The sequence below is a fragment of the Lysobacter sp. FW306-1B-D06B genome, assembly GCF_038446665.1.
Taxonomy (GTDB): domain Bacteria; phylum Pseudomonadota; class Gammaproteobacteria; order Xanthomonadales; family Xanthomonadaceae; genus Lysobacter_J.
The window spans coordinates 3,624,650-3,849,912 of the sequence record NZ_CP151802.1 but is presented as its reverse complement, the minus strand read 5'-3'; the positions used below and the strand labels follow the sequence as shown (position 1 = coordinate 3,849,912).

General features: G+C 67.9%; 206 protein-coding genes, 4 tRNA genes and 1 pseudogene (2 of these 211 running past the window's edge). 133 read left to right on the top strand and 78 right to left on the bottom strand.

What is annotated here, in order from left to right; all coding sequences use genetic code 11:
- On the top strand, window positions 1–754 hold the end of the coding sequence (locus AAFF32_RS17855; RefSeq protein WP_342315916.1) for a DUF5916 domain-containing protein. The gene continues 1,469 nt to the left of window position 1, outside the view; the window shows 754 of its 2,223 coding nt (coding positions 1,470–2,223); its start codon lies off the left edge, out of view; it ends in the stop codon at window positions 752–754.
- Here AAFF32_RS17855 and AAFF32_RS17850 read toward each other — a convergent pair.
- The 6 genes from AAFF32_RS17850 to fusA form a co-directional block, all read right to left on the bottom strand.
- A complete protein-coding gene (locus AAFF32_RS17850; protein WP_342315915.1) occupies window positions 660–1,469 on the bottom strand; it encodes a putative toxin-antitoxin system toxin component, PIN family in 810 nt (269 codons plus the stop codon). The two genes, AAFF32_RS17855 and AAFF32_RS17850, sit on opposite strands and share 95 nt — an antisense overlap.
- Before the next feature lies 1 nt (window position 1,470).
- Window positions 1,471–2,151: a hypothetical protein gene (locus AAFF32_RS17845; protein WP_342315914.1), complete on the bottom strand. Its 681-nt coding sequence runs from the start codon at window positions 2,149–2,151 to the stop codon at window positions 1,471–1,473.
- Between the two features lie 2 nt (window positions 2,152–2,153).
- Complete coding sequence (locus AAFF32_RS17840) at window positions 2,154–2,714, bottom strand: DUF1439 domain-containing protein (RefSeq protein ID WP_216963281.1); 561 nt, start codon at window positions 2,712–2,714, stop codon at window positions 2,154–2,156.
- A gap of 122 nt (window positions 2,715–2,836) precedes the next feature.
- A complete protein-coding gene (locus tag AAFF32_RS17835; protein WP_216963278.1) occupies window positions 2,837–3,475 on the bottom strand; it encodes a LysE family translocator in 639 nt (212 codons plus the stop codon).
- 101 nt (window positions 3,476–3,576) lie between these two features.
- Window positions 3,577–4,818, bottom strand: a complete 1,242-nt coding sequence (locus tag AAFF32_RS17830; protein ID WP_342315913.1) for a DUF2272 domain-containing protein — start codon at window positions 4,816–4,818, stop codon at window positions 3,577–3,579.
- 89 nt (window positions 4,819–4,907) lie between these two features.
- On the bottom strand, window positions 4,908–6,950 hold the full coding sequence (fusA, locus tag AAFF32_RS17825) for an elongation factor G (RefSeq protein WP_342315912.1): 2,043 nt from the start codon (window positions 6,948–6,950) through the stop codon (window positions 4,908–4,910).
- A gap of 309 nt (window positions 6,951–7,259) precedes the next feature.
- On the opposite strand from fusA, the gene AAFF32_RS17820 reads away from it, so the two are divergent.
- The 3 genes from AAFF32_RS17820 to AAFF32_RS17810 all read left to right on the top strand — a co-directional run bounded on the left by AAFF32_RS17820 (window position 7,260) and on the right by AAFF32_RS17810 (window position 9,127).
- A complete protein-coding gene (locus AAFF32_RS17820; RefSeq protein ID WP_342315911.1) occupies window positions 7,260–7,691 on the top strand; it encodes an OsmC family peroxiredoxin in 432 nt (143 codons plus the stop codon).
- 9 nt (window positions 7,692–7,700) lie between these two features.
- Entirely contained in the window at window positions 7,701–8,393 is a 693-nt protein-coding gene (locus tag AAFF32_RS17815; RefSeq protein WP_342315910.1) for an alpha/beta fold hydrolase, read from the top strand.
- Between the two features lie 101 nt (window positions 8,394–8,494).
- On the top strand, window positions 8,495–9,127 hold the full coding sequence (locus AAFF32_RS17810; protein WP_342315909.1) for a glycine zipper 2TM domain-containing protein: 633 nt from the start codon (window positions 8,495–8,497) through the stop codon (window positions 9,125–9,127).
- 6 nt (window positions 9,128–9,133) lie between these two features.
- Here the strand turns inward: AAFF32_RS17810 and AAFF32_RS17805 are convergent, their stop codons facing one another.
- Window positions 9,134–10,015 carry a PhzF family phenazine biosynthesis protein gene (locus AAFF32_RS17805; RefSeq protein WP_342315908.1) on the bottom strand — a complete coding sequence of 294 codons (882 nt, stop codon included), beginning with the start codon at window positions 10,013–10,015 and terminating at the stop codon, window positions 9,134–9,136.
- Between the two features lie 185 nt (window positions 10,016–10,200).
- Here AAFF32_RS17805 and AAFF32_RS17800 point away from each other — a divergent pair, with 185 nt between their 5' ends.
- The 7 genes from AAFF32_RS17800 (at window position 10,201) to AAFF32_RS17770 (ending at window position 21,271) form a co-directional block, all read left to right on the top strand.
- Window positions 10,201–12,774, top strand: coding sequence for a bifunctional aspartate kinase/diaminopimelate decarboxylase (locus tag AAFF32_RS17800; RefSeq protein WP_342315907.1), 2,574 nt, complete (start codon window positions 10,201–10,203; stop codon window positions 12,772–12,774).
- The gene (gene murL / locus AAFF32_RS17795) at window positions 12,771–14,132 is read left to right on the top strand and encodes a UDP-N-acetyl-alpha-D-muramoyl-L-alanyl-L-glutamate epimerase (protein ID WP_342315906.1); all 1,362 of its coding nucleotides are present in this window, start codon (window positions 12,771–12,773) and stop codon (window positions 14,130–14,132) included. Before AAFF32_RS17800 ends, murL begins: the two co-directional genes overlap by 4 nt.
- Before the next feature lie 7 nt (window positions 14,133–14,139).
- The gene (murD, locus tag AAFF32_RS17790; RefSeq protein ID WP_342317308.1) at window positions 14,140–15,552 is read left to right on the top strand and encodes a UDP-N-acetylmuramoyl-L-alanine--D-glutamate ligase; all 1,413 of its coding nucleotides are present in this window, start codon (window positions 14,140–14,142) and stop codon (window positions 15,550–15,552) included.
- A gap of 418 nt (window positions 15,553–15,970) precedes the next feature.
- Window positions 15,971–16,537, top strand: a complete 567-nt coding sequence (locus tag AAFF32_RS17785; protein WP_342315905.1) for a fimbrial protein — start codon at window positions 15,971–15,973, stop codon at window positions 16,535–16,537.
- 5 nt (window positions 16,538–16,542) lie between these two features.
- Window positions 16,543–17,343: a fimbria/pilus periplasmic chaperone gene (locus AAFF32_RS17780; protein WP_342315904.1), complete on the top strand. Its 801-nt coding sequence runs from the start codon at window positions 16,543–16,545 to the stop codon at window positions 17,341–17,343.
- Window positions 17,344–17,484: 141 nt separating this feature from the next.
- On the top strand, window positions 17,485–20,055 hold the full coding sequence (locus AAFF32_RS17775) for a fimbria/pilus outer membrane usher protein (protein ID WP_342315903.1): 2,571 nt from the start codon (window positions 17,485–17,487) through the stop codon (window positions 20,053–20,055).
- 64 nt (window positions 20,056–20,119) lie between these two features.
- Window positions 20,120–21,271, top strand: a complete 1,152-nt coding sequence (locus AAFF32_RS17770; RefSeq protein WP_254200536.1) for a fimbrial protein — start codon at window positions 20,120–20,122, stop codon at window positions 21,269–21,271.
- 198 nt (window positions 21,272–21,469) lie between these two features.
- Here the strand turns inward: AAFF32_RS17770 and AAFF32_RS17765 are convergent, their stop codons facing one another.
- Entirely contained in the window at window positions 21,470–22,486 is a 1,017-nt protein-coding gene (locus AAFF32_RS17765) for a polyprenyl synthetase family protein (protein WP_216963244.1), read from the bottom strand.
- Between the two features lie 153 nt (window positions 22,487–22,639).
- Between AAFF32_RS17765 and AAFF32_RS17760 the strand changes: the two genes are divergently transcribed.
- From AAFF32_RS17760 to AAFF32_RS17740, 5 genes are all read left to right on the top strand, one after another.
- The gene (locus AAFF32_RS17760) at window positions 22,640–22,936 is read left to right on the top strand and encodes a hypothetical protein (protein ID WP_216963241.1); all 297 of its coding nucleotides are present in this window, start codon (window positions 22,640–22,642) and stop codon (window positions 22,934–22,936) included.
- On the top strand, window positions 22,936–23,250 hold the full coding sequence (locus AAFF32_RS17755; protein WP_342315902.1) for a DUF5076 domain-containing protein: 315 nt from the start codon (window positions 22,936–22,938) through the stop codon (window positions 23,248–23,250). Before AAFF32_RS17760 ends, AAFF32_RS17755 begins: the two co-directional genes overlap by 1 nt.
- A 137-nt stretch (window positions 23,251–23,387) precedes the next feature.
- Window positions 23,388–23,894, top strand: a complete 507-nt coding sequence (gene ssb / locus AAFF32_RS17750; RefSeq protein ID WP_216963235.1) for a single-stranded DNA-binding protein — start codon at window positions 23,388–23,390, stop codon at window positions 23,892–23,894.
- A gap of 277 nt (window positions 23,895–24,171) precedes the next feature.
- A complete protein-coding gene (locus tag AAFF32_RS17745; protein ID WP_342315900.1) occupies window positions 24,172–24,930 on the top strand; it encodes a DUF4410 domain-containing protein in 759 nt (252 codons plus the stop codon).
- 186 nt (window positions 24,931–25,116) lie between these two features.
- The gene (locus tag AAFF32_RS17740) at window positions 25,117–26,847 is read left to right on the top strand and encodes an alpha/beta-hydrolase family protein (RefSeq protein WP_342315899.1); all 1,731 of its coding nucleotides are present in this window, start codon (window positions 25,117–25,119) and stop codon (window positions 26,845–26,847) included.
- A 42-nt stretch (window positions 26,848–26,889) separates the two neighbouring features.
- Here AAFF32_RS17740 and AAFF32_RS17735 read toward each other — a convergent pair whose 3' ends face one another.
- Both AAFF32_RS17735 and AAFF32_RS17730 read right to left on the bottom strand, forming a co-directional pair.
- Window positions 26,890–27,387 (bottom strand): DUF6491 family protein, encoded by a 498-nt coding sequence (locus AAFF32_RS17735; RefSeq protein ID WP_216963226.1) that lies wholly within the window; start codon window positions 27,385–27,387, stop codon window positions 26,890–26,892.
- Window positions 27,388–27,474: 87 nt separating this feature from the next.
- Window positions 27,475–27,933, bottom strand: a complete 459-nt coding sequence (locus tag AAFF32_RS17730; RefSeq protein ID WP_216963223.1) for a glycine zipper 2TM domain-containing protein — start codon at window positions 27,931–27,933, stop codon at window positions 27,475–27,477.
- A 267-nt stretch (window positions 27,934–28,200) separates the two neighbouring features.
- On the opposite strand from AAFF32_RS17730, the gene AAFF32_RS17725 reads away from it, so the two are divergent.
- From AAFF32_RS17725 to AAFF32_RS17715, 3 genes are read left to right on the top strand one after another with little or no spacing between them, the layout of a single operon-like run.
- Entirely contained in the window at window positions 28,201–29,640 is a 1,440-nt protein-coding gene (locus tag AAFF32_RS17725; protein WP_342315898.1) for a MipA/OmpV family protein, read from the top strand.
- Window positions 29,641–29,655: 15 nt separating this feature from the next.
- Entirely contained in the window at window positions 29,656–30,693 is a 1,038-nt protein-coding gene (locus tag AAFF32_RS17720; protein WP_342315897.1) for an AI-2E family transporter, read from the top strand.
- A 37-nt stretch (window positions 30,694–30,730) separates the two neighbouring features.
- The gene (locus AAFF32_RS17715; protein WP_216963216.1) at window positions 30,731–31,192 is read left to right on the top strand and encodes a hypothetical protein; all 462 of its coding nucleotides are present in this window, start codon (window positions 30,731–30,733) and stop codon (window positions 31,190–31,192) included.
- Window positions 31,193–31,208: 16 nt separating this feature from the next.
- On the opposite strand, the gene AAFF32_RS17710 is transcribed toward AAFF32_RS17715, so the two are convergent.
- Genes AAFF32_RS17710 through AAFF32_RS17700 form a run of 3 tightly spaced genes read right to left on the bottom strand, consistent with a single transcriptional unit; the run spans window position 31,209 to window position 33,499 of the window.
- Window positions 31,209–31,757, bottom strand: coding sequence for a hypothetical protein (locus tag AAFF32_RS17710; RefSeq protein WP_342315896.1), 549 nt, complete (start codon window positions 31,755–31,757; stop codon window positions 31,209–31,211).
- A gap of 40 nt (window positions 31,758–31,797) precedes the next feature.
- Window positions 31,798–32,253 (bottom strand): DUF6491 family protein, encoded by a 456-nt coding sequence (locus AAFF32_RS17705; protein WP_342315895.1) that lies wholly within the window; start codon window positions 32,251–32,253, stop codon window positions 31,798–31,800.
- Complete coding sequence (locus AAFF32_RS17700) at window positions 32,234–33,499, bottom strand: tetratricopeptide repeat protein (RefSeq protein WP_216963205.1); 1,266 nt, start codon at window positions 33,497–33,499, stop codon at window positions 32,234–32,236. The genes AAFF32_RS17705 and AAFF32_RS17700 overlap by 20 nt, the downstream gene beginning before the upstream one ends.
- 433 nt (window positions 33,500–33,932) lie before the next feature.
- On the opposite strand from AAFF32_RS17700, the gene AAFF32_RS17695 reads away from it, so the two are divergent.
- Both AAFF32_RS17695 and AAFF32_RS17690 read left to right on the top strand, forming a co-directional pair.
- Window positions 33,933–34,619: a MarC family protein gene (locus tag AAFF32_RS17695; protein ID WP_216963201.1), complete on the top strand. Its 687-nt coding sequence runs from the start codon at window positions 33,933–33,935 to the stop codon at window positions 34,617–34,619.
- 37 nt (window positions 34,620–34,656) lie between these two features.
- Window positions 34,657–36,090, top strand: coding sequence for a basic amino acid/polyamine antiporter (locus AAFF32_RS17690; protein ID WP_342315894.1), 1,434 nt, complete (start codon window positions 34,657–34,659; stop codon window positions 36,088–36,090).
- A gap of 25 nt (window positions 36,091–36,115) precedes the next feature.
- Here the strand turns inward: AAFF32_RS17690 and AAFF32_RS17685 are convergent, their stop codons facing one another.
- Entirely contained in the window at window positions 36,116–39,211 is a 3,096-nt protein-coding gene (locus tag AAFF32_RS17685) for a two-component regulator propeller domain-containing protein (protein ID WP_342315893.1), read from the bottom strand.
- 403 nt (window positions 39,212–39,614) lie between these two features.
- Here AAFF32_RS17685 and rfbB point away from each other — a divergent pair, with 403 nt between their 5' ends.
- The 5 genes from rfbB to AAFF32_RS17660 all read left to right on the top strand — a co-directional run bounded on the left by rfbB (window position 39,615) and on the right by AAFF32_RS17660 (window position 45,122).
- Window positions 39,615–40,667 (top strand): dTDP-glucose 4,6-dehydratase, encoded by a 1,053-nt coding sequence (rfbB, locus tag AAFF32_RS17680; protein ID WP_342315891.1) that lies wholly within the window; start codon window positions 39,615–39,617, stop codon window positions 40,665–40,667.
- Window positions 40,668–40,676: 9 nt separating this feature from the next.
- The gene (gene rfbA, locus AAFF32_RS17675; RefSeq protein WP_216963188.1) at window positions 40,677–41,558 is read left to right on the top strand and encodes a glucose-1-phosphate thymidylyltransferase RfbA; all 882 of its coding nucleotides are present in this window, start codon (window positions 40,677–40,679) and stop codon (window positions 41,556–41,558) included.
- Window positions 41,555–42,112 carry a dTDP-4-dehydrorhamnose 3,5-epimerase gene (gene rfbC / locus AAFF32_RS17670; protein WP_216963174.1) on the top strand — a complete coding sequence of 186 codons (558 nt, stop codon included), beginning with the start codon at window positions 41,555–41,557 and terminating at the stop codon, window positions 42,110–42,112. The genes rfbA and rfbC overlap by 4 nt, the downstream gene beginning before the upstream one ends.
- Window positions 42,113–42,122: 10 nt before the next feature.
- Window positions 42,123–43,019 carry a dTDP-4-dehydrorhamnose reductase gene (gene rfbD, locus AAFF32_RS17665; protein ID WP_342315888.1) on the top strand — a complete coding sequence of 299 codons (897 nt, stop codon included), beginning with the start codon at window positions 42,123–42,125 and terminating at the stop codon, window positions 43,017–43,019.
- A gap of 108 nt (window positions 43,020–43,127) precedes the next feature.
- Window positions 43,128–45,122 carry a S9 family peptidase gene (locus AAFF32_RS17660; protein ID WP_342315887.1) on the top strand — a complete coding sequence of 665 codons (1,995 nt, stop codon included), beginning with the start codon at window positions 43,128–43,130 and terminating at the stop codon, window positions 45,120–45,122.
- 69 nt (window positions 45,123–45,191) lie between these two features.
- Here the strand turns inward: AAFF32_RS17660 and AAFF32_RS17655 are convergent, their stop codons facing one another.
- Complete coding sequence (locus AAFF32_RS17655; RefSeq protein ID WP_342317307.1) at window positions 45,192–46,970, bottom strand: oligopeptide:H+ symporter; 1,779 nt, start codon at window positions 46,968–46,970, stop codon at window positions 45,192–45,194.
- A 918-nt stretch (window positions 46,971–47,888) separates the two neighbouring features.
- On the opposite strand from AAFF32_RS17655, the gene AAFF32_RS17650 reads away from it, so the two are divergent.
- The 8 genes and pseudogenes from AAFF32_RS17650 (at window position 47,889) to AAFF32_RS17615 (ending at window position 56,603) form a co-directional block, all read left to right on the top strand.
- Window positions 47,889–49,829, top strand: a complete 1,941-nt coding sequence (locus AAFF32_RS17650) for an oligopeptide transporter, OPT family (protein ID WP_342315886.1) — start codon at window positions 47,889–47,891, stop codon at window positions 49,827–49,829.
- Window positions 49,830–49,910: 81 nt separating this feature from the next.
- Window positions 49,911–51,977 carry a S9 family peptidase gene (locus tag AAFF32_RS17645; protein ID WP_342315885.1) on the top strand — a complete coding sequence of 689 codons (2,067 nt, stop codon included), beginning with the start codon at window positions 49,911–49,913 and terminating at the stop codon, window positions 51,975–51,977.
- 39 nt (window positions 51,978–52,016) lie between these two features.
- Window positions 52,017–52,382 (top strand): annotated as a pseudogene (gene vgrG / locus AAFF32_RS17640) (type VI secretion system tip protein VgrG); the annotation flags it as partial.
- A gap of 65 nt (window positions 52,383–52,447) precedes the next feature.
- Entirely contained in the window at window positions 52,448–53,020 is a 573-nt protein-coding gene (locus tag AAFF32_RS17635; RefSeq protein WP_342315884.1) for a DUF3304 domain-containing protein, read from the top strand.
- On the top strand, window positions 52,954–53,292 hold the full coding sequence (locus tag AAFF32_RS17630; protein ID WP_342315883.1) for a DUF3304 domain-containing protein: 339 nt from the start codon (window positions 52,954–52,956) through the stop codon (window positions 53,290–53,292). The genes AAFF32_RS17635 and AAFF32_RS17630 overlap by 67 nt, the downstream gene beginning before the upstream one ends.
- On the top strand, window positions 53,289–55,025 hold the full coding sequence (locus AAFF32_RS17625) for a DUF2235 domain-containing protein (protein ID WP_342315881.1): 1,737 nt from the start codon (window positions 53,289–53,291) through the stop codon (window positions 55,023–55,025). Before AAFF32_RS17630 ends, AAFF32_RS17625 begins: the two co-directional genes overlap by 4 nt.
- Before the next feature lie 88 nt (window positions 55,026–55,113).
- Window positions 55,114–56,355 carry a DUF819 family protein gene (locus AAFF32_RS17620; RefSeq protein ID WP_216963155.1) on the top strand — a complete coding sequence of 414 codons (1,242 nt, stop codon included), beginning with the start codon at window positions 55,114–55,116 and terminating at the stop codon, window positions 56,353–56,355.
- Window positions 56,356–56,357: 2 nt separating this feature from the next.
- Window positions 56,358–56,603, top strand: a complete 246-nt coding sequence (locus AAFF32_RS17615) for a DUF3658 domain-containing protein (RefSeq protein ID WP_216963153.1) — start codon at window positions 56,358–56,360, stop codon at window positions 56,601–56,603.
- Between the two features lie 198 nt (window positions 56,604–56,801).
- Here the strand turns inward: AAFF32_RS17615 and AAFF32_RS17610 are convergent, their stop codons facing one another.
- From AAFF32_RS17610 to AAFF32_RS17575, 8 genes are all read right to left on the bottom strand, one after another.
- Complete coding sequence (locus AAFF32_RS17610) at window positions 56,802–57,038, bottom strand: YbdD/YjiX family protein (RefSeq protein WP_216963150.1); 237 nt, start codon at window positions 57,036–57,038, stop codon at window positions 56,802–56,804.
- On the bottom strand, window positions 57,010–59,070 hold the full coding sequence (locus AAFF32_RS17605; protein WP_216963147.1) for a carbon starvation CstA family protein: 2,061 nt from the start codon (window positions 59,068–59,070) through the stop codon (window positions 57,010–57,012). The genes AAFF32_RS17610 and AAFF32_RS17605 overlap by 29 nt, the downstream gene beginning before the upstream one ends.
- Before the next feature lie 115 nt (window positions 59,071–59,185).
- Window positions 59,186–60,214 (bottom strand): magnesium/cobalt transporter CorA, encoded by a 1,029-nt coding sequence (gene corA, locus AAFF32_RS17600; RefSeq protein ID WP_216963143.1) that lies wholly within the window; start codon window positions 60,212–60,214, stop codon window positions 59,186–59,188.
- Between the two features lie 39 nt (window positions 60,215–60,253).
- Complete coding sequence (locus AAFF32_RS17595; protein ID WP_254200640.1) at window positions 60,254–61,411, bottom strand: DUF4105 domain-containing protein; 1,158 nt, start codon at window positions 61,409–61,411, stop codon at window positions 60,254–60,256.
- Between the two features lie 19 nt (window positions 61,412–61,430).
- Window positions 61,431–62,327: a transporter associated domain-containing protein gene (locus AAFF32_RS17590; RefSeq protein WP_216963138.1), complete on the bottom strand. Its 897-nt coding sequence runs from the start codon at window positions 62,325–62,327 to the stop codon at window positions 61,431–61,433.
- A 102-nt stretch (window positions 62,328–62,429) separates the two neighbouring features.
- On the bottom strand, window positions 62,430–62,909 hold the full coding sequence (gene ybeY, locus AAFF32_RS17585) for an rRNA maturation RNase YbeY (RefSeq protein ID WP_216963124.1): 480 nt from the start codon (window positions 62,907–62,909) through the stop codon (window positions 62,430–62,432).
- A gap of 11 nt (window positions 62,910–62,920) precedes the next feature.
- On the bottom strand, window positions 62,921–63,904 hold the full coding sequence (locus AAFF32_RS17580; RefSeq protein ID WP_216963108.1) for a PhoH family protein: 984 nt from the start codon (window positions 63,902–63,904) through the stop codon (window positions 62,921–62,923).
- Between the two features lie 91 nt (window positions 63,905–63,995).
- The gene (locus tag AAFF32_RS17575; RefSeq protein WP_216963105.1) at window positions 63,996–64,232 is read right to left on the bottom strand and encodes a hypothetical protein; all 237 of its coding nucleotides are present in this window, start codon (window positions 64,230–64,232) and stop codon (window positions 63,996–63,998) included.
- A 134-nt stretch (window positions 64,233–64,366) separates the two neighbouring features.
- Here AAFF32_RS17575 and AAFF32_RS17570 point away from each other — a divergent pair, with 134 nt between their 5' ends.
- The 5 genes from AAFF32_RS17570 to AAFF32_RS17550 all read left to right on the top strand — a co-directional run bounded on the left by AAFF32_RS17570 (window position 64,367) and on the right by AAFF32_RS17550 (window position 69,846).
- Window positions 64,367–65,047, top strand: a complete 681-nt coding sequence (locus AAFF32_RS17570) for a TetR/AcrR family transcriptional regulator (protein ID WP_342315879.1) — start codon at window positions 64,367–64,369, stop codon at window positions 65,045–65,047.
- A 40-nt stretch (window positions 65,048–65,087) separates the two neighbouring features.
- Window positions 65,088–66,014 (top strand): HlyD family efflux transporter periplasmic adaptor subunit, encoded by a 927-nt coding sequence (locus tag AAFF32_RS17565; RefSeq protein ID WP_342317306.1) that lies wholly within the window; start codon window positions 65,088–65,090, stop codon window positions 66,012–66,014.
- 23 nt (window positions 66,015–66,037) lie between these two features.
- Complete coding sequence (locus AAFF32_RS17560) at window positions 66,038–66,970, top strand: ABC transporter ATP-binding protein (protein ID WP_342317305.1); 933 nt, start codon at window positions 66,038–66,040, stop codon at window positions 66,968–66,970.
- Entirely contained in the window at window positions 66,967–68,085 is a 1,119-nt protein-coding gene (locus AAFF32_RS17555) for an ABC transporter permease (protein ID WP_216963100.1), read from the top strand. The genes AAFF32_RS17560 and AAFF32_RS17555 overlap by 4 nt, the downstream gene beginning before the upstream one ends.
- A 96-nt stretch (window positions 68,086–68,181) precedes the next feature.
- Window positions 68,182–69,846 carry an amidohydrolase family protein gene (locus AAFF32_RS17550; protein WP_342315878.1) on the top strand — a complete coding sequence of 555 codons (1,665 nt, stop codon included), beginning with the start codon at window positions 68,182–68,184 and terminating at the stop codon, window positions 69,844–69,846.
- Window positions 69,847–69,871: 25 nt separating this feature from the next.
- Here AAFF32_RS17550 and AAFF32_RS17545 read toward each other — a convergent pair whose 3' ends face one another.
- Window positions 69,872–70,426 (bottom strand): DUF2058 domain-containing protein, encoded by a 555-nt coding sequence (locus AAFF32_RS17545; RefSeq protein ID WP_216963095.1) that lies wholly within the window; start codon window positions 70,424–70,426, stop codon window positions 69,872–69,874.
- 76 nt (window positions 70,427–70,502) lie between these two features.
- On the opposite strand from AAFF32_RS17545, the gene AAFF32_RS17540 reads away from it, so the two are divergent.
- Entirely contained in the window at window positions 70,503–71,000 is a 498-nt protein-coding gene (locus tag AAFF32_RS17540) for a M48 family metallopeptidase (RefSeq protein WP_216963092.1), read from the top strand.
- A gap of 29 nt (window positions 71,001–71,029) precedes the next feature.
- Here AAFF32_RS17540 and AAFF32_RS17535 read toward each other — a convergent pair whose 3' ends face one another.
- Window positions 71,030–72,262, bottom strand: coding sequence for a hypothetical protein (locus tag AAFF32_RS17535; protein ID WP_342315877.1), 1,233 nt, complete (start codon window positions 72,260–72,262; stop codon window positions 71,030–71,032).
- 249 nt (window positions 72,263–72,511) lie between these two features.
- Here AAFF32_RS17535 and AAFF32_RS17530 point away from each other — a divergent pair, with 249 nt between their 5' ends.
- Window positions 72,512–73,288 carry a hypothetical protein gene (locus AAFF32_RS17530; RefSeq protein WP_342315876.1) on the top strand — a complete coding sequence of 259 codons (777 nt, stop codon included), beginning with the start codon at window positions 72,512–72,514 and terminating at the stop codon, window positions 73,286–73,288.
- 71 nt (window positions 73,289–73,359) lie between these two features.
- Here AAFF32_RS17530 and AAFF32_RS17525 read toward each other — a convergent pair whose 3' ends face one another.
- From AAFF32_RS17525 to miaB, 3 genes are all read right to left on the bottom strand, one after another.
- Window positions 73,360–73,788 (bottom strand): hypothetical protein, encoded by a 429-nt coding sequence (locus AAFF32_RS17525; RefSeq protein WP_216963082.1) that lies wholly within the window; start codon window positions 73,786–73,788, stop codon window positions 73,360–73,362.
- Window positions 73,785–74,288: a hypothetical protein gene (locus AAFF32_RS17520; protein WP_216963080.1), complete on the bottom strand. Its 504-nt coding sequence runs from the start codon at window positions 74,286–74,288 to the stop codon at window positions 73,785–73,787. The genes AAFF32_RS17525 and AAFF32_RS17520 overlap by 4 nt, the downstream gene beginning before the upstream one ends.
- Window positions 74,289–74,431: 143 nt before the next feature.
- Window positions 74,432–75,841 (bottom strand): tRNA (N6-isopentenyl adenosine(37)-C2)-methylthiotransferase MiaB, encoded by a 1,410-nt coding sequence (gene miaB, locus AAFF32_RS17515; protein WP_342315875.1) that lies wholly within the window; start codon window positions 75,839–75,841, stop codon window positions 74,432–74,434.
- Between the two features lie 142 nt (window positions 75,842–75,983).
- Between miaB and AAFF32_RS17510 the strand changes: the two genes are divergently transcribed.
- From AAFF32_RS17510 to AAFF32_RS17480, 7 genes are all read left to right on the top strand, one after another.
- Window positions 75,984–76,790 carry a lytic transglycosylase domain-containing protein gene (locus AAFF32_RS17510; RefSeq protein ID WP_342315874.1) on the top strand — a complete coding sequence of 269 codons (807 nt, stop codon included), beginning with the start codon at window positions 75,984–75,986 and terminating at the stop codon, window positions 76,788–76,790.
- Between the two features lie 124 nt (window positions 76,791–76,914).
- Entirely contained in the window at window positions 76,915–77,832 is a 918-nt protein-coding gene (locus tag AAFF32_RS17505) for a lytic transglycosylase domain-containing protein (protein ID WP_342315873.1), read from the top strand.
- Between the two features lie 184 nt (window positions 77,833–78,016).
- Window positions 78,017–78,640, top strand: a complete 624-nt coding sequence (petA, locus tag AAFF32_RS17500; protein ID WP_216963072.1) for a ubiquinol-cytochrome c reductase iron-sulfur subunit — start codon at window positions 78,017–78,019, stop codon at window positions 78,638–78,640.
- A 3-nt stretch (window positions 78,641–78,643) separates the two neighbouring features.
- Window positions 78,644–79,903, top strand: coding sequence for a cytochrome bc complex cytochrome b subunit (locus AAFF32_RS17495; protein ID WP_216963069.1), 1,260 nt, complete (start codon window positions 78,644–78,646; stop codon window positions 79,901–79,903).
- A gap of 37 nt (window positions 79,904–79,940) precedes the next feature.
- Entirely contained in the window at window positions 79,941–80,687 is a 747-nt protein-coding gene (locus tag AAFF32_RS17490; RefSeq protein WP_342317304.1) for a cytochrome c1, read from the top strand.
- Window positions 80,688–80,834: 147 nt separating this feature from the next.
- Window positions 80,835–81,470, top strand: a complete 636-nt coding sequence (locus AAFF32_RS17485) for a glutathione S-transferase N-terminal domain-containing protein (RefSeq protein WP_216963064.1) — start codon at window positions 80,835–80,837, stop codon at window positions 81,468–81,470.
- Window positions 81,471–81,632: 162 nt separating this feature from the next.
- Window positions 81,633–82,103, top strand: a complete 471-nt coding sequence (locus AAFF32_RS17480; RefSeq protein ID WP_216964259.1) for a ClpXP protease specificity-enhancing factor — start codon at window positions 81,633–81,635, stop codon at window positions 82,101–82,103.
- Window positions 82,104–82,262: 159 nt separating this feature from the next.
- On the opposite strand, the gene AAFF32_RS17475 is transcribed toward AAFF32_RS17480, so the two are convergent.
- Window positions 82,263–82,586: a DUF3301 domain-containing protein gene (locus AAFF32_RS17475; protein ID WP_216963061.1), complete on the bottom strand. Its 324-nt coding sequence runs from the start codon at window positions 82,584–82,586 to the stop codon at window positions 82,263–82,265.
- Window positions 82,587–82,657: 71 nt separating this feature from the next.
- Here AAFF32_RS17475 and AAFF32_RS17470 point away from each other — a divergent pair, with 71 nt between their 5' ends.
- Complete coding sequence (locus tag AAFF32_RS17470) at window positions 82,658–83,449, top strand: FHA domain-containing protein (protein WP_216963058.1); 792 nt, start codon at window positions 82,658–82,660, stop codon at window positions 83,447–83,449.
- A 50-nt stretch (window positions 83,450–83,499) separates the two neighbouring features.
- On the opposite strand, the gene nadC is transcribed toward AAFF32_RS17470, so the two are convergent.
- Both nadC and AAFF32_RS17460 read right to left on the bottom strand, forming a co-directional pair.
- On the bottom strand, window positions 83,500–84,369 hold the full coding sequence (gene nadC / locus AAFF32_RS17465) for a carboxylating nicotinate-nucleotide diphosphorylase (protein ID WP_216963055.1): 870 nt from the start codon (window positions 84,367–84,369) through the stop codon (window positions 83,500–83,502).
- Window positions 84,366–84,635, bottom strand: a complete 270-nt coding sequence (locus AAFF32_RS17460; RefSeq protein ID WP_216963052.1) for a Trm112 family protein — start codon at window positions 84,633–84,635, stop codon at window positions 84,366–84,368. Before AAFF32_RS17460 ends, nadC begins: the two co-directional genes overlap by 4 nt.
- A gap of 62 nt (window positions 84,636–84,697) precedes the next feature.
- On the opposite strand from AAFF32_RS17460, the gene purE reads away from it, so the two are divergent.
- The gene (gene purE / locus AAFF32_RS17455) at window positions 84,698–85,201 is read left to right on the top strand and encodes a 5-(carboxyamino)imidazole ribonucleotide mutase (RefSeq protein WP_216963049.1); all 504 of its coding nucleotides are present in this window, start codon (window positions 84,698–84,700) and stop codon (window positions 85,199–85,201) included.
- The gene (locus tag AAFF32_RS17450) at window positions 85,198–86,337 is read left to right on the top strand and encodes a 5-(carboxyamino)imidazole ribonucleotide synthase (protein WP_216963046.1); all 1,140 of its coding nucleotides are present in this window, start codon (window positions 85,198–85,200) and stop codon (window positions 86,335–86,337) included. The genes purE and AAFF32_RS17450 overlap by 4 nt, the downstream gene beginning before the upstream one ends.
- Before the next feature lie 72 nt (window positions 86,338–86,409).
- Here the strand turns inward: AAFF32_RS17450 and AAFF32_RS17445 are convergent, their stop codons facing one another.
- The gene (locus AAFF32_RS17445) at window positions 86,410–86,988 is read right to left on the bottom strand and encodes a Fe-Mn family superoxide dismutase (protein ID WP_342315872.1); all 579 of its coding nucleotides are present in this window, start codon (window positions 86,986–86,988) and stop codon (window positions 86,410–86,412) included.
- Between the two features lie 157 nt (window positions 86,989–87,145).
- On the opposite strand from AAFF32_RS17445, the gene grxD reads away from it, so the two are divergent.
- The 5 genes from grxD (at window position 87,146) to ppnN (ending at window position 94,068) form a co-directional block, all read left to right on the top strand.
- Window positions 87,146–87,466, top strand: coding sequence for a Grx4 family monothiol glutaredoxin (gene grxD / locus AAFF32_RS17440; protein ID WP_216963041.1), 321 nt, complete (start codon window positions 87,146–87,148; stop codon window positions 87,464–87,466).
- A complete protein-coding gene (locus AAFF32_RS17435; RefSeq protein ID WP_216963038.1) occupies window positions 87,463–88,230 on the top strand; it encodes an SDR family NAD(P)-dependent oxidoreductase in 768 nt (255 codons plus the stop codon). The genes grxD and AAFF32_RS17435 overlap by 4 nt, the downstream gene beginning before the upstream one ends.
- A 10-nt stretch (window positions 88,231–88,240) precedes the next feature.
- Window positions 88,241–88,837, top strand: a complete 597-nt coding sequence (locus AAFF32_RS17430; protein ID WP_216963035.1) for a YhgN family NAAT transporter — start codon at window positions 88,241–88,243, stop codon at window positions 88,835–88,837.
- A gap of 296 nt (window positions 88,838–89,133) precedes the next feature.
- Complete coding sequence (locus tag AAFF32_RS17425; RefSeq protein WP_342315871.1) at window positions 89,134–92,553, top strand: carboxypeptidase regulatory-like domain-containing protein; 3,420 nt, start codon at window positions 89,134–89,136, stop codon at window positions 92,551–92,553.
- 129 nt (window positions 92,554–92,682) lie between these two features.
- Entirely contained in the window at window positions 92,683–94,068 is a 1,386-nt protein-coding gene (ppnN, locus tag AAFF32_RS17420; RefSeq protein ID WP_342315870.1) for a nucleotide 5'-monophosphate nucleosidase PpnN, read from the top strand.
- 45 nt (window positions 94,069–94,113) lie between these two features.
- On the opposite strand, the gene AAFF32_RS17415 is transcribed toward ppnN, so the two are convergent.
- Window positions 94,114–95,136: a histidine kinase gene (locus tag AAFF32_RS17415; protein ID WP_216963018.1), complete on the bottom strand. Its 1,023-nt coding sequence runs from the start codon at window positions 95,134–95,136 to the stop codon at window positions 94,114–94,116.
- A 206-nt stretch (window positions 95,137–95,342) separates the two neighbouring features.
- On the opposite strand from AAFF32_RS17415, the gene AAFF32_RS17410 reads away from it, so the two are divergent.
- From AAFF32_RS17410 to AAFF32_RS17385, 6 genes are read left to right on the top strand one after another with little or no spacing between them, the layout of a single operon-like run.
- Entirely contained in the window at window positions 95,343–95,882 is a 540-nt protein-coding gene (locus tag AAFF32_RS17410; RefSeq protein WP_216964255.1) for a GspH/FimT family pseudopilin, read from the top strand.
- Window positions 95,873–96,397: a type IV pilus modification protein PilV gene (gene pilV / locus AAFF32_RS17405; protein WP_342315869.1), complete on the top strand. Its 525-nt coding sequence runs from the start codon at window positions 95,873–95,875 to the stop codon at window positions 96,395–96,397. Before AAFF32_RS17410 ends, pilV begins: the two co-directional genes overlap by 10 nt.
- Entirely contained in the window at window positions 96,394–97,692 is a 1,299-nt protein-coding gene (locus tag AAFF32_RS17400) for a PilW family protein (RefSeq protein WP_216964251.1), read from the top strand. The genes pilV and AAFF32_RS17400 overlap by 4 nt, the downstream gene beginning before the upstream one ends.
- 11 nt (window positions 97,693–97,703) lie before the next feature.
- Window positions 97,704–98,204: a PilX N-terminal domain-containing pilus assembly protein gene (locus tag AAFF32_RS17395; protein WP_216963015.1), complete on the top strand. Its 501-nt coding sequence runs from the start codon at window positions 97,704–97,706 to the stop codon at window positions 98,202–98,204.
- Window positions 98,205–98,216: 12 nt separating this feature from the next.
- Complete coding sequence (locus AAFF32_RS17390; RefSeq protein ID WP_342315868.1) at window positions 98,217–102,023, top strand: PilC/PilY family type IV pilus protein; 3,807 nt, start codon at window positions 98,217–98,219, stop codon at window positions 102,021–102,023.
- Complete coding sequence (locus tag AAFF32_RS17385) at window positions 102,020–102,475, top strand: type IV pilin protein (RefSeq protein ID WP_216963009.1); 456 nt, start codon at window positions 102,020–102,022, stop codon at window positions 102,473–102,475. The genes AAFF32_RS17390 and AAFF32_RS17385 overlap by 4 nt, the downstream gene beginning before the upstream one ends.
- A gap of 175 nt (window positions 102,476–102,650) precedes the next feature.
- Here the strand turns inward: AAFF32_RS17385 and AAFF32_RS17380 are convergent.
- Both AAFF32_RS17380 and AAFF32_RS17375 read right to left on the bottom strand, forming a co-directional pair.
- Window positions 102,651–102,727: transfer RNA gene (locus AAFF32_RS17380), tRNA-Asn, on the bottom strand.
- A gap of 49 nt (window positions 102,728–102,776) precedes the next feature.
- Window positions 102,777–103,307 carry a GspH/FimT family pseudopilin gene (locus AAFF32_RS17375; RefSeq protein ID WP_216963006.1) on the bottom strand — a complete coding sequence of 177 codons (531 nt, stop codon included), beginning with the start codon at window positions 103,305–103,307 and terminating at the stop codon, window positions 102,777–102,779.
- A gap of 149 nt (window positions 103,308–103,456) precedes the next feature.
- Here AAFF32_RS17375 and uvrB point away from each other — a divergent pair, with 149 nt between their 5' ends.
- The 7 genes from uvrB to AAFF32_RS17340 all read left to right on the top strand — a co-directional run bounded on the left by uvrB (window position 103,457) and on the right by AAFF32_RS17340 (window position 110,989).
- On the top strand, window positions 103,457–105,490 hold the full coding sequence (gene uvrB / locus AAFF32_RS17370; RefSeq protein ID WP_216963003.1) for an excinuclease ABC subunit UvrB: 2,034 nt from the start codon (window positions 103,457–103,459) through the stop codon (window positions 105,488–105,490).
- Between the two features lie 110 nt (window positions 105,491–105,600).
- Window positions 105,601–105,675: transfer RNA gene (locus tag AAFF32_RS17365), tRNA-Val, on the top strand.
- Window positions 105,676–105,852: 177 nt separating this feature from the next.
- On the top strand, window positions 105,853–106,803 hold the full coding sequence (locus AAFF32_RS17360; protein WP_216963000.1) for a hypothetical protein: 951 nt from the start codon (window positions 105,853–105,855) through the stop codon (window positions 106,801–106,803).
- On the top strand, window positions 106,791–107,684 hold the full coding sequence (locus AAFF32_RS17355) for a ThiF family adenylyltransferase (RefSeq protein ID WP_342315867.1): 894 nt from the start codon (window positions 106,791–106,793) through the stop codon (window positions 107,682–107,684). Before AAFF32_RS17360 ends, AAFF32_RS17355 begins: the two co-directional genes overlap by 13 nt.
- A complete protein-coding gene (locus AAFF32_RS17350; protein ID WP_216962994.1) occupies window positions 107,681–108,901 on the top strand; it encodes a hypothetical protein in 1,221 nt (406 codons plus the stop codon). The genes AAFF32_RS17355 and AAFF32_RS17350 overlap by 4 nt, the downstream gene beginning before the upstream one ends.
- On the top strand, window positions 108,879–109,991 hold the full coding sequence (locus AAFF32_RS17345) for a hypothetical protein (protein WP_342315866.1): 1,113 nt from the start codon (window positions 108,879–108,881) through the stop codon (window positions 109,989–109,991). The genes AAFF32_RS17350 and AAFF32_RS17345 overlap by 23 nt, the downstream gene beginning before the upstream one ends.
- Window positions 109,988–110,989, top strand: a complete 1,002-nt coding sequence (locus AAFF32_RS17340) for a hypothetical protein (RefSeq protein ID WP_342315865.1) — start codon at window positions 109,988–109,990, stop codon at window positions 110,987–110,989. The genes AAFF32_RS17345 and AAFF32_RS17340 overlap by 4 nt, the downstream gene beginning before the upstream one ends.
- Here AAFF32_RS17340 and AAFF32_RS17335 read toward each other — a convergent pair.
- Window positions 110,976–112,673 carry a hypothetical protein gene (locus tag AAFF32_RS17335; protein WP_342315864.1) on the bottom strand — a complete coding sequence of 566 codons (1,698 nt, stop codon included), beginning with the start codon at window positions 112,671–112,673 and terminating at the stop codon, window positions 110,976–110,978. The two genes, AAFF32_RS17340 and AAFF32_RS17335, sit on opposite strands and share 14 nt — an antisense overlap.
- A gap of 362 nt (window positions 112,674–113,035) precedes the next feature.
- Here AAFF32_RS17335 and thrS point away from each other — a divergent pair, with 362 nt between their 5' ends.
- From thrS to AAFF32_RS17290, 9 genes are all read left to right on the top strand, one after another.
- The gene (gene thrS / locus AAFF32_RS17330) at window positions 113,036–114,937 is read left to right on the top strand and encodes a threonine--tRNA ligase (protein WP_216962982.1); all 1,902 of its coding nucleotides are present in this window, start codon (window positions 113,036–113,038) and stop codon (window positions 114,935–114,937) included.
- A gap of 66 nt (window positions 114,938–115,003) precedes the next feature.
- The gene (infC, locus tag AAFF32_RS17325) at window positions 115,004–115,525 is read left to right on the top strand and encodes a translation initiation factor IF-3 (RefSeq protein WP_216964249.1); all 522 of its coding nucleotides are present in this window, start codon (window positions 115,004–115,006) and stop codon (window positions 115,523–115,525) included.
- Window positions 115,526–115,896: 371 nt separating this feature from the next.
- Window positions 115,897–116,094 (top strand): 50S ribosomal protein L35, encoded by a 198-nt coding sequence (rpmI, locus tag AAFF32_RS17320; RefSeq protein ID WP_027083463.1) that lies wholly within the window; start codon window positions 115,897–115,899, stop codon window positions 116,092–116,094.
- 13 nt (window positions 116,095–116,107) lie between these two features.
- The gene (gene rplT / locus AAFF32_RS17315) at window positions 116,108–116,467 is read left to right on the top strand and encodes a 50S ribosomal protein L20 (RefSeq protein WP_216962979.1); all 360 of its coding nucleotides are present in this window, start codon (window positions 116,108–116,110) and stop codon (window positions 116,465–116,467) included.
- A gap of 175 nt (window positions 116,468–116,642) precedes the next feature.
- A complete protein-coding gene (gene pheS, locus AAFF32_RS17310; RefSeq protein ID WP_342315862.1) occupies window positions 116,643–117,635 on the top strand; it encodes a phenylalanine--tRNA ligase subunit alpha in 993 nt (330 codons plus the stop codon).
- A 108-nt stretch (window positions 117,636–117,743) separates the two neighbouring features.
- Window positions 117,744–120,131, top strand: a complete 2,388-nt coding sequence (gene pheT, locus AAFF32_RS17305; protein ID WP_342315861.1) for a phenylalanine--tRNA ligase subunit beta — start codon at window positions 117,744–117,746, stop codon at window positions 120,129–120,131.
- A gap of 16 nt (window positions 120,132–120,147) precedes the next feature.
- Window positions 120,148–120,450 (top strand): integration host factor subunit alpha, encoded by a 303-nt coding sequence (gene ihfA, locus AAFF32_RS17300; protein ID WP_115842431.1) that lies wholly within the window; start codon window positions 120,148–120,150, stop codon window positions 120,448–120,450.
- Window positions 120,443–120,799, top strand: coding sequence for a MerR family transcriptional regulator (locus AAFF32_RS17295; protein WP_115842430.1), 357 nt, complete (start codon window positions 120,443–120,445; stop codon window positions 120,797–120,799). The genes ihfA and AAFF32_RS17295 overlap by 8 nt, the downstream gene beginning before the upstream one ends.
- Before the next feature lie 94 nt (window positions 120,800–120,893).
- Window positions 120,894–120,970 (top strand) — tRNA-Pro (locus tag AAFF32_RS17290).
- A 110-nt stretch (window positions 120,971–121,080) separates the two neighbouring features.
- Here the strand turns inward: AAFF32_RS17290 and AAFF32_RS17285 are convergent.
- The 4 genes from AAFF32_RS17285 to AAFF32_RS17270 all read right to left on the bottom strand — a co-directional run bounded on the left by AAFF32_RS17285 (window position 121,081) and on the right by AAFF32_RS17270 (window position 122,937).
- A complete protein-coding gene (locus AAFF32_RS17285) occupies window positions 121,081–121,401 on the bottom strand; it encodes a hypothetical protein (protein WP_342315860.1) in 321 nt (106 codons plus the stop codon).
- 205 nt (window positions 121,402–121,606) lie between these two features.
- Window positions 121,607–122,047 carry a DUF1801 domain-containing protein gene (locus AAFF32_RS17280; RefSeq protein ID WP_216964247.1) on the bottom strand — a complete coding sequence of 147 codons (441 nt, stop codon included), beginning with the start codon at window positions 122,045–122,047 and terminating at the stop codon, window positions 121,607–121,609.
- A gap of 44 nt (window positions 122,048–122,091) precedes the next feature.
- Entirely contained in the window at window positions 122,092–122,664 is a 573-nt protein-coding gene (locus AAFF32_RS17275) for a DUF1801 domain-containing protein (protein ID WP_342315859.1), read from the bottom strand.
- An 87-nt stretch (window positions 122,665–122,751) separates the two neighbouring features.
- The gene (locus AAFF32_RS17270) at window positions 122,752–122,937 is read right to left on the bottom strand and encodes a hypothetical protein (RefSeq protein ID WP_216962964.1); all 186 of its coding nucleotides are present in this window, start codon (window positions 122,935–122,937) and stop codon (window positions 122,752–122,754) included.
- A 198-nt stretch (window positions 122,938–123,135) separates the two neighbouring features.
- Here AAFF32_RS17270 and AAFF32_RS17265 point away from each other — a divergent pair, with 198 nt between their 5' ends.
- Together AAFF32_RS17265 and AAFF32_RS17260 are read left to right on the top strand one after the other, a co-directional pair.
- Window positions 123,136–123,609, top strand: a complete 474-nt coding sequence (locus AAFF32_RS17265; protein WP_216962961.1) for a cupin domain-containing protein — start codon at window positions 123,136–123,138, stop codon at window positions 123,607–123,609.
- A gap of 84 nt (window positions 123,610–123,693) precedes the next feature.
- Window positions 123,694–124,773 (top strand): TraB/GumN family protein, encoded by a 1,080-nt coding sequence (locus tag AAFF32_RS17260; RefSeq protein WP_342315858.1) that lies wholly within the window; start codon window positions 123,694–123,696, stop codon window positions 124,771–124,773.
- Window positions 124,774–124,966: 193 nt separating this feature from the next.
- Here AAFF32_RS17260 and dxs read toward each other — a convergent pair whose 3' ends face one another.
- From dxs to AAFF32_RS17230, 6 genes are all read right to left on the bottom strand, one after another.
- Window positions 124,967–126,874 carry a 1-deoxy-D-xylulose-5-phosphate synthase gene (dxs, locus tag AAFF32_RS17255; protein ID WP_342315857.1) on the bottom strand — a complete coding sequence of 636 codons (1,908 nt, stop codon included), beginning with the start codon at window positions 126,872–126,874 and terminating at the stop codon, window positions 124,967–124,969.
- A gap of 102 nt (window positions 126,875–126,976) precedes the next feature.
- Window positions 126,977–128,074 (bottom strand): hypothetical protein, encoded by a 1,098-nt coding sequence (locus AAFF32_RS17250; RefSeq protein WP_342315856.1) that lies wholly within the window; start codon window positions 128,072–128,074, stop codon window positions 126,977–126,979.
- 162 nt (window positions 128,075–128,236) lie between these two features.
- Window positions 128,237–128,899, bottom strand: coding sequence for an HNH endonuclease (locus AAFF32_RS17245; protein ID WP_216962949.1), 663 nt, complete (start codon window positions 128,897–128,899; stop codon window positions 128,237–128,239).
- A gap of 80 nt (window positions 128,900–128,979) precedes the next feature.
- Window positions 128,980–130,764, bottom strand: a complete 1,785-nt coding sequence (locus AAFF32_RS17240; protein ID WP_342315855.1) for an acyl-CoA dehydrogenase C-terminal domain-containing protein — start codon at window positions 130,762–130,764, stop codon at window positions 128,980–128,982.
- 49 nt (window positions 130,765–130,813) lie between these two features.
- The gene (locus AAFF32_RS17235) at window positions 130,814–131,290 is read right to left on the bottom strand and encodes an LEA type 2 family protein (RefSeq protein ID WP_216964239.1); all 477 of its coding nucleotides are present in this window, start codon (window positions 131,288–131,290) and stop codon (window positions 130,814–130,816) included.
- 116 nt (window positions 131,291–131,406) lie between these two features.
- Window positions 131,407–131,589: a hypothetical protein gene (locus AAFF32_RS17230; protein ID WP_216962943.1), complete on the bottom strand. Its 183-nt coding sequence runs from the start codon at window positions 131,587–131,589 to the stop codon at window positions 131,407–131,409.
- A 312-nt stretch (window positions 131,590–131,901) separates the two neighbouring features.
- Between AAFF32_RS17230 and AAFF32_RS17225 the strand changes: the two genes are divergently transcribed.
- The 4 genes from AAFF32_RS17225 to AAFF32_RS17210 all read left to right on the top strand — a co-directional run bounded on the left by AAFF32_RS17225 (window position 131,902) and on the right by AAFF32_RS17210 (window position 136,741).
- Window positions 131,902–133,398, top strand: a complete 1,497-nt coding sequence (locus AAFF32_RS17225) for an ATP-binding protein (protein ID WP_216962941.1) — start codon at window positions 131,902–131,904, stop codon at window positions 133,396–133,398.
- Window positions 133,399–133,480: 82 nt separating this feature from the next.
- Window positions 133,481–134,434, top strand: coding sequence for an OmpA family protein (locus AAFF32_RS17220; RefSeq protein ID WP_342315854.1), 954 nt, complete (start codon window positions 133,481–133,483; stop codon window positions 134,432–134,434).
- Between the two features lie 27 nt (window positions 134,435–134,461).
- Entirely contained in the window at window positions 134,462–135,817 is a 1,356-nt protein-coding gene (locus AAFF32_RS17215; RefSeq protein WP_254200531.1) for a DUF3300 domain-containing protein, read from the top strand.
- Between the two features lie 12 nt (window positions 135,818–135,829).
- Window positions 135,830–136,741 (top strand): DUF2950 domain-containing protein, encoded by a 912-nt coding sequence (locus AAFF32_RS17210; RefSeq protein WP_342315853.1) that lies wholly within the window; start codon window positions 135,830–135,832, stop codon window positions 136,739–136,741.
- A 51-nt stretch (window positions 136,742–136,792) separates the two neighbouring features.
- Here the strand turns inward: AAFF32_RS17210 and AAFF32_RS17205 are convergent, their stop codons facing one another.
- The gene (locus AAFF32_RS17205) at window positions 136,793–138,127 is read right to left on the bottom strand and encodes an epoxide hydrolase family protein (RefSeq protein ID WP_342315852.1); all 1,335 of its coding nucleotides are present in this window, start codon (window positions 138,125–138,127) and stop codon (window positions 136,793–136,795) included.
- A 645-nt stretch (window positions 138,128–138,772) separates the two neighbouring features.
- Between AAFF32_RS17205 and AAFF32_RS17200 the strand changes: the two genes are divergently transcribed.
- The gene (locus AAFF32_RS17200; RefSeq protein ID WP_342315851.1) at window positions 138,773–139,222 is read left to right on the top strand and encodes a glycine zipper 2TM domain-containing protein; all 450 of its coding nucleotides are present in this window, start codon (window positions 138,773–138,775) and stop codon (window positions 139,220–139,222) included.
- A 149-nt stretch (window positions 139,223–139,371) separates the two neighbouring features.
- Here the strand turns inward: AAFF32_RS17200 and AAFF32_RS17195 are convergent, their stop codons facing one another.
- Window positions 139,372–140,031: a hypothetical protein gene (locus AAFF32_RS17195; protein WP_342315850.1), complete on the bottom strand. Its 660-nt coding sequence runs from the start codon at window positions 140,029–140,031 to the stop codon at window positions 139,372–139,374.
- A 578-nt stretch (window positions 140,032–140,609) separates the two neighbouring features.
- A tRNA-Phe gene (locus AAFF32_RS17190) sits at window positions 140,610–140,685 on the bottom strand.
- Between the two features lie 173 nt (window positions 140,686–140,858).
- Between AAFF32_RS17190 and AAFF32_RS17185 the strand changes: the two genes are divergently transcribed.
- On the top strand, window positions 140,859–141,302 hold the full coding sequence (locus AAFF32_RS17185) for a DUF6491 family protein (RefSeq protein ID WP_216962872.1): 444 nt from the start codon (window positions 140,859–140,861) through the stop codon (window positions 141,300–141,302).
- Here AAFF32_RS17185 and AAFF32_RS17180 read toward each other — a convergent pair.
- From AAFF32_RS17180 to ftsY, 4 genes are read right to left on the bottom strand one after another with little or no spacing between them, the layout of a single operon-like run.
- The gene (locus tag AAFF32_RS17180; RefSeq protein ID WP_342315849.1) at window positions 141,299–141,577 is read right to left on the bottom strand and encodes an oxidative damage protection protein; all 279 of its coding nucleotides are present in this window, start codon (window positions 141,575–141,577) and stop codon (window positions 141,299–141,301) included. The genes AAFF32_RS17185 and AAFF32_RS17180 overlap by 4 nt on opposite strands.
- Before the next feature lies 1 nt (window position 141,578).
- A complete protein-coding gene (gene mutY, locus AAFF32_RS17175; RefSeq protein WP_342315848.1) occupies window positions 141,579–142,652 on the bottom strand; it encodes an A/G-specific adenine glycosylase in 1,074 nt (357 codons plus the stop codon).
- On the bottom strand, window positions 142,649–143,926 hold the full coding sequence (locus AAFF32_RS17170; RefSeq protein ID WP_216962863.1) for a hypothetical protein: 1,278 nt from the start codon (window positions 143,924–143,926) through the stop codon (window positions 142,649–142,651). The genes mutY and AAFF32_RS17170 overlap by 4 nt, the downstream gene beginning before the upstream one ends.
- 17 nt (window positions 143,927–143,943) lie before the next feature.
- Window positions 143,944–145,425, bottom strand: coding sequence for a signal recognition particle-docking protein FtsY (ftsY, locus tag AAFF32_RS17165; protein ID WP_342315847.1), 1,482 nt, complete (start codon window positions 145,423–145,425; stop codon window positions 143,944–143,946).
- Between ftsY and rsmD the strand changes: the two genes are divergently transcribed.
- The 8 genes from rsmD (at window position 145,358) to AAFF32_RS17125 (ending at window position 151,543) form a co-directional block, all read left to right on the top strand.
- On the top strand, window positions 145,358–145,855 hold the full coding sequence (rsmD, locus tag AAFF32_RS17160) for a 16S rRNA (guanine(966)-N(2))-methyltransferase RsmD (protein ID WP_342315846.1): 498 nt from the start codon (window positions 145,358–145,360) through the stop codon (window positions 145,853–145,855). The genes ftsY and rsmD overlap by 68 nt on opposite strands.
- Before the next feature lie 95 nt (window positions 145,856–145,950).
- Window positions 145,951–146,454 carry a pantetheine-phosphate adenylyltransferase gene (coaD, locus tag AAFF32_RS17155; RefSeq protein ID WP_216962842.1) on the top strand — a complete coding sequence of 168 codons (504 nt, stop codon included), beginning with the start codon at window positions 145,951–145,953 and terminating at the stop codon, window positions 146,452–146,454.
- A gap of 67 nt (window positions 146,455–146,521) precedes the next feature.
- On the top strand, window positions 146,522–147,013 hold the full coding sequence (locus AAFF32_RS17150; protein ID WP_216962827.1) for a hypothetical protein: 492 nt from the start codon (window positions 146,522–146,524) through the stop codon (window positions 147,011–147,013).
- Window positions 147,014–147,282: 269 nt separating this feature from the next.
- On the top strand, window positions 147,283–147,537 hold the full coding sequence (locus AAFF32_RS17145; RefSeq protein ID WP_216962823.1) for a YfhL family 4Fe-4S dicluster ferredoxin: 255 nt from the start codon (window positions 147,283–147,285) through the stop codon (window positions 147,535–147,537).
- 53 nt (window positions 147,538–147,590) lie between these two features.
- On the top strand, window positions 147,591–149,267 hold the full coding sequence (gene ggt, locus AAFF32_RS17140) for a gamma-glutamyltransferase (protein WP_342317303.1): 1,677 nt from the start codon (window positions 147,591–147,593) through the stop codon (window positions 149,265–149,267).
- Window positions 149,268–149,430: 163 nt separating this feature from the next.
- Window positions 149,431–150,321: an MBL fold metallo-hydrolase gene (locus AAFF32_RS17135; RefSeq protein WP_216962817.1), complete on the top strand. Its 891-nt coding sequence runs from the start codon at window positions 149,431–149,433 to the stop codon at window positions 150,319–150,321.
- Window positions 150,318–151,055: a TMEM43 family protein gene (locus AAFF32_RS17130; protein ID WP_216962814.1), complete on the top strand. Its 738-nt coding sequence runs from the start codon at window positions 150,318–150,320 to the stop codon at window positions 151,053–151,055. Before AAFF32_RS17135 ends, AAFF32_RS17130 begins: the two co-directional genes overlap by 4 nt.
- A gap of 86 nt (window positions 151,056–151,141) precedes the next feature.
- Window positions 151,142–151,543: a hypothetical protein gene (locus AAFF32_RS17125; protein ID WP_342315845.1), complete on the top strand. Its 402-nt coding sequence runs from the start codon at window positions 151,142–151,144 to the stop codon at window positions 151,541–151,543.
- A 222-nt stretch (window positions 151,544–151,765) separates the two neighbouring features.
- Here AAFF32_RS17125 and upp read toward each other — a convergent pair whose 3' ends face one another.
- Entirely contained in the window at window positions 151,766–152,401 is a 636-nt protein-coding gene (gene upp / locus AAFF32_RS17120) for a uracil phosphoribosyltransferase (RefSeq protein WP_216962807.1), read from the bottom strand.
- Window positions 152,402–152,506: 105 nt separating this feature from the next.
- Between upp and AAFF32_RS17115 the strand changes: the two genes are divergently transcribed.
- Window positions 152,507–153,301: a methyltransferase domain-containing protein gene (locus AAFF32_RS17115; protein ID WP_342315844.1), complete on the top strand. Its 795-nt coding sequence runs from the start codon at window positions 152,507–152,509 to the stop codon at window positions 153,299–153,301.
- A 39-nt stretch (window positions 153,302–153,340) separates the two neighbouring features.
- On the opposite strand, the gene AAFF32_RS17110 is transcribed toward AAFF32_RS17115, so the two are convergent.
- Window positions 153,341–155,671, bottom strand: coding sequence for a TonB-dependent receptor (locus AAFF32_RS17110; RefSeq protein ID WP_342315843.1), 2,331 nt, complete (start codon window positions 155,669–155,671; stop codon window positions 153,341–153,343).
- 272 nt (window positions 155,672–155,943) lie between these two features.
- Here AAFF32_RS17110 and AAFF32_RS17105 point away from each other — a divergent pair, with 272 nt between their 5' ends.
- Entirely contained in the window at window positions 155,944–156,966 is a 1,023-nt protein-coding gene (locus AAFF32_RS17105; RefSeq protein ID WP_342317302.1) for a phytase, read from the top strand.
- Between the two features lie 38 nt (window positions 156,967–157,004).
- Window positions 157,005–157,166: a hypothetical protein gene (locus AAFF32_RS17100; protein ID WP_216962794.1), complete on the top strand. Its 162-nt coding sequence runs from the start codon at window positions 157,005–157,007 to the stop codon at window positions 157,164–157,166.
- 64 nt (window positions 157,167–157,230) lie between these two features.
- Here AAFF32_RS17100 and AAFF32_RS17095 read toward each other — a convergent pair whose 3' ends face one another.
- A complete protein-coding gene (locus AAFF32_RS17095) occupies window positions 157,231–158,727 on the bottom strand; it encodes an aminotransferase class III-fold pyridoxal phosphate-dependent enzyme (RefSeq protein ID WP_342315842.1) in 1,497 nt (498 codons plus the stop codon).
- Between the two features lie 126 nt (window positions 158,728–158,853).
- Here AAFF32_RS17095 and AAFF32_RS17090 point away from each other — a divergent pair, with 126 nt between their 5' ends.
- The 9 genes from AAFF32_RS17090 to AAFF32_RS17050 all read left to right on the top strand — a co-directional run bounded on the left by AAFF32_RS17090 (window position 158,854) and on the right by AAFF32_RS17050 (window position 169,968).
- On the top strand, window positions 158,854–159,285 hold the full coding sequence (locus AAFF32_RS17090) for an Lrp/AsnC family transcriptional regulator (protein ID WP_216962788.1): 432 nt from the start codon (window positions 158,854–158,856) through the stop codon (window positions 159,283–159,285).
- 314 nt (window positions 159,286–159,599) lie between these two features.
- Window positions 159,600–160,673, top strand: a complete 1,074-nt coding sequence (gene queA, locus AAFF32_RS17085; protein ID WP_216962784.1) for a tRNA preQ1(34) S-adenosylmethionine ribosyltransferase-isomerase QueA — start codon at window positions 159,600–159,602, stop codon at window positions 160,671–160,673.
- The gene (tgt, locus tag AAFF32_RS17080; RefSeq protein ID WP_342315841.1) at window positions 160,670–161,785 is read left to right on the top strand and encodes a tRNA guanosine(34) transglycosylase Tgt; all 1,116 of its coding nucleotides are present in this window, start codon (window positions 160,670–160,672) and stop codon (window positions 161,783–161,785) included. Before queA ends, tgt begins: the two co-directional genes overlap by 4 nt.
- Before the next feature lie 90 nt (window positions 161,786–161,875).
- Window positions 161,876–162,217, top strand: a complete 342-nt coding sequence (gene yajC / locus AAFF32_RS17075; protein WP_216962778.1) for a preprotein translocase subunit YajC — start codon at window positions 161,876–161,878, stop codon at window positions 162,215–162,217.
- Window positions 162,218–162,276: 59 nt separating this feature from the next.
- A complete protein-coding gene (gene secD, locus AAFF32_RS17070) occupies window positions 162,277–164,145 on the top strand; it encodes a protein translocase subunit SecD (protein ID WP_342315840.1) in 1,869 nt (622 codons plus the stop codon).
- 13 nt (window positions 164,146–164,158) lie between these two features.
- Window positions 164,159–165,139, top strand: coding sequence for a protein translocase subunit SecF (secF, locus tag AAFF32_RS17065; protein ID WP_216962772.1), 981 nt, complete (start codon window positions 164,159–164,161; stop codon window positions 165,137–165,139).
- A 204-nt stretch (window positions 165,140–165,343) separates the two neighbouring features.
- Entirely contained in the window at window positions 165,344–167,929 is a 2,586-nt protein-coding gene (locus tag AAFF32_RS17060) for a Cache 3/Cache 2 fusion domain-containing protein (protein ID WP_342315839.1), read from the top strand.
- 160 nt (window positions 167,930–168,089) lie between these two features.
- A complete protein-coding gene (locus AAFF32_RS17055; protein ID WP_342315838.1) occupies window positions 168,090–168,416 on the top strand; it encodes an antibiotic biosynthesis monooxygenase in 327 nt (108 codons plus the stop codon).
- A 178-nt stretch (window positions 168,417–168,594) separates the two neighbouring features.
- Window positions 168,595–169,968 (top strand): hypothetical protein, encoded by a 1,374-nt coding sequence (locus AAFF32_RS17050; protein WP_342315837.1) that lies wholly within the window; start codon window positions 168,595–168,597, stop codon window positions 169,966–169,968.
- A gap of 113 nt (window positions 169,969–170,081) precedes the next feature.
- Here the strand turns inward: AAFF32_RS17050 and AAFF32_RS17045 are convergent, their stop codons facing one another.
- A complete protein-coding gene (locus AAFF32_RS17045) occupies window positions 170,082–170,900 on the bottom strand; it encodes an inositol monophosphatase family protein (protein ID WP_216962752.1) in 819 nt (272 codons plus the stop codon).
- A gap of 136 nt (window positions 170,901–171,036) precedes the next feature.
- On the opposite strand from AAFF32_RS17045, the gene AAFF32_RS17040 reads away from it, so the two are divergent.
- The 3 genes from AAFF32_RS17040 (at window position 171,037) to AAFF32_RS17030 (ending at window position 174,967) form a co-directional block, all read left to right on the top strand.
- The gene (locus tag AAFF32_RS17040; RefSeq protein WP_216962749.1) at window positions 171,037–171,807 is read left to right on the top strand and encodes an RNA methyltransferase; all 771 of its coding nucleotides are present in this window, start codon (window positions 171,037–171,039) and stop codon (window positions 171,805–171,807) included.
- A gap of 140 nt (window positions 171,808–171,947) precedes the next feature.
- On the top strand, window positions 171,948–172,838 hold the full coding sequence (locus AAFF32_RS17035; protein ID WP_342317301.1) for a phosphate/phosphite/phosphonate ABC transporter substrate-binding protein: 891 nt from the start codon (window positions 171,948–171,950) through the stop codon (window positions 172,836–172,838).
- Window positions 172,835–174,967, top strand: a complete 2,133-nt coding sequence (locus AAFF32_RS17030; RefSeq protein WP_216962748.1) for an EAL domain-containing protein — start codon at window positions 172,835–172,837, stop codon at window positions 174,965–174,967. The genes AAFF32_RS17035 and AAFF32_RS17030 overlap by 4 nt, the downstream gene beginning before the upstream one ends.
- 747 nt (window positions 174,968–175,714) lie before the next feature.
- Here the strand turns inward: AAFF32_RS17030 and AAFF32_RS17025 are convergent.
- On the bottom strand, window positions 175,715–176,317 hold the full coding sequence (locus tag AAFF32_RS17025) for a DNA-3-methyladenine glycosylase (RefSeq protein ID WP_342315836.1): 603 nt from the start codon (window positions 176,315–176,317) through the stop codon (window positions 175,715–175,717).
- 206 nt (window positions 176,318–176,523) lie between these two features.
- On the opposite strand from AAFF32_RS17025, the gene AAFF32_RS17020 reads away from it, so the two are divergent.
- The 5 genes from AAFF32_RS17020 to AAFF32_RS17000 all read left to right on the top strand — a co-directional run bounded on the left by AAFF32_RS17020 (window position 176,524) and on the right by AAFF32_RS17000 (window position 184,114).
- Window positions 176,524–177,405, top strand: coding sequence for a YihY/virulence factor BrkB family protein (locus AAFF32_RS17020; RefSeq protein ID WP_216964231.1), 882 nt, complete (start codon window positions 176,524–176,526; stop codon window positions 177,403–177,405).
- A gap of 118 nt (window positions 177,406–177,523) precedes the next feature.
- A complete protein-coding gene (locus AAFF32_RS17015) occupies window positions 177,524–178,609 on the top strand; it encodes a histidine kinase (RefSeq protein ID WP_216962739.1) in 1,086 nt (361 codons plus the stop codon).
- 2 nt (window positions 178,610–178,611) lie between these two features.
- Window positions 178,612–179,481: a LytTR family DNA-binding domain-containing protein gene (locus AAFF32_RS17010; RefSeq protein WP_216962736.1), complete on the top strand. Its 870-nt coding sequence runs from the start codon at window positions 178,612–178,614 to the stop codon at window positions 179,479–179,481.
- A gap of 377 nt (window positions 179,482–179,858) precedes the next feature.
- Window positions 179,859–182,945, top strand: a complete 3,087-nt coding sequence (locus tag AAFF32_RS17005; protein ID WP_342315835.1) for an efflux RND transporter permease subunit — start codon at window positions 179,859–179,861, stop codon at window positions 182,943–182,945.
- Window positions 182,946–182,980: 35 nt separating this feature from the next.
- Entirely contained in the window at window positions 182,981–184,114 is a 1,134-nt protein-coding gene (locus AAFF32_RS17000) for an efflux RND transporter periplasmic adaptor subunit (protein WP_216962730.1), read from the top strand.
- Window positions 184,115–184,375: 261 nt separating this feature from the next.
- Here the strand turns inward: AAFF32_RS17000 and AAFF32_RS16995 are convergent, their stop codons facing one another.
- A complete protein-coding gene (locus AAFF32_RS16995; protein ID WP_342315834.1) occupies window positions 184,376–184,666 on the bottom strand; it encodes a hypothetical protein in 291 nt (96 codons plus the stop codon).
- 110 nt (window positions 184,667–184,776) lie between these two features.
- On the opposite strand from AAFF32_RS16995, the gene speG reads away from it, so the two are divergent.
- The gene (gene speG, locus AAFF32_RS16990; RefSeq protein WP_342315833.1) at window positions 184,777–185,352 is read left to right on the top strand and encodes a spermidine N1-acetyltransferase; all 576 of its coding nucleotides are present in this window, start codon (window positions 184,777–184,779) and stop codon (window positions 185,350–185,352) included.
- A 180-nt stretch (window positions 185,353–185,532) separates the two neighbouring features.
- On the opposite strand, the gene AAFF32_RS16985 is transcribed toward speG, so the two are convergent.
- The gene (locus AAFF32_RS16985) at window positions 185,533–186,591 is read right to left on the bottom strand and encodes a peptidylprolyl isomerase (protein WP_342315832.1); all 1,059 of its coding nucleotides are present in this window, start codon (window positions 186,589–186,591) and stop codon (window positions 185,533–185,535) included.
- A gap of 162 nt (window positions 186,592–186,753) precedes the next feature.
- On the bottom strand, window positions 186,754–187,281 hold the full coding sequence (locus AAFF32_RS16980) for a hypothetical protein (RefSeq protein ID WP_342315831.1): 528 nt from the start codon (window positions 187,279–187,281) through the stop codon (window positions 186,754–186,756).
- 150 nt (window positions 187,282–187,431) lie between these two features.
- Between AAFF32_RS16980 and AAFF32_RS16975 the strand changes: the two genes are divergently transcribed.
- From AAFF32_RS16975 to AAFF32_RS16965, 3 genes are all read left to right on the top strand, one after another.
- On the top strand, window positions 187,432–187,797 hold the full coding sequence (locus AAFF32_RS16975) for a PadR family transcriptional regulator (RefSeq protein WP_216962718.1): 366 nt from the start codon (window positions 187,432–187,434) through the stop codon (window positions 187,795–187,797).
- The gene (locus AAFF32_RS16970) at window positions 187,794–188,732 is read left to right on the top strand and encodes a sensor domain-containing protein (RefSeq protein WP_342315830.1); all 939 of its coding nucleotides are present in this window, start codon (window positions 187,794–187,796) and stop codon (window positions 188,730–188,732) included. Before AAFF32_RS16975 ends, AAFF32_RS16970 begins: the two co-directional genes overlap by 4 nt.
- 124 nt (window positions 188,733–188,856) lie before the next feature.
- Window positions 188,857–189,066, top strand: a complete 210-nt coding sequence (locus tag AAFF32_RS16965; RefSeq protein WP_216962712.1) for a DUF6289 family protein — start codon at window positions 188,857–188,859, stop codon at window positions 189,064–189,066.
- 126 nt (window positions 189,067–189,192) lie between these two features.
- Here AAFF32_RS16965 and AAFF32_RS16960 read toward each other — a convergent pair whose 3' ends face one another.
- The 3 genes from AAFF32_RS16960 to AAFF32_RS16950 all read right to left on the bottom strand — a co-directional run bounded on the left by AAFF32_RS16960 (window position 189,193) and on the right by AAFF32_RS16950 (window position 191,501).
- Entirely contained in the window at window positions 189,193–189,483 is a 291-nt protein-coding gene (locus AAFF32_RS16960; RefSeq protein ID WP_342315829.1) for a zf-TFIIB domain-containing protein, read from the bottom strand.
- A 54-nt stretch (window positions 189,484–189,537) separates the two neighbouring features.
- On the bottom strand, window positions 189,538–190,806 hold the full coding sequence (phaZ, locus tag AAFF32_RS16955) for a polyhydroxyalkanoate depolymerase (RefSeq protein ID WP_342315828.1): 1,269 nt from the start codon (window positions 190,804–190,806) through the stop codon (window positions 189,538–189,540).
- Window positions 190,807–190,892: 86 nt separating this feature from the next.
- Window positions 190,893–191,501, bottom strand: coding sequence for a class I SAM-dependent methyltransferase (locus AAFF32_RS16950; RefSeq protein ID WP_342315827.1), 609 nt, complete (start codon window positions 191,499–191,501; stop codon window positions 190,893–190,895).
- 100 nt (window positions 191,502–191,601) lie between these two features.
- Here AAFF32_RS16950 and AAFF32_RS16945 point away from each other — a divergent pair, with 100 nt between their 5' ends.
- A complete protein-coding gene (locus AAFF32_RS16945) occupies window positions 191,602–192,021 on the top strand; it encodes a CopD family protein (RefSeq protein WP_216962698.1) in 420 nt (139 codons plus the stop codon).
- Window positions 192,022–192,118: 97 nt separating this feature from the next.
- On the opposite strand, the gene AAFF32_RS16940 is transcribed toward AAFF32_RS16945, so the two are convergent.
- Together AAFF32_RS16940 and AAFF32_RS16935 are read right to left on the bottom strand one after the other, a co-directional pair.
- Window positions 192,119–193,354 carry an endonuclease/exonuclease/phosphatase family protein gene (locus AAFF32_RS16940; protein ID WP_342315826.1) on the bottom strand — a complete coding sequence of 412 codons (1,236 nt, stop codon included), beginning with the start codon at window positions 193,352–193,354 and terminating at the stop codon, window positions 192,119–192,121.
- Window positions 193,355–193,418: 64 nt separating this feature from the next.
- Window positions 193,419–194,153, bottom strand: coding sequence for an arginyltransferase (locus AAFF32_RS16935; protein WP_216964343.1), 735 nt, complete (start codon window positions 194,151–194,153; stop codon window positions 193,419–193,421).
- A gap of 140 nt (window positions 194,154–194,293) precedes the next feature.
- Here AAFF32_RS16935 and AAFF32_RS16930 point away from each other — a divergent pair, with 140 nt between their 5' ends.
- Window positions 194,294–194,917, top strand: a complete 624-nt coding sequence (locus tag AAFF32_RS16930) for a hypothetical protein (RefSeq protein ID WP_342315825.1) — start codon at window positions 194,294–194,296, stop codon at window positions 194,915–194,917.
- Between the two features lie 233 nt (window positions 194,918–195,150).
- Here the strand turns inward: AAFF32_RS16930 and AAFF32_RS16925 are convergent, their stop codons facing one another.
- The 3 genes from AAFF32_RS16925 to AAFF32_RS16915 all read right to left on the bottom strand — a co-directional run bounded on the left by AAFF32_RS16925 (window position 195,151) and on the right by AAFF32_RS16915 (window position 197,890).
- Window positions 195,151–196,005 carry a hypothetical protein gene (locus AAFF32_RS16925; protein ID WP_216962689.1) on the bottom strand — a complete coding sequence of 285 codons (855 nt, stop codon included), beginning with the start codon at window positions 196,003–196,005 and terminating at the stop codon, window positions 195,151–195,153.
- Between the two features lie 112 nt (window positions 196,006–196,117).
- Window positions 196,118–197,023: an acyl-CoA thioesterase II gene (gene tesB, locus AAFF32_RS16920; RefSeq protein ID WP_342315824.1), complete on the bottom strand. Its 906-nt coding sequence runs from the start codon at window positions 197,021–197,023 to the stop codon at window positions 196,118–196,120.
- Between the two features lie 294 nt (window positions 197,024–197,317).
- The gene (locus AAFF32_RS16915; RefSeq protein WP_216962684.1) at window positions 197,318–197,890 is read right to left on the bottom strand and encodes an N-acetylmuramoyl-L-alanine amidase; all 573 of its coding nucleotides are present in this window, start codon (window positions 197,888–197,890) and stop codon (window positions 197,318–197,320) included.
- A gap of 102 nt (window positions 197,891–197,992) precedes the next feature.
- Here AAFF32_RS16915 and AAFF32_RS16910 point away from each other — a divergent pair, with 102 nt between their 5' ends.
- The 5 genes from AAFF32_RS16910 (at window position 197,993) to AAFF32_RS16890 (ending at window position 207,205) form a co-directional block, all read left to right on the top strand.
- Window positions 197,993–198,508, top strand: a complete 516-nt coding sequence (locus AAFF32_RS16910; RefSeq protein ID WP_216962681.1) for an MOSC domain-containing protein — start codon at window positions 197,993–197,995, stop codon at window positions 198,506–198,508.
- Window positions 198,505–199,035: a hypothetical protein gene (locus AAFF32_RS16905; RefSeq protein ID WP_216962678.1), complete on the top strand. Its 531-nt coding sequence runs from the start codon at window positions 198,505–198,507 to the stop codon at window positions 199,033–199,035. The genes AAFF32_RS16910 and AAFF32_RS16905 overlap by 4 nt, the downstream gene beginning before the upstream one ends.
- A gap of 7 nt (window positions 199,036–199,042) precedes the next feature.
- Window positions 199,043–201,253 (top strand): bifunctional 23S rRNA (guanine(2069)-N(7))-methyltransferase RlmK/23S rRNA (guanine(2445)-N(2))-methyltransferase RlmL, encoded by a 2,211-nt coding sequence (gene rlmKL / locus AAFF32_RS16900; protein WP_216962675.1) that lies wholly within the window; start codon window positions 199,043–199,045, stop codon window positions 201,251–201,253.
- 279 nt (window positions 201,254–201,532) lie between these two features.
- Window positions 201,533–206,113: a YadA-like family protein gene (locus AAFF32_RS16895; protein WP_342315823.1), complete on the top strand. Its 4,581-nt coding sequence runs from the start codon at window positions 201,533–201,535 to the stop codon at window positions 206,111–206,113.
- A 237-nt stretch (window positions 206,114–206,350) separates the two neighbouring features.
- The gene (locus tag AAFF32_RS16890; protein ID WP_342315822.1) at window positions 206,351–207,205 is read left to right on the top strand and encodes a pirin family protein; all 855 of its coding nucleotides are present in this window, start codon (window positions 206,351–206,353) and stop codon (window positions 207,203–207,205) included.
- Between the two features lie 173 nt (window positions 207,206–207,378).
- On the opposite strand, the gene aqpZ is transcribed toward AAFF32_RS16890, so the two are convergent.
- The 4 genes from aqpZ to AAFF32_RS16870 all read right to left on the bottom strand — a co-directional run bounded on the left by aqpZ (window position 207,379) and on the right by AAFF32_RS16870 (window position 210,284).
- Window positions 207,379–208,116: an aquaporin Z gene (gene aqpZ / locus AAFF32_RS16885; RefSeq protein WP_216962667.1), complete on the bottom strand. Its 738-nt coding sequence runs from the start codon at window positions 208,114–208,116 to the stop codon at window positions 207,379–207,381.
- A gap of 190 nt (window positions 208,117–208,306) precedes the next feature.
- Window positions 208,307–208,744, bottom strand: coding sequence for a hypothetical protein (locus AAFF32_RS16880; protein WP_216962664.1), 438 nt, complete (start codon window positions 208,742–208,744; stop codon window positions 208,307–208,309).
- A gap of 228 nt (window positions 208,745–208,972) precedes the next feature.
- Window positions 208,973–209,833 (bottom strand): pirin family protein, encoded by an 861-nt coding sequence (locus AAFF32_RS16875; RefSeq protein WP_216962661.1) that lies wholly within the window; start codon window positions 209,831–209,833, stop codon window positions 208,973–208,975.
- Between the two features lie 79 nt (window positions 209,834–209,912).
- Entirely contained in the window at window positions 209,913–210,284 is a 372-nt protein-coding gene (locus AAFF32_RS16870) for a hypothetical protein (RefSeq protein WP_216962658.1), read from the bottom strand.
- A 131-nt stretch (window positions 210,285–210,415) separates the two neighbouring features.
- On the opposite strand from AAFF32_RS16870, the gene AAFF32_RS16865 reads away from it, so the two are divergent.
- Complete coding sequence (locus AAFF32_RS16865) at window positions 210,416–211,987, top strand: phospholipase D family protein (RefSeq protein ID WP_216962657.1); 1,572 nt, start codon at window positions 210,416–210,418, stop codon at window positions 211,985–211,987.
- A 191-nt stretch (window positions 211,988–212,178) separates the two neighbouring features.
- Here AAFF32_RS16865 and AAFF32_RS16860 read toward each other — a convergent pair whose 3' ends face one another.
- Window positions 212,179–212,712: a phosphoglycerate mutase family protein gene (locus tag AAFF32_RS16860; RefSeq protein WP_342315821.1), complete on the bottom strand. Its 534-nt coding sequence runs from the start codon at window positions 212,710–212,712 to the stop codon at window positions 212,179–212,181.
- Window positions 212,713–212,732: 20 nt separating this feature from the next.
- On the bottom strand, window positions 212,733–216,212 hold the full coding sequence (mfd, locus tag AAFF32_RS16855) for a transcription-repair coupling factor (RefSeq protein WP_342315819.1): 3,480 nt from the start codon (window positions 216,210–216,212) through the stop codon (window positions 212,733–212,735).
- A 214-nt stretch (window positions 216,213–216,426) separates the two neighbouring features.
- Here mfd and AAFF32_RS16850 point away from each other — a divergent pair, with 214 nt between their 5' ends.
- Complete coding sequence (locus AAFF32_RS16850) at window positions 216,427–216,891, top strand: MarR family transcriptional regulator (protein ID WP_342315818.1); 465 nt, start codon at window positions 216,427–216,429, stop codon at window positions 216,889–216,891.
- 114 nt (window positions 216,892–217,005) lie between these two features.
- A complete protein-coding gene (locus tag AAFF32_RS16845) occupies window positions 217,006–217,431 on the top strand; it encodes an organic hydroperoxide resistance protein (RefSeq protein WP_216962645.1) in 426 nt (141 codons plus the stop codon).
- Between the two features lie 114 nt (window positions 217,432–217,545).
- Here AAFF32_RS16845 and AAFF32_RS16840 read toward each other — a convergent pair whose 3' ends face one another.
- Both AAFF32_RS16840 and AAFF32_RS16835 read right to left on the bottom strand, forming a co-directional pair.
- Window positions 217,546–218,595, bottom strand: a complete 1,050-nt coding sequence (locus tag AAFF32_RS16840) for a class I SAM-dependent methyltransferase (protein ID WP_342315817.1) — start codon at window positions 218,593–218,595, stop codon at window positions 217,546–217,548.
- Window positions 218,596–218,700: 105 nt separating this feature from the next.
- The gene (locus tag AAFF32_RS16835) at window positions 218,701–219,255 is read right to left on the bottom strand and encodes a GNAT family protein (RefSeq protein WP_216962628.1); all 555 of its coding nucleotides are present in this window, start codon (window positions 219,253–219,255) and stop codon (window positions 218,701–218,703) included.
- A gap of 55 nt (window positions 219,256–219,310) precedes the next feature.
- Here AAFF32_RS16835 and AAFF32_RS16830 point away from each other — a divergent pair, with 55 nt between their 5' ends.
- Window positions 219,311–219,661: an MmcQ/YjbR family DNA-binding protein gene (locus AAFF32_RS16830; protein ID WP_342315816.1), complete on the top strand. Its 351-nt coding sequence runs from the start codon at window positions 219,311–219,313 to the stop codon at window positions 219,659–219,661.
- A gap of 104 nt (window positions 219,662–219,765) precedes the next feature.
- Window positions 219,766–220,680 carry a cation diffusion facilitator family transporter gene (locus AAFF32_RS16825; protein ID WP_216962622.1) on the top strand — a complete coding sequence of 305 codons (915 nt, stop codon included), beginning with the start codon at window positions 219,766–219,768 and terminating at the stop codon, window positions 220,678–220,680.
- A 673-nt stretch (window positions 220,681–221,353) separates the two neighbouring features.
- On the opposite strand, the gene rlmJ is transcribed toward AAFF32_RS16825, so the two are convergent.
- Window positions 221,354–222,214 carry a 23S rRNA (adenine(2030)-N(6))-methyltransferase RlmJ gene (gene rlmJ / locus AAFF32_RS16820; RefSeq protein ID WP_342315815.1) on the bottom strand — a complete coding sequence of 287 codons (861 nt, stop codon included), beginning with the start codon at window positions 222,212–222,214 and terminating at the stop codon, window positions 221,354–221,356.
- Window positions 222,215–222,358: 144 nt separating this feature from the next.
- Between rlmJ and creB the strand changes: the two genes are divergently transcribed.
- The 3 genes from creB to creD form a co-directional block, all read left to right on the top strand.
- Window positions 222,359–223,033, top strand: coding sequence for a two-component system response regulator CreB (gene creB, locus AAFF32_RS16815; RefSeq protein WP_216962617.1), 675 nt, complete (start codon window positions 222,359–222,361; stop codon window positions 223,031–223,033).
- The gene (gene creC / locus AAFF32_RS16810) at window positions 223,030–224,463 is read left to right on the top strand and encodes a two-component system sensor histidine kinase CreC (protein ID WP_216962614.1); all 1,434 of its coding nucleotides are present in this window, start codon (window positions 223,030–223,032) and stop codon (window positions 224,461–224,463) included. Before creB ends, creC begins: the two co-directional genes overlap by 4 nt.
- A 297-nt stretch (window positions 224,464–224,760) precedes the next feature.
- Window positions 224,761–225,263 carry the 5' end (the start) of a cell envelope integrity protein CreD gene (creD, locus tag AAFF32_RS16805; RefSeq protein ID WP_342315814.1) on the top strand. The gene runs 826 nt beyond the window's last position, so only the first 503 of its 1,329 coding nucleotides appear in the window; it begins with the start codon at window positions 224,761–224,763; its stop codon lies beyond the right edge, outside the window.

The following is a 225,263-nucleotide window of genomic DNA, read 5'->3' as shown; positions in this document are numbered from 1 at the left end:
GGACAACGATCACGGCGACCGCCTGCAGCGGCAGCTGCGCATCAGCCGCGAAGGCAACGTGCGCGACGGCAGCTACGAGTACGCGCAGATCAACATCAACAGCTCCGGCATGGACGACCTGCTCACGCGCGGCAACGGCGTGGTGAACAAGCCGACGAACTTCAACACCTACTTCGAGTACGAGCGCCCGCGCAAGGGCGACTGGGGCTGGGAGATGGAGTCGGAGGTGTTCAGCGGCGGCCTGGCCGGCAACGACAAGGTCGGCTACAGCCTGCGCGTGCAGCCGACGTACTTCATCAGCGACGCCTTCAGCGTGTACCTGGGCGGCTTCTACGAACGCATTCCCAGCTGGCTGGTCTGGCAGGAAGACAACCTGATCGGCGAGTTCGACGAGAAGATGCTGCAGATCGACGCCGGCCTGGACTGGACGATCACCAACAAGCAGGAGCTGCGCGTGAAGCTGCAGGCGATCGGCCTGGACGCGGGGATCGAGCAGGCCTACCGGGTCGCACCGAGCGGCGCGGCGATCGCGTCGGACGATGTCGTCGAGGATTTCAGCGTGCGCAACCTGGGCTTCCAGGTGCGCTATCGCTACGAACTGGCGCCGCTGTCGTACCTGTACGTCGTCTACGGGCGCGGCGGTTACCAGCAGGATCCCTTCACGGAAAGCGCGAGCGACCTGGTGCGCGACAGCTTCGACCTGCGCGACGACGAGCAGCTGCTGGTGAAGTTGAGTTATCGCTTCGAGTTGTGATGGGGCGGGGTGTGGATAGCCTCGCATCGCGCAGTGTCCTGCATTGCGCGTGCAACGCCGTCATCCCGGCGAAGGCCGGGACCCAGGTCCTCGAAGGTTCCGACGCGATGCCGTCATCCCCGCGAAGGCGGGGATCCAACTTGCCGAAACGAAAGCCTGTGTCGAGCATGATGCCGCGCAGGCCTGGATAGTGCCGCCGTTCGGCGGCCCAAGAGCCCCAGCCTTCTGTCATGACAGCATGAGCGCGAGCGTATCCGTCAGCGACCCGCCCACGCTCCGACCCATTCCCGGGCGCAAGGATCTCGAACAACCCCTCGCGCCTTGTCCGCTTCGCCAGACGCAGCAGTTCGTCATCGCGCGACAGCAGCCAGCGCGCCGAGGCGGCGGCCGCCAGCTCGATGAATTTCTGATCGTCCGCGTCGCGGCATCGCGGCAGGGGTCGCGTAACCTGCACGACGCCAAACACGCTCGCCATCGCCGAGTCGTAGGCCGCGAGCCGGGACGCACGCGCCGCTTCGTCCAGCCGCAGCGCCGGGTACGACAGCACGCGTTCCCATTCTTCGCGACACGCCGCGCTGCTCACCGCGACGACATCGCCGGAGGAAAGCGCATCGCGCAGTACCGACACCGCGGGATCGCCGAACACGAACAGGTCCAGGCAGACATTCGTGTCGAGCACGATGCGCGGCGGCGCATCGCCGTGCGCGGTGTTCACGTCACTGGGCCACTTCGCGGATGTCGGCCGTGCCGATGCGCCAGGCTCGCTGGTCCGCGCTCGCGCCATCCACGACCGCGCGGCGCAGCGTGTACGCGCCGACGAAGCGCTGCTGGCGACCCTCCGCATGCGTGGCGGTCAGCGCGACCGGCACTTCGATGTAGCGCGAACCGGCGGCGGCATCCACCTGCCCGGGCGGCATGATTTCCACCGATACGCCCGTCGTGTCGGCGAATCCCGCGGCGAACTGCTCCAGCGTCTGTTTGCTGGCGCGGCCGCCGTCGGACCACAGCGCATGGGCCTGCGCGAAGTCGCGGCGGTTGATCGCGGCGTAGTAGTCGCGAATGACCGCGACGGCGTCCTGCGGCGTCGGCTCGGCGGTTGCGGGATCGATCACGGGCGCAGTGGGATCCACCGGTGTTTCCGTGCCCGTGACGGTGCCGTCGGCGGGCAGGATCGGATTGCCTTCGGCATCGAGCGCGACTGCATCGGCCGGTTGCGGCGGGCCGATCTGACCGGGGCCCGGCTGGTCGGGCATGCCGGTCACGCTGCCGCGCGCACCGGCCGGGGCGGGCAGGGCTTCGGCGTCACCGCCGGAACGCCCGGCGGCGCCGGGCTTGTCGCCGCCGCAGGCGGACAGCGCGAGCACGAACAGGAGAACGGCGTGGCGCAGCGCGGGCATCGTCATTGATCCAGATGGACGACCACGCCGCCGTTCTCGATGGCGGTCGTGCCGATGCGGCGCGAGCCCAGCCGGTCCAGCAGGCTGTTGTCGAAGCGGTAGACGGGTTCCTCGCGCGCGTAACCGGCCAGCCAGGAGTTGAGCAGGGCGCGCGCGCTGCCGTTCATGGCGCCGCCGAGCGTGGGCACGTCGACCTGCTCGATGCGCGGATCCTGCAGGTGCAGGCCGCGCGTGGTCGGGTCGTAGCGCAGCGCGCTGGTCAGGGCGAAATGGCCGGCCGGCTTGCTGCTGTCGCTGCCCAGCGCACCCAGGCCCAGGTCGAAATCCACGCGCAGGCGGTTCTGATCCTGCGGGATCGTCAGGCGCGGGTTCATCAGCGTCAGCGAGACGAGGCCGCCGAGCTTGTCGTAATGCTTGGGGAAGTTGCGGTCGAGCGAGTGCTGCAACTGCATCGGCGTGAAACGCACTTCATCGCCGAGCATGGCGCCCAGTGTCGAACAGGCGGCGAGCAGCAGGGTGAAGGCGGCAACGAAGGCGATCTGGAGATAGCGGCGCGGGTACATCTCGGGCTCCACGGGTTTGCCGGGACGATACCCGCGCCGCATGAACAACACCACACGACCCCACACGCATCGATGCTATCGCCGTCCCGTCCACGCCGGGTGACGAGCCGACCGGCGGTCGTTCACGCGCGTTGCTGCATCGCCAGGCGCAGACCCAGTCCGATGAAGAGGGTGCCGGTGACGCGCTGCGTCCAACGCCCGCCGCCGGCCATGCGTCGGCTGAAGCGCCCGGCGGCGAAACTCAGGATCACGTCGTTGCAGAAACCCACCACCGCGAGCAACGCGCCGAGCAGCAGGAACTGCAGCCACACCCAGCCGCGCTCGGGGTGGACGAACTGCGGCAGGAAGGCCAGGAAGAACAGCGCCACCTTCGGATTGAGCACGCCGGTCACCACCGAACGCAGGTAGACACTGCGGCCGGAGACGCGCGGCTTCGCGCCTTCGGCTTCGGCCTGCGGGCCGGCGGTCTCGCCGTTGCGCCAGGCCTTGATGCCGAGCCAGATCAGGTAGGCGGCGCCGAGGTACTTCACGAATTCGAAGGCCACGGCCGAGGTCGCCAGCAGGGCCGACAGGCCCAGGCCCGCAGCAACCGCATGCAGCAGCGTCGCCGTTTCCAGTCCAAGGCCGGCCTGCAGTCCGCGCCGCGTCCCGCCGGCCAGGCTCTGCCCGACGATCCACGCCGTGCCCGGGCCGGGCAGGATCACCAGCACCACGGCGGCGGCCAGGTAGGTCAGCAGCGTTTGCAGGTCGAACAGGGCCATGGCGGGCGTGGACGGTGATCGGAGTACGACAGACTATGCGCGCGGCATCGCTTCACGCGACGCGCCTGCACGCGATGGAGCGTTCCATCGCGTTGGCGCCCTCACGGCGACGCGGCATCGGTCTTGGCCCGCACGTCGCGCGCCTGCACCGGCACGGGCGGGGGCGCGCGGCGGCCGGCGGCGTAACGGGCGTAATCGCGATAGAGCATCTGCACCGTCGGCGTGCCGTCCAGGTCGTGCGCCAGCTTGCCGCCGGCGCGCGGTTTGAGCACCGCGAACCAGCGGTGCGCGCCGATGATGTCCTGGTCGGTGAGCGGACGGCCCTTCGTGTCGGTGGCGATCACCGACAGCGTGACCGAGTGGTTGACGTTGCCGCCGATCGCATAGAGCCGGTTGCGCTTGGCGTCGGTCTTCACCACCAGGTCGCAATGCAGCGCGGTGGACGGACTGTTTCCGGAACGGATGTCGGCGATGGAGGCGAAGGAACTCTCGCCGCGCGCGGTGCACAGCAGGTCGCCCGCCTCCGGTGTTGCTTCCTTGAGATCGTAGGCGACGAACAGGTGGCCGGGATCCTGCCCGTCGCGCGCGCGAACCGCCGCGCGCACGTAGTCGATGTGGCCGCCGCTGCGACGGAACTGGTCGGTCGTCAGTCCCGCTTCGCAGGCCAGCCACGATATGAACGCCGCCGACCACGGCATCGCCCAGCCCGCTTCGTGCCAGCCGTAGTTGACGATGCTCTGCACGCGCATCGCTTCCTCGTTGCCGGTGGCGGCCCAGTACCCGGCGATCGCGGCCTCGACCGCAAGGTCGTCCTCCATCAGGCCCAGTCGCGGCGCCTGGCGCAGCACGCGGTCGCCGATGGACGCGTTGCGTTGCGGCGAGATGATCTCGACCACGCCGGATGGCTGCGGCACGCGCGGCACGATCGCCGCCGGCTCCACCGCCATGTCCAGCACGGGCAGGCCGAAGTAGGCCCATTCGGCGGCGGCCAGGTCGATCATGCGCGTGCGGAAATCGCCGCCGGTGGTGATCGACGGACATGAGGTCATCGCGATGCGATAGCCCGCCGCGCGTACGGGCGTGAAGCCGTCGCCGCTGCGTCGGTACAGCGGTTCGAGAGTGTTGGGCCCGGTGCGCACCATCATCGGCGGCGCTTCGTCGGCATATGCGTAGATCACGCGCCGAGCGGGGTCGGGAAATCCCGCAGGGCGGGGGAAGGCCGGGATCGAGCGGGTGGCGCTCGCGGCGGTCTGCGTCCATGCCGGGGCGGCGGCGAACAGGCCCAGGCTCATGCCAAGGCCAACGACGAGCACGGTCTGCAGCACGCTTCGTGACGGTCGCATCGGCGCGTTCCCGGGGGCGGAGCGCACAGAGTGGCCACAACCGCGTGAAGCCGGCATCGCGTTGTCGGCGGTGCCGGCGTCGAACGCGCTCAGTCCTCGTCGTGCCGCGGCTTGTAGGCCTCCACGAGCTTTTGCTGCACGTTGGCCGGAACGGGCTCGTAGTGGCTGAAATCCAGCGAATACCGGCCGCGTCCGGCGGTCACCGATTTGAGTTCGGCCGCGTAGCCTTCCAGCTCCGACAGCGGGACATGCGCCTTCACCACGATCTCGCTTCCGCGCACGCTGTCGGTGCCGCTGATGCGCGCGCGCTTGCTGGCCAGCCCGCCGCTGACGTCGCCCATGTGCTGCTCCGGCGCGCTGACTTCCAGCTCGACGATCGGCTCCAGCACCTGCGGCCGCGCCTTGCCGATCGCATCGAGGAACGCCTTCTTGCCCGCCGCGACGAACGCCACTTCCTTGCTGTCCACCGGATGATGCTTGCCGTCGTAGACGACCACGCGCACGTCCTGGATCGGATAGCCGGCCACCGCGCCGCTGCGCAGCACCTGGCGCACGCCTTTCTCCACCGCCGGCATGAACTGGCCGGGGATGGTGCCGCCCTTCACTTCGTCGACGAACTCGAAGCCGCCGCCGCGCGGCAGCGGTTCGATGCGCAGGAACACCTCGCCGAACTGGCCCGCACCGCCGGTCTGCTTCTTGTGGCGATGATGGCCCTCGGCCTTGCCGCTGACGGTTTCGCGGTAGGCGATGCGCGGCGGGCGCGAGGTGACTTCCACGCCGTAGCGGTCCTTCAACCGTTCCAGGTTGATGCGCAGGTGCAGGTCGGACAGGCCGCGGATGACCGTTTCGTTCGTCTCGGCCTCGTGCTCGACGACGAAGCAGGGATCCTCTTCGCCGAGCTTGTGCAGCGCGGTGGCGAGCTTCTGCTCCTGGCCCTTGCTCGCCGCTTCCACGGCCAGTCCGAACATCGGCTTGGGAAAGTCCAGCGGCGCCAGGCGGATCTGGTCTTCGTCGTGGCTGTCGTGCAGCACGGCGTCGAAATGCAGCTCCTCCACCTTCACCACGGCGGCGATGTCGCCGGGAATCGCCTGCTCGATCTCGATGTGATCCTTGCCGCGCAGCTTGAACAGATGGCCGACCTTGAACGGCTTCTTGCCGTCGTCCACGAACAGCTGCGTGTCCTTCTTCACCAGCCCCTGGTAGATGCGGAAGATGCCGAGCTTGCCGACGAAGGGGTCGTTGACCACCTTGAACACATCGGCCAGCACGTGCGCCTTCGCGTCCGGCACGGCTTCGATGCGTGCGCGCTCCGGGCCTTTCTCGAACGGCGGCGCGTTGGCCTCGGCCGGATTGGGGAACCAGCGTTCGGCCACGTCGAGCAGCTCCTTCACGCCCGCGCCCGTGCGCGCCGAGCAGAACAGCACCGGGACGAGGTGGCCCTCGCGCAGGCATTGCTCGAAGGCGTCGTGCAGTTCCTCACCGGACAGGCCGTCTTCGCCGACGTCGAGGTAGTGCTCCATCACCGTTTCGTTGATCTCGACGATCTGGTCGATGATCTTCTGGTGCCAGTCGGCGACCGGACCGAAGTCGCTGTCGCCCTGCGGGTTGATCAGGCAGTCGACCACGCGTTTGCCGCCATCGGCGGGCAGGTTGAGCGGGAGGCATTCGGGGCCGAAGGTCTCGCGCAGATCGGCCAGGACGCCGTCCAGCGCGACGCCTTCGTGGTCGATCTTGTTGACGACGATGACGCGGCACAGATTGCGCCCCTTGGCGTATTCCATCATCCGGCGCGTGCCGTACTCCACGCCGCTGGCGGCGTCGACGACGATCGCCACCGTCTCCACCGCGCCCAGCGCCGACAATGCCGGCCCGCGGAAATCCGGGTAGCCGGGGGTGTCGATCAGGTTCACGTGGATGCCTGCATGGTCGATGCTGGCGATGGCGGCGTCGATGGAGTGGCCGCGCTGTTTCTCGATCGGGTCGAAGTCGGAGACGGTGCTGCCGCGTTCGATGGTGCCTGCCGTCTGGAGTGCGCCGCCGGCCTGCAGCAGGGCTTCGAAAAGCGTGGTTTTGCCGGCGCCGGGGTGGCCTGCCAGGACCACGTTGCGGATGGATTGTGTGCTGTAGGACATGAGCGGACTTCTCCCTGAATTCCTTAGGGTGGGAAGGCCGTCATGGCTGTCCGCGCTTCGCGCCGAAGCGGCGGCGCTCGGCGGGCGGTCATGGCGGGTGCCGGCGGGGGCCGGGAGCGAAAGCCTCGCGCAAGGGGCTGGGGTGGTCAAGCGCGCAAGGGCGCGAAGTGCGGATCGCTGCGGTTTTTTCCTCCGGCATGTGAAGACGCGCGTGAAGGCGGGGCCGGGCGAACCTCGCACGAATCGCCATGCGCGCCTAACGGACGCCACGCTAGGCTGGCCGTCCTTCACCCCACGATGGAGAGCGTCATGGCGTTCAAGCGCATTGCCGATGCGGTCTGGCACGGCGACCTGCAAGGCGGAAAGGGCAGCATGAGCACGCCGCAGAGCGGGCTGTTCGCGGACCAGAACTACTCCTTCAAGACCCGATTCGGCGATGAGAAGGGCACCAATCCCGAGGAACTGCTGGCCGCCGCGCACGCAGGGTGCTTCTCGATGGCGCTGTCGGCGGTGATGACCAAGGCCGGCGTCACGCCGGACACCATCCAGACCCGTGCCGAAGTGACGATGGAGCCGGGCGCGGACCCCGGGCCGACGATCACCGGCGTCAACCTGGTCGTCTCCGCCAAGGCGCCCATCGACGAGGCGCAGTTCAAGCAGTTCATCGACGCGGCCAAGGCCGGTTGCGTGATCTCGCGCGCGCTGTCGGTGCCGGTGACGGTGCAGGCCACGCTGGGCTGACCGGAACGGATGGCAGCCGGGCGGGGGATCGGCCGCGCCGTGCTGGTGCATGGCGCGGGCGGTGGCGGTTGGGAATGGAACGTGTGGCGGCGCGTGCTCGCCGCCCGGGGGCTGCGCGCGGACGCGCCGGACCTGCAACCGGCGGCAGAAGGCCTGGAGGCCACCGGCTTCGACGACTACGCCGCCCAGGTCCGCGTCGCGCTGGAGGCCATGCCGCGCCCGCGCGCGCTGGTGGGCGCCAGCCTCGGCGGCCTTCTGGCCATGGCCTGCGCCGACGCGGCCGATGCGCTGGTGCTGGTGAATCCCCTGCCACCGGCGCCGTGGGCCGACGATCTCCCTGCGCGCGATTGGCCCGACCGCGTGCCCTGGGGCCGCGACGCCCGCTTGGCATCGACCCGCCGCGCGCTGCCCGATTCCGACGACGCGACGGCGTTGTTCGCCTTCCGCCGCTGGCGCGACGAATCCGGCGCCGTGCTGCGGCAGGCCCACGGCGGTCTGGTCATGGACGCGCCGCTCTGCCGCACGCTGTGCATCGCCTCGGCGCAGGACGAGGACGTTCCGCCCGAAGTCAGCGCCGAGCTGGCCCGTGCCTGGGGCGCGGACCTCCTGCGCGTGGCATCGCCCGGGCATGTCGGGCCGTTGCTCGGGCGTGACGCCGCAAGCGTCGCGGCGCAGGTGGCCGACTGGCTCGCGGCGCCGTGAACCCCGCGCGCGGCGCGCGAATCTGAACGCCAGGATTCAGCGTGCATTGCCCGCGCCGGCCGGACGATGCGCGCATGCCATCCCGGCCCCGGAGCCACCCCATGAACCGCCTGATCGCCATCCCCGTCGCGCTGGCCGCCGCCATCGCATGCGGTTCGGCGTACGCCCAGTCCTACCCGCGCTACGGCTCCACCAGCAGCAGCGACTACGCGCGTGTGGTCCGCGTCGATCCGGTGTTCGATTCCTACTCCAGCGCCGCTCCCGAGCCGCCGCAACGCTGCTACGAACGCCCGACCTATGTCGGCAGCGATCCGTACCGCGAAGACGGCTACTACGATCCCTACGGCGGCTACCGTCGCCCCACCGGCGGCAGCGAGACCGGCCGCACCGCCTCCACGATCGTCGGCACCATCGTCGGCGCAGCGGTCGGAAGCCAGGTCGGCGGCGGAAGTGCGCGCTATGCGACCTCGGCGATCGGCTCGATGGTGGGCGGCATGGCCGGCCGCCAGATCTACGACGAGAGCCAGCGTCAACGCACCGGCATGGTGCGCGTGTGCGATCCGGTGTACGAGGGCGACGGCTACTACTCGCGCGAAGACGGCACGCGCGACGGCCGCGGCGACGTGCGCGCCTATGACGTCACGTACGAATACGCAGGCCGCACCTACACCACGCGCACGAACTACGACCCGGGCGACCGGATCCGTGTGCGGGTGGACGTCACGCCGGAGTAAGCGGGCTCACGCCCAGTCGATCGTCCCGCGCACCACGTTGCAGACCTGCCCGCCGGACCACACCTCGCCGTCCTCGTCCACGCGCAGTTGCAGGCGCGCATCGAAGCCCACCTCGCGGCCCTGGCTCACGGTGTAGCGCCCGTCACGCCCGGGCAGGGCGTCGTTGTGCTTGAGCCACGCGGCGAGCGTGGCGTTGGCCGCGCCCGAAGCCGCGTCCTCGAACCGCGCCGGCGCGCCTACGAAGGCGCGCACGACCAGGTCGTAGCCGTTGCCCGCATCCGCGCGCGCGAACGCGCACAGGCCCATCGTCTCGGTGGATTCGGCCAGCTGCGCAATGGCGTCCCAGTCCGGCGTCGCGCCGCGCAGCGCGGCTTCGCTTGCGACTTCGGCCAGCCACCAGCGTCGTCCGCCGTCCATCAGCGCCGACGGCAAGGCGCCCGGGGCCAGCCCGGCGAGCGCCGCGGCCAGACGGGCATCGCCGGCCTCGGCTATCTCCACCACCCGCGCGCGCGGAGTGCGTACCGAGATCGTGCGCGCCGAACCCTCGCCTTCGACCGCCAATGGCAGCAGGCCGACCGCACCTTCCTGCACCACGTGGCCTTCCACGGCCTGGGCCAGTCCGGCCTCGAGCACCACGTGGGCGGTGCCCACGCTCGGATGCCCGGCGAAAGGCACCTCGCGGCGCGGGCTGAACATGCGCACGCGGTAGGCCGCGCCGGGCTGCGTGGGCGGGAAAACGAACGTGGTTTCAGGCAGTCGCGTCCAGCGGGCGACGGCCTGCATGCGGGCGTCGTCCAGGCCGTTGGCGTCCAGCACGACGGCCAGCGGGTTGCCGGCGCCGGGCCGGTCGGCGAACACGTCGAGTTGCAGATAGCGGCGAAGCGTCATTCGGCGGGGGTCCGAGCGGATTATTCGACTAAACTTGCGGAGTTTACGGCCGCGTTACTCGCCAGTGCCGGCGAGGGGCGCCATTCTAGGTCCTGCGCGCGCCGCGCGTGGGCATGGTTTCGGCCGTAACGACCGAACCATTCTTCATCTCCAACCAACCCATCATCATCACGAGGACATTTGCGGTGGCGGAAGCGAATCGCTGGGTAGTACTCAAGTTCGGCGGCACATCGGTGTCTCGCCGGAACCGCTGGGACACCATCGGACGCCTCGCCGGAAAACGCATGTCCGAGGAAGGCGTGCGCGTGCTGGTGGTGGTGTCCGCACTGTCGGGTGTCACCAACGAGTTGCAGGCCATCGCCAATGGCGACGGCATCCAGTCGCGCATCGAGGCGCTGGTCGAGCGCCATCGCGCGTTCTGTGCCGAACTCGATCTGGATCCGGATGCCGTGCTTGGCGAGCGCCTGGCCGCGTTGCAGTCGCTGGCGACGGACGCGCGCGCAGCGACGCGTCCGCTCGACTGGCAGGCCGAAGTGCTGGCCCAGGGCGAGCTGCTCTCGTCCACGCTCGGCGCCGCCTACCTGCGCACGCAGGGTCACGACATGGGCTGGTGCGATGCGCGCAACTGGCTCGACGCGGTGTCGCTGCCCAACGCCAGCGCATGGGCGCAGCGATTGTCGGTGAACTGCCGCCTGGACGGCGACGGTTTCGGCGAGCGTTTCTCCACGCAAGCCTCGCCGATGCTGATCACGCAGGGCTTCATCTCGCGCCACGGCGACGGCGGCACGGCGATCCTGGGGCGTGGCGGTTCGGACACCTCGGCGGCGTACTTCGGTGCATTGCTGAAGGCGCAGCGCGTGGAGATCTGGACCGATGTCCCGGGCATGTTCAGCGCCAACCCGCGCGACGTGCCCGAGGCGCGCCTGCTCACACGCCTGCATTACGCCGAGGCGCAGGAAATCGCCACGACCGGCGCGAAGGTGCTGCATCCGCGCTCGATCGCGCCGTGCCGCGACGCGGGCGTGCCGATGGCCATCCTCGACACCGAACGCCCGGACCTGCCCGGCACGCGCATCGACGCGACCGCGGCCACCGTGCCCGGCGTCAAGGCCATCAGCCGCCGCAACGGCATCGTGCTGGTGTCGATGGAAAGCATCGGCATGTGGCAGCAGGTGGGCTTCCTGGCCGACGTGTTCGAACGCTTCAAGCGCCACGGCCTGTCGATCGACCTGATCGGTTCGTCGGAAACCAACGTCACCGTCTCGCTCGACCCGAGCGAGAACCTGGTGACCACGAACGTGCTGGAAGCGCTCAGCGCGGACCTCGCCGAGATCTGCCGGGTCAAGGTGATCGCGCCGTGCGCGGCCATCACGCTGGTCGGCCGCGGCATGCGTTCGCTGCTGCATCGCCTGAGCGACATCTGGGCGACGTTCGGCCGCGAGCGCGTGCACCTGATCTCGCAGTCGTCCAACGACCTCAACCTCACGTTCGTCATCGACGAGACCGACGCCGAAGGCCTGCTGCCGCACCTGCACGCCGAGCTGATCCGCTCGCGCGCGATGCCGGTGCGCGATGCGACGGTGTTCGGCCCGAGCTGGCGCGAGATCGCCTTCGGTGCGCCGCAGCGTGCGCCGGCATGGTGGCGTGGGCGTCGTGATGCGTTGCTGTCGCTCGCGCAGCAGGGCACGCCGCGCTATGTCTACGACCTGGCCACCGTGCGCGAACGCGCGCGTTCGCTCAGTGTCACCAGCGCGGTCGATCGCTGCTTCTACGCGATCAAGGCCAATCCGCATCCGGAGATCCTGCGCACGCTGGTCGGCGAAGGCTTCGGGCTGGAGTGCGTGTCGCAGGGCGAGTTCGAACACGTCTTCGCCACGCTGCCGCACATCACGCCCAGCCGCGTGCTGTTCACTCCGAGCTTCGCGCCGCGCCGAGAGTACGAAGCGGCGTTCGCGCGCGGGATCATCGTCACGCTCGACAACATCGAGGCCCTGCAGCGCTGGCCGGAGGTGTTCCGCAACCGCACGATCTGGCTGCGCATCGACCTGGGCCACGGCGACGGTCACCACGAGAAGGTGAAGACCGGCGGCGTGGCGGCCAAGTTCGGCCTGCCGATGACGCGCTTCGACGCGTTCGTCGAGGAAGCGCGCAAGCTCGGCGTGCGCATCAGCGGCCTGCACGCGCACCTGGGCAGCGGCATCGAAGATCCGCAGCACTGGCGCGGCGTGTATGCACACCTCGCGGGCCTGGCCGACGGCATCGGCACGATCGAGACCATCGACATCGGTGGCGGCCTGCCGATCCCGTACACGCCGGAAGCGCCGCAGTTCGATCTGCCGCTGTGGCGTGCGGGGCTGGAGGAGATCAAGGCGGCGTACCCGCGCTACGGGCTGGTGATCGAGCCGGGCCGATACCTGGTCGCCGAAAGCGGCGCGCTGCTGCTGTCGGTGACGCAGGTCGTGGAGAAGGACGGCGTGCGCCGCATCGGCTGCGATGCGGGCATGAACGCGCTGATGCGACCGGCGATGTACGAGGCCTACCACGGCATCTTCAACCTGTCCCGCGACGGCGATTCGGCCGTGTTCGACGTGGTCGGTCCGATCTGCGAGAGCAGCGACGTGATCGGTCGCGGCCGCGCGCTGCCCGCCGACACCTTCGAAGGCGACGTGATGCTGGTCGCCGACGCCGGCGCCTACGGCATGGCGATGGCCAACACCTACAACCTGCGGGCCCTGCCGGCAGAGGACGTCATTGAATGAGTGAGTGGAAATTCAACCGCGACGCCATCCGCGCGTTCCGTTTCGTGCGCTGCGATTTCGACGCCGCCACGGGCATCGCGCAACTGGTGTACGCCTTCGACGACGGCCCGGAGATGATCGAGACGATCACCGTGCCGGGCGCGCCGTTCAAGCTGGACGACGCACGCGCACAGGCCGCCGAACGCGCCCTGCGCCTGCTGCACTTGATCGCCGGCGTGAGCTACTACAAGGCGGCGGTGCCGACGGAAATCCGCATCGATTCTTACGCGATCGACGCCGACACCGCAGCGTTGATCGAACTGATCTACGTCAACGGGCTGGGTGAGTTCGCCTACCGCAACGGCCTGAACCTGCACGGGAAGATCAAGTTCCCGGTGACGCAGGAACAGGGCACGAAGGCGCCGACGCTGGGCCTGTCGCACCACGCGCTGGTTGCCATCGGCGGCGGCAAGGATTCGCTGGTGAGCATCGAAGCGCTGCGCGCGCTGGGCGTCGAACAGACCGTGACGTGGATCGGCGGCTCGCAGCTGATCCGCGCCTGCGCCGAACGCACCGGCCTGCCGACGCTCAATCTCGGCCGCGCGCTCGCGCCGCAGTTGTTCGACTACAACCGCGAAGGCGCGTGGAACGGCCACATCCCGGTCACCGTGCTCAACTCAGCGATCATGGTCTTCGCGGCCGTGCTGCTGGGCGTGGACCAGGTGGTGTTCTCCAACGAGCGTTCGGCCAGCTACGGCAGCCTCATCGAAGGCACGGGCGAGGTGAACCACCAGTGGTCCAAGGGCTGGGCCTGCGAACAGGCGTTCGGCGAGTATGTGCAGCGCGAGGTCGCGGCGGACCTTCATTACTACTCGCTGCTGCGTCCGCTCAGCGAGCTGGCCGTGGCGCGGCAGTTCGCGAAGACCGATCGCTACGACGCGCATTTCAGCAGCTGCAACCGCAACTTCCACATCCTCGGCGAACGCCCGGCCAGCCGCTGGTGCGGCGTGTGCCCGAAGTGCCACTTCGTGTTCCTGGCGCTGGCGCCGTTCATGCCCAAGCCGCGTCTGATGGGCATCTTCGGGCGCAACCTGCTGGACGATACGGCGCAGATCGACGGTTTCGATGCGCTGCTGGAGTACCAGAACCACAAGCCGTTCGAATGCGTGGGCGAAGGCCGCGAGTCGCGCGCCGCGATGGCCGCGCTGGCCGAGCGGCCGGAGTGGCGTGAGGACGCGCTGGTCGACCGTTTCGCGCGCGAGATCCGACCGCAGCTCGTCGCCGATGAATTGCGCGTCGAACCGCTGCTGGTGATCGACGACGAGCACCGCATTCCGGCCGCGCTGTGGGATCGCCTGCGTGCGCAGTTCGCCGCCTGATCATTCGCTGACCCGCATCGCGCAGCTCGATGGCCGCAAGGTCGCGCTGTGGGGCTGGGGTCGCGAAGGTCGCGCGGCGTACCGCGCGATCCGCGCGCGCCTGCCGGCATTGCCACTGACGCTGTTCTGCTCGGCGCAGGAAGCGGAGGAAGTCGCCGCGCTGGGCGACGCGAACCTCGTCGCCGATACCGACGCCAGCGCCGCGCGGCTGTCGGCGTTCGACGTAGTGGTGAAGTCGCCCGGCATCAGCCCGTATCGGCCCGAAGCGGTGGAAGCCACCGCGTCGGGCACGCGCTTCATCGGCGGCACCGCACTGTGGTTCGCCGAACACGCGGGCGACGACAACGTCGTCGCGAACGCCATCTGTGTGACGGGCACCAAGGGTAAGAGCACGACGACGGCGCTGCTGGCGCACTTGCTGCGTGCCGGCGGACATGTCACCGCGCTGGCCGGAAACATCGGCCTGCCGCTGCTGGAAGTGCTGCAACCGCAGGTCACGCCGGAGTTCTGGGCGATCGAACTGTCGAGCTACCAGACCGGTGACGTCGCAGCGAGCGGCGCGCGCCCACAGGTCGCCGTTGCGCTCAATATTTTTCCCGAACATCTGGACTGGCACGGTTCGCACGAGCGCTACATCGAAGACAAACTTCGCCTGCTGACGCAAGCGCGGCCGCGCATCGCGGTGCTCAACGCCAACGATGCGAGGCTGGTCGGCATGGCCGCCTCGCTTCGCGGCGTGGAGGTGCGCTGGTTCGGCAATGACGAAGGTTGGCATCTGCGCGGCGACGATCTGTATCGCGGCAATACTTTCGTGATGGACACGCGCGCGCTGCCACTGCCGGGCCGCCACAATCGCGGCAACCTATGCGCGGTGCTGACTTCGATCGAGGCGCTGGGCCTGGACGCGACTGCGCTCGTACCGCACGCGGCAAGTTTCCGGCCGCTGCCGAACCGGCTGCAGACCGTCGGTACGCGCGATGGCATCACCTACGTCAACGACTCCATCAGCACCACGCCGCACGCGAGCCTCGCGGCGCTGGACTGCTTCGGGGAGCGCCGCGTGGCGATTCTCGTCGGCGGGCACGATCGCGGCCTCCCCTGGGAGGATTTCGCCGAGGCGATGCGCACGCACGCGCCGGTGGCCATCATCACGATGGGCCAGAACGGACCGCGCATCCATGCGCTGCTCGAACCGGTCGCGGCGCAAGCGGGTTTCGTGCTCGGCGCAGCGGGTGATCTGAGCGATGCGATGGCGCAGGCGAAAGCGGCTCTCGGCAACGAAGGCGTGGTCCTGCTGTCGCCAGGCGCGCCAAGTTTCGGTGCGTACAAGGACTACGTCGCGCGCGGCCGGCATTTCGCCGAACTGGCGGGCTTCGATCCGGACGCGATCAGCGCCATTCCGGGGCTCGGCATCGCCTGAGCGGTCCGCGTCGATCGCCGATAGCAGTGACCCCAACTCTATAAGTCGTCAGAAGCCCCCTGCCGACGCTTCTGGTGTCCGGGAAAGTCCTGGGCGCTAGCCGCGTTTGGCTATTAATAAGCCTTAACGTGCTGCGCAACGCGGCAGGCGGAGCTGTGGCCGGGCTCATTCAGGCGATACGGCGTCGTCCGGGGCATATGGCGCCTGCTTCTCGGACTGTTGCCTTGCCCATTCGGCTTGCACTTCTTCTTATCAGAGGATTTTGACGCGACTTTTGCTTATCAGAATCATCTGATGCCAACCAGAAGATGCGAGGAATAGCCTGTATCCCGTCGTTGGACGGTGGCGCGAAGATCTCCGCTGGTTCCATTGCGACGGTCCATATCCCTGTCCCAATCAAGCCTTAGGATTCACAGAAATGAACAAGAACCTCCTTTCCGCCGCCATGGTCGCCGCACTCGGCTTTTCCGTCGTGGGTACGGCCGCCGCCGCTGACGGCAAGATCACCTTCAAGGGCGACATCACCGACGTGACCTGCACCGTGACCGCCGGTACCGGCATCACGGGCAGCAACGGCAACTTCGCCGTCGCCATGGGCTCGGTCAACAAGTCGGCGCTCGCCACGCTCGGCGCACGCGCCGCCGATACGCCGTTCAGCCTGGTCATCGGCGGTTCGGGTCAGACCGGCTGCACCGACGGCAAGGTCGTCAAGCTGCGCTTCGAGCCGGCGCAGAGCCCGGTCGACATGACCACCGGTCGCCTGACCAACGCCGCCGGCACCGCCCCCGTCGTGCAGGTCGGCCTGCTGAACAAGAACAAGGCCGACATCAACCTGGCCGACCCGACCGATGCCGCCAACATCGGCGAGACCATCAGCGCCAACACCGCCACGATGAACTACTGGGCGCAGATGTACGCCCCGGCCACGGGCGTTGGCTCGGGCACGGTCGACACCTTCGTGATGTATTCGTTGCAGTACAACTGATCAGCGTGTTCGGACGCAGGCCGGAATCTCCGGCCTGCGGTTCGACCGAGCCGACCCAGTTCCATCAACGGGCAGTAGCCATGAACCTCTCCAAGACCCTGTGCGCCGTGGTGCTTTCGATGGCCGGCATCGTGTCATCCGCACATGCCGCCATCCAGATCGTCGGCACGCGCGTGGTGTATCCGGCCACCGAACGGGAAGTCACGGTGCGCGTCATGAACGTCGGCACCGACCCCCGACTGATCCAGGCATGGGTCGACAGCGGCGACGATCACGAAACCGCGGAGACCAGCAAAGCTCCGTTTACGATCAACCCTCCTCTTTCGCGCATCGATGCGGGCAAGGGCCAATCGTTCCGCCTGATGTTCACCGGCGCTGCGCTGCCGCAGGATCGCGAATCCGTCTTCTGGCTCAACGTGGTCGAAGTTCCGACGAAGCCCCAAGAGAAAGAAAGTGGGCAGAACTTCCTGCAGTTCGCGATTCGCACGCGCATCAAGATCTTCTATCGGCCCAGCACGCTGGTAGGCAATCCCGCAGGCTCGGTGTCCCAGCTGACATGGAAGCTGGCTCGTAAGGACGGCAAGCTCGCGGTGACCTGCACGAACGGCACTGCCTACAACGTATCCATGGGCGACATCCACCTCAAGGGCGCCGCGCAACGCAGCAGCGTCGAAGGCGGCGGTATGTGCCCGGCCAAGGGAAGCGAGACGTTCCTGGTTGACGGTGCGGACAGCGGAACCGTGGTCTACACCACGATCGACGACTACGGCACGACGGCCGAGCGCGAATCGCCCTATACGCGCTGACCGCGCGGTAATCGCTGCCAAGGCGCCTGCCGACGCGCCTTCGACAGCTCCCAGAAATTCCTCCCATCGCGACGCATTGCGCGTCGCGTGGGGACTCTTGCGCCCGACGAGGCGCAGCTCCCGATCGGAACCCTGAAGTTCATGTCACGCAACAAGACGCAGCCCGCATTCAACCTTCGCCCAATCGCGCTCAGCATCGCGATGGTCCTGGGAGCGATGCCGACCTTCGCGATCGCCGCGCCCGATCCGAACCCTTCGCCGGATCCGTCTCCCAGACCTGCACCGCAGGTCGAGTTCAACGTGATCGCACTGGGCGCCGTTGGCGCACAGTACGACCTGTCGCGGTTCGAGCGCGGCAACACAATGCTCCCGGGCGAGCAGCGCGTGGACCTGCGTGTGAACCAGGTGCCGTTCGCGCGCCAGAACATCACGTTCCGCGCGAACGACGAGGGGAACGTCGCGCCGTGCTTCACGCGCGAGCTACTGACGATGATGGGCGTGGATACCGGCAAGCTTGAGGCGGCCGGTGCCAACCTCAATTCCGATTGCCTCGACATCAGCGCGTTGATTCCCGATGCGACCTGGACGACCGATGCCAACGAGCTGCGCATGGACGTGTCCATTCCGCAGATCGCGATGCATCGCGATGCGGCCGGCTACGTGGACCCAAAGCTCTGGGACCGAGGCATCAACGCTTTCACGCTGGGCTACAGCGCGAACGCATCGCAGTCGCGCACGGAAGACGGGGCCACCTACACGGGCGGCTATGTCGGCCTCAATGCCGGCCTGAACGTGGGTGGTTGGCGTATCCGCAACCAGTCCGGTTACCGCTGGAACGACAGCGGCGACCGCGAGTTCCAGAACATCCGCACCTACGCCGAGCACGACATCGACCGCTTGACCGCCACGCTGACGGTCGGCGACACGTTCACCTCGGGCGTGATCTTCGACACGACCGCGTTCCGCGGCCTCAGCCTGGCCACCGACGATCGCATGCGCCCGGATTCGGTCAACGGCTATGCGCCCATCGTGCGCGGTACGGCGGACACCAACGCCATCGTCGAGATCCGCCAGTCCGGCTACGTCGTCTACCAGACGACCGTGGCCCCGGGCGCCTTCGAGATCACCGACCTGGGCGCCACCGGCTTCGGCGGCGATCTCGAGGTCACCGTGATCGAGGCCGATGGCCGCAAGCACGCCTTCACGGTGCCGTTTGCCGCGATGCCGCAGCTGCTGCGTCCGGGCGTGTCGCGCTTTGCCGTCACTGCCGGCCAGTTGCGCCAGTCCAATCTTTTCGACACGCCGCGCTTCGCCGAGGGCACGTACCAGCTCGGCATCAACAACTGGCTGACCGGCTACGCCGGCGCCCAGGTGGCCGGCGACAACCTCTACCGCAGCCTCGCGGTGGGCGGTGCCTTCAACACGCCCGTCGGCGCCATGGCGCTGGATGTCACCGGTTCGCGCACGCAGTTCGGTGCGCAGGGCGGTGACCTCAGCGGCTACAGCGCACGCGTCACCTACAGCAAGAACGTGCCGTCCACGTCCACCACGTTCGCGTTGGCGGCCTATCGCTATTCCAGCAGCGGGTTCCTCACGCTGAACGATGCCGTGATGGCCAACGACGACCTGCTCACCGGCCGGCGCGAGCGCATCTACGACGGCGAGGGCACCGCGCGCAGTCGCCTGCAGCTGACCGTCAACCAGCATCTGGGCGCCAATGCCGGCGACCTGTACGTGGTCGGCTCGCGCAACGACTACTGGAATGAACTTCCGGTCGACAACACCTACCAGATCGGCTGGAACAAGCGCTTCCGCAACGTGTCGCTGGGCGTGAACGCCAGCCGCAGTCGCGTCGCCAACGGGCAGACCGACGATCGCTATTTCGTCAACTTCATCATGCCCCTCGGCAGCCCGAGCGAGCGCAGGATGCCGCCGACGCTCAGCCTCAATGCAACGCACGGCGGCGATGGCAATCGCATGCGTGCCGGTGTCTCCGGTGTCGCGGGCGAGAATCGCCAGGTCAGTTATGGCGTCAGCGGCGATTTCGGCGACAACAACGACGACAGCATCGGCACTAACGTCAACTGGCAGCTGCCGTACGCCACGGTTGGCGGTGCCTACACCTACGGCAAGGACTCCCAGTCCGCCTCCGTGTCGGCGCAAGGCGCGCTGCTGGTCCATCGCGGCGGGATCACGCTGGCATCACAGTTGGGCGAGACCATCGGCCTCGTCAATGCTCCCGGCGCAAAGGGTGCGCGTCTGTCGGGTGGCGTCAACAAGGTCGACGGCCGCGGTTACGGCGTTGTCAGCAACATGCGGCCGTACCGCCTCAACGATCTGGTGATCGATCCGAAGGGAGTTTCCGCCGACGTCGAGTTCCCGGAAACCAGCATCAAGGTCGTCCCGCGCGCCGGCGCCGTGGTGCCCGTCACGTTCGAAACCAAGACGGGCGCCGCGTATCTGCTGCACGCACTGCGCGACGACGGCAGCCCGCTGCCGTTCGGTGCGGAAGTGACGGACGACGCGGGTGACGTCGTGGGCTACGTGGGCCAGTCGAGCCAGGCGTTCGTGCGGTTGCCCGACGGCACCGGCAAGGCGTTGAGCGTGCAGCTGGATGCCAGTGGCCGGAAGTGCTCGCTGGAATGGACGCCTGACGGCGGCGCGAAGGCGGGCGAGATTCGTCATGGAGAAGGCAAATGCCGTGCTCTGTGATGGCAACTGCACGGCGCGCACTTCAGGCGCGTGAGATAAACAGGATTCCGGTGCTCAAATGAGAATGTCTTCCTTCAGCTCCGTAGTGACCCGATGCGCGCGCATCGCGCCGTTGCTGGCGATCGGTTGCTTGTTCGCGTCGATGCCGGTGGGCACCGCGGCCGCCGGTACGGCCAATTGCGCGCCGCCTGCTGTCTCTTCGATTACAGCCGACGCGGGCGGTGGATCCTATGTCATCGGCCGCAATGCCGTGCCCGGCCCTGTACTCACGCCGTGGAGCGCATTCACCGCCGGCCCGGATAACCTGTTCGTTTGCACGATCACCATGGCTCCGAGCGGTGACTACTTCGGTTCGATGCGCCAGGCCGGCACTGGCCTCACTCCCGCCGATATGGGCGGTACGAACACGATAGTGATCGATGGGACGTCATACATTGTCTACAAGACCAATGTGGACGGCATTGGAATGGTCATGAAGGCGTACGGGGCATACGGGTCGGGCAACTCGACAACCTGGTTCCCGGGAGTGACTGGAGTTCCGCAGGCTTGGAGGCGCTTCACTGCCTGGACTGGCGGTGGAGTTACAAATTTGCCGGACCAGACCGCCTCCGGGGCGATTGCGTTCGCGTTCGTGAGGACAGGACCGATATCTGGCGGAACCGTGAATTACGGTGGCGCTCCGGTAGCGGAGTTCGCTGCAGCTGTGACGACAGGTGCCGTGAACAATGGTGCAAATGGTGGTCCCCAGTCCGCCATCGTGCCGATCACGCTCATCAATGGCCCGACGTTCGTCTCGGCCTCCTGCGTTACGCCCGACGTCCTGGTCGATCTGGGCCGGCATTCGAAGAGCAGCTTCACCGGCACGGATTACACGACCCCGTCGGTCGATTTCAACATCAAGTTGAACAGCTGCCCGGCCGGGATGAACAGCGTCAGGTATCGCATCGATCCGGCAACGACGGTGCAGCTTCCCGCGCAGTCGGTGGTGGCGCTGGATGGCACGTCCACCGCCACGGGCGTCGGCGTGCAGTTGCTCAACGGAGCCGGTGGCGTGCATCCGCTGGGCGTAGGCACCGATCAGGTGTTCGCTCCGTACAACAAGACGACAGGCGGCGACTACACCATCCCGCTCAAGGCGAACTACTACCAGACCAGCCCCACCGTGACGCCGGGGCAGGCCAACACGACGATGACGTTCACCATGACGTACCTGTAGCCGGACGTACGCGCACGCATCGGCAGCATCGGACGCAGGGACTATCCCTGCCGTTTGCCGTTCGAGAAAGGTGTACTCGAAAGCAGTTCGCCGGGTCACGCGACGAGCGTGCGGGTCGTGCCGCATCCGCCGACATACCGGCAGACCGTCTTCGTCGAATTGGTCGTACAGCGCGTACCGCCGCCGGCGCGCGCGCCGTCAGTGATCGCGACTGACCGCGTAACGCGCCAGCCCGCGCAGCGCGAGCGTGTAGTCGTTCTCGTCGAGTCCATCAAGCGCGCGCTCGGCAGCGTGTGCATATTCCTGCGCGCGGCGACGGCTGTAATCGAGCCCGCCGGTGGCATGGATCGCGGCGAGCACGTCGGGCATCGCGCCGGTGTCGCCGTGTTCGACCGCGCTGCGCAGGCGCGCGCGCGTGGCGTCGTCGCTGTGCACGATGGCGTGGATCAGCGGCAGCGTGGCCTTGCCTTCGGCCAGATCGTCGCCGAGGTTCTTGCCCAGCGTGGCGGCATCGGAGGCGTAGTCGAGCACGTCGTCGGCGATCTGGAAGGCATAGCCCAGATTCATGCCGTAGTCGTGCAGCGCATCGCAGGTGGCCTCGTCCGCATCGGCCAGCAGCGCGCCCAGGCGCGTGGCGGCGGCGAACAGCACGGCGGTCTTGCGCTCGATCACGCGCAGGTACGCGGCTTCGTCGGTGTCCGGATTGCGCACGTGCAGCAGCTGCAGCACTTCGCCTTCGGCGATGCGGTTGGTGGTGTCGGCGAGGATCTGCATCACCGCCATGCGCTCCAGCTCGACCATCAGCTGGAAGCTGCGCGAGTACAGGAAATCACCGACCAGCACGCTGGCCGCATTGCCCCAGACCGCATTGGCGGTCTTGCGGCCGCGGCGCAGGTCGGACTCGTCGACCACGTCGTCGTGCAGCAGCGTGGCCGTGTGGATGAACTCCACCACCGCCGCGAGCTGGTGCGCGTCCTCGCCGATGCCGTGCCGTCCGCCGCGTCCGCCGAGCGCGCCGTTGGCGAGCAGCAGGAGCATCGGACGCAGCCGCTTGCCGCCCGCGCCGACGATGTACTCGGCGACCTGGTTGATCAGCACCACGTCCGAAGCGAGCCGGCGCCGGATCAGGGCATCCACCGCAGCCATGTCCTGACGTGCCAGGGCCTGGATGGTGGCCAGGTCGGGGATGGTCAGGGTCGTCGGGCTGGGAAGCATGGGCACGTCGCGTGTAAGGAGTTTCGGATTATACGGGGCGGTTCCATCGCAGGGATTTTTCGGAGAGTTCCGATATACGCCTCCCGCGGCTCGCACCAACCTGTGGTTTCGATGCCCGCATCGCTCCATCCCGCTTCCGGAACTCGCCCTCTCATGACCTCACTTCAAGACGACGCCAACCCCGTCCCCGCGTCTCCGGTCGCCGTGCCGCACTGGCCGGGTCAGCGCCACGTCGACGTGATCGAGCGCAGCCTGCGCCAGCTCGGTCCCGCCCGACGGGACGGCGTGCTCGATGCGCTGGCCCATGCCCTGGACCGGCACCTCATCGCGACCGGCGCGCCGCGAATCGGCGGCCGTGGCGCCGGACTCGACGCGGAGCTGGATGAGGTCCTGCGCTGCCTCGGTCCGCTGTCGCTGCGCGCGGTCGGCGACGCGGGAACTGCCGCCTGATGGCAAGCCGCGCCGCCACGCGGGTCCCAGCGGCCAGGGCGCTCGGCCCGGAGGCGCTCGCCGTGCCCGCGGGCGCGCGGGAGGACCCGGCGGCATTCGAACTCCTGCGCCAGTGGGCGGTGGACCGGCGACTGGCCATGTCCGTCTGCCCGCGCCTGGAGGGGGAGCCCGCCGATTTCGGTGTGCTGCTGGCCGACCTGTTCAGCCATGCCTGCGAGGGCCATGCCCGACAACACGCACGGGCGGAATCCGACGTCCGCGCCAGCATGTTCCTGGCCTTCGCCTGCCGACTTGGCGAGCTATCGCGCAGGTAATGCCCGACAGCACGGCGGCCGGCGATGGAGCCGTGGTGAACGGCGGCCGGCTGTTATGATGCCGTTTCCGCCGGCACGGCCGCTTCAAGCGCCAGTGCCGGCCCATGACAGACAGACGAAAGGGGCAGGCACATCCCATGGCACGCGGCATCAACAAGGTGATCCTGGTCGGCAATCTTGGCGACGATCCTGAAACCAAGTACACCCAGGGCGGCATGGCCGTGACCAAGGCCCGCCTGGCGACGACCAGCGTGCGCAAGGATCGCGACGGCAACACCCAGGAGCGCACCGAGTGGCACCGGGTGACCTTCTTCGGCAAGCTCGGCGAGATCGCCGGCGAGTACCTGCGCAAGGGCAGCCAGGTGTACGTCGAAGGCTCGATCCGCTACGACAAGTACACCGGCCAGGACGGCGTGGAGCGCTACTCCACCGACATCATCGCCGACGAGATGCAGATGCTCGGCGGACGTCCGGGCGAGGGCGGCGGCGGTGGCAGCCGTGGCGAGTTCCGCGGCGGTGGCGATCGCAGCGAGCGTCCTGCGCGCGCGCCGGCACGCCAGGAAGCCGCGCCGCGCCGCGAGGCACCGCCGGCCAAGTCGAGCAGTTTCGCCGACGACTTCGCGGACGACGACATCCCGTTCTGATCGACGCCATCGCAAGATGGCCGACGCGTCCGGCAAGAAGCCCGCTCTCCAAGCGGGCTTCTTTGTTTCTGCGTCACGCGCGTGGGATGGTGCCGCTCTGTCGACGGTGCACGTGATGACGCATAGGTCTCGCAGCCGTCGCCGAGCACGCCGCATGCCTCGCGCCATCCGCCCCCTCACACATCCCGCGCGCAGGCGTTGCAAGGCCCCCGACCTTCACCCCGGCATGACGCGCGCGGGCGTCTATTGAGCGCCACTTCAAGGTGGGCGCCCCTCCATGGCCTCCCGTGATCGCACAGTGCAGGAAGCCGCGCGGCGTTCGGGCGGTGCGCTGCTGTGCGTGGTTCTCCTCGCGCTGGCCGGCTGCGCCACCACCACGACTCAACCGTTCGAACAATCCTCCTCACACGCGGTGGAGCGTCCCGAACGCATCCTCGTCTACGACTTCGCGGGAACCCGCGGCGACCTGCCGCCGGATTCGGCCGTCACCGGCTACTTCGAGCAGAACGAAGCGCCGCAGACAGCGCAGGATGTAGACCAGGGCCGGTGGCTGGGGCGGCAGGTTGCGCAGCAGGTGGTCACGCGACTTCGCGAGGCGGGCATCGACGCGTACTCCGTGGGCGCCGGGCCGGTGCCGAAGATCGGCGATGTGATCCTGCGCGGTGAATTCGTGCACGTGCGTCCGGGCAGCCGCACGATGCGCATGCTGGTGGGCTTCGGTGCCGGGCGCGGTGAAATGAGCACGATGGTGGAGGCGTTCCAGGTCACCGCCACCGGGCCGCGCTCGCTTGCCGCGGCGCAGACCGAGACGGCGGGCGGCCGCATGCCGGGCATCCTGTTGCCGCTCGGCGTGGCCGGCACGGTGGCTTCGGCGGGCGTGGCGGTTTCCAGTGCCTCCAATGTCATGCAGGAACGCGGACCGGAGTCGCTGCGTGCGGCCGGTCGACGCACCGCCGACGCCATCGCCAAGGCCATCATCGACATCTACCGCGAACGCGGCTGGCTGGCCGCCGGCACGGGCGCCACACCGCCCTGATGCGCGCGATGGCGCGGCGTCCTTCGACGCCGACGCCTCACGGCTCCGTCACGATGCCTCTTGTTGGATGCACGAACGTTCCAGCAGGGGAGCGCAACGTCATGTGGATCGATCGCGAAGCCCGGGCGCGGCGCGACGCGCGCGAACGCGTCCTGCTCCGGCACGCTTCGGGCGAATGCAAAGCCAATGGCAACGCCTGATCGCCGCCGGATCGGCCACTGGACGCGCGCCGCCGCCGACGCCGTCGCGCGCCTGCTGCGTCCGCTGTCGCCCGCCGGATTGTTGCTGGGCGCGTTGTTGCTGGTGGCCTCGCTCACGCCCAGTCTGATTCCGCGCACCACGGTGACACAGGGATTGCTGGCGGGCGTGAGCCTGTCGGCCGGCTACGGCCTGGGCGTGTTCGTGCGCTGGCTGTGGGCGTACCTGGAGCTGCCGCCGTCGCGTGGCCGTACGCCGCTGCGGACGAAGAAGGTGCTGTACGCGCTGTGCCTGCTGCTGATCATCTGGGCGCTGTGGCGCGCGCCGCACTGGCAGAACATCGTGCGCGCCGTATTCCACATGCCGCCGGCAGAGAACATCGACTCACTGAGCATCGGCGCGATCGCCCTGGGCCTGTTCGCGATCGTGCTCACCGTCGCGCGCCTGCTGCGCACGTCCGCGAGTCGTTTTTCCGATCTGCTGTCGAAGGTGCTGCCGCCTCGTGTGGCCAGCCTGCTGGGCGTGCTCGGCGTGGTGGTGGTGGTGATCACGCTGAGCAACAGCGTCGTGCTGCGCATCGCGATGCACCTGATCGACTCCTCGTTCCGCCAGGCCGATGCGCTCATCCCGCCCGATGTCGCGCCGCCTGCGGAACCCAACCGCACCGGCAGCGACGCCTCGCTGATCGCCTGGGATGCGCTGGGGCGCGCCGGCCGCCAGTTCGTCTCGACGACGCCCAGCGCCGCCCGCATCGAAGCGCTCGCGGGCGGGCCCGCGCAGATGCCGTTGCGTGTGTACGCCGGGCTGCCGTCCGCGGATTCGGCGCAGGCGCGCGCGCGTCTGGCGCTGGATGAGCTCAGGCGCGTGGGCGGTTTCGATCGCGCGGCGCTGATCATCATCACGCCCACCGGCACCGGATGGGTCGATCCGGCGGCCATCGAATCGATCGAGTACCTCTACCGCGGCGACATCGCCAGCGTGGCGATGCAGTACTCGTATCTCTCCAGCCCGCTGTCGTTGTTGATCGAACCCGAGTACGGCGAAGAGACTTCGCAGGCGCTGTTCCAGTCCGTGTACGGCTACTGGCGCACGCTGCCGAAGGATCGCCGCCCGCGTCTGTACCTGCATGGCCTGAGTCTGGGCGCGTTGAACTCCGAGCGTTCCGTGGAACTGTTCGACGTCCTCGGCGATCCGCCGAACGGTGCGTTGTGGAGCGGGCCACCGTTCGCCGCGCGCACCTGGCGCGGGCTCACGCGCGCTCGCAATGCCGGAACGCCCGCATGGTTGCCGCAATTCCGCGACGGATCCTTCGTGCGTTTCATGAATCAGAATGGCACGCCCGTGCCCGCCGACACCCCATGGGGCGTGATGCGCGTGGTCTATCTGCAATACGCCAGCGATGCGGTGACCTTCTTCGACTACCGAGACGCCTTCCGCCCGCCGGCCTGGATGAAAGCGCCGCGCGGTCCGGACGTCGCGCCGCAGATGCGCTGGTACCCGCTGGTGTCGATGATGCAGCTGGCGCTGGACATGATCCTCGCCAACGATGCGCCGATGGGCTTCGGGCACGTCTTCGCGCCGTCGCATTACGTCGCCGCGTGGCGGCAGGTCACTGGCGTGGAGGGATGGTCGCCGCAGGGCATCGAGCGTCTGCAGCACGAACTGGACGCGCAGCGTGCGGCAAGCCTTGCCGCCGACATCGACGAAGGCGGCGGCTGAGCGCGCGAGTCATGCGCGCCCGATCCGGGAAGTCGCGATGCGTCACGGCGTGGGCGTGCCGGACGGCGGCGATTCGGGCGTTTCCGCATCCGCCGGACGCTCGACGTACTCGGCTTCACGCATTTCACGTCGTGCGTCGCGCAGGCGGCTGGCGTCCAGCGGGCGGATGGTCTCGATGCGGCACGCACTGCCCGGCGCCGGCGAGCCGCCCGCGATGCGCGGCACCACGCTGTCGAAGCGGGCGGTGACCAGGCCCATGCGGTTGGTGATGGTGATGCGCGAAGCGACCGCCAGACCGCTGCAGCGATTGCGCATTTCCAGCAGAGCGCCGCGATTGGCGGTGGTCCACACGGCCAGCGCCTGGTCGCCGAGCGGCGTCCAGTTCTGTACGCCGGTCATGCGTTCCAGGCGGAAGGTCGCTGTCGGCGGCCCCGCGTTCTGCCGATAGAGGGCCAGGCGATCTGCGGTGGAGAGGGTAGGGCCGGTGGCGCAGGAGGCCAGCATCGCGGCCAGCGCCAGCATGGGGAGGGCGTTGCGCATGGGGTCGCCTGCCTCGGACGGGTGGAAGTGGCGACGCGCATGCGACGGCGAATGCGCCGCGCACGCGCGCCGTACACGACGGTTACCTCAGCGCGTCACGCGTGTCGTGGAGCCGTCGGACGAAACCTGCACGCGATCGCCGACGCGGAACTGCTGGCTGGAACCATCCTGCGTGACGGAGATGGTGCGACCGGATTCCAGCTCGACGGTGACCTCCACGCCAGGCCGCGTGCTGCGCGACATCGCATTGCCGGCCGCGCCGCCGCCGACCGCACCCGCGACCGCACCGGCGGCGTTCGCGCGGCTGCTGCCGCCGATCGTGCTGCCGGCGATGCCGCCCAATACCGCGCCCGTGGCGGTGCCCACGCCGCGCGAATCGTTCTGGATGGTGACGTCGCGCAAACCGCGCACGGTGCCCCACTGGACGGTGCGCGCGGTGCCGACTTCGGAACGGTTGAAGGTGGTGGGCGTCGTGTGCGTGGCGCATCCCGCCGCGAGAGCCAGACCCAATGCGATCCCTGCCGCGCCGGCAATCTTGTGATTCATGTCCGAGCCCTCCCTCTGCGTGGTCGACTTCGCCGCATTCACTTGTCCGGAAAACTCCGGGAGCGTGCGCGTGGATTACGCCTGCCGCGGTGAAGTGGTGGTGAACATCGCGTGTCCGCGCAGTGACGTTGTTTTCACGACATCGCGACATTACTTGAACGAAAGTCGCGTCAATCGCGCGTGAGGCGATCCCGGGCGGGCGACGATGCGCTCGCGTCACGTGCGCGTTCGCCTTCCTTTCACACGGGACGTGCCGAGGACGATGCCGTGACGCAGCCCGCGACCTGCCTGCATGCCCCGGCGCCGCCACGGTGCCACGGACGCTGGCGCGGTCGGTTGCTCGCCAGTTCGCTGGCGACGGGGCTGTGGATGCTCGCGCCGCACGCAAGCGCGCAGGACGCCATGCTCGGCACCGTGCTGGAGGAGCCCGGCAGCGCCGGCCTGGGCTTCATGTTCCGCACCGAATCCTCGCCATACCGCGACGGCGGCATGCGCGAGGACTTCATGCCGCTGTACCTCTACGAGGGCGAGCGCTTCTTCCTGCGCGCGAACGAGGCGGGCGTGCGCGTGTGGCGCGACGACACGATGGGCGTGGAGGCCTTCGTCGAGCGCCGCCTGGAAGGCTACCCGGAAGACGAAGCGCCCTTGTCGCTGGAAGGCATGGAAGTGCGCAACACCGGCGCGGATCTGGGCGCGCGCTTCTATCTGAAGCACGGCGCTTCGCGGTGGGACGTGAGCGTGCGCCAGGACGTGTCCAACCTGTCTCACGGCACCGAGGCACGCGCGGGCTACGCCTACACCGTGCAGGGCGATCGCTGGCGGCTGCAGCCCGTCGCGCTGGCGTCCTGGCGCAGCGGCGATCTCAACGACTACTACTACGGCGTGGCGGATTTCGAAGCACGCCCCGACCGGCCCGCCTACGACGCAGGCGCCGGCTGGAACGCCACCCTCGCGCTGTACGGCTCGTACCGCATCTTCAGCCACTGGAGCCTGGTGGGCGGCGCGTATGTCACCAAGCTGTCCTCGCAGATCCGCAACAGCCCGGTGGTCGACGACGACTTGCAATGGGGCGTTATGGCCGGTGCGGCGTACGACTTCGGCAACGGCCAGGTGCGCTGGGACGAGGACTCCGCACCGACCTACGTGAAGGTGTTCTATGGCCGCGACACCGACGACGGCTGCCATCTGGTCAAGATCATGACGCTCAGTTGCGTGAGCCTCAACGACGACGACTACACCGACATCGCCGGCGTCCACGTCGGCCGTCCGTTCGTCTCGCGCTTCAACGGCTGGCCGCTGGACCTGATCGGCTACGTCGGGCTTCTGCACCACGACGAAAAGGGCCGTCAGCCCGACAGCTGGCAGATCGATGCGTACATGAAGGGCTTCTACTACGGTTTTCCCTGGAGCCACCGTGTCACCACGCGACTGGGCTTCGGCATCGGCCTGTCCTACGCCGAACGCGTGCCGTACACCGAAGTCACCACGCAGGCCGAGCGCGAACGCAATACCTCCAAGCTGCTCAACTACCTGGAACCGAGCATCGACGTGAGCGTGGGCGACATCTTCGGCAGCAAGCGCTGGCACGACGTGTACTTCGGGCTGGCGGTTTCGCATCGCTCCGGCATCTTCGGCAGTTCGCAGTTGCTGGGGACGGTCGATGGCGGATCGAACTACATCTATGCCTACCTCGAAGCCGCCTTCTGACGCCCGCAGACGTCCATGCAGACGCGACGCGCCCTGATACCGATCGTGCCGCTGCTCGGCGCGGCCGCGGTGTTCGTGATCATGGTGGCGCTGTACCTGGGGCGCTCGCTGTTCGCGCCGGTGTTCCTGGCGGTGTTCATCGTGTCCGTCGTGTGGCCCTTGCAACGCGCGATGGAAGCGCGCCTGCCGCGAGTGCTCGCCATGTTCCTCACGGTACTGGCCACCGCCGCGGTGGTGATCGCGATGGCGAGCCTGGTGATGTGGGGGCTGAATCGCGCCGTGCAGTGGGCCATCGGCAATGCGGCGGCCTTCCAGACGCACTACCAGCGGATGGATGTGTGGCTGCAAGGACACGGCTTCTATCTGGCGAGCGAGTTCATCCACAACTTCGAACCGCGCTGGCTGTTCGGTGCCTTGCAGCGCCTGGGCGTCGGCCTGCAGCAGGTGGCCAGCTTCATCGTCATCGCGTTGGTGTTCGTCGTGCTGGGTCTGCTGGAAGTGGACTCCACGCGACAGAAGCTGGTGCGCGCCGGACGCGCCGACGTCGTGGGCGCGTGCCGCGCGACGGCGGCCAAGTTCCAGCGCTACATGGTGATCCGCAGCGCGGTGAGCGCCGCGACCGGCCTGGGCGTGTGGGCGCTGGCGTATGCGGTGGGGCTGGATCTGGCGCCCGAATGGGGCCTGATCGCGTTCGCGCTGAACTTCATTCCCTTCATCGGGCCGCTGTTCGCGACGGTGCTGCCCACGTTGTTCGCGATCGTGCAGTTCGGTTTCGCCATCGAGCCGGTGCTCATCTTCATCGGACTGAACCTGGTGCAGTTCCTGCTGGGCAGCTACCTGGAGCCGCGCATCGCCGGCCGCCGCCTGTCGATCTCGCCGTTCCTGGTGCTGTTCGCGGTGTTCCTGTGGAGCATGCTGTGGGGCATCGCCGGCGCGTTCATCGGCGTGCCCATGCTGATCGCGCTGATGACCTTCGCCGAACATCACCCCGCCATGCGCTCATGGACGTCGTTGCTGGCCGGCGACCCCGCCGAGCGCGGGCGATCGGATTGAACCGTTTCCCTGAACCGTCCCGTGCGAGGAGGCCCTCATGTACCGGATCATCCTGTGGATCGCGATCGGCATCGTGCTCGCCCTCGTCGCCGTGTATCGGATTCCGGTCTGGCCGACGGCGCGCTCGACGGGCACGGTTGAACATTGCACGAACCTGACCGAGCCGGTGACGCGCGCCGTCGCGCGTCAGGAACTGGAACGCCACCGTCGCGCCGCGGCGGACGGAACCGACGCCGAGCGCCTCTCGCGCCGCACGGGCGAGGTGGCCGAAACGCGCCGCGCCGGCGCGGTGTACAGCGCCACCCGGCAGAACGAACTGGCCGATGCGGATTGCGTCCTCGAACTGGAGCAGATCGCCAGCGGCGAGCGCCTGAGCGCGGCACGCGGCGAATGGCTGCGCGTCACCGGGCTGATCCTGATCATCAGCATCGGCCTGCTCATCGCGCTGTACCTGGGGCGCATGGCCGCGCTCAAGCGCGGCTGGATGCGTCGGCGTTGAAGCGGCGCAACGCCGGCTAGGGCGTGCGCGTTCGGGCCTGCACGAACGCCCGCGTCATGTCGCGGGCGGCAGGCACGCCGGCCCCCTCCAAGCGCGCCTTTGCGTAAAGGCCCAGGACCGGCTCCAGCGGCGGCACCGATCCCGGCGCCATGCCCTCGGTGGCGAACAACGCGGCATCGAGTACATCGAGCACGTCCTCGGGATGTTTCTTCGCGATCGAGTCGCGCGTGATCAGCGCCAGCTGGGCGGCCTTCTCCTTGCTCGTGCGGAAGCGCCCGGAGACCCGCGTGACGAGTGCATCCGCGCGCTGGATGCGCGGTGCGTTGGAGGGCAGGGTGCGCCCGGCTTCCTGGTTGAGCATGCGATGCCCGGGCGACATGCCGCGTTCCAGCAGCGCGCCGTGCGTGCCCGCTTCGTTGACGCGTCGTTCGTAGACGGAAACCATGAGGACCACGACCAGCGCCGCCGCCGCGATCACCCCGAGCATCGTCCGCCCCGTTACACCGCCGCACCGGCGCGGCGAACCGTTCCGGGCAAGGGACGGGCGGATGCGATCGTCGGTCATGGCGCCTCTCCTGCGGCCAGCGTGGGCGGAAGATCCGGTGTCATTGGGCTTCGTCTTCGACGGTACGAAGTTCGTCCGGAAGGGCGAGGCCCGGCGTCGGCAGCGGGCTGATCAGCATGATCGGGCAGGGCGGGCGCTGCATCGGCGGCGATCCGGGCAGCGACAGCACGCGGATCGCGTCGATCCGCGAGCGCACGCGGCCGTCGCCATGACCGATCCGGATCGCGCGCGCTTCGTCGAGCCCGTGGCAGGGCGAGGGCAGTTCAATGAGGAATCCCGTCTCGCGACGCGGCCATACGGCGAGCGCCTGGTCGCCGAGGGCCTCCCAGCGCATGTTGCGCACGTAGGGAAAGTCCGCCACCGGCAGGCCCGCCTGCGCGCGGTAACGTGACAATCGCTCGCGCGGATCGGTGGGCGTGTGCGCGCAGGCGCAAAGCAGGATCATCCACGTGCACGCGAGCAGTCGCGCGATCGCGTCAGAAGTTCTTGCGCACATTGATCCACACTTCCGTGGAGCTGTAGTTGAAGCCGACGACGTTGCTCTGGTCGCGGATGTACAGCAGCTCCGGTCGCAGCGACCAACTCGGCAGGAACTCCCACACCACGCCCAGGCCGCCTTCGTAGAGGTTGTCCTCGCGCCGCAGGATCGCCTCCTCGTCCACTTCGTCGGGATGGAAGTGCACGCGGTCGGTGTTGTACGCATCGCGTTCCCACCAGACGAAGACGAAGGCATCCAGCGTGTCGCCGAAGGTGTAGTCCAGGTTGGCGGTTGCGCCGTACACGTCGGATTCGCCATCGGGTCGCGAGGTCGCGTAGTTGCGGCCGCCGTGTGCGGTGAAGGAGAAACTGGCGGCGCCGTCGGCGAAGGACGTGCTCCAGCCCAACGACGCCGAGGCGTTGGTGCGGCTGCGGGCGCGCAGCGGGCCGCTGGGGTAGCGGCGTCGCTCCACCGACACGCCCATCGTCAGCTGGTTGTCCAGGTTGAGGTTGCGGCTGTAGTCGACGAAGCCGGCAACGTCGTTGCGGTAATCGCCGTTGCCGCGGTAGCTCACGCGGCCGCGCAGGCCCAGCGCGACGTTGCCATCGTCGACGCCGCGGCTGCCGGCGAAGCTCCAGCGCAGGTCGCGGTCGTCGCGAGACTCCTCGTCGTAGAAGCGTTGCCGGTAGTCGAGCGTCCCGTCGATCGCATAGCCGTTGCCGAAGGAATGGTTGATTCCGCCGCCGGCGCGCAGGTTCCAGAACAGTTCGTCGCGATCGCCGCCGCCGAGGACGTTGGTCCCGCGCGTGGAATTGACGCGGTAGCGGCCATAGCCCGCTACGGCGTATCCGAAGGCCGTCGTGCTGCGTTCGTTCTCCAGCACCTCGCGCGCGGCGTCGTCGTAGATCTCCACCTGCGTGAGCAGGTCGGACGGGAGGTTCTCGAAGCGCAGTGCGACCTCGAACTGGTCGCGGGCCTTCGCGTACTGCCCCAGCGCGCGAAACGCGCGACCGAGGGCGAGGTGGGCCTCGGTGTCGTCCGGATCGAGCTCGATGCTGTGCTCCAGGGCGACGCGCGCCTGCTCGGCGTTGCCCGTGCCGAGCGCGGCGCGACCGAGCAGGTAGAAGAAGTTCGCGTCCTGCGCGTGCGAGTTCGCCAGCGGTGCGAGCAGTTCATAGCTCTGCTGGTACTGATGGTCGCGCACCATCGTCTCGGCCTGCTCCAGCGCGGGGTCCTGGGCATGCGCCGCGAAGCAGACGCACAAGCATGCGGCGCATGCGATGCGCCAACCCTCCCGGCTGAGACGCGAGCGACCAGGCGATGGGCAAGGGCGTCGCATGGCTCCTCCATGCCAGAGCGGACTGGATGCCGTCGCAGATCCGACGCGGGCGACGGTGCCGGTAATACGCCAACTTCCATGGACGAGATGCCGGTGAGGTTCGAAGGCCCCGGGGTCGTGGCAGGTCGCTCCGCGCCCTACTTATCACACGCACATGGCGGCGCCTCCACCATTCCTTCACGGGTTCGTGACGCGCGCGGCTCCATCGTCCGGTCGCAGCGCGCAGGGTGCATCACCGTGGCCGCGCTCTTCCGCGCGACCGTGAGCACCCGATGGCGCAAGCGCGGCCAGATCGGGATCCGGGCACGCGAATCCGGCCTGTCCGCCGCATGGCGAAGTTGACCGAAGGGAGCAGCCGATGACGTACGGCGAGTCATTCCTGATCGAGTTCGCCAAGGATCTCGTGTTGATCCCGATGACGCTGCTGCCCATCATCAATCCGCTGAGCTCCGCGCCGGTGTTCGTCGCCACCGTCGGTCGCCATCCGGCGTCGGCCAAGCGGCTTGCGCGGCAGATCTCGATCAACAGCTGGTTCGTCATCGTCGTGTCGATGCTGATCGGCACCTACGTGCTGCGCGTTTTCGGAATCTCGCTGCCGATCGTGCGCCTGGGCGGCGGATTGCTGGTGGCGGCAGCCGCGTGGCGCATGCTCGGTGCACAGCACGGCGAGGACGAGATGCACGCCGCCGCCGTGGACGAAGCCCGCGCGCTGTCGCAACAGGAGATCCTCAGCCGCAGCTTTTTTCCGATGACCTTTCCGCTGACCACCGGTCCCGGCACCATCGCCGCGTCGATCGCGCTGGGCACCGAGTTTCCGATGACCACGCCCGCGCTCTACCTGACGGGCCTGGCGATCTGCGCGGGCGGCGCGACGCTGGTGAGCATCGTGCTGTACTACATCTTCAAGAACGCCGCTGCCGTGCTCGGCAAGCTCGGGCCCGCCGGCACGCTGGTGATGATGCGGCTGATGTCGTTCATCCTGCTGTGCATCGGCATCCAGATCATGTGGAACGGCTGGGCCGAGCTCAACGGCATCGTCAGTTGAGGCGAACCGTGCACATGCATCGACAAGGAGAGCGCCGATGAGCACGCCGCAGGCCAAGACGCTCTCGTTCGGCGCGTTGTTCGCGCTGGTCGTGGGTTCGATGATCGGCTCGGGCATCTTCGCGCTGCCGGCCGCGTTCGCGCGTGCCACCGGCGTGGTGGGCGCGAGCATCGCCTGGCTCATCGCCGGCGGCGGCATGCTGATGCTGGCCTTCACCTTCCTGATCCTGTCGCGACGCCGGCCGGATCTGGATTCGGGTATCTACGCCTATGCCCGGGCCGGTTTCGGCGGCTACGCCGGCTTCATGTCGGCGGTCGGCTACTGGATCGGCTGCTGCCTGGCGGACGTGGCCTGCCTGGTGCTGATCAAGGCCACCATCGGCCAGTTCGTGCCGGCGTTCGGCGATGGCACGACCGCGCTGGCGATCGTGTCCGCGTCGCTGCTGCTGTGGGGCGTGCACCTGCTGATCCTGCGCGGCGTGCGTGAGGCCGCCGCGCTCAACACCATCGCCACCATCGCCAAGCTGGTGCCGATCGCCACCTTCATCTTCGTCGTCATCGTGGGCTTCCGGCGCGATGTGTTCGCGGCCAACCTGTGGGGCGGGGACGAGGCCACGTTCTCCGGCGTGGCCGGCCAGGTGCGCGCGACGCTGCTGGTGACGGTGTTCGCGTTCGTCGGCATCGAAGGCGCAAGCGTCTACTCGCGCTACGCCCGTAGGCGCGAGGACGTGGGCCTGGCGACCGTGCTCGGCTTCTTCGGCGTGCTCTGCCTGCTGATCATGGTGACGATGTTCTCCTACGGCATCCTGCTGCGGCCCGAACTCGCCGCGCAGCCCACGCCGGCGATGGCGGGCGTGATGGAGGCGGTGGTCGGTCCGTGGGGGCGTGTCTTCGTCAGCGTGGGGTTGCTGATCTCGGTGCTGGGAAACTACCTGTCATGGTCGCTGCTGGCGGCCGAGGTGCTGCATTCGGCGGCGCGCGACGGCACCGTGCCCGCGGCGCTGGCGCGCGAGAATGCACGCGGTGCGCCGGCGGCCGCGCTTTGGCTTACCAATTCGCTGATCCAGGCGTTCCTGCTGGTGACCTGGTTCGCCGAGTACGCCTTCCTGCTCGCACTGAAGATGACCGGCGCGATGACGCTGGTCCCGTACCTGCTGGTCGGCGCTTACGGAGTGAAACTGGCGTGGACGGGTGAAACCTTCGCGGCCGACGAGTCCGCGGCGCGTCGCCGCGCGCTGCTGTGCACCGTGCTGGCCACCGCCTATGCCGCCGCGATGCTGACCTTCGGTGGCACGCGGTACCTGCTGTTCACCGCGCTGCTGTACGTGCCCGCCACGATCCTGTTCGTGCTGGCGCGCAGGGAAGAAGGCAAAGCGGTGTTCACGCGCGGGGAGCGCATGGTGTTCGTGCTGCTGTGCGTGGCAGCGGCGATCGCGCTGTACGGACTCGCCACCGGAGCACTCACGGTCTAGCCGGGCGCATGCACCGTGGCATGCGCTATCGCCATGGCAGCCGATCGAGCAGTCGTCGCCAATACGATGAACGCGTGGGACGCGCATACGCCGCGGCGGCGGGCACGCGCAGGGCGACTTCGGTACCCGCGCCCGGGCGCGACAGCACGTCCAGGTGCGCACCCAGTCGTTCGGCGCGCTCGGACATGCCGTCCAGTCCCCAGTGGCCGGGACGGTTGGGCGTGTGCTGGTGCATGCCGACGCCGTCGTCGCGTACGCGCAGGCGCAGTTCGCGCTGGTGATAACCCACTTCGATCTCCACCGCGTTCGCACGCGCATGCTGGAGTGCGTTGAGGACCGCTTCGCGGCCAATCAGGTACAGCTCCTCGGCGACGCCGGGCAGCAGGGCACGCGGCTTTCCTTCCTCGATCAGGCGCATGTCCGGCAATGGCTGGGTGAGGATCTCGTCGCGCACGTGCAGCAGCGCGCTGCCCAGGTCGTGCCAGTACTGCACGTCGCCGCGCAGTCCGCGCACGCGGTCGCGTCCTTCGGTCAGCGCGTGCTCGGCCAGGTCCAGCGCCTTCTCCAGATCCTCGCGCACCGGATCGTCTTCGCGAAGGCCCTGGCTGGCCGCGTGCAGCCGCAGGATCAATCCCTGGGTGCCCTGCAGCAGCGTGTCGTGCAGTTCACGCGCGATGCGCTCGCGCTCCATGTAGCGCTCCTGCATGCGCAGGCGGATCTGCCCGGCGAGATGGCGAAGGCGGAGCAGGTAAGCGATCCACAGCACCGAGATCGCCAGCAGCGCGCACAGCAGGCGGAACCACGCCGTCTGGTAGTAGCGCGGCGCGATCGTGAGCCGCTGCGATGCGCCCAGTTCGTTCCACACGCCGTCGTTGTTGGCGGCGATGACGCGGAAGGTATACGTGCCCGGGCCTGGATCGCTGTAGAAGGCGACGCGTCGCGTGCCGGCGTCCTGCCAGTCCTGGTCGTAGCCCTCCAGCTTGTAGCGGAACCGCACGCGCTCGGGAATCGACAGGCTCAGCGCGGTGTAGGCGATCTGCAGGTTTCTGACGCCGGCGGGCAATGCCAGTGTCTGCGCGCCCACGCCCCAGGTGCGGTCGTTGGCGAGCAGCGAACGGATCCGCACCGGCGGCGGAATCGGATTGCGCGCGATCGCCGCCGGATCGATCGACACCACGCCGCTGGTGGTGGCGAACCACAGCTGGCCGTCGTCGGTCTGCACGGCGGTGGGCAAGGGGCGGAACTGCGCCGGGATGCCCGGTACGCCGTCGAGGAAATCGAAGCGTTCGTACACGCGGCCTTCGCCCGACTCGAACAGGCGCGGTACCCGTGCGGCCGGCACGTGCACGATTCCGCGTGCGCCGTTCAACCACAGGTCGCCCTCGCGCGTTTGCACGATGCCGGAGATGCCGAGGAACGGATCGTCGGCGCCCGCGAGGACGCTTCGCACGCGACCCTCGCGATACAACGCCAGCCCGCGTTCGCCGCCGATCCAGATTCCGTCCGCGCCCTCGAACAGCGCGGTCACGTTGCCCACGTTCAGTCCCTGTGCGGTGTCGAGCAGTTGCAGCGCGCCGCGGCGCATCAGCGTGATCTTGTTGCGCGCGAAGCCCATCCACAGCGCGCCGTCGTTCGCCGCCAGCAGCGTGAGCGGCGAGGAGCCTTCCGGCATGCCCCGCAGGTCCTGGAAGTGCTGCCACTTTCCCTGCGCCAGCCGGTAGACGCCGGGCGTGTTCAACGACACCCACAGCGCGCCGTCGCCATCCTTCGCGATGGCCTGCACGCCGGAGTAGTCGCGCACGGGCAGCGCGGTCACTTCCGCCGCGCGGCCCGCGCGCAGCGCCCACAGGCCGTCGGGCCCGCCGAGCCAGACGATGCCGTCGCGGTCCCGATGCGCGGCGGTGATCGGCGCGGGCACGTCGAGGAAGGTCAGCCGATCGCCGTGCAGGTGCATGAGCGGCCGGTTTCGGGTGCCTGCCAGCAACGCCCCGCTGTCGTCGGGGGCGATGGCGAAATCCTGGGCGCCTTCCGGAAGCAGCGCCGGCACCACGTTGGAATGGCGGAAGCGGTCGAGCCCGCGGCTGCTGCCGATCCAGACCGTGCCTTCGCGGTCTTCCAGGATCGGTTGCACGTAATCCGAACTGAGCCCGTCGACCCGGCGGAACGCTTCGAACGCCCGCGTTGCCTCGCCACCCGCCGCGGCGGTGGGATGCGCGAGCCGGAACACGCCTTCGCCCAGCGTGTTTGCCCACAGCGTCCCGTCGCGATCGAACAGCAGCCCGGCCGATGGCAGGGTGAGGGCGCGCGTGGCCGGCGTGACATCCAACGGCAATGCGCGCACGGCGCCGTCGGATTCGGCGACCCAGATGCTGCCGTCGGGCGCCTGTGCGATCTGGCTGATCCGCCCGACCGGCGCGGCCACGCTCTGGAACGTCGTTGCACCCTTGCGAAGGAACGCCACTTGATGCTCCGTCGCCACCCACAGCGTGCCGGCGGCGTCGACGAACACCGTGCGCGCCTGCTTTCCCGGGTACCGCCACTGCGGCCCCAGCCGTTCCCAGCGATGTCCACGTAGGCGGACGAGGCCGGTGAACGTGGCCGCCCACAAGGTGCCGTCGTGGTCCTGTGCGAAGCGGAACACCGTGCTGGTGGGCAGGCCGTCGGCCTCGCCGTAGTGGGTGATCCGGTCGCCTTCGATGAAACTCACCGCGCCATAGCGGAACCCCACCCACAGCCCGCCGTTCGCCGGTGCGTACAGCGTGGAGATGCTTGCGGCGGGGAAGGCGTTCGAACCGGTCGGCTCGAAGCGCTCGAACTGGACGCCATCGAAGCGGAACAGGCCGATCTGCGTGGCCAGCCACAGATAACCGTCGCGCGTCTGCGCCAGCGCCGTGACCTGACCGGGCGCGCCTTCCTTCACCGTCCAGGCGGTGTGGTGGAACTGGCCGATGCGCCGCGTCGCGTCCAGTGCGTGCGCGGCATCGGCGACCAGCAGGGCGAACAGGCAGCACATCGACGCCAGCATCGCGCGCACGGCGCTTCGCGCAGGGTGCACTTTGCCGCCTCGCTCGTTGGACGCGTTGGCCAACCCGATCTCCTCGCGAACGTCATGCAGTGGCACGCGTTCCCCGCGCTCGTCAGTGCCTTCCCTGTAGGCCGTGCCCACGATCACCCGGCCCGATGCGGCGGGGGTCGTTCTCGGCGCTGGCCTGCACCGCATTGTGGCCTATCCCGTCGTGGCGCGGCAGCGCGGTTCAGGCGCCGTTGCAGCCATCGGATGATTGCGACCGGTTGCGCAAGATGGCGGGCCGAAACGGCCGTCCTGTGGGCATGCGGGACGGCTTTCTGGGATACTCTGCGGCGGCGAGCGGTGGCGGATCAGAGCGCTTTCAGACCCGCGCGTTGGCGTCGCCCCGGACCGGGGCCGACCGCCGACGCCGCAATGGCCTTCGGCCCCTCGGTGGCCGGACCCGCCTGATGCGGGCATGCCCTCGTCCTTCATGACATTCGAGCAAGGAGTTCCAGTGGCGACGTGGCTTGTGACCGGGGGCGCCGGCTTCATCGGCGGTAATTTCGTGTTGGATGCGGTGCGCCGGGGCACCAAGGTCGTGAACCTGGATGCGCTGACCTACGCCGGCAACGTCGACACCCTGGCCTCGCTCCAGGACGATCCGCGCCATAGCTTCGTGCACGGTGACATCGGCGATGCCGCGCTCGTCGCGCGACTGCTGCGCGAGCATCGTCCGCAGGCGGTGATCAACTTCGCCGCCGAGAGCCACGTGGACCGTTCCATCGACGGCCCGGCCGCGTTCGTGCAGACCAATGTCGTTGGCACGCTGGCGTTGCTGGAAACCGTGCGCGACTACTGGCGTGGCCTGGAGGCCGCCGAGCGCGACGCGTTCCGCTTCCTGCACGTGTCCACCGACGAGGTGTACGGCTCGCTCGGCGAGACGGGCAAGTTCACCGAAGAAACGCCGTACGCGCCGAACTCGCCGTACTCCGCGTCCAAGGCCGCCTCCGACCATCTGGTGCGTGCGTTCCACCACACCTACGGGCTGCCGGTGCTCACCACCAACTGTTCGAACAACTACGGTCCGTACCAGTTTCCCGAGAAGCTCATCCCGCTGATCATCGCCCGCGCACTGGCCGGCGAGCCGCTGCCCGTGTACGGCGACGGCCGCAACGTGCGCGACTGGCTCTTCGTGGGCGACCACTGCGCGGCGATCCGGCGCGTGCTGGAAGCCGGACGCACGGGCGAGACCTACAACGTCGGCGGCGACGCCGAGCGCCGCAACATCGACGTGGTCACCACCATCTGCCGACTTCTCGACGAGCGCCGCCCGCTGGCCGATGGCCGCGCGCGCGAATCGCTGATCACCTTCGTCGCCGACCGTCCCGGCCACGACCGCCGCTATGCGATCGATGCGTCCAAGATCCAGCGCGAACTGGGCTGGTCGCCGACGCTGACCTTCGAGGAAGGCATCGCGCAAACCGTGCAGTGGTATCTGGATCACCAGCCGTGGGTGCAGCGTGTGCTCGACGGCAGCTATCGACTTGAACGCATCGGTCAGGCCTGAGGCACTCCCATGAACCGCAAGGGCATCATCCTGGCCGGCGGCACCGGCACGCGGCTGTATCCGATCACCAAGGGTGTCAGCAAGCAGCTGCTGCCGGTGTACGACAAGCCGATGATCTACTACCCGCTCAGCGTGCTGATGCTGGCGGGCATCCGCGAAGTGCTGGTCATCAACACGCCGCACGAGCAGTCGCTGTTCCAGGCGCTGCTCGGCGACGGTTCGCAATGGGGCATGCGCATCGAGTACGCCGTGCAGCCCAGTCCGGACGGACTCGCGCAGGCGTACCTGATCGGTCGCGATTTCGTCGCCGGCCAGCCCAGTTGCCTGGTGCTGGGCGACAACATCTTCCACGGCCCCGGGCTGACGGGGATGCTCAAGCGCGCCGGCGAGCGTGACGGCGCGACCGTGTTCGGCTACTGGGTGCGCGATCCGGAGCGCTACGGCGTGGCCGAGTTCGACCAGGACGGCCGCGTGATCGGCCTGGAAGAAAAGCCCGCGCGTCCGCGTTCCAACTACGCCATCACCGGGCTGTACTTCTACGACGGCCGCGCCAGCGACTTCGCCGCGCAGCTCAAGCCTTCCGCGCGCGGCGAGCTGGAGATCACCGATCTCAACCGGCGCTATCTCGACGAACGTGCGCTGCACCTGGAGCAGCTCGGACGCGGATACGCGTGGCTGGACACCGGCACGCACCAGTCGCTGCTGGAAGCGTCCAACTACATCGAGACGATCGAAGCGCGGCAAGGCCTGCGCGTGTGCTGCCCGGAGGAGATCGCCTGGAACAACGGCTGGATCGATGCCGCGCAGCTCAACGAACTCGCCCGCCCGCTGGCGAAGAACGGTTACGGCGAATACCTGATGAGCCTGGCCGAGCGGGGCCCGGTGCCGTGAAGGTGATCCAGACCGATCTGCCGGGATGCCTGGTGATCGAGCCCCGCGTGTTTGCCGACGATCGCGGCGATTTCTTCGAATCGTTCAATCACGACAAGCTCGCCGCGCATGGGCTGCAACCCGCGTTCGTGCAGGGCAATATCTCCACCTCGCGCAAGGGCGTGCTGCGTGGGCTGCACTACCAGTGGCCGAAGCCGCAGGGCAAGTACGTGTCCGTCATCGAGGGCGAAGTGTGGGATGTGGCGGTCGACATCCGTCGCGGCTCGCCGCATTTCGGTCGCTGGACCGCGGTGCTGCTCAGCGGAGAGAACAAGCGCCATGTGTGGATTCCGGAAGGCTTCGCACACGGGTTCGTGACGCTGAGCGAACGCGCGGTGTTCAGCTACCTGTGCACCGCGACCTACGACGCCGCGGCCGATGCCGCGATCCGCTGGAACGACGCGCGGCTGGCGATCGACTGGCCCGTCAGCGACATCACGGTGTCGGACAAGGACGCGCGCGCCCCGTTCCTGGAAGACGTTCCGGAAGACCGTCTGCCGGTGTACTCGCCGTGACGCGGGCCGCGTGAAGCTCCTGCTCGTCGGCGCGAACGGCCAGGTCGGGCATGCGCTGACGCGCAGCCTCGCGCCGCTGGGCGAGGTCGTCGCGACCACGCGCGGCGGCACGCTCGAAGTCAGTGCGCGCTGCGAGGCACTGGACCTGGGCGATGCGGACGCGATCGCGCCGCTGGTCGAACGCGTGCAACCCGACGCCGTCGTCAACGCCGCCGCGTACACCGCGGTGGACCGCGCTGAGGACGAAGCGGAACTGGCGATGCGCATCAACGCGCGGGCGCCGGAGCGGCTTGCGCAGACGTGCGCGTCGCTCGACATCCCGCTGCTGCATTACTCCACCGACTACGTGTTCGACGGAACAAGCACGCGCCCGTACCGCGAGGACGACGCCACCGCGCCGCTCGGCGTGTACGGCCAGAGCAAGCTTGCCGGCGAGCAGGCCATCGCGGCCAGCGGCGCGCGCCATCTCATCCTGCGCACCGCCTGGGTCTACGGCCTGTACGGGCAGAACTTCCTGCGCACGATGCTGCGCCTGGGCGCCGAGCGCGACGCGCTGCGCGTGGTCGCCGACCAGCACGGCTGCCCGACGCCGGCCTGGCTGATCGCCGACGTCACGGCGACGATCCTGCGCCGCGGCATCGTCGAATCCGGCGTGCGCCATCTGGTCGCCGCCGGCGAGACGACGTGGCACGGATTCGCCGAGGCGATCTTCGACGAGGCGGTGTCATCCGGTCGCATCGCGCGCCGGCCGGTCGTGCATCCCATCGCCACCGCGGACTACCCAACCCGCGCGGCACGGCCCGCGTACTCGGTGCTCGCCACCGATCGACTGCGGTCGGAATACGGCCTGGAATTGCCCCACTGGCGCGCGGCCCTGCGCGAAACCTTCGCGGCCGAAACCGACTGACATCGCACGACGGCGCGTGGGTCGATGCGCTAGGCTTCGGCCACGCACACCGGCGGCGCCAAGGGGGCGGCCACGGAAGGTGCAGTGCCGATAGGGAAGGGGGAAATCATGAAGCAGTTGTTCCTGGCGGCAGCGCTGACGGCGCTGTCTTCGCCGGCCATGTGCGCGGACGTGGACGTTTCGGCGTACGTTCGCAAGGATCAGTTCGGAGACATCCTGATCTCGCCCAATGGCAGTCACTTCGCGGCCACCGTGCCGCTGGAGGACCGCACCGTGCTGGCGGTGATCGAGCGCGGCACCAACAAGCTGACGGGCAGCTTCAACGTGGGCCGCAACACCGAGATTTCCGAATTCGCCTGGGTCACGCCCGACAGGCTGCTCTTCGGCACCGCCAGGAAGTTCGGCGCGCTCGCCCGCCCGCAGCTCACCGGCAACCTGTACGCGATGAACGCCGACGGCAGCAAGCTCGACATCCTGGTCGGGCAGGACATCGACGACGGCGGCCCGGGCACGTCGATCAAGCCCAAGAAGGGCAACAACAAGATCGCCGCGTTCCTGATCGATGCGCCGCCGGCGGACACCCGCTCGGTGCTGGTCGCGGCGTTGCCGTACACCTACGGTCCGGCGGACGTGTTCACCACGGTCGAACGCCTCGACCTGTTCAGCGGCCGGCTCTCGCGCGTGGCCACCGTGCCGGTGCGCAACGCCGGTTTCGCGCTCGACAACAAGGGCCAGGTGCGCTTCGCCTCCGGCGCCAACGCCGACCGCATCCGCAAGCTGTACTACCGCGCCAACGACGGCGCGGAGTGGGAGCTGATGACGATCGAGAAGAACGGCCTGTTCGAGGAGCCGGTCGGCTTCTCCGCCGACGACAGCATTGCGTACCTGCAGGTCGAGCAGCCCGACGGTCCGGACGCGATCGTCGCGCTGGAACTGGCCACGGGCAAGCGCACCCAGGTGCTGCGCGACGACGACGTCGACCCGTCGCGCATCATCTACCGCAACGGCACGCATGTACCGATCGGCGCTTACTTCAACGACGGCCGCCCGCGCTCGGAGTTCTTCGATGCGCAGGCGCCCGAGGCGCGACTGCAGAAGAGCCTGGAAGGCGCGTTCGCCGGCAACGCGGTGACGATCACCTCGCAGACCAGCGACGGCGGCGTGGCCCTGGTGCAAGTCGCCAGCGCGCAGAACCCGGGCGATTTCTACCTGTTCGACACCAAGGCCAAGAAGGCCGAGCACGCGCTGGCGCGTCGCGAATGGTTCGATCCGGAGCAGCAGTCCCCCATGCAGCCGGTGACGTTCGCCGCGCGCGACGGCCTCACGCTGCACGGCTACCTGACGGTACTCAAGGGCAGCAGCGGCAAGAACCTGCCGATGGTGGTGATGCCGCACGGCGGCCCGTACGGCGTCCGCGACGTGTGGACCTTCGACGAAGAAGTGCAGATGCTCGCCGACGCCGGCTACGCGGTGTTGCAGGTGAACTTCCGCGGCTCCGGCGGTTACGGCGTGGCGTTCACTTCGGCCGGCCAGCGCGAGTGGGGCGGCAAGATGCAGGACGACGTGACCGACGCGACGCGCTGGGCGATCCAGCAGGGCATCGCCGACAAAGGCCGCATCTGCCTGTACGGCGGCAGCTACGGCGGTTATGCCTCGCTGATGGGCGTGGCGAAGGAGCCGGACCTGTACAAGTGCGCTGCCGGTTACGTCGGCGTGTACGACCTGCCGACGATGCACACACAGGGCGACATCCAGGAGCGCGGTTCGGGCGAGACCTACATCAACGATTGGATCGGCAAGCGCGATTCGCTCGGCGCGGTGTCGCCCAACCGCATGGCCGATCGCATCAAGGTGCCGGTGTTCCTCGCCGCCGGCGGCGAAGACCAGCGCGCGCCCATCACGCACAGCCGGATGATGGAACAGGCGCTGCGCAAGGCCGGCGTTCCGGTGGAGACGCTGTACTACAACGACGAAGGCCACGGCTTTTACATCGAGGCGCACCGCAAGGAGTTCTACACGCGCCTGCTCGCGTTCCTCTCTCGCAGCCTGGGCGGCTCGGTGGCGGTGACGGGCACCGGCGGCGAGGCGAAAGCCGCGAAGTAAGCACGCCGGCAGCCATCCTGCGACACCACGAACGACGCCCACGGGCGTCGTTCGTTTTTTGCGCGACGGTTACTTCACGCCGTGCATCAACCGCCGCAGCAGCGGCGCGGCGATCATCGCCAGCACCGCCCAGCCCAGGCCGATCCCCATCATCAGCCAGAACAGGTTGGCGTACTTGTCGCCGGCGACGGCGAAATCGATCGCGGCGCCTTCGGGCATGTCGAGCGCGGCGAGCTTGCCGAACAGCGCCGCGAGCGTTTCGGAAAACGCGGTCGCCAGGAACCAGGTGCCCATCATCAGGCTCATCACGCTCTTCACCGACAGCTGCGTGACGGCCGACAGGCCCACCGGCGCCAGGCACATCTCGCCGATCTCCAGCAGCAGGTAGGCCAGCACCAGCCACCACACGCTGGCGAGCTGGCCGCTGTCGCCGGCATGCTGCGCCGCCCACGCCAGCGGGATGAAGCTCAGGCCGGCGAACACCAGGCCGATGGCGGATTTCACCGGCTTGGACGGGTCCATGCCGCGACGGTCCAGCGCATCCCACAGCCGCGCGAACACCGGCGCCAGCAGCACCAGGAACAACGCGCCCAGGTAGGTCAGCGAGCCCGCCGTCTGCGGCAGCACCACGCAGTCGCGCAGCAGGAACACGAGCATCAGCACGATCGCGCCGGCGAACAGCAGCTTGGGCAGGCGCGAATCCGGATCGCGATCCGACAGCATCGCCGCCGCGACGAACGCCGCCGGCGCGAGCACCAGCGACACCGTCGACCACGGCCACGGCGTGCCTTCGCGGATCACCAGCGGGGGGAACACGTCCTTGGTCAGCAGCCGGTCGGTGAAGGTCACCCACGAACCGTAGGTCTGCTCATAAAGCGTGAAGTACACCAGCGCCATGAAGATCAGCGCCAGCAGCGCGATCATCTGGTGGCGCTGCTCGCGCGTGCAGCGCGTGGTGGTGAACCAGAAGAACCATCCCAGCACGGCGAGCATCACCAGCAGCATCAGCACCAGCGCGAGCGAGATCTCGCCGCCCAGCGCGAAGCGGCCATTGGCGACCGCCCACATCAGCGCCGCCAGCGGCACCAGCGCGAGCAGCGCGCCGAGGTAGATCGCCCATTCGCGCGGCAGGCCGAACACGCGCTCGCGCAGGCGCGCGGGGTCGGGCGGCTCGGCATGGCCGTGCAGGTACCTCTGCCCCCACAGGAACTGCGCCAGCCCCAGCAGCATGCCGATGCCGGCCGCGCCGAAGCCCCACTTCCACCCCAGCGTCTGGCCGAGATACCCGCACACCAGCGCCGAGAACAGCGCGCCCAGGTTGATGCCGGCGTAGAACAGCGAGAAGCCCGAGTCGCGGCGCGGATCGTTCTGCGGATACAGGCGGCCGACGATGGTGGAGATGTTCGGCTTGAGGAATCCCACGCCGACGATGATCAGCGCCAGCGAGAGATAGAACACGCGCAGCGCGCCTTCATCGCGCACCACGGTCGCGCCGCTGCCGCTGGCGGCGTGGCCTTCCACCGCCATGCCCAGGTGCCCGGCGACCAGCAGCAGCCCGCCGAAGACGACCGCCTTGCGCATGCCCAGGAAGCGGTCGGCGAGCAGTCCGCCGACGACCGGCAGGCAGTAGACGAGGCCGCCGTATGCGCCCAGCACGTCGAGCCCGGGGCCGTCGCCGAAGCGGTGGTGCTGCAGCAGGTAGAGCAGCAGCAGCGCCTTCATCCCGTAGAAGGAGAAGCGCTCCCACATCTCGGTGAAGAAACAGACGTAGACGCCCTTCGGGTGGCCGAAGAGTTCGTCGCGCGGGTTGCGGGCGACGTCCGCGGCACGGGGATCAGAGAGGTCGATGGCGGCCACGGCGGGCTCCGCGAAGGGTCGGGCGAGTATAGGAGCGCGCTCTGAAGTCGCGTGCGGATCAATGCAAAGGGCACGTAGCCCGGGTAAGCGCAGCGCACCCGGGGGCGTCACCACCCGATTCCCGGGTGCGCTGCGCTTACCCGGGCTACGCACGACGAGTTGCTGCATGGGGGCGACGAGCACTCGGACGGGGTCGGACGGGCATCGGGGTGAGGTCGAGCGGGCAGACCGATGCCCTCGCGAAGGCAGCCGGATGGGTGCCCGAACCCACTGCGATGGGTGCGCGACGGCAGGCGGGCCGGTGCGCGAGGGCACCGGAATGCCCTCGCACGGGTGGTCCGGTGGGTGTGCGAGGGCGGCGATGCGTGCGTGAGGGTGACTCACTGCCTGCCGGCGGGCAGGTCACCGGGGTCGGGAGGGCATCGACATTGGGATCGCACAGGCACCGCAGACCTCGTTCGAGGGCAATGCGATGCTCGTTCGAGGGCAGCGGGTTGCTCGTTCGAGGGCATGGCGTTCCTCGTTCGAGGACGGTCCGATGCTCGTTCACCCGACGCCGCACCCCTCTCGAATCTCGTTATCCCGTCTACCTCGTCATCCCGGCGAAGGCCGGGACGCAGGCCATCACGCCTTCAAGCGCACCGCGTCGCGCACGGCCTCCCGACCATCCCGTCATCCCACCTACACCGTCATCCCGGCCTTCGCCGGGATGACGGGGTAGGTGGGGTTGTGAAGCCGCGCGATGCCTTCCGCTGGCGATCGCCGCTCACGCAGGCATACCGCCGCGTATCGCTGCACCGCCGCATCTTTGCCGCGTCCTGTCCATTTGCGCCGGGGTTTTTACAGTTCCCGGCGGGCAATGCGATGATCCGGGACCGCTCGGTCCACCGAGTCCACCTGGAGCTGCCGATGGCCTCGCCCGCGACGCCGCAATTAACCATCCGAGCCGTGCTGCTGGCCGTCGTGCTGGCGGTGATCCTCTCCGCCGCCAACGCCTACCTGGGCCTGTTCGCGGGCCTGACCATCGCCACCGCCATTCCCGCGGCCGTCGTCTCGATGGGCGTGCTGCGCCTGCTCGGCGGCGGCAGCATCCTGGAGAACAACATCGTCCAGACCGGCGCTTCCGCCGGTTCGTCGATCGCCGCCGGCGTGATCTTCACGATCCCCGCGCTGATCATCATGGGCTACTGGCCCGACTTCAAATACTGGTGGGTCGTCGGCATCGCCGGCCTGGGCGGCCTGCTCGGCGTGCTGTTCTCGGTGCCGCTGCGCCGCTCGATGATCGTCGAGGAGCCGCTGCCGTTCCCCGAAGGCAAGGCCGCGGCCGAAGTGCTCAAGGCCGGCGAGAACCCCGGCCCGGGGCTGAAGATCCTCGCCGTCGCCGGCGCGCTCGGCGCGCTGGTGAAGCTCGCCGCAGAGAGCGGCCTGCGCCTGATCCCCGACAACGCCGTCGCCTCGGGCTTCATCGGCAAGTACCTGGGCTACATGGGCACCAACCTGTCGCCGGCGCTGCTGGGCGTGGGCTACATCGTCGGGTTGAACATCGGCATCGTCGTGGTGTCCGGCTCCATCCTGTCGTGGCAGTTCGCGATTCCGATCTACCACGCGTTCTTCCTGCACACCGATCCGGCGCTGGCCGCGCAGATCGCAGGCGCGTCCGCCGCCGATGCGGGCGGCGCGATCTGGTCGGCGAAGATCCGTTACCTCGGCGTCGGCGCGATGCTGATCGGCGGCATCTGGACGCTGTTCTCGCTGCGCAATTCGCTGGCCTCGGGCATCAAGAGCGGCCTGGCCGCGGCGCGCAAGGGCGGTGGCCTGGCCGTTGCCGAAACCGAACGCGACCTGCCGATGAAGTGGATGCTCGTCGCGCTGGCCGTCTTCGTCGTGCCGCTGTGGATGCTGTACCACGCGATCGTCGCCAGCTGGGGCGTGAGCCTGACGATGACGATCATCATGATCGTCGCCGGTTTCCTGTTCGTGTCGGTGTCGGCCTACCTCGCCGGTCTCGTGGGTTCGTCGAACAACCCGGTGTCGGGCATCACGATCGCGACCATCCTGTTCGCCTCGCTGGTGCTGATGCTGTTGCTGGGCCGCGATTCGGCCATCGGCCCGGTCGCTGCGATCATGATCGGCGCGGTGGTGTGCTGCGCGGCCGCCGTCGGCGGCGACAACCTGCAGGATTTGAAGGCCGGCTACATCGTCGGCGCGACGCCGTGGAAACAGCAGTTGATGCTCGGCATCGGTGCGTTCTCGTGCGCGCTGATCATGGCGCCGGTGCTGAACCTGCTGGCGCAGGCCTACGGCATCGGTCCGCCGACGGCCACGCACCCGAACTCGCTGTCCGCGCCGCAGGCGACGCTGATGGCGTCGGTGGCCAAGGGCCTGTTCGGCGGCAAGCTGCCGTGGGACATGATTGCGATCGGTGCCGTCATCGGTGCGCTGGTCATCGCGCTGGACGAGTGGCTGAAGTCGCGCAAGTCGCACTTCCGCGTGCCGGTGCTGGCCGCGGCCATCGGCATCTACCTGCCGCTGGAACTGATGGTGCCGATCTTCCTCGGCGGCCTGCTGGCGTACATCGTCGAGCGCCGCCACGGCCTGACGATCGACAGCGACGAAGCCGAGCGCGATCGCGTGCACCGTCCGGGCACGCTGTTCGCCGCCGGCCTGATCACCGGTGAAGCGCTGACGGGCATCCTGATCGCGATTCCGATCGTGGTCTCCGAACGCGCCGACGTGCTGTCGCTGGGCATGCACCTGGGGCCGTGGGTCGGCCTGGCGGTGCTGGCCGTCGTCGGCTGGATGCTGTTCCGCTCCGGTGCGGGCAAGCACAACGCGCCAAGCAACGTCTGATCCACCTTCGTAACCACGGCCCGGCCCCGCGCCGGGCCGTGTGCCGTCCGAACCTCGCAATTCGCTATCGAGAACACCACCATGACGCCACGCCACGCCATCCTCCCGCTCGCACTGCTGCTGGCCTGCGGTTCCACCTCCGCGCTCGCCGCGCGCGGCTTCGAGGTGCGCGACCTCGCCGCGCTGGAGCGCGTTTCCTCGCCGACGCTTTCGTCCGACGGCCGCCGCGTGGTGTTCGCCAAGCGCGTGGTGGACATGGCGGCGAACAAGTCGTCCACCGCGCTGTACATCGAAGACCTGATGGCGCGCGACGCCGCACCGCCGGTGCGCCTCACGCCGGAAGGCTGGAACGTCAACTCGCCCAGCTTCTCGCCGGACGGCAGGACGGTGTACTTCCTCAGCGCGAAGTCCGGCTCGATGCAGCTGTACGCGATTCCCGCCGCTGGCGGCACGCCGAAGCAGGTCACCGATCTTTCCACCGACGTGGGCGGCTACAAGCTCTCGCCCGACGGCAAGCGCGTGGCGGTGAACCTGGAGACCTTCCCCGACTGCAAGGCCGATCTGGCCTGTTCGAAGAAGAAGCTCGACGCGCGCGGCGCGCAGAAGAACACCGGCGTGGTCTTCGACCGCATGTTCATCCGCCACTGGGATGCATGGAACGACGGTCGCCTCAATCGCCTGTTCGTGACGACGCTGGGCGACAAGGCCGCGACGACGGCGACGCTCGTCAGCGGCGGCGTCAACGGCGATGTGCCGTCGCGTCCGTTCGGCGACAGCACCGAATACACCTGGTCGCCGGACGGCAACACGCTGGTGTTCAGCGCACGCATCGCCGATGCGAAGGAACCGACCTCAACCAACTTCGACCTGTACCAGGTCAACGCCGACGGCACGGGCGCGGCGAAGAACCTCACCGCGTCGAACCCGGCGTGGGACACGGGCGCGACCTTCAGCAGCGACGGCAAGACGCTGTTCTACCGCGCGATGAAGCGCCCGGGCTTCGAAGCCGACCGCTTCGGCCTGATGGAAATGGACCTGGCCAGCGGCAAGACGCGTGAGATCGCGCCGAAGTGGGACCGCTCCGCCGACAGCATCACGTTGAGCGCCGACGGCAAGACCATCCTCACGCCGGCCACCGACATGGGTGAGCATCCGCTGTTCGCGGTCGACATCGCCACGGGCGAGGCCAAGAAGCTGGTGGGCGAGGGCAGCATCTCGGCGATCGACCTTGCCGGCCCGACGCTCGCGCTGACGCGCAACACGCTCAAGACCGGCGACGTGCTGTACACCACCAGCAATGATGCGTCCGCGCCGCTGCGCGCGATCACGCAGACCACGGGCGAGCGCCTGCCGGACGTGTCGTTCGGCGACTTCGAACAGTTCGACTTCAAGGGCTGGAACGGCGACACCGTGCACGGCTTCATCGTCAAGCCGTGGAACTACCAGGAAGGCAAGAAGTATCCGGTTGCGTTCCTCATCCACGGCGGCCCGCAGGGCAGCTTCGGCAACGGCTGGAGCTACCGTTGGAACCCGCAGACGTACGCGGGCCAGGGCTATGCGGTGGTGATGATCGACTTCCACGGTTCCACCGGTTACGGCCAGGCGTTCACCGATGCGATCAGCCAGCACTGGGGCGACCGCCCGCTGGAAGACCTGCAGAAGGGCTGGGCCGCGGCGCAGCAGCAGTACGCCTTCCTCGACGGCGACAAGGCCTGTGCGCTGGGCGCCAGCTACGGCGGCTTCATGGTCAACTGGATCGCCGGCAACTGGAACCAGCCGTGGAAGTGCCTGGTGAGCCACGACGGAGTGTTCGACCAGCGCGGCATGGGCTTCGCCACCGAGGAGTTGTGGTTCACCGACTGGGAGCAGGGCGGCAGCGCGATCGACAAGCCGGACAACTACGAGAAGTTCAACCCGGTCAACCACGTCAAGAACTGGCGCGTGCCGATGCTCGTCGTGCACGGCCAGCAGGACTTCCGCATCCCGGTGGAGCAGGGCATCGGCGCGTTCACCGCGTTGCAGCGCCAGGGCGTGCCGTCGCAGTTCCTGTACTTCCCTGACGAGAACCATTGGGTGCTCAAGCCCGCCAACTCGATCCAGTGGCACGACACGGTCAATGCTTGGTTGAAGCAGTACATCGGCCAGTGATGTCATCGGAAGGCGGAGAAAGCCGACAGCGCCGGCGCCGAGCAAGGAACGCACTACCGCTTTGACGCCACCGTCGTTCCGGCCCACTACGACTGGAAGCCCGAACCCGCGTCGCGTCCGGTTGTCGATGGCCCGCAGATCGCCCACGTCGTCGGTCCACCCGGCGAGGAGATCCATTGCGACGAACACGGGCGCGTGCAGGTCTGGTTCCCATGGGACCGCGGAGGGCCGCGCGAGAACGCGACGTGCTGGATCCGTGTCAGCCAGGGTTGGGCCGGCACGATGTACGGCTTCATGGCGTTGCCGCGCATCGGCCATGAAGTCATCGTCGATTTCTTAGAGGGCGATCCCGACCAGCCGATCGTGACGGGCCGCGGCTATCACACTCCCACAAGGCGTGGCTGAAGGGTTCGCCCCAATGCCAGAAGCTGGCCAATCTGGGCAAGGACGGCGAAGCGCACAACTGCTGGGTGGACTTGCCGGAAGACCTGACCGCGGCGAAACCGCGATACACGGCGGAGCAGCGGGCATCGCACGAGGCGTCGCTGAAGGCGGTGGCGGTGTGTGACCAGATCCAGGAGATGTACAAGCGTGCGCGATGCTTCCACGACGCGCCGGTGGACTACACGGAAGAAGACCCAGACGAGATCGAGGGCGTCACGCTGACAGGCATTGACCACCTGGCTGATTACCTGAGCGTGCAGGACTTCTCTGTGGACGGAGCGGTTGGTGGGCGGGCGGGCCAAGGAGGAAGCATCATGTGCTGCGCCAACTTGCCCAATCGCTGGCGCGAAGGACTGACGGTGGAGGTGCGGTGGAACGTGACCAACTGGCGCGATTGCACCGGCGCGAACTATGTACGTCGCGTGCCGGTGGAGCCGTATCACCGCCCCAATCCGATGTATGTGCATTTTCTCGCAGACGGGAACGTGAGGGTGGCGCCGCCGGCGCGCAGGCAGGCCAGGGCGGCAGCATCATGTGCTGCGCCAAGCTGCCTAACCGTTGGCGCGAAGGTCTCAAGGTGGAAGTGCGTTGGAACGTGACCAACTGGCGCGATTGCACCGGCGCAGACTACGTGCGCCGCGTGCCCGTGGAGCCGTATCACCGTCCGGACTCGATGTATGTGCATTTTCTCGCGGACGGCGGGGTGAAGGTGGTGTCGACCCCTTGGTATCCGGAGAAAGCCAATCGACCCAATTCGCAGTACCCCATCAAAGACCCGATCCCGGATAAAGCTCCGTGGCGCAAGTACCCGCGTGATGAAACGTGCAAAAAGAAGGAAGCGGTGACGAGAGCAAACAAGGGGACGCCATGAATGCGAGCGAAGAACTGTTGAAGCCCCATGCGGGCAAGGAGGAACGGGTCACGCCTGTTCTTTCCGAGGTGCATTGCCGCACCGAGGAATGCGAAATGGAATTGAACATCGGTGTGTTCATGGACGGCACCGGCAACAACTGGGAATGGGTGGAGGGCGGTACTCTGACCCAGTTTGAGCGACAGAAGGACAGCAACATTTACCGATTATCGAAGGCGTATCCGCATAAACCCTCAAATGGCCATTTCCGAATTTACGTCCCAGGTGTCGGCACGCCCTTTGAGGGAATCGCCGATGAAGGCGGGGCCGCAGGGCAAGGGGCGGGTGCGGGCGGTGACGGCCGTATCAATTTCGCGCTATTGCAGGTGCTCAATTCGATCGCCCGATCCTTGAACGATGATGGGTACCAGATGTTCCAGAAGGAGGTCATCACTGCCCTCTGCCGAAACGGTAAGCGCAAATACGACTCGCACGGAAATCCACTGCCATGGCCGAAAGGCGACGCCAGCCAACTCAAGCGTGTGCAAATGGAGAGCAAGGGCGGCCTGCTGCGTGATCCAGGTGACGCGCAGCGCCGAGCGTTCTTCCAGGAGTGGTGCGCAAAAGTCGCCAAGGATGTCGCCAAATGCAAGCCCCGCATCAAGCGCATCGTGCTGGATGTGTTCGGCTTCTCGCGCGGCGCTGCCGAAGCTCGGGTGTTCTGCACCTGGCTGGGCGAGTTGATGCCGGCCGGCAAGCTATGTGGTGTCCCGGCGCAGGTGCGGTTTCTGGGGCTCTTCGACACGGTGGCCTCCGTGGGCCTGCCGCACTCCGCGCCGCTGATCGGCGACTGGGTCGATGGCCATCTGGACTGGGCCAGCGCCGAAACCCTGCGTATCGGCACCCACGTGCAGCGCTGTGTGCATTACGTGGCGATGCACGAGCAGCGCGCCTCATTCCCGTTGGATACCGTGCGCAATCCGGACGGCTCCTTGCCTGCGCATTGCCAGCAGTTCGCCTTGCCCGGCATGCATTCGGACATCGGAGGCGGTTACACGCCGCAGGAGGAGGGGCGCGGGCCGGATGGGCGTGACAGTCAAAAGCTTTCGCAGATTCCCCTGAACCTCATGTACGAAGCCGCGCTGCAGGCGCAGGTGCCGCTGGACAAGGAAGCGGCGAACGCTGATTCCATTGAAGCAGGTTACGACCCCTTCGCCATTGACCCCGTCCTGCAGCAAGCCTATGACGCCTTCACCGCCGCGATGGGCCCGCAACCGCGCCGTCTGCGCGAGTGGCTGATGCCCTACCTGTGCTGGCGGTATCAGGTGCGGGACACCTACACGAAACTTCCGTGGGTTGAGCGTGCCTCCCACGGTGACCGCGAAAACCTGAGTAACGCCAACAACGGATTCCTCGCCGACCTCGCGCTGCTCGAATCGCCGGTTCGCAGTTATGTAAGGGATGTCGTGGACCTCGGGCCCGGTATCGGCCCCGCCAACAACATTCGCAAACACGTGCAATTGGAATCCGAGGCAGGCGAGATCGCCGACTACATCCGCAAGGCGGCGCCCGTCGCACCGGCCTTGGCCAACTTCTTCGCCGACTACGTCCATGATTCCTACGGTGGCTTCACCTTATTCGCCGGAGTGCACGAGCCCGCCGGCTACCTGCGTTATCGCCGCCAGTACATGGGCAACGACACCGCGCTGACCTTGAACGACCGGCGCGGCGAAAGCGGGGTGCGTCACGCCTGAGAGTGGCGTGATATGTGCCGCAGGGCCCTCGCCACTGATCCGCGCCGGCTGATACCCTCCAGCATCGCCAAGCCCCGGATCCGCCCGAATGCACGACGCCCCGAGTACCGCGCTGATCACCAACGACATCGTGATACTGGGGCTGATCGCCGCCACGCTCGGAGCGGTGTTCTGGACCTCGTCGCTGCAGTCGTTCCGGAAGTTCTATTCGATCGTTCCGGCGTTGCTGCTGTGCTACCTGATCCCGGGGCTGTTCAACACCTTCGGCGTCATCGACGGCGAGCACAGCAAGCTCTACAACCCCGTCGCCAGCCGCGTGCTGCTGCCTGCGGCGCTGGTGTTGCTGACACTGTCGATCGACCTCAAGGCCGTGTTGCGCCTGGGACCGAAGCTGGTGGCGATGTACGCGGCGGCGTCGATCAGCGTGATGCTGGGCGGCGTCCTCGCCTTCCTGCTGTTCAAGGCGGTGCATCCGGAAACGGTCGCAGGCGATACGTGGGCGGGCATGACCGCGCTGGCCGGCAGCTGGATCGGCGGCGGCGCGAACATGCTGGCGATGAAGGAGATCTTCCAGGTCAACGCGACGACGTTCGGGCAGTTCGCGGTCGTCGACGTCGGTGTGGGTTACGTGTGGATGGCGGCGCTGATCTTCCTCGCCGGACGCTCCGCGGCCATCGACGCACGCAGCGGCGCCGACACGCGCGCCATCGATGAGCTCAAGGAAAAGCTCGCTGCGTTCAAGGCGCAGCACAGCCGCATTCCGACGCTGACCGATCTGATGGTGATCGTCGGCATCGCGTTCGGGACGGTGGGCCTGGCGCACGCGCTGGCGTCGCCGCTGTCGGCGTGGTTCGGCGCGAACGTGAGCTGGGCGCGCGCGGTGAGCCTGCACGAACCGTTCGTGTGGGTGGTGCTGATCTCCACCTTCGTCGGCCTGGGCCTGAGCTTCACCCGCGCACGCACGCTGGAAGGCGCGGGCGCATCCAACATCGGCACGCTGCTGCTGTACTTCCTGATCGCCAGCATCGGCATGCAGATGGACATCCTGGCGCTGTTCGACCGCCCGTGGCTGTACCTGCTGGGCCTGGTGTGGCTGATGATCCACATCGTGCTGCTGTGGCTGGTCGGCAAGCTGCTGCACGTGCCGTTCTTCTATTTCGCGATCGGCTCGCAGAGCAACATTGGCGGGCCCGCGTCGGCGCCGGTGGTCGCGTCGGCATTCCATCCCTCACTCGCGCCGGTGGGCGCATTGCTCGGCACGCTGGGTTATGCGACGGGCACGGGGCTGGCGTATGTGATGGGGTTGATCCTGCGGTCGCTGGCGAACTGAGCATGGTTGACGCCGTCGTCGAACAGGTGGACCGGTTCATTCTTGGATTCGCCAATGCACACTGGCAGAAGGTGGCCATGGTGATCGCCGTGGCGATGACTTCCCGCGACCTGGAATTTCCTGATGACGTGGACGATGCAGAGCTCGTGGCGAGCCGTGTCGTCGCGCTGATCGAAGGCGGGCTTCTGGAGTGCCGGGGCGATCCGGCGGAGTGGCGGCATTCCGAAGTCAGACTCGTAGCCGGTTGAGGCGCATCGACGGCGCCCCGTCGCGGACTGCAGCACGCGTAGCCCGGGTAAGCGCAGCGCACCCGGGGTCTCCGTTGCGGTGGCGTCCCGGGTGCGCTGCGCTTACCCGGGCTACGGGATCACGGAGCTTCGGGCGGCGAGCATTGCGGCAAAAGAAAAAGGCGCCTTGCGGCGCCTTTTCCGTGTCAGGTATCCGCCTCAACAACAGCGACTGCGCCCCTTCCCGTACCGCGCATCCATCCGCTCGCGGAAGAACTCGTCGCGCGTCATCGGTTCGCGGTCCGGGTGGTTGCGCCGCACGTGCGCGGCGTACACGTCGTAGTCGGGAATGCCGATGGCCAGGCGCGCGGTCTGGCAGCTCGCACGCCACCAGCGTGCGAGCAGGTCCAGGGCCACGCGGCCGACGTCAGCGGGCGATGGCGTCGAGCGCGACATAGTCGGTCTCCTTCGCAGTCGGCAGGTTGGTGCGACGCGCGGCGAACGCGGCGCGCAGGCCGAAGAACACGGTCGCCACCACGACCGCGACGAACAGCGCGCACAGCCCCGCGTCGAGGTAGTTGTTGAAGATCACGCGCGACATGTCGTCCATCGACTTCGCCGGTGCCAGCACCTCGCCGCGCGCGGCGGCGTCGGCGAACTTGCGGGCGTTGGCGATGAAGCCGATCTTCGGGTCCGGGTGGAACAGCTTCTGCCAGCCGGCGGTGAGCGTGCAGATCAGCAGCCACGCGGTCGGGATCAGCGGGATCCACAGGAACTTCTCGCGCTTCATCTTCACCATCACCACGCTGCAGAACACCAGTGCGATGCCCGCGAGCATCTGGTTGGCAATGCCGAACAGCGGCCACAAGGTGTTGATGCCGCCCAGCGGATCGACCACGCCCTGGTAGAGGAAGTAGCCCCACAGCGAGACGGCGATGAGCGTGCAGACGATGTTGCTCGCCCAGCTCTCGGTCTCCTTGAACGGCGTGTAGGCCAGGCCCACCAGCTCCTGGATCATGAAGCGCGCCACGCGCGTGCCGGCGTCGACGGTGGTCAGGATGAAGAGCGCTTCGAACAGGATCGCGTAGTGGTACCAGAACGCCATCATCCCTTCGCCCGGGATCAGCCCGTGCAGGATCTGCGCCATGCCCACCGCGAGCGTTGGCGCGCCGCCGGTGCGCGAGAGGATGGTCTGCTCGCCGATTTCCTTAGCGGTGGCCGTCAGCACATCAGGCGTCAGCACGAAGCCCCAGCTTGAGATCGCCGCAGCGGCCGATTCGGCCGTGGTGCCGATCAGCGCGGCGGGCGAGTTCATCGCGAAGTACACGCCCGGCTGCAGCACGCATGCGGCGATGAGCGCCATGATCGCGACGAAGGCCTCCATCAGCATGCCGCCGTAACCGACCATCGGGATGTCGGACTCGCTGGCGATCATCTTCGGAGTGGTGCCCGAGCTGATCAGCGAGTGGAACCCCGAGACGGCGCCGCACGCGATGGTGATGAACAGGAACGGGAAGAGCTTGCCCGAGAACACCGGGCCGGTTCCGTCGATGAATTTGGTCATCGCCGGCATCTGCAGTTCCGGCATCGCGAAGACGATCGCGATGGCGAGCACCAGCACCGTGCCGATCTTCAGGAACGTGGAGAGGTAATCGCGCGGCGCCAGCAGGAACCACACCGGCAGCACCGATGCGATGAAGCCGTAGGCGATCATCAGCCACGCCAGCGTCGTGCCCTTGAGGTGGAAGATCGGGCCCCACGTCGGGTGCGCCGCCACCAGGCCGCCGCTCCAGATCGCCAGCATCAGCAGCACGAAGCCGATGATCGACACTTCCAGGATGCGGCCCGGGCGGAAGTAGCGCAGGTACAGGCCCATCAGGATCGCGATCGGGATCGTCATCGCGACGGTGAACGTGCCCCACGGGCTTTCCGCCAGCGCCTTCACCACCACCAGCGCCAGCACCGCCAGCAGGATCACCATGATCATCAGGATGCCGACCATCGAGATCACGCCCGCGGCGGGGCCCATCTCGGCGCGGATCATCTCGCCCAGCGAGCGGCCGTCGCGGCGCGTGGAGAAGAACAGCACCAGCATGTCCTGCACCGCGCCGGCCAGGACCACGCCGAACAGGATCCACAACGTGCCGGGCAGGTAGCCCATCTGCGCGGCGAGCACCGGGCCGACCAGCGGGCCGGCGCCGGCGATGGCGGCGAAGTGGTGTCCGAAAACGATGCTCTTGGCGGTCGGAACGTAGTCCAGGCCGTCGTTGCGGCGCCAGGCGGGCGTCGCGCGGCTGCCGTCGATCATCAGCGCATTGCGCGCGATGTAGAGGCCGTAGAAGCGGAACGCGACGGTGAACGTCGCCACCGCCGCCACCACCAGCCATATCGCGTTGATGGTTTCGCCGCGATGCAGGGCGATGGTGCCGATGCAGAACGCCGCCAGTACCGCCAGGGCGGCCCAGCCGATCCAGGACAAACCTTTCATGACATCCCCTCCGGAAGGATCACCGAAGAGTCGCGCCGGCGCGGGCGCCGGGTCAATGCGCAATGCGGCAAGTCGCCTGCGACTTTGGTCTAAGCGAAGCAGGGAACTCCAGTGTTTACAGCCACTTGGCGCGCTTGAGCAGCACGTACAGCCCCGAGCACGCCACCACGACCAGTCCGATGAGGATCCAGTAGCTGTAGCGTCCCTCCAGCTCGGGCATGTGCGTGAAGTTCATGCCGTACCAGCTGGTGATGAGGGTCGGCGCGGCCAGCAGCGCGGCCCAGCCGGCGAGGCGTTTGACGACCTCGCCCTGGTGGATCGTCACCAGCGACAGGTTCACGCTCATCGCGGCGGTCAGCATTTCACGCAGGGTGTCGGTGGTCTCGTTCAAGCGCACGGCGTGGTCGAGGACGTCGCGGAAGTAGAGCTGGCTTTCCTCGTCGATGAGGTTCGTGCGCGCGCGCGAGAGCTGGCCGAGGATGTCCTGCAACGGCGACACCGCCATGCGCAGGCGGGTGAGCTCGCGCTTGAGGTCGTACAGGTGCTTCACCGTGTCGCTGCGGAATTCCTCGGCGAAGATGTCCTGCTCCAGTTCGTTGAGGTCCTGGCTGAACTCCTGGACGATCGGCTGGAAGTTGTCGACGACCAGGTCCAGCACCGTGTAGAGCGCCGCGCCGGGGCCGTGGGCGAGGTCGTCGGCATCCCGTTCGTAACGCGCGCGCGCCGGCGCATAGCTGGCCGATGCGCCGTGGCGCACCGTCACCAGGTAGCGCGGGCCGACGAAGATGTGCGTCTCGCCGAAGCGGATGTGGGTGTCCACGCTCTGCGCGGTATGCACGACGATGAAGAGCGAGTTGCCGTAGGTTTCGATCTTCGGTCGCTGGTGCGCGTTGCGTGCGTCCTCGACGGCGAGGTCGTGCAGGCAGAATTCCTCCTGCAGCTTGTCGAGGATCGCCTCGGCCGGTTCGTACAGGCCGACCCAGATGAAGTTGTCATCGTCCTTCGCCAGGACTTCGCTGATCTCGTCCAGGCTGATCTCGCGGCGTTTCCCGCCGCGTTCGTACACTGCGCAGTTGACCACGCAGGATGGCAGATTGGGGCGAAGGGCCTCGGCGGCGGGCAGGGATTTGGCAGGCGTGCTCATGCGCAAATCCTGCGCCCGCCGCGCCGGCGCGGCAAGCGCTCAGCGTCGCGCGCGGAACGCCTGCAGCAGGCCCAGGTGGATCGGCAGCAGCAGCGCGATCCAGTGCACGTTGCGTTGCGGGGTCACCGGCAGCCAGTACACGAACAGCGATGCGACCGCGCCCAGTGCGACGACGGCCAGCACGCCGCGGAACCAGCGTCCGGGATCGCGTCCGCGCAGCACGCGCCAGCCACCGGGCAGCAGCAGCCAGCACAGCGGGCTGAGCAGCAGCAGGTTGGCGTTGGCCCAGCCGTAGGTGTGCTGCGTGCCGAGCCAGAGGAACAGCATCAGCGCGCCAAGCAGGCCGGCCAGCGTCCAGAACGGCAGCGCGACCGCGGCGGCGACGCACGGACGCGCGCGTCCGAGCCATGCCAGTGCGATGCCGATCGCGATGCCGGCCAGCGCCCACGGCCACCAGCGCACCGGGGCGTCCTGCGGTTCGGGCGGCAGGCGATGCGGGAGCAGTTCCTGTTCCTCGAGCACCAGCGGCCGGCCTTGCGTGTTCTTCACTTCGCGCAGCGCGGCGGCCAGGCGCATCGGCACGTAGGACTCGCGCCATACCGGCATCGGCTGGTCGGACGACGGCCCCAGGCCGACGTCGAAACCCAGCCACATCCACCACGCCGGCGAGGCCAGGCGCACCGCTTCGCTGCGTGCGGTGGAGCCGTGCGAGCGGCCTTCGATCTGCCGGCGCAGTCCGCCGTCGAGCGCGCGGTCGAGCATGTCGCGCACGCGCGTGGAGCAGTTGTCGTCGAAGTATTCGTACTTGTAGAACGCGTTCTCGGGCTTGGCGTTCTCGGCCAGCGCATCGGCCAGCGCGCGCGCCTGCGCTTCGTCCAGGTCCAGCCATTGCACGCTGACGCCGCGGCCTTCCTCGCGGTACTGCATCAGGTCCTGCTCGAAGGGCAGGGCCATCAGGCGGTAGCGCATGTCGCCCTTGACGAAGCGGCTGACGAAGTCCGGCTCGCTGGGATCGAAGAAGCCGTAGTTGTAGGAGATCGCCTGGCCCGACTCGGGATCGACCACGACGATCGCGTTGTGGCCGAAGCGCTCGAAGAAGATCTCGCCCGGCTGCATCGTGACCACGCCGATGCGCGGCGTGGAGGCGAACGCGGGAACGGCGAGGAACGCCAGCAGCAGGACGATCAGCGCGAACAGGCGACGCGGCGCGCCGTGCTTACGCGTCACCCAGCACCCCGACATGGAAGGCGTGCACGCGGCGCGCGTCGGCGCCGGAGACGCGGAACACGAAGCGGCCCAGCGTGAGCTCCTCGCCGGCTTCGGGCAGGTGGCCGATCGCGGCCGTGACCAGGCCGCCGATGGTGTCGTACTCGTCGTCATCGAAGTCGGCACCGAAGCGCTCGTTGAAATCGGAAATCGGCGTGAGTGCATCGACCACGAACTGGCCGTCGGCCTGCGCGGCGATCAGCGCGTTCGGGTCTTCGGCGTCGTCGTGTTCGTCGTCGATCTCGCCGACGATCTGCTCCAGCACGTCTTCGATCGTCACCAGGCCGGCCACGCCGCCGTGTTCGTCGATGACGATCGCCATGTGATTGCGCGACTGGCGGAACTCGCGCAGCAGCACGTTCAGGCGCTTGGATTCGGGGATCAGCACTGCCGGGCGCAGCAGCTCGTGGATGTTGCCGGGGCCGTAGTCGGCGACCACGCCGCGCAGCAGGTCCTTGGCCAGCAGCACGCCCAGGATCTCGTCCTTGTCCTCGCCATGCACCGGGAAGCGCGAGTGGCCGGACTCGACCACCTGCTTCATCAGGTCCAGGAACTTGGCGTCCGCCGGCAGCGAGACCATCTGCGAGCGCGGGATCATCACGTCGCCCACGGTCAGGTCGGACACCGCGATGGCGCCTTCCATCATCCGCAGCGTGTCGGCGGCGATCAGACCGTCGGCCTGCGCATCGCGCAGGAGTTCGACCAGGTCCTCACGGTTCGTGGGTTCGCCGGAAAGCGCCGAGCTTATGCGTTCGAGCCAGGAGCGCGGCTTGTCGTGCCCACGCCGGTCTGAGCGTCTTTCCTGGATCTCGGGCGTATGGAAGCTACTACTGTCGTCCTCGGACATTGCGATCTGTCAGGCGCCCCGGGGGGAAGGGACGTCGGTCCCAGTCTAGCGCGGATGAATGACGGGCGCTTGGCGGGCCCGGACAGGGCCGCGAGCGCCGACTCAGTCCCCGTAGGGATCCTCGATCCCCAGCGAGGCCAGGATCTCGCGCTCCAGCTGCTCCATGCACACCGCTTCCTTCTCGTCCTCGTGATCCCACCCCAGCAGGTGCAGTACGCCGTGAACGGTGAGGTGGGCGTAGTGGGCGGCGAGCGCCTTCTTCTGCTCCTTCGCCTCGCGTGCGACGACGGGCGCGCAGATCACCAGGTCGCCCAGCAGCGGCATCTTCACGCCCTCGGGCAGGCCTTCGGGCAGCTCGGCGGGGAAGCTGAGCACGTTGGTCGCGTAATCCTTGCCACGGTAATGGTGGTTGAGCGCGCGGCCTTCCTTGGTGCCGACGATGCGGATGGCGAGATCGGCCTCGCGGATGCGGCTCTCCAGCGCAGCGGCCACCCAGCGGCGGAAGCTCACGGCCGCCGGCACGCCCGTGCGCGGGACCGCATAGTTGATGACGACGTCGAGACGGATCGGGCCCTTTGTCATGGCATCCAGGCTCAGGCGGAGGGGCCGCTGGCCGCGTCCTGCGCGTCGCGGGCGTCATAGGCGTTGACGATGCGCGCCACCAGCGGATGGCGCACCACGTCGCGCGATTCGAAGAAGGTGAAGCTGATGCCGTTGACGTTGCGCAGCACGTCCAGCGCGTCCTTGAGGCCGGACTTCTGGTGCTTGGGGAGATCGATCTGGGTCAGGTCCCCGGTGACGACGGCGGTGCTGCCGTAGCCGATGCGGGTCAGGAACATCTTCATCTGCTCGATCGTGGTGTTCTGCGCTTCGTCGAGGATCACATACGCGTCGTTAAGCGTGCGTCCGCGCATGTACGCCAGCGGCGCGATCTCGATGACGTTCTTCTCCAGCAGCTTGACCACCTTCTCCACGCCCAGCATTTCGTACAGCGCGTCGTAGAGCGGGCGCAGGTAGGGGTCGACCTTCTGCGTGAGGTCGCCCGGAAGGAAGCCCAGCTTCTCGCCGGCCTCGACCGCCGGACGCACCAGGATCAAGCGCTGCACGCGCGCTTCGTTCAGCGCCTCCACGGCGCTGGCGACGGCCAGGAACGTCTTGCCGGTGCCCGCCGGGCCGATGCCGAAGTTGATGTCGTGCGTGGCGATGGCGTGCAGGTACTTGGCCTGGTTCGCACCGCGGCCGCGGATGGTGCCGCGCTTGACGCGGATCGCGACTTCCTGCGGCTCGACGTCGTCGTTGGCGACGGTGTCGGCGTCGATCTCGGTCAGGCGCAGGTGGATCGCAGGCTCGGTGAGCGTTTCTTCGGCAGCGTCGCGCCACAGGTCGCGCAGCAGCCTTTCCGCCTTGCCCACCGCATCCTGCGGGCCGACGATGCGGAAGATGTTGCCGCGGTTGGCGATCTCCACGCCCAGGCGCAGTTCGATCATGCGCAGGTGGCCGTCGAAGGGACCGCTGAGGTTGGCCAGGCGCTCGGTTTCGGCCGGCTCCAGGACGAATTCGGACGTGGTTCGTGACATCGACGGACGGTCTTCCGTGTGCGGGGATGCGCGCCGTGCGCGCCGGGGGCACACAAGCTTGCGCCCGTGGGTGCCATTTCGCAAAGGGACGTCAGCGCGGGTCGCGCTTGCGCCATTGCGTGCCGAACACGCCCGCGATCCACAGCGCGCCGATCACCATGATCAGCAACGAGCCCCACAACCAGACGTGCATCACCGCGTCGGACCAGATGCGGGCGTCGCGCGCGTAGCGCATCCACCAGCGCACCAGACCCAGCGCCCCCAATCCGAGGAACCACAGGCCCAGGGCGCAACGGTGGAGGAGGGTGGGTGCGGCGGAGTGGACCATGGCGGAGGCGGCGATGGGGACCGGCTCCAACCATAGACCAGGCAGGCCGGGCCGGCATGCCATGACCGACACGTTATGACCGTTCGTCGGGCCGGGCTTGCGATCTAATTAATCACATAATTAAATATGCGCTCATGAACGCCGAGACCTCCCCCAAGGCCCGCAAGGGCCGTCCCGCCGGCGCCGGCCGGCGCTCTCCCGGGCGTCCGGGCGCCGATGGCCCCGACCTGCGCGAGCGCCTGCTCGATGCCGCCATTGCCTGCTTCGTCCGCGAAGGCATCGCCGCGACGTCCCTGCGCGGCATCGCCGTCGAGGCCGGCGTCACCCCGGCGCTGCTGCATTACTACTTCGGCGACAAGGCGCAGCTGCAGGAGGCGGTGATCTCCGAGCGCGTGCTGCCGGCCTTCCAGCAACTGCGCGAGCCGATCATGGCCGCGGGCGACGACGTCGCCGCGCTTGTGGCCGCTTTCGTGCTGGGCGTGGGGCGCGTGGTGGCGGCGCATCCGTGGCTGCCGTCGCTGTGGGTGCGCGAGGTGCTGTGCGAAGGCGGCGCGCTGCGCGACGTGCTGTTCGACCGCATCGGCCCGCAGCTGCCGCGGATGATGGCCGCACGCTTCGCCCAGGCGCAGGCGCGCGGCGAACTCAATGAAGACCTCGACCCGCGCCTGCTGATGGTGTCGCTGGTCGGACTGACGCTGTTCCCCGCCGCCGGTGCGCCGATCTGGCGCCGCCTGCTGCAGGCGGACGATCTGGATTTCGACGCGCTGCGCCGGCACACGCTGGCGTTGCTGGACCGTGGACTGGGTGTGGGTTGATCGCATGAACACGAACCGCAAGACGACGCACGCGCTGCTGATGCTCGCGATGACGCTCGCCCTCTCCGCGTGCCGCGACGACACGAAGCAGGCGCTGGGCACGCTGGAATGGGACCGGATCGCGCTGCCCGCGCCGGCGGCCGAAAAGATCGTCCGCATCGACGTGCGCGAAGGCGAGCGCGTCAAGGCCGGCACGCGCCTGCTGCAACTGGAAGTCACACGCACGCAATCGCAGTTGCAGGCCTTGCAGGCGCAGGCGCAGCAGGCCGGTGAAGTGCTGCAGGAACTCGAACACGGTCCGCGCAGCGAGGACATCGCACAGGCACGTGCCAACCTCGCCGCGGCGCAGGCCGAAGCCGTCGATGCGCGCGCGTACTACGCGCGCCTGCAACCGCTTGGTCGCCAGCAACTCGTCGCCGCCTCCGACGTCGACCGCGCCCGCGCCGCCGCCGGCAACGCGCAGGCGCAGGTGCACGCCGCGCAGGCCGCGCTGGAAGAACTGGAACGCGGCACGCGCATCGAACAGATCCAGCAGGGCCGTTCCGCCGTCGCCGCCGCGACGGCGCAGGCCGCCACGCAGGCGGTGACCTTGAGCAAGCTCGACCTGGTCGCGCCGCGCGAAGGCGTCGTCGACAGCCTGCCGTACCGTCTGGGCGACGAAGCCCCGGTCGGCGCGCCGCTGGCGGTGATGCTCGTGGGCGAGCGCCCTTACGCCCGCGTCTACGTGCCCGAACCGATCCGCGCCAACGTCAAGGTCGGGCAGGCCGCACGCGTGTTCCTCGATGGCCGCGACGGCCCGCTGCAAGGCCGCGTGCGCATGATCCGCAGCGAGCCCAGCTTCACGCCGTACTACGCGCTCATCGGCGAAGACGCGGCGCGCTTGAGCTACCTGGCCGAGGTGGAGATCACGCAGGCGCACGAAGAACTGCCCGCCGGCCTGCCGGTGCGCGTGGAGTTCGCGCAGTGAACGCCCCGTCCGGCGAGCTCGCCATCCAGGCGCGCGGCCTCACCAAGCGCTTCGGCCAACTCGTCGCGGTCAACCACGTGGACCTGAGCGTCCCGCGCGCGAACGTGTACGGCTTCCTCGGCCCCAACGGTTCGGGCAAGACCACCACCATCCGCATGCTCTGCGGCCTGCTGACGCCGACGGAAGGCGAGGTGGAAGTGCTCGGGTTGCGCATTCCCGAACAGGCCGAGGAACTGCGCCGTCGCATCGGCTACATGACGCAGAAGTTCTCGCTGTTCGATGACCTCACGGTGCGCGAGAACCTGGAGTTCCTCGCCGCCGTGCAGGATATTCCGCGAGCCGAGGCCGCCAGACGCATCGACGAACTGATCGAGCACTACCACTTCGCCGACCGGCAGAAGCAGCTGGCCGGCACCATGAGCGGTGGCCAGAAGCAGCGCCTGGCGCTGGCCGGCGCGGTGATCCAGAAACCCGAACTGCTCTTCCTCGACGAGCCGACGAGCGCGGTGGATCCCGAATCGCGCCGCGACTTCTGGGAGAAGCTCTTCGACCTGGCCGATGCCGGCACCACCATCCTGGTTTCCACGCATTACATGGACGAGGCCGAGCGCTGCCATCGCATCGCCATTCTCGATCGTGGCGTCCTCGTTGCGGATGGCACGCCGGACGAACTCACCCAGGCGCTTACCGGCCGCACGCTGGAAGTGCTGGCGCAGCAGCCGCGCCGGGCGCAGCAGCTGCTGGTGAACGTGCCGGGCGTGCTCAGCGTCGCGCAGATCGGCAACACGCTGCGCGTGCTCAACCAGAGCAATGGCGATGCGGCCGGGCGCGTGCGCAAGGCCCTGTCCGACGCAGGACTCGACGCCGAGGTCGCCCCGTCGCATCCGAACCTGGAGGACGTATTCGTCTCCTCCACGCGCGGACGCGACGACGAAGCGAAAGAGAAGGCCGCATGAACCTGCGCCGCATGTTCGCCATCGTCATGAAGGAGTTGCGGCAGATGCGCCGCGACCGCATCACGCTGGCGATGATTGTCGGCATTCCGGTGATGCAGCTGGTCCTGTTCGGCTACGCGATCAACCTCAACCTGCGCGGGCTGGCCACGGGCATCGTCGACCAGTCCAACACCGCCGCATCGCGCGCGCTGGTGATGGACATGGTCGCCACCGGCGTCATCGACCCCACCGTCAGCGCGACCTCACCGCAGGAACTGATGGAGGACCTGCGTCGCGGCAAGATCAGCATGGGCGTGGTGATCCCGCACGATTTCGAGCGCCGTCGCTTCGAGGGCCGCGAAGCCGTGCAGGTGCTCGTCGACGGCAGCGACACCGTCGTGCAGAGCGCGGCGGTGCAGCTGGCGCAACTGCCGTTGCAGACGCAGCCGATCGTGAACACCTCGCGGGCCGTCGGCGGCACGGGGCAGGTGGGCGCGGGCCAGATCAGCGTCGTCGCCTTCTACAACCCGCAGCGCGTCTCGGCGATCAATATCGTGCCGGGCCTGATCGGCGTGATCCTGACGATGACGATGGTGCTGTTCACCGGCGTGGCCATCGTGCGCGAGCGCGAACGCGGCAACATGGAACTGCTGATCGCCACGCCCCTGACCAGCAGCGAGCTGATGATCGGCAAGGTGCTGCCTTACGCGGGCATCGGCCTGATCCAGACCACCGTAATCCTGGTGCTGGGCGTGTGGCTGTTCGACGTGCCCATCCGCGGCAGCCTGCTCGATATCTACCTGGCCGGCGTGCTGCTCATCCTGGCCAACCTCGCGCTGGGGCTGTTGATCTCGACGAAGGCGCAATCGCAGTTCCAGGCGATGCAAATGACGTTCTTCGTGTTCCTGCCGTCGATCCTGCTGTCGGGCTTCATGTTCCCCTTCGCCGGCATGCCGAAGGTCGTGCAGTGGCTGGCCGAGCTGCTGCCGCTGACGCATTTCCTGCGCCTGGTGCGCGGCATCATGCTGCGCGGGGCCGGACTGCAGGAACTGTGGCCGGACGTGCTCGCGCTGCTGGCCTTCATCGCGGTGATGATGACGCTGGCGATCGCGCGGTTCCACAAGCGGCTGGACTGAGCGCGACCTGTCGCTTTCTGGCGTGACTCGCGCCGCCACTTGCCTGCCGCCCCGCGTTTGCGCACAGTCCGGCTTTCGCTAGCAGGGGACGGGGAAATGCGCAATCCGGTTTGGGTGATGGCGGCGACGCTGGTCGCGATGTCGGGGCCGGCCGTCGCGGCGGAGGTGACGGTGCTCAGCGCCGCGCGCATCCACACGATGGAGATCGCGCAGCCGAAGGTGCAGGCGATCGCCTTCGACGAATCCGGCCGCATCCTCGCGCTCGGCAGCGCCGACGCGCTGCTCAAGCGCTACCCGAAGGCCCTGCGCATCGATGCCGGGCAGGCGACCGTCATCCCCGGCCTCATTGATGCGCATGCGCACGTCTCGGGCCTGGGCATGACGATGCTCAGCGCGGACCTCGTCGATGCAGCCAGCAAGCAGGAAGTGATGGCGCGGCTGCAGGCGTTCGAAAAGCAGCTGCCTGCGGGCGCATGGCTGATCGGTCGTGGCTGGGACCAGAACGACTGGCCGGAGAAGACCTTCCCGACGGCCGCCGACCTGGACGCCGCGTTCCCCGATCGCCCCGTATGGCTGGAGCGCATCGACGGCCACGCCGGCTGGGCCAACACGGCGGCGATGCGCGGCGTGAACCGCGACCTGTCCGGAGAGTGGCAACCCGACGGCGGACGCATCGAACGCGATGCGCGCAAACAGCCGACGGGCATTTTCGTCGACGGCGCGATGGCGCTGGTCGACCAGTCGCGTCCGCCGATGGACGAAGCCACCGCCGAACGCGCGCTGTCGCTGGGCATGCAGTCGGCGGTCGAACACGGTCTCACCGGCGTGCACGACGCGGGCGTGAGCCTGGCCGAGCTCAAGCGCTACCAGCGCCTGGCCGACCGCGGCGCGATGCCGCTGCGCATCACCGCGATGGCCGACGGCAACAGCGATGCACTGGAATCGCTGTGCCGCGACGGCCTGTACACGCATCCCTCCGGCCGATTGCAGATGCGCACGGTGAAGCTGTACGCGGATGGCGCGCTCGGCAGTCGTGGCGCAGCGATGCTCAAGGAATACAGCGACGACCATGGCAACCTCGGCCTGATGGTGATGTCGCCGGAACAGATCGCCGTCGCCGTCGCCAAGGCGAAGCGCTGCAAGGTGCAGGTCGCCACGCATGCGATCGGCGATCGCGGCAACCACGTCGTGCTGGAGGCTTACGCGAAGGCGCTGGGCGGCGAGGCCGCGACCACCGACCACCGCTGGCGTATCGAGCATGCGCAGGTGCTGTCGCCGCAGGACCTTCCGCGCCTGGCGCAACTGCATGTGATCGCCTCGATGCAGCCCACGCACGCGACCAGCGACATGCCGTGGGCTCAGGACCGCGTCGGCCCGCAGCGCATCATCGGCGCGTACGCGTGGCGGCAGCTGCGCGACAGCGGCGCGCGCCTGGCGCTGGGATCGGATTTCCCGGTGGAGTCGGTCGATCCGCGCTTCGGCCTGTACGCCGCCGCCACGCGCGCCGATGCACAGGGGCTGCCCGCAGGCGGCTGGTTTCCGCAAGAGAAGCTGACGGCGTTCGAGGCGCTGCGCGGCTTCACGCTCGATGCGGCGTACGCGGGTTTCGCCGAAGCGCAGGTGGGAAGCCTGGCCATCGGCAAGCGCGCGGATTTCGTGGTGCTCAGCGAAGACCCGCTGGCGATTTCGCCCTCGGGCCTGCGCAACCTCACCGTGCAGGCGACGTACGTGGACGGCGAGGCGGTCTACAAGGCCAAGTGAGTGAAGCGCACCCGACGTTGCGCCATCACCAGATCAGATCGTCCGGCACCTTGAACTGCGCGTAGTACGCATCGTCTTCGGAGGTCGTCGCAGAGGGTTCGGCGCCCGCATCCTGGCCGTGATCGAGCACGATCATGGTCGCGTCGCGTTCGCGCACCTTGTCGGCGGCGACACGCGGCAGCAGCTCGTAACGCTCGTCGATGCGGGCGATCACCAGCGCACCGGACGAGAGCTTCCTGCGCAGGTCGTCGTTGACGAGCACGGTGCGGATGGCGCCGCTCTCGGTGAAGCGGTACTCGCTTTCACCGGCGCGCGGCACTTTTCGATCCTCGATGATCTGCCGCGCCTGCGCGCGAAGTTCGGCGATGCGGGCCTGCTCCTTGCGCTCCGCGGCGAGTGCGCGGTCGCGGTCGGCCTTCTCGGCGCGGGCGCGCTCGGCTTCGAGCTGGATTTCGCTGGGCCCGGACGGCGCCTTGGCGTGCCGGGCCTTGTTCTGCTCACGCGCGACCTCGGCCACCTTGGACTTCTTGACGAGGCCCGCTTTGAGCAGTTGTTCCTGAAGGGGATTCGCCTTGGCCATGTCGCGGTTTCTTGCTGGGGATTTCAGGCCCATCATACCTCCCGACCCCGCCGCCCGCGCCCGCCCGCCACCGCCGATGGATCCCCTGAAATACCTCTCCGGCTACCCCGAATCCCTGCAGGCGCGGGTGCGCGAGCTGATCGTGCAGGATCGGCTGGGCGCGATGCTGGCGGACAAGTACGGCCAGTCCCATGCCGTGCGAACCGACGGCCAGCTTTACGATTACGTGCAGGCGCTCAAGGACCGGCATCTGCGCAAGTCCGTGCCGCTGGGCAAGGTGCTCTACGACAGCAAGCTGCAGGTGATGAAGCACGCGCTGGGCACGCACACGGCCATCTCGCGCGTGCACGGCGGCCGGCTCAAGGCCTCTCGCGAGATCCGCATCGCCAGCGTGTTCCGCGACGCGCCCGCCGAGTTCCTGGAGATGATCGCGGTGCATGAGCTGGCTCATCTGAAGGAAGCCGAGCACAACAAGGCGTTCTACCAACTGTGCACGCACATGACGCCCGACTACCACCAGCTGGAATTCGACCTGCGCCTGTATCTGACGCACCTGGAGATCGGACGGAAATGACCGATGCGCCGGCACGTGCCAGGCGCGACTCATCGGCCCCGAAGCGTGCCTTCCACGGCATCGCGAGGCGTATGGCTTGTGCATGCTTCCAGCCGCGAAGCCACGAAGCGTTCGTATAGCGTGGTATGCAGATTGTGCAGCGCCAGTTCGATGCGGAACGGCGTGCGCGGATTGCGGTCGAGCAGGCGGGCGATGTGGAAGCCGACGGGTTTGACGCCCTGCCGGTGCACGTAGATGTCGAAGCCGCGGTAGAACGGATCGGCGAGTTCGGCGTCCAGACGCGCCAGCGTTGCCTGTGATTGCGCCGGCAACGCGGCGCGCAAGGCGGGGTCGCGTTCGTGCAGCAGGCGTTCGAAATAGCGCGACGGCTTGCGCCCCGGGAGCGTGCGCGCCAGCGACCAGATCGCGCGGTTGCGATCGTTGTAGTACTCGAAGCCTTCGTGTTCGCGCAACACGGCGGCGGCATCGGCGCTCACGTCGTAGACGACGAAGTTCTCGGCCTGGTTGTTCAGATCGTCCAGCGTGCTGCGGTCGAAGACGTGGAAGATGAAACCGGGCAGGCCCATGAAGGCCTGGCGTCCGGCACGCGAGGCGGCTACCGCGCGGCCATCGCGCGTGAACGTGCCGGCGGACGATCCCAGCAGGATGCTGCGCGTGGAATGCAGGCGGTTGAAGGTGCCGATCACGATCTCGTCGGGATCGAATTCGGTGTCGAACGCTTCGCCGCCGTACAGCTCCGCCTGCGTGGCGTACTGCGCGATCTGCCGGCCGACGCCGCACTCGCTGCGCACCTGGCCGGCGTAGAACGCTTCGATCGCGCGCATGTTGCTGCCGCGCGGCTGGTAGCCGCGTCCGAACAGCGCGATGGGCTTCCAGCCATCGCGCGCCGATCCCGTCGGCCCGAACCCGATCCATCCCATCTGCAACGCGGAAAATCGGTAGCCCGGATTGCCTGCGAGTCGATCGACCGCGCGACGCGTCGCCGCGCCCAGCGCGAACGAATAGGCGCAGGCGGTGGCGGGATGCCGGAGCAATTCATCTTCCAGGCGCGCGCGGGAGGCGGCGTCCAGTCGCGCGGGAAAACGCACGACCAGATCGCCGGCCGCCTGTGCCTGTGCCAGGTCGGCGCGCTCGCAGGGAATGCCGGGATGAATCTGCGCGCTGTGTTCTTCGGACGAAACGAAGCGCCAGCCCAGCTCGCGCAGCAGGCGCATCTTGCAGTCCGGCGTCTGCGCGGTTGCGCTGATGCTGACGAGCAGCATCATGAGCGGCCACAACAGGCGTGGAGCAGGACGTTGCCGTGGGGATGGGGTCACCGCGCAGCATCTCCAAGGGATGCAGCCGCAGCGTACTGGCGGCCGGTCAAGTACAGGTGATGCCCGCCGGCGCCGCGAACCCTTCTGTGCGCAGCCCGACGCGCGTGCTCAACATCGTTCCGCTCGTCCGGCCGGCGTTGCGAAGGCGCCGCGGGCCGCCCTAAGCTCGGCGCGGGGACATGGAGGGGGTCGGAGATGAAGCGTTCGCTTGCCGTGCGGGCCGTGTCGCTCGCCTGTGTATTGCTGGCCACGTCGGTGCATGCGAAGGAGGAGACCGGGTATCAGCCGATCCTCGTCCAGTTGAAGGCCGCGCTCGATATCGATGTGCAGGGAAACGTCTCGGCGGTGAGCTTCATCGATGAAGCGAAGGTGCCCGACGCGCTGCGGCGCGAGGCGGAGCGGCTGGCGCAGTCGTGGCGTTTCCAGCCGCCGCGGAAGGACGGAAAGGCGGTCAGCGGCCGCACCTATGCGACGCTGCAGACCTGCCTGGTGCCCAGTGCGGCAGGCATCGACTACACCTTCTCGTACGCGGGCAACGGCCCGTCCGGTACCTATCGGCCGCCACGCAAGATGCACATGCCCGCGATGCCCATCGATACGCTCATGAGCGAAGGCGTGAACCGGTACGGCGGCAAGATCACCTATCTCGTCAAGCCGGACGGTTCGGTCACGCTGGAAAAGGCGGTGCTCGACGATCCGGCGCTGCAGGCGCGCTACGGCCAGCTGTGGTCACGTGACCAGCGCGAGTACATGAAGGGCTTCCACTACAGGCCGGAACTGATCGACGGCGTTGCCACCGCCACGCGCGTGGAAGCCACCGTCGAGCAGCGCTGGGCGGAGGAGGGAGAGTTGGACAAACTCGACGCCGAGATGCGCGCAGACGACGCCCGGACCGATGCCTGCCGCAAGTTGCGCGGCGCGCAGGATCATCAGATCGCCAGCGACAGCGTGTTCAAACGCATCGACAGCTGATCGGCGCGCAGCAAACGCAACCACCCATCACGCCATGACGCCTGCCGGGTCGCCCGGCAGGCGTCGCAACTTCATTGCGTGCAGCCCGCCCCGCCGTAGCCGAGCGTGGGTTCCATGTCCAGGCCGACGCGCTTGTCGTCGGTCTTGAGGTAGACGAGCGCACTGCAACGCGAGCCTTCGGACTCGAAGTCCTGCAGGTATTCCGCGCCGGCGACGGGCACCAGGCTCACGCTGTGGGTGCACGTGTAGTTCATGTAGCCGTCGGAGGTGGCGAAGTTCATGCCGATGGTGACGCGCTCGCCGGCCGGGATGCTCGCGCGTCCGTTCTTGTCCTTTTGCAGGATCTGCGACGGCGTGTTGGCGCAGATCCACGCGGTGCCGGCGCGGGCCACTTCGAGCTTCGCCGTCGGCTTGCCGGGCGGCAGCTTGTAGATGCTCATGCAGCCGGTAAGGCCGGTGGCGACGAGGCAGGACAGGGTGAGGGGCAGCAGGCGATTCACGACTTCACTTCCTTGTCGGGGGCCGATCCACCGTTGCCGGGCTTGCTGTCGGCCTGGCGGGTCGCGGCAGGCTTCACTTCCGGTCCGAGGCGTGTGAGCAGGTCCTGCACCGACAGCGCGTCGCGCGCGTCGGCGGGCACCACGAGGATGTAGGCGTAGGTTGAAGGCTTGCCGCCGAGCGAGGCCACCGTGCGGTCGCTGCTGCGCGCATCGGCGATCGCCGCCGGCAGGTTGGCGTAGAGCACGAAGTGCGTGCCGCCTTCGCGCTGGGCGACTTCGGCGCAGCGGTAGAGCAGGTAAGTGCCGACCTTGTCGGGCGAGATGAAGCCGTTGCCGGCGAAGCCGACCTTGAGCAGCTGGCCAGGACCCTTGGTGTCCCAGTAGCCGCCGCTGTAGCCGAGGATGGGATTGGTGGCGCTGTGGTAGCCGGTCGCGCACGACGTCAGCGCGAGCGGGAGCACGAAGGACAGCGCGAGGGCTGCCAACGGACGGCGGTTCATCGAGCGGAGTTCCCCTTGGAGATCGTGGCCGGCACATTGCCCGCGGCGGGTCCACCCGCTACGTCGCGCGCCTCCCCAGACGCGCGATTGCCACGGCGGGAGTATCGCGGCAGCGCCGCGTCCGCCTCAAGCGTGCGGGACGATCAGGCCGCCGCGTTGTCGCCGGTCGTCGCCACGCGGCCGCGCAGCGAGTTGCTCATCGCTTCGGTGATGACGACATCCACGAACTGGCCGATCAGGCGCGCGTGGCCGGGGAAGTTCACCGAGCGCATGTTCTCGGTCTTGCCGGTGAGCTCGTTGGGGTTCTTCTTCGACGGGCCTTCCACCAGCACGGTCTGCGTGCTGCCGACCATTGCATCCGAGATCGATCGCGCATGCGCGTTGATGTGCGCCTGCAGGCGCGACAGGCGTGCGTGCTTTTCCTCACTGGAGACGTTGTCTTCCAGGTCGGCGGCGGGCGTTCCCGGGCGGCGCGAGTAGATGAAGGAGAACGACTGGTCGAAGCCGACGTCCTCGATCAGCTTCATGGTCTTTTCGAAGTCTGCCTCGCTCTCGCCGGGGAAGCCGACGATGAAATCCGAGCTGATCGAAATGTCCGGACGCACCGCGCGCAGCTTGCGGATCTTCTGCTTGAACTCCAGCGCGGTGTAGCCGCGCTTCATCGCGGCCAGGATGCGATCGCTGCCCGCCTGCACCGGCAGGTGCAGGTAGTTGGCGAGCTTGGGCACGTCGCGATAGGCCTCCACCAGCGAGTCGGAGAACTCCAGCGGGTGGGAGGTGGTGAAGCGGATGCGGCCGACGCCTTCGATCTCGGCGATGGCGCGGATCAGCAGGCCGAGGTCGGCGATCTCGCCGTCTTCGCCATACGGTCCGCGATAGGCATTGACGTTCTGGCCGAGCAGGTTGATCTCTCGCACGCCTTGCGAGGCCAGGTCAGCCACTTCCACCAGCACGTCCTCGAACGGGCGGCTGATTTCCTCGCCGCGCGTGTACGGCACCACGCAGAACGAGCAGTACTTGCTGCAGCCTTCCATGATCGAGACGAAGGCGCTGGGGCCTTCGGCGCGCGGCTCGGGGAGGCGGTCGAACTTCTCGATCTCCGGGAAGGAGATATCGACCTGCGGCAGGCCGGTGTCGCGGCGGGCCTGGATGAGTTCGGGCAGACGGTGCAGCGTCTGCGGGCCGAAGACCAGGTCCACGAACGGTGCGCGCTTCACGATCGCCTCGCCTTCCTGCGAGGCCACGCAGCCACCGACGCCGATCACGACGGGCTTGCCACCCTGCTTCAACGACTTCCAGCGGCCGAGCTGGCTGAAGACCTTCTCCTGTGCCTTCTCGCGGATCGAGCAGGTGTTGATCAGGATGACGTCGGCCTCTTCGGCGTTGTCGGTCAGTTCCAGGCCGTCGCTGGCGGCGAGCACGTCGGCCATCTTGGCCGAGTCGTACTCGTTCATCTGGCAACCGTGGGTCTGGATGTAGAGCTTGCGCGGCGCGGTGGCGACGGCAGCGTCGGTGCCGCCTTCGGCGGCGAGGGTCGTGTCGGTCTGGCTCATCTGGCTCGGTCCGGGAGGGGCGGCGGTTATTCCGCGCCGGAGGGGGCGCATTCTACAGGCCGGGACGGGTCGCGGACCGCGTTTGCTTCCGTAAGGGCAGCACAGGAGGGCGCGCGGGCCGCGCCGGCAGGCCCCACCGTACGTGAACTCCCTGAGGGTTGGCTTTGCATCGCTGGGGTTGGCGGGGCTGCTGCTGGCGGTGGTGCCGGTCGTGTCCGCCCAATCCTCGTCCGCGGGGCTCGCGCAGCCCAGCCGCCCGGCCGCGCCGGGGCGTGCGCTGGGATTCTCGGCGGGCGGGCCAGGCGACGCTTCGCCGGGGCCCGTCGTCCAGGACAGTGAAGCAGCGGGCATCACCGCGCCGATGCGGGTCGCCCAGGGACAGGTGTACCGCTTCGAGGAAGACGGCGTAGTCCACTACGCCAGCCAGCGGCCGACGCCGCGAGCGGGGCTCGGCGCTGTCGCCCGGCTCACCTATACGTATATGGAAACCTGCTACGCGTGTGCGCTGCAGCCGGACGTGGACTTCGCCACGATCCGCCTCAACACCGAGTCGTACCGCAAGGAGATTGCCGCCGCGTCGCGCGATTTCGGCGTGGACGAGGCAGTGGTCCGGGCGATCATCCATGCCGAATCGGCCTACAACCCCAACGCGATCTCGCGCGTGGGCGCGCAGGGCCTGATGCAGTTGATGCCGGCCACGGCGCGGCGGTTCGGCGTGGCCAACGTGTTCGACATCGGCCAGAACATCCGCGGCGGCGTGCAGTACCTGGCGTGGCTGCTGCGCCGTTTCGACGGCAACCTGACGCTGGCCGCCGCCGGCTACAACGCGGGCGAGGGGGCGGTCGACCGCTACCGGGGCGTGCCGCCCTACGACGAGACGCAGCGCTACGTGCAGCGGGTCGCCGTGCTGGCCGAGCGCTATCGATCGGCGACGGCGATGGGACGGTGAGGTTCGGACGCGGCGGGGCGGTGGGACTCCGTCGCACGGGGCGGTTGCGGGCAACGTCACGTTTCACGTAGCCAGCGCAATCAAGGACTTGTGAAGGGGCAGGAGACAGGACACACTCGCGGCCATGAGGGGGGGCTCACTGCTACTGGGGATCGTTTGCCTGTTGGCCGCCGGACCGACCGTGGCCGGCACGCTGTACCGTTGCGATTCCCCGGACGGCAGCCGCAGCTACGTGAGCAAGCGCACGCCGGGCGCCAAGTGCACCGCCGTTAGCCAGAGCAATGACCGGCCCGCCCGCAAGTCGACTCCGACTCCGTCGCCCGCCGCTGCAATGGGCGGTGTAACGGCCGCTTCGTCCGTGACAGCCGCCGCTTCGGCGCCGGTCGCGCCGGTGCCGACGGTCATGACGTCCGCCCCGATCGCGCCGACTCCCATGCCCGCGCCGGCTTCCAAGGCCCCGCGCGTGGTGCAGGGTCAGGTGTACTCGTACATCAAGGACGGCGTGCGCCACTACACCAGCCGCAAGCCGCAGGGCGTGGCCAACGCCTCGGCGGTGCGGACCATCCGCTACAGCTACATCGAAACCTGCTACGCCTGCTCGAAGCGGTCGGGCGTGAACTTCGGCACGGTCCGGCTCAACACGGATGCGTACCGCGACGAAATCTCATCCGCCGCCCGCCAGCACGGCGTGGACGAAGCCATCGTGCGGGCGATCATCCATGCTGAGTCCGCCTACAACCCCAACGCGCTCTCGCGCGCTGGCGCGCAGGGGCTGATGCAGCTGATGCCGGCCACGGCGCGGCGCTTCGGTGTCAGCAACGCCTTCGATGCCAGCCAAAACATCCAGGGCGGCGTGCAGTACCTGGCCTGGTTGCTCAAGCGCTTCAACAACAACCTGACGCTGGCCGCCGCGGGCTACAACGCGGGCGAGGGCGCGGTGGACAAGTACAAGGGTGTGCCGCCCTACAGCGAAACCCAGCTGTACGTCCAGCGCGTCGGGCTGCTCGCCGACCGCTACCGGTCGATGGGCGTGATGCGCTGATTTCTCCCTGCCGGGCGCCGCGGGGCGTCCAGCCGCACCGGGCTGCGGCCTCGTTGTGCGACGTGGAGCGGATTGTCGGGCCATTCACCGTTCCGTTACACTTCCCCGTCTTTTGTGCCGCGAGCCGTCGCCAGTGGCGTTTGGCTTTGCGGCTTTACTTCGTTCCAGCTTTGCGGAGTGCCGGATGGCCAACCAAGGGGTCAACGATCCTGTCAACCAGGGCCGCCGTCGGTTCCTGACCGCGACCACTGCTGTGGTCGGTGCGGTCGGTGCCGGTTTCGTGGCGGTGCCGTTCATCAAGTCGTGGAATCCGAGCACGCGAGCCAAGCTCGCCGGTGCCCCGGTGACCGCCGACATCAGCGCACTGGAGGAGGGCCAGCGCCTGATCATGGAGTGGCGCGGCCAGCCGATCTGGATCGTCAAGCGCTCCAAGGCGATCCTCGAAGCGCTGCCCACGCTGGACGCGCACCTGCGCGATCCCAAGTCCGAGAACAAGGACCAGCAGCCGGCATACATCACCGGTGAGCTGCGTTCGATCAAGCCGGAGATCTCCGTGCTGGTCGGCCTGTGCACGCACCTGGGCTGCTCGCCGGAAATGAAGGCCGAGATCCGCCCCGAGCCGTTCGATCCGGAGTGGAAGGGCGGCTACTTCTGCCCCTGCCACAAGTCGCGTTTCGACATGGCCGGTCGCGTGTTCCAGGGCGTTCCGGCGCCGACCAACCTGGTCGTGCCGCCGCACCACTACGAGAACGACAACACCATCATCATCGGTGTCGATCCGACCTCCAGCAGCAAGGGAGCGGCGTAAGCCATGGCGAACATCTTCACCCGTACCGCTAATGGCGTCTGGGATTGGGTCAACGAGCGGGCCCCGGCGATGATGCCGGCGTACCGCAAGCACATGACCGAGTACTACGCGCCGAAGAACTTCAACCTCTGGTACTACTTCGGTTCGCTCGCGCTGCTGGTGCTGGTCAACCAGATCGTCACCGGCATCTTCCTGACGATGCACTTCAAGCCGTCCGCGGCCGAAGCGTTCTCGTCGGTCGAATACATCATGCGCGACGTGGAGTGGGGTTGGCTGATCCGCTACATGCACTCCACCGGCGCGTCGATGTTCTTCATCGTCGTCTACCTGCACATGTTCCGCGGCCTGATGTACGGCTCGTACCAGAAGCCGCGCGAGCTGGTGTGGATCCTGGGCATGCTGATCTACCTGGTCCTGATGGCCGAAGCCTTCATGGGCTATGTGCTGCCGTGGGGCCAGATGTCGTTCTGGGGCGCGAAGGTCATCATCTCGCTGTTCGGCGCGATTCCGGTCATCGGCAACGGCCTGACCGAATGGATCATGGGTGACTATCTGCCGGGCGACGCGACGCTGAACCGCTTCTTCGCGCTGCACGTGATCGCGCTGCCGCTGGTCCTGCTGCTGCTGGTCGTCCTGCACCTGGGCGCCCTGCACGAAGTGGGTTCCAACAACCCCGACGGCGTCGACATCAAGAAGGGCCCGAAGGGCAACCGCTGGGATCCGAACAAGCCGGCCGACGGCATTCCCTTCCACCCGTACTACACGGTGAAGGACCTGTTCGGCGTCGGTTTCTTCCTGATCCTGTGCGCGTTCGTCATCTTCTTCGCGCCGGCCTTCGGTGGCTGGTTCCTGGAGCATGACAACTTCACCGAGGCCAACCGCCTGGTGACGCCGGAGCACATCAAGCCGGTTTGGTACTACACCCCGTACTACGCGATGCTGCGCGTCATCCCGCACAAGCTCAGCGGCGTGATCGTGATGTTCGCGGCGATCGCGGTGCTGTTCTTCGTGCCGTGGCTGGACAAGTCGCCGGTCAAGTCGCACCGCTACCGCGGCTGGATCACCAAGGTGATGCTCGGCATCCTGGCCGTCTGCTTCCTGTGGCTGGGCAAGATCGGCGCCGGCCCGGGTACGGATCCGGTGGAGACGATCATCGGCCGCGTGCTGACCTTCCTGTACTTCGCCTTCTTCATCACCATGCCGCTTTGGACCAAGCTCGACAAAACCAAGCCGGTACCGCAACGGGTGACGATGCATGACTGACCTGATCGCTCACGTTAGCCACCGACCCGTACAGAAGATGCGTATCGTGAAGAAGCTCGCCACCTTCGCCGCCGGCCTGCTGGTCTCCTTCGGTGCCTTCGCGGCCGAAGGCGGCCACCTCATGCAGTCGGGCACCGACCTGGGCGACCGCGCGTCGCTGCAGCGCGGCGCCAAGCTGTACATGAACTACTGCTCCGGCTGCCACTCGCTGAAGTACTTGCGTTACTCGCGCATGGCCGAGGACCTGGGCCTGACCGAAGACGAGGTGATGAACAACCTCAACTTCACCGGTGCCAAGTTCGGCGAGCAGATCCAGGTCAGCCTGACCCCGGAGCATGCCAACCAGTGGTTCGGCAAGATGCCGCCGGATCTCAGCCTGATCGCCCGCGTCCGTGGCAGCGACTGGATCTACACCTACCTCAACTCGTTCTACCTGGACGAGGCGCGTCCGCTGGGCTGGAACAACAAGCTGTTCCCGAACGCTTCCATGCCGAACCCGCTGTGGGAGCTGCAGGGCCTGCAGCACGCCGAGTTCGGCGAGGCCAACAAGGCCACCGGCGAGCGCCCGGTCCTGGCGCTGAAGGTGACCCAGCCGGGTCACCAGAACGCCGAGGAGTTCCAGCAGTCGGTGCGCGACATCACGGCTTTCCTCGAGTACGCCGGTGAACCGGCCGCCCTCAAGCGCCAGAGCCTGGGCGTCTGGGTGATCCTGTTCCTGGCGGTGTTCACCCTCCTGGCCTACCTGCTCAAGCACGAATACTGGCGAGACGTGGACAAGCACTGATCGCATGTTGTATCCCTTGGAGCCCGTACAGGAATGTACGGGCTCCTTGGTTTGCAGGCAGGTGCAGCTGATCGAGGCCGCGACGACCGTCCACACGGGGTGGATGGCGTCTAACCACCGGCGGATTCCGGTGGCCGGAGAGGTCGAATGGCGGCGAGTCCACGTATGCGCAATGCCCTGACGCTGTTTTCTTCCACCGATTGCGTGCTGTGCCACCGGGTGCGCCTGGTGTTGGCGGCCAAAGGCGTCACGTACGATCTGGTGCCGGTCGACCCGCAGAACCCGCCGGAAGACCTCGTCGACCTCAACCCGTACCATTCGGTGCCCACGCTGGTGGAGCGCGACCTGGTCCTGTACGCGGCCAGCGTCGTCAGTGAATACCTCGACGAGCGCTATCCGCACCCGCCGCTGATGCCGGTGGACCCGCTCTCGCGCGCCCGCCTGCGCTTGGCGATGCTGCGCTTGGAACACGACTGGGTGCCGCAGGTGCAGGCCATCCAGCTGGGCAACAAGGCCCAGGCCGAAGCCGGCCGCAAGCGTCTGAAGGAGCTGCTGACCGCCTCGGTCCCGCTGTTCAAGGCGAGCAAGTTCTTCCTCAATCCCGAAATGAGCCTGGCCGATTGCGCGATGGCGCCGATCATCTGGCGTCTGGACGCGCTGGGTGTGCCGCTGCCCAAGGATGGAAAGGCCATCGAGGACTACGGCAACCGCATCTTCCGCAACCCCGGGTTCACCCGCAGCCTCACCGAGCAGGAGCGCAAGCTGCGCGAAATGCCGGCCTGACGGCTCCGCATCCGGATGCGACGAACGGGCCTTCGGGCCCGTTTCCGTTTTTCGGGATCGGGTGCGCGCGCCCTGTCCGGATGCACGCGCTTCGCCCGTGTGTACCTGTCAGCGACCGCGCGGCGCTAAACTCCGGCCATGAGTCAGGAAAGCAATTCTTCGATGACCAGCCACCGCCCGTATCTGCTGCGGGCGTTGTACGAGTGGATCGCCGACAACGGCATGACACCGCACTTGCTGGTCGATGCGACGCGCCCCGGTGTGCAGGTCCCAACCCACGCGGTGAAGGACGGCAAGATCGTGCTCAACATCGCCGAACGCGCCGTGTCGCGTCTGGAGATGGGCAACGACGCCATCCGCTTCAGCGCCCGCTTCGGCGGCGTGAGCTATCCGGTGGCCGTCCCCGTGCAGGCGGTGCTGGCCATCTACGCGCGCGAGACGGGGCAGGGCATGGCGCTGCCGGAGGACATCCACGCGGCGGGCGAGGAGGGCGAGGTGGAAGTCGAGCTTGCCGACGAGAGCCCCGTGACCCCGCTCAGTGCCGTGCCGAGCGAACCCGCGCCCGATGGCGACGACGAAGGCCCGCAGCCTCCGACGCCGCGACGCGGTGCGCATCTGCGCATCGTGAAGTGAGGCAATGACGCGGCGGGAAGCGCCCGCCGCCCTCATCCTTGCGTCATCCCGGCGAAGGCCGGGATCCACGCCCGTAGCGCCGCCAGACGATGGTTTCGTCGCTCCGACGAACGCCGTCATGCGCACCGCCGCGCGCACTGCGTTCGCGAACGCCTGACCTCAATGCAGCAGCGTCGGCCCCCGGGTCACCGGTCCGGTGAACGCCACCAGCCGGTCGCCGCGCAGCACCAGCTTGCCGATGTGGCGGTCCTGTCCGTCGATGGAATAGTCGAAGCGGAACGTGCGCTCGAAGCCCAGCCAGCCGCTTTCGTGGCGGCACAGGCGCAGGCCGATCGCGTGCACGCTCTGGTCCAGCCATTGCACCCCGGCGGCGCGGCAGGCGTCCCGGCCGACCGCTTCGGCCCGTTCGGCGGCGGCGCGACCGGAGCTCCAGAATGCGAACGCCATCGCAGCGACGATCATCAGAATCAGTAGAGTCGGCATCCGATCACTGTGGCGACGCGCAGCGTCGCTCGCAAGGGGTCGTAGGGAAAGCTGCAGGGGGCAGATCCCGCGTGAAACTCGTCTTCCCGGGTGGCGAACACCCGCAGGTATTGCTCGGCCATGGTGTGAACCGGGTCGGCTCCGATCCGCGTTCCACCATCGTCATCGACCGGCCCGGCGTGCTGCCACAGCACTGCCAGCTGCACGTCACCGCGCAGGGTGTGATGCTCGACGTGCCGCAGGGCACGGCGGTCAGCGTCAACGGCCGGCTGGTGCAGGGACTCATCACGCTGCGCCCCGGCGACAGCGTCGGTTTCGACCAGGTCGAGGCCAAGCTGGCGGCACTCGGTCCGCCGCCGGTCGTTGCCCGCCAGCCGGGCACCGGGCCCGAGCTCCCATCGGCCAACGACGACCCCGGCGTCACCGCCGTGCGTCCGGTGCTTCCGCGCTTCTTCCTGCGCGGGGTATCGCCGGAGGTCGGCAATCGCAGCGACGCGCTGGTCGGCGTGATCACCATCGGTCGCGGGCCGGAGTGCAACCTGCGGTTCGAAGCCCCCGGCCTGTCGCGCTCGCATGCGCGCCTGATGCCGACCGAAACCGGCGTGCAGGTCGAGGATCTGGGCTCCAGCAACGGCACCTACCTCAACGGCAAGCGCGTCCTGCGCGCCGAAGCCAAGGTGGGCGACGAGATCGCCTTCGACGTACTGAAGTTCCGCGTCGCGGGCACCGCGGTACAGCAGCCCGTGCAGGTGGTGGCCACCTCGATGCGTGCCTCCAGGCCGAAGCGGTCGGCGTGGCCCTGGCTCGCGGCGATCGTCGTGCTGGGCGCGGGCGCGGCGGCTGCGGTCACCCTGCTGCCGTGACGCGCCGATCCGCGCGCTGAAAGGCGCGCGGATCGCAAGGGCGCAGTAGGTCAGGCGGGCGGCGGCCCGAGCTTGAGCGATAGGTCGATCGCCCGGACATGCTTGGTCAGTCCGCCGATCGAGATGCAGTCCACGCCGTCCTCGGCGATGGCGCGCAGGGTCGCCATGTCCACACCGCCCGACACTTCCAGCGGAATGCGCTGCGCAGGCGGACGCTCGTGCGCGATGCGCACGGCCTCGCGCCGCATCGTGGCATCGAAGTCGTCGATGAGGATGCGATCGCAGCCTGCCTGCAGGGCTTCGCGCAATTGTTCGATGGACTCGACTTCCACGATCAGCGGCAGCGTCGGATGCATCGCGCGCGCGGCACGGATGGCGGCCGTGAGCGAACCCGCGGCGCGCACGTGGTTTTCCTTGAGCATCACCGCATCGAACAGGCCGATGCGGTGGTTCACGCCGCCGCCGACGCGCACGGCGTACTTCTGCGCCTGGCGAAGGCCGGGGATCGTCTTGCGCGTGTCGAGGATCTTCGCCGCGGTGCCACGCACCGCCTCGACGTAGGCGGCCGTCGTGGTCGCCGTGCCCGACAGCGTCTGCAGGAAATTGAGCGAGGCGCGTTCGGCGCTGACGAGGGCGCGTGCGCGGCCCTGCAGCGTCGCCAGCACGGTGCCGGCCTTCACGTGGTCGCCTTCGGCCACGCGCCAATCGATGCGCACCTGCGGGTCGAGCGTGAAGTGGCAGGCGTCGAACCACGGGCGCCCGCACACCACGGCGTCTTCCTTGCACAGCAGGTAGGCGCTGTCGGCGATGTCCGGCAGCAGTGCCGCGGTGACGTCGCCGCTGCCCAGGTCCTCGGCCAGTGCGCGCGCCACGTCCTGCGCGACGACCTCGGCCGGCGGCGGGGCGAGGTCGGACCTCATGCGCCGGGGAAGTCCGGGACCTGCGCGGTAACGAAGGCCTCTTCGGCCAGCAGGACCGGGATGCCGTCGTCGACGCGGTAGACCGTCTTGCGATCGCGCGTGACCAGGGCCTCGCGTAGGGTTTCGGTCTGGGTGCTGCCGTCGGCGCGCTGCAGCCCGCCGGCCTGGATGGCGGCGTTCAACGCCTGCAAACCTCGGCTGTCCAGCAGTTGCAGCGGCTGGCGCGTGGTGGGGCAGACGAGCAGGTCGAGCAGCTTGCGGTCCATGGAATGCGGTGCCGGGGGGAATGCGGGACGGTAGAATACGTCTTTGTCCCAAGGCTCGACCAATGTCCGACACCGCCGCCGCCCCGCTCGTGGGCATCGTGATGGGCTCGCGCTCCGACTGGGAGACGATGCAGCATGCCGCCGCGAAGCTGGAGGCGCTGGGCGTCCCGCACGAAGTGCGCGTCGTGTCGGCGCATCGCACGCCGGACGTGCTGTTCGACTACGCCGCCACGGCGAAGTCGCGCGGCCTGCGCGCGATCATCGCCGGCGCCGGCGGTGCGGCCCACCTGCCGGGCATGCTGGCGTCCAAGACCGCCGTTCCGGTGCTGGGCGTGCCGGTGCAGAGCAAGGCGCTCAACGGCATGGATTCGCTGCTGTCGATCGTGCAGATGCCCGCCGGCATCCCGGTCGCCACATTCGCCATCGGCAACGCCGGCGCGGCCAATGCGGCTCTGTTCGCCGCGGCCATGCTGGCGAACGAACAGCCCGCCATCGGCCAGGCCCTGGAGGCCTTCCGCACCCGCCAGACCGACGACGTGCTGGCCAACGACGACCCGCGCCGATGACCACGGTCGGCATCCTCGGTGGCGGGCAGCTGGCCCGCATGCTCGCGCTTTCCGGCGCGCCGCTCGGCTTGCGCTTCCTGGTGATGGACAACGTCGCCGATGCCTGCGCCGGGCAGTTTGCGCCGATGGTGGTGGGCGACTACCGGGACGAGGCCGCGTTGGCCGAGTTCGCCTCGCGCGTGGACGTGGCGACGTTCGACTTCGAGAACGTGCCCGCCGAATCGGCGCAATGGTTGAGCGAGCGGGTGTCGGTGTTCCCGAACCCCGGTGCGCTGGCGACCGCGCAGGATCGCCTGGCGGAAAAGACCTTGTTCCAGCAGCTCGGCATTCCCGTGCCGCCGTTTGCGGCCATCGACACGCGTGAGCAGCTCGATGCGGCACTCCTGGAGATCGGCACGCCTTGCATCCTCAAGACGCGCCGGCTCGGCTACGACGGCAAGGGCCAGTTCCGCATCAAGACGCCCGCCGATGCCGACGCGGCGTGGGACGCGCTGGGCGCGCAGGCGGGCAAGGTCGGGCTGATCCTGGAAGGCTTCGTGCATTTCCAGCGCGAGCTGTCGGTGGTCGCCGTGCGCGGCCGCGACGGCGAATTCCGCGCCTGGCCGCTCACCGAGAACTGGCACGTCGACGGCGTGCTGTCGGCGAGCCTGGCGCCTGCCACCGTGGACAGCGCATTGAGCGAGATCGCCTACGACTACGCGCGCCGCCTGGGCGAAGCGATGGACTATGTCGGCGTGTTCGCGCTGGAGCTGTTCTGCCGCGACGATGAGCTGCTTGCCAACGAACTCGCCCCGCGCGTGCACAACTCCGGCCACTGGACCATCGAAGGCAGCGAGACCAGCCAGTTCCAGAACCACCTGCGCGCCGTGCTCGGCCTGCCGCTGGGCGATACGCGCATGCTCGGACTGGCGTGCATGCTCAACTGGATCGGGCAGATGCCCGACGCGTTGCCGATGCTGCGCGAACCCGGCGGCCACTGGCATGACTACGGCAAGCAGCCGCGCGAAGGCCGCAAGGTCGGGCACGCGACGCTGCGCGCCGACAATGCGCACGTGCTGGCGCTCTCGCTGGAGCGCGTCGGCGAAGCGCTGGGCCGGCAGGCGCAGGTCGCGCCGGTGATCGAAGCGTTGCGCTGATCGCCGACGTCGCGGCGGAAACGAAAACGGCCGGGTTTCGCCGGCCGTTTTTTGTTGCGCGCGGATCGACCCTTACTTCAGGTTCGACGCCACGAAGTCCCAGTTGACCAGGTTCCAGAACGCTTCCAGGTACTTCGGACGGGCGTTGCGGTAATCGATGTAGTAGGCGTGTTCCCACACGTCGCAGGTCAGCAGCGCGGTGTCCTCGCCGGTCAGCGGCGTGGCGGCGTTGGAGGTGCTCACCAGGCCCAGCGAGCCGTCCGGGCGCTGCACCAGCCAGCCCCAGCCCGAACCGAAGGTGCCCACGGAGACCTTCGTGAACTCTTCCTTGAACTTGGCGAAATCGCCGAACGCCTTATTGATCAGATCGGCCAGCGCGCCGGTCGGCTCACCGCCGCCCTTGGGCGAGAGGCAGTTCCAGTAGAAGGTGTGGTTCCACACCTGCGCGGCGTTGTTGAACATGCCGCCCTGCGACTTGCGGATGATCTCTTCCAGCGACAGGCTCGCGAACTCCGTGCCCTCGATCATCTTGTTGAGGTTGTCCACGTAGGTCTTGTGATGCTTGCCGTAGTGGTAGTCCAGCGTCTCGCCGGAGATGTGCGGTTCCAGCGCGGTGCGGTCGTAGGGCAGGGGGGGCAGTTCGATGGCCATTGCGGGCTCCTGGGGGCTGGCTAGGGGAATGCCGGGCGGCGTCCTGGACTTGAGCGCGTCCGCGGCTCGGGAAGGCTTACAATTGGACATTCTATCCCCACGTTCCGTTGCCGTGCCGTCAATCGCAGGGCAACGCACCATTGCAGGAGTTGCATCCATGTCCGTGATGGAGCGGATCCAGGCCGAAGTCGAAAGCCACCCGATCGTCCTTTTCATGAAGGGCACCGCGCAGTTCCCGATGTGCGGCTTCTCCAGCCGCGCCGTGCAGGCGCTCAAGGCCGCCGGTGCGAACGAACTGCACACGGTCAACGTGCTGGAGGACCCGGAGATTCGCGCGAACCTGCCGCGTTACTCGAACTGGCCGACGTTCCCGCAGCTCTTCATCCATGGCGAGCTGATCGGCGGGTGCGACATCACGCTGGAACTGTTCGAGTCCGGCGAGCTGGCACGCATGATCAGCGAGACGCAGCGCCAGTGATCGGGTCCGAAGCACCGGGCGCCCGTTCGCTCGAAGGCCGTGTCGTTCTGGTGACCGGCGCGCACGGTGGCCTCGGCAGCGCCGCTGCGCAGGCATGCGCGCGTGCCGGTGCGACGGTCGTGCTGCTCGGCCGCAAGGTGCCGAAGTTGAACCGCGTGTACGACGCGCTGGCGCAGATCGGGCCGGAGCCGCTGCTGTATCCGCTCGACCTGGAAGGCGCGTCCGCCGACGACTACGCCGAACTGGCGCAGCGCATCGAAAGCGAACTCGGCCGTCTGGACGGCGTGCTGCATTGCGCCGCCGACTTCGCCGGGCTCACGCCGCTGGCGCAGACCGATCCGGCGGTGTTCGCGCGCGCGCTGCACGTCAACCTCACCGCACCGTGGTGGCTGACGCAGGCCTGCCTGCCGCTGCTGGCGAAGGCGGAGGATGCTGCCGTGGTGTTCGTGGTGGACGATGCTTCGCGCATCGGCCAGGCGTACTGGGGCGGTTACGGTCTCGCCAAGCAAGGGCTCGAAGGCCTGGTGCGCATGCTCCATGCCGAACTCGCCAATTCGCCCGTGCGCGTGTCGGGCCTGCAGCCCGGCCCGATGCGTACGCCGCTGCGCGCCAAGGCGTACGTGGAAGAGAACGATCGCGTCGCGATGGAGCCGATCGCCTATGCCGCCGCGTGCGTGACGCTGCTGTCGCCGGACGGCGCCGCGCACCGTGGCAAGGTCTGGGCGCCGTCGCCCGCCGCTGTCTCCCTGACCCAGTTGCAGTGACGCCACGCCGATGACCATCGCTTCTGCCGCGCTGCTGCTGTTCCTGATCCTCGACCCGCTGGGCAACGTTCCGGTATTCCTGAGCCTGCTGCGCGGTCTGCCGCCCAAGCGCCAGCGCATCGTGCTGGCGCGCGAGCTGCTGATCGCGCTGGCGGTGCTGATGCTGTTCCTGTGGGGCGGCAAGTACGCACTGGAGCTGATGCATCTGCGCCAGGAGTCGGTCTCCATCGCCGGCGGCATCGTGCTGTTCCTCATCGGCATCCGCATGATCTTTCCGCCACCGGAAGGTCTGATGGGTGAGCTCCCGGACGGCGAGCCTTTCATCGTCCCGATGGCGATCCCGCTGGTGGCCGGCCCGTCCGGCATGGCGGCGGTGATGCTGATGGGCAGCAACGAGCCCGCTCGCCTGACCGACTGGAGCATCGCCCTGCTCGTCGCCTGGGGCGCGACGGCCGCGATCCTGTTCTCGGCCACGCTGCTCTACAAGCTGCTCGGCCGCCGCGCGCTGACCGCCATCGAACGCCTGATGGGCATGCTGCTGGTGGCAATCTCGGTGCAGATGTTCCTCGACGGCCTGGGCACCTACCTCAAGATCTCCCCGCCCTGACGCCGCCCCTCGCCGGCCCCGGCCCGAACCCGACCCGCGCCTGCCGCCGGTCGGGTTTTTTGTGACGCCCATGGGGCCGAATTGCCCGTAGGCCGCGTGAAGAACGGGTTGACGGTTTATGGCGGTTGTTGACGGCCGTCACGTCTCTGTCACAGACCCTACCTAGCCTGTTAAACTGCTGTTAACGGCGGGGCTCCGGCCCCGGCGCCCCAGGGGGCGAAACCAAGAATTTCTCGCGCGGGTACGACCGGGGTCGTGCCTCGCTTTCCTCTTGTGAACAATACCGAGGCCATCGTATGACCCAGACCAACCGCGTCCGCATGTCCAAGCTCACGCTTGGCCTGCTCGCCGCACTCGCATCCGCACCGGTGTTCGCGCAGGCCACGTCCGCCGGCGTCGGCGGCATGGTGACCCGCACCGACGGCCAGCCCGTCGCCGGCGCAGAAGTCACCATCACTCACGTCGAATCCGGAACCGTGAGCCGCGCGACCACCGACGCGAGCGGCCGCTACTCCGCGCGCGGCCTGCGCGTCGGCGGCCCGTACACGGTCAACATCACCAAGCCGGGTGAGGGCACCAAGACCGAGGACAACGTCTTCCTCGATCTGAACAAGGTCAACACGATCAACGCCGCGCTTACCGGCGACCTCACCACGCTCGACGCCGTTACCGCGGTTGCGGTCGGCGGCTCCGACGTCTTCAGCGCGACCAAGATGGGCGCGGGCACGAGCGTCAGCCGCCAGACCATCGAGTCGCTGCCATCGGTCAACGGCAACATCCAGGACTACATGCGCCTGGATCCGCGCCTGGCGGTCACCGACCGCGCGTCGGGCTCCATCTCCGCCGGCGGCCAGAACCCGCGCTTCAACAAGATCACCATCGACGGCGTCTCGGCCAGCGACACCTTCGGCCTGGAAGGCAACAACATGCCGACCCAGCGCCAGCCGGTGTCGATGGACGCGATCGAGGCCATCGACGTCAACGTGTCCAACTACGACGTGTCGTTCTCGGGCGCTGCAGGCGCCAACGTCAACGCCGTCACCAAGTCGGGCACCAACGAATTCCACGGCACCATCTACGGTTACTACCGTGATGGCGACTGGTTCGGCGACTACCCGGCCCGCGTTGCGGGCAGCACGCTGGACATCACCGGCCTGCCGTTCGACGAGTTCAAGGACGAGACGACCTACGGCATGACCTTCGGTGGTCCGCTGATCAAGGACAAGCTGTTCTTCTTCGCCAACTACGAGAAGTTCAAGCAGACCGACATCGGCCCGGCCGGCAAGGACCAGGGCACCAACCCGCTGGCCGTGGGCGCGGACTTCACCGCCGCCGACGTCGGCACCGTGCAGGACATCGCGCGCAGCGTGTGGGGCTTCGACCCGGGCAGCACCAGCGGCACCGGCGACACGGAGCTGGAGGAGTACGCGCTCAAGATCGACTGGAACATCAACGACGCCCACCGTGCCAGCCTGCGTTACAGCAAGCTCGAGCAGAACCGCGTGCGTCCGGAAGCCTCCACCGCCAGCGTGCTGGCGCTGAGCTCCAACTGGTACAACCACGTCAAGACCGTGGAAAGCTACGTCGGCCAGCTCTTCAGCGACTGGACCGACACCTTCTCCACCGAGTTCAAGGCCTCCTACCGCGACTACTCGGCGATCCGCGTCAGCCCGACCACCGCGCCGAGCATCAGCGTCTTCTTCGACGACGGCAACCCGGCCACGGCCATCAACACCGGTGACGCCATCCGCCTGGGCACCGAGCGCAGCTCGCCGGGCAACACGCTGCTGACCGAAACCTGGAACTACTTCGCGGCCGGCACCTGGTCGCTGGGCGACCACGACCTCAAGGTCGGCGCCGAGTACAGCGAAAACGAGATCTACAACTTCTTCCTGCAGGACTCGTGGGGCAACTACAGCTTCTACGTGCCGAAGGTGAACGGTGTCTCCGACTTCGGCAACCTGCGTCGCGGCCAGTACTTCGACTACGACCTGCAGACCAACCCGGCCGATCCGGACGCGATCGCCGCGCGCTACAAGGACAAGCGCCTGGCCTTCTTCGTGCAGGACACGTGGTATGTCTCGCCGAACCTGACGCTGAGTGCCGGCGTGCGCGCCGACCGTCCGGAAGCGACGCCGGCTCCGCCGTTCAACCCGTGCTTCGCCTCGCCGCGCGTGGCCAACGGCACCGGCCCGGCCAGCTGCCCGAACGGCGGCTTCGGTCTGGACAACACCAGCACGTACAGCGACGACTACATCATCCAGCCGCGCTTCGGCTTCAACTACACCTTCGACTGGGAGCGTCCGGCGCAGCTGCGCGGTGGCGTGGGCCTGTTCCAGGGTGATGCGCCGCAGGTGTGGGTCGGCAACTCGTACAGCAGCACGGGCATGAACTACGTCGCCTACGGCACCCCGGGCACGTGGTCGGCCACGAACACGCAGGTCATCAACTGCATGGGCACCGGCGCCAACGGCTGGAACCCCACCACCGGTTGCAACAACGGCGTGAACTTCAGCGGTGACGGCCTGAACCAGCCGATCCCGGCGACGGGCACCGGCATCCGCAACGTCAACCTCATCTCGGAAGACTTCGATCTGCCGTCGGTGTGGAAGGCGAACCTGGCCATGGACGTCGAGACGCCGTGGGACGGCATCGTCGCGTCGGCCGAGCTGCTGATGACCGACGTCAAGAACGGCCTGTTCTACCGCTCGCTCAACGTCGGCCCGGGCTTCACCGGTCCCGATGGCCGCACGCTGTACTTCAACCCGAACTCGCCGCTCAAGAACGCCACGCCGCGCTTCGGCAACAACAGCTACTTCGGTGACGTCTACCAGCTGGAGAACACCGGCAAGGGCAAGGGCCAGCAGTTCACCGTCGGCCTGAGCAAGCCCTTCAGCGACGACACCGACTGGTCGTGGAGCCTGTACTACACCTACACCAACGCCGAGGAAGTGTCGGCGCTGACCAGCTCGACCGCGGGTTCGGGCTACGGTTCGCAGCTGGGCTTCAACATCAACGAGCCGACCAGCTCGACCGCCCGTTACGAGATCCGCGACCGCATCGCCGGCACGTTGAACTGGGACCACAAGTTCTTCGGCGACTACAACACCCACGTCGGCCTGTTCTACGAAGGCCGCAGCGGTCGTCCGTACAGCTACATCTTCAACGGCGACGCGAACGGCGACGCTCGCACCTTCAACGACCTGTTCTACGTGCCGGCGGGCCCGGGCGATGTGCTGTTCGGTTCGTTCAACGCGCAGAACCGCTTCGTGGCGAACCCGGCGATGGAGCAGGCGTTCTGGACCTGGCTGGGCACGCAGACGGACCTGAACGCCTACAAGGGTCAGGTGGCTCCGGAGAACGCCTTCCGCGCCAGCTGGGTCAACACCTTCGACGTGCGCATCAGCCAGGAGCTGCCGGGCTTCTTCAAGGGCCACAAGTCGCAGATCTGGTTCGACATCCAGAACATCGGCAACCTGTTGAACAAGGATTGGGGCCACGTCATCGACTACGGCTTCAACGCCAACGTCGCAGCCGCCACCCTGGTCGGCATCGACCCGGCGACCGGCAAGTACGTGTACAGCTACCGCGGCAACGGCCCGAATGGCCAGGAGTTCGGCCAGACGACCGCGAAGGGCATCCCGACCAACGCGGACGGCCAGACCAACGGCATCTCGCAGTGGTCGATGTCGGTGGGCGTGCGCTACGAGTTCTGATCCAGCGGACTTGATGCGTTGTCGAAAACGGCCGGGACCTCCCGGCCGTTTTCTTTTTGTGGGGCAGGGGGCTAGAGTCGCAGGGCCAAAGAACGACAAGCACGTAACGAGAAGAACACAGAGAAGGCAATGAGCACCGCAACCCCCATCGAAACCACCCTTCCCACCGTGAACGCGCGCATCTACCCGAAGGGCGGACTGGATGTCCTTTCACGCGACGAGGTCGCCCGTCTGCGCGATGTTTCCACCGGCATGCACGACCTGCTGCGCCGCTGTGCGCTGGCGGTGCTGACCAGCGGCAGCGCGTCCGACGACCCGCGCGCCGCGCGCGAGCTGTACCCCGAATTCGACATCGAAGTGCACCAGCAGGATCGCGGCATGCGCATCGACCTGCACCATGCGCCCGCAATGGCCTTCGTCGACGGCGAGATCATTCGCGGCGTCGCCGAACTGCTCTTCGCCGTCGTGCGCGACCTGGCCTACACCGTGATCGAGCTGGGCCCCGACGCCAAGCGCGACCTCGACAGCACCGACGGCATCACCGACGGCGTGTTCGGCCTGCTGCGCAATGCGCGAATCCTGCACCCGACCGATCCGAACCTGGTCGTGTGCTGGGGCGGCCATTCGATCTCGCGCGACGAATACGTCTACACCAAGCAGGTCGGGTACGAGCTGGGCCTGCGCGGGCTGGACATCTGCACCGGCTGCGGCCCGGGCGCGATGAAGGGGCCGATGAAGGGCGCGACGATCGCGCACGCCAAGCAGCGTCGATTCAAGACGCGCTACATCGGCATCACCGAGCCGGGCATCATCGCGGCCGAATCGCCGAACCCGATCGTCAACCACCTGGTGATCATGCCGGACATCGAGAAACGTCTCGAAGCGTTCGTGCGCCTGGGCCACGGCATCATCGTGTTCCCGGGTGGCGTCGGCACGGCGGAAGAGATCCTCTACCTGCTCGGCATCCTGCTGCGCGAAGAGAACGCGCACCTGCCGTTCCCGCTGATCCTCACCGGCCCGACCGGCGCGGCGCCGTATTTCGAGCAGATCGACAAGTTCATCCGCCTCACGCTGGGCGAGGCGGCGACGCAGCGCTACGAGATCGTCATCGGCGATCCGGACAAGGTGGCCAAGCACATGGCCACCGGCATCCGCAAAGTTCGCGAGCACCGCATCGCGCAGAAGGACTCGTTCTTCTTCAACTGGTCGATCGACATCCCGCTGACGTTCCAGCGTCCCTTCGTGCCCACCCACGAGGCGATGGCCTCGCTCGACCTGCACCACGGCCGCAAGCCGCACGAACTGGCGGCGGACCTGCGCCGCGCGTTCTCCGGCATCGTCGCCGGCAACGTGAAGGAAGACGGCATGCGTCGCATCGAGCAGTTCGGACCGTTCGAGATCCACGGCGATCCGGACATGATGCAGTCGCTCGACGCACTGCTTCGCGCCTTCGTCGAACAGCGCCGCATGAAGATCGCGGGCGAGTACAAGCCCTGCTATCGCGTGGTGGCGTAAGGCCGAACCCCAGCCCTCTCCCGAGCGCGGGAGAGGGCGTTTGTTTCAAGGGTTTGCCGGCAGACGCACGGTTGCGATGAACCGCTTGCCTTCCAGTTGCGTGAGCACGCTGCCACGCCCGCCGGTCAGTGCTTCGATCCGCACCTGCGAGGCATTGAGGCCGACGTGGTGGCCGGGGCGGTTCTCGCCGCCGCTGGGCAGTGGATTCACGATCCGCACGACCACCGTCTCGGGCATCGTCGACACGGAAATCTCCAGCTCGCCGCCGTCCGGCCGGCGTTCGATGCCGTGGCGAATGGCGTTTTCGACCAGCGGCTGGATCGACAGTGCGGGCACCATCACCGCGGGCATCTCGCGAGGCAGTTTCCACACGATGCGCAGGCGCTCGCCGAAGCGCAGCGATTCGATCTCCAGGTAACGGCGGGCGAGGGCGAGTTCCTCTTCCAGCGTAATGTCGCGCGGCCCGGCGAGCGCGGCGCGGAACAGGTCGGCCAGGTCCAGCAGCAGACGCTCGACTTCCTCCGGTCGTCGATGGACCAGGGCCGCGCCCGTGTTCAGCGTGTTGAACAGGAAGTGCGGGCGGATCCTGGCCTGCAGCGCTTCCAACTCCAGTTGCTTCGCGCGCAGCGCGAGCTGCCGCGCGCGCCACTGGCTCTGGAACACCGCGATGCCGATCACGCCCACCGTCATGACCATCCCGATCAGGCGCCACTGGGCCCAATGCCACTCGCTCAGGTCCATGCCCCAGCCTTCACGGAAGAAGAAGCCGATCGCGGCGGTGATCACCCAGGTGCTGATCAACAGGATCGCCAGCACCACGTAGGCGATGCGCTGCGGCGGCAGTGACCGGATCGGTTTGCGCACCAGGTACAGCGTCGCGATGCTCCACAGCAGCACCCACTGGATCGCCACCGACATCAGGACGAAATAGCGCAGGCGCTGCTCGTCCAGTCCCGGGGCCAGTGCCAGCAGCAGCGCCAGCGCCTCGCCGGACAACATGGTCCAGACGATGGCGGACGGCTGCCACAAAGCATCCAGCGGGCTGTGTGCGGGTTGCGAATTGGGCATTGGAGCACTGCAGTCGCGCGGGCGCCGGGCCACCATATTGCCTGCCGGCCCGTGGCGGGGGCCATAGCGCCGGCAGGCCGGGGGAGACGGGCATCACAACCGCTTCGACGCCCATCGGCCGATACGACCGCTCGTCCCGGGTGCGCTTGTGCCCGGGCGGCAGGCGGGGAACGATGGCCCTCGGGGTGTAAGGGGAATTCCAGTCCATGACCAGATCCACGAGCCGAGGGTTCACCCTCGTCGAGCTCATGATCACGATCGCCGTGCTCGCCGTCGGGTCGATGCTCGCGTATCCGTCGTTTTCGAACGTGATCAAGTCCAACCGCGTCGCCACGTCGACCAACAGCCTGATCGCGGCCTTCAACCTGGCGCGCAGCGAAGCCATCCGCAGCAATCGCGGCGCGGGCGTGTGTCCGTCCAAGGCCGGCACTGCGTGCGAGGGCAGCGACTGGAGCACCGGCTTCATCGCCTTCACCGACCAGGACGGCAGCGGCGGCTGGTCCGCCGGCGACAGCGTGCTGCGCTTCTTCGAGGGCAACGAGGCGCTGACCTTCACCGCGGCGCCGGGCGCCAACGAGCCGGCGGGCAACGTCGACGTGGTCGTGTTCGGCCGCTCCGGTCGCGCCGCCCATGCGGTCGATTTCACCGTGAAGGCCACCAAGTGCAAGACGGGTGAGCAGTACCAGCGCCAGCTCAAGGTCACCAAGCCCGGCCAAACCCGACTGGAGAAGCAAGCGTGCGCGTGATCCGACGTCCTCCTTCGGCCCCCCGCGGACAAGCGGGTTTCTCCCTCATCGAAGTGCTCATCGCGTTGCTCGTGCTCGCGCTGGGCCTGCTCGGCCTGGCGTTCCTGCAGGTGTTGAACGTGCGTTACACCAGCAGCGCCGAGCACCGCACGATGGCCACGAACCTGGCGACGGAGGTCATCGACATGATGCGCTCCAATCCGCGCCACCTGGTCGTCTACAACCGCCTGGACGAGGCCTCCTTCGCCGGCGTGACCCCGCCGGCCGGCGGCTGCAGCAAGCTCGGCGAAGGCGAAGCGACCGCACAGAAGAACATCGAACGCTGGCGCTGCGACGTGGTTTCGCAGCTGCCGGGCGGCGTCGGCAGGGTCCAGGTCGCGGGCAACGACGCCATCGGCTACACCGCCACGGTCGATCTGACCTGGGTGGACGACGTGGGTCGTGAGGACAACGCCGCCGAAAACGCAAAGGGCACCGGCCAGAAGGTGACGTTCCAGGTGGTGACGCTGCTATGAAGAACCTGTATCCGTCGAGCCGACGCAACGCCGCCGGTCTTTCGCTGATCGAACTGATGATCGCCATGGTCATCGGCCTGATCCTGCTGCTGGGCCTGGTGCAGGTGATGAGCGCCTCGCGCGCCGCCTACCAGCTCTCCACCGGTGTTGCGCGCACGCAGGAAAACGCGCGCTTCGCCGTGGACTTCCTGCAGCGCGACCTGCGCATGGCCGGCCACATGGGCTGCGTCAACGACCAGTCGCACATGGCGCCGGAAAGCCCGGGCTCCACCGACGCCAGCCGCCAGGGCATGAACCTGTGGTTCCTGGACAAGACGCAGCGCGACAACCGCGCCTTCACCGCGCTCAACGACACCAAGTTCCAGCTGCGTTTCGACCTGGGTGTGCAGGGCTTCGAAGCACAGGCCACCGGTCCCGCGGACACCGTGACGCTTGCCGAAGGCACGCCGGTCGCCGGCAATGCCAACCAGTGGGTGCCGGCGCTGCCCAAGCCCATCGCGGACCTGAAGCCGGTTCCGGGCAGTGACATCGTGGTTGTGCGCTTCCTCTCGCGCGACGGCGTGCCCGCCACGCTGACCGCGACCTCGACGACGGCCTACAAGATCACCCCGGACAGCTACGGCTCGACGGTGGCCACCGCCGATTCCACGGGGCTGTTCGCACTGGCGGACTGCCAGCAGGTGAGCATCTTCGCCACCGACGCGGTCGATGCGACCACCGGCGTCATGGACGTCAAGGTGGCCGGCCTCAACGCCAGCGGCCTGATCGGCGACGAGTGGAGCTTCGACGGCGCCACGAACAAGCCGGTGCTCTACCGCGCGGAGACGGTCGTCTACTACGTCGGTGTCGGTGCCGGCACCAATGTCGACGGAACCCAGCCGCCGGCGCTGTATCGTGCGCGCGCGCTCGTGGACGGCGCCAACGTGAAGTTCGTGACGGAAGAACTCGTCGAAGGCGTCGACTCCATGCAGCTGCTCTACGGCATGGACGAGAACCTGCCCGCCAACCTGCCGCGCGGCAACATCGAGCGCGTGCGCACCGCCGGCACGGTGAACGCCGCGCCGAACAACAACCCCACCAATGCGCAGTCCGATGAGTGGCGCCGCGTCGGCGCACTGCAGGTCGGCCTGCTGATGCGCAGCTCCGACCGCTCCGCCTCCGACCAGGCCACCGTCACGCCCGTGGTGCTGGGCGTGAAGATGCAGCGTGGCGCCGGCGACACCCGCCGCGATGGCCACTACCGCTCCGTCTACGAGACGACGGTGGTGCTGCGCAACCGACTGTTTGGCAACTGAGGCTGCCACCCATGCATCGTTCTTCCTACAACTTCCCCAATCGCCAGCGCGGCGCCGTGCTGTATGTCGCGCTGATCTTCCTGGTGCTGCTCTCGCTGCTGGGCGTCGTCGGCATGCAGGTGGCGGCGCTGCAGGAACGCATGGCGTCCAACTATCGCGCCGTCAACATCGCCTTCCAGCGCGCCGAAGGCCTGGCGCGCCAGGTCGAAGTGCAGGTCAATGCGGACAGCCGCTTCTCGCCCCGCGCCGGCGAGCGCGACGAGGAGCGTCGTTGCGACGATCCCAATCCCGTCCGCGGCAGTTCCTGGGCGGACCTGCGCGCCAATGACGACGATCCGGACACCGCGCTCGTCGCCACGCGCCTGAACGAATGCACGCCCGGTTTCTCCATCGCGCAGGGCACCGCGCCGGTGAACGAGAAGCCGATGATCTGGCAGGTCTCCGCATTTTCGACCGATCAGAAGGCCGCTCCGAGTTCGGACGCCGCGATCGAAACCGTCTTCATGCCTTAAGGGCTGCACCCTATGAACCTCGAACGATTGCTCATCGTTTCCGTAGCCGCCGCCGGCGCAGCAGGCCTGCTGGTCCTGAGTCACGTGGACGCCAACGCCACGCGCCAGGGCGACGGCACGCTGGCGCAGGAGCCGATGCACCTGGGCGCCACGGTGTCCCCGAACTTCATCATGGCCATCGACGATTCCGGTTCGATGACCTTCCAGACCATGTTCCCCGGCAAGGACGGCGAGGGCTGCTGGAGCACCAGTGCCAAGAGCTTCTTCGACGGAACCGCGCTGCGTAAGTCCGGCACCTGCGATTACCTGTACGTGCTGCCGGGGCCTCGCATCAACAACTACTACGGCATTCCGCCGTTCGATATCTACGGCTTCGCGCGCTCGCCGGCCTATAACCCGACGTACTTCAATCCGGACGTGACCTACGATCGCTGGGTCAAGTATGTGGGCGACACGCTGACGGACTACGACAATGCCAGTACCAGCGAAACGCTGGTCGACCCGCGCAAGACGGACAAGGTGAAGCTGTTCGAGGCTCGCTACGAGAAGACCGTCGGCGAGAGCTTCTTCATCCAGAACGACATGAAGCTGCCGGCGGGCACGAACTACACCACCTTCAAGTGCGACCAGTGGAACAACGGTAACTGCACGCGCTGGAATGGCGGCGTGGACAAGAGCTACACCGTCGGCGCCACGGACCTGACCTGGAACAGCGGCGCGCAGCCGATCGCCATCGAATACACGCCGGCCGTCGTCTTCCTCAAGGAAAACCGCACGATCACGGGGTACACGGCGGCCGTCGAGGTCAAGGACGCGTGCGGCACGAATTGCTCGCTGTACAAGTACGTTCCCGTCGACGCGGCAGCCAAGCAGAACTTCGCCAACTGGTTCAGCTTCTACGGCAACCGCAATCGCGCGATGGTGGCGGGCCTGACGCGCTCGCTGAAGGACACCGAGAAGCTGCGCGTCGGCTATTTCACGATCAACGCGACGCTGAAAGACTTGACGATGCGTGACATGGACACGCTCGCGGACAAGAAGGCGTTGTACACCGAGGTGGTCAAGCTCGCCGCCGACGGCAGCACGCCCAACCGCAGGGCGGTCGCGCACATCGGCAACCAGTTCGAGACCAATACGTCGATCATCCAGAATGCCTGCCAGAAGAACGCCGGCATGCTGTTCACCGACGGCTACAGCAACCAGGGCGGCCCGACCTACACCCAGGTGCCCGACGGCAAGGGCGGCTTCAAGGACACCACGACCGCGTACGGCAACGCCGACAGCGCCATGGGCACGCCGTTCAACGATGGCCACAGCAGCACGATGGCCGACATCGCTGCCTACTTCTACAACACGCGTCTGCGCTCGGGCACGTATGCTGCGGGCAAGGTGCCGACCGCCAACCCGACGCTGTGCGAAGGCACGGGCGACAAGCGCGGGCTGGACTGCAACACCAACCTGCACATGAACTTCTACGGCATCACGCTCGGCGCGAAGGGCAAGCTGTTCGGTGTGACGTACGGCGTGAAGGCCGACGGCACCAACAACGGCGCCCTGGCCACGAAGGAAGCGCTGGCGCTGACGTCCTCGCCGGCATGGGAGCAGCGCACCGACGACAACGAAAACACCGTCGACGAGATCTGGCACGCGACGATGAACGCGCGCGGCCAGTACATCAACGCGCAGACGCCGGCCGACATCACCACCGCGATGCGCAACGTGCTCGCCTCGGTGGGCGTGGGCGGCGGCGTGTCGGGCAGCCTGGCGATCACCGGTTCGCGACTGGGCGACAACTCGCTCTCGGTCACGCCGCGCTTCAACCGCAACGGCGTGGACTGGTATGGCGACGTGGTCGCCTCCAAGCCGGCCAAGCAGACCGACACCGACGGCAAGGTCACCTTCACCTACACCACCACCTGGACGGCCAGCCAGAAGGTGCCGGCCGCGGCGGACCGCAAGCTGTTCTATGCCACCACCGACGGCGACAGCACGCCGGCCGTGGCGGACTTCTACACCTCGGGTCCGGGCACGCTGGCGGCCCTGTGCGCCAACTACGCGGCCAATACCTGCGGCCCGCTCTCCGGCGCCGACATCAACGCACTGGGCGTGAGCGCCAGCGAGGCGGTGCATTACCTCGCCGGTGACCGCTCGCTGGAAGGCACCAAGCTGCGCACGCGCACCACGGTGCTGGGCGACATCATCAACTCCACGCCCATCGTGGCGGCGCCGACGGACGATTACGGCTACACGCTGATCCGCAAGGCCGACGGCGGCTTCGAGTACGACCCCTACGGCTACACCAAGTACCTGGACACCAAGAAGACCCGCAAGCGCACGGTCTTCGTCGGCGCCAACGACGGCATGCTGCACGCCTTCCACGGCGACACCGGCGTCGAGCAGTTCGGTTACATCCCGGCGACCTCGGTCGGCTACATGGGCAACCTGCTGTTCCCGGCGAGCCCGAACTTCGAACACCGCTACTACGTGGACGGTCCGGTCGTCGTCTCCGACGCGCGCCTGGGCACGAACTGGAACACGGTCCTGGTCGGCACCGCCGGCGCCGGCGGCCGCAGCGTGTTCGGATTGAACGTGACGTCGCCGTCGAGCTTCTCGGCCAGCGACGTGTTGTGGGAAGTCAACGACAAGATGACCACCGAGGCCGGCAACCGCATCGGCTACGTGCTGGGCAAGCCGGTCATCGTTCCGGTGCGCGGCACCGACGGCAGGCCGGTGTGGAAGGCGATCTTCGGCGGCGGCTACGGCAATCGCCTGAACGCGGACGGCGCTGCCAACGACGGCACGCGCGGTACGGTGACGCTGTTCATCGTCGACATGGCCAGCGGCGATGTCGAATACATCGACGCCAAGGAAGACAACTACAACCTCGCCAACGGCCTGGGCAACATCGTCGCCATCGACCGCTATCAGTACAACAGCACGGCCAAGGGCTACACGCAGGGTTCCGACGGCATGGTCGACACCGTGTACGGCGGCGACCTGCAGGGCAACGTGTGGCGCTTCGACCTCAACGAGACCGGCACCAAGCGCGTCGGCCTGGGCGGCAAGCCGCTGTTCCGTGCGACCAATGGCACCACGCGCCAGCCGATCACCGGTGGCTTCGAGGCGGCCGTGGGACCGCGTGGCGGCGTGATGGTGCTGTTCGGCACCGGCAGCTTCTCGTTCAACAACGACAAGCTCAACACCGACCTGCAGACCATGTACGGCGTGCTGGACATGCCGAGCGAGTCGATCACCCTTCCGCTGACCCGCGCCAACCTGCAGGCGCAGACGATGAATGACAAGTTCGTCATCACGTCGACGCAGGTGAACTACTTCACCCAGCGCGGCTGGTACCTCGACCTGGGCGTGACCAAGGGCGACGGCACCTTCACCAAGGAAGGTGAGCGCATGGTCGGCTATCCGAAGATCGAGGGCGGCATCCTGTACTTCACCTCGTACGCACCGAGCGGCGGCGATGCATGTACCGGTGGCGGCTCCAACTACCTGTACGGCCTCTCCACGCTCAGCGGCGGCGGCGCGCTCGGCATCGTCAAGGTGGGCTCGCCGACGGCGACGGGCCTGGGCGAGGGCACCGGTCGCCTGTCGCTCGCGACCGACGGCTCGGCTCCGGTCAAGGATGTCAGCGTGTTCACCACCGGCAAGCAGGGTGGCCTCGACGGCAACCCGGACGACGCCGCCATCGCCAAGTACGACGCACAGGGCGACCAATACTGCATGGCGATCGTCTCGGTTGCCGGTTCGCAGCCGCTGTATCGTGTGCGACCCTGCGGTCGTCAATCCTGGAGACAGATCCGATGAGCATCGTGGCGTCCCGCCGGGCCGGTAAGAAATCGGCACGCGGTTTCACCCTGATCGAGCTGATGATCGTGGTTGCGGTGGTCGCCATCCTGGCGGGCATCGCATACCCCGCCTACAACGACGCGGTGCGCAAGAGCCGCCGTGGTCAGGCGAAGGCGGACATGATCGAGCTGATGCAGATGGCCGAGCGCTATCGCACGGTCAACAACACGTACAAGGACTTCGGCAAGCCCGGCGGAGACGGCACGTTGGACGGCGCGTGGGGCAAGTCCCCGCGCAACGGCACGCAGTACTACGCGATCAAGGCGACGACGCACAACGCCAACACCCTGGTCCTGGAGGCGGTTCCGACCGCCGGCGGCGGCCAGGACAAGGACAAGTGCAAGACCCTGAAGATCGATGCGACGGGCAAGAAGGAATCGACAGGAACCGATCCGATCACCTGCTGGTGAATCGACCGGCGGATGATCGACCGAGGGCCGCGCGCAAGCGCGGCCTTCGTCTTTGAGGGCTGCGAAAGATTCGTCCGGCCAAGCACGGACGCGCGGAGCAGGCGTGCGGCGCATGCGCCCGGCCGCGGATGGGCAAAGAAAAAGGGCCGCGATTTCTCGCAGCCCTTTTCGAATTTGGCGCCCGAAGTTGGACTCGAACCAACGACCCCCTGATTAACAGTCAAGTGCTCTAACCGGCTGAGCTATTCGGGCGGGGACCGGCATTGTAAAGCCTCGTGAGGGAAGGTCAAGACATGGCCGCTCAGAAGATGCATCCCGGCGCCAGCGCGCGGGGCCGCTGCGTGCGGATGCGGCCCGGGCGGCTGACCACGACCCGGCCCACCTCGCGTTGTGCGCGGCGCTCGCACAGCAGGATGGTGAGGTTGTTGGTCGCCGTCGCGCCGCTGGGGATGTAGCGCACGCGCAGGCGTCCGGGCGTGCTGCGCAGTGTGAATGCGTCCCGATCGATGGTGAACCGCTGGAGGACGTCCGCCTGCGACTGGGGTTGGTCGCGGGCCAGCCGGTCGCGGTACACGATCCAGCCGTCCTCCCACACCGGATCCTTCCGGCATTGCCGCCCGTCCGCGCTGGGGCACACCGTCATCGGCACGCGCCGCGAGACGGCGGCCATGCGCGCGCTGGCCAATGCGGTGCCGAGCAGGTGCAGCGCGGTGGTTCCCTTGGTGCGCAGGATGAGCGCGCTGAACCCCGGCCATGCCAGCGTCGCGCCGATCGCCAGCACCGCGAGTGCGACGATCAGTTCAGGAAGGGTCAGGCCTTTCGAATGGTGCATGAGCGTGGCAAGCCGGAGAGAGGGCTCCAGCGTGGCCATTGCACGCGGACGTCGGCATCGCGCCATGCCTATCGGCAGGGTAGGGAAATGCCGTTCCAGCCCCCATCCATTAGCCGGTCTACACTGAAGGATTCTCCGGAGCCGTGCCGATGAACGACAGCCTCCACCCCGCTGGATTCCAGCTCGTCGCACCGTACCAGCCCGCCGGGGACCAGCCACAGGCGATTACGCGCCTGGTGGAAGGTTTCGAGAGCGGGCTGGCGTCGCAGACCGTGCTGGGCGTGACCGGTTCGGGCAAGACGTTCACCGTTGCCAACGTCGTCCAGCAGGTGCAGAAGCCCACCATCGTGATGGCGCCCAACAAGACGCTCGCCGCGCAGTTGTACGGCGAGTTCAAGGCGTTCTTCCCGCACAACGCGGTGGAGTACTTCGTCAGCTACTACGACTATTACCAGCCCGAAGCCTACGTGCCGTCGTCGGACACGTACATCGAGAAGGACAGCTCGGTGAACGAGCACATCGAGCAGATGCGCCTGTCGGCGACCAAGGCGCTGCTGGAGCGCCGCGACGCGCTGATCGTGTGCACGGTGTCCGCCATCTACGGACTGGGCGATCCGAACGAATACTTCCGCATGGTGCTGCACATGGTGCGCGGCGAGCGCATCGACCAGCGCGAGTTGATCCGCCGCCTCACCGAGATGCAGTACACCCGCAACGACACCGAGCTGCGCCGCGCCACCTACCGCGTGCGCGGCGAGGTGGTGGACGTGCACCCCGCCGAAAGCGACGCCGAGGCGCTGCGCATCGAGCTGTTCGACGGCGAGATCGAGCGCCTGACGCTGTTCGACCCGCTGACCGGCGAGACGCTGCGCCCGGTGCCGCGCTACACGATCTACCCCGGTTCGCACTACGTCACCACGCGCCGCACGGTGCTCGACGCGATCGAGACGATCAAGGAAGAGCTGCGCGAGCGCCTGGAGCAGCTGTACGCGCAGAACAAGCTGGTCGAGGCCCAGCGCCTGGCGCAGCGCACGCAGTTCGACCTGGAGATGCTGGCCGAGGTCGGCTACTGCAACGGCATCGAAAACTACTCCCGCCACCTCACCGGCCACATGCCCGGCGAACCGCCGCCGTGCCTGTTCGACTACCTGCCGCCCGACGCGCTGCTGGTGGTGGACGAATCGCACGTCACCGTTCCGCAGATCGGCGCGATGTACAAGGGCGACCGCTCGCGCAAGGAAACGCTGGTGGAGTTCGGCTTCCGCATGCCGTCGGCCCTGGACAACCGGCCGCTGCGCTTCGAGGAGTGGGAAGGCCGCTCGCCGCGCGCGATCTACGTGTCCGCCACGCCGGGCCCCTACGAGCTGCGCAAGTCGGTGGACCAGATCGTCGAACTGGTCGTCCGCCCGACCGGCCTGATCGACCCGGAGGTCGAGATCCGTCCGGTCGGCACGCAGGTGGACGACGTGCTGGGCGAGATCCACGAGCGCGTGGCGATGGGCGACCGCGTGCTGATCACCACCCTGACCAAGCGCATGGCCGAGAACCTCACCGAGTACCTCGGCGAGCACGGCGTGCGCGTGCGCTATCTGCACTCGGACGTGGACACCGTGGAGCGCGTGGAGATCATCCGCGACCTGCGCCTGGGCAAGTTCGACGTGCTGGTGGGCATCAACCTGCTGCGCGAGGGCCTGGACATGCCGGAGGTGTCGCTGGTGGCGATCCTCGATGCCGACAAGGAAGGTTTCCTGCGCTCGTCCGGCTCGCTGATCCAGACCATCGGCCGCGCCGCCCGCAACGTGCGCGGCAAGGCGATCCTGTACGCCGACCGCATCACCAAGTCGATGCAGCACGCGATCGACGAAACCGACCGCCGCCGCCAGCGCCAGGTCGAATACAACCTGGAGCACGGGATCACGCCGCGCTCGGTCGCCAAGCCCGTCGTGGACATCATGGAAGGCGCGCGCGCGGAACCGGGCGAGGTCGGCAAGGGCCGCGGCAAGGCGCGCAAGGTCGCCGAAAGCATGGCCGACTACGCCAAGCTGACGCCGGCGCAGTTCGCGGCGCGGATCAAGGCGCTCGAACAGCAGATGTACGAGCACGCCAAGAACCTGGAATTCGAGGAGGCCGCGGCGGTGCGCGACCAACTGCGGCAGATCAAGGACGCCGGCTTCGCCGCCTGAACCGGCGCGCCGGCGGACGGATGCACGCGGACCTGTTGCCGCCGTCGCGTCGACGGGCTACACTGCGCGCCCCTCGTCGAGCGGTTTGCGGCGAAGGATTCCCGGATTCCGGGCGGTTAGCTCAGCGGTAGAGCACTACCTTGACATGGTAGGGGTCACAGGTTCGAACCCTGTACCGCCCACCACTTATGTGGTCGAACGGCGCGATCTCCGGATCGCGCCGTTTGTTTTTCCGGAGGGCGCATTGGCGCCGGGACCCGAGGGGCCGGGGCGACAGTCCCAGGCCGGCGTGATACAGATACACGCTGGGCCGCAAGGACGGGACGGCCCGCAAGTGCCGGGGAGTGTCCGGAGGGGCAGACGTGCTGAGCGTGTGGCTTAAATCGATCGCGCAGCGGTATCTGGACGTGCGCCTGCGCGCCGGCCGCGACTTCGACACCCGCATTCTCGAGCGCCCCGGTTGCTGGATGCCGGCGGCCGAGCTCGACACCCTGTCCGCGGAGCTGCGCGAGGTGGCATCCCGCACCCTCCCGGCGGGCAGCCTGACCTACGGCGTCTTCTCCGGCGACCGCACACGACTGGCGCACAGCATCGTCACCGTCGTCTACCGTCGATCCGATCGCCGGCCCGTGGCGTTCAACGCGATGGCCGCGATGGCGCTGGAGGTCGATGGCCGTCCGGAGGAAGTGCTGCACCTGGGCCTGGTGATGGTCGATCCCGACGTACGCAGCCAGGGGCTGTCGTGGGTGCTGTACGGCCTGTCGTGCTTCCTGTTGCTGGTGCGCAAGCAGATGCGGCCGCTGTGGGTCTCCAACGTGACGCAGGTGCCGGCCATCGTCGGCATGGTCGCGGAGACTTTTTCCGACGTGTTCCCGGGGCCGCATCCCGGTGCGCGCCGGCGTTTCGTGCAGCTGCTCGCGGCGCGGCAGATCATGGCCGGCCATCGGCACGTGTTCGGCGTGGGCGCGGACGCCGTATTCGACGAGCAGCGCTTCGTCATCACCAACGCCTACACCGGCGGCTCGGACGCGCTGAAGAAGACCTTCGACGAGGCCCAGAAGCACCGCAAGCCGGCCTACAACGACTTCTGCGCGCGCGAGCTCGACTACGCGCGCGGCGACGATGTCCTGCAGCTCGGTCGCATGGACCTGGAGGCCGCCGTGCGTTACCTGCGGCACAGCGTGCCGCGCGCCGCGTGGGCGCAGGTGCTGCTGTCGGCCGGCGTGCTGGTCGTCCAGCGGCTGGCGTTGCCGGTGCTGCACTGGTTCGACAGCGATCGCGAATGGGGAAGGCTGCGTCCATGGAATCGCTAGAGGCATTCGACTACGCGACGTTCAGCGATCGCAACCTGGGTTTCGTCAGTGCACAGGAACAGCAGCGCCTGCGCGAGTCGACCGTGTTCGTCTGCGGTGTCGGCGGCATGGGCGGCGCATGCGTGCTCGCGCTGGCCCGGGCGGGCGTCGGGCGGCTCGTGCTGGCCGACATCGACCATTTCGAGATGTCCAATCTCAACCGGCAGGTGTTCGCGTTCACCGACACGGTGGGCGAACACAAGGCCGAAGCGACGGCGGAACGGTGCCGTCGCATCAATCCGCAACTCGACCTCACGGTCCTGCACGGGGACTGGCCGGACCATGTCGAGGCGGCGGTGCGCCGTAGCGGTGCGGTGGTGAACGGCACCGACGACCTGGCGGCGTCGCTGCTGCTGTACCGCACATCGCGCCGGCTGGAGCGCAGCGTCGTGGATGCCTACGCATCGCCGCTGCCGTCGGTGTACGTCACGCGGCCGCACGAGCCCATGCCGGAAGAGCGCCTGGGCTATCCCACGCGGGACACCGCCTGGGACCGGGTCGACGAGACGCAGCGCCGCGCCGCGTTCCTGTGCGAGGCGGAGCACGTGCTGCTGCACTCGTCGTCGCGCAACTACATCGACATGGGCCTGGCGGCCGACGTCGCGGCCGGGCGACGAAGCCGCATGTCGTTCGCGCCCATGGTCATCACCACCGGCATGCTGATGGCGTACGAGACGATCGCGCTGCTGCTGGGACGCCCGACCGCCTGCGATTGCCGCGGCTGGTTCTTCAATCCGTACACCGCGCGCATCGAGCACCCGCGCAATGTGCTGGCGGCCGCCGTTCTGCGGCCGCTGGTGCGTCATGGGATCCGCAAGCTGCTCGACGGAGCGCCGGCATGAGCGCCTACCTGATCGCCGACAGTTTCGTCTCTGTTGCCGGGGCGCTCGGGTTGCTGGTGCTCATCAGTGCCTTGCGTCGCCGGCATCCCGGCGACGGGCTGGTCATGCGGCTGTCGTTCGGGCTGGGCGTGCTGGCCGTCATTCTGGTCAGTCGCGTGCTGGTGTGGTGGGGCGCGCCATCGCCGTTCAACGCGCTCACGCTGACGACCGCCGGACTGGTGCCGCTGGCGGTACTGCTGTTCTGTGAAGGGCTGTTGCGCCGGCATTCGCCGACGACTCTGAAGGCGCTTGCCGTGGTCGGGGCGGTCGTGTTCGCGGTGCTGGCGTGGGTGCCGACGCCGTGGGCGTATCCGTGGCGGACGATTGCGCTGCTGGCCTTCCAGTTGCTGGGATTCCTGGCGATGGCGTGGTTGCTGCTCGGTCGCGACCGCGCATCATTGTCCGCGCTGGAGAACCGCAGCATCGACCGCATCGCGCTGTCGCTGTTGTTGATCGTGCCGCTGCTCGCCACCGATTTCCGCTTCCCCGGATTTCCGATTCCGGTCCGCCTGGCCGGCATCGCGATCCTCGCGTTCTGCTGGTTGGCGCTGGGCCTGGGTCGCGGTCAGCGAGCGCATCGCGACAGCATCCGTGCATTCCTTGCGTTCATCGGTTGCGGACTGGCGGCTGGCGGCGCGGTGGCATGGTTGGCCGGCTTCGATCCGACGCAGACGGTGCAGGCGCTGGCCGTGTGCAGCGCGGCCACGCTGCTGGCCGCGATCGCCAACGACGGCTTCGAGCTGCGCGCGGAAGAGCGGCGTCGCGGCATGTTGCGTCTGCTCGCGGAAGGCGACCTGTCCGGGACGGATGCCTTCCTCGGCGGGCTGCAGCGTCACGCGCAGGTCGACGGCCTGCTGATCCTGCGCGCCGGCGAATTGCGGGACTTCGACCACGCGCTGCTCCAGGGGGTGTTCGCGCGGCGGCCGCTGCTGCGCGCGGGGCAGCTGGACGCAGCGGGCCTGGACGAAAACGCGCGCGAACAGGTCGACAGCCTGATGCAGCGCTACGGCGCCAGCCATCTGATGCACATCGCGCGCGAGCCGCTGACGCTGGCCGCGCTGAACATGCCGGTGCTTGCCGCTGCACCGGGTGCGGAGGTCGAACTGGCCGCCGTGCAGCGCATGGTGCAACTCGTTTCGGAACGCGGGAGGGAATGTGCTGCAGCTCAGGGAGCGTGATTTCGAGGCCTTCTTCGAAGCGCCGTTTTCGGCCTACGGGCCGGACAGCCTGTACGTCTCGCCGATGAAGAGCGACCTGCGGCGCTTCCTTGCCGCGGGCATCAACCCGCTGTTCCCGGACGATGCGACGTTCACCTGGTTCACCGCGCATCGGGACGGTCGCGTGCTCGGTCGCATCACGGCGCACGTTCACGCCGCGTCGAACGCGCTGCATGGCTTCGACCGGGCCTATTTCGGCTATTTCGACTGCGCCGACGACGCTGATGCGGCGCGCGCGCTGCTGGGCGCGGCCGAAGACTGGGCAAGGAGCCGTGGATTCGCCGAGATCGCCGGCAACTTCAACCTCACCGCCATGCAACAGATCGGCGTGCAGACCGGCGGTTTTGAGCATCCGCCTTACACCGACCTCATCCACAATCCGCCGCACATCCCGCGCCTGCTGGAAGAGAACGGCTACACCGCCTTCTTCCCCATGAGCACCTTCGAGAACCGCGTCGGCTCGATCGCGCTGGAGTCGCTCACGGGGCCGGCGCAGCGCGCGATCCTCGACTCGCCGGAGTTCTCCTTCGCGCCGGTGACCTGGAGCACGATCGACCAGCGCATGGAGGACGCGCGTGTGATCCTCAACGACGCGTTCGCGAAGAATCCGATGTTCGTGCCCGTGTCAGCGGAGGAGTTCCATTTCCAGGCGAAGGAAATGAAGTGGATCATGGATCCGCGCATCTCCGCCGTGCTCCATCATCGCGGCGAACCGGCCGCCTGCATCATCTGCATTCCGGACCTCAATCCGTTCCTGCGTGCCACGCGCTCGCGGCTCGGCCTGGCCACGCCCTGGCACTTCCTTCGCCACCGCATGCGTCGCGACCGCGCGGTGCTGATCTTCTCGGGTGTCATCAGCCGTCTGCAGGGGCAGCGCGTCAACGCCGTGGTGCTGCATCGGATCCTCGGCGCCATGCAGCGTGCCGGCTACGCGACGCTGGGCGGCACCTGGATCTCGGACACCAACCACGCCAGCCTCGCGCAGAAGCGGAAGATGGGTGCCACGGCGTTGCATCGGCTGCACCTGTTCCGCAAGGCGTTGCGGGCATGAACGTGCTGGATATGGACGCCCGGCGGCGCGTGGTCGAGATGGCGAGGCTGGCGCCGTCTGCGCACAACACGCAGCCGGCGCGCTGGCGCTTCGAGGGCGACGGCTCGATCCTGCTGATGGGCGACGTCGCACGCCGCTTGCCCTGTGCCGATCCCACCGATCGGGACTTCGCCCTGTCCTGCGGCGCCGCACTGGAAGGCACGGTGCTCGCGCTGGGTGCGCTGGGCATCGGCGTCGCTGCGGTGGAGGAGGCACCGGGACCGGATGCCTCGCTGGCGTTGCGTCCGATGGCGCGCCTGATCGCCCATGGGGCCACGACGGCCGATCCGCTCGCCCGATGGATCGATGACCGACACACCTGGCGGGGCGGATTCGCCGATCCGGGCCACGAGGCGACGCAGGCGCTGGGACGCTGGGCATCGACCGTCGACGACACGCATCTCGTCACCGTTCGGCACGATCGTGCATGGCTCGCGGACCTTGCCGATCGCGCGACGGTGGGCTTCCTGCGCGACCGCGAATGGCGCAAGGAGCTGTGCCGCTGGATGCGGCTGTCGCGCCGGCATCCGCAGTACGAACGCGACGGCATGAATCGCGAGGCGTTGCACATGGGCGTGCTGGAAGCCGCGGGCGCGCATGCGGTGCTGGGCGGCGCGTTCCCGTGGCTGGATCGCCTGGGATTGGCGACGGCGCTGGTGGGCGAGCGCGCGCGCAGTGTCACGGCCAGCGCGATCGTGCTGCTGCATCGTCCGGCGGAGGAATCGCCACTCCAGTCCGGGCGCGTGCTCTACCGGCGTTGGCTCGAACTCACGTCGCTGGGGTTCGCCGCGTGGCCGATGTCGGCGGCAATCGACGACCCGTCCGCTGCAGAGGAAATCGCCTCGCGTCTGTCCCTTCCCGCGCAGCGCCGCCTGCTGGCGGCGCTGCGCGTCGGCAAGTCCACCGGCACCGCGCCCGCCCGCGTGCGGCTTCCGGTGGACGTGCTTACAGCAGCTTGAGGTACTCGATGAGCGCGCGCTTGTCCGCGTCGCTCATGCCGTCGAACTCGCGCTCGTGCCCGGCGTTGGCCAGGCCCGGGCGACGCGTGTCGAACGTCACCGGTTCCGAGAACGGCGTGTATCCCGACGGATAGCGGCAGTGCCGTTGCGCATCGCAGTGCAGCGCGATGCCGATCGCGGTGAAGTCGAGGGCGTGCCCGCCCACCGGAAACTCGACGGCCCGCTCGGCCGGCGCCATGAGCTGCCACAGCGTCGGAATGCTGCCGTTATGCAGGTACGGCGCGCTCGACCAGAGTCCGGCCAGCGGAGGTGCGCTGTAGCGCTGCGCCACGCGCACATCGAGGTGGCGGCCGTAGCTGGACCGGTTGATCGCCCCCGCGACCTGCGGCGTGAACTGCGCCGCGCGCACGCGATCGGTACCGACGTCGCCTTCCCAGTTCGGGAACGCCACCAGTCGCGGCCGCTCCAGCGAGTCGTCGTAGCGGCCGTGGCAGCGCTCGCAGTTCGCGGCGTACAGCGTGTGCCCGTTCGCCGCGACGGTGCGATCCACGCGGGCAGGGAAGGGCTGCGGGCGATAGTCGCGCAACCAGTGCATGATCCCGGCGACGTCGCCGATGTGCGAGGCCGCCGCTTCCGGAGTGACCCCCATGCTGGGCACGGTGAAGTACGCCACGATGCCGGCGAGGTCCTGCAGGTGTTCGTCATCCAGGTCGTCGCGCGTCAGCGGTCGTGCGTCCGATTCGCCGGGAACGCCATAGGCGCCGGTGTTGAGCAGGCGGCTGCGCATCACGCGGTCGCCGAGTTCGGGAATGGAATTGAGCGCACTGAGGGGCACGTGCTCTCCCGTTGGGATCAGCCCCAGGCGGCGGCGCAGTGAATCGAAGCCGTTGGTCGCGCCCGGCGTGCCCGAGACGAAGGGCAGCAGGTCGTCGGCGCCAGCGGCCCCGAGTTCCGCGGTGCGACGTCGCAGCTCCGGCAGGACGACGAAGCGCAGCGTGAGTCGCTCTCGCGGATCCAGGTCCGGATACAGGCGATCGATGGCGGCCCATACGCGGGCGTCGTCGCCACCCTGATCGCGCATGGCGCGGTACAGGCCCCGGGTGTAGGCGCCCAGGTTCAGCGATGTGTTGGGCGTACCGAGCCATGCGCGATCCGGGTCGGGACGGCCCCGGGCGTCGTACATCACGCCGGCGTGGCAGGCCGCGCAACCCAGGTTGCCGATGGTCAGCGCCATAGGCGGCAGCAGGCGCTCCGCATGGCCGAGGTTCTGCCCGAGTGGCTGCGCCGGCTGCGCGGGCGGCAAGGTGTTCGATGGCCAGTTGCCGATCCGCTCCGGGTAGAGGAAGCCCCAACGCCGCAGGGCCGCTTCGACATGCCGCGGACTCACCGTTGCCGGATCGCCGCCGGTCTCCTGCAACGCCAGAAGCGCGCTGGTCAGCGTCCACGGTGCCGCGGAGACCCGCAGCGTGTCCGTGTCGAGGGACGAAAAGTCGCCGAAGGCGAAGTAGGCGAGGCCGGGGCCGGCGCGTTCGAGATCCGCCGCCGGGATCGCCGCATGGCGCTGCGACGTCGCCGATGCGCGGCCATGCACCATGCCGGCCACGTCGCCGTCGAGGGCGACCATCAGGCCCACCGTCGCCGCGAGTACGAGGACCAGTCCGCCAAACCACCTGCGCTTGCGCATCGATCACCTGTCCCTTTCGTTCGCAGCGGCGGCGTGCCTTGCCGGAGCGCCGGAGCAGGTCGATTGTAGGGGGGCGAGCGCGTCGCGGCCGCGCAGGCGTTGACTTGGCCATGCGCAGCCCCAACACTTCCTACCGTGCTCCGGCAAACGGCCGGAGGCAGGATTGAGGTGGCCCGCGGCAATTTCGCCGGCCGAGCGTGCGACATGAGCACTACCACCGCCCACCGCTGAACGCCGACGACGCCCCTTCCTGACGGCGCCGCGGCGCCGTTTTCCGTTTCTGGACGGTACTTCCTGGACGCCGTGCGCCGGCGACCGCCCCTTCGCCCCTCTGCCAGCCGCGCTCCGCGCGCCCGCCTCCCATGATCGCAATCACGCTTCCCGACGGCAGCCGCCGCGAATTCGAACAACCCGTTTCCGTCGGCGAGATCGCCGCCTCCATCGGTGCCGGCCTGGCCAAGGCCGCGCTCGCCGGCAAGGTCGACGGCAAGCTCGTCGACACGAGCTTCCGCATCGACCGCGACGCCTCGCTCGAAATCGTCACCGACAAGCATCCCGACGCGCTCGACGTGCTGCGTCACTCCACGGCGCACCTGCTGGCGCAGGCCGTGCAGCGCCTGTATCCGGGCGCGCAGGTCACCATCGGTCCGGTGATCGACAACGGCTTCTACTACGACTTCGCCTACGAGCGTCCGTTCACGCCCGAGGATCTGCCCGCCATCGAGGCGGAGATGCAGAAGATCGTGAAGGAATCGCTGCCGGTGTCGCGCAGCGTGAAGTCGCGCGACGACGCCGTGGCGTTCTTCCGTGGCATGGGTGAGAAGTACAAGGCCGAGATCATCGAGTCGATTCCGGCCAACGAGGATCTTTCCCTCTACAACCAGGGCGAGTTCACCGACCTGTGCCGCGGCCCGCACGTGCCGTCGACCGACAAGCTGCGCGCGTTCAAGCTGATGAAGGTGGCCGGCGCGTATTGGCGCGGCGACCACAACAACGAGATGCTCAGCCGCATCTACGGCACGGCGTGGCTCAACGACAAGGACCTCAAGGCCTACCTCACGCAGCTGGAGGAAGCCGAGAAGCGCGACCACCGCAAGATCGCCAAGGCGCAGGACCTGTTCCACCTGCAGGAAGAGGGCCCGGGCCTGATCTTCTGGCATCCCAAGGGCTGGTCGATCTGGCAGGTCGTGGAGCAGTACATGCGCCGCGTCTATCGCGAGACGGGCTATGGCGAAGTGCGCTGCCCGCAGATCCTCGACGTGTCGCTGTGGCAGAAGTCGGGCCACTGGGACAACTACAAGGACAACATGTTCTTCACCGAGTCCGAGAAGCGGACGTACGCGCTGAAGCCCATGAACTGCCCCGGTCACGTGCAGGTGTTCAACCAGGGCCTGCACAGCTACCGCGACCTGCCGATCCGTTACGGCGAATTCGGCGCCTGCCATCGCAACGAGCCCTCCGGCGCGCTGCACGGCATCCTGCGCGTGCGCGGCTTCACCCAGGACGACGGCCACATCTTCTGCACCGAAGACCAGATCGAGTCCGAGGTCCGCGCCTTCCACGAGCAGGCGCTGAAGGTCTACGGCGATTTCGGCTTCACCGACATCCAGATCAAGATCGCCCTGCGCCCGGATTCGCGCCTGGGCGACGACGCCACCTGGGACAAGGCCGAGAACGCCCTGCGCTCGGCCCTGAGCGCCGCCGGCGTGCAGTGGCAGGAGCTGCCGGGCGAGGGCGCCTTCTACGGCCCGAAGATCGAGTACCACCTGCAGGACGCCATCGGCCGCACCTGGCAGCTGGGCACGATGCAGGTGGACTTCATGATGCCCGGCCGCCTCGGCGCCGAGTACGTGGACGAGAGCAGCCAGCGCCGCCACCCGGTGATGCTGCACCGGGCCATCGTCGGCTCGATGGAGCGCTTCATCGGCATCCTGATCGAGCACCACGCCGGCCAGTTCCCGGCCTGGTTGGCCCCGATCCAGGCCGTGGCCATGAACATCACCGACGCCCAGGCCGACTATGTGGATGAAGTCCGGAAATCCCTTGCAAATCAAGGCTTCCGGGTCCATTCCGATTTGCGCAACGAGAAGATCGGCTATAAGATCCGCGAGCACACCCTGCAGCGCGTGCCCTACCTGCTGGTGGTCGGCGACCGCGAGAAGGAAAACGGCCAAGTCGCCGTCCGCACGCGGGGAGGGGAGGATCTGGGGACGATGACCGTCGCCGAATTCGCCTCGCGTTTGCGCAGTGAGGGCGTACAGTAACGCCCGCAGCCAGACCAGACCCCGGCCGCCCCGGCGGCCGGCACGTTCCATACCGGAGATTGCAACATCAGTACCCCCGAGAAGCCCAATCGGAAGAACCAGGAAATCCGCGTCCCCCGCGTGCGCGTGATCGGCAGCGACGGCGAAATGATCGGCGTGCTTACGCGCGACGAAGCCCTGCGCATGGCCGAGGACGAGGATCTGGATCTCGTCGAGATCCAGCCCAATGCCGATCCGCCGGTCTGCAAGATCATGGACTTCGGCAAGTTCCGCTTCGAGCAGCAGAAGAAGGCCAACGAGGCCAAGAAGAAGACGAAGCAGGTCGAGATCAAGGAACTCAAGTTCCGTCCTGTGACCGACGAGGGCGACTACCAGATCAAGCTGCGCAACATGCGCCGCTTCCTGGAAGAGGGCGACAAGGTCAAGGTCAACATCCGCTTCCGTGGCCGTGAAATGAGCCACCAGGAGCTGGGTCGCGAGATGGCCGCGCGCATCGAGGCCGACCTCGGCGAGGACATCGTGATCGAGTCCCGCCCGCGCCTGGAAGGCCGGCAGATGGTCATGATGATCGCGCCGAAGAAGAAGTAACCCGACGCGCGCCGCATGGCGAGCGCGCCTTCGCCCTCTCCCGCGTGCGGGAGGGGGTGAGTCGGAAAGGGCGCCGCGAGGCGCCTTTTGCTTTCCGGAGCTCTGGCCTTGGCCGTGGACCCGGGGCGGGCGGCGAGGCCCTCCGGAGGCCGCAGAGGCGCCAAACCCGCTGATTTTCAACGAAAAGATTGCAACCCGGCCGCCAGGCACGCATAATGTGCGGCCCGGTTCGCCGGGTTTGTTGTTTGCTGCATCACGGACCTGTCGTGATTCCTTGAGGATCAACGACTTACAAGCCGGCAGGGCAGGACGGAAAGAGTGGCTACGCCACCGCCCAGGCCAGTGACCAAACCATCCGAAAGGACATCGCAATGCCCAAGATCAAGACCAATCGGGCGGCAGCCAAGCGCTTCCGGAAGACCGCTTCCGGCAAGTACAAGTGCGGCCATGCCAACAAGAGCCACATCCTCACCAAGAAGGCGACCAAGCGGAAGCGCAACCTGCGGCAGACGAACCATGTTCGTGCCGAGGACGCGGGCCGTCTGGACCGCATGCTTCCGTATCTCTGAGGAGGATTGAACAATGGCACGAGTTAAGCGTGGTGTTACGGCGCGCCGCCGTCACAAGAAAATCCTGAAGCAGGCCAAGGGCTACTATCACGCCCGTCGCAAGGTCTTCCGCGTCGCCAAGCAGGCGGTGACGAAGGCCCTGCAGTACGCCTACATCGGTCGTAAGCAGAAGAAGCGTCATTTCCGTTCGCTGTGGATCACGCGTATCAACGCGGCGGCCCGCATCAACGGCATGAGCTACAGCCGTTTCATCAACGGCCTGATGAAGGCCGGCATCACCCTCGACCGTAAGGTGCTGGCGGACATCGCCGTGCACGACGCGCAGGGTTTTGCGGCGCTGGCAGAGAAGGCGAAGAGCGCGCTCGCGGCGTAAGTTGCTCGCTCCACCACGCCGGCCGAAGGTCGGCGACGGTTGGATGCACAACGCAATACACGCATGGGGAAGGGCGCAAGTCCTTCCCCATGTTTCGTTTTGGAGTTTGGTTTCCTGCGGTCGTGCGCTTCCGTGAAGAGGACGACGGCCGTGCGGAGCGGAGGTTCGGGGGCGTATGAGTATCGAATCACTGACGCAGCAGGCACTGGCGGACATCGCCGCCGCGGACACGCCGGACGCGATCGAAGCCCTGCGCGTGTCGCTGCTGGGCAAGAACGGCAGCGTGACCGCGCAGCTCAAGCAGCTCGGCGCCCTGCCGCCGGAACAGCGCAAGACCGCCGGCGAAGCGATCAACAAGGCGCGCGACGAGCTGACCGCCGCGCTGGGCGAGCGCCGCACCGTGCTGGACGAATCCGTCCTCAACGCACGCCTGGCCTCGGAAAGCATCGACGTCACGCTGCCGGGCATCGACGCCGGGCGCGGTGGCCTGCACCCCGTCAGCCGCACGATGGAACGCATCGCCGACATTTTCGGCCGCCTCGGTTTCGAGCTCAGTACGGGGCCTGAAATCGAGGACGACTGGCACAACTTCGAAGCGCTGAACTTCCCGCCGCACCACCCGGCGCGCGCGATGCACGACACGTTCTACTTCGGCGACGGTCGCCTGCTGCGCACGCACACCTCCGGCGTGCAGGTGCGCTACATGCAGGACCACCCGCCGCCGCTGCGCATGATCGCGCTGGGCAAGGTGTACCGCAGCGACAGCGATCAGACGCACACGCCGATGTTCCACCAGTGCGAAGGCCTGCTCGTCGATGAGCACGCCAGCTTCGCCGACCTCAAGGGCACGCTGGCCGAATTCGTGCGCGCGTTCTTCGAGCGCGATTTCGAAATGCGTTTCCGTCCGAGCTACTTCCCCTTCACCGAGCCTTCGGCCGAAGTGGACATTGCCTGGCAGCAGCCGGACGGCTCCACGCGCTGGCTGGAAGTGCTCGGCTGCGGCATGGTGCATCCGAACGTGCTGCGCAACGTCGGCATCGATCCGGAGAAGTACACCGGCTATGCCTTCGGCCTGGGCGTCGAGCGCTTCGCGATGCTGCGGTACGGCGTTGACGACCTGCGCAGCTTTTTCGATAACGACGTGCGGTTCCTTCGGCAATTTGCCTGACGAGCGGGATTCGGCATTCGAGATTCGGGATTCGATAAGAGCCCGCTCCGATTCCCGCCCCGTGCTGTTGCGAATCCCCACTTCCGAATCCCGAATCCCGGCATTCAAATGAAATTCTCCGAAAACTGGCTGCGCCACCACGTTCCGACCACCGCTACGCGTGACGAACTCGCCGCGACGCTGACCGCGATCGGCCTGGAGGTGGAAGAGGTCACGCCGCTGGGCGAGTCGCTCGACGGCGTCGTCGTGGCGCGCATCGTCAGCGCGAGCAAGCACCCCGAAGCCGACCGCCTGCAGGTGTGCGAAGTCGACACCGGCAACGGCACGGTGCAGATCGTCTGCGGCGCGCCCAACGCGCGCGCGGGACTGATCGCGCCGCTGGCGACCGTGGGCGCGAACCTGCCCGGCGGCATCGCCATCAAGGCGGCCAAGCTGCGCGGCGTGGAGTCGTTCGGCATGCTTTGCTCGGCCAAGGAACTGGGCGTGGATCCGGATGCGTCGGGTCTGCTCGAACTGCCGGGCGATGCGCCGGTCGGAACGCCGCTGGCGCAGTACCTGTCGCTGCCGGATGCGAGCATCGAGATCAAGCTGACGCCCAATCGCGCCGACTGCTTCAGCGTGCGCGGCATCGCCTACGACGTGGCTGCTTCGCTGTCCGGCGAAGTGCGGGCGCTCGACGCCGCACCGGTGCCCGCGCAGAGCGACGCGACCATCGCGATCCGGCTCGACGCCGGTCCGCGCGTGCCGCGTTTTGCCGGCCGCGTGATCGATGGCGTCAACGCGAACGTGCCCACGCCCGTGTGGATGGCCGAGCGCCTGCGCCGCAGCGGCGTGCGCCCGATCAGTTTCCTTGTCGACGTCACGCAGTACGTGATGCTCGAACTCGGCCAGCCGATGCACGCCTTCGACAAAGACACGCTGGAAGGCGAGGTCGTCGTGCGCGCTGCGCGCTCGGGCGAAGAACTCAAGTTGCTCGACGGCCGCACGGTGGCGCTGGACGAGGAGTTCCTCGTCGTCTCCGACAGCAAGGGCGGGCAGGGCGCACGCGCGGTCGCGCTGGGCGGCATCATGGGCGGCTTCGACACGCGCGTGACCGATGCCACGCGCAACGTGTTCCTGGAAGCCGCGCACTGGATCCCGGCGGCCATCATCGGCCGCAGCCGCAAGCTAGGCCTGCACACCGACGCGGGTCATCGCTTCGAGCGCGGCGTCGATCCGGAGTTGCCGCGCATTGCCGTTGAGTACGCGACGAAGTTGATCGTCGACATCGCCGGCGGCGTGCCGGGCCCGACGCTGGACGTCACGCTCGCGCAGCACCTGCACGCGCCGCAGCCGATCGTGCTGCGCCGCGCGCGCCTGGCGCGCGTGTTGGGACTGACGGTTGCCGACAGCGAAGTCGAGCGCATCCTGCGCGCACTCGGCCTGGCGGTGGAAAACATGGCCGACGGCTGGCGCGTGGTGCCGCCGAGCCGCCGCTTCGATCTGGAGATCGAAGAGGACCTGATCGAGGAAATCGCCCGCATCCACGGCTACGACGCGATCCCGACGACGTTGCCGGCCGGCGCCGCGCGCCTGGTCGCGCCCAGCGAAACGCGCGTGGAGGAGGCGACGGTGCGTCGCCAGCTCGCCTCGCGTGATTATCTGGAAGCGGTGAACTACGCCTTCGTCGACGGCGACCTGCTGGCCAAGTGGGGCCTGACCGACGGCAGCGTGCCGCTGGCCAATCCGCTGAGCGGCGAACTGGGCGTGATGCGCACCGGCTTGCTGCCGGGGCTGGTCGCCGCGCTGGCGCGCAACGCCGCGCGCCAGCAGCCGCGCGTGCGCCTGTTCGAGCTGGGCAACGTGTTCCGCGCCAATGCCGGCGACGCACCGATCGAGACGCCGCGAATCGCAGGTGTCGCCTGCGGCGAGGCCGGTGCCGAGCAGTGGGGCGTAGCGGGTCGCGCGGTCGGTTTCCACGACCTCAAGGGCGACCTGGACAGTCTGGCTGCACTCTCCGGCGCGAAGCTCGAATACCGCGCCTCGCAGCCCGCCTGGGCGCACCCGGGCCGTTCGGCCGATGTGTACCGTGACGGCGAGCGCCTGGGCTGGATCGGCCAGCTGCATCCCCGCCTGCAACGCGGGTTGGAGCTGGATGTCGACGTGGTCGCCTTCGAGCTGGACCTGGCTCCCCTGTTCAGCCGCGCAGTGCCGCGTGCGACCCCGCTTTCGAAGTATCCGTCCGTCCGTCGGGACCTCGCGTTCGTCGTCCCGGAAAACGTGGAATGGGCCTCCATCGAGCGGGCGCTGCGTGCCGCCGCGGGCCCGTCCCTGCGCGATCTGGTGCTGTTTGACCGCTACCAGGGCAAGGGGGTTGAACCGGGTTTCAAAAGTCTTGCTATGGGCTTGATTCTGCAGGATGAATCACGCACCCTGACTGACCGTGACGTCGACACCGTAGTGGCTTCGGTGGCCGGCGCGCTGCAGCGGGAGTACGGGGCAACGATCCGCGGCTGAGGTTGAGGACGCAACGATGGCATTGACCAAGGCCGAGATGGCCGAACGCCTGTTCGACGAAGTCGGACTGAACAAGCGAGAGGCGAAGGAGTTCGTTGACGCGTTCTTCGACGCGCTGCGCGAGGCGTTGGAGCACGGCCGTCAGGTGAAGCTGTCCGGTTTCGGCAACTTCGACCTGCGCCGCAAGAACCAGCGCCCGGGCCGCAACCCGAAGACCGGCGAGGAGATCCCGATCTCCGCCCGCACCGTGGTGACCTTCCGCCCCGGCCAGAAACTGAAGGAACGCGTCGAAGCCTATTCCGGAGCCGAGCATGCTTGATCCCGGCAGCAATCGAGAACTCCCGCCGATCCCGGCCAAGCGCTACTTCACCATCGGTGAGGTCAGCGAGCTGTGCGACGTCAAGCCGCACGTGCTGCGCTATTGGGAGACGGAGTTCCCGATGCTCAACCCGGTCAAACGCCGCGGCAACCGCCGCTACTACCAGCGCCACGAGGTGCTTATGGTGCGCCAGATCCGCGGCCTGCTGTACGAGCAGGGCTACACCATCGGCGGCGCGCGCCTGCGCCTGGAAGGCGAGACAGCGAAGGACGAGTCCGCGCTGAGTTCGCAGATCATCCGCCAGGTGCGGATGGAGCTGGAAGAAGTCCTGCAGCTGCTGCGGCGCTGAACCCGCCGCCGCGAGGAAAACGCCGCGGTGGCCGTGGCCGCTGTTCAACCGTTATACTTGCCGCCCGCTCGCAAGGGCGGCACAAGCAACACGTCGGGGCGTAGCGCAGCCTGGTAGCGCATCTGCCTGGGGGGCAGAGGGTCGTCGGTTCAAATCCGGCCGTCCCGACCAATTGTTGCAGTCAAACTTCTCTCCGCGGTCTGCGGAGCAGTCTGGAAATTCCTTCCGCATCACCCGCTGTAGGGTTGTTGCGCGCCTGCCTCCAGGCGTCTGCACCGTGCTCACTCATAAGTCTGCGTGGCGATCCATGCCGGTTGACCGTTGCCATTGGCCCGGACGTAGCCGTCGTAGTACGCGAGCAGAGCCGACTTCAACGATGGGGCGGGCTGCAGGTGCAAGGTGTAGTGGGTGGGGGCCGGGCTCTTCGGACACTGTGTGCGGATGTCCTTCGGTACCTCATGGGTGGGAATCTCGATGGCGGTCGGCGCGCACGTCGGTGACATGACACTGCCGACGAATGTGATGTGGCCGCCGGAGGCGTGCGCGCTCGCCATCATCGCCGTGCATGCCACGGCGAGAATCGCAATGTAGGTCCGCTTCATGTCCTGTCCCTGCGCGTGTGTGCGCCTTGGATTGGATCGCCGCCCTGTGTCGGGCGGCGAGGACAGGCCTGGCCGGAGAAGTCCGGGGAAAGCAGGTCCGTCAGGGCACAGGATCGCGGGACAGCTCCTGTCAGAACATCAGAGCAATCTGAATTTTTCTTATTGCGAATCGGCGGGGCGGCCCAGCCGGCGGTTCGGTCGGCACCTACTTCGCAGCTTTCGCGGTGCTCTTCGCTTTCGCCTTGCCGGAAGCATTCAACGCCACAGCTGCCTTGATCAGCGCCTTCAGCGCCGCCTCGTCGATCTCATCATCCTCGTGGATGTCGATGGCGCGTCGCGTGTTGCCGTCCAGGCTGGAGTTGAACAGGCCTGCGGGATCGTCGAGCGATGCGCCCTTGGCGAAGGTCATCTTCACGTAGTTCTTGTACGTCTCGCCGGTGCAGATGATGCCGGCGTGCGACCACACGGGAACGCCGCGCCACTTCCATTCCTCGACCACTTCGGGATCCGCCTGGCGGATGAGCTTGCGCACGCGTGCGAGCGTCTTGCCGCGCCAGTCGTCCAACTCGTTGATCCTGGCGTCGATGAGCTGCGATGCATCGCCTTCGCCGTGCGCGTCCTTCGCGGTGCCGTTGGTCTTCTTCATGGTCGTGGCCTTCGTCATGGAGGTGTTGTGATCCTTCGTCCGTGTCACGTCCGTTCGCCGGGAAGCTTGCTGGCCTGCTTTACCCACGCGACGAATTGCGTCTCGTCGATCGCGTCGTCTTCGTGGATGTCGAGGTAGCGCACGCGCGGCATCTTCGACTTGCCGGGCGGAACCGGGCGCAGCGCAGCGCCGTTGAAGAACGACACTTTGATGTAGCGCGTGAAGCAGTGGACGCCGAGGAACCAGGTGCCCTCGGTGACGCCGTAGAGCGGCGAGTTCCACTTCACTGCCTTGTGCAGGCCGGGAACGGCTTCTTCGATGAGGGCGTCGAGGCGACGCCAGGCTGCGCTCTTCCACCCCGGCATCGCCGCGATGTACGCCTGCACGGGAGCATCACCGAACCCCTTGGGGATCTGCGGATTGCCGCCGGAGAGCAGGGGGACGGCGTCTGCGGACGTCGTGGCATCACGCTTCGTCGAACGCGCCGTTTTTTTGGTAGGACTTTTCGCAACCTTGCGAGCAGAGGGAGTGGCGGCCTTGCGCGGCAATGTGGCTTTCGCTGCGGTCTTCTTCGTCGCGGCTTTCACCGGCTTCCTGGGCGTCGTTTTGCCGGGCATGCGGGCTCGTCCTCTCGAGCGCGGGCGGCATCATGCCGGCGCGCCATCCTGGTCCTTGGGGCGGTGCGCGGGCGAGGATAGCACCGCTCAGGAAATCACCGGCGCCTCTCTCGCGGCGACGACGCTTTCCCGAGTTGGTTCGCCGGCCATCGATCCAATCACAAAGGGTGCACTGCAGGCGTAGCCATTCAGGATGCCGTCGCGGTTGACGACATCGAAGCCAACGGTGACATGGTCCTGGATCAGCACGTTTCGTTCGGCCGACTTCTCCATCTTCCACCCCTCATGCACATGAGCTGCGGAATCTGTGGCAAGTGGGGTTAGGAACCGGTGAAGTCACCCAAATGGATGCGGCCGGCGCGTCTGGAGCTCAGACAGGGTGGCGCGTCGCGGGTGAGGCTGAACGATCCGGCGATACGGCAGATTCGTGCATCGCATGAACCTCCCCGCGCACGGCGTTACGATCCGCCGATGGACCCGACCGCCGACCGTCTCATCGCGCAACTGCACCTGGCGCCGCACCCCGAAGGCGGCCACTACCGGCGTGTCTACGAGTCGGCCGTGACGGTGGAGCACGCGGGTCACCGCCGCCCCGCGCTCACCGCGATCCAGTTCCTGCTGTCGCAAGGCGAGGTCAGTCGCTGGCACCGTGTCGATGCCGACGAGACCTGGCACTGGCAGGACGGCGGTGCCCTGGAACTGCAGGAGTTCGACGTGGAAAGCGGTCGACTCGATACGATGCGCCTGGACAGCGCGGCGCGCGGTGGGCCGGCGATGCATGTGGTGCGGGCGGGGCGCTGGCAATCCGCGCGTCCGTTGTCCGCGTACACGTTGGTTGCGTGCACCGTGGCGCCGGGGTTCGTGTGGGACGGGTTCGCATTGCTTGAGCCGGGCGGCAATGTCGAAGCTGCGTTGCGACGTGCCGGCGCGCGGGGCCTGGACTGAACGGGAACGAGCGCCGCGCGACGCGGTCCTATTCATCCCGTGCGACGCGGCATGCGTCGCGCCATGTTTCTACAGGGAGTGCAGATGCGTCACCGGGTCGCGATGCTGCTGTCGGGAATGTTCATTACCTTCGCCGGAACGGCCGCTGCGCAAGGCGCGCCGGCATTTCCAGCCGAACCGCCGATACGGGATCTCGCGCCGCTCGTGGTCAGCGGCATCCAGCCCGGGCCGGGTCTGTGGAAGGTGCGACGTGGCGAGAACACGCTGTGGATCCTCGGCACGGTTTCGCCGTTGCCGCGTCGCATGGAATGGGAATCGCGCGATGTCGAGAAGGTGATCGCGCAGTCGCAGGAGGTGATCGAAGGCCCGGGCGTGCGTATTGATGCGGACCTCGGGTTCTTCGGCAAGTTGGCGCTGGCGCCGAAGGCGTTCGGTGCGCGCAAGAATCCCGATGGGCAGACCTTGCAGCAGGTGGTGCCGCCGGAAATGTACGCGCGATGGCTCGTCCTCAAGGACAAGTACATCGGCGATGACCGTTCGGTGGAGTTCTATCGCCCGATCCTGGCGGCGATGGAGCTGTACAACGAAGCGATAGAGGACATCGGTCTGCGGCAGGGTGGCGTGGTGTGGCCCGTCGTGAAAAAACTGGCGAAGCGCCATGACGTACCGCGCACCGAAACCATGGTGACGGTGATGATCCAGGACCCGAAGGCGGCGCTGAACGAGTTCCGCAGCTCGAAGCTGGAGGACCTGGACTGTTTCGCCAAGACGCTGCAGCGGTTGGAGTCCGACCTGGGCACGATGCGCGAGCGCGCCAATGCATGGGCGGTGGGCGATCTGGAAGCGCTGAGGGCGCTGCCCTACACCGATCAGAACGAAGCCTGCCTGCGTGCGGCCGCGCAGTCCGGCGTGCTGCGCAAGCGCACGAGCGACATCGAAGGGCAGGTGGCAGCGCGCTGGATCGGCGTGGCGGAAGCGGCGCTGGCGAAGAACCGGGTGACGTTCGCGGTGTTGCCGATGCGGGAGTTGCTCAAGCCCGATGGCTATGTCGCGAAGTTGCGGGCGAAGGGGTATGCGGTGGAGGGGCCGTCGGCTGCGGCGCCGGTAGAGGCGTCAGACGTGAAGTCAGAGAAGGCGCCAGAACGAACACCGGCGGGCCGGTAGCCGCGCCACGTCCGTGCCGTCATGCCCATATGCCGTCATCCCCGCGAAGGCGGGGTTCCAAGGCGCAGAGGTGTCACGCGCGACGTAGGGTGAGGCGACGGACAGTTGGATTCCCGCCTTCGCGGGAATGACAGCATGGCGGGGCTGACGAACTTCGCGAGGTAACGGCGCTCCCGCGTCGTCCGCACACAATTTACCCCGCGGCGCTCACCGCGATGCTCGCGCGCCCCAGCTCCGGCCAGCGCTTGAGTACCGCGTCGCGAATGCCCGCCACATCCAGCCCCGATTCGGACAGCAGCTGCTCGCGGCTGGCGTGGTGCTGGAACTCGTCGGGCAAGCCCAGATGCAGGATCGGCAGCACGATGTTTTCAGAGGCGAGCAGTTCCGCCACGCCCGATCCCGCGCCACCGGCGACCACGTTGTCCTCGATCGTGACGAAGCCCTCATGGCTGCGCGCGAGTTCGAGGAGGAGCGCGCGATCCAGCGGCTTCACGAAACGCATGTTGACGACGGTGAGGCCCAGCTCCGCACCGACGGCTTCCGCCGCCGGCGTGACCGCGCCGAAGGCGAGCAACGCGATCTTCGAGCCACTGCGACGCACTTCGGCCTTGCCGATGGGCAACGTGTCGAGCGTGGACTGCACCGCAACGCCCGGGCCCGTGCCACGCGGATAACGCACGGCGGCGGGGCCAACATGGTGGTAGCCGGTGCTCAGCATCTGCCGGCATTCGTTCTCGTCGGCCGGCGCCATCACGACCATGTTCGGCACGCAGCGCAGGTAGCTCAGGTCGAGGTTGCCCGCGTGCGTAGCGCCGTCGGGGCCGACCACGCCGCCGCGGTCGATGGCGAACAGCACGTCGAGGTGTTGGATCGCCACGTCGTGCACGAGCTGGTCGTAGCCGCGCTGCAGGAACGTCGAATAGATCGCGACGACGGGCTTTGCGCCTTCGCACGCCATGCCCGCCGCCAGCGTCACGGCGTGTTGCTCGGCGATGGCGACGTCGAAGTAGCGCTGCGGGTATTCCTTGCTGAAGCGCACCAGGCCGGAGCCTTCGCGCATCGCCGGGGTGATGCCCAGCAGCTTCGGTTCGACGGCCGCCATGTCGCACAGCCACTCGCCGAAGACGTCGGTGTAGGTGGGCTTCTTCGCGCCGGGCTTGCTCACCAGGCCCTTCTCGGGATCGAACGGCCCGACGGCGTGGTAGCCGATCTGGTCGCCCTCGGCGAGCTCGTAGCCCTTGCCCTTGGTGGTGATGATGTGGAGCAGCTGCGGGCCCTTGAGGGTCTTGAGCGTCTTCAGCGCCGACAGCAACGCGGGCAGGTCGTGGCCGTCGATCGGGCCGGTGTAATGGAAGCCCATTTCCTCGAACAGCGTGGACGGCACGAACATGCCCTTCCAGTGCTCTTCCCAGCGCTTGACGAACTTCGCCGCCGGCTTGTTCTTGTCGCCCAGCAGGCGCTTGCCGCCTTCGCGGATCGCGTTGAGCGTGCGGCTGCCGGTGAGGCGCCCGAGCATCTGCGTCAGGCCGCCGACGTTCTCGGAAATCGACATCTGGTTGTCGTTGAGGATCACCAGCAGGTTCGGCTCGGGATCCATGCCGCCGCCGTGGTTCAGCGCCTCGAACGCCATGCCGGCGGTCATCGCGCCGTCGCCGATCACGGCCACGACCTTGCGGTCGTCGCCCATCTGCTGCAACGCGATCGCCATGCCCAGCGCGGCGGAGATCGACGTGGACGAATGGCCCACGCCGAAGGTGTCGTATTCGCTTTCCTCGCGCTTGGGGAACGGCGCGACGCCGTCCTTCTGCTTGACCGTGTGGATGATGTCGCGACGGCCGGTGAGGATCTTGTGCGGGTAGGTCTGGTGGCCCACGTCCCACACCAGGCGGTCCACCGGCGTTTCGAACAGCCAGTGCAGGGCGACGGTGAGTTCGATCACGCCCAGACCCGCGCCGAAGTGGCCGCCGACGAGGGCGACCTGCTCGATCAGGTAGGCGCGCAGCTCCTCGGCGATCGCGGACAGTTCCTCTTCGGGGAACTGGCGCAGGTCGGCGGGAACCTGGATACGGGACAGGCGCGGATAACGTTGCGGGTCGATCATCACGCCATTGTCCCGCCGTCGTCGGGGGCGGGCAAGGATCGCGCCCCGCGTGTCGTCGACACCCTGTTCAGATGGCGGCGCAATGAGCGCCGCTGTGTCGGCTCAGCGGCCGCGCAATCGTCCGAACAGGCCGCTTCCGGCCTTGCCCGGGTCGACGGGCTCGGGTTCGCGCTCGGGTTCGGCGAAACCGGTGGCAAGGTTGGCATTGATGAAATCGGCCACTTCGGCCGGCGTCACGCCGCTGGCTTCGGCGATTTCCGACACCAGCGCCGGGCCCTTCATCATCACCGTGGCGATGCGGAAGTGCTTGGGGTACTCGCGTTCGGTCTGCGGCCACTTGACCATCAGGTAGCGGCGGCTGGCGTCGTGTTCGCCGGCCAGCGTGCCCTTGCCGGCGAGGAGGCTGCCGAACCACACCAGGCGCGAGAGCGGCATCGGCGCGCCCAGTCGCGCGCTTTCGCTGGCGAAGGTCGCTGCGTCCACGGGTACGAACTCGATGGATTCCAGGCGTCCTTCGAACAGGCGTGCCAACGGCTTCAGCGCGGCAGGGCCGTGATAGACGCGCTGGTCGAGATCGAGCAGCAGGCCTTCCTCGGCACCTCGCACGCGCACGCGGCCCTTGAGGCGATCGTTGGCGATCCAGTCGAGCAGGGTGCCTTCGGCGATCGACGGTGCGACTTCACGCGCGGGCTCGACGGCCACCGGGGCCGCCTCGACCGGTGCCGGCGGCGCAACGGGTTGCTGCGCTGCAACCGGTGCTGGCGCGGGCGTCGGGACGGGCGCGGGTGTGGGTGCGGGCGTCGGCGCAGGCACCGGAGGTGCAGGTGCAGCCGCGACAGGCGCCGGTGCCGCCGGCTTGGGTTCGGCCGCCACCGGGGCTTCGATCGTGATGCCGGCTTGCGAGGCGATGTCGCGCAGCAGGTTGCCGACACTGTTGGCATCGAACGGCTGGCCCAGCCGGTAATCGGCCTGCGTGCGCTGCGCAGCGGTCAGCGCGACCACGTTCTTGCCCGCTGCATGCAGGCGCAGCCAGCTCATCGGGCCGTACATGCTGTCCATGTCGACGATGACGTAGTCGGCATCGGCGTCGGGGACCAGCTGCCAGGCGCGGCCAAGACGGTCGTTCGCGGACTGGAAGGCCGCCTGCAGAGCGGACTCCGTCGTCGGGTCCATGCCGGTCAGGCCGAGGGTCAGGCGCATCGAGAATCCGTCGTATTTTTGCAATGGATGGCGAGTGTTGCGGACGCCCTCTCGGTCGTCAACGCGCGCAGAGCGTCGCATCTGAGCGTTTTAGGTCAGGCAGTAGGCGCGCGAGAAGCGGGATTCGGCAAAACCGCGATACGCGTCACGTCCCTGCCGCATTCACGCTTGCACGCGCGCGTTCTTCGGCAACTGGCTGCGCAGGAACGCCATCTGGTCGGCGAGGATGTTGCGGTTGGACAGGATCAGGTGCTCGACCCAGCTCGGCCGGTAAGGCACGGCCAGCAGCGGCATGCCGGCCTGCTGCGGCGTGCGGTTGCCCTTGCGCGAGTTGCAGTGGAAGCAGGCCGCGACCACGTTCTCCCAGATGTCGCGACCGCCCTTGGATACGGGCATGACGTGGTCGCGCGTGAGATGCGGCCGGCTGAAGTCGTGGCCGCAGTACAGGCACAGGTAACCGTCGCGTGCGAACAACGCGGCATTGGTCAGGGCAGGGGTGGGGTCGAGCGCGTGCGTCCGTGCATGGCTGCGCGCAGCCACGATGGGATGCAGTTCGATCACGCTCTGCTCGCCGGTGTGCCGGCTGATGCCGCCGTGCACCTGCAAACACGGATCGCCCAGTGTCCAGGCGACTGCACCGCGCACGTAGAGGCAGGTCGCGTCCTGCCAGCTCATCCAGTCGAGTACGCGCCCGTGCGCGTCCAGTGATAGCAGTCGAACCGAATTGAGACGGTCGATCGCGCCGCGCGGGGCGAAGGAGGGGTGGGCCGGATCCAGATCGGTTCCGGTTCGGACCAGGCGTAGCTTCGCTCTATCGGTCTCCATCGGGACACCAGCTTATACGCCATTGTTTACGTTTTGTGTACTTCAGGCCCGCGGACCATGCGATCCGCGGGCTGTGCGGGTCATGCCGCTTCGATGGGAAGCTCGGGCAGACCGGCCACGCCACTCTCCATGGCCGCTGCATGCGCGAGCGTGCGCGGCAGGATGCGGGCGAAGTAGAAGCGCGCCGTCGCGCGCTTGTCGGCCTTGAACACCTGCGGATGCGACGAGCCTTCCGCCGCGACCACCGCGCGGGCCCACCAGTAGGCGAGGACGACGTAGCCGGAATACATCAGGTAGTCGTAGGACGCAGCGCCGATCTCGTCCGGGTTCTCGCACGCGCGATCCGTCGCCGTCTGCGTGAGTTGCTGCCACTGCGCCGTCTTTTCGCGCAGCGGGTCGATGAACTCCGCCAGTGCGCCATCGTTCGCATGCTCTTCGCAGAAGGCCGTCACCTGCGCCAGGAAACCCTTCAGGCCCACGCCCTGCATCTGCAGGATCTTGCGGCCGAGCAGGTCGAGGGCCTGGATGCCGGTCGTGCCCTCATAAAGCGTGGTGATGCGGGCATCGCGCGCGAGCTGTTCCATGCCGTGCTCGGCGATGTAGCCGTGGCCGCCGAAGCACTGCAACGCGTGATAGGTGCACTCCACGCCCCATTCGGTCAGGCACGCCTTGACGATCGGCGTGAGGAAGCCGGCGATGGCGTCAGCCTGCTTGCGTTCGCCCGCGTCGGCGGCGTGTTCGGCAATGTCGCCCTGCAGCGCCGCGTCGTAGCCCATCAGGCGGCCGCCTTCGATCAGCGCTTTGCAGGTCAACAGCATGCGGCGCACGTCGGGGTGCACGATGATCGGATCGGCCGGCTTGTCGGGCCGCTTGGCGCCCGACAGCGCGCGCATCTGCAGGCGCTCGCGCGAATAGCGAAGCGCATTCTGCAACGCACGCTCGGACAGTCCCAGTCCCTGCAGGCCGACGCCCAGGCGCGCGGAGTTCATCATGGTGAACATCGCCATCAGGCCCTTGTGCGGCTCGCCCACCAGCCAGCCCTGCGCGCCGTCGAAGTTCATCACGCAGGTCGCCGAGCCGTGGATGCCCATCTTGTGTTCCAGGCTGCCGCAGCGCACCTCGTTGCGCGCGCCGGTGGCGCCGTCACGGCCGACGCGTTCGCGCGGCACCAGGAACAGCGAGATGCCTCGGCTGCCGGCCGGTGCGTCGGGCAGTCGCGCCAGCACCAGGTGCACGATGTTGTCGGTGAAGTCGTGCTCGCCGGCGGTGATGAAGATCTTGGTGCCCGTGACCGAATAGCTGCCGTCGCCGTTGGGCTCGGCGCGCGTCTTGAGCAGGCCCAGGTCGCTGCCGCAGTGCGGCTCGGTCAGGCACATCGTGCCGGTCCAGCGGCCGTCGACGAGCGGCTTGAGGAACACCTCCTGCTGCCAGGCCTCGCCGTGATGCAGCAGCGCTTCGACGGCGCCGTGCGAAAGCAGTGGGAAGTTGCCCCACGCCAGGTTCGCGGCGTCGATCATTTCCTTCAGCGGCACGCCGACGAGCTGCGGCAAGCCCTGTCCGCCGAACTCGGCCGGCGAGGTCAGCCCCGCCCAGCCACCCTCGACGAACTGCGCATAGGCCTGCTTGAAACCCGCCGGCGTGGTCACGCGCCCCGTCGCCTGGTCGAGCGTGCAGCCCTCGCGATCACCCACCGGATTGAGCGGCGCGAGCACGGTCTCGGTGAAGCGCCCGGCCTCGTCGAGCACGGCATCGAGCACGTCGCGCGTGGCATCGGTGAAACCCAGGCGCTGGAACTGCCCTTCGGCGCCCAGGACGTCGAAGAGGGCGAAACGGATGTCGTCGAGAGGTGCCTTGTAGCTGCTCATGGAAAGTCCGGGCAGACGCGCGTTGCGCGGTCGTGAATGAAGAGGTGGGTCAGCGCAGCACGCCGGGCAGGCCGGGCGCGGGGCTGAGCATGTTGTTGTTGCGGTCGATGTCGAAGCTGCGCAGCTTGCCCTCGTCGGGCGTGGCGTCGATGCGGCCGTTGAGGGAGTAGGCGAGGCTGCGACCCGACGCCAGCGCATCGGCGGCGGCGAGCTTGCCGGCGGCGTCGGGCATGACGGTCACGGTGATGACATCGGCCGATTCCGGGCCGATGGTCAGGTTGGGCTGCGCGCGCAGGCGGCCGGCTTCGTCATCGGCGATCTTGACCGCCAGGTCGACGGTTTCGAACCGCATCGGGATGCTGCTGAAGTTCTCGATGCGCAGTTCAGCCGACCAGCTGCCATCGGCGCGGACGGTAAGTTGCTGGATGCGGGCGGAAGGCTCCGACACCCGTCGCACCGGCCCGCTGGAACACCCCGCCATCAGCAGCGCGACCAGCGCCAGGGCCGTCCAACGTGTCCAGTGCATCGCCTTCATGCCGCCGCTCCGTCTGATGGGACGGCGAGCATACTACGGCGCACGGTGCGCCCAGCAGCTAACTCCGGCGGGCGCTAGGGGATGTAGGGAAATGCCGCGCGGGCGGGTCAGGTTGCCGCGGCTGGCGCCACGACCTGCGCGATCAGCGCCAGCGCTGCCACGGCGCTCCAGACGAACAGATGCCGCAACGCGGCGCGGCGCGCACGCTTGCGGCGGAAGTCGACTGGACGGCTGCCGGCCGGCGATGCGTAGGGGGTTCGCGGGGAGGCGTCGGCGTGAGTCGTTGCCACCGTTGGAACCCTCCCGGAAATGCCCGTGAACGCCTGACCCAGAAGAAAAAGCGCCCCGGCCCAGCTGGCTCACCTGCTCACGGTGACGGCCTTATCCATTGCTGAGCAGCATCCTTGCTTGCGCATGGCCGGGCTGCCGGGGCGGTGCTCAGGATCTGCCTTTTCGGGATGGGTCTTCCATCGGGTAATCGCGCTTGCTGGGGTAGGAAATTTCCTACGTTGGCTCTTCGGAGCGCGCGCTGTCGTTGGCCGACGTGCAGATGAGGCCCCGTTGTCTGCCTAGGGTTCGGCGCATACGGGGGCAGGCCGGTCATGTCATGGGTGCAGGTCGTCTGGCCCATGCTGGCATCGGCCAGCCTGACGTTGGGTCTGATCCATGCACTGATCTGGGCGCGCCAGCGTTCGATGCCGCAGCACCTGGCATTCGCGGTGGCCGCCATCTCGCTGGCCATCCTCTGCCTGCTGGAGCTGCAGGCCATCCACGCGCGGACTCCGTCGGAACTGGCGGGCCTGCTGCGATGGATGCACGTGCCGATCGCGGCGTTGGTCGTGTCGCTGGTGACCTTCGTCCACCTGTCGTTCGGGCCGAAGTACCTTGCCTTGGCGATCGCGGCGGTTGCGCTGCGCATGGCCGCGCTGGCGTTGAACTTCACGACCGGCGCGAACCTGAACTTCGCGTCGATCGCCGCGGTGGGGCGGGTCGAATGGGCGGGTGGCGTGGTCGTCTCATACCCGATCGGATCGCCCAACCCCTGGGTACTGGTCGCGCAGGCCGGCAATCTCCTGCTGGCCCTCTATGTATTCCTGGTCCTTACCTCGGCGCTGCGTTCCGGCAGCGCCGCGGAGCGACGCCACGCCATCATCATCTGCGGTGGCTGGCTGCTCTTCATCGGTCTGATGATGACGGCGGCGATCCTGATGACGCTCAACGCCATCAAGACGCCCTTCATCGGCAGCGCCAGCTTCCTGTTCGTGATCGTCGCGATGAGCTATCAGCTCACGACGAACCTGTTCGAGTCGAACCGTCTGGCCGTCGAGTTGCGCAACAGCGAACTGGTCCGCCTGAAGAGCATCGCCGAACTCGCGCAGCGTCGCGAGGAGGTCGCTCATCTGTCCCGCGTGACGATGCTGGGCGAATTGTCCGGCTCGCTCGCGCACGAACTCAACCAGCCGCTGGCCGCCATCCTCAGCAATGCGCAGGCCGCGCAGCGCATGCTGCAACGCAATCCCGAGGGCCTGACCGAAGTCCGCGAAGTGCTCGGCGACATCGTGGCCGATGACCGCCGTGCCGGAGAAATCATCCGACGCCTGCGCTCGCTGCTGCGCAAGGAACCGGAGAGCCGGGCGGACATCGATGTGAACGATGTGCTTCGCGAGAGCCTGCGCCTGATGGACCACGACCTGCGAAGTCGCGGCATCACCGTGATCACGGACCTGGCCGTGGCGCTGCCGCCGGTGACCGCGGATCGCGTGCAGATCGAGCAGGTGGTGCTGAACCTGATCTTCAACGCGTGCGACGCCCTGCTCGCCGCCGAATCAAGGCGCATGACGATCCGTTCGCAAGTCACCGACGGATGGGTGAGGGTAACGGTGTCGGATGAAGGCCCGGGAATACCGGAGGCGGATCTGGAACGCATCTTCGAGCCGTTCCAGACCACCAAACTGAACGGCCTCGGCCTGGGCCTGGCCATCTGCCGCACGATTGCCGCCTCGCATCTGGGCCGGCTATGGGCGCAGAACAATGCGCCGGCACGCGGCGTGGGGTTTCATTTCGACCTTCCGGTGAGCAGTGCCAGGCGACGGCCGTGATCTCGATCGCGCGTGTCGCCGTCCATCGTCACGGCGCTCGTATGGCGATCAACGGTCTGTGTACGGCACGGATCTTGGCGAAGTGAAGCGTTCCGCGGCGCGAAACCGGGATTGGGCCAAGGGCCAATGGCGGGCGGAAATCCGCGGGCCTAGATTCGACCCGCCAATCCGGACGGATCCCCGTGCGATGCATGCACGCATGGCCGCGCACACGCAGGTCCGCACGCCACGGTCCGCGATCCAGCGGCCCATCCATATCGAGATCATCGCCATGAACGCATCGCCGAAGCATTTCGCGCTTGTCAGCGTATTGGTCTTGTCGAGTCTGTCGACGGCGTTCGCGGCCGATGGTGACAAGAGCAAGATCAAGGGCCTCATTACCGCTGTGCAGGGCAGCACGATCACCGTCAAGGACCAGAACAACGTCGAGCAGACGATCACCGTCGCGCCGGACACGCGCTACAAGCGGACCAAGGGCCTGACCGGTGTCATTCACGAGAAGGCCGAGCAGAGCGCGCTGATCCCCGGGCTTCCGATCACCGCCGACGTCGTGGCCGCAGGCAGCGGATTCAACGCGACCGAGATTTCGTTCAAGTCCGAAGACATGCGCACCGCGCAGCAGGTCCAGGCCGGCCTTGCGCCGACGACGGCGCGCATGGACGATTTCGGAACCTATGAGGCACTGGACACGGTGGAAGTGCTGTTCGACTCCGGCAGCGCGTCCATTTCCTCCAAGGGCAAGTCCGACCTCGATGCCCTCGCCGCGAAGGCGAAGGACACGAAGAACTACCAGGTCGTCTTGCAGGGCTTCACCGATTCCACCGGCAATGCCGCGGCGAATCAGCGACTGAGCTCGCGGCGCGCCGATGCGGTGTCCAACTATCTCCAGCAGAACGCAGGGTTGGCGCCCGGACGCGTGCGCGCCGGCGATGGCATGGGCGTGGCGAGCGACGCCGGTGCCGGTAGCAATGCCAGCGCGAGAAAGGTGGTCGTGAAGCTGGTCGTCGACAAGGGCGTGCAGGCCGGCGCCAAGTAATCCGGCCGGCACGACGGGAGAAGCCGCATGCGTATCCGCGCATCCGCGCTGCTGGCGATGGCGCTGCTGACCGGCAGCGCCATCGCGACGGGCCAGGCCAACGCGCAGGGCACGTCGCCGCCGGCGTCCGCAAGCGACGCGGGCGCCCAGGCGTTCAGCCGTGAAGAACTCGACCAGATGATGGCGCCGGTGGCGCTGTATCCGGACTCGCTGCTCGCGCAGGTGTTGATGGCGTCGACCTATCCGGGCGATGTCGCCGATGCGGTGGCATGGTCGAAGGCGCACAAGGATGCCAAGGGCGAGGAGGCGGTGAAGCAGGTTGCGAACCAGCCCTGGGATCCGAGCGTGCAATCGCTCGTCGCGTTCCCGCAGCTGCTTGCCGTGCTGGGGCAGGATCCGTCGTGGGTGCAGCGAATGGGCGACGCGTTCCTTGCGCAACCCGATGCGGTGATGGAATCCGTGCAGCGACTGCGCAGGCAGGCCGAAGCGGCAGGCAACCTCAAGTCGACCGAGCAGCAGAAGGTCACAACGCAGCCCGCGCCATCGGGAACGACGGGCGCGGCGCAGCAGACCATCGTCATCGAACCGGCGAACCCGGAGGTCGTCTACGTCCCCAGCTACAACCCCAGCGTGGTCTACGGGAGCTGGGCGTATCCGTCGTATCCGCCGTACTACTACCCGCCGCCGGCGTACTACTACCCCGGCGCGGCGCTCTTCAGCTTCGGCGTGGGCGTGGCCATCGGCGGCGCGCTGTGGGGCGACCTCGACTGGGGCCACAGCGATATCGACATCGACGTGGACCGCTACAACAACATCAACTCCAATCGCCAGATCAATCGCAACGAGAACACATGGCGCCATGACGCCGCCAATCGCGATGGCGTGCCGTATCGCGATCGCGCCAGTCGCGAGCAGTTCGGCCGCCAGCTCGACGGCGCAGGCCAGCGCGATGGCTACCGTGGTCGCGACCAGGCGCGTACCGCGGATCGCGATCGCGCGCGGCAATCGCTGGAGCAGCGCGGCTTCGAGGCGCCCGCGGCGAGCAATCGCGAAGCACGCGAACGCGCGGGACAGGCTTCGCGCGAGTTCGAGCGCCAGCCAGGATCGCGACAGCAGGCCGGAACGCGCGACACGCGCGCAGGATCGCCGTCGGTGTCCAACAACCAGGCCAGGCAGGGCGCCCGTGAACGCAACGCCGGCGCACATCAGGGCAACAACGCCTTCGCGGGCGCGCGCGATCCGGGCCAGTCGCGCGCCACGTCCAATCGCGGGCACGGCAGCTATTCCGCATCGCAGCGTCCTTCGAGTTCGCGCGGCGGCGGCAGTCGTCCCGTTTCGCGTCCCGCACGACCGCCATCGCGCGGCGGCGGTCGCCGTCGCTGAAGGAGAGGCTCGATGATCCGTCCGATCCGTCTCCCGCTGCTGGTGTGCCTGGCGGCGCTTGCATGGCCGGCGCAGGCCCAGCAGTCGTTCCCGACGCCGGATGCCGCCGCGCAGGCGCTGGTTGCCGCGCTTGGCACGAGCAAGGCCGACGAGGCGAAGCTGTCCGCCGTGCTCGGCCCGGATTGGAAAACCTATATCCCGGTCGGCAGCGTGGATCGTGAGGACGTCGACGCCTTCCTCAAGCGTTATCGCCAGCGCCATTCCTTCCAGTCGCCATCGCCGACGCGGGCGATCCTCGCCGTGGGCCCGGAAGCGTGGACGCTGCCGGTTCCCTTGGAGAAGGGCACGAGCGGCTGGGCATTCAACCTGAAGGCCGGTGAGCCGGAAATCCGCGCGCGACGCATCGGCCGCAATGAGCTGGACACGGTGCAGGCGATGCTCGCCTATCACGATGCACAGATGGACTACGCCTCGGTGGATCGCAACGGTGATGGCGTGCTCGAGTACGCGCGCAAGTTCGTCAGCACCGACGGAAAGCACGACGGGCTGTACTGGGACGACAAGAACGACGAAGAGAGTCCGCTGGGCCCGCTGTTCGGCGACGACACGCCGCAGGGCGAGTGGCATGGTTACCACTTCCGCATCCTCGAGGCGCAGGGGCCGTCGGCGCCACGCGGGGCCTACAGCTATCTCCTCGGCGACCACATGAGCCGCGGCTTCGCGCTGGTCGCATGGCCCGCGCGCTACGGCGACAGCGGCGTCATGAGCTTCATCATCAGCCACGACGGGCAGGTGTTCGAGCAGGACCTCGGCCCGGAAGGCGGCGGCATCGCGAAGGCGATGACGAAATTCGATCCGGACAGCGGCTGGAAGGAAATCGACAGCGCGACCATTGCTTCGGCCGCGCCGCCGAGCACGCCCTAACCACTGCGTGAGCCATGCAGCCGGGACACGCCCGGCTGCATCCGGTGCGACTCATCCACGCAGCGTCTTGAACCCTTCGCGCACGTCCTTGGAAAGCAGCGCGGGCTGTTCCCACGCCGCATAGTGCCCGCCCTTCGCGGGGCGGTTGTAGTACACGAGCTTGGGATACGCCTTCTCGGACCAGCTCTTCGGAGCGGTATAGAGTTCGTCGGGAAATGCGCTGACCGCGACCGGGATCGTGACGCCCTTGACTGCGAAGTAGGGCGTCTTGTTCTCCCAGTAAAGCTGCGCCGCGGAGATCGGCGTATTGGTCAGCCAGAACAGGGTGATGTTGTCGAGCACGTCATCCGGCGTCAGTCCTTCGGGAGTTCCGTTCACCGAGCGCGCGATCATGTCGTAGCTCTTGGGATCGTGATCGAGCATGAAAGCCGCCAGCCCCACCGGCGAATCCGAAAGCCCCGTCAATGTCTGGGGCCTGTCGCCCATCATGATCGCGTAGCCGATGTGCTTGTAGGTGAAGAGGAGTTGCTCGCAGCAGTGGCGTTCTTCTTCCGACAGGCCTTCCGGAATGGCTTGGCCATGGAACATCGCCTGGTCAATCTCGGGTGGAACCACGCCGGCCATGTTGGTGTGGATGCCGACGAGGCCGGGCGGCTTCTTGAGCGCCATCAGGTCCACGACGATCGCGCCCCAGTCGCCGCCCTGCGCTCCCCACTTCGTATAGCCGAGACGCTTCATGAGTTCGTTGTATGCGTCGGCGATGCGCGGTGGATTCCAGCCGGTCGCCGTGGGCTTTCCGGAGAAGCCGTAGCCCGGCATCGAAGGAATGATCAGATGGAATGCGTCGGCCTCGGTGCCGCCGTGCGCAGTGGGATCGGTGAGCGGGCCGATCAGCTTCATCTGCTCGACGAAGGATCCCGGCCATCCGTGCGCCACCAGCAACGCAAGCGCGTTCTCATGCTTGGACTTGGCATGCATGAAATGGATGTCCAGCCCGTCGATGTTGGTGATGAAGTTGGGAACGGAGTTGATCCGGGCTTCCGTCTTGCGCCAGTCGTAGTTCTTCGCCCAATGGTCGGCGAGCTTCTTCATCACGGCCAACTGGACGCCCTGAGTGGAGTCGTTCACCGTTTCGCGCTCGGGCCAACGGGTGGCCTCGATGCGACGTTTCAGGTCCGCCAGGTCGGCCTGCGTAGCTTTGAATTCGAGCGGCCGGATCTCGGCGGACGCGCTGGCCGCTGCCGGCTTCTTCTCTGCGACTTCGTTCATGGCTTTGTTCCCGTCTGAGCAACTGAGCAGTCCGAGCGGTGCGGCAGCGATCGTCGCGGCCGCAGCTCCGCAGAGCCTGCGTCTGGTCAAAAGGTCAGGGTGAGTCACCTTCCGCATACGATCTCCTCCGGCGTGCAGTTACCTGTCACGTGGATGCACTCCACATGGTGGGGAAGAGCTGAAAGCGCTCGTTTCAACTGGGTTTTCCGAGGGCAATGCGCCAGGCCTTCGAGAGCGTTCGCCGACGAAGCAACCGTCGATCCATCGGGGCGCGCGCACTCCGTGCGCGACACGCGCGTGAGAGATTCACTTCGGGATGTTCCAGTCCTGTGCAGCCATTGCGGCTGCCGGAACACCATCTCAGCGTGCCTGCCAGCATCGATTGATACGCCGCGGATGAATCAATCGCAACTGCCATTCGGCGCAAGCGAGTTGGCGCGCAACTTGCTTTGGAAGCTGGCGTGAAAGGGACAGCGTTTGCCGCTTCGCTTACGCGACCGCGCGTTGTTGGAAAGGAGTCTTTCGTTGTTGCGTCGTCAACGCGTTCCGTTCCTTCCAGTGCATGGCGGTCCATGCCGAAAGGCGAGTGAAGCTCGGCGATCAAGCAGCTGCGCGCTGCGCATGCCGCAGTGTCATCGAGCATTGCGGCTACCGAACGGCCGCGTGTCGCGGCTCGTGGTCGTTTCACCATCGCTTCACGACGGGGAGCGTAACTCGCTCGTGAACCTAGGCGCCTCAACTCCAACCGCGAAGGGGATCAGGATGAAAGCGAAGTTCGGTACTTTCGGGCTGTGCGTGGCGTTGTCTCTTCTGATGGTTCCCGACTTGATGGCGCAGACCGTGGGCAGCAGCGAGGTCGGGACAGCCCGCTCAGTGGAGTGGGGCAAGGTCCGGCGCGTGCTGGCAGTGACCATCCAGAACGACTCGCGCGGTGTAGGAACCGCCACCGGTGCCGCCCTGGGCGGCATCGCCGGGAGCACGATCGGCGGCGGACGCCGGGCGAACACGGCCGGTGCAGTGGCCGGCGCAGTTGCAGGTGGCGCGGTTGGAAACCGCGCGAGCCGCGGAGGCAGATCCGGCATCGAAGTGACCGTCGAACTGGAGTCGGGCCGCACCATCGCGGTCACGCAGGAAGGAAGCGTCAATGAGTTCCGCGTGGGTGACCGCGTCCAGGTCGCATCCGACGGCAGGACGACACGCGTCAGTCGCTGAGAGAACGTCGGCCGACCGCGCCGAGGTTTCAAGAAGCAAAAGCCCAGTAAGGCCGTCGGGCCTTACTGGGCTACGATTGTTCATGGAGACCCACTGCGCTGCCCGTCCTGGAGGCCATGGACGCGTCCGCCCATGCGCTGAAGAGGATCCTAGCGCACAGCCAAGAAGCTGACGCTGCTGCTGGTTACATTACGGATGACGTTGAGCAGCTCACGGCTCCGATTGAGCGCTTGAGCGGTTCGCGGTGCAGGTGAGAAGTTGGTGACTCTGAGACGTCGATCAGGCGCGTGATGCGGTGCATCTATTCCTTGTTCAAATTGCCGAGAGCGGTCGCCGCGGCATGGGCCGCGGCGACGCAAACCGTCAAACAATCTTGGTCTTGATCTTCGAAACATATAAGGCTCGCCGGGCCCCTGGTACACCGTGTCATCGCCTGGGAATAGGGTGTACGTGTTGTACGCCTCACCCATGATGGTCGCCCAGTACACCTTCACCTCAATCGATTTGGACGGATGCGAGTTCCGCAATCTGATTGAAGGGCCTTCAAGAACCATGGAATGGATGTAACCGCACCCGTTGCCGCTGCACGGGATGCCAAGCAAGGCCTTGCTCTTGTCCTGTTCCACGGAAGTCTCGTGGCCAGTCTGATGGGCGTGATGCTTCGCACTGTTCTCCGCTACGACGTACTGGTTTGTAGCGCCTCGGATGCGTCGGTTCTCTGTTTTGCAGAAGGCGTAATAGAAGGTGTTCGGTTCGTCGGCGATTGGACAAACGATGCCGTCGAGTTCTTCCTCTTGCTGCTGCTCCATTCAATCCCCCTGTGGATTTGACGCGGGCCATGCGGCAGAACTTCGCCGCCTTGGAAGCGTAAGAGTGCCGAGGCACCGCCACAAGCTGCGATTTGGGGAGGTGCCGAGCGGGCTAACGACTAGCCACCAAGCCGCGGTTACGACAGGAGCGGTTTCCGACGAGGTCGACTTGATGCCGCGCTTTCGGCCACGCGGGACGCGGTGCCGGAAACGCCCGGCGGCGACTGTATTGAGGACGTCGGCATCAGGCGCCAAGAACGTGAAACTTGCTCGCAAGCGCGGCAGCAAATCCGATTCGAGAAGTGAGGTGGCCCTCATGAGGTCCTCGGTGCCTCCATCGAGCCAGTCGTGCGTGTAATGCACGAGCCGGTGTCGCAACTCCATCAGCGTCTTTGCCGATTGCCAGGCGCTGCCATCTAAGGCGATCAGTTCTGCACCGCTGGCTTCCAAGTGCTCGTTTAGCCTCAGCAGCGCACCAGGTTGACCACGTAACTTCCGCGGCCTCCCCGGGTTCCGGCAACTGCGCACAACAAAAAGCCCAGTAAGGCCGGTGGCCTTACTGGGCTTTTGAATTTGAATGGTGGCCGGGGAGGGAATCGAACCCCCGACACGGGGATTTTCAATCCCCTGCTCTACCAACTGAGCTACCCGGCCATTCCGCAACGGTCAGGCCGTGCGAGGAGCGGAATGATACGGATGGGCGGCGGACATGGCAAGCCGGATCTGCGCTGAACGGGTCGGTCCGCGCGGCTGGCGCCCGCGACGGGCGGGTGCATCATGGCGGCGACGGTCCCAGCCGCAGCCGCGGTGGCTGCACGGAGTCATCGATGAAAGCCCTTGTTTTCTCGGTTCTTTCGATCTTCGCCTTCAGCGCCTGCGCGAGCGACCCGCGCACTACCGATGCCGAACGCCTGGCGCTCTATCGCGCCAATGCCGGAGCGCCGGTCGGCAACTTCCAGTACTTCGGCCGCCTCGACGGCTGGACGCCGCTGGGCAACACCGCACTGGCGATCTGGACGCGACCCAGCACCGTTTACCTGCTGGAACTGGGCGGTACCTGCCAGGACCTGGACTTCGCCAACGCCATCACCGTGACCAATCAGATGGGCCGCGTGTACGCACGCTTCGACAAGGTGATCGTGCTGGGGCGGGGCACCAACCAGATGCCGTGCTGGATCCAGGAAATCCGCCCCATCGACGTCAAGGCGCTCAGGGCCGCCGAGCAGGAAAAGCGCGAGGCCCAGACCGCCGAGCGCGAGAAGGCGACCTAGGTTTCGTTTTCCGGCGGCACGTAGCCCGCGGGCTTGGCTGCGTCGCCGCCGAAGAGGAACTTCACCATCTCGGTTTCGAGGAAGGCGCGGTGCTGCGGGTTCATCGGCGAGAGACGGTTCTCGTTGATCAGCATCGTCTGGTGCGCCAGCCACGCGGTCCACGCCGCCTTGCCGATGTACGCGAAGACGCGCTTGCCCAGTTCGCCCGGCCAGGGCACGAAGTCGAGTCCTTCGGTCTCGCGCTTCTCGTATTCGCAATAGACGGTGCGGGGCATTTCAGGCGTCCTGGTTCGTGAGCAGCTTGCGGATCGGCGCGGGAATGCCGAGCGAGGATAGTTCCTCGCGGGCGACCCAGCGCAGCGCGTCATTGTCGCCGATCCGGTCGCCCGGTTCGGCGCGCATGCGCACGGCATGCAGCTGCAGTTTGTAATGGCTGAAGGCGTGGTCGATCGGTGGCAATGCGTGTGCGCTGTCGTAGTCGCCGCGCAGGTGCTCGTCGAACCAGCCGCGCGCGGCCGTCGCGTCGTCGGCCTGCGGCAGCGTCCACAGCGATGCCCAGATGCCGGTCGGTGGACGGCGTTGCATCAGGATGCGGCCCTGCGCGTCTTCGGCCCACAGCACGTGCGCGTATTTCTGCGGCGGTGTCTTGCCCGGCTTGGGCGTGGGCAATTCCGCCGTGCGACCTTCGCGGCGCGCGATGCAGTCGTCCTGCAGCGGGCATAGCACGCAGGCGGGGTCGGCGCGCGTGCACAGCGTCGCGCCCAGGTCCATCTGCGCCTGCGTGTAGTCGGCCAGGCGCGTATCGGGAAGCTGCGGACTGGCGACGTGCGTATCGACCAGCGCCCACAGCTTCTTCTCGATGGCCGGAAGACCGGGGTAGCCGTCGATGCCGTGATAACGGCTCATCACGCGTTTAACGTTACCGTCGAGGATCGCGTGCCGATCGTTCCACGCCTGCGATGCGATGGCCGCCGCCGTGCTGCGGCCGACGCCCGGCAATGCGGTCAGCGCGTCCAGGTCGCGCGGAAGATCGCCACCGTGAAGTTCGATGCACTGCTTGGCGGCCGCGTGCAGGTTGCGTGCGCGGGCGTAGTAGCCCAGACCCGACCACAGCGCGAGCACGTCGTCCAACGGCGCCTGTGCAAGATCGCGCAAGGTCGGCAATGCGGCGACGAAGCGTTCGAAATACGGCGCGGCCGTCTTCACCTGCGTCTGTTGCAGCATGATTTCCGACAGCCACACGCGGTACGGCGTGCGCGGATGCTGCCAGGGCAGGTCGTGACGGCCACTCACGTCGAACCACGCGAGCAGGCGTGCAGGGAAGTCGCGTGTCGTGCCGGGTTTCGTCATGGGGTCGCGTCTTGGGCGAAATCGATTTCCACGCCTTCCAACGTGGCACCGGCGATTTCGATCTTCGGGCTGGTCAGGCGTCCGTCCAGTGGCGGCAGCGGCGTGCCGCGGTCGATGAAGTCGAGCCAGCGCAAGAACGACGGCAACTTGAACCGACCATCGAAGCGCGTCGCATCGCGTTGCAGGCGCAGCGCCGTGGTGTCGGAAAAATCGGCGCGGCCGCGGTATTCGAGCACGAAGGGCAGGGGCGAGGTCGATGCGATCAACGGCGCCGGAAGCGCCGGCCACGCACGCGGCCATGACGACATCGTGCCGTCGAGCCGCAGCGCGAGCGTGTCGCCGAACGACAGCGCGCCGGCCGCCTGAAGGCTGGGAATCACGCCCGTGCCGTACACGACCGCGCCCAATGGCACCACGCGCAGTTCGCCGCCGTGAAAACGCACCGGACCGGCGAGACCGTAGGTAAAGCCCAGATCGGTGTCGTCGTTGCGATAGCTGGCGTCGGCGCCCAGGCGCATGCCATCCAGTCCGATGCCGTCGTCGCCGTTGTGCAGGCGTCCGGACAGCCGCGTGCGCATGGGCATCGTCCACGTCTGCGACTGCACGGTGACCTGCCCGACCACGCCCAGCCCGGCGCGCGCAGCCGGACGCGTCAGCGCCGCATGCACGTCGAACGGGACGCGCACCTCGCCCGTCGCGAGACGACCGCGCAAGCGTGCACGCGCGGCGCGATCGGGGTGCAGCGAAGCCAGGTCGGCGTCGATGGCCTCCACGCGCCAGCCGTCGCCGATCACCCGACCGCGCACGATCTGCAGGCCGTCGGTCAAAGTCGGAATGCGTACTTCCTTCGTCGGCGGCCGCGTCGCCTGCCAGCGTTGCAGCGCGGCCAGGTCGAGTTCGGGTGCGTCCAGTTCGATGCGGCGCACCGTCAGGTCGGCGCCGCGCGCGCGGATCGTCGACCAGGGCAGTTCCAGTTGGATGCGTTCGGCGCGCAGCACCGGCGTCTTCGCACCGGGCTGGCGCGCGACGACATCGCGGATCGCCAGCATCGGCGTGCCACGCAGGCGGTATTCGCTGGCGCCGCTGGCGGTGATCTCCAGGCCGAGCGCGTTGCCCACCTGCGCCAGGATCAACCCGGCGACACGGCTGGGCCGCGAGACCCAGTGCAATGCGAACGCGAGCAGCGCCAGTGCGACCACCAGGGCGACCAGCGCGATGCGGCGCCGGCGCCGTGGGGGCGCGTGTGGTGAAGCTTGCGGTTCCGGCGCGGCCATGCGGTGCCGGCGCCGCGTCAGGCGCCGAGGGATTCGGGAAGCAGCGCGTCGACGAAGGCCTCGGCGTCGAACACGCGCAGGTCCTCCGGTCGCTCGCCGATGCCGGCGTAGCGGATCGGAATGCCGAACTCGCGCGCCAGTGCGAACACGACGCCGCCCTTCGCGGTGCCGTCGAGCTTGGTCACCACCAGCCCGGTCACGCCGACCGCCGCATGGAACTGGCGCAGCTGCGAGAGCGCGTTCTGGCCGGTGGTGCCGTCGATCACCATCAGCACTTCATGCGGCGCGGTGGCGTCCAGTTTCTGCAGCACGCGCTTGATCTTGCCCAGCTCCGCCATCAGGCCCTGCTGCGTATGAAGGCGGCCGGCGGTGTCGGCGATCAGGACCTGCGTGCCGCGTGCCTTGGCGGCCTGCAATGCGTCGAAGGCGACGGACGCCGCATCCGCGTTCTGTCCCTGCGCTACCACCGGCACGCCGTTGCGATCGCCCCAGGCCTGCAATTGCGCGACGGCCGCGGCGCGGAACGTGTCGCCGGCGGCGAGCATCAGCGGGCGGTTCTCGTCCTTGAAGCGTTTGGCGAGCTTGCCGATGGTCGTGGTCTTGCCGACGCCGTTGACGCCCACGGTCAGCAGCACGAAAGGTTTCGCTTCGGTGTCGATCTGCAGCGGCTGCGCGACGGGCTTGAGCATCGCCAGCAGATCGGCGCGCAGGGCGGCCAGCAGGGCATTGGCGTCGGCGAACTCGCGCGCCTTCATGCGCTTGCGCAGCGATTCGATCAGCTGCGTGGTGGCGCTCACGCCGACGTCGGCGGTGATGAGCGCGGTTTCGATCTCGTCGAGCAGGTCGTCGTCCAGGCGCGGATGGCGCGAGAACAGGCCGTTGAAACTGCGTGCGAACGTGGATCCGCGCAGGCGCTCGCGCCAGCCGGGCTTGCCGGGAGCGGCGGGGGCGACCGTCGGCGACGGCGCGAGGGGCGCGGCGGCGAGGTCGGGCGCGGCGACGGGCTCGACCTCCAGCGCGGCGGCGATCACCTCGGCTGGAACGGGTTCGACGGCGAGGGGCGTGCTTTCGACGACGGCCTCCTCGACAGCGACGGCCTCGACCGCAGCGGCTTCGACGGGGGCGGATTCCACCGGCGCCGGCACATCGGCATCGGCTTCGCGCGACGGAAATGCCGCGGCCAGTTCCTCGATGCTGTAGTGCTCCTGCGCGCTCCCGGGCTTTGCCGCGTCGGCCGGGGTCTGGGGCTTTTTACGACGGAAAAAGTCGAACATCGAGGCGGCGTGGGGGAATGCGCGAGAATGCGCACATGCTAACACCGGCCCTCGCGCAGCCCCGATGAACAAAGCGTCCCGACGTCCGCCCGCCGCGCCCTCCGGCGCGGGCAAGGTCCGCATCATCGGCGGCCGCTGGCGCAACACGCGCCTGAGCGTGCCCGACGCGGCCGGCCTGCGACCGACCTCCGACCGCGTGCGCGAAACCTTGTTCAACTGGCTCATGCCGATGCTCCCCGGCGCGCGCGTGCTGGACCTGTTCGCCGGCAGCGGCGCGCTGGGGCTGGAAGCCCTGTCGCGCGGCGCGGCCGGCGCCACCCTGGTCGAACGCGATCCGGCACTGGCGGCGGCATTGCGCGAGACCGCCGCGCGCCTTTCCGGTGGCGAGGCGGCGTCGGTGATCCAGGCCGATGCGCGGGGCTGGCTGGATTCGCAGCCGGCGGAGGGATTCGACCTGGCCTTCGTCGACCCGCCTTTCGCGGCCGGACTGTGGGAGGCCGTGCTGCCGGGCGTGGCGCGGGTCCTGCGGCCCCAGGGCTGGCTGTACGTGGAGGCCCCGCACGAGGCGGCCTTCGCGGTCCCGCCGGACTGGCGCCTGCACCGCGAAGGCAGCACCCGCGAGGTGCGCTACGCGCTCTACCGCCGGACGCCCTGATGCCGTACGGGCCGGCCGCCGGTGCGCCGCCGCCGCTGCTACACTGCCGGCCGCGCCGGCCAGCCCGGATTCCGGCGCCCGTGCATGACCTCCGAATGACCGTGGCCCGCAACCGAATCGCCGTCTACCCCGGCACCTTCGATCCGATTACCAACGGCCATATCGATCTGGTCGACCGCGCCGCCCCGTTGTTCGAACGCCTGATCATCGGCGTGGCCGAGAGCACGGCGAAGGGACCGGCGCTGCCGCTGGCGCTGCGCGTGGACCTGGCCCGCCAGGCCGTCGCCCATCACCCGCATGTGGAAGTTCGCGGCTTCGACTCGCTGCTGGCGCATTTCGTGGCCGAAGTCGGCGGCGGCGTGCTGCTGCGCGGCCTGCGCGCGGTGTCGGACTTCGAGTACGAATTCCAGCTGGCGAGCATGAACCGCCACCTGATCCCGGACGTGGAGACGCTGTTTCTCACCCCCGCAGAACAGTACGGCTTCATTTCCTCCTCGCTGGTGCGCGAGATCTCCCGCCTCGGCGGCGATGTCTCCGGCTTCGTGCCGCCAGCGGTCGCGACGGCGTTGCAGGCGCAATGGCAACGCAGTACACGCTGATCCGGCACCATCGGATCGAACGCTTCACCATTCCAACACCAACACTCGAAAGACGAGGGGAACCCCGATGAAGACCACCACCCGCCTGCTGCTCATCGCCTGCCTGTCGATGCCGCTGCTCACCGCGTGCAACAAGAAGGACGAGCAGACCACCGCCGTCGCCGAGACCGCGCTGGCCGCGCCGACCACCACCGACAGCACCGCGTGGGACACCTACCTGACCGAGGTCGTCAAGCGCAACATCGAAGGTGCGACCAACGTCTACCTGTACACGCTGCCGGACCCGGCCGGCGCCGACTTCCAGGGCGAGTACGACCGCCAGCTGGAGAAGGCGCAGGGCGACGTGGCCCGCGGTGGCGTCGACGGCACGCTGCTGGCCTACGGCTCGCAGAACTCCGCCAAGTCGGCCGACCTGGCCGTGGCGTCGTTCGCCCAGGCCCAGCCGGGCACGATGAAGGGCGTGCGCGTGATGTTCATCGGCGCGCAGGCCGACGCCGAGCGCGTGAAGGCGGCCGTGGAGCCGTCGGGCGCGAAGTTCGAGTTCTTCGAAGCCAAGTGACGCTCCGCCGCGTGGCCGCGCAGTGGCCACGCCTTGGCGCAACGTCATCCCGGTGAGAGCCGGGATCCGGAACGGGCCCGCATCGCGGGCCCGTTTTGTTTTTTCCAGCTCCCCGGAGAGCAGGGGAGATTGGGAGGGGCGCGAGTGCCGTGCGTTGCCGCGCCTGACTTCACCCCTCCCCAACCCTCCCCTGCAAGCAGGGGAGGGAACGGAACACAGCGTCCATTCGCGCAAGGCCCCGTCCCGCGTCCGCATGCGACAATCCCCGCATGTCCCTCAAGATCAACGAGCTCTGCGTCAATTGCGACGTCTGCGAACCGGCCTGCCCGAACCAGGCGATTTCGCAGGGCGAGACGATCTACGTGATCGACCCGGCGCGCTGCACCGAATGCGTCGGCCATTTCGACGAACCGCAGTGCGTGGTCGTCTGTCCGGTCGAATGCATCGACCCCGACCCGGACCATCCCGAATCCAACGAGCAGCTGCTGGCCAAGCTGGCGAAGCTGCAGCAGGAGAACACCTGATGCGAATGACGTTGCGTGCGCTGGCAAGCCGGACCCTTCTCACCGCCAGCCTGATGCTTCTCGCGACGTCACCGCTGACCGCGGCTCCCAAGCAAGCCGCCACGAAATCCACCGCCGCCAAGCCGCCCGGTGCGGCCATCGCCAGTGCGCACGCGCTCGCCACCGACGCCGGCATGGAGATGATCCGCCAGGGCGGCAACGCGTTCGACGCGGCGGTCGCTGTCTCGGCGATGCTGTCGGTGGTCGAGCCGATCAGCTCCGGCATCGGCGGCGGTGGTTTCTTCCTGCTGCACGATGCGAAGAGCGGAAAGGACGTGTTCGTCGACGCGCGCGAGACCGCGCCCGAATCCGCCACGCCGCAGGCATTCCTGGACGCGCAGGGGCAGCTGGACAACGATCGCGCCACCAATGGCCCGTGGTCGGCGGGTATTCCCGGCCTGCCCGCCGCACTGGTGCATGTTTCGCGGAAGTACGGCCGCCTGCCGCTGAAGACCGCGTTGGCGCCGGCGATTCGCGTGGCGCGCGAGGGCTTCGAGGTCTATCCGCGACTGGAGCGCGGTTACGCCAGCCGCCGCGCCGTGATGGAACGTTACCGCGGCACGCGTGAGGTTTTCCTCGCCGACGGCACGCCGCCGACGGCGGGCGAAATCCTCAAGCAGCCCGATCTGGCGCGCACGCTGGAGCTACTGGGCGAGAAGGGCTTCGACGGCTTCTACAAGGGTGAAGTCGCGTCCAGGCTGCTCGCATCGGTGAAGGAAGAGGGCGGCCACTGGCGGGCCGAGGAACTCAGCGGTTATCGCGTGAAGGAACGCGAGCCGCTGCACTTCAAGTATCGCGATTGGGACATCACCACTGCGCCGCCGCCGTCGTCGGGCGGCGTGGCGATCGCGCAGATGTTGCAGATGCTCTCGGGCTGGGAACTGGCCAAGCTCGATGAAGCCACGCGCACGCACCTCATCGTGGAGTCGATGCGCCGCGCGTTCCGCGACCGCACGATTTACCTGGGCGATCCGGACTTCGTGAAGATGCCGGTGGCGCGCCTCATCAGCCCGGAGTACGCGGCCGGCCAGCGCGCCAGCATCCATCCGTCGAGGGCCACGCCGAGCGACCTGCTGCCGGGCCAGCCCGCGCCGCTGGAAGACGACGAGACCACGCACTTCTCCATCATCGACGCCGACGGCAATCGCGTCTCGACCACGCAGACGGTGAACCTGCTGTACGGCTCGGGCCTCGTCGCGCCGGGCACGGGCGTGCTGCTCAACGACGAGATGGACGACTTCGCGCTGCGCCCCGGCACGCCCAACGCCTTCGGGGTGATGGGCTTCGCCGCCAACGCACCGGCGCCGGGCAAGCGCATGCTCAGTTCGATGACGCCCAGCTGGATCGAGTCGAAGGACGAACTCGCCGTGCTCGGTGCGCCGGGCGGAAGCCGCATCATCACCGAAGTGCTGATCGGCATCCTCGCCTACGACGACGGCAAGACCGCGCAGCAGGTCGCCGCGCATCCGCGCATCCATCATCAGTGGATGCCCGATGTCATCACCGCCGAGCAGGGCGCCCTGTCGCCGGAAACGGTGAAGGCGCTGGAAGCAATGGGGCACAAGGTGAACGCGGGCGAGAAGACCTGGGGCAACCTGCAGACCGTGTCGTGGAACAAGCGCACCAACACGCTGGAAGGCGGCACCGATCCGCGCAATCCGGTGGGCAAGGCGGATGTGCTGGTGAAGTGACGATCCGACGCGTCGCCGCGCAGCGGCGATGCCTTCGCCGGGATGACGGGAAAGAGGCAAATGCGACGCAGGAGGGGCCATGCGCCATCACCGCCCTCTACGTTCTATTCGAATTCAACCCCCGCAGCGCTAAAATCAACCCGTCACACGCAACGGTGCCGCCATGAAACTCTGGTCCATCCTCGGCAACAGCCAGAAGCTCGACGGCGGTGCCATGTTCGGCAACGCGCCGCGCGCGATGTGGGCCAAGTGGTCCACGCCCGACGACGAGAACCGCATCGCGCTGGCCTGTCGCGCGCTGCTTGCCTCGCCGCTCAATGGCAAGACGGTGCTGTTCGAGACCGGCATCGGTGCATTCTTCGAACCCAAGCTGCGCGAGCGTTACGGCGTGGTCGAGGATCGCCACGTCCTGGTCGAATCGCTGGCGCAGGCCGGCTTCAAGCCCGAGGACATCGACGTCGTCGTGCTTTCGCACCTGCACTTCGACCACGCCGGCGGTCTGCTTGCGCCGTGGAGCGAAGGCCAGGCGCCGACGCTGCTGTTCCCCAACGCCACCTACATCGTCGGCCGTCGCCATTATGAGCGCGCGCTGGAACCGCATCCGCGCGACCGCGCCAGCTTCATTCCCGAGCTGCCCGCGCTGCTGGAAGCCACCGGCCGACTCGAACTGGTGGACGGCGAGTATTCCGACGCGCTCGGCGACACCGTGCGCTTCCACTACAGCGACGGCCATACGCCGGGGCTGATGCTTGCGGAAATCGTCGGTCCCGATCGCGTCGACGGCGAGTCGCACGGCGGCGTGGTGTTCTGCGCCGATCTGATTCCCGGCCGTCCGTGGGTGCACGTGCCCATCACCATGGGCTACGACCGCAACGCCGAACTGCTGATCGACGAGAAGAAGGCCTTCCTCACCGACAAGCTGCGCCGCAACGTGCATCTGTTCTTCACCCACGATCCGCAGTGCGCGCTTGCTCAGGTGGTGCGCGACGAGAAGGGCAAGTTCGGCACCGCGCACGAAGTGCCGGAGTTGCAGGCGAGGGCGCTGGCCGCATGAAGTCCAGGCGCGCGGCGTTCGCGCTGTCGCTGGTCTTCGCGCTGCTGATGGGCGCGGCCTTCGCGCAGGCCGATGCCGGCGAAGAGCCGATGGATCCGCCGACGCCGGGCCAGGCGTTGCGTGATCGGGATTTCGGTGTGGTCACGCACCAGTTCGGCCTGGACCGCCAGGTCGAGATGTACCAGTGGCGCGCGCAGGCCGGCGGCTACACGCAGGTCTGGAGCGCCGGGCCGATCGACTCCTCGCGTTTCGCCCCCGGCCACCAGAATCCGGCGAAGCTTCCGCTGGAAGGCCGACGCTGGCTGGCGCAGGACGCGAGGCTGGATGGAAAGCCGATCGATCCGTCGGTGCTGCAGACGCTGGGGCAGTGGCGCGTGTTCCGACCGAACTTTTCGCGCCTGCCGGCGAACCTGGCCGCATCGTTCCAGCCGGAAGGCGACGGCCTGGGCAGCGCGGAGAATCCGCTGGAGCCCGGCATCGGCGACCTGCGCATTTTCTGGCGCGAACTCCACCTGCCGCCGCTGGATGGCAAGGTGGAGTTGCGCGGTGGCCGTTGGCAGCTGACGCCGGTCGCGGCGGCGCAGGCGCTCAGCGGCGAACGTGCGTCCACGGTGGTGGAGCTCCCCGACAACGAAGACCGCAAGCTGTTGCCCTGGTTGTTGGCCGGCGCGGTCGTACTGGCCGCCATCGGCCTGGTCTGGCGTCGACTGCGCCGTCGCAGCGCCGCACGCTGAGCGTCGGCAGGGGCGCGTTGCCGCTGCTGACATCCCCTGTCAGCACCCCGTCCGATAATGGGGCTCCCTGAAGACGGAGCTTCGACGTGACCTTTCTCGTCTCATGCCATTGCGGCGCCACGAAGATCCAGGCGGCGGACATCCCCCGCTCGGCCAAGGAATGCAATTGCAGCTTCTGCGCCCGCACGGGCGCGGTGTGGGCGTACTTCGCGCCGGGTGAACTGACCTTCCTCTCGCAGGAGGATGATCGGACCTACTCGGCCAGCGGCATGAACCGCCACCACTTCTGTGGCCGCTGCGGCATGCACACCTGGGGCGATTCGCCGGACTGGGCGTCGGCCTACAACCCCGACGGCAGCGCGAAGGAAGGCTTCACTGCCGGCACCGTGCCGGAAGCGCGCATCTACGCGGTGAATCTGCGCCTGGTGGACGATCTGGACTGGTCGCAGATCACTGTCGAGAAGATGGACGGCCGCAACAACTGGTGAGCCGCCGGACGGAGAGCGTCGAGCGTGACGCTTCCGGCGGCCATACCCCTCTCCCTGGCCGCCTTCGGCGGCCTGTCCCTCTCCCGCAAGGGGAGAGGGGAAGCGCCGGGCATTTCGTGCGAGTTGCTGGCTGTCGCCGCCGCAGCTGCTGTTGCTGCTGCCGTCTCCCCTCGCGGAAACCGACGGGGCGGAAGAGGGGCGCGCGAAGCGCGACTTCGCCAACTACCCGCTATGCCGCGTGCCGAAAATCTTGTCGCCCGCGTCGCCCAGCCCGGGCAGGATGTAGCCCACGTCGTTGAGGCGCTCGTCGATGGACGCGGTGAACACTTCCACGTCCGGGTGCTTGGCCTCCAGCACGCGCAGGCCCTCCGGTGCGGCCACCAGGAACAGTCCCTTGATGCGCCGGCACCCGGCGGCCTTGAGCATGTCCACCGTGGCGACCAGCGTGCCGCCGGTGGCGAGCATCGGATCGAGGATGATCGCCGTGCGCTCGTCCATGCGGCCGGTGAGCTTCTCGTAGTAGCCCACCGGTTGCAGGGTGCGCTCGTCGCGCTGCAGGCCGACCACGCCGACCTTCGCCGCCGGAATCAGCTCCAGCACGCCCGGCAGCATGCCCAGGCCGGCGCGCAGGATCGGCACCAGCGTGACCTTCGCGCCCTTGATGCGGCGCGTCTTCACCGGCCCGGCCCAGCCCTGCACGACCGCTTCCTCGGTTTCCAGGTCCGCGGTGGCCTCGTAAGTGAGCAGGGTGGCGACCTCGGAGGCGAGCTCGCGGAACTCCTTGGTGCTGATGTCGCCCACGCGCATCAGGCCGAGTTTGTGCTGCACCAGCGGGTGGCGGACTTCGACGATTTTCATGGCGCACAGCCTAGCGCAAAGGCGCCGTGCTTCACCCGGTCCTTCCCCCGGCGGGCGTAGGGTCCGCCCCGGTGGCGTTCGCCGCGCGCAGCGAAGGAGGGCACGATGGCCAATCCTGCCGTCACCTACGAACGCGAGATCGTGCCGGCGCTGTTCCGGCCGTGGGCCAACGTGCTGCTGGACATCGCGCATCCCGCGCCCGGGGAGCGCGCGCTCGACCTGGCCTGCGGCACCGGCATCGTCGCCCGGCTGGCGGCGGTTCGCATGGGCGGCGGCGGGCGCGTGGTCGGTTTCGATCTCAACCCGGCCATGCTCGAGGTCGCCCGCGACGCTGCGCAGCGCGAAGGCCTCGACATCCAATGGCAGCAGGGCGACATGACCGCGCTGCCGTTCGACGCCGGCAGCTTCGACCTCGCGCTGTGCCAGCACGGCCTGCAGTTCGTGCCCGATCGCGCGGCGGCGCTGGCGCAGATCCGGCGCGTGCTGCGGGCAGGCGGGCGGCTGGCGCTGACTACCTGGCAAGGGCTGGAGCACCACGCTTTCTGGTCGCACTTCAACGACGTGCTGGTGCGCCTGATCGGCATCCCCGCGATGGCCGCCCCGTTCGCGTTGAGCGACGCGCAGGTGCTGCGCTCGCTGCTGGAAGAGGCGGGGTTCTCGTCGGTGGAGATCCGTACGCACTCGATGCCGGCGACGTTTCCAGATCCAAACGATTTCGTTGCGATGGAAGTGGACGTGATCGCCGCCGCCATTCCCGCCACGCAGCACCTGGACGATCGCGCGCGCGCGGAACTCACGCGCGCGGCCGAAGCCGAAATGGCGGCGCCCATCCGCCAGCAACTGCGCGATGGGCGCCTGGTGGTCCCGATGCATGCGCTGCTCGCGCACGCCATCGCCTGAGCCGGACGCCCGCATCGTGCGGGTGTCCGGCGTGGGCGATCAGAACGAGTAACGCATGATCAGCTGGTACACCGGGCCGGAGTTTTCGGTCTCCAGCTCGAACTCGTCGTAGTCGCGGTCGAGCTGGTCGGCGGCGTTGTCGAACTTGTGGAACGCCTCGTCCTTGTGCGCGTCCAGCAGGTTGGAACCGGTCAGCCGCAGCGACATGCGATCGCCGAAGCGCTTCTCGACGAACACCTCCAGGTCGCCGTCGTAGTGCGTCGAGACTTCCTCGGCGAGCATGCGCGAATACGCATCGCCCTGGCGGCGGTAGCTGGCGCCGAAGGACATGCCCCAATCGCGCAGGTCCTGAATGAAGCCGACGTTGTAGACGTACTTGGCCTGGTTGTTGAAGCGGCGTTCGCCGAAGGCGTCGTCGACATTGCTGTCCAGCCACGAGTAGTTCACGAACAAGCCCGTGTCCGGCAGGCCCAGTGCGGTCAGCGGCGTGGACAGGTCGAACTCGATGCCGTACACGCTGCCGTCGCCGACATTGCGCGCGGTGTAGACGAAGCTGTCCGGATCGAATTGCGGATAGCCCGGCGTGGTCGGCGTGGCGCCCGGATTCTCGTCGAGGAACTCCTCGACCTCGTCCTCGAAATCATCCAGCGCGGTCGCGCTGGGCTCGCCCGTGTTGACGATCTCGATCAGGTCCTTCACGTCGCGATAGAACACGTTGACGCCGAACACGCCACGCGCGCCGAGGCGCCGCTCGTAACCGAAATCCACGCCCCAGGCGCGTTCGGGGTCGAGCGTCGGGTTGCCGGTGAAGTCGTTGTCGCCGAACTCTTCCTCCAGCGTCAGCGGCAGGATCTGGTCGAAGTTCGGACGACGCACCGTGCGGCCCAGCGAGAGCAGCAGGCGGTCGGCGCTGGTGAAGTCCCACTTCAGGTGTGCCGACGGCAGCAGGGTGCTGTAGTCGTTGGACGCGCTGTCGTCGTCGAAGGCGACGTCGACGTCGGTACTCTCGTAGCGCAGGCCGGCTTCCCAGGCCAACGCGCCGGCGGTGCCGGAGAACATCAGGTACGGATCGACGCGCGTCTCGTCGATGCGGCTGTCGTTGCGGTCGAATTCCTCGTAGGGCGGCAGCGCGTCGCCTTCCTCGTCGGTCGACACTTCGCTGACCTGCAGCGTCGTCTCGCGGCGCTTGTCCATGAAGTCCACGCCGAACTCGAACATCGCCCCGCCCACGCCGCGCCTGTGCGTCAGCTTGAACGTGCCTTCGCTGTCACGCGTGTCGGTCAGCGTGCGCGTGCCTTCGCGTTCGTCGAACTCCGGCGGCGTTTCCTCGTCGTCGAAGCTGTCCTGCTCTTCGGTCGATCGCGTGTCGTCATCGAAGCGTGCGTAGTCCAGGTCGAACTCCGTGCGTCCGCCGGCCATGTCGAACGCGTACTCCACGCCCAGCGACCAGTTGTCCTGCTTGATCTTCTTGACCTGGTCGGTGACGGAGAGCAGGTTGTTGCGGCTGGTGCTGGTGGGGTCGTTGTATTCCAGCGAATGCTCGGTCTCGGTGCGGTCGGTGCGCACGTAGAAGCCGTCGACCGACAGGCGGCCGGTGCCCACGTCGCGCGTGTACGACAGGTTGGCCGAATAGTCGTCGCCGTCGCGCGTGTCGGCCTGGTCTTCGCGGTCGACGAAGTCGCCGCCGGGTTCCTCGAAGCGGTCGCTGCGCTTGTTCTTCGGGTTGTAGCGCCCCTGCACGTTGAAACCGCCGAGCAGACGGCCTTCGCCGACCGCGCCGCTGGCCACCGCGCCGTAGGTCGGCTTCACTTCGCCGTCGTCGAAGCGCAGCGCGCCCAGGCGCACGTACTTTCCGTCGAACTCGTACGCATCGCGCAGCACGATGTTGAGCGCGCCGGCCACGGCATCGCCGGAGCGATTGGCGCTGGTGCTGCGCACGATTTCGATGCGTTCGACCAGTTCGGCCGGAATGCGGTCGACGAAGAACGAGCGGTCGTTGCCGGCGCCGGGCACCTTCTTGCCGTTGATGAGGATCTGCGTGTAGCCCGGATCCAGGCCGCGCAGTTGCGCGCCGTCGTATTCGAGCACGTCGGAGACGAACGCGACGCTCGGCACGCGCTTGAGCATGTCGCCCACCGTCAGCGGTTCGAAGCGCTGAAAATATTCCAGGTCGTACGACAGCACCGGCGCGACCGCGTCGGTGCGGTTGCGGTACGCGATGTCGGCCTGCACGACCACCGAGTCGAGTTGCTTCGGATCCGGCGAGGCATCGGCGGGCGCTTCGGCCGCGAACGCGGAAAATCCGACCGGCGCGACGAGCGCGCACCACAATGCGCGCGACATCGTCGCGGCGAGCACGTTACGTTTCATCGAGGTTGCATCCCCATGCAAGACAAGCGGCATGCTTGTGAAGCGGCGTGTTGTACGCATCTCGCGTGGCGGAAATATGACGGCGACGCCCGATCGCCATGACGCGGAAACGTCACAATCGCCGCGTACAAACTCCCGCTTTGTTCACGCGTCTTCCAGGGGAAACCATGTCGCTGCGATTGGCCACGCTCGCTCTCGTGTCATGCCTGTGCGCCTGCACCACCACGCCTGCCGTCGCACCGGGCGCGCAGGATCGCGAACCGGACGAGGCGATGGAGGTCGATCCGCTGCTCAGCCAGGCCGGCATCGCGCACAAGGTGATCGCCGAAGCGTTCCTCACGGCGGCCACGCCGCTGGACAACATCGACTCGCCCGCGAGCTGGCGCGCGCCCGACGGCAAGCGCTGGCTGATCGCCACGGGCAAGGCGAGCGATCGGCTTGTCGTGTACGACGGCGATACCGGCGTGACGCTGCGCACGGTCGGTGGCCCGGGCGCGGCGCTGGGGCAGATGCAGCGTCCCAACGGCATCGCGGTGATCGACGACTACGTGCTCGTCGTCGAACGCGACAACCAGCGCGTGCAGATGTTTCATCTGCCCGATTTCAAGCCGCTGCTCGTTTTCGGTGCTGAAGATCTGAAGCAGCCTTACGGCCTGTGGGTACGTGCGCAGAAGGACAGCCTGGAAGTCATCGTCAGCGACAACTACATGTCGCCGCAGAACGAAGACCTCCCGCCGCCGCTGGCCGAACTCGACCGGCGCTACAAGCGCTATCAGCTGCGCCGCGTGCCGGGGGGCTGGGATGCACGCCTGATGGGAACCTTCGGCGACACGACGCAGGCCGGCGCGATCCGCATCGCCGAGTCGGTTTTCGGCGACGTCGAGCACGACCGCCTGCTGCTGGCCGAGGAAGACGTCGCCACCGGCACGCGCCTGCGCGAGTACGGGTTGGACGGCAGCTACCGCGGCCGCGACATCGGCGCGGAGCTGTTCAAGGCGCAGGCCGAAGGCATGGCGCTGATGCGCTGCGCGGGCGGCACGGGGTTCTGGATCGCGACGGACCAGTTCAAGGACCGCAGCCTGTTCCATGTGTTCGACCGCGTGACGCTGGCGCACCTGGGCGCCTTCGCCGGCAAGAAGACGGCGAACACCGACGGCGTGTGGCTGGATCAGTCGGGCGACGCGCGTTTCCCGCAGGGCGTGTTCTACGCGGTGGACGACGACCAGGCGGTGGCGGCGTTCGATTGGCGCGACATCGCCAAGGCGCTGTCGTTGCCGGCGTGCAGGACGAAGTGAGCGGCGTGCGGCCCGACACGCGTTGTGCCGTTGCAGGCATGGCCTTCGCGGCCGCAGTGAGCACGGCGTTCGCCGCGCAGTCGAGCAGGTACGAACGCTATGTGCAGTCCGGCACCGGCAACGCGGCATGCGTACCGAAGCAGGCAGCGCCGCAACGGGTCAAGGCGAGCGGTGTGGCGGCCGGGACGGCCGAAGACTGAAAAAGCAGGCGAAGGCGGCGGGCGTGGGGGCGCCCGCCGCCTTCGCGGCGGCGTCGGGGGAGGATCAGGCCGCCGCGGCCTGCTGCGCGCGCGGGCCTTCCCGCAATGCGCGCGCGACCATGGACACCAGCAGGTCGATCTCGTCGCTGGTGATGGTGAAGGTGGGAGTGAAGCGCAGCGAGTTCACGCCGCCGTGGATCACGCCGATGCCCTGCTCGCGCAGCCACTCTTCGGTGGAACCGGCGCCGTAGCACTTGAACTGCGGCGACAGCTCGCACGAGAACAGCAGGCCCGTGCCCTGCACCTTGGTGATCAGGCCGCCGAGCTCGGCCTTGAGCTTCTCGAACTTCTGCAAGGCTTCGGCGCCGCGCACGCGGATGTTCTCGCGCAGTTGCGGCGTGACCTGCGCCAGCACCGCGCAGGCGACATCGAGCGCGCGCGGGTTGGTGGTCATCGTGTTGCCGTACAGGCCCTTCTTGTAGAGCTGCGCGGCCTGGCGGCCCACGGCGAGCACCGACAGCGGGTACTGGCCGGCGTTGAGCGCCTTGGAGTAGGTCTCCATGTCCGGCGGATCGAGCTGTTCGAAGCCGGGGTAGTCGATGATCGACAGCACGCCGTGCGCGCGCAGGCCGGCCTGGATCGAATCCACGAGCAGCAGCGCGCCGTGCCCGCGGGTGAGCGCACGCGCGGCGGCGTAGAACGCCGGCGGCACGCTGCGGCCCGGGTCGCCTTCGCCCATCACCGGCTCCAGGAACATCGCTTCGATGAACCAGCCGTTGGCGTCGGCGTCGTCGAACACCTTCTTGAGTGCGTCGACGTCGTAAGGCTCCACCGTGATCAGCGAATCCTCGCCGCGGAAGCTGGCCAGGTGCTGCAGGTAGGTCTTGCGCGAGGAATCCGAATACAGTGCCGGGCGCTCGGTGCGGCCGTGGAAGCTGCCCTTCACGACGACGCGCTTGATCGTGCGGCCCGCATGGCGGCCGCCGGCATCGGTCATCAGCTTGGTGTTGGCGTCGGCAATGCGCGCGGCGAGCGACACGGACTCCGAACCGGAATTCAGGCAGAAGAACTTCTCGTACGGACAGCCGCCGCGCTGCGCACCGATGGCGGCGCGCAGGGCGCGATCGAAGCGCAGCTGCGACAGCGAGGGCGTCATGATGTTGGCCATCGCCTGCGGCTTGGCCATCGCGGCGATGACGTTCTTCGGCGCATGGCCGAAACCGAGCATGCCGTACCCGCCGGAGTCGTGCAGGACCGCGCCCTTCAGCGTGACCACCCACGGGCCGCGCGCGGCGAGGGCGATGTACGGGTTCACCGCATCGTCCGGATAGAAGTTGACGTAGCCGCCTTGCACGGACTGCACCTGGGCGTCCTCGTCCAGGTCGAGCAGGTCGGCGAATTCGTCCTTCACGCGCTGGTATTCCTGCTCGGCGGCCTCGATGGCCTCGATCAGTTCGGCATGCGTGGCGGCGAAGCGGGCGATGGTGGCGTCGTCCAGGCCGTGGGTACGGTGGCGGCCCGCGTGGGCGCGCAGGGGAGCGAGACGGTCGATGACGGCCATGGGGTCCTCCAGGGGCGAATCAGGCGGCAAGTTGTCCATTATCTGGATTAAATCGTCGATCGACAGTACCGATTTGTACGAAATAAGGGATAATTTCGTCGTTTCGACGACGGGAGGGGCCGAATCGTGAAGATCACCGATGCCGACCAGCAGGTCCTCTCGGTCCTGCGCGAAAACGCACGCGCCTCCACGGCCGATATCGCGCGCCGGTTGAAGCTCTCCCGCACCACGGTGCACAGCCGGATCGAGCGGCTGGAGCGCGAGGGCGTCATCCAGGGTTACACCGTGCGCGTGCACGACGCCGCCGAACGCGGCCACATCCGCGCCCACATCATGATCACCGTGCTGCCCAAGCAGGCGCCGTCCGTCGCCGCGTCCCTACACGCGATGCCCGAGGTGCGCTCGCTGCATTCGGTGAGCGGGCCGTTCGACCTGGTCGCCCTGGGCGTGGCGCCGTCGGTGGAGGCGATGGACGAGCTGACCGACCGGATCGGCGCGATCGACGGGGTCGAGCGGACGACCTCGGCGATCATTCTTTCGGCGAAGTTCGAGCGGTGATTCTGAGCGTGAGCCTGGAGGGCGAGGTGCCACCACCCCTCCAGCCGTCGTTCCCGCGAAGGCGGGAACCCAAGCGCGCACGTCACGCCCTCCGTCAGCGTGATGCCCGCCAGCGTGGATCCCCGCCTTCGCGGGGATGACGGCATGGGCAGAGATGCCGGCACGAGCGGAGATGCAGGGGCGGCAGGGGGCAGTGATGAGGCACGGGCGGGGATACCGCCGCCACGCCTTCCACGGAAACGGCCGCCCGATCCGGAACACTTACAATGGCCGGTCCCGCAGCCCCGGCGGCTGCACGTTCCACCGGCCCCGCCTTGAAGAAATCCGATTTCCACTACGACCTGCCGCCCGAGCTGATCGCCCAGGCGCCGTTGCCCGAGCGTTCGGCCAGCCGTTTGCTGGTGGTCCCGCCGGCCGTCGGCGATGCCTACGACCGCGGCTTCCAGGACCGCGTCTTCCGCGACCTGACCGACCTTCTGCAGCCGGGCGACCTGCTGGTGTTCAACGACACCCGCGTGATCCCGGCGCGGTTGTTCGGGCAGAAGACCACCGGCGGGCGGGTCGAGATCCTCATCGAGCGCATGCTCGGCGGCTTCGAAGCGCGCGCGCAGCTGGGCGTGAGCAAGTCGCCCAAGGCCGGTGCGCGGATCGTGCTGGATGCCGGCGGCGAGGCCGAAGTGCTCGGCCGCGACGGCGAGTTCTACCGCCTGCGCTTCGACATCCCCGAATCGCTGGAGAAGTACCTGCTGCATGCCGGCCGCCTGCCGCTGCCTCCGTACATCGAGCGCGACGCGGACGTGGACGACGACACGCGTTACCAGACCGTGTTCGCGCGCGAGGTCGGCGCCGTCGCGGCGCCCACGGCGGGCCTGCATTTCGACGAGGAACTGCTGGAGGCACTGAAAGCGCGCGGCGTGCAGTTCGGTCACGTCACCCTGCATGTGGGCGCGGGCACGTTCCAGCCCGTGCGCGTGGACGAACTCGACCAGCACATCATGCACAGCGAATGGCTCAATGTCGGGCCGGCGCTGATCGAGCAGATCAAGCGCACGCGCGCGGCGGGCGGTCGCGTGATCGCCGTGGGCACCACGGTGGTGCGCGCGCTGGAAAGCGCGATGCGCAGCAACGACGACGGCAGTGGCGAGTTGCAGCCGTACGCCGGCGAGACGCGCTTGTTCATCCTGCCCGGTTACCGCATCCGCTCGGTGGACGCGCTGATCACCAACTTCCACCTTCCCGAGAGCACCTTGCTGATGCTTGTTTCCGCCTTCGCCGGCAAGGCGCGCGTGTTCGCCGCGTACGACCACGCCATCGCCCAGCGTTACCGGTTCTTCTCCTACGGCGACGCGATGCTGCTGTTCCCGGCGGAGCAGGGGGGCGAGGCATGAGCCGCATGTCGTTCGAACTGCTGCGCACCGACGGCGCCGCGCGCCGCGGACGCATCACCTTCCCGCGCGGGACGGTGGAAACGCCGACCTTCATGCCGGTGGGCACCTACGGCTCGGTCAAGGGCGTCATGCCGGAGCAGGTGCGCGACCTGGGCGCGCAGATGATCCTGGGCAACACCTTCCACCTGTACCTGCGGCCGGGCCTGGATGTCATCGGCGACCACGGCGGCCTGCACGGCTTTACCCGCTGGAACGGACCGATCCTGACCGACTCGGGCGGTTTCCAGGTCTTCTCGCTGGCGCACAAGCGCAAGATCACCGAGCAGGGCGTGACCTTCGCCGCGCCCACCGACGGCAGCAAGGTCTTCCTCGGCCCCGAAGAAAGCATGCGCATCCAGAAGGTGCTGGATTCGGACGTCGTCATGATCTTCGACGAATGCACGCCGTACCCGGCGACCGAGGACGTCGCACGCCGTTCGATGGAACTGAGCCTGCGCTGGGCGGAGCGCAGCAAGCGCGCGCACGAGGGCAACGACGCGGCGCTGTTCGGCATCGTCCAGGGCGGGGTGCACGAGGAGCTGCGCACGCGATCGGCGGCGGCGCTGATGGACATCGGTTTCGACGGCTACGCCATCGGCGGCCTGGCCGTGGGCGAGCCGGAGGCCGAACGCAACCACATGCTCGAGCACACCTGCCCGCAGCTGCCCGCCGATCGCCCGCGTTACCTGATGGGCGTGGGCCGGCCGGAAGACCTGGTCGAGGGCGTGACGCGCGGCATCGACATGTTCGACTGCGTGATGCCCACCCGCAACGCGCGCAACGGGCACTACTTCACCTCCTTCGGCACGGTCCGCGTGCGCAACGCCAAGTACGAGCGCGACCTGCGTCCGATCGAGGAGGGCTGCGACTGCTACGCCTGCAGCAACGGTTTCACCCGCAGCTACCTGCGCCACCTGGACCGCTGCAACGAGATGCTGGCCCCCATGCTGGGCACCCTGCACAACCTGCGCTACTACCAGCGCCTGATGGCGCAGATGCGCGAGGCCATCGCGCAGGGAACCTTTGCCGCCTTCCGTGAGTCCTTCTACGCCGCCCGGACCGGAGAGGGATGACCCCGCCGGCGCCCGGGTCCCCCGCCAAGCCTGGGCGGGACGGGCCCGTGGCATAATCCCCCGCTATTTTTCGATTCCAGGACGAACGTCATGAATCTGCTCGACCTCATCATCTCGCCCGCCTACGCCCAGACTGCCCCGCAGGGCGGTGCCGGTGGCCTCGGCATGTCGCTGCTGTTCCCGATCCTGCTGATCGGCGTCATGTACTTCCTCATGATCCGCCCGCAGATGAAGCGCCAGAAGGAGCATCGCGCGATGCTCGAGAAGCTCTCCAAGGGCGATGAAGTGATCACCAACGGCGGCATCGCCGGCACGGTCAACGACATCGGTGAGAACTTCATCACGGTCGAGATCGCGGACAACGTCCGCATCCGCGTGCAGAAGGGCGCCATCGCCAACGTTCTGCCCAAGGGCACCTTGAAGTCGGCCTGATCGGCCGCCAGAAGAAATCGACGCAACGGCGGCCAGAAAGCCGCCGCAGGGGCTCTTAGATGCTGACTTACGCGCGCTGGAAATACTTCGTCATCCTGGTGGTTCTGATGTTGAGCGCGGTGTACGCGCTGCCCAACGTCTTTCCGCAGGACCCGTCGGTGCAGGTCACCGCAAACCGCGGGAGCCAGGTCGACGACGCCCTGCGCGCGCGCGTCACCGACATGCTGGCCAAGGCCGGCGTGACGCCGAAGACGGTCGAGATCGACAACGGCAACCTGCTGGTCCGCCTCAACGATCCCGACCAGCAGGTCAAGGCCAACGACACCCTGCGCGCCGCGCTGGGCAGCGATTACGTGGTGGCGCTCAACCTGGCCTCCACGGTGCCGGCCTGGCTCGAAAAGATCGGCGCCCGGCCGATGTACCTGGGCCTGGATCTCCAGGGTGGCGTGCACTTCCTGATGCAGGTCGACCAGAAGGCCGCCCTCGACAAGCGCCTGGACGCCACCGCCGAAGACGTGCGCGTGGTCCTGCGCGATGCCAAGGTGCGCTACGAATCGGTCGAGCGTCGCGCCAACAACACCATCGTCGCCACGCTCACCAGCGCGGCCGAGGTCGAGAAGGCCCGCCAGGCGATCGGTCGCGGCCAGCCCAACCTGGTGCTCGACGCCGAAGGCAACACCCTGAGCGTGCAGATCAGCGAGGCCGAACTGCAGCGCATGGCGGTGGAGGCGATCGAACAGAACGTCGGCACGCTGCGCAACCGCATCAACGCGCTCGGCGTGTCCGAGCCGATCATCCAGCGCCAGGGCAGCGACCGCATCGTCGTGCAGCTGCCGGGCGTGCAGGACACCGCGCAGGCCAAGCGCATCCTCGGCGCGACCGCGACGCTGGAGTACCGCGGCGTGGTCGAGAACGTGAACCCCATCGACGCCGTTGCCACCGGCAACGTGCCGCCGGAAGGCCGCATCTACTACCGCAAGCAGCTGGGCCCGGACGGCAAGCGCATCCCGATCATCCTCAACAAGCGCGTGATCGCTTCCGGCGACCAGCTGGTCGGGGCCACCTCGATGATGGATCCGCAGACCGGCACGCCGGGCGTGTCGATCCGCCTCAACGGCGTCGGCGGCCAGCGCATGTTCGACTACACCACCGAGCACGTCGGCAAGCCGATGGCGGTGGTCTACATCGAGCGCATTCCGGAAGTGCGCACGGTGGACGGCAAGGAAGTGCGCAGCACCCGCGTCAACGAGGAAGTGATCTCGGTGGCGACCATCAACGGCGTGTTCGGCAAGGAATTCCAGACCACCGGCCTGGAGAGCCCGAAGGAAGCGGCCGACCTCGCGCTGCTGCTGCGCTCGGGTTCGCTGGCCGCGCCGATGGACTTCGTCGAAGAGCGCATCGTCGGCCCGAGCCTGGGTCGCGAGAACATCCAGCGCGGCCTGACGGCGGTGCTGTACTCGCTGGCCTTCGCGATGGTGTTCTTCCTGTTCTATTACCGCGTGTTCGGCCTCATCACCTGCCTGGCGCTGGGCCTGAACCTGCTCATGCTGGTGGCGGTGATGTCGATCTTCGGCGCCACGATGACGCTGCCCGGCCTGGCCGGCATCGCGCTCACCGTGGGCATGTCGGTGGACGCGAACGTGCTGATCAACGAACGCATCCGCGAAGAGTTGCGACTCGGGCTGCCGCCGCAGACCGCCATCGCAGAAGGCTACACGCGCGCGTCGGGCACCATCGCCGACGCCAACGTCACCGCCATCCTGGCCGGCGTCGCGCTGTTCGCCTTCGGCACCGGCCCGATCAAGGGCTTCGCCGTGTCGCTGATCGTGGGCATCGTCACCTCCATGTACACCGCGGTGAGCGTGTCGCGCGCCATCGCCACGCTGATCTACGGCGGTCGCCGCAAGATCAAGACCATCTGGATCTGACGGGAAAGACACCATGAAGCCGTTCAACATTTTCCCGTACGACAGCAACATCAACTTCATCCGGCTGCGCTGGATCTCGCTGAGCATCGCCATGCTGATGCTCGTCGTCGCCATCGGCGCGATGGTGTTCAAGGGCTTCAACTTCGCCCTGGACTTCACCGGCGGCACCGTGGCGGAGCTGCGCTTCGAAAAGCCGGTGGACGTGGACGACGTGCGCCAGCGCCTGGAGCAGGCCGGTTACGACAACGCCCAGGTGCAGACCTTCGGCAGCGGCAACGACCTGCTGATCCGCCTGCAGCCCAAGGAGAACGCAGCGCCGGCGGGCGAGGGTGCCGAGGCCGGTGCCGCGATCAACCAGGTCGCCAGCGACATCCAGAGCGCGCTGGCCTTCCCCGACAACCCGGGCCGCGTGCTGCGCAACGAGTTCGTCGGTCCGCAGGTCGGCAAGGACCTGGCGACCAACGGCATCTGGGCGCTGATCTTCGTGATCGTCGGCTTCCTGATCTACATCTCGTTCCGCTTCGAACGCAAGTTCGCCATCGCCGCGGTGTTGGCGACGCTGCACGACGTGCTCGTGGTGGCTGGCTGGTTCGCGCTGACCGGGCACGAGTTCGACCTGATCGTGCTGGCCGGCGTGCTGTCGGTGATGGGTTACTCGATCAACGACACCATCGTGGTGTTCGACCGCGTCCGCGAGAACTTCCGCTCCATGCGCGGCACGCCGGAGGAGATCCTCAACAAGTCGGTCAACCAGACGCTCTCGCGTACGGTCATCACCTCGTTCGTGGCCTTCCTCACCGTGCTGGCGCTGTACCTGTACGGCGGCGGTTCGCTGCAGGGCATGGCCGAGTCGCAGATGATCGGCATCGTGATCGGCACGCTGTCCTCGATCTTCATCGCCTGCCCGCTGCTGACCATCGGCTTCCTGAAGGTCACCAAGCAGGACCTGATGCCGAAGGCCAAGGACGAAGCCGCCCTGGCGCGTCGCCCGTAACGGGCCGCGCCGGAGGTTCGAAAAGGCCGCGCATTGCGCGGCCTTTTTCGTTGGCGCGCGGGTGTCCGACATCGGGGGCAGCCCGTGAGGCGCGGGCCTCGGCGGGGCGGCATGTGCCGCACCGGGCGGTGTCACAAAACTGCGACTCAAGTCACACCGGCCCCGGTCGTTAACGAGTCGAACCCCACACCCGACCCGCGCCCCATGACTCCGTCCGAAGTGCCCCGCACCGCGCCCGTCGCGGTGGCTCCGCGACGATCCACCGCCGCGCCGTCGCGCGCGAGCTGGGTGCGCGCCTCGCTCGGCCGCCAGATCGGCGTGGTGCTCGTCGTCACGATGGTGGTGATGATGGCCGGCCTCACCGTCATGGTGAGCCGCCAGGCCTCGCAGGCCATCGAAGAACGCGCCGGCCACGACCTGCGCTCGGCGGCGCGCATCCTGCGCGACAACGTCGCCACCTATGAGGCCAGCCTGACCGACGCCACGAAGACGCTCGGCGGCGCGTTGCAGGCGACCTTGCTCGGTGGGCCGGTGGCACTGACCGCGAACAAGGACGGCACGCCGAAGCTCTCGCTGGACGGGCAGACGGTCGACGCATCGTTCGCTCCGGTCGATCGCTTCACCCAGGACACCGGCGCCGTCGCCACGGTGTTCGCCCGCGAAGGAGGCGACTTCGTCCGCGTCGCCACTTCGCTGCGCAACGAGAAGGGCGAGCGCGTCATCGGCACGCGCCTGGCGCACGATTCGCCGGCCTATGCGCGCCTTCTGAAGAACCAGGCGTATACCGGCAAGGCCACGCTGTTCGGCCGCGCCTACATGACGCACTACCGCCCGTTGCACGACGATGCGGGCGCGCTGGTCGGTGTGCTGTTCGTCGGCAAGGACTACGGCAGCGAGCTGGCTGCGCTGAAGGAACGCACCCGCGCCATGCGCATCGGCGAGCGCGGGCATTTCCTGGTGATCGACACCGCGCGCGAGGGCGAGGAGTCGCTGGTCATCCATCCGACCGACGAAGGCACGCCGCTGCGCGGAATCCTCGACACGGCCGGCCAGCAGGCGCTGCGTACTGCGGTGGCCGCGGGCGGCGGGCTCGTCGAAGTGGATCTGGCGGGCGCGACGAAGTCCGCCGCCGAGCCCACGCTCGTCGCCGTGGAAAGCTTCCCCGCCTGGAACTGGGCGGTCGTCGCGGCCGAGCCGAAGGCGCAGATCGTCGCTGCCTCGCATGCGTTGGTCGTGCTGATCGCGGTCGCATCGCTGGTCACGCTGATGCTGATCCTGGGCGTGTCGTGGTGGTGCGTGCGTCGCACGGTGACCCAGCCTCTGGCCGAAGTCGCCCGTCTTGCCGATGACGTGGCCCAGGGGCGTCTGGACAGCGCGATGCCGCGCGCGCGCCACGACGAACTCGGCCGCCTGCAGCAATCGATGGCGCGCATGCGCGAGCGCGTGCAGTCGGTGATCGCGGCACAACGCGAGATGGCGCGACGGCACGAAGCCGGCGAGATCAGCCATCGCATGGACGCCGACACCTTCCCCGGCCAGTACGGCGAGATGGTGCGCGACACCAACGCACTGGTCGCCGCGCACATCGAGGTGAAGATGCAGCTGGCCGACGTGATGCGCCGCTACGCGGTCGGCGACCTGTCGATCGACATGGAACGCCTGCCCGGCGAGAAGGCCGTGCTCACGCAAACCATGGACACCGTCAAGGCGAACCTGTCGGCGATCAACCACGAGATCAAGCGCCTGTCCGCGGCCGCCGCTGCCGGCGATTTCAGCGTGCGCGGCGACGCGGCGCGGTTCCAGCACGACTTCCGCGCGATGGTCGACGGCCTCAACGCGATGATGTCGGTGAGCGACCACAACCTGGGCGAAGCCTCGCGCCTGCTGCGGGCCATCGCGCGCGGCGACCTCACCGAACGCATGCACGGCGACTTCCACGGCGTGTTCGCGCGCATGCGCGACGATGCCGACGCCACGATCGCGCAGCTCACCGGCATCGTCGGCCGCATCCAGGAAGCCTCCGGCGCGATCGACGGCGCCGCCGCGGAGATCGCCGCCGGCAACGCCGATCTTTCGCGCCGCACCGAACAGCAGGCCGCGAGCCTGGAGGAAACCGCCGCGTCGATGGAGGAACTCACCTCCACCGTGCGCCAGAACGCCGAGTCCGCACGCCAGGCCAACCAGTTCGCGATCGAGGCGGCCAACGTCGCCTCGCAGGGCGGCGAAGTGGTGGGCAGTGCCGTGGCGACGATGCGCGAGATCGAAGCGTCCTCGCACCGCATCGCCGAGATCATCGGCACCATCGACGGCATCGCGTTCCAGACCAACATCCTGGCGCTCAACGCCGCCGTCGAGGCGGCGCGCGCGGGCGAGAGCGGACGCGGTTTCGCGGTCGTCGCCGCGGAAGTGCGCGCGCTGGCGCTGCGTTCGGCCAACGCGGCCAAGGAAATCAAGTCGCTGATCGAAACCTCGGTGGCCAAGGTCAACGACGGTTCGGCGCTGGTGGATCGCGCCGGTACGACGATGACCGAGATCGTCGCGTCGGTGCGTCGCGTCACCGACATCATGGCCGACATCTCCACCGCCTCGCAGGAGCAGAGCGCCGGGATCGAACTGGTGAGCAATGCGATCGCCAACATGGACGAAGGCACGCAGCAGAACGCGGCGCTGGTGGAGGAAGCGTCGGCGTCCGCGCACAGCATGGAAGAGCAGGCGCGCGCGCTCTCCGGCGCGGTGCGTCAGTTCGTCATCGGCGAGCGCCGCGCAGCGGCCACGCGCGCTGCGGCGTAACACGCCGCGACAGTGCCTTCGGGCACGCATCGCTGGAGCGCGCTTGCGGTGGGGGATCGCAGGCGCGCTCGCGATGCGGGTTCGGCGGGGTGGCGACGGTGCGCGCGGATGCGGGAGAATCCGCGCGTGCGCAGACGTCGCGCCCCGACAGGAGAAGTGGATGGCCAACGACGAACTCGTTTTCTACGTGAAGCTGCATGTCAGGCCCGAGCGCGTGGAGGACTGGAAACGCGAGTTCCACGCCATCGCGCAGGCCATGTCGCGCGAGCCCGAGTTCATCGCCTGCTACGCGCACCAGGACGCGGGCGATCCGAACCAGTTCACGTTGTACGAACGCTGGGCCGAGCCTGACGTCGAATCCTTCCTGCGCAACCAGATGAAGCCATACCGCATGGAGTACGACGCCCGCATCGAGCCGATGCTGCAGCGACCGCGCGAACCGCAGGTGCTGCTGCCTCTGGGCGAATGGCACGGCGCACGCGTCTGAGGCGCCGCCTCGTACCGCATCGCGAACAGGCCGGTCGCGTGCTCGACCGGGTAGGGCGCCGGTTGGGTCTACAGCGCGTGACGCACCCGCAGGCATCGGCCATGCGATAGCATCGGCACGGGGCGGCGGCCGACGTGCATTCCGGTCGCCTGACAAAGGAATGGTCCGAGGGGAAGGAATGAGCCCGTTCGTGTTCTGGCCGGCGCTGGTCTTGTCGCTGGTCCTGTCGGTGTTTCTGGCGACGACGCCGCAACGTGAAGTGATGTGGGCCGCCGCGACGGTGCTGGCGTGGACGGTGCCGGTCGCGCTGGCGTGGAAGCGCTGGGTGCAGCGTCCGGCGGTGTGGATCGCGCGCGTGGCCACGGGCGCGATCTTCGCGATGCTGGTCGGCGTCGTGCAGGCATGGTGGCCGCGCACGGACGTCTTCATCCACTACAGCAACTGCGCCGCACCGCGCGCGGAAACGTTCTGGCCGCTGGCGTTCACGTGGGCGTGCGGGCTGGGCCTGATGACGTTCACCTTGTGGGGCAGTGCGTTCCAATGGCGGCAGACGTTGCTTCCCCGCGTGCGCACGATCGCGTGGTGGCTGGTCGGTCTCGCGTGGACGGCCGCCTGTGCGTTCGTCCTGTCGCGCAACCTGGCGCCGGGTGTGCTTGGCACATCGCTGCTCGCGTTGGCGAAGCTCGGCGCTGCGGCGCTGGCCGTGGCCGCGTTGATCGGCCTGCCGTTGTGGTGGGGCACGCGCGGCGGACGCAAGGCCGAAGCGCAGACGCGTGAGGATTTCGCGAAACTCGCTCCGGACGAGCGCGAGCGCCTGATCGACCTGATCGATACGACCGCACGCCGTGGCGAGTACCGGCTGATGTACCGGCCGGTCGCAGAAGGCGCGGCGGGCGATCCGATCGCGCGTGTCGGCGGCGACCCGTTGTCCGCGCCGGGCGAGACGTGGCCCGTGGACGCGGCAGGTCACCCGGCGCTGTTCCTGTTGCAGGTGCCGCTGGAAGGCACCGCGCATCCGGTATGGCGCGATCGCGTGTTGAGCGTGTACCTGGACGAGCACGAACATGCGCTGGTGGTGCGTTGCCATGCCCGTTCCGACGAGCTGCAGCCGATGCCTGCGCCGCCGGGTCCGAAACTCGCGCCATGCGCCGTCATGCCGCTGGCGATTCCGCCGAACGAGGTGCCCGCCGGCGACGACGAAGGCGACGGCGAATGGCCCGATGCCGACTGGTTCTTCGAGCGCATGCCGGAGCTGAAAGCGGCCCTTGGGTCCGCGACCGCGCATCCCGATCGTCTGCTCGGCATGCTGATCACCGGCGATACGCGGGGCCATGCGTACATCGCCAGCGACCTGATCATCGTGGGCGGATACCCCGCGCTGATCCAGGGCGTGCACGGCGCGACCTGCCCGGATTGTGGCCAGCCGATGCGTTTCCTGATGCAGTTCGGCGATGTCACCGAAGACTTCGCGCTGGGCGATGCGGGCGCGGGCTACGTCTACGGGTGCGATGCGCATCCGCAGCGGCTGGAGGCGTTCTCGGATTGCTATTGAAGTCCGCGTGCAGGCCGGAACCGGGATGACGGCAGGGCGAACGTCGACGTCACGGTCCACAAAAAAGCCGCGCAGTGCGCGGCTTTTTTGCGATGCGCAATGGGGCGGGTCGCTCAGTCGAACGCCGCCGCATAGCCCGTGTTGACGATCTTCTGCTGCAAGGCGTCGCAGATCTTGAGGTTGCCGGCGACGAGCTGGCGGCCGGCCAGGCCGCGGTTGTCCATCGGGCCCGTGCTGCGGCCGCGGAAATCGCAGACCTTGCCGCCGGCCTCGCGCACCAGCAGCACGCCGGCGGCGATGTCCCACGGCTTCACGCCGGCTTCGAAGTAGGCGTCGGCACGGCCGCAGGCGACCCAGGCCAGGTCCAGCGCGGCCGAACCGGTGCGGCGGATGTCCTCGGCCTCCACCAGCAGCGAGTCCACGCACTTGAGCTGCGCGCTGGCGCGCTCGCGTTCGCGCGGCGGGAAGCCGGTGATGATCATCGCGCCGGACAGGTCCTTGCGGTCGGCGATGCGGATCTTGCGCTCGTTGAGCGTCGCGCCGCTGCCGCGGCTGGCGGTGAACAGGTCGTTGCGCAGCGGATCGAAGATCACGCCATGGATCGGCTCGCCGTTTTCCACCAGCGCGATCGACACGCAGAAATGCGGAATGCCGTGCAGGTAGTTGCTGGTGCCGTCGAGCGGGTCGATCACCCAGGTGAAGCGGTGGTGGCCGGTGGAGCCGGTTTCTTCGCCGAGGATGGCGTAGTCGGGCGTGGCGCGGCGGAATTCCTTGATGATCTCCTTCTCCGCCAGGCCGTCGACTTCGCTGGCGTAGTCCATACGGTCCTTCTCGACCACGTTGAGGGCGTCGAGCTTGTTCATGTGGCGCAACAGGACGTTGCCGGCGGCGCGGGCGGCCTTGACCATGAGGGTTACGGCGGGTTTCTGCATGGGCGAGCGGCCTCGTTCGGGGGACGGGGTGGGGATGGACTGGCGGCGGTGAAAGAGCGGGCCGGCATATCACGACGGGGTCGCGGCCGGGGCGCGGAGTTTACCATTGCGCGCCATGAGTTCCGAATCCCATTCCATGAACAACCCGCCCGCCGCGGCTCCGCGCCTGCGCATCGTCCTCGTCGGCACCCAACACCCCGGCAACATGGGCTCGGCCGCGCGCGCAATGAAGACCATGGGCCTGTCGCGGCTGGTCCTCGTGGCCCCCGAGAAGGCCGTCAGCGCCGAGTCCTACGCCCTGGCCGCCGGGGCCGACGACGTCCTGGCCGAGGCCGTCGTCTGCCAGACCCTGGCCGAGGCCGTGGCCGACTGCCGCCTCGTGCTGGGTTGCACCGCCCGTAGCCGCCGCGTCCAGCTGGAGGAACTGCTGCCGCGTGAAGCGGCCGCGCGCTGCGTAGCGCAAGCCGCCGACGGCGCCGAAGTGGCGCTGGTCTTCGGCCGCGAACGCACGGGCCTGAGCAACGACGAGCTCCAGCTCTGCCACGCCTCGGTGCACATTCCGGCCAACCCGGAGTACAGCTCGCTCAACCTGGCCGCGGCGGTGCAGGTGCTCAGCTACGAGCTGCGCCTGGCCCTGCTGGAGACCCAGGCCGGGCAGGGCGACGCCGACACCGCCGAACCGCGCGATCCCCCCGCCTCGCATGCGCAGATGGAGGGCTTCTTCGCCCAGCTCGCCGAAACCCTGGACGCCATCGACTTCCACAAGGGCCGCGCCCCCGAATCGGCCATGCGCAAGCTGCGGCGCCTGTACCTGCGCGCGGGGCTGGACGAGCGCGAGGTGCGGATCCTGCGCGGCATCCTGGCCGACGCCCAGCGCATGGCCATGCTCGCCGGGCCAAAACGCTGATCTGCGGGCGGCCCGACGGTTTGCCGTATCGGGCCGCCCGCCTTTTCGATTACGCTGCCCGACGGCATCCCGAGGGGTCGTCGTACTTGATCGCCAGCCTGCGCCGCATCGCCCAGCCGAGACTGTTCGCACTCGCACTCATCGCGCTGGCTTCGGCGGCTACTCCGCTGGCGGCATGGGCGGGCAACGACTCCGGCGTGCTGGTACTGGGCCGCATCAGCGACGATCCCAAGAAGCACTACGAGCAGCTCAAGCCGCTGCTGGATTACGTGGTCCCGCGCCTGGCCGACGTCGGCATCCGCGAAGGCCGCATCCTGATGGCCAAGGACACCCAGCAGATGGCCAGCTACCTGCGCCGGGGCCGGGTGGACTGGGTCACCGAGACCACCGGCACCGCGATGCTGCTGCGCCAGCGCGCCGGCGCACACCCGTTGCTGCTGACCGAGCGCGACGGCGTCAGTCATTACCACAGCCTGTTCTTCGCTCGCCGCGACAGCGGCCTGAGCTCGCTGGCCGACCTGCGCGGCCACAGCATTGCTTTCCAGCGGCCGAATTCGACCAGCGCCTACTTCGTGCCCGCCGCCGAACTGCTGCGTCGCGGCCTGTCGCTGGAAATCCTGCTCTCGCCCGAGGACCGCATCGACAGCGGCGCGGTCGGTTACCTGTTCGCCTGGTCGGAGCTGAACATCTCGACCTGGGTGCACAAGGGTCTGGCCGATGTCGGGGTGATGAGCAACCTGGACTGGCAGAACCCGGACCGCATGCCGCCGTCGTTCCGCAACGACCTGGTGGTGATCGGCCAGACCGTGGATTACCCGCGCGCGGTGGAAATGGTGCGCGGCGACCTCGATCCGCGCGTGGAAGCGCGCCTGCGTGAAGTGCTCACGGATGCCGCCGGCGATCCCGATGCCGGCGACGCGTTGCTGCGCTTTTTCAACACGACCCGCTTCATGCCGGTCGACCCCGCATCGCAGAAGGCGCTGGACCGCATCTCCGACGGCGTCGCCCGGGTCCGCTCGGAGGTCGAATGAGGCTGCGGATGGGGCTGCAGGCCCGCTTCCTCGTCCTCATGGGCGTGGCGATGCTGGTCGTGCTGGCGCTGGTGGCGCTGCTGCTGAACCGGCAGGAGCAGATGCGCCGCGAAGTCGAAGGCGTCAGCCGCCAGGCCATGCGCACGATGATCGGCCAGAGCCTGCGTCGCCAGGGCGAGGCCACCGCGACGCAACTGGCCGCGACGCTGACCAACCCGCTGTACTACTCCGACCTGGACGCCGTCGGTGCGCTCGCGCGCGGCACGCTGCGCATGCCCGACGTGCGTTACGTGATCGTGTTCGACGAGGAAGGCAAGGTCGTCCACGACGGCAGCGAAGACATTGCCACCTACGGCAAGCGCATGGACGACGCGATGGCCGCGGGCGTCATCGCCGCCAACGGCCTGCACACCCAGTTCGACGACCGCGTCATGGACGTGTCGATGCCGATCCTGATCGGCCAGCAGCGCGTGGGTGGCGTGCGCGTGGGTTACGACATGCAGGCGATGCGCCGCTTCCAGGAACAGGCCGTCGACAAGCTGCGCGCGCGACTGGACACGCTCGGCCAGCGCCACGTGATCTGGGTCAGCCTGCTCGGTGCGGGGCTGCTGGTGTTCGGCGCGCTCTCGCTGTGGTTGATCCAGCGCCTGCTGGTGCGTCCGATCCGCCGGCTCGCCGAGTCGGCGCAGGAGATCGAGGCCGGCCACTTCGACACCACCACGTCCGCCGACGGACGCAATGACGAAGTGGGCGACCTCATGCGCGCGTTCGACCGCATGAGCCACAGCCTGGCGCGCCACGATCGCGAGATCCGGCGCATGGCCTACACCGATGCGCTCACGGGCCTGGCGAACCGGCTCGCGTTCCGTGAAGCGCTGGACGAACGTCTGGACCAGATGCACGGCGCCGGTCGCCAGCTTGCCTTGCTGTTCGCCGACATCGACGACTTCAAGCGCGTCAACGACACGCTCGGCCACGACGCGGGCGACGAAGTGCTGCTGCAGTGCGCGCGCCGGATCGAAGGCGCGGTGGCGCGCGTGGGCGGCGAGGACGCGCTGCTGGCGCGTTTCGGCGGCGACGAGTTCGTGATCCTCGTACAGGGGCGCGACGACCCCGCGGAAGACGTGCGCGCGCTGGCGACCAAGCTCGCCGAAACGCTGGTGGTCGACCTGGGCGTGCCGGTGGAAGTGCAGGGGCGACAGGTGTTCCTGGGCACGTCGATCGGCATCACGTTGTTCCCGGAGGACGCCGCTGGCGGCACCAGTCTGATGAAGAACGGCGACATCGCGATGTACCAGGCGAAGGTTGCCGGCAAAAACTGCTTCCGTTTCTACAGCCGCGCGATGAACCAGGCCGTGGAGCGCCGCGTGCATCTGGAACACGAACTGCGCGGCGCGTGGGATCGCGGCGAGCTGAGCCTGGTGTACCAGCCGGTGTTCCGTCTGGTCGACGGCGCGATGATCGGCGCCGAGGCGCTGCTGCGCTGGCGTCATCCGGAGCTTGGCTTCGTCGCGCCGTCGGTGTTCATCGACGTGGCCGAGCAGAGCGGCCTGATCGAAGTGCTGGGCCCGCAGGTGCTGCACGCGGCGTGTTCGGACGCGGTGGCGTGGCAGAAGGCACGCAAGGATCCGGAGCCGTTGTTCGTCGCGGTGAACGTCTCGCCGCGTCAGTTGCGCAGCGGCGATCTGCCGGAGGTCGTATCGGCCTGTTTGCGCGACACCGGCCTTTCCGCCGACATGCTGCATCTGGAACTGACCGAGACGGCGGTGATCGGCGACGAGCTGCATGCCAGCGCGCTGCTGTCGGAACTGCGCGGCATGGGCGTGCGCGTGTGGCTGGACGATTTCGGCACCGGCTTCTCGGGCCTGAGCCATCTGCGCCGCGTGCCGGTGGACGGGGTGAAGATCGACCGCAGTTTCGTGGCCGATGTGCTGCGCGATCCGGACGATCTGGCGCTGACCACGGCGATCATCGCGATGGCGCATTCGCTGGGCATCCTGGTGGTGGCCGAGGGTGTGGAGAAGGAAGGCCAGTATTCGATCCTGCGCGAGCGGGGGTGCGATTTCGCGCAGGGTTATTGGCTGGGGCATCCGGTGACGGCGGAAGAGTTCTTGCAGTTGCGGCGCTGAATTACCGTCGTTTCGGCGGGGCTGGGGTGCGGGACCGCAGCGCACGGGCACTCCGACAACGGCAACCCACCTCACCGTCATCCCGGCGAAGGCCGGGATCCAGGCCCGCAGTACGTGGGCACTCCGATAGCGGCAAACCTTGTCACCGTCATTCCAGCGAAAGCTGGAATCCATTTTGATTTGGCTTTCTTAGGCTTCTCAATGAAGGAGCAATAGCAAAGCTTCCGATCGGCTGCGCCGCTCGGGTCACTTTTCTTTGCTTGCCCAAAGAAAAGTAACCAAAAGAAAGGGCAGTGGGCCCAGATCAATCCCACGACCGGACGGAGCAAGGGCGCGTTCGCGATTCGCCATCCATGGCTCAGCGCTCACCGCCGCACATCCATGTGCGGCGCCCTTCGGGGCTAGTAACCTGAAAGGCTGTTCGACAGCAACAGCAACAGCAACAGCAACAGCAATATCAGCAGCAACCGCCACCGCAACCTACCCTCACCGTCATCCCGGCGGAGGCCGGGACCCAGGCCCCGCAGCATCCGGGCACTCCCTCTTCGGCGAACCACCTCACCGTCATTCCCGCGAAGGCGGGGCTTTTGGGCCGCCGCACGGCGGCACTCTCCAGGGACTTTGCACGCTTGCCCCGTTGACTATCAACAGCAAAATGGATTCCAGCTTTCGCTGGAATGACGTGACGAAGCGGACAGCGTGACAGCCTGGCCCCCGGCCTTCGCCGGGATGACGGCATCCACCCCCTCACCCCTTCCGCCGCCGCACCCTCCCACCCTTCGACACATGCGGCTCCTCCGCCACATGCCAACGCCAGGCGTGCTCCATCGCCTTGCTGATGCCGATGCGCGGTGAGGTGACCGCTTCATGCGGCGGTGGCGTTCCGTCGTCGCCGAACCACACCGACGATGCGGGATCGGTGATGTCCACGCCGTTGTGCGCGCCGTTGATTCCCAGCGCCTGCGCCAGGCGCCCGGGGCCGCTGGTGAGCAGGCGCACGTCTTCGACACCGCGCGCCGCGTGCATGCGCTCGATCCCGTGCAACGGGGCGAGCGCACGGATCAGCACCGCGTGCCCGGCCGGTCCGCCGCATACGGCGTTGATCGCCCAGTGCATGCCGTAGATGAAATACACGTACAGATGCCCGGGTGGGCCGAACATCACCTGCGTGCGCTTCGTCGGGCCGCGGAAGGAATGTGCGGCCGGATCCTCGCCGCCGCGGTACGCCTCCACTTCGACGATGCGCCCGGCGCGGCCGTCGGCGGTGAGGATCACCTTGTTCAGCAGCAGGGGCGCCACGTCGCGCGAGTCGTGTGCGTAGAAGCTGCGGGGCAGGGCAGTGATGGGCATGTGGGCATGCTAGTGCAGGTGGGCCGCTCACGACGCAGACACCACACCGCACGCATCCGGATTTCACGCGCTTCGCGCTATTCCTGCGGGCGATGCCACGTCCAGACCCCGAAAAGCCCGCCGTCGCGAAGGCCGCCGAGAAGCTCGACCCCACCGCGCCGCGCCGCACGCAGGCCGATCGCGGCCATTCCTTCCGCCGCCCCGCCATGAAGGCGCTCGTGCGTCGCGCGCAGGGCAGCCTGCCGGCCGACCTGCTGCGCCGCTTCGTCGATACCGAACTGATGGCGCAGTCGGCCGCGCTGGCGCTGTACGCGATGCTCTCGCTCGCGCCGCTGCTGCTCATCCTCGTCTGGCTCACCAGCGCGCTCGTGCCCGGCGCGCAGGATGCGCTGATGCAGCAGATCGGCCTGCTCGCAGGGGGCGAAGCCGAGCGCGTCGCGCGTACTGTGGTCGACAACGCCCGCGATCGACCCGACACGGGATCAGTCGCCGGATGGTGGAGCGTGGCGCTGCTGTTCGTCGGTGCGACGGCGGTGTTCGCGCAGTTGCAGGACGTGCTCAACAAGATCTTCCGCACCGATGCCACGCGACTGGCCGGCGCGATGGCGTGGTTGCGCAAGCGGGTGTTCTCGCTCGGCCTGGTGTTGGCGATGGGATTCCTGCTGCTGGTGTCCATGACCGTGAGCACGGCCGTGCAGCTTGCGTTCGCGCGGGTGGAGTGGGCCTTGCCGATCGTGATGAACCTGACGACGTGGGCCGTGTACGCACTCAGCTTCGCGCTGATGTACCACTACCTGCCGGACCGTTCGGTGGGGTGGAAACGCGCGCTCGGCGGCGGCGCGATCACGGCGCTGCTGTTCGTGCTGGGGCGCTGGCTGATCGGCTGGTATCTGCGCGAGGCCAATCCGGGTTCCGCCTACGGGTCGATGGGCGCGCTGGTGCTGGCCCTGGTGTGGATGTACTACGCGGCGCTGATCGTGTTCGTCGGCGCGTTGATCACGGCGGTGATCGACGAGCGACGCCGGCGCGGCCTGGAAGGCGCGCGCGAGCCCCCGCACGACGGCCCGGACGCCGCGCCGCAGGCATGAACGCGCGGTGGCGACCGGCCGCGCGGCGAAGCGTGGCCCGTGGCCGACGAACCGTTTCCGCCCAGCCCCGTGAACGGGCTAGGATCGGCCCACCGCGTCCTCGCTTCCTGCGGCACTCATGGCCATTACCGCGACTCACCCGCTGGACCTGCCCCGCCAGCACTTCTTCTGGATCCTGCACACCGGCGGTTGGCTGGGCTATTTCGGCCTGGGCTACCTGGCCGCGATCGCCTACGGCAAGCCATCGGGCTACTGGATCGTGCCGTTCACCGCCGCCTGCACGGGCTTCATCGTCACCTTGGGCCTGCGCTACCTGCTGCGCGCGTGCTGGGGGCTGCCGCCGCGCAAGCTGCTGCTCACGATGATCGTGCCGATCCTCGCCAGCTCCGCGGTGATGGACCTGACCACGCGCACGATGCTGGTGCGCTTTTGCGATACCTGCGCGCCGACCAGCCGCGTGGCGTACATCGCCTACTCGCTGACTTACATCTACGTGGTGCTGGCGTGGGTCGGCCTGTACCTGGGCATCAAGTACTACCGCCAGCTGCAGGACGAGACGCAACGTGCACTGGCCGCGCGGACCATGGCCCACCAGGCGCAGCTGAAGATGCTGCGCTACCAGCTCAACCCGCACTTCCTGTTCAACACGCTCAACGCGATTTCCACGCTCGTTCTCGATCGCGACAACGCCACCGCCAACCGCATGGTGCAGGGGTTGTCGGCGTTCCTGCGGCATTCGCTGGACAACGATCCGATGCAGCGTGTCACGCTGCGGCAGGAACTGGACGCGCTCACGCTCTACCTGGACATCGAGAAGATCCGCTTCGCCGAACGCCTGCGCATCGAGACCGCCATCGACGAAGACTGCTGGCGCGCGCTGTTGCCCAGCCTGCTGTTGCAGCCGCTGGTGGAGAACGCGATCAAGTTCGCCGTCGCCAAGCAGGTCGCCGGCGGCATGCTGCGCATCGAGGCCGAGCGCGACGGCGACCAGCTGGTGCTGCGCGTGATCGACGATGGCCCGGGCTGCGCCAGCATGGAAGGCGGGCAACTTCCGCCGGGCAAGGGCGTGGGCCTGCGCAACACGCGTGAACGCCTGAACGTGCTTTACGGCGAAGACAGCAGCTTCTGCGTGCGCAACCACGAGCGCGGCATCGAGGTGGAGCTGCGCCTTCCGTTCGAAACGAAGCAACTGGGCGGGGAGTGAACATGGACCGTGTCGTCGATCGCGAACGCCTGCACGACGCGGCCGCACAGCATGTCCCGTTGCGCGCACTGATCGTCGACGACGAACCGCTGGCGCGACGCGGGCTGGAAATCCGCCTGCAGGCGCATCCGGACGTGGAGATCGTCGGCGAGTACGGCGACGGGTTGTCGGCCATCGGCGGCCTGCGCGAGCACCGTCCGGACCTGATGTTCCTGGACGTGCAGATGCCGGGGATGGACGGCTTCGAGACGCTGCGCAGCATTCCCGCGCACGAGATGCCGCTGGTGGTGTTCGTCACCGCCTACGATCATTACGCGATCCGCGCCTTCGAAGCCTCCGCCACCGACTACCTGCTCAAACCGGTGGACGAAGCCCGGCTTGCGCAGGCGCTGGCGCGCGTGCAGCAGGCGCGTTCGCAGCGCAAGGCGAGCGGTCATTGCGCGCATCTGCTCGGGTTGCTGGGCGAACTGAGCGGGCGACCGCTGCTGGACCTGGACGAGGCGCTCAAGCCCGATGCGCTGGAGCAGCTGCGCCGCGACGACAAGCTGGCCGTGCGCGACGGCGGGCGGACCGTACGCGTGGACTTGTCGAGCATCCGCTGGATCGACGCGGCCGGCGACTACATGTGCATCCACACCGACGGCCCCACACCACAGGGCGAGACGCTGGTGCTGCGCGCGACTATGCGCGACCTGGAGAAGCAGCTGGATCCGCAGCGCTTCCCGCGCATCCATCGTTCGACGATCGTGAACGCGCGGCGCGTGGTGGAGATGCGCCCGCACACGAACGGAGAAGGGTTCCTGCGGCTGGATTGCGGGCAGGAGCTGAAGCTGTCGCGTACGCATCGGGACAAGCTGGCGTTGTTGATCTGAGGCGTAGCAGCGCCTCGCGACTGCTTCAATCTACCTGTGCCTGCCACCGTTCGTCCTGAGCGTAGCGAAGCGAAGTCGAAGGACGAGCGGGTTGGGAGGCTCCCGCCCGCTCATCCTTCGACTCCGGCCTGCGGCCTACGCTCAGGACGAACGGTGGTGCGTTGGACGAACAATGGTGCGTTCTCGACCGTGCCATAAGTTGGGTCCCTTCACGCATTTCGTTGCGCGGAAGAAACGCATCGCCGTCGCCACGAACGCTTCACCGCGACGAATCCACCGCTGAGCGCAATCGCCGCATCGGCGTGACTTCCGGGCCATCTTGGCAAACTCTCGCGGGCGCATCGTGCGGCGGCATTCGTCCCCCGCGGAGCCGCACGATGAAACTCACCGAAGCCTCGCTCCGCAATCCCGCGGCCGTCGCGGTCGCCGTCGCGATGGTCTGCGCGTTCGGCCTGATGAGCCTGCTGAAGCTGCCGTTGCAGCTGTTCCCCGATATCGAACGTCCGCAGATGTCGGTGCAGACCAGCTGGCGTGCGGCCTCGCCGCAGGAGATGGAATCGGAGATCGTCGAGCCCATCGAAGCGGTGATGCAGGGCTTGCCGGGCCTGGAGGAGATCGAGTCCAACATCAACGCCGGCAACAGCTTCATCAACCTCACCTTCGCCGTCGGCAGCGACATGGACGCGATGCTGGTGGAAGTGCTCTCGCGCATGAACCGCCTGCAGCCGCTGCCGCGCGACGCCACGCCGCCGGTCGTGCAAGCCGGTGCGGACAACGCCAACAACTCGCTCACCTATTTCTTCGTACAGAAGTTGCCGGACACGCCCGGCGACATCCTCGATCGCCGGCAGATGATCGAAGACCGCATCGTGCCGCGCCTGTCGGCCGTGGAAGGCGTGGCGGGCGTGGAGATCAACGGCGGCGCGCCCGAGGAACTCACCATCACCCTGAACCTGGAGCGCGCGGCCGCGCTGGGCATCCAGATTCCGCAGGTGGCCGACGTCGCGGCGCGCGCGACGGATGTCTCCGGCGGCGTGGTCGAGGCCGGTCGTCGCGAATACGTGCTGAGGTTCGCCGGGCGCTACTCCCCCGAAGCGCTGGGCAATCTGATCCTCGCATGGCGCGACGGCCGGCCGGTGCGCCTGGGCGATGTGGCCACGGTGGAAGTGAAGCGTCCCGAGCAGCGCTTCTTCGCTTACCAGAACGGCAATCCCGCCATCGGCCTGCGCATCCTGCGCGAGAGCGGCGCGAACGTGCTCGACACACTCGACCGCGTGAAAGCGGTGGTCGAGGAAATCCGCGTGAAGGATCTCAAGCCGCAGGGGCTCGACATCCGCCAGAGCTTCGACGCCTCGGTTTTCATCAATCGCGCGATCGGTTTGCTGTCGGGCAGCCTCGGCGCGGGCGTGCTGCTGGCGGTGGGCTGCCTGTGGTGGTTCCTGCGCGACGTACGCGCCACCGCATTGATTGCCTGCGCGATTCCGATCTCGCTGCTGGCGACCTTCATCGTGCTGCAGCTCACCGGGCGCAGCCTCAATGTGATCTCGCTGGCGGGCCTCGCCTTCGCGGTGGGCATGGTGATGGACGCGGCCGTGGTGGTCGCCGAAAACATCGTGCGGCTGCGCGAAGAGGGCATGCCCGGCAGGCAGGCCGCACTGGAAGGCTCGCGCCAGGTCGGCGGCGCGCTGGTGGCGTCCACGCTGACGACCATCGCCGTGTTCGTGCCGGTGATCTTCATGGACGACGTGGAAGGGCAGTTGTTCGCCGATCTCGCGTTGACCATTTCCATCGCGGTCGGCATCTCGTTGCTGATCGCCGTGACCGTGCTTCCTGCCGCCGCGAGCAGCTGGTTGCGTGAACGCGAGGGCGACCGCGAGACGCATCGCTTCTGGAACGGCGTCAGCGACTGGGCGATGCGCGTCACCCGCGGCCGCCGCAATCAGCTGGCGTGGGTGGGCGGTCTGGTCGTCGCGCCGATCGTGCTGACTTTCGTGCTGATGCCGAAGATCGACTACCTGCCGCCGGTGAAGCGTGCGGCCGTGGACGCGTTCTTCAACTTTCCGCCCGGCATGAGCCCGGAGCGCGTGAACGCCGAGATCGCGCCGACGTTGCTCGCGCGCATGAAGCCTTACATGGACGGCGAGAAAGGGCCGCAGCTGAGCAACTGGTACCTCAACCTGTGGCCGGGCGGGGGCACGCTCGGTGCGCGCGTGGTGGACCCGGACGACATCGGCGAGTTGGAGCGCATCGTGCGCGACGAAGTGGTCGTCGGCTTCCCCGACACGCGTGCCTTCGCCAGCGAAGGCGAGCTGTTCGGCAGCTTCGGCGGTTCCGCGCGCGCGATCGCGATCCACCTGCAGCACGCCGACGGCGACGCGCTCACGCGTGCGGCGGAAGCGGGCCGCAAGCTGCTCTCCGAACGTTTCCCCGGCGCCAACGTGCAGGCGTGGCCCAATGCCGACGCCGGCACGCCGGAGCTGCGCATCAATCCCGACGACCGTCGTCTGGCCGAAGTGGGCTGGCGTCGTCCGGACCTGGGCACGGTCGTGCGCGCGCTCGGCGACGGTCAGTGGCTGGGCGAGCATTTCGACGGCGACCGTCGCCTGGCGATCATCCTGCGCAGCGATCGCGAGGACGATGTCGAGCGCTTGGGCGCCGCGCCGCTCGCCACGCCCAACGGTGGCGTGCTGAGCCTGGCCGAACTCGCGCAGGTGGACACGGTGCTCGCGCCCAACCAGGTGCGCCGCGTCGATCGCCGCCGCACCGTCACGCTCACCGTCGACCCGCCGGCGGCGATGTCGCTGGAAGAAGCGCTGGGCATCGTCGACAACGACGTCGTGCCGGTGCTGCGTGAGGCGCTGCCCGAGGACGCCGCGATCCGCGTCTCCGGCAGCGCCGATCGCCTGGGCGAAGTCGTGCGCAGCATGGGCATGAACTTCGCGATGGCGCTGGTGGTGCTGTTCCTGTTGATGGCGGCGATGTTCAAGTCGCTGTGCGACAGCGCCTACGTGATGGCGACGCTGCCGATGGCGGTGCTGGGCGGCGTGATCGGATTGCGCGTGCTCGACCTCATCGCCGGGCAGACGCTGGACCTGCTGTCGATGATCGGTTTCATCATGCTGCTGGGCATGGTGATCAACAACGCGATCCTGCTCGTCGCGCAGGCGCGCGAGGCGCAGGCCGAAGGCGTGTCGCTGGACGATGCGCTGAAGCAGGCGCTGGACCAGCGACTGCGGCCGATCCTGATCGCCGCGCTCACCGGCGTGCTCGGTGCGCTGCCCATGGCGATCAACCCCGGCCCGGGTGCCGTCATCTACCGCGGACTGGCCGCGGTGTCGGTGGGCGGCGTTGCGTTGAGCCTGGTCTTCACCGTCGTGCTCGTGCCCGCGCTGCTGCGGCTGTTCGATTCGCGCCGCGAGCGTGAGCCCGCGTTCGAGGCCGCCGCGTTGCGTGCCTCGCCCTGATCCTTTCGATTCCTCCTCCCCCAGGAGCTCCTGCCATGCGCCCGCTGCCCAAGTTTCCGCGCCTCACCCTGAAGAGCGTCATCGCCGTCGCGATCGTGCCCGTGCTGATCGTTCCGCTGATCAAGTGGGACGTGGATGCGACGACGCCCGACAAACCCGAAGCGCCGCCCGCCGTGGTCGGCGTGGCGAACGCGGTGACCACCGAGCTCGCACCCGTGCACTGGGCGCCGGGCAGCGTCATCAGCCGCCAGGACGCGAAGGTGGCCAGCGAGCAGGACGGACGCGTGGTGCGCGTGGTCGAAGTGGGCCAGGCGGTGCGCGCGGGCGAGGCGCTGGCAGTGCTCGACGACACCACGCTCAAGCTGCAGGAGCAGCAGGGCGCGGCGGATCTGGCGCGCATCCAGGCGCAGCTCGACATGGCCGCGCGGCAGGAACAGCGTTACGCGCAGCTGGCCGCGCAGCAGAACATCGCACGCGCGCAGTACGAACAGCTGCGCGCCGACCGCGACATGCTGGCGCAGGAACGCGCCCGCGCGCAGGCGATGCTCGCGCAGACGCGCCACCAGCGCACGCAGATGGTGGTGCGCGCGCCGTTCGACGGCGTGGTCGCCGAACGCTCGGTGCAGCTGGGCGAATACGTCAACACCGGCGATGCCGTCGCGCGGCTCGTGGACACCGGCGCGCAGGAAGTGCGCGTGCGTGCGCCGGTCGACCTGGCCGAGCATCTGGCGGTGGGCATGCCGGTCAAGGTGCGCGTGGGCAAGCAGGGCAATGGCGCGAAGGAGCGCACGCATCCGGTAAGCGCGCTGGTGCCTGTCGGCGATGAAGCATCGCGCCAGTTGGAACTGCGCATCGCGATGGACGTGGGCGAGCTGCCCGTGGGCACCGCGGTGGATGTCGGCATGCCGAGCGCGCGCAAGCGGGCGGTGGTCGCGGTGCCGCGCGATGCGGTGATCCTGCGGCGCGAGGGCGATTTCGTCCTGCGCGTGGCGGCGGACAGCAAGGCCGAACGGTTGCCGGTGAAGACCGGCACCGAGGTCGATGGTCTGGTTGAAGTCGAGGGCGCGGTGAAGCCGGGCGACCGGTTGATCGTGCGCGGTGGTGAGCGGATCGAAGCCGGGCAGGCGGTGACGATCCAGGACCTTTCGCGCGCGACAGCCTCGCGCTGAACCGGCGCAACGGCGTCGCGTCCTCGTCCCCGGCCCCGGCCCCGGCCCCGGCCCCTCCGCTGGCAACAGCGGAGGGTGAGGCAGGTCGCTTACGCGGCATGCCGCGTGACCTGGCGAACACCCGGCCATGGAAGGCCGGGCTGGGCGTTCCATCGAGCATTGCGTCGCGCCATGGAAGGCATCCCAGCGGCAAGCGAAGCAGCCGTCGCGGACAGCCCGGCGTTGGCGCGCCGCAAGCAATTCAACGCCGCTGCCTGCCCCTCAATCGTCGTTATCGAACTCCACCAGCACGTCCAGATCGAACGCGAGCGCTTCCACCGCATCGCGCACGCGATTGGCGCTGGCCAGGTTCGGCGCTTCGATCTCCAGCGAATGCTGGCCCGGGCCCTGGTCGTCGGGCAGTCCTGCGGAGCTGGAATCGTCGTCGTCCATGTGCGGCATCAGGTCGTCGACTTCCTCGATGTGTTCGATGCCATCGAGGCTGGTGAGCAGGTTGCTGATGGCGCGGACGTCGTCGTCGCTGCCGGTCACGCGCAGGCGCAGCAGGGGCATGGCAGGAACCTTCGTCGGGGTGAGCGATGAAGGCAGGCTATTGAGCGCGCGGGCAAGGCCGCGTGATGGCGCGGAGTGCGCCTGTAACGCGGCTGGAGTAGGGTGGCGGCATGAATGCGCAGACCGTTCCCGGCGTCACCCTGCGGCCGCTAGAACGCGGCGACCTGCACTTCGTGCACGTGCTCAACAACAACCGCAGCGTGATGGGCTACTGGTTCGAGGAACCGTACGAATCCTTCGTCGAGCTGGAGGAGCTGTACCGCAAGCACATCCACGATCAGTCCGAGCGGCGCTTCATCGTCGAGGACAGCGCGCATGAACGCGTGGGCCTGGTGGAGCTGGTGGAAATCGACCACCTGCACCGGCGCGCGGAGTTCCTGATCATGATTTCGCCCGACCAGCAGGGACGCGGTTATGCACGCGCGGCAACGCAGCTGGCGATCAACTACGCCTTCCGCGTGCTCAACCTCTACAAGCTGTACCTGCTGGTGGACGTGGACAACGTGCGCGCGATCCGGATCTACGAGGACGCGGGATTCCGTCGCGAGGGCGTGCTGGTGGAGGAGTTCTTCAGCGACGGGCGCTACCACGACGTAGTGCGGATGTGCCTGTTCCAGCGCGAGGCGTTGCAGCGCGAACCCGGCGAGACGGCCGTGGGCGTGGAGGAGCGGACGGCGCCGCCGTGAGGCGGGCGCGGTCCATCACGTCGTTCCCGCGAAGGCGGGAGCCCAACCGTTCGTATGTCACGTCCGCCGGCGAGCTTGATGCGCCTGACGCATGGATCCCCGCCTGCGCGGGGATGACGGCACTGCGCTGTTCCCGTGTTCCGCCCGAGGGGCTTTACGTGATTGGCGCGGGAGCGTTGCTCAGCGACTCGTGGTGGTCGCGCGCGCAGCACCGCCACGCGTGGCCTTGGCTTTAGGCTTCGCCTTCGCCTTCGCCTTCGCCTTCGCCTTCGCTTTCGGCTTGGGCTTGGCCTTCTCCACGACCGGCTTCGGCGGCGGCGCGCGCGTGGGCAGCGGCACGTTGCACAGGTCGATGTGGCCGGCCATGTGCTTGTACCACTCGTCGCGACGGTTGCGGCGCGCCTCGACCAGTTCGGTGAACAGCGGCGTGTCGGTGCGCAACACCTCGATCCCCACGCGCTCCTTCTTCGGCACTTCCGAGGCCAGGCGGATCGACTTGATCGGCGTGCGCTGCGCGGGTTGCTCGTAGAAACCCAGCGGCCCGGTGCCGCGCGGCAGCACCGACAGCAGTTCCATGCCCTGCAGCACGCGGCCGACCACGGTGATGTTGCGGTCGAGCTGGCGCGGCGACTGGCCGATCACGACGTAGAGTTCGGTGCCGTTGCTGGAATCGGCGGCGACGTCGCGACCCGCGCCCACCGCGCCGTAGCAGTGCGCCATCCAGGCGGCGTCGGCGCCGGGATCGCGGCCGGCCGGGAAGCCGGTGGAAAAGCCCACTTCCGGTGCCCAGCCGTCGACGTCGGACAGGCGATCGAACGCCAGCCCCTTGGCCTTGCGCGCGAATTCCGCCGGCAGCTTGGGCTTGGTGCCCCGGCCCAACGGCTTGCGATCCTTCTCGTCCTGCGCGGGATCGCCCCACTGCACGACGAAGTTGTCTTGCGAACGGTTGATGCTCATGCCGTTCCAGTAGCCGTTCTTGGCCAGGGCGCGGATGTTGCCGACGTGCGCGGGCGCGAAGGCCGGCGCCAGTTCGATCAGCACGCGCCCGGAGTCCAGGTCCAGGTAAAGCAGGTTCTTGTTGTCGGGCGTGCGCCAGTCCGATGGCTGCGACGCGTCGAGGATTTCCTGCATCGAGCGCGGCTTGGCCGCGGGCGCGTTGTCCTCGCCGGCGGCGTGCGCGGCGGTCGCGGCGGCCAGCAGGGCGGCGCAGAGCAGAGCAGGCGACCACCTGCGCGACATGGATGCAGTCGGTTTCGACACGGCGGACTTCCCCTTGGATCCGGTTCGCTGAACGGGGAGATTCTGGCGCACCGTGTGCTGCCGCGACCAGCCCTCCACCATGGGAACGTGACGGCGGTCAGTCGACCGGACACGGCGGCCGACCGTCCGCCCGCGTACGGCTCAGGCCGAGGCGCCGTTGCGGCCCGAACGACGGGTGCGGGCGCCCTTCTTCGCCGCGGCGCTGCGCGAGGCGGTGGTGCGGGTCGACTTGCGGGTCGCCTTCTTGGCCGCCTTCTTCGTCGTCTTGCGGGCGGTCGCTTTGCGGGCCGTCTTCTTCGTCGCCTTTTTCGCGGTCTTGCGCGCGGACGTCTTCTTTGTCGCTTTCTTCGCGGTCTTGCGTGCTGGCGTCTTCTTCGCCGCCTTCTTCGCGGTCTTGCGTGCCGACGTCTTCTTCGCCGCCTTCTTCGTGGTCTTGCGTGCCGACGTCTTCTTCGCCGCCTTCTTCGTGGTCTTGCGCGCCGATGCCTTCTTGGTCGCCTTCTTCGTAGCCTTCTTGAGCTTGCCGCCGCCGTCTTGCTTGTTCACCGTGGCCCAGGCGATGCGTTCGGCGTCTTCTTCGGAGCGGCCCTGCTCGCGCTCGCTGTCCTCGATGTGTTCGGCCTGGCGCTTCTGCTTGTCGGTGTACGCGGATTTGTCGCCCCGGGGCATGGTGGGCTCCTCGCCGCGGAACGGATCGCGGCCAGTCCCCCTGATAGCAGCCGGCCGGTGCACGACACGGCAAGGCGCGTGACTAATGGCAGGTTTGCTATATCGAAGTCCGCAGTAGTGTGGAGTCCAGCCTACCGGTCTCCCCCTGCCATGAGCGATCTCGACACCCAGCTGCGGAAATTCCAGAAGGAGCTCAGCGCCGGCACTGTCTCGCTGGCCCTGCTGGCCGTGCTGGGATCGACCGGGGAGCCGCTGTACGGCTACCAGATCGCCAAGCAGCTGGAGCGCATCGGCGGCGGTGTGCTGGCCGGCAAGCAGAGTGCGCTGTACCCGGTGCTGCGCAACCTCGAAGGGGCGGGGTTGCTGGACAGCCATATCGAGCCGTCGATTTCCGGCCCGCCCCGACGCTATTACCGCATCACCGAGGCCGGTCGCACGGTGCTGCACGAATGGGCCGCCGCCTGGCGTGCGACCCGAGATTCCGTCGATTCCGTCCTGGAAGGACTGCTGCCATGAACGCGTTTTCCTCGAGCAACGACTCCCGTCCCGGCGGCCTGCCGACGACGATCCCCGATTACCTCGAGCACCTGCGCCGTTCGCTGGCCGGTGCCGATCCGGCCCTGGTGCAGGACGCGCTGTACGACGCCGAGGAATACCTGCGTTCCGAGCTCGCCGAGAATCCCGGCAAGAGCGAGGCGGAGGTGATCGTCGCCGTCGCCGGCAGCTACGGCGCGCCGGACGAGGTCGCGGACATCTACCGCGACACCGAAGTGAAGGTGCAGACCGCGTTGCGGGCGCCACCGCCCAAGCCCAGGCAGTCGGTGCTGGGGCAGTTCTTCGGCGTCATCGCCGACACGCGCACCTATGGCGCGTTGTTCTACATGCTGCTGTCGCTGGCCACGGGCATCTTCTATTTCACCTGGGTGGTGACCGGGCTGTCGTTGTCGGCGGGTTTGGCGGTGCTGATCATCGGCGTGCCGTTCGTGATCCTGTACTTCGGCTCGATCCGCCTCCTGTCGCTGGTGGAGGGGCGCATCGTCGAGGTGATGCTGGGCGAGCGCATGCCACGCCGTCCGCTGTACAGCAGCCGCGGGCAGCCGCTGCTCAAGCGCATCGGCGAGTTGTTCACCGACCCGCGCATCTGGGCCACGCAGCTGTACTTCCTCTTCATGCTGCCGTTGGGCATCGCGTACTTCACGATCGTCGTGACGGGACTGAGCGTGTCGCTGTCGTTGATCGCGGTGCCGGTGGCGCTGGTGCTGGGCCTGGGCGGGAACCTGTCGGTCGACAACTGGAACCTGTTCATCGATGGCGAGCCGTGGATGTGGCCGATCGCAGTCCTGGTGGGCGTGGTGCTGCTGTTCGCGACGCTGCATGCGGCGCGCGGCATCGGTCGCCTGCACGGCCTGCTCGCCAAGCACATGCTGGTGAAGACGGCGCAGTACAGCTGAGCACGCCGCCTCGCGTGTGAACGCCGCGTTCACGCGCGCAGTGCGGACTGGTTAACAGAACACGCGACTCCCATCGCCTACGGTGCGCGGGCGGAACCTTGCCGCAACCTCAAAGGAGATGAGCATGCGTCGTTTCAGGATCTTCGCCCTGGCCGCCGTGATGGGCCTGATGTCGTTCACCGCCGGCGCGAGCTGGCAGGGCACGTGGCTGTACTACGACGACGAAGGCGCCCTCGTCGGTTCGTGGACCGCGGGCTGCCGCGAACTGGACGGTCGCTGGGGCGTGGCGACCGAGAACAAGGTGTTCGTGCAGGGTTGCCGCGCGTCGAGTTGAGCGGGCTCACTGTTGCTTGAAAAACGAAGCCCCGCGCGTGCGGGGCTTCATTTGTGCGGGAACGCCCGGGCACTCACTCATGTTGCCGTCATTCCCGCCTTAGCGGGAATGACGGTGTTCAAAGACTCAGAAATCGAACAGCTCCCCCAGCAGGTTCTTTTTCTTCTTGTACTTGTAGTGATCGGACTTGTACTGATCGCCATGGCCGTACGCGCGCGGGTCGTGCGTCGGCGGGGGCGGCGGGGCGGCGGGACGTGACGACGCGCGCGGCGCGCTGTCGTCCGATGCGCGCTCGATCAGCTTGTCGAGTTCGCCGCGGTCGAGCCAGACGCCGCGGCACTGCGGGCAGTAGTCGATCTCGATGCCCTGGCGATCGGTCATCGCCAGTTTCACGTCACGGCAGACGGGACAGTCCATGCGCGGTTCCTCGTGTAGGGGGAACCGATGATCTCAGGGCATGCGCCGTCCGAGTCAAGCCGGAGTCGAAACGCCTCGTTCAGCATGGCGGGCGATGAAATCGCGCACCTGCGGATACACCTGCGTGCGCCAGCGGCGGCCGCTGAAGATGCCGTAGTGGCCGGCGCCCTGCACGGTCAGGTGCTCGCGGTTCTCCTGCGCGATGCCGGTGCACAGCGTGTGCGCGGCGCGCGTCTGGCCCTGGCCGGAAATGTCGTCCAGTTCGCCTTCGATGGTGAGCAGCGCGGTGTCGTGGATCTTCGCCGGCTCCACGCGCTCGCCGCGCACGTCCCACAATCCGCGCGGCAGCAGGTGCTCCTGGAACACGATGCGCACGGTCTGCAGGTAGTACTCGGCCGGCATGTCGAGAACGGCGTTGTATTCGTCGTAGAAGCGGCGGTGTGCGGCGGCGTCGTCCAGGTCGCCCTTCACCAGATCCGTGTAGAAATCCCAGTGCGACTGGAAGTGCCGCTCGGGATTCATCGCGACGAAACCGCTGTGCTGGAGGAAGCCCGGGTACACCGCGCGCCCGTGGCCGGGGTAGTTCGGCGGGACGTGGTGGATCAGATTGTCCTGGAACCACGACAGCGGCTTGTGCGTGGCGAGATCGTTGACCTTGGTCGGGTTCTCGCGCGTGTCGATCGGGCCGCCCATCATCACCATCGAACGCGGCGTCGCTTCGCCGCGCGCGGCCATCAGCGAGATCGCACCGAGCACCGGCACGGTCGGCTGGCACACGCTGATCACGTGCAGCGATTCCGCGCCGATGTGGCGGATGAACTCCTGCACGTAGTCGACGTAATCGTCGAGCGAGAACGCGCCTTCGCCCGTAGGCACCATGCGCGCGTCGACCCAGTCGGTGATGTAGACCTTGTGGTCGCGCAGCAGCGTGCGCACGGTGTCGCGCAGCAGCGTGGCGTGGTGGCCCGAGAGCGGGGCGACGACCAGCACCGGCGGATCGTCCTTGAGGTCGCGCAGGTTGCCGGCGTCGTCGGCGTAACGCTTGAAGCGCAGCAGCCGGCAGAACGGCTTGCGCAGCATCTCGCGCTCGATCACCGGGTAGACGGTGCCGTCGATGTCGATGGAGTGGATGCCGAACTCGGGCTTTTCGTAGTCCTTGCCGATCCGGTACAGCAGTTCGTAACCGGCCGCGGCCTGCGCGGCGCCGGGCATGGACGACAGCCAGCCGCCGTTCTGCTGGCCGAACATCTTGGCGCAGGCTTCGGCCCAGTACGTCATCGGGGCCATCCAGGCGCGGCCCAACTCGTGCATCTGATAGAGCATCGAATGAATCCGGTTGCGGCCCGGGGTGGGCATGCTGCGTCGCAGCATAGCGGATCGTCTGCGGCGCTGGATGAATCGGGGCGAGGTCAGGCCGGGCGTTCGAGGGCGACCAGGCGGTCTTCCAGCGCCGGGGAGAGCCACAGGTGCGAGCCCAGCGGCACGAAACCGGCCTTGCCGAAGCGCTGGCGGTAGAAGCGCGCCGGCCGTGGCTGGAAGCCGACGTTGTCGCCGTCGGTTTCGTCCTCGGCCGTGAAGGTTTCCAGGAAGGCGACGCCGCCGCAGAGTTCGGCCAGGCCGGGCAGGCCGCGATCGAGTTCGCGCGTGTCCAGGTAGTGCATGACGTCGCTGCACACCAGCAGGTCGACCGGCGGGCAGGGGCGCAGCTGCGCGAAGTCGGCGAAGCGCGCGAAGTGGAGGTTGCGGCGCGCGCCGAAACGGCGCACCGCGTATTCGCTGCTGTCGAAACCCAGGTAGGACGCTTTCGGCCGCAGCTTCAGCAGCGGTGCGCGCCAGGGGCCTTCGCCGCAGCCGATGTCGAGCACGGTGCGGATGGGGCGTTCCAGGTGGTACTCGGCGGTGGCCACGGCGAGCGCGACCTTGCGCGCGAGTCGTGCGGTGCTGCCGACGGCGTGGTCCTTCTTCGAGGGATCGCGGTACCAGCGTTCGAAGTAGGCCTGGTCGTAGTGTTTGGTCATGGGGCGGGATTGTATGGGCGCGCGCTGTCGGACAGGGAATCGACCCGGAGGCGACCCATCGCGGTGTGCAATCCTATGCGCCGACTTTCGGAGGATCCCCATGGCCTACTTCTGGACCAAGACCGCTCATCTGGTGTTCGTCATGGCGTGGATGGGCGGCGTGTTCTACCTGCCGCGGATCCTGGTGAACATCGCCGAGGCCGGCAATGAACCGGCAGTGCGCGCGCGCCTGGTGCTGATGGGCCGCCGGCTGTATCGCTTCGGGCACATGATGTTCGGCCTCGCCTTCGTGTTCGGGCTGGTGCTGTGGCTGTACTTCAAGGTCAGCGGCGGTTGGCTGCACGCGAAGCTGGCGCTGGTGGTGCTGATGCTCGTGCACTACACGCTGGCAGGGCGCTGGCTCAAGGGCGTGGACGCCGGGCGCGCGCTGCCTTCGTCGACGGCGCTGCGCTGGTTCAACGAAGTGCCGGTGCTGTTGCTGGTGGCGATCGTGTTCCTGGTGTTGGCCAAGCCGTTCTGATCGGTTTGGCAGTGCGTGGCGTAGCGTGCACGCAGCTTCTAGCCCCTCGCCCGTTTACGGGAGAGGGGTTGGGGTGAGGGCAAACGGCGCATGCGCCTCACGGCGCCGGCACGTCCAGATCCACCCACACCAGATGGTGATCGCTGCCGTCCGCGATCGCCGCCTCCGGCGATGACGATGCCGGCCAGAACACGCCGCTGTCCTTGAGTGCAAAACCCACCGACGGCAGCACGTAATCCAATCGCATCGTGCCCGCCTTCGGGCCGAAGTCGCCGGTCGCGTGCGCGGGCGCGCCGCGATGCACGATGCCGGAGGCCGCGTACTTCGCCGTCACCTCCGCCGCGCCTTCGCTGCGCGGGGTGGCGTAACGCAGCACGCGCGGGTGTTCGAGCAGTTCGACGATGGCTTCGTGGCGACCGTCGCCGTCGACGGGATCGTTGTTGAGATCGCCCGCGATCACGAAGCGCGCACCTTCAGGCAGTCCGCCGCAGCGGCCGCGGTCGTCGCACAGCCAGGGCTTGTCGCCGGGCGAGAGGTATTCGCTCCACAAACGCAGCTCGTCCGCATTGCGCGCGCCGTTGCGATCCTCGGGACCGTCGAACACCGGCGGCGTCGGATGCGAGACGAGGAAGTGCAGCGTGCCCGATGGCGTGCGCACCGGCACGTCCCAGTGCGACTTGGACGACAGCCGCAATTGCGACCAGACGTTCGCCGGGTACCACGGCTCGCCCGTCTTCGGGTCCTTCGGCTGGCGCGCGCCGGGCAGGGCGCTCCACTTCAGCAACTGGAACGTGCGCACCTGTTCGGCATCGATCGGGAACTTCGACAGCACCAGCATCCCGTACTGGCCCGGGTGAAGGCCGTAGCCCCAAGCGTCGTTGCCGCGATTGCGGCCTTCACCGCCCGCGCTGCCGTTGCGGTCCAGGTCCAGTCCGCTGGGCACGCCGGTGTTCACGGGCGCGAGGTAGCGGTAGGGATAGCGCAGCGGATCGCCGCCGCCGGGCTGCGCGACTTCGAGGTAGTGACGCTGGAACAGGTCGGCCGCGCGGCCGTCGGTGTCGTAGTCGAATTCGTTGAGCAGCACCACGTCCGGACGCACGCGCTGCAGGACCGAGGCGATCTTGCGCGCGCCGGCGTCGGCGCCTTCGAGGCGGCGGATCAGACCGCCCGTGTCGTCCTCGTACAGCGAGGTGTTGTAGGTCGCCACGCGCAGCGTCGCGTCGTCGCTCATCGAGCGCATCCAGGCGTCGGGATCGCCCTTGACGTTGACCTGCGTGCAGGCGGCGAGAAGCAGCGCCAGCGGCGCAACAAGAAGGAGAGGGAATCGGGCCATCGCGCGATTCTGTCACGCGGCCGCGCAGGGCGGATGACAGCGCTTGGCGGTGTGGCGTCGACGCTCAGGGCAGGTCGTGCCATTGCCGGCCGTCGAAGGCTTCCAGCGGACGGAAGCGCCGCTTGTAGTCCATCTTCGGATGACCTTCGATCCAGTAGCCCAGGTACAGATGGCGGCGGCGTTCGCGACGTGCCCATTCCAGCTGCCGGAGGATCGCCAGCGTGCCCAGGCCGCGATCGGCTTCGTCCGGGTCGTAGAAGGTGTAGACGGCCGACAGCGAGACTTCCGTGCAGTCGGTGACGGCCACGGCGAGCAGCTTGCCGGGACCTTGCGGCGAAGGCTCGCGCAGTTCGAGGAAGCGGCCTTCACTCCAGCTGCCGATCAGGAACTGGTCGAACTCCGACGCGCCGTGTCCGTCCATGCCGCCGCCGGCATGGCGCGAGGCGAGGTAGCGGCGATAGAGCGCCAGTTGTTCGGCCGTGCGCTGCGCGGGCAGCACGCGCATCTCCACGCGCGCATTGCGCGCCAGGCAGCGCCGCTGGCTGCGGTCGGGCTCGAAGCGGTCCACCGGGATGCGCACCGCCACGCAGGCGCGGCAGCCGGCGCAATGCGGGCGGTAGACGATGTCCCCGGAGCGGCGGAAGCCCCAGCCCAGCGCGTGCGGGTACCAGTCGCGCAGGCGCGGGTCGCGCGGGTCGAGCACCAGGTCGCGCGCCATGCGCTCCGGCCAGTAGCCGCAGGCGTGCTCGCCCGTGTGAAACAGGCGCAGGTCGTCGCTGTCCTGCGGTTCGGTGCCCATGGCCCCAGCATAGCGCCGCCGGACGTGAGGGGAACGCTGTCGCTCGACTGAACGCGGCCGGCTCGGCGTCAACCACCCGACGCGGCGCGCGTTGACTGGAACATCGGCGCCATCCGGCGCTGCCCGCAGGAGCAGTCCCCATGACCCGCACCACCGCTTCCGTTCTCCTCGCCACCGCTGTCGCTGCGCTTGTCGCCGGTGCCGCCATCGCCGCGCCGCAGGGCGACGCCCCGGCGCGTCCGAAGCTCGACGCGAACAACGACGGCGCCATCGACCGCACCGAGGCCGCCGCGCACCCGCGCCTGGCCGCGAACTTCGACCAGCTCGACAAGAACCGCGACGGCAAGCTCGACGCATCCGAGCGTCCGCACCGCCAGGGCGGTCATCACGGCCGCGGCCGTCATGGCGGCACCGAGCGCATCGTGAAGGCCGATGCCGACGGCGACGGCCGCATCAGCAAGACCGAGGCCGCCACGCTGCCGTGGATCGAAGGGAAGTTCGCCGACATCGACGCCAACCGTGACGGCTACATCGTCCGCAGCGAGCTGACCAAGTACCACGAGCGCATGCGCCCGCAGCGCGAGGCCGAACGCGCCAGGCGTGCCGAAGAGCGCTTCGCCGCCGCCGACCTGAACAAGGACGGCAAGCTCAGTCGCGTGGAGGTCAGTGAAAAGATGCCGCGCCTGGCGCAGTCGTTCGCTTTCATGGACGAGGATCGCGACGGCTTCCTCACCCGCGCCGACCTGGCGCCGCACAAGCGCTGACCGCGGCGGAACTTCCGCCGTCGCGCCCGGTCGATGACCGGGCGTGCTGATGGTTCAACCCTCTTGCCCGTGCCGGGGTCTCGCGGCACGGGCTTTTCTTTTTTGGGGTGCCGGACGTTGGTCCATCCACCTCTGGGGCACACCGCTTCATCCTTCGACTTCGGCCTACGCTCAGGACGAACGGTGGAGAGATTACGAAGTCGGTCCGACGAAGGGCGAACGCATGGCGCGACTCACATCGCCACGTGCTTCAACGTCCGCACGACCTGCCATCCGGCCTCGGTCTGCTGCACTTCCAGCGTCTTGTACGAACCCGACAGGCGATGGTGGTACGCGGTGTATTCGATCACGCCGGTGACCCGGTCCTCATCGTCGCGCGACTTCGGACGGAACGCGTGCACGTCCACCAGCAGCGCCGGCTTGCCGGTGCCGCGCTGCTGGCTGCCGACTTCGTCGTTCGCGGTGCGCACGCATTGCGACGCAGGCACCACCTCACGGCGTCGCGGTTTCATCACCAGCGGCTGCATCGCCTGGATCAGTTCCGGCGAGGCGTCCTGTCCGTCGATCGACAGGCACAGCACGTCAATGTGCGTCTTCGGCAGCTCCTGCGTGAAGATCGCCGCCGCCAGCGGTTGCGGGATCTGCGCGAGCGAACCGTCGAGCGGGTGCGTCTTCAGCGCTTCGGTCGGGATGTCGGTCTTCACCACGTGCATGATCGCCAGCCAGCCGACGAGGACGATGCCCGCCAGCAGCACCAGCTTGATGCGCAGCATGCGCGTCTGCGCCTTCTTGGCCGGGCCGCTGTCCTGCGAATTCAACCGGAAGCTCGGACCGGAGAAGCTCTCGCGCGTGGTTTCAAGAAGCCCGGCGCCGCGCAGAATCTCGCGCGCGCGAACGGTATCGTCCGAACGCACGACCCACACGGCCGGCTTCGGGCCGCCGGCTTCCTCGCTGTAACTGAACGTGCCGCGACGGCCGCCCTTGTAGGAACGTCCGTTGGTGATGCGCACCTCGATGTCGGCATCGCGCAGCATCTGCGCGACGCTCTCGACGTTCTCAAGGCGCTGGCTGCTGAAGACTTGTCTCATTGCATTGGGATTCGGGATTCGGGAGTGGGGATTCGCAAGAGCAGGATTGGAGACGGCGAAGCGCTTGGAGTGTCGGGGCGGAGCGGGCTCTTGCGAATCCCGAATCCCGGCCTCACTCCCTCGCCGGCACATGCGCCGCCGCAGCGGCGTCCTTCACCACGCGGATCAGTCCTTCCTGCGCGGTGCTGGCGATGAGGTGGCCGTTGCGGTCGAAGATCTGCCCGCGCGCCAGGCCCCGGCTGCTCTGCACGGTGGGGCTGTCCATCGAATAGAGCAGCCAGTCGTCGGCGCGGAACGGGCGGTGGAACCACAGTGCGTGATCGAGCGAGGCCATCTGCACGTTGGGCTGGTAATAGCTCACGCCATGCGGGAACGTCGCGGTGCCGAGCAGGTGGAAGTCGGAGGCATAGGCGAGCAGTGCGCGATGCAACTCCGGCGCATCGCCGACGCGTTCGGTCAGGCGGAACCAGAACTGCTGGAACGGCGGGCGCTTGGGCGGGTTGAGCTCGTCGCGCGGATAGACGTGGCGCAGCTCGAACGGCCCCTTGCGCGAAAGCCAGCGCTGCACCTTGATCGGCAGCGTCGCCATGACGTGCTCGGGCACCGCCGGCGCGGGATCGATGTCCTCGGGCTTGGGCACCTCGGGCATCGAGAGCTGGTGCTCGGCGCCGTCCTCGTCCTGCTGGAACGAGGCGGCCATGAAGAAGATCACTTCGCCGTGCTGGATCGCGGTGACGCGGCGCACGGAGAAGCTGCCGCCGTCGCGGGTGCGGTCGATCTGGTAGACGATCGGCGCGGCGATGTCGCCGGCGCGCAGGAAGTACGCGTGCAGCGAGTGCGCGCCACGCGGCGCCTCCATGGTCGCCTGCGCGGCCGACAGCGCCTGGCCGAGCACCTGCCCACCGAACACGTACTTGGTGCCGATGTCGCGACTCTGGCCGCGGAACAGGTTGTCCTCCAGCCGTTCCAGCGAGAGCAGCTCGACCAGTTCGGGAACGACTTGCTCGTGGGCGGTCATGCGGGGACTCGTGCGTGGAATGAGGAAAAGTATAACCGGCGGGGTTCGGAGGCCCTGGCGGGAGGAGGCCGGGAATGGGGAATGGGGAATGGGGATTCGCAAGATCGAACCCGATGGCCTCGCGTACGGGCCTCCGCCTTCCATGCCGTCATCCCCGCGAAGGCGGGGATCCAACTCGCAGCGTTCATCCCGTCCTCCGCAGAGCGTGATGGGTCGGGCACTTGCATTCCCGCCTTCGCGGGAACGACAGCTTCAATGGGCCCGAATGGGCCCCGGCCCCGCTCGCCAGCCGGTTTACACCAGCCGCTGCAACCCCACGCCCGCCATCACGCGATCCCACGGAAACATCGGCCCCGGATCGCGCTTGCGCGGCACGAGCACGTCCGGGTCGTCCGTCGCCGGCACTTGCGTGGTGTCCAGGTCCTCGTGGCCGGCGATGAAGCGCAGCGACGGCAGTTCCGATTCCAGCCAGCGCAGCAGCGCGATCAGTGCCTCGATCTGCGCCGCCGTGTACGCCTCGTCCATCGCCTGGTGCGAGGCCGCCAGCCAGTCGGGATAGCGGCCGCGGTTCACCAGTTCGATGCCGATCGAGCGCGGATTGTGGCCACGCACGTGGTGCGCCACGCGCTCCGGCGCGACGTACCGGTGCAGGCTGCCGTCGCGGTCGATGTAGTAGTGGCCGCTGTTGCCGGTCAGCGAACCTTCGTACAGCACTTCCTCGCCGAAGCGCCGCGCCATCGTCAGGTCCGGAAGCTCCGTGCAGTGGATGACGACGAGGTCGATCTGCGCACGCGGCCGCGCGTCGAGGCGGTCCTCGTAGGGCAGCGGTTCCAGGGCGATGGGCGGAGCCGGAGGGGCGGGCGACATGGGGCCGGATGCTACCATTCGCCTCCCGCGCGGCGTCCCGTTGCCGCCCGGCGTCGATTCCCCGCCTGCGACCGTCGCGGCCGACCCCGAACCCAGCCGCCCATGAAGCTCCCGCCCGCCGACTCCGAGCTCGGCAAACTGATGGCCATGCTCCCGCGCGCCGGCCAGGTCGAATGGATCGGCCTGCGTCGCGAGCGCGACGTGCCCATGGTCGAGGTCGACCAGGTCCAGGCGCAAACCGGCGCCGGCCTGGCGGGCGACCGTTACACGGGCGGCAGCGGCAAGCGCGGCATCACCCTGATCCAGGCCGAACACCTGCCGGTGATCGCCGCACTCGCAGGCCACGACGCCGTGCAGCCGGCCACGCTGCGCCGCAACCTCGTCGTCTCCGGGCTGCCGCTGGTGGCGCTGAAGGGTCGGCGGTTCCGCATCGGCGAGGTCGTGCTGGAAGGCACCGACAGCTGCGATCCGTGCTCGCGCATGGAAGCCGCGCTCGGGCCCGGCGGTTTCAACGCGATGCGCGGCCACGGCGGCCTGTGCGCTCGCATCCTCGAAGGCGGAATCATCCGCCGCGGCGACACGGTCGTCGCCCTCACGGACATCGACACCAACGCATGAGCACGCGCGGACACTGCATTCTTTCCCACGGCTTCGAAAGCGGCCCCGACGCGACCAAGGTCACCGCGCTGGCGGATGCCGCGCAGCGCCTGGGCTGGAGCCACGAGCGCCCCGACTACACCGACCTGGACGCCAGGCGCGATGTCAGCGAAGTGGGCGACGTCTACGCACGCATGGAGCGCCTGCTCGGCCTGGCGCGCGATGCCGCCGCGCGGGGTCCCGTAGTGCTGGCCGGGTCGAGCCTGGGTGCGTACATCTCCGGCTTCGTCTCGCTGAAGGTCCAGCCGCTGGGCCTGTTCCTGATGGCGCCGCCGGTGCGCATGGGCGAGGCGCCGCGACTGGACGCCGCGCGCGTGCCCACGTCCGTCATCCACGGCTGGAACGACGAACTGATTCCCGCCGCCGAAGTCGTCGCCTGGTCGTACGCGCGCAGTGCGCGCCTGCTGCTGGTCGACGACAGCCATCGTCTTTCCAATCACGTCGAGACGAGCGCGGAAGCGTTCGCCTCGCTGCTCGCTTCGCTCTGAGACTTCAATGAAATTCTTCGCCAGCTGCGGCAAAGGCCTCGAATACCTGCTCGCCGACGAGCTGGCCGCATTGGGCTGCACGCGCGCGACGGCCGCCATGGCCGGCGTCAACGTCGAAGGCACGCTGCACGATGCGCAGCGCGCCGTGCTGTGGTCGCGCCTGGCCAGCCGCGTGCTGTGGCCCATCGCCGAATTCGATTGCCCCGACGAACACGCGCTGTACGCCGGTGTCGCCGCGATCGACTGGACGGCGCACCTCGCGCAGGGCGACACGCTCGCCGTGGACGCGCACGTGTCCGGCGAGGCGATCACGCACGCGCGCTACGCCGCGCAACGCGTGAAGGACGCGGTCGTCGACGTGATGCGCGGCAAGACCGGTACGCGCCCGGACGTCGATGTCGAATCGCCGGACCTGCGCTTGAGCCTGGTGCTGCGAAAGGGCCGCGCGATCGTTTCGATCGACCTGTCGGGCGGCCCGATGCACCGCCGCGGCTGGCGCACCAAGCAGGGCGAGGCGCCGTTGAAGGAAAACCTCGCCGCGGCCGTGCTGATGCGCGGGCACTGGACGAAGGTGTACGCCGAAGGCGGCGCGCTGCTCGATCCGATGTGCGGCAGCGGCACGCTGTTGATCGAAGGCGCATTGATGGCCGCCGACGTCGCGCCGGGCCTGCAGCGCCACGGCAACGAACTGCCCACGCGCTGGCGCGGCCTGGATGCGGCGGCGTGGCATGCGCTCGTCGACGATGCGCGCAAGCGCGAAGCGTCCGGCATGAACGCGCTGCGCCCGGCGTTCTTCGGTCGCGATACCGACCCGCACGCGATCCGCGCCGCGCAGGACAACGCCGTGCTGGCCGGGCTGGCGGGATTGATCGAGTTCAAGGTGGGGGACATCCGCTCGCTCGACGCGCCGGTCCATCCTTCCACAGCGCACGATGCGGACGGCGATGGCGAACCGCGCGCCGGTGACGGACAGCAGGGCCTGGTCGTCTGCAACCCGCCGTATGACGCGCGCCTGCATGCCGACCCCGCGCTGTACCGCGCGCTCGGCGATGCGCTCAAGCGCGCCGTGCCGCAGTGGCGGGCCAGCCTGCTGTGCGGCGACGCCGAACTCGCGTTCGCGACGGGCTTGCGCGCGTCGAAGAAGTACCAGCTGTTCAACGGCGCGATCGAATGCACGCTGATCGTCTGCGATCCGGTCGCACCGGTGCAGCGCCGCCGCACCGACGAAGCCGGCGTCGAAGTGGCGCCGACGCTGTCGGAAGGCGCGCAGATGGTCGCCAACCGCCTGCGCAAGAACCTGCGCAAGCTCAAGCACTGGCGCGAGAGCGAAGGCATCACCTGTTATCGCGCCTACGACGCGGACATTCCCGAGTACGCCGCGGCCATCGACCTGTACACCACCGACGAAGCCACGCCGCGCACCTTCGCGCACGTGCAGGAATACGCCGCGCCTGCGGAGATCCCCGAGAACGTGCAGCGTCGCCGGCTCAACGAACTGCTTGCCGCCGTGCGCGAGGTCTTCGCGGTGCCGCGCGAGAACGTGGCGTTGAAGACGCGCTCCCGCGGCAAGGGCGGCAGCAAGTACGGGCAGATGGATTCGCGCGGCGAGTTCGTGCCCGTGCGCGAAGGCCGCGCGCGGTTGCTGGTGAACCTGTTCGACTACCTCGACACGGGCCTGTTCCTGGACCATCGCCCGATGCGCCTGCACATCGCCGATGAAGCGCAGGACGTGCGCTTCCTCAACCTGTTCGGCTACACGGGCGCGGCGACCGTGCAGGCCGCCGTCGGCGGCGCACGCCTGACGACCACCGTGGATCTGTCCGCGACGTACCTGGAGTGGTGCGCCGACAACCTGCGCGAGAACAACATGGGCGGCACGCGCCATCGCCTCGTGCAGGCCGATGCGCTGAGCTGGCTGGAAGCCGACACGCAGCAGTACGACATGATCTTCTGCGACCCGCCGACGTTCTCCAATTCCAAGCGTGCGCAGGATTTCGACGTGCAGGCGCAGCACGTGCGCCTGCTGCGCGCGGCGGTGGCGCGACTGGCCGACGGCGGCGTGCTGTATTTCTCCAACAACTTCCGGCGCTTCCGCCTGGATGAAACGGCCCTCGCCGAGTTTGCGCACGTCGAGGACATTTCCGCGCGCACGATTCCGCCGGACTTCGAGCGCGACGCGCGCATTCACCGCTGCTGGCGGATCACGCGCCGCGCCTGAGGCGCGGCCGCATAGCACTTCACGTCTGGCGACCTTCGCCCCTCCAGGGGCGGGGCGCGCGCGTGAATGCACGGTTTTCGCAAATTCTTCATTCGGTCTCCACGCGCGGCCGGGTAATCCACCGATGGGCCGTGACTCCGCCTAGACGAAGGTGAAGCCCACCCAACGCATGCATCGGTCAGCCGGACGTGCCGATGCGCACCGCCCCAGGGTGCCTGCCACCGTTGTCGCCCGTTCCCGGCACCCGCTCATCGATTCCGCCGACGACGGGAGATGGTCATGGCCGCCAAGCAACAGTCGCCGCGCGCGCGCATCGCGCCGCAGCATGAACCCCTTCAGCAAGCACGGCCGCCGCGCCTGAGATCGGCGGCGTGGGTGATGGCGCTGCTCGGCGCAGGCGTTTGTTCGCAGGCGTGGTCGCAGGCCACGTGCACCGGTCCGGGCGGGCAGGTGGTGCTCGGTGCGGGCTCCTTCGTCTGCGGCAGCAGCGCCACTGCGTCCAACGCGACCGGCAATGCGTCGGCTTTCGGCAACCAGGCCAGTGCGACGGGCTTCGGCGCGGTTGCGCTGGGGGCCGGCGCGGTCACCAACGGTCTGCAGGCCACGGCGGTCGGCACGCAGGTGCAGGCCAATGCGGAAGGTGCGATCGCGGTGGGTGGGCAGTCGCGCGCAAACGCGGAAGGCGCTGCGGCGTTCGGCGGTTTCGTCGACCTCAACAACGACAACCTCGCCGACGCCGCCGAGGCGACGACGGCCAACTTCGTCAACGCCACCGCGATCGGCAACAACGCGCAGGTGAGTGCCGCGAACGGTTCGGCCTTCGGCAACCAGAGCCGCGCGGCGGCCAACGCGGTGGCGGTGGGACAGGCGGCGCAGGCCACCGGCGCGCAGGCCACGGCGCTGGGGCAGGGCGCCAGCGTCTCGGTGACCGGCGCGGTGGCGCTCGGCGCCGGGTCGGTGGCCGATCGCGCCAACACGGTTTCGGTGGGCACGGCCAGCGCGCAGCGGCAGATCGTCAACGTCGCCGCCGGCACCGCGCCGACGGATGCGGTCAACCTGAGCCAGCTCAACGCCGTGCAGATCCAGGTGGCCGACGGCATCCGCTACTTCCAGGCCGACGGCCTGGGCGACGGCACCGACGATGCCTCCACCACCGGCCAGTTCAGCATCGCCGCCGGCAGCACGGCGGTGGCGAACGGGCCCGGCACGACGGCGCTGGGCTCCAACAGCACTGCGACAGGCGAAGCGGCGATCGCGGTGGGCGCGTTCGCCCGCGCGACGGCCGAGCAGACGCTGGCCATCGGCACCGGCGCGCAGGCGACGGTGATCGGCGCGCAGGCGTTCGGCATCGGCGCCAATGCGACCGCCGATCGCGCGCTCGCCGTCGGCGGCGGTTCGCAGGCCACCGGCGCGACCAGCATGGCCGCGGGCAACGAGGTCGTCGCCAGCGGGCAGAGCAGCCTGGCGCTGGGGTATCGCAGTTCGGCGACGAACACGCTGACCACCGCCATCGGCGGCTGGAACGACAGCAACGCCAACGGCGTGGTGGACGCGAACGAAGTGACGCTGGCGTCCGGGCAAGGCGCCATCGCGTTCGGTCCGGCCGCGCAGGCCACCGACACCGGCACCGTTTCCATCGGCTCCGACAGCACCGCCACCGCGCAGGCGAGCACGGCGGTCGGCACGATCTCGCACGCGACCGCGCTGGGCAGCGCGGCGTTCGGCTTCGATGCCAGCGCCACGCAGCAGGCGGCGCTGGCGCTGGGCGGCGGCTCGCGCGCGACGGCGACCAACAGCACCGCCGTGGGCACGCTCGCGCAGGCGCAGGCGGGCAACACCATCGCCATCGGTTTCCGTTCCAGCGCCGCAGCCACCGACAGCGTGGTGATGGGCACCAACGCGCAGATCGCCGCCGTGGCTGCCAACGGCATTTCCATCGGCAACAACAGCCAGGTGAACTCGCTCAACGGCCTGGCCGTGGGCACCGGCGCGATAGTGGCGGCGCTCGATCCCAGCGGCACGGCGATCGACAACGGCATCGCCATCGGCAACAACAGCCGTTCCAACAACAAGGACGCCACCGCGGTCGGCGCGAACGCCGTCGCCAACGGCCAGAACAGCGTCGCCTTCGGCACCGCCGCGCTCGCGCAGGGGCCGCAGGCCAGCGCCATCGGCCAGAACGCGCGCGCGACCGGCAGCAACTCGGTCGCGCTGGGTACCTCGGCGCTGGCGCAGGGCAACGTGAGCACGGCGCTGGGGCAGAACTCCACCGCGACCGGCTCGCTCAGCGTCGCGCTCGGCCAGTCCGCCGATGCCACCGCGAGCGAAGCGCTGGCGGTGGGCAACAACGCGCAGGCGACGGCGGCCAATGCGACTTCGCTCGGCCGCTCCGCCAATGCATCGCAGACCGGTGCGTTGGCGCTGGGCGCGGACTCGGTCGCCTCGCAGGTGGATGCCTTCGCCGCCGGACGCGGCAGTGCGGCGGCGGGCGCGGGCAGCGTCGCGCTGGGCGCGGCGAGTTTCGCCGCCGGCCCGGGCGACACCGCCATCGGCCGCAACGCGCGCGTCAACGCCGACCAGAGCACGGCCGTCGGCGAGAACGCGACGATCGCCGTGGGCGCATTGCAGGCGTCGGCGTTCGGCGCCAACACCAGCGTGACCGCGTCGCAGGGCACGGCGCTGGGCTTCGGCAGCAGCGTCTCGGCGGTGAACGCCGTCGCGTTAGGCGCGGGCAGCGTCGCCAATCTGGCCAACACGGTGTCCTTCGGCACCGTCGGTGCGGAACGCCGGCTGGTGAACGTGGCGCCCGGCGTGGCGCCGACCGATGGCGTGAACGTCAGCCAGCTCGGCATCGTCGTCGGCGCGAGCACGCGCTACTTCAAGGCGGACGGATTGAACGACGGCAGCGACGACGCGGTCGCCAGCGGACTGACCTCCGTCGCCGCAGGCGCGGGCGCGCAGGCCCTGGGCGCGAACAGCGTCGCGGTCGGTGCCGCCAGCCGCGCCGCCGGGCCGTCCGATACGGCGGTCGGCCGCAACGCACAGGTGCTCGCCGACCAGAGCACGGCGGTGGGCGCCGACAGCGTCATCGCCGTCGGTGCGTTGCAGTCATCGGCTTTCGGCGCGAACACGAACGTCGGCGCGACGCAGGGCACGGCGCTCGGCTTCGGCGCGAGCACGACCGTGGACGGCGGCGTGGCGCTGGGCGCGGGCTCCGTGTCCGGCCGCGCCATCGCGCCGGCCGTCGGGGTGATCCCGGCGGGCATCCACGTCATTCCGTTCAACACGACGGACCGCACGTTGCTGGGTGCCATCTCGGTCGGCACCGATACCGCCTACCGGCAGATCATCAACGTCGCCGACGGCACGGAAGGCAGCGATGCCGTGACCGTGCGGCAGTTGCAGAGCGCGATCGGCGGCGTGTCGAGTGCGGGTTCGATGTACTTCCACGCCAATTCGACGCAGGCCGACTCGCTGGCGGTCGGCGCCGAGTCCATCGCGGTCGGTCCGTTGGCGGTGGTGAATGCCGACAGCGGCATCGGCATCGGCAACGGAGCGACGATCGAAACGGCCGCGAGCGACGGCATCGCCATCGGTCGCAACACGCTCGTCGGAGGCACGTCCGGCGTGGCCGTGGGCGTGCAGGCGGAATCCTTCGGTGCGGGCAGCGTTGCGCTCGGCGGCAGTGCGCTCGCATTGCAGCCGCTGTCGGTCGCACTGGGCACCGGCGCGGTCAGTTCGCATCTGCTGTCGGTCGCCATCGGCGCCGAATCGGTCACCACGGTCGGCCCGCAGACGGGCTACACGGCCTTCGGACTGGCGGCACCGCAGAACTCCATCGGCGAGGTGTCCTTCGGCAGGGCATCGGCGGCACGCAAGTTGACGCACGTCGCGGCGGGCAGCGACGACACCGACGCGGTCAACGTCGCGCAGCTGCGCGCGGTGCAGGTGGCGGCGGGTGACGCGTTGCTGTGGGACGCGGGCGCCAATGCCTTCAGTGCGAACCATCTGGGCGCCGGGCCCAACAAGATCGTGAACCTCGGCGACGGTGCGGTTGGCGCGGGCAGCACCGAGGCCATCAACGGCGGCCAGTTGTACGGCAGCTTGCAGAGCATGAGCAACGCGCTGACGGGCAGCGGCGCGCTGGTCAACGGCAACGTGTTGCAGGCGCCGCAGTTCGTGCTCGACGGCAACGTCTTCAACGACGTGGCTTCGGCGCTGCAGTTCCTCCAGTCGCAGGGCGGTGGAGGCGGCGGCAGCGATGCACGCTTCACCGCGCAGGACGCGGGGCCGGCGACCGCGACCGGCACCAATGCGGTCGCCGCCGGCAGCAACGCGCAGGCCAGCGCGGACAACAGCGTTGCGCTCGGTGCCAACTCGGTGGCCGATCGTGCCAATACGGTGTCGGTCGGTTCGGCCGGCGCGGAACGCCAGGTCGCCAACGTCGCCGCCGGCAGCGCGCCGACGGACGCGGTGAACGTGCAGCAGATGCAGGCGCAATCGGTCACCACGCTGACGCAGGCGAACGCGTACACGGACGCGCGCGTGCAGGAGATCGTCGCCGTGCCGATGCAGGCCATCGAAGACCTGCGCGGCGAGGTGGAGGACGAGTTCCGCCACACGGATCGCCGCATCAACCGCCAGGGCGCGATGAACGCCGCGATGATCCACATGGCCTCCAGTGCGGCGAACATCCAGACAGACAACCGCGTGTCAGTCGGCGCCGGTTACTCGGAAGGCGAGGAAGCGGTGTCGATCGGCTACCAGCGCCGGCTGAAGCCGAACGTGTCGTTCTCCATGGGCGCGGCCTTCAGCGGCAGCGAGCAGAGCGCGGGTGCGGGTATTGGCATCGGGTGGTGATGGTGGGAGGCGCGCCGACGCCCATGGATGGGCGCGCAGCCATCGGGCGCGGCCCGATGGCGTTCGTCGGGAAGCGCGCCTGTGGCGCGCAAGCATCCCTCCTCACCCCCTGCAAGCAGGGGGAGGGGCAGAAGAAGGAGCCGTCACGGGAGCCCGGAACATGGACCGTTCCACCCACGGCACTGGCCGGGCGGCGCGGTCGGCCCGACATTGACGGGCAGGCAACAGGAGACTCCCATGAGCAACGCCCACGACTTCGCCCGCATCGGCCGCACCCTGCGCGGCATGCCCGCTTCCGACGGCGCCGGCGTGCGCCTGACGCGCGTGATCGGCACGCCGCAGCTGGAAATGCTCGACCCGTTCCTGATGCTGGACGAGTTCGGCACCGACAAGCCCGAGGATTACCTCGCCGGCTTCCCCGAGCATCCGCACCGTGGCTTCGAGACCGTCACCTACATGCTCGACGGCCGCATGCGCCACAAGGACAACCACGGCAACGAAGGCGTGCTCGTGCCCGGCAGCGTGCAGTGGATGACCGCCGGCCGCGGCCTGGTGCATTCGGAAATGCCCGAGCAGCAGGAAGGCCGCATGCGCGGCTTCCAGCTGTGGGTGAACCTGCCGGCCGCGGAGAAGATGGCGGAGCCGCAGTACCAGGAGTTCGCGCCCGACCGCATTCCGCTGCTGCAACCGGCGCAAGGCGTGCGCGTGAAGGTCATCGCGGGGCGCGTCGGCGACGTCGCCGGTCCCATTCGCCAGCCGGCGACCGATCCGGTCTACCTGGACATCGAACTCGCCCCCGGCGCGCGCTGGGAATATGACTTGCCCGAAGGCCACAACGCGTTCGCCTATGTATTCGAAGGCGCCGGTTCCCTCGGTGAGGGACGCGATGCGCGGCCGCTGTCGACGCAGGAAATCGCCGTGCTCATCGGCGGTCGTACCGTGCGCCTGGAAGCCGGCGACGGCGGCCTGCGCGCGATCCTCGTCGCCGGCCGTCCGCTGCGCGAGCCGGTCGCGCGCTACGGCCCGTTCGTGATGAACACCAAGGAGCAGATCATGCAGGCGTTCGTCGATTACCAGGAAGGGCGTTTTTAGCCCGTTGTAGCCCGGGTACGCGCAGCGCACCCGGGGAGGTGTGTCCGGCGCCGGGCCCCGGGTGCGGCCTTCGGCCTTACCCGGGCTACAGAAGCAATGCCGTTTCGGCGAGTCATCAAAAAAAAGGCCACGCTCGCGCGTGGCCTTTCTTCATTGCATCGAAGACGCAGCGATCAGCGACGCGTGCCCGCGACCTCCGGACCGTACTGACCGAGCCAGCGATAGACCACGCCGCCGAGCAGGCCGCCGGCGATCGGCGCGACCCAGAACAGCCACAGCTGCGACATCGCCACCGGGCCGCCGAACACCGCCACGGCGGTGGAACGCGCCGGGTTCACCGACGTATTGGTGACCGGGATGGAGATCAGGTGGATCAGCGTCAGCGCAAGACCAATCGCGATGGGCGCGAAGCCCGCCGGCGCGCGCGTGTGCGTGGCGCCGAGGATCACGATCAGGAACATCGCCGTCATCACCAGCTCGCACAGGAACGCCGCACCGATGCCGTACCCGCCGGGCGAGTGCGAGCCGAAGCCGTTGGTGGCGAACGTGCCGGCGGCATTGGGATCGATGGTGAAGCCCGGCGCCCCACCGGCGATATGCAACAGGACGAACGCGGCGAGGATGCCGCCCAGCACCTGGGCGAAGATGTAAGGCACCAGTTCGCCGGTCGGGAAACGGCCGCCGGCCCACAGGCCGAAACTCACGGCAGGATTGAAATGGCCGCCCGAGATATGACCCAGCGCGTACGCGCCGGTGAGGACCGTGAGGCCGAAGGCGAGCGAGACGCCGACCAGGCCGATGCCGATCTCGACACCGCCCGAATTGAACTTCGCCGCGAGCACTGCACTTCCGCAACCGCCAAGCACCAACCAGAACGTGCCGATGAACTCGGCCGCAAGCTTCCTGATCATGTTGTTTCTCCTGCCCATGGAACCGATGGAATCGAACCGATACGCGCCGGGATGTGTTCCGCGCGCGAAAGCGGCCGATCTTAGGAGCGGCGAGGAGGACGGTAACTGCGAAAGAAGCTGATTGCACGCCCGGGCCGATTGACGGCTTTCCGCCCGCGGCTGGCGGGCGGAAGGGCCGTCACGGCAAGGCTCAGTTGCTGCTCAGACGCGTGGCCGGGAAACGCAGCGACTGCGCCTGGCTGATCGCCGGTGCCAGTTGCGGTTGCTCGGCCTGCAGCCAGATGTGCGCGACGCGGCCGTCGGGCAATTCGACCAGCGTTTCGCGGACTTCCACGTTCGGACGCGTCGCCACTTCGCCGCGATACCAGTGGATGCTCTGGCCGTCGATCACGCCCGGCTCGGCGCGATTGCCGCGCTTGGGCTCGAAGTTCGCCTTGCGCGAAATGTAGAGACCGAACGCTTCGGAGCCATCGGCGCGCAGTGCACGACAGAAGTCGGCGCCGCCCGTGGCCTTGTATTCCCAGACCAGACCCGCCTCGGCGGGCAGCTGGGGACAGTTACCTTCCTGCGTGCTCTGCGCGTGCGCACTCGCCATGCCCACACCGGCGAGCACGAGCAGGGCCGACATACGCCATGCCGTCGTCTTCACGACAAACCCCCTGTAGTCGTTACAACCCCTTGCAACGAAACAGCCCATGAGGCGGGCTGCGCTGACCGGCGAACCGTGACCGCTTCGGCCGATCTGGGTCGAACATAGTCCAGAAAACGGCACTTGACAAATAACCAGACTTAATAGGCAAACAGCCAGGCTTATGAGTCGGGGCCGATCATCCGCAAAGCCAATGGGTCGGGCCGGTCAGCGCTCGGGCAGGGGGATGAACTCGTCGTCGCCGGGCACCTTGCCGAAGCGTCCCTCCAGCCAGTCCTGCTTGGCCTGCTCGATCCGCTCCTTCGAGCTGGACACGAAGTTCCACCACAGGTGGCGCGGGCCGTCGAGCGGCTCGCCGCCCAGCAGCATCGCCTTCACGGGCGTGCGGGCGCGCAGTGTCGGCCGGGTGCCGGGGTCGAGCACGATCAGGTGCATGGCCGGGATGTCGGCGCCGTCGAGCTGGGCGTCGCCTTCCAGCACGTAGAGGGCGCGCTCGGGGTGGCTGTCGTCCAGGGCGAGTTCGGCGTCGGCGTCCAGGTCGATGGCGACATAGAGCGTGTCGGCGTACACGCGCACGGGCGATTCCTCGCCGTAGCCGCGCCCGGCCACCACGCGCAGCCAGCTGCCGTCGCGGCGTTGCTGCGGCAGGGTCGCGGCGGGGTGGTGGAAGAAGCCCGGGTCGGCTTCTTCGCTGCCGCGCGGCAGCGCGACCCAGGTCTGCATGCCGTGCAGCGGATGCTGGTGCTCGCGCAGCGTGCCCGGCGTGCGTTCGGAATGGGCGATGCCGCGGCCGGCGGTCATCCAGTTCACGTCGCCCGGGTTGATGTCCTGCAGGCTGCCGAGCGTGTCGCGGTGGGTGATCGTGCCCGACCACAGGAAGGTCACCGTCGCCAGCCCGATGTGCGGGTGCGGACGCACGTCGATGCCGCGCCCGACTTCGAACACCGCCGGCCCCATGTGATCGACGAACACGAACGGCCCGACCGATCGCGCCTGGATGCTCGGCACGGCGCGACGCACCTGGAACCCGCCGAGGTCGTGCACACGGGGGGAAACGATGAGGGTCATGGCGGGATCTCCGGAAGCGAGCGTGCGGTGAGGGTGTCACATCCCCGCGCGTCGTCGCATGTACCGCCGTGCGTCGCGCTCAGCGGGCGGCGTCGTTCACGCGCAGCGTCGCGGCCGGACGCGGACCCGGCGACAGCGCGAGCAGGGTCACGCGCCAGGCGCCGATGGCGCGCGGCTGTCCCAGTTCGGAGGCCTTGAGCACCACGTCGAGCACGGTGTCGGGCTTCTGGAAGCGCAGGCGCACGTCGGCGTCGCCGGCGTGCACGCACGTCACGTCCGGCGGGCAGCGCGAGTCGTTGACGGTGCCGATGTAGGTGATGCGTGCGTTCTCCGGAAGCGCCATGCGCTGGCCGGGGTGCAGGCGCGCCTCCACCGGAAGCGCGACCTTCGGAGCGCTGGCGCAGGCAGAGACGAGCAGGGCAATCAGGACGGGCGCGATGCGACGGGTCATCTGGAACGGGCAGGCAGGGAAGCTCGCGGGAGTCTAGCGGGTGCCCCGCATGGCGTCGTGATGCCATCGCGTGAAAACTTCGTTGCAGGTGCGTGGCTAGAATCGGACGCCATGGCCCATGCGGGATGCACATGACCCGGAAGCTGCGGTGGATCGGCATCGTCGTGCTGGTGCTGGTGGCGGCTTCGCTGCTGTCGGTCTACAGCTACGGCCGCTTCGCGCAACGCGCACGCGGCGCGCCCGTGCAGTCGATTCCCGCCGACCGCGTGGAGACCGCGCTGGATCGCGCCATCGCGCCGCTGGAGCAGGCGCATCCCGGGCAGGCCGGGCTGTCGCTGATCGCCGACAACCTGGACGCCTTCACCGTCCGCGCGGTCACTGCGCGCACCGCCGGGCGCAGCCTGGATCTGCAGTACTACATCTGGAAGCCGGACCTGACCGGCAATCTGATCGTGCACGAGGTCCTTGCCGCTGCCGACCGCGGCGTGCGCGTGCGGCTGCTGCTGGACGACCTGAATTCGCACGCGAAGGATTCCGTGCTGGCCGCGCTGGACCGCCACCCGAACATCGAGGTGCGCATGTTCAATCCATCGCGCGCCCGGCAGTCGTACTTCCTGCGCGGCGTGGAGATGCTGCTGCGGGTCTTCAGCCTCAACCGGCGCATGCACAACAAGGCATGGATCGCCGACGGCCGCGTCGCCGTGGTCGGCGGGCGCAACATCGGCGACGAGTATTTCGGCGCGGCCGAGGAATCCAACTTCCTTGATGCGGACCTTGCGGTGGTCGGTGAGCCCGTGCGCGAAACCGCGCGCATCTTCGACGCCTACTGGAACAGTGGGGCGGCGATTCCGCTGGCGCAGCTGGTGGATGCGGACGAGCTTTCGCTGCAGCGGCTGCGTCGCGTGGGAGCGCTGGAGTACCGCAACAAGGACGCCGAGCCCTACCTGGAGCAACTGGCGCGTTCGCCAAGCGTGCAGGCGTTGCTGCGCGGCAGTCGCGCGCCGCGCTGGACGCGCGAGGCGCACGTGGTGTCGGACCCTCCGGAAAAAGCCGAAGGCGCGCCGCGCAAGGGCGACTGGCTGATCGACGCGATCACCCCGACCGTGGCCGGGGCGAAGCGCGAGCTGTTCATCAGCTCGCCGTACTTCGTGCCCGGCGACGAAGGCGTGGCGTGGATGCTGCGCATGCGCGATCGCGGCGTGCGCGTGAGCGTGCTGACCAACTCGCTCGCGGCGACGGACGTCGCGGCGGTGCACGGCGGCTACGCGCCGTACCGCGCGCCGCTGCTGCGCGGCGGCGTCGAGCTGTACGAGCTGATGGCGCGCGGCCCCGGCGGCGGCGGGGGCAGCGGCCTGCTGGGCTCCTCGTCGAGCGAGGCCAGCCTGCATACCAAAGCTTTCATGGTGGACGGCGACGTGGGCTTCGTCGGCTCGGTGAATTTCGATCCGCGTTCGATCAACCTCAATACCGAGATGGGCATCGCGTTCACCGATCGCGAACTCACGCGCGAACTGCTGCGCATCTATGAGTGGAAGGTGAGCGCGAAGAACAGCTACCGCGTGTATCTGGAAAACGACGCGCTGCGCTGGGAGGACGGTTCGAAAGAGCCCCCGCGCGTGTGGACGCAGGAACCGGAGGCGGACTGGAAGCGGCGCACGATGGCCGCGGTGGTGCGGTGGTTGCCGGTGGAGTCGCAGTTGTAAGTGAGGTCACCGGACCAAGCGCAGCACCCATGCCCCTCTCCCCTCGGGAGAGGGGTTGGGGTGAGGGGTAACGGAGCATCAACGTGCGGAGCGCCGGTGCATCACCGCGCCGCGGGTTGTGCCTTGATGCTCCGTTACCCCTCATCCGCCCTCCGGGCACCTTCTCCCGAGGGGAGAAGGGAAACGCCGCGCTACTGGCGCCCGACTTCCAACACCGCGCGTCCCGACGCATCCACCCGCACCGTCGTCAGCCGGTCGTACTCCGCCTCGCTCATCGGCGCGACCTGGCAGGCGCACAGCGCGGCGGCGCTGTCCGGCACCGTGTTGCTGTGGCCGACGACCAGCACCGTCTGCCCCGCATGACGCTCGCGCAGCAGCGCGGCGAATTCGGTGGCCGGCTGCTTCGCGTCGTAGGTGATCAGCGGCAAGCCGTGCTCCTGCGCGGTCGGCGTCGCGGTCTGGCGCGTGCGCTGGAACGCGGTGGTGTACACCGCGATCACCGGCACCGGCGACAACCGCTGCGCGAGCGCCTGCGCGCGGGCGCGGCCGGCGTCGGTGAGCGGCGGGTCGTTGCTGCCGTCGGCCGCCTTCTCCGCATGGCGCACGAGGATGAAGGTCATCGCGGCGCCGGTTTCGACACGGGCAACGGAATCGGCGACGCGCGGCGAAGAAGCGCAGGCCGAAAGGAACAGCAGGCAGGAAAGGGCGGTGAGCGGCAGTTTCATGCCGCCCACCTTAGCCGACCTCACGCGGCCGGCTGAAGTGCCGTGAGGATGCCGCGCGCGGCCAGCACGCGCGACTGCGCATCGGGCAGTTCCAGCGCCATGCGCAACTTGTCCGGGCCTTCCATCCGGTAGAGCTTGGGCTGGCCCTGGATCAGCTTGATGATCGCCATCGGGTCGACGTTGGGTTTCTCGACGAAGTGCACGCGTCCACCCTTGTCGCCCAGGTCGAGTTTGCGGATGCCCAGCTGCGTCGCGCGAAGTTTCAGTTCGGCGATGGCGAACAGGTGCTTGGCGGCGTCGGGCAGAAGGCCGAAGCGGTCGATCATCTCCACCTGCAACTCGCGCAGTTCCTCCGTGTCGCGTGCGCCGCTGATGCGCTTGTACAGCGTCAGGCGCGTGTGCACGTCGGGCAGGTAGTCGTCGGGGATCAGCGAGGGCACGCGCAGTTCGACTTCGGCGCCGCGAACCTCGTGGCCGTCCACGTCGGGCAGCTTGCCCTGGCGGATCGAACGCACCGCGCGCTCCAGCAGTTCGGTGTAGAGGCTGAAGCCGACCTCGGCCATCTGTCCGCTTTGTTCCTCGCCGAGCAGTTCGCCGGCGCCGCGGATTTCCAGGTCGTGCGTGGCGAGCGTGAAGCCGGCGCCGAGTTCGTCCATCGCCGCGATCGCGTCCAACCGCTTGCGTGCGTCCTCGGTGATCGCCTTGCGATCGGGCACGACGAGGTAGGCGTAGGCACGGTGGTGCGAACGGCCGACGCGCCCGCGCAGCTGGTGCAGCTGCGCCAGGCCGAACTTGTCGGCACGGTTCATGATGATGGTGTTGGCGTTGGGGATGTCGATGCCCGACTCGATGATCGTCGTCGACAGCAGCACGTTGAAGCGCTGCTTGTGGAAGTCGAGCATCACCCGTTCCAGCTCGCGCTCGGGCATCTGGCCGTGGGCGATGCCGATGCGCGCCTCCGGCACCAGCTCCTGAAGCTGGCGCTGCATGCGCCCGATGCTTTCCACGTCGTTGTGCAGGAAGTACACCTGGCCGCCGCGCGAAAGCTCGCGCTGGAACGCCTCGCGCAGCTGCATGTCGTCCCACGGCACGACGAAGGTCTGCACCGCCAGGCGGTGCGCGGGCGGCGTGGCGATGATCGACAGGTCGCGCAGTCCGGCCATCGCCATGTTGAGCGTGCGCGGGATCGGCGTGGCGGTGAGCGTGAGCAGGTGGACGTTCGCGCGCAACGCCTTCAGTGCTTCCTTTTGGCGCACGCCGAAACGCTGTTCTTCGTCGACGATCACCGCGCCCAGGTCCTTGAAGCGCACGTCCGGCTGCAACAGGCGGTGCGTGCCGACGATCACGTCGATGCTGCCGTCGGCGACCTTGGTCAGTTCGGTCTCGATTTCCTTCTTGGTCTTGAAGCGCGAGAGCACTTCCACGCGGATCGGCCAGTCGGCGAAGCGGTCGCGGAAATTGCGGTAATGCTGTTCGGCCAGCAGCGTGGTCGGCACCAGTACGGCAACCTGCTTGCCGCTCATCGCGCTGACGAAGGCCGCGCGTACCGCGACCTCGGTCTTGCCGAAGCCAACGTCGCCGCAGACCACGCGGTCCATCGGCTGGCTCGAGGCGAGGTCGCGGATCACCGCTTCGATCGCCGAGTGCTGGTCCGGCGTCTCCTCGAACGGGAACGCCGCCGCGAACGGTTCGTACGCCGCGCGGTCCACGTCGATCGCCAGTCCCGCACGCGCCTGCCGCTTGGCCTGGATTTCCAGCAGTTCGGCGGCGACGTCGCGGACTTTCTCGGCGGCCTTGCGCTTGGCCTTCGCCCACTGCTCACCGCCGAGCGAATGCAGCGGCGCGGTTTCCTCAGATGCACCGGAATAGCGGTTGATCAGGTGCAGCTGCGCGACCGGCACGTACAGGCGGTCGCCCTTGGCGTACTCGATCTCCAGGTATTCGGCGGGCATGCCGCCGGCGTCGAGCGTGACCAGTCCGCGATAGCGGCCGACACCGTGGTCCTCGTGGACGATCGGTGCGCCTTCGGTGAGCTCGCCCAGGTCCTTGATGATCGCTTCCGGCTCGCGGCCGACGCGGCGGCGCCGGCGCGGCTGGCTGGCGCGCTCGGGGAAGAGCTGGCGTTCGGTGAGGACGGCCAGCGCGGGTTCGGTGATGGCGAAACCGTCTTCGAACGGCGCGACCGCGATCGCGAACCTGGGAAGCGCCTGCGCGGCCTGCGAGGGAAGAAAAGCATTCCAGTCGGCCAGTACATCGGGCTTCAGCGCCGCCGCCTGCAACAACTCCAGCAACGCCTCGCGACGCCCCGGCGAATCCGCCGCGATCAGCACGCGGCCCGGATAGCTCGACAGAAACGACTTCAAGGCATCGGCCGGCGCGTGGTCGCGCGCGGCGATCGGCAAGGCCGGCGCGGGTTGGTCGCCCAGTGCGCTCGCGCGTTTGCGCTGCGCATGGCCTTCGCCGCAGATCTCCACGCGCGTGGTCTCGTTGAGGCGCGCGCGCAGCGCATCGGGCGACAGGTACAGCGCGTCGGGCGGCAGCAGCGGGCGTTCGAGATCGTGGCGGCGTTGTTCGTAGCGCTCGCCGGTGTGGCTCCAGAATTGTTCGGCGGCCTCCATCGCGCCATCGGCGATGACGGGGAGCGTGTCCTTGGCGAGGTAGTCGAACAGCGTGGAGGTCGTGTCGAAGAACAGCGGCAGGTAGTACTCGATGCCGGGCGGCGCCAACCCCGCCTTGAGGTCCTGGTAGAGCGCGCTGCGGCGCGTGTCCAGATCGAAGCGGTCGCGCAGGGCATCGAGCGCGCGCTTGAGCGCGGCATCGCCCAGCGGCACTTCGCGGCCGGGCAACAGGTGGACGGCGTCGATCTTCTCCAGCGAACGCTGCGACTCGGGTTCGAACGCGCGGATCGTCTCGATCTCGTCGTCGAGCAGTTCGACGCGGAACGGCTGGTCGGCGCCCATCGGGTAGACATCCAACAGCCCGCCGCGCACCGCGAAGTCGCCCGGATCGAGCACCTGCGGCACGTGGCGATAACCGGCCGATTCCAGGCGCCGCTTTTCCGCATCCAGGTCCAGGCGCTGGCCGGTCTTCACATCGAAGCTGCCGCCGACCACGTGCTTGAGCGGCGCCAGCCGCTGCAGCAGCGTCTGCACCGGAACGATCACGATGCCGCGCTTGAGCGTGGGCAGGCGGTGCAGCGCGGCCAGGCGCTGGCTGACGATGTCCGGGTGCGGGCTGAAGAGGTCGTAGGGCAGCGTTTCCCAGTCGGGGAAGGTGACCACGGGCAGATCAGCCTGCGCACCGAGCAGGGTGTGCAGGTCCGATTCGAGCTGGTGCGCGCCGTGGTTGTCGCGCGCGACCACCAGCAGCGGCGCGTCGTGCGCGGCCGCGGCCGTGGCGATGTGGAACGCCAGCGCGGAGGGCGAGGCCGGAGCGCGCCACCAGGCGCGCTGGTGTCCGGACCGGGGCAGGGGAGGCGTCGGAATTGCGGACTTCGGCATCGGATCGGGATGGGGGCGGGGACGTGAAAAACGAGGGCAGCGCCGGAGGGCCGTGACCCCCCAGCGCAAAGAGGCCCGCATTTTACGGGACCGGCGGATGAAGACCCGGTTCCTGCATGACCTGCCTGAATCGGCGCGGCCGGATCGCATCGTTCCAGTGGCCGCGCTATTGATCGCTTGCAATTGAATAGCGCGCTATGTAAATTTTCGACCCATGAAGACCGCGACCGCCAAGGCCCCCAAAGCGAAGAACCTGCTGCATCTGGACGAGCAGCTGTGCTTCGCGCTGTATTCCACCGGGCTGGCGCTCAACAAGGTCTATCGCAAGCTGCTCTCGCCGCTGGGCCTGACCTACCCGCAATACCTGGTGATGCTGGTGCTGTGGGAGCGCGACGGCCTGAGCGTGTCGGAGATCGGCGAGAAGCTGTTCCTCGACTCGGCGACGTTGACGCCGCTGCTCAAGCGCCTGGAGGCGTCGGGTCTGGTGACGCGCACGCGCGCCAGCCGTGACGAGCGGCAGGTGATCGTCGAACTGAGCGAGGAGGGCCGGGCGTTGAAGGCGAAAGCCCGCGCGGTTCCGTCGGAACTGCTGTGCGCCTCGGAATGCACGCAGGACGAGATCGTCGCGATGAAGCACCAGCTCGAATCGCTGCGCGAGGCACTCGGCCGGAACGGCTGAGGCGGCGCGCGGCAAGGCAATCGCACCGTACAAGCGGCGCGCCGTTCGAGGGCGCGCCATGAGACCCGGCCGCAAGGCCACCCCGTCGTTGTCCCCCCAACCAGGAGTCTTCCCATGTCCCTCGATCAGGTCCTCTACACCGCCCACGCCACCTCCACCGGCGGCCGCGACGGCCGTTCCGTCTCGTCCGACAACGCGCTCGACGTCAAGCTCACCACGCCGCGCGAACTCGGCGGCGCCGGCGGCGAAGGCACCAATCCGGAGCAGCTGTTCGCGGCCGGCTACTCGGCCTGCTTCATCGGCGCGCTGAAGTTCGTCGCCGGCAAGGAGAAGATCGCGTTCCCGAACGACGCCAAGATCGACGCCGCCGTCGGCATCGGTCCGCTGCCGACCGGTTTCGGCATCCAGGCCGAGCTGAAGATCTCGCTGCCGGGCCTGCCGCGCGAGCAGGCCGAAGCGCTGGTGCAGAAGGCGCACCAGGTGTGCCCGTACTCCAACGCGACGCGCGGCAATATCGACGTCACCCTGACCGTCGTCTGATCGGTCGCGAGCGAAACGGCGAAGAAGCGCGGCGCGGGCGTCCTGCCCGCGCCACGCGTGCCCCCTCGCTACCCTGGGCGCGACATGCGTGCCCTTATTGCTGAGCGCGCGCCGTCAGGGCCGCGCTTCGAACACCAGATTGAACGGCGTCTGCGTCGCGCGGCGGAAACGCGTGAAGCCGGCGTCGGTCATCACCTGGCGCAGCCGCGCCTCGCCGGCCTGTGCGCCCAGTGCCGGCCCGTTGCGCGCCAGCGACACCGGCACGCAGATCTGCGACGACGCGCCGTAGTACACGCGTCCGACCGGATTGAGGTTCTCCGCCACGCTGTCGCCGGCGAACGGCTCCACCAGCATGCATGAGCCGTCGGACTTCAGCGCCTGCAGCGCATGGCGCGCGGCGCCGACCGGATCGCCCATGTCGTGCAGGCAATCGAAGAAGCAGATCAGGTCGAAGTCCTTTTCGGCGTAGCCCGTCGCGTCGGCGGTCTCGAACTTCGCGTTGCCCGCGCCGGCTTTGCGCGCACGTTCGCGCGCCACCTCGATCGACGGGGCGTGATAGTCGTAGCCGATGAAGGTCGATTCGGGGAACGCCTGCGCCATCAGCGTGGTGCTTGCGCCGTGTCCGCAGCCGACGTCGGCCGCCTTCGCCCCGGCACGCAGTTTGTCGACGACGCCGTCCAGCGCCGGTAACCATTCCATGATGAGGTGCGCGTTGTAGCCGGCGCGAAAGAAGCGCTCGGTGCCATGGAACAGGCAGGCGTGGTGCTCGCCCCATTCCATGCCCTTGCCGGTGCGGAAGTTTTCCTTCGTCCTCTCCAGCGCGTGGAACGTCGCTTCCACGATCGAATAGGCACCGGGCAGGTCGACCGGCCCGCCCGGGTCGGCCAGGCACAGCGCCTGCTCTGCGCTGAGCGAATAGGTGTCGCTGTCGCGGTCGTAGTCGACGTAGCCGCCCGCCGCCTGGTTGCCGAGCCACTCGCGGATGTAGCGCTCGTTCGTGCCGGTGCGTGTTGCCAGTTCGGCGGCGCTCATCGGCGAGGTGGCCAGCGCCCGATACAGGCCGAGCTGGTCGCCGACCAGCATGAGGGTCGCGCTGATCGCGGCGCCCAGGTCGCCTACCGCATGGCCCAGGAACTGATTCAGGCGCTCTTCGTTGATGCTCATGTGGAGCCCCCCGGCGGTGCTCGCCGTGGACGCGCGGTTCTGCCTGCCGCAAGGCCCCCCGGAGTCACCCCTTCGAACGGGCCGGCCCGTGCGCGCCCGCCAGGTTCAGGCCGCCTTGCTGCCCTTCAGGTCCAGGCGCACGCGGATGAGCCCGTTGGGCTCCTGCTGCACGCTGCGTTCGAAGCCCAGCGATTCGGCCAGCGAGAGCATGGCCTGGTTGTGTTCGAACACGTCGCCGTAGACGCAGTCCAGCTTCTTGCCGCGCGCCCATTTCACCAGCCGCGTCATCAGGTAGCGGCCCAGGCCCATGTTGGCGACGTAGTGGCTGACCAGGATGGCGAATTCCGCCTCCCGGCCGTTGTCGTCCACGGCAATGCGCGCCACCGCCCCGACCAGCGCCTCGCCGGGCGGCAGCGGCTCGGCCGCGACCAGGGCGAATTCGTTCTTCGGGTTGATGCGGGTCATTCGATCCGCCATTTCAGGCGACATCTCGTTCAGCGCGTACAGGAAGCGCTGGCGCACTTCCTCCGGCTGGAGCAGTGAGAAGCTGGCGCGAATCGGTTCTGCGTCTTCGGGGCGGATCGGACGTATCAGTACTTCGCGCCCGTTGGGAAGACGCATCCGTTCATGCCAGGGCGGGAGTCGTTCGCGCGCGGCCATGGATGGATATTGGCACACTTCCCGTATTCACATTCTTCACGGGGCGGGCGGGGCGATGGACGGAAGCAGACTGCAGGACTGGGTGGGGGGCTGGCCGGGGGTGGAGTCCTCGATCAAGTGGGAAAACGACCTGGTCTTCACCGTCGCGGGGAAGATGTTCTGCGTCGTCTGCGTGCAGGGAGAGGGCGTGGGCAGCCTGAGCTTCAAGGTCGAGGACGAGCGCTTTCTGGAGCTGACCGGCCGCCCCGGGTTCATCCCGGCGCCCTACCTGGCGCGGGCGCGCTGGGTCCAGATGCCCGATTCTTCGCGCGTCCCGGTGAAGGAATTGAAGGCCTTGCTGCGCCGCAGCTACGAGCTGGTCCGGGCGAAGCTGCCGAAGAAGACCCAGCGCGAGCTGGCCGACTGATCCTGTGCGCAGAGCCAGGCGCGTGCAGTCCCGGCGCGTCGCGCCCCGGTGCTAGACTCGCGCCGCCTTACGCACACTCATTCAACTCTTCAGGGAAAGACGGCATGGCCGGTGGTGGTGATTCGACCCGCGCGATCCTGTTCGCGCTCGGTGCCAACTTCGCGATCGCGGTCGCCAAGGGCGTGGCGGCGTTCTTCACCGGTTCCAGCGCGATGCTGGCCGAGACGGTCCACTCGCTGGCCGACTGCGGCAACCAGCTCCTGCTGCTGCTGGGCATGCGCCAGGCCAAGGCGCCGGCCTCGCCCGATTACCCGCTGGGTTACGGCAAGGCGATCTACTTCTGGTCGTTCCTGGTCGCGGTGATGCTGTTCACCGTCGGCGGCATGTTCTCGCTGTACGAAGGCATCCACAAACTCCAGCATCCCGAGCCGCTGAAGCAGTGGTGGTGGGCCGCCGGCGTGCTGGTGTTCGCCATCCTCGCCGAGAGCGTTTCGATGCGCGCCTGCCTGCAGGAAGTGAACAAGGCGCGCGGCGAGCGCGGCCTGTGGCGCTGGTTCCGCGAAAGCCGACAGGCCGAGCTGGTGGTGATCTTCGGCGAGGACCTGGCCGCGCTGCTGGGCCTGGTGTTCGCGCTGATCGCGGTGATGATGTCGGTGGTCACCGGCAATCCGCTGTGGGACGCGGTCGGCACCATCGCTATCGGCGCGCTGCTGATCGTGGTCGCGGTGTTCGTCGCCATCGAGGTGAAGGCGATGCTGATCGGCCAGAGCGTCGATCCGGCGCGCCAGCAGCAGATGCGCGAGTTCCTGCAGACGCGTCCGGAGATCGAGCGCATCATCAGTCTGATCACGCTGCAGTTGGGCAACGAGGTGCTGGTGTCGGTGCAGGCGCAGATGCGCGAGGAGCACGGGGTCAGCGGGCTGATCGACCAGATCAATTCGGTCGAGCGGGCGCTGAAGCAGTCGTTCCCGGAAGTGCGCTGGAGCTTCTTCGAGCCGGATCGGAAGTTGCAGGCGTAGTCACCTTCATCCCGGCGAAGGCCGGGATCCAGGCCCGCAGTGCGCGGGCACTCCGACAGCGGCGAACCACTTCACCGTCATTCCGGCGAAGGCCGGGATCCAGGCCCGCAGCGCGCGGGCACTCCGACAGCGGCGAACCACTTCACCGTCATCCCGGCGAAGGCCGGGATCCAGGCCTGCAGTGCGAGGGCACTCCGACGGCGGCGAACCACTTCACCGTCATCCCGGCGAAGGCCGGGATCCAGGCCCGCAGCGTGTGGGCACTCTTTGTGCGCCCAACACACGTCACCGTCATTCCCGCGAAGGCGGGGGCTTCTGGGCCGCCGCACGGCGGCACTCTCCAGGGACTTTCCACGCTTTCCCTGCCCACTCGAACAGCAACAACAAAGCTTCCGATCGGCTGCGCCGCTCGGGTCACTTTTCTTTGCTTGCCCAAAGAAAAGTAACCAAAAGAAAGGGCCTTCCTTGACACCCCAATCCCACGACCGGACGGAGCAAGGGCGCGTTCGCGATTCGCCATCCATGGCTCAGCGCTCACCGCCGCACATCCATGTGCGGCGCCCTTCGGGGCTAGGGACCTGAAAGGCTGTTCGACAGCAACAGCAACAGCAACAGCAACAGCAACAGCAACAAAGACAAGGAACAACAGCCAGCAAGCAACCGCCGTGCGCGACTACGCCCCCCGCACCAGCCACTCCAGCCTCCCCGCCGCGTCCGCGCTTTCACCCAGCACTTTCGCCAGCAGGGGCAGTACGCCGGCCAGGGTCTGGTCCAGTTGCCACGGCGGGTTGAGGATCAGCAAGCCGCTGCCGTTCATGCGCAGCGGGGAATCGTCGGCGCGCACCAGCAGTTCGGCGACGAACGAGGACTTCGCCGGCAATGTCGTCGCGCGACGGTAGAACGGTTGCAGCGAGCGGCGCAGCTTGATCGGGTACCACAGCACATACGTGCCCTGCGGCCAGCGGGCGAGGGCGTCGCGCAGTGCGCCCAGCGCGGTGTCGAACTCCTCCAGCTGCGCTTCGTAAGGCGGGTCGATCAGCACCAGCCCGCGGTTGTAGCGGGTCTCGCCGATGCGCGGCGGCAGCAGCGCCTTCATCGCGGCGTAGCCGTCGCGCTCGTGCACGGCCACGCGCGGATCGTGGGCGAACACCGAACGCAGCTGCCCGGCCTCTTCCGGCAGCAACTCGCACGCGGCGATGCGGTCCTGTTCGCGCAGCGCGTGGGCCAGCAGCCAGGGCGAGCCGGGATAGCTCGCCTGTCCGTGTTCGTGCCGACAGGCGCGCACGGCGGCCAGGTAACGGGTGATGGCCGGGTGCTTCGGGGCCTCCGCCAGCAAACGGCCGATGCCGCCTTCGGCCTCGCCCGTGCGTTGCGCCGAATTGCTGTCCAGCGCGTACAACCCGCGTCCGGCATGGGTGTCCAGCGCGAACGCCGCCGCCGGCTTCGCCGTCAGGGCATCGCACAGGGCGAGCACGGCGATGTGCTTGAGCACGTCGGCATGGTTGCCGGCGTGGAAGACGTGGCGGTAGTTCATGGGGCGTCCGGGATTCGGGATTCGGGATTGGGGATTCGATGGCTCGCGCAGCGCCCACCATCCAAGTTCGTTCGCGCAGAATAGTCCCCGCCGACCGTATCCCAAAGCACAAGCTCCCGAATCCCGAATCCCGAATCCCCAAGAATGCGCATCCTCCTCGTCGAAGACGAAGCCGCCATCGCCCAGATCGTGCTGCACGCGCTGCACGCGGAGGGGTTCGAGGCGATCCACTGCCTGACCGGCCGCGAGGCCCTGGCCGCGGCGCGTGCGCAGGACTTCGACCTGGCGGTGCTCGATGTCGGCCTGCCCGACATCGGCGGCTTCGCGTTGTGCCGTGAACTGCGCCGCGAGCGCGACCTGCCGGTGATCTTCCTCACCGCCCAGAATGCCGAAGCCGACCGCATCCTCGGCCTGGAGATCGGTGCCGACGACTACGTGACCAAGCCGTTCTCGCCGCGCGAGCTGGTCGCGCGCGTGCGCGTGGTGCTGCGCCGTCTCCAGCCGTCGCCGACCGCCGCGCCCGTCGACGCCGGATTCGTGCACGACGCCCAGGGGCACCGCATCCGTTACCGCGGCCGCGCGCTCGACCTCACGCGCTACGAATACGGCCTGCTCGCCGCGTTGCTGCAACGCCCGGGCGCGGTGCTCTCGCGCGCGCAACTGATGGACCGCGTGTGGGGCGATGCGCTGGAAAGCGGCGATCGCACCGTGGACACGCACATCAAGACGCTGCGCGCGAAGCTGCGCGATGTCGCGCCCGACGCCGATCCGATCCGCACGCACCGCGGACTGGGCTACTCGCTGGAGACCGCGGAATGAGGATCGCACTGCGGGTGTTCCTGGGCTACTTCGTCATCGTCGCGCTGGCCGGCTGGCTGCTGGCGCAGGTGTTCGTGGCCGAGGTGAAGCCGGGCGTGCGCCAGGCGATGGAAGACACGCTGGTCGACACGGCCAATGTCCTGGCCGAGCTGGCCACCGACGATTTCATCAAAGGCCGCATCGACGACGGCGACTTCGCCAAGCGCGTACGCGCGATGGCGCGGCGCGATTACGGCGCGCAGATATGGGGCTTCGGCAAGCGTTCCTCGCAGTACCGCATCTACGTCGCCGATGCGCGCGGCATCGTCGTGTTCGACAGCGACGGGCGCGATGTCGGCAAGGACTACTCGCGCTGGAACGATGTCTATCTCACGCTGCGCGGCCGCTACGGCGCGCGCTCCACGCGCAACGATTACGCCGATCCGAACTCCACCGTGATGCATGTCGCCGCGCCGATCCGCGACGTGGACGGGCGCATCGTCGGCGTGCTGACGGTCGCCAAGCCCAACCGCGCGATCGCGCCCTTCATCGAGCGCAGCCAGCGCGCCGTGTGGCGATGGGGCGCGGTGCTGCTGGGCGTGTCGCTGGTGATCGGACTGCTGGCGGCGTGGTGGCTGTCGAAGCAGTTGGGCGCATTGCGCCGCTACGCCAACGCCGTCACCGCCGGCGAGCGCGCCGCGCCGCCGCGCGCGGCGGGCGAGTTCGGCGAACTGGGCTCGGCGCTGGAAACCATGCGCGTGCGCCTGGAAGGCAAGCAGTACGTGGAGCAGTACGTGCACACGCTCACGCACGAGATGAAGAGCCCGCTGGCGGCGATCCGTGGCAGCGCGGAGCTGCTGGAGGGGCCGCTCGACGAACCCGACCGCGCGCGCTTCGTCGCCGCCATCCGCGCGCAGAGCGAGCGCCTGGCGCAGATGATCGACAAGATGCTGGCGCTGGCAGCGGTGGAGCATCGGCAACGGCTCGAACATCCCGAAGCGCTGTCGCTGTCGGGTGTCATCGCCGATGCCGCCGCGCAGTGCGACACGCGGCTGGCGCAGGCGGACCTCCGCCTCGATTTCGACCTGCCGGCCGGTCTGCCCGACGTGCGCGGTGATCGCTTCCTGCTGCGCCAGGCGGTGGTCAACCTGATCGAGAACGCCATCGACTTCGCACCGCGCGGCAGTGCGATCGAAGTGCAGCTGCGTGCTGATGGTGCGTCGCAATGTGTGGCGGTACGCGACCGCGGGCCGGGCATCCCCGATTACGCGGAAGGGCGGGTGTTCGAACGCTTCTATTCGCTGCCGCGCCCCGGCAACGGCAGTCGCAGCAGCGGGCTGGGCTTGCCGTTCGTGGCCGAGGTGGCCGCGTTGCATGGCGGCGAGGCGGTGCTGCACAACCGTGAGGGCGGCGGGGCGGTGGCGGAAATCAGGCTGCCGCCGGGCGAGTGATCTGACGAGGTCCGTCGAATTCACCGTCATCCCGGCGAAGGCCGCGGTGAGTCACCTCACCGTCATTCCGGCGAAAGCGGGGCTTTCGCGGGAATGACGTGAAGTTTCGGACGACGTGATGTCCCGGAGGGCGTGACAGCCTGGATCCCGGCCTTAGCCGGGATGACGGCTCCGGGCGGGTCTCTATCGGCCGACGCTTCCGCACGCCCGTGCGACTTCACCGTCGCCTCACACAAGCCCCATCGTCCCCACGCAACACGCGCGCAGCCTGTCGCCATTCCACGACAGGAGTTCACCATGCGCCTTGCCTTCAAGGTCGCCATCGTCGCGTTCATGACGATCGCGATCCTCATCCCGCTGAGCATGATCCGCGGCGTCATCCACGAGCGCGAGGAGTACCGCGCCGGCGCGGTCGCCGACATCGCCCGCAGCTATGGCGGTGCGCAGGCCTTTGCCGGGCCGGTGCTGGTGGTGCCCTACACCGAGACCGTCGAGGTCGAGGAAACCGACGCCAACAACGTTGTGCGCAAGGTCCGCCGCGCGAAGACGCGGCAATGGACGTTCTTCCCCACGACGCTGGACGTGGGCGGCCCCATGGTTCCCGACACGCGCAAGCGCGGCCTGCACGAAGTGCGTGTGTACGAGTGGAAGGGGCACGCCACGGCGCGCTTCGATGCCGTCATTCCCAACGAAGGCAATCCCGCCGATCGGCAGATCGGCCGTCCCTGGCTGAGCTACGGCATCGCCGACGTGCGCGGCCTGCGCGCCGCGCCCGTGTTGCGCATCAACGGCCGTGACGT

Bases quoted from the DNA above. Each gene is read 5' to 3' on its own strand.
- AAFF32_RS17845 (WP_342315914.1), bottom strand. From the start codon at position 2,151: ATGCCCGCGCTGCGCCACGCCGTTCTCCTGTTCGTGCTCGCGCTGTCC.
- AAFF32_RS17840 (WP_216963281.1), bottom strand. From the start codon at position 2,714: ATGTACCCGCGCCGCTATCTCCAGATCGCCTTCGTTGCCGCCTTCACC.
- AAFF32_RS17835 (WP_216963278.1), bottom strand. From the start codon at position 3,475: ATGGCCCTGTTCGACCTGCAAACGCTGCTGACCTACCTGGCCGCCGCC.
- AAFF32_RS17830 (WP_342315913.1), bottom strand. From the start codon at position 4,818: ATGCGACCGTCACGAAGCGTGCTGCAGACCGTGCTCGTCGTTGGCCTT.
- fusA (WP_342315912.1), bottom strand. From the start codon at position 6,950: ATGTCCTACAGCACACAATCCATCCGCAACGTGGTCCTGGCAGGCCAC.
- AAFF32_RS17820 (WP_342315911.1), top strand. From the start codon at position 7,260: ATGGCGTTCAAGCGCATTGCCGATGCGGTCTGGCACGGCGACCTGCAA.
- AAFF32_RS17815 (WP_342315910.1), top strand. From the start codon at position 7,701: ATGGCAGCCGGGCGGGGGATCGGCCGCGCCGTGCTGGTGCATGGCGCG.
- AAFF32_RS17810 (WP_342315909.1), top strand. From the start codon at position 8,495: ATGAACCGCCTGATCGCCATCCCCGTCGCGCTGGCCGCCGCCATCGCA.
- AAFF32_RS17805 (WP_342315908.1), bottom strand. From the start codon at position 10,015: ATGACGCTTCGCCGCTATCTGCAACTCGACGTGTTCGCCGACCGGCCC.
- murL (WP_342315906.1), top strand. From the start codon at position 12,771: ATGAGTGAGTGGAAATTCAACCGCGACGCCATCCGCGCGTTCCGTTTC.
- AAFF32_RS17785 (WP_342315905.1), top strand. From the start codon at position 15,971: ATGAACAAGAACCTCCTTTCCGCCGCCATGGTCGCCGCACTCGGCTTT.
- AAFF32_RS17775 (WP_342315903.1), top strand. From the start codon at position 17,485: ATGTCACGCAACAAGACGCAGCCCGCATTCAACCTTCGCCCAATCGCG.
- AAFF32_RS17770 (WP_254200536.1), top strand. From the start codon at position 20,120: ATGTCTTCCTTCAGCTCCGTAGTGACCCGATGCGCGCGCATCGCGCCG.
- AAFF32_RS17765 (WP_216963244.1), bottom strand. From the start codon at position 22,486: ATGCTTCCCAGCCCGACGACCCTGACCATCCCCGACCTGGCCACCATC.
- AAFF32_RS17760 (WP_216963241.1), top strand. From the start codon at position 22,640: ATGACCTCACTTCAAGACGACGCCAACCCCGTCCCCGCGTCTCCGGTC.
- AAFF32_RS17755 (WP_342315902.1), top strand. From the start codon at position 22,936: ATGGCAAGCCGCGCCGCCACGCGGGTCCCAGCGGCCAGGGCGCTCGGC.
- ssb (WP_216963235.1), top strand. From the start codon at position 23,388: ATGGCACGCGGCATCAACAAGGTGATCCTGGTCGGCAATCTTGGCGAC.
- AAFF32_RS17745 (WP_342315900.1), top strand. From the start codon at position 24,172: ATGGCCTCCCGTGATCGCACAGTGCAGGAAGCCGCGCGGCGTTCGGGC.
- AAFF32_RS17740 (WP_342315899.1), top strand. From the start codon at position 25,117: ATGGCAACGCCTGATCGCCGCCGGATCGGCCACTGGACGCGCGCCGCC.
- AAFF32_RS17735 (WP_216963226.1), bottom strand. From the start codon at position 27,387: ATGCGCAACGCCCTCCCCATGCTGGCGCTGGCCGCGATGCTGGCCTCC.
- AAFF32_RS17730 (WP_216963223.1), bottom strand. From the start codon at position 27,933: ATGAATCACAAGATTGCCGGCGCGGCAGGGATCGCATTGGGTCTGGCT.
- AAFF32_RS17720 (WP_342315897.1), top strand. From the start codon at position 29,656: ATGCAGACGCGACGCGCCCTGATACCGATCGTGCCGCTGCTCGGCGCG.
- AAFF32_RS17715 (WP_216963216.1), top strand. From the start codon at position 30,731: ATGTACCGGATCATCCTGTGGATCGCGATCGGCATCGTGCTCGCCCTC.
- AAFF32_RS17710 (WP_342315896.1), bottom strand. From the start codon at position 31,757: ATGACCGACGATCGCATCCGCCCGTCCCTTGCCCGGAACGGTTCGCCG.
- AAFF32_RS17705 (WP_342315895.1), bottom strand. From the start codon at position 32,253: ATGTGCGCAAGAACTTCTGACGCGATCGCGCGACTGCTCGCGTGCACG.
- AAFF32_RS17695 (WP_216963201.1), top strand. From the start codon at position 33,933: ATGACGTACGGCGAGTCATTCCTGATCGAGTTCGCCAAGGATCTCGTG.
- AAFF32_RS17690 (WP_342315894.1), top strand. From the start codon at position 34,657: ATGAGCACGCCGCAGGCCAAGACGCTCTCGTTCGGCGCGTTGTTCGCG.
- rfbA (WP_216963188.1), top strand. From the start codon at position 40,677: ATGAACCGCAAGGGCATCATCCTGGCCGGCGGCACCGGCACGCGGCTG.
- AAFF32_RS17660 (WP_342315887.1), top strand. From the start codon at position 43,128: ATGAAGCAGTTGTTCCTGGCGGCAGCGCTGACGGCGCTGTCTTCGCCG.
- AAFF32_RS17650 (WP_342315886.1), top strand. From the start codon at position 47,889: ATGGCCTCGCCCGCGACGCCGCAATTAACCATCCGAGCCGTGCTGCTG.
- AAFF32_RS17645 (WP_342315885.1), top strand. From the start codon at position 49,911: ATGACGCCACGCCACGCCATCCTCCCGCTCGCACTGCTGCTGGCCTGC.
- AAFF32_RS17630 (WP_342315883.1), top strand. From the start codon at position 52,954: ATGTGCTGCGCCAAGCTGCCTAACCGTTGGCGCGAAGGTCTCAAGGTG.
- AAFF32_RS17625 (WP_342315881.1), top strand. From the start codon at position 53,289: ATGAATGCGAGCGAAGAACTGTTGAAGCCCCATGCGGGCAAGGAGGAA.
- AAFF32_RS17620 (WP_216963155.1), top strand. From the start codon at position 55,114: ATGCACGACGCCCCGAGTACCGCGCTGATCACCAACGACATCGTGATA.
- AAFF32_RS17615 (WP_216963153.1), top strand. From the start codon at position 56,358: ATGGTTGACGCCGTCGTCGAACAGGTGGACCGGTTCATTCTTGGATTC.
- AAFF32_RS17610 (WP_216963150.1), bottom strand. From the start codon at position 57,038: ATGTCGCGCTCGACGCCATCGCCCGCTGACGTCGGCCGCGTGGCCCTG.
- AAFF32_RS17605 (WP_216963147.1), bottom strand. From the start codon at position 59,070: ATGAAAGGTTTGTCCTGGATCGGCTGGGCCGCCCTGGCGGTACTGGCG.
- corA (WP_216963143.1), bottom strand. From the start codon at position 60,214: ATGAGCACGCCTGCCAAATCCCTGCCCGCCGCCGAGGCCCTTCGCCCC.
- AAFF32_RS17590 (WP_216963138.1), bottom strand. From the start codon at position 62,327: ATGTCCGAGGACGACAGTAGTAGCTTCCATACGCCCGAGATCCAGGAA.
- ybeY (WP_216963124.1), bottom strand. From the start codon at position 62,909: ATGACAAAGGGCCCGATCCGTCTCGACGTCGTCATCAACTATGCGGTC.
- AAFF32_RS17580 (WP_216963108.1), bottom strand. From the start codon at position 63,904: ATGTCACGAACCACGTCCGAATTCGTCCTGGAGCCGGCCGAAACCGAG.
- AAFF32_RS17575 (WP_216963105.1), bottom strand. From the start codon at position 64,232: ATGGTCCACTCCGCCGCACCCACCCTCCTCCACCGTTGCGCCCTGGGC.
- AAFF32_RS17570 (WP_342315879.1), top strand. From the start codon at position 64,367: ATGAACGCCGAGACCTCCCCCAAGGCCCGCAAGGGCCGTCCCGCCGGC.
- AAFF32_RS17565 (WP_342317306.1), top strand. From the start codon at position 65,088: ATGCTCGCGATGACGCTCGCCCTCTCCGCGTGCCGCGACGACACGAAG.
- AAFF32_RS17555 (WP_216963100.1), top strand. From the start codon at position 66,967: ATGAACCTGCGCCGCATGTTCGCCATCGTCATGAAGGAGTTGCGGCAG.
- AAFF32_RS17550 (WP_342315878.1), top strand. From the start codon at position 68,182: ATGCGCAATCCGGTTTGGGTGATGGCGGCGACGCTGGTCGCGATGTCG.
- AAFF32_RS17545 (WP_216963095.1), bottom strand. From the start codon at position 70,426: ATGGCCAAGGCGAATCCCCTTCAGGAACAACTGCTCAAAGCGGGCCTC.
- AAFF32_RS17540 (WP_216963092.1), top strand. From the start codon at position 70,503: ATGGATCCCCTGAAATACCTCTCCGGCTACCCCGAATCCCTGCAGGCG.
- AAFF32_RS17535 (WP_342315877.1), bottom strand. From the start codon at position 72,262: ATGCTGCTCGTCAGCATCAGCGCAACCGCGCAGACGCCGGACTGCAAG.
- AAFF32_RS17530 (WP_342315876.1), top strand. From the start codon at position 72,512: ATGAAGCGTTCGCTTGCCGTGCGGGCCGTGTCGCTCGCCTGTGTATTG.
- AAFF32_RS17520 (WP_216963080.1), bottom strand. From the start codon at position 74,288: ATGAACCGCCGTCCGTTGGCAGCCCTCGCGCTGTCCTTCGTGCTCCCG.
- miaB (WP_342315875.1), bottom strand. From the start codon at position 75,841: ATGAGCCAGACCGACACGACCCTCGCCGCCGAAGGCGGCACCGACGCT.
- AAFF32_RS17505 (WP_342315873.1), top strand. From the start codon at position 76,915: ATGAGGGGGGGCTCACTGCTACTGGGGATCGTTTGCCTGTTGGCCGCC.
- petA (WP_216963072.1), top strand. From the start codon at position 78,017: ATGGCCAACCAAGGGGTCAACGATCCTGTCAACCAGGGCCGCCGTCGG.
- AAFF32_RS17495 (WP_216963069.1), top strand. From the start codon at position 78,644: ATGGCGAACATCTTCACCCGTACCGCTAATGGCGTCTGGGATTGGGTC.
- AAFF32_RS17490 (WP_342317304.1), top strand. From the start codon at position 79,941: ATGCGTATCGTGAAGAAGCTCGCCACCTTCGCCGCCGGCCTGCTGGTC.
- AAFF32_RS17485 (WP_216963064.1), top strand. From the start codon at position 80,835: ATGGCGGCGAGTCCACGTATGCGCAATGCCCTGACGCTGTTTTCTTCC.
- AAFF32_RS17480 (WP_216964259.1), top strand. From the start codon at position 81,633: ATGACCAGCCACCGCCCGTATCTGCTGCGGGCGTTGTACGAGTGGATC.
- AAFF32_RS17475 (WP_216963061.1), bottom strand. From the start codon at position 82,586: ATGCCGACTCTACTGATTCTGATGATCGTCGCTGCGATGGCGTTCGCA.
- nadC (WP_216963055.1), bottom strand. From the start codon at position 84,369: ATGAGGTCCGACCTCGCCCCGCCGCCGGCCGAGGTCGTCGCGCAGGAC.
- AAFF32_RS17460 (WP_216963052.1), bottom strand. From the start codon at position 84,635: ATGGACCGCAAGCTGCTCGACCTGCTCGTCTGCCCCACCACGCGCCAG.
- purE (WP_216963049.1), top strand. From the start codon at position 84,698: ATGTCCGACACCGCCGCCGCCCCGCTCGTGGGCATCGTGATGGGCTCG.
- AAFF32_RS17450 (WP_216963046.1), top strand. From the start codon at position 85,198: ATGACCACGGTCGGCATCCTCGGTGGCGGGCAGCTGGCCCGCATGCTC.
- AAFF32_RS17445 (WP_342315872.1), bottom strand. From the start codon at position 86,988: ATGGCCATCGAACTGCCCCCCCTGCCCTACGACCGCACCGCGCTGGAA.
- grxD (WP_216963041.1), top strand. From the start codon at position 87,146: ATGTCCGTGATGGAGCGGATCCAGGCCGAAGTCGAAAGCCACCCGATC.
- AAFF32_RS17430 (WP_216963035.1), top strand. From the start codon at position 88,241: ATGACCATCGCTTCTGCCGCGCTGCTGCTGTTCCTGATCCTCGACCCG.
- AAFF32_RS17425 (WP_342315871.1), top strand. From the start codon at position 89,134: ATGACCCAGACCAACCGCGTCCGCATGTCCAAGCTCACGCTTGGCCTG.
- ppnN (WP_342315870.1), top strand. From the start codon at position 92,683: ATGAGCACCGCAACCCCCATCGAAACCACCCTTCCCACCGTGAACGCG.
- AAFF32_RS17415 (WP_216963018.1), bottom strand. From the start codon at position 95,136: ATGCCCAATTCGCAACCCGCACACAGCCCGCTGGATGCTTTGTGGCAG.
- AAFF32_RS17410 (WP_216964255.1), top strand. From the start codon at position 95,343: ATGACCAGATCCACGAGCCGAGGGTTCACCCTCGTCGAGCTCATGATC.
- AAFF32_RS17400 (WP_216964251.1), top strand. From the start codon at position 96,394: ATGAAGAACCTGTATCCGTCGAGCCGACGCAACGCCGCCGGTCTTTCG.
- AAFF32_RS17395 (WP_216963015.1), top strand. From the start codon at position 97,704: ATGCATCGTTCTTCCTACAACTTCCCCAATCGCCAGCGCGGCGCCGTG.
- AAFF32_RS17390 (WP_342315868.1), top strand. From the start codon at position 98,217: ATGAACCTCGAACGATTGCTCATCGTTTCCGTAGCCGCCGCCGGCGCA.
- AAFF32_RS17385 (WP_216963009.1), top strand. From the start codon at position 102,020: ATGAGCATCGTGGCGTCCCGCCGGGCCGGTAAGAAATCGGCACGCGGT.
- AAFF32_RS17375 (WP_216963006.1), bottom strand. From the start codon at position 103,307: ATGCACCATTCGAAAGGCCTGACCCTTCCTGAACTGATCGTCGCACTC.
- uvrB (WP_216963003.1), top strand. From the start codon at position 103,457: ATGAACGACAGCCTCCACCCCGCTGGATTCCAGCTCGTCGCACCGTAC.
- AAFF32_RS17355 (WP_342315867.1), top strand. From the start codon at position 106,791: ATGGAATCGCTAGAGGCATTCGACTACGCGACGTTCAGCGATCGCAAC.
- AAFF32_RS17350 (WP_216962994.1), top strand. From the start codon at position 107,681: ATGAGCGCCTACCTGATCGCCGACAGTTTCGTCTCTGTTGCCGGGGCG.
- AAFF32_RS17340 (WP_342315865.1), top strand. From the start codon at position 109,988: ATGAACGTGCTGGATATGGACGCCCGGCGGCGCGTGGTCGAGATGGCG.
- AAFF32_RS17335 (WP_342315864.1), bottom strand. From the start codon at position 112,673: ATGCGCAAGCGCAGGTGGTTTGGCGGACTGGTCCTCGTACTCGCGGCG.
- thrS (WP_216962982.1), top strand. From the start codon at position 113,036: ATGATCGCAATCACGCTTCCCGACGGCAGCCGCCGCGAATTCGAACAA.
- rpmI (WP_027083463.1), top strand. From the start codon at position 115,897: ATGCCCAAGATCAAGACCAATCGGGCGGCAGCCAAGCGCTTCCGGAAG.
- rplT (WP_216962979.1), top strand. From the start codon at position 116,108: ATGGCACGAGTTAAGCGTGGTGTTACGGCGCGCCGCCGTCACAAGAAA.
- pheS (WP_342315862.1), top strand. From the start codon at position 116,643: ATGAGTATCGAATCACTGACGCAGCAGGCACTGGCGGACATCGCCGCC.
- pheT (WP_342315861.1), top strand. From the start codon at position 117,744: ATGAAATTCTCCGAAAACTGGCTGCGCCACCACGTTCCGACCACCGCT.
- ihfA (WP_115842431.1), top strand. From the start codon at position 120,148: ATGGCATTGACCAAGGCCGAGATGGCCGAACGCCTGTTCGACGAAGTC.
- AAFF32_RS17295 (WP_115842430.1), top strand. From the start codon at position 120,443: ATGCTTGATCCCGGCAGCAATCGAGAACTCCCGCCGATCCCGGCCAAG.
- AAFF32_RS17285 (WP_342315860.1), bottom strand. From the start codon at position 121,401: ATGAAGCGGACCTACATTGCGATTCTCGCCGTGGCATGCACGGCGATG.
- AAFF32_RS17280 (WP_216964247.1), bottom strand. From the start codon at position 122,047: ATGAAGAAGACCAACGGCACCGCGAAGGACGCGCACGGCGAAGGCGAT.
- AAFF32_RS17275 (WP_342315859.1), bottom strand. From the start codon at position 122,664: ATGCCCGGCAAAACGACGCCCAGGAAGCCGGTGAAAGCCGCGACGAAG.
- AAFF32_RS17270 (WP_216962964.1), bottom strand. From the start codon at position 122,937: ATGGAGAAGTCGGCCGAACGAAACGTGCTGATCCAGGACCATGTCACC.
- AAFF32_RS17265 (WP_216962961.1), top strand. From the start codon at position 123,136: ATGGACCCGACCGCCGACCGTCTCATCGCGCAACTGCACCTGGCGCCG.
- AAFF32_RS17260 (WP_342315858.1), top strand. From the start codon at position 123,694: ATGCGTCACCGGGTCGCGATGCTGCTGTCGGGAATGTTCATTACCTTC.
- dxs (WP_342315857.1), bottom strand. From the start codon at position 126,874: ATGATCGACCCGCAACGTTATCCGCGCCTGTCCCGTATCCAGGTTCCC.
- AAFF32_RS17250 (WP_342315856.1), bottom strand. From the start codon at position 128,074: ATGCGCCTGACCCTCGGCCTGACCGGCATGGACCCGACGACGGAGTCC.
- AAFF32_RS17245 (WP_216962949.1), bottom strand. From the start codon at position 128,899: ATGGAGACCGATAGAGCGAAGCTACGCCTGGTCCGAACCGGAACCGAT.
- AAFF32_RS17240 (WP_342315855.1), bottom strand. From the start codon at position 130,764: ATGAGCAGCTACAAGGCACCTCTCGACGACATCCGTTTCGCCCTCTTC.
- AAFF32_RS17235 (WP_216964239.1), bottom strand. From the start codon at position 131,290: ATGCACTGGACACGTTGGACGGCCCTGGCGCTGGTCGCGCTGCTGATG.
- AAFF32_RS17225 (WP_216962941.1), top strand. From the start codon at position 131,902: ATGTCATGGGTGCAGGTCGTCTGGCCCATGCTGGCATCGGCCAGCCTG.
- AAFF32_RS17215 (WP_254200531.1), top strand. From the start codon at position 134,462: ATGCGTATCCGCGCATCCGCGCTGCTGGCGATGGCGCTGCTGACCGGC.
- AAFF32_RS17210 (WP_342315853.1), top strand. From the start codon at position 135,830: ATGATCCGTCCGATCCGTCTCCCGCTGCTGGTGTGCCTGGCGGCGCTT.
- AAFF32_RS17205 (WP_342315852.1), bottom strand. From the start codon at position 138,127: ATGCGGAAGGTGACTCACCCTGACCTTTTGACCAGACGCAGGCTCTGC.
- AAFF32_RS17200 (WP_342315851.1), top strand. From the start codon at position 138,773: ATGAAAGCGAAGTTCGGTACTTTCGGGCTGTGCGTGGCGTTGTCTCTT.
- AAFF32_RS17195 (WP_342315850.1), bottom strand. From the start codon at position 140,031: ATGGAGCAGCAGCAAGAGGAAGAACTCGACGGCATCGTTTGTCCAATC.
- AAFF32_RS17185 (WP_216962872.1), top strand. From the start codon at position 140,859: ATGAAAGCCCTTGTTTTCTCGGTTCTTTCGATCTTCGCCTTCAGCGCC.
- AAFF32_RS17180 (WP_342315849.1), bottom strand. From the start codon at position 141,577: ATGCCCCGCACCGTCTATTGCGAATACGAGAAGCGCGAGACCGAAGGA.
- mutY (WP_342315848.1), bottom strand. From the start codon at position 142,652: ATGACGAAACCCGGCACGACACGCGACTTCCCTGCACGCCTGCTCGCG.
- AAFF32_RS17170 (WP_216962863.1), bottom strand. From the start codon at position 143,926: ATGGCCGCGCCGGAACCGCAAGCTTCACCACACGCGCCCCCACGGCGC.
- ftsY (WP_342315847.1), bottom strand. From the start codon at position 145,425: ATGAGCCAGTTGAACAAGGTTTCGCGCACGCGGTCGGAGGTCGGTCGC.
- coaD (WP_216962842.1), top strand. From the start codon at position 145,951: ATGACCGTGGCCCGCAACCGAATCGCCGTCTACCCCGGCACCTTCGAT.
- AAFF32_RS17150 (WP_216962827.1), top strand. From the start codon at position 146,522: ATGAAGACCACCACCCGCCTGCTGCTCATCGCCTGCCTGTCGATGCCG.
- AAFF32_RS17145 (WP_216962823.1), top strand. From the start codon at position 147,283: ATGTCCCTCAAGATCAACGAGCTCTGCGTCAATTGCGACGTCTGCGAA.
- ggt (WP_342317303.1), top strand. From the start codon at position 147,591: ATGCTTCTCGCGACGTCACCGCTGACCGCGGCTCCCAAGCAAGCCGCC.
- AAFF32_RS17135 (WP_216962817.1), top strand. From the start codon at position 149,431: ATGAAACTCTGGTCCATCCTCGGCAACAGCCAGAAGCTCGACGGCGGT.
- AAFF32_RS17130 (WP_216962814.1), top strand. From the start codon at position 150,318: ATGAAGTCCAGGCGCGCGGCGTTCGCGCTGTCGCTGGTCTTCGCGCTG.
- upp (WP_216962807.1), bottom strand. From the start codon at position 152,401: ATGAAAATCGTCGAAGTCCGCCACCCGCTGGTGCAGCACAAACTCGGC.
- AAFF32_RS17115 (WP_342315844.1), top strand. From the start codon at position 152,507: ATGGCCAATCCTGCCGTCACCTACGAACGCGAGATCGTGCCGGCGCTG.
- AAFF32_RS17110 (WP_342315843.1), bottom strand. From the start codon at position 155,671: ATGAAACGTAACGTGCTCGCCGCGACGATGTCGCGCGCATTGTGGTGC.
- AAFF32_RS17105 (WP_342317302.1), top strand. From the start codon at position 155,944: ATGGAGGTCGATCCGCTGCTCAGCCAGGCCGGCATCGCGCACAAGGTG.
- AAFF32_RS17100 (WP_216962794.1), top strand. From the start codon at position 157,005: ATGGCCTTCGCGGCCGCAGTGAGCACGGCGTTCGCCGCGCAGTCGAGC.
- AAFF32_RS17095 (WP_342315842.1), bottom strand. From the start codon at position 158,727: ATGGCCGTCATCGACCGTCTCGCTCCCCTGCGCGCCCACGCGGGCCGC.
- tgt (WP_342315841.1), top strand. From the start codon at position 160,670: ATGAGCCGCATGTCGTTCGAACTGCTGCGCACCGACGGCGCCGCGCGC.
- yajC (WP_216962778.1), top strand. From the start codon at position 161,876: ATGAATCTGCTCGACCTCATCATCTCGCCCGCCTACGCCCAGACTGCC.
- secD (WP_342315840.1), top strand. From the start codon at position 162,277: ATGCTGACTTACGCGCGCTGGAAATACTTCGTCATCCTGGTGGTTCTG.
- secF (WP_216962772.1), top strand. From the start codon at position 164,159: ATGAAGCCGTTCAACATTTTCCCGTACGACAGCAACATCAACTTCATC.
- AAFF32_RS17060 (WP_342315839.1), top strand. From the start codon at position 165,344: ATGACTCCGTCCGAAGTGCCCCGCACCGCGCCCGTCGCGGTGGCTCCG.
- AAFF32_RS17055 (WP_342315838.1), top strand. From the start codon at position 168,090: ATGGCCAACGACGAACTCGTTTTCTACGTGAAGCTGCATGTCAGGCCC.
- AAFF32_RS17050 (WP_342315837.1), top strand. From the start codon at position 168,595: ATGAGCCCGTTCGTGTTCTGGCCGGCGCTGGTCTTGTCGCTGGTCCTG.
- AAFF32_RS17045 (WP_216962752.1), bottom strand. From the start codon at position 170,900: ATGCAGAAACCCGCCGTAACCCTCATGGTCAAGGCCGCCCGCGCCGCC.
- AAFF32_RS17040 (WP_216962749.1), top strand. From the start codon at position 171,037: ATGAACAACCCGCCCGCCGCGGCTCCGCGCCTGCGCATCGTCCTCGTC.
- AAFF32_RS17030 (WP_216962748.1), top strand. From the start codon at position 172,835: ATGAGGCTGCGGATGGGGCTGCAGGCCCGCTTCCTCGTCCTCATGGGC.
- AAFF32_RS17025 (WP_342315836.1), bottom strand. From the start codon at position 176,317: ATGCCCATCACTGCCCTGCCCCGCAGCTTCTACGCACACGACTCGCGC.
- AAFF32_RS17020 (WP_216964231.1), top strand. From the start codon at position 176,524: ATGAAGGCGCTCGTGCGTCGCGCGCAGGGCAGCCTGCCGGCCGACCTG.
- AAFF32_RS17015 (WP_216962739.1), top strand. From the start codon at position 177,524: ATGGCCATTACCGCGACTCACCCGCTGGACCTGCCCCGCCAGCACTTC.
- AAFF32_RS17010 (WP_216962736.1), top strand. From the start codon at position 178,612: ATGGACCGTGTCGTCGATCGCGAACGCCTGCACGACGCGGCCGCACAG.
- AAFF32_RS17005 (WP_342315835.1), top strand. From the start codon at position 179,859: ATGAAACTCACCGAAGCCTCGCTCCGCAATCCCGCGGCCGTCGCGGTC.
- AAFF32_RS17000 (WP_216962730.1), top strand. From the start codon at position 182,981: ATGCGCCCGCTGCCCAAGTTTCCGCGCCTCACCCTGAAGAGCGTCATC.
- AAFF32_RS16995 (WP_342315834.1), bottom strand. From the start codon at position 184,666: ATGCCCCTGCTGCGCCTGCGCGTGACCGGCAGCGACGACGACGTCCGC.
- speG (WP_342315833.1), top strand. From the start codon at position 184,777: ATGAATGCGCAGACCGTTCCCGGCGTCACCCTGCGGCCGCTAGAACGC.
- AAFF32_RS16985 (WP_342315832.1), bottom strand. From the start codon at position 186,591: ATGTCGCGCAGGTGGTCGCCTGCTCTGCTCTGCGCCGCCCTGCTGGCC.
- AAFF32_RS16980 (WP_342315831.1), bottom strand. From the start codon at position 187,281: ATGCCCCGGGGCGACAAATCCGCGTACACCGACAAGCAGAAGCGCCAG.
- AAFF32_RS16975 (WP_216962718.1), top strand. From the start codon at position 187,432: ATGAGCGATCTCGACACCCAGCTGCGGAAATTCCAGAAGGAGCTCAGC.
- AAFF32_RS16970 (WP_342315830.1), top strand. From the start codon at position 187,794: ATGAACGCGTTTTCCTCGAGCAACGACTCCCGTCCCGGCGGCCTGCCG.
- AAFF32_RS16965 (WP_216962712.1), top strand. From the start codon at position 188,857: ATGCGTCGTTTCAGGATCTTCGCCCTGGCCGCCGTGATGGGCCTGATG.
- AAFF32_RS16960 (WP_342315829.1), bottom strand. From the start codon at position 189,483: ATGGACTGTCCCGTCTGCCGTGACGTGAAACTGGCGATGACCGATCGC.
- phaZ (WP_342315828.1), bottom strand. From the start codon at position 190,806: ATGCTCTATCAGATGCACGAGTTGGGCCGCGCCTGGATGGCCCCGATG.
- AAFF32_RS16950 (WP_342315827.1), bottom strand. From the start codon at position 191,501: ATGACCAAACACTACGACCAGGCCTACTTCGAACGCTGGTACCGCGAT.
- AAFF32_RS16945 (WP_216962698.1), top strand. From the start codon at position 191,602: ATGGCCTACTTCTGGACCAAGACCGCTCATCTGGTGTTCGTCATGGCG.
- AAFF32_RS16940 (WP_342315826.1), bottom strand. From the start codon at position 193,354: ATGGCCCGATTCCCTCTCCTTCTTGTTGCGCCGCTGGCGCTGCTTCTC.
- AAFF32_RS16935 (WP_216964343.1), bottom strand. From the start codon at position 194,153: ATGGGCACCGAACCGCAGGACAGCGACGACCTGCGCCTGTTTCACACG.
- AAFF32_RS16930 (WP_342315825.1), top strand. From the start codon at position 194,294: ATGACCCGCACCACCGCTTCCGTTCTCCTCGCCACCGCTGTCGCTGCG.
- AAFF32_RS16925 (WP_216962689.1), bottom strand. From the start codon at position 196,005: ATGAGACAAGTCTTCAGCAGCCAGCGCCTTGAGAACGTCGAGAGCGTC.
- tesB (WP_342315824.1), bottom strand. From the start codon at position 197,023: ATGACCGCCCACGAGCAAGTCGTTCCCGAACTGGTCGAGCTGCTCTCG.
- AAFF32_RS16915 (WP_216962684.1), bottom strand. From the start codon at position 197,890: ATGTCGCCCGCCCCTCCGGCTCCGCCCATCGCCCTGGAACCGCTGCCC.
- AAFF32_RS16910 (WP_216962681.1), top strand. From the start codon at position 197,993: ATGAAGCTCCCGCCCGCCGACTCCGAGCTCGGCAAACTGATGGCCATG.
- AAFF32_RS16905 (WP_216962678.1), top strand. From the start codon at position 198,505: ATGAGCACGCGCGGACACTGCATTCTTTCCCACGGCTTCGAAAGCGGC.
- rlmKL (WP_216962675.1), top strand. From the start codon at position 199,043: ATGAAATTCTTCGCCAGCTGCGGCAAAGGCCTCGAATACCTGCTCGCC.
- AAFF32_RS16895 (WP_342315823.1), top strand. From the start codon at position 201,533: ATGGCCGCCAAGCAACAGTCGCCGCGCGCGCGCATCGCGCCGCAGCAT.
- AAFF32_RS16890 (WP_342315822.1), top strand. From the start codon at position 206,351: ATGAGCAACGCCCACGACTTCGCCCGCATCGGCCGCACCCTGCGCGGC.
- aqpZ (WP_216962667.1), bottom strand. From the start codon at position 208,116: ATGATCAGGAAGCTTGCGGCCGAGTTCATCGGCACGTTCTGGTTGGTG.
- AAFF32_RS16880 (WP_216962664.1), bottom strand. From the start codon at position 208,744: ATGTCGGCCCTGCTCGTGCTCGCCGGTGTGGGCATGGCGAGTGCGCAC.
- AAFF32_RS16875 (WP_216962661.1), bottom strand. From the start codon at position 209,833: ATGACCCTCATCGTTTCCCCCCGTGTGCACGACCTCGGCGGGTTCCAG.
- AAFF32_RS16870 (WP_216962658.1), bottom strand. From the start codon at position 210,284: ATGACCCGTCGCATCGCGCCCGTCCTGATTGCCCTGCTCGTCTCTGCC.
- AAFF32_RS16865 (WP_216962657.1), top strand. From the start codon at position 210,416: ATGACCCGGAAGCTGCGGTGGATCGGCATCGTCGTGCTGGTGCTGGTG.
- AAFF32_RS16860 (WP_342315821.1), bottom strand. From the start codon at position 212,712: ATGAAACTGCCGCTCACCGCCCTTTCCTGCCTGCTGTTCCTTTCGGCC.
- mfd (WP_342315819.1), bottom strand. From the start codon at position 216,212: ATGCCGAAGTCCGCAATTCCGACGCCTCCCCTGCCCCGGTCCGGACAC.
- AAFF32_RS16850 (WP_342315818.1), top strand. From the start codon at position 216,427: ATGAAGACCGCGACCGCCAAGGCCCCCAAAGCGAAGAACCTGCTGCAT.
- AAFF32_RS16845 (WP_216962645.1), top strand. From the start codon at position 217,006: ATGTCCCTCGATCAGGTCCTCTACACCGCCCACGCCACCTCCACCGGC.
- AAFF32_RS16840 (WP_342315817.1), bottom strand. From the start codon at position 218,595: ATGAGCATCAACGAAGAGCGCCTGAATCAGTTCCTGGGCCATGCGGTA.
- AAFF32_RS16835 (WP_216962628.1), bottom strand. From the start codon at position 219,255: ATGGCCGCGCGCGAACGACTCCCGCCCTGGCATGAACGGATGCGTCTT.
- AAFF32_RS16830 (WP_342315816.1), top strand. From the start codon at position 219,311: ATGGACGGAAGCAGACTGCAGGACTGGGTGGGGGGCTGGCCGGGGGTG.
- AAFF32_RS16825 (WP_216962622.1), top strand. From the start codon at position 219,766: ATGGCCGGTGGTGGTGATTCGACCCGCGCGATCCTGTTCGCGCTCGGT.
- rlmJ (WP_342315815.1), bottom strand. From the start codon at position 222,214: ATGAACTACCGCCACGTCTTCCACGCCGGCAACCATGCCGACGTGCTC.
- creB (WP_216962617.1), top strand. From the start codon at position 222,359: ATGCGCATCCTCCTCGTCGAAGACGAAGCCGCCATCGCCCAGATCGTG.
- creC (WP_216962614.1), top strand. From the start codon at position 223,030: ATGAGGATCGCACTGCGGGTGTTCCTGGGCTACTTCGTCATCGTCGCG.